232 protein-coding genes, 1 tRNA gene, 1 other RNA gene, 3 pseudogenes, 2 riboswitches and 6 other annotated features (2 of these 245 only partly in view) are annotated in these 230,686 nt (G+C 42.1%); of the genes and pseudogenes, 198 read left to right on the forward strand and 39 right to left on the reverse strand.

Going from position 1 to position 230,686, the window contains the following annotated elements; translation table 11 throughout:
- From mutM to C6Y02_RS19655, 13 genes and pseudogenes are all read left to right on the forward strand, one after another.
- Positions 1 to 823, forward strand: partial view of a DNA-formamidopyrimidine glycosylase gene (gene mutM, locus C6Y02_RS10295; RefSeq protein WP_106031193.1) — the 3' portion only. The gene continues 11 nt to the left of window position 1, outside the view; 823 of the gene's 834 nt are visible here — the last part of the coding sequence; the start codon falls outside the window, past its left edge; its stop codon occupies positions 821 to 823.
- A gap of 174 nt (positions 824 to 997) precedes the next feature.
- The gene (gene ytaF, locus C6Y02_RS10300; protein WP_034661833.1) at positions 998 to 1,630 is read left to right on the forward strand and encodes a sporulation membrane protein YtaF; all 633 of its coding nucleotides are present in this window, start codon (positions 998 to 1,000) and stop codon (positions 1,628 to 1,630) included.
- A 14-nt stretch (positions 1,631 to 1,644) separates the two neighbouring features.
- The gene (gene coaE, locus C6Y02_RS10305; RefSeq protein WP_034661832.1) at positions 1,645 to 2,250 is read left to right on the forward strand and encodes a dephospho-CoA kinase; all 606 of its coding nucleotides are present in this window, start codon (positions 1,645 to 1,647) and stop codon (positions 2,248 to 2,250) included.
- A gap of 172 nt (positions 2,251 to 2,422) precedes the next feature.
- Entirely contained in the window at positions 2,423 to 3,445 is a 1,023-nt protein-coding gene (locus C6Y02_RS10310) for a glyceraldehyde-3-phosphate dehydrogenase (protein WP_106031194.1), read from the forward strand.
- A gap of 234 nt (positions 3,446 to 3,679) precedes the next feature.
- Complete coding sequence (gene speD / locus C6Y02_RS10315; protein WP_003216492.1) at positions 3,680 to 4,060, forward strand: adenosylmethionine decarboxylase; 381 nt, start codon at positions 3,680 to 3,682, stop codon at positions 4,058 to 4,060.
- 185 nt (positions 4,061 to 4,245) lie between these two features.
- Entirely contained in the window at positions 4,246 to 4,632 is a 387-nt protein-coding gene (locus C6Y02_RS10320) for a cytosolic protein (protein WP_106031195.1), read from the forward strand.
- A 4-nt stretch (positions 4,633 to 4,636) separates the two neighbouring features.
- Positions 4,637 to 5,095: a transcriptional regulator NrdR gene (nrdR, locus tag C6Y02_RS10325; RefSeq protein ID WP_003216720.1), complete on the forward strand. Its 459-nt coding sequence runs from the start codon at positions 4,637 to 4,639 to the stop codon at positions 5,093 to 5,095.
- A 102-nt stretch (positions 5,096 to 5,197) separates the two neighbouring features.
- Positions 5,198 to 6,619, forward strand: a complete 1,422-nt coding sequence (gene dnaB / locus C6Y02_RS10330) for a replicative helicase loading/DNA remodeling protein DnaB (protein ID WP_106031196.1) — start codon at positions 5,198 to 5,200, stop codon at positions 6,617 to 6,619.
- A gap of 17 nt (positions 6,620 to 6,636) precedes the next feature.
- Positions 6,637 to 7,566, forward strand: coding sequence for a primosomal protein DnaI (dnaI, locus tag C6Y02_RS10335; RefSeq protein ID WP_106031298.1), 930 nt, complete (start codon positions 6,637 to 6,639; stop codon positions 7,564 to 7,566).
- Between the two features lie 33 nt (positions 7,567 to 7,599).
- Positions 7,600 to 8,238 carry a TVP38/TMEM64 family protein gene (locus C6Y02_RS10340; protein WP_060596974.1) on the forward strand — a complete coding sequence of 213 codons (639 nt, stop codon included), beginning with the start codon at positions 7,600 to 7,602 and terminating at the stop codon, positions 8,236 to 8,238.
- A gap of 60 nt (positions 8,239 to 8,298) precedes the next feature.
- Positions 8,299 to 9,168, forward strand: coding sequence for a putative sporulation protein YtxC (ytxC, locus tag C6Y02_RS10345; RefSeq protein WP_034661819.1), 870 nt, complete (start codon positions 8,299 to 8,301; stop codon positions 9,166 to 9,168).
- Between the two features lie 336 nt (positions 9,169 to 9,504).
- Positions 9,505 to 11,445, forward strand: coding sequence for a threonine--tRNA ligase (gene thrS, locus C6Y02_RS10355; RefSeq protein ID WP_034661816.1), 1,941 nt, complete (start codon positions 9,505 to 9,507; stop codon positions 11,443 to 11,445).
- A gap of 120 nt (positions 11,446 to 11,565) precedes the next feature.
- A pseudogene (locus tag C6Y02_RS19655) lies at positions 11,566 to 11,713 on the forward strand (methyl-accepting chemotaxis protein); the annotation flags it as partial.
- 56 nt (positions 11,714 to 11,769) lie between these two features.
- Here the strand turns inward: C6Y02_RS19655 and C6Y02_RS10365 are convergent.
- Positions 11,770 to 12,549, reverse strand: a complete 780-nt coding sequence (locus C6Y02_RS10365) for an HAD family hydrolase (RefSeq protein WP_106031197.1) — start codon at positions 12,547 to 12,549, stop codon at positions 11,770 to 11,772.
- 175 nt (positions 12,550 to 12,724) lie between these two features.
- Here C6Y02_RS10365 and C6Y02_RS10370 point away from each other — a divergent pair, with 175 nt between their 5' ends.
- The 8 genes from C6Y02_RS10370 to C6Y02_RS10405 all read left to right on the forward strand — a co-directional run bounded on the left by C6Y02_RS10370 (position 12,725) and on the right by C6Y02_RS10405 (position 18,296).
- On the forward strand, positions 12,725 to 14,482 hold the full coding sequence (locus tag C6Y02_RS10370) for a sensor histidine kinase (protein WP_106031198.1): 1,758 nt from the start codon (positions 12,725 to 12,727) through the stop codon (positions 14,480 to 14,482).
- Entirely contained in the window at positions 14,479 to 15,216 is a 738-nt protein-coding gene (locus C6Y02_RS10375) for a LytR/AlgR family response regulator transcription factor (protein WP_034661809.1), read from the forward strand. The genes C6Y02_RS10370 and C6Y02_RS10375 overlap by 4 nt, the downstream gene beginning before the upstream one ends.
- 137 nt (positions 15,217 to 15,353) lie before the next feature.
- Entirely contained in the window at positions 15,354 to 15,794 is a 441-nt protein-coding gene (lrgA, locus tag C6Y02_RS10380) for an antiholin-like murein hydrolase modulator LrgA (RefSeq protein ID WP_106031199.1), read from the forward strand.
- A gap of 13 nt (positions 15,795 to 15,807) precedes the next feature.
- Positions 15,808 to 16,503, forward strand: a complete 696-nt coding sequence (gene lrgB / locus C6Y02_RS10385; RefSeq protein WP_189318257.1) for an antiholin-like protein LrgB — start codon at positions 15,808 to 15,810, stop codon at positions 16,501 to 16,503.
- A gap of 128 nt (positions 16,504 to 16,631) precedes the next feature.
- Positions 16,632 to 16,763 (forward strand) — a sequence feature (ribosomal protein L20 leader region).
- Positions 16,764 to 16,834: 71 nt separating this feature from the next.
- Complete coding sequence (infC, locus tag C6Y02_RS10390; RefSeq protein ID WP_024718649.1) at positions 16,835 to 17,350, forward strand: translation initiation factor IF-3; 516 nt, start codon at positions 16,835 to 16,837, stop codon at positions 17,348 to 17,350.
- A 24-nt stretch (positions 17,351 to 17,374) separates the two neighbouring features.
- Positions 17,375 to 17,575, forward strand: coding sequence for a 50S ribosomal protein L35 (gene rpmI / locus C6Y02_RS10395; RefSeq protein ID WP_003216324.1), 201 nt, complete (start codon positions 17,375 to 17,377; stop codon positions 17,573 to 17,575).
- Between the two features lie 31 nt (positions 17,576 to 17,606).
- Complete coding sequence (gene rplT / locus C6Y02_RS10400) at positions 17,607 to 17,966, forward strand: 50S ribosomal protein L20 (protein ID WP_003216409.1); 360 nt, start codon at positions 17,607 to 17,609, stop codon at positions 17,964 to 17,966.
- A 63-nt stretch (positions 17,967 to 18,029) separates the two neighbouring features.
- On the forward strand, positions 18,030 to 18,296 hold the full coding sequence (locus C6Y02_RS10405; RefSeq protein ID WP_106031200.1) for a DUF1294 domain-containing protein: 267 nt from the start codon (positions 18,030 to 18,032) through the stop codon (positions 18,294 to 18,296).
- Positions 18,297 to 18,313: 17 nt separating this feature from the next.
- Here C6Y02_RS10405 and C6Y02_RS10410 read toward each other — a convergent pair whose 3' ends face one another.
- Positions 18,314 to 18,718 carry a hypothetical protein gene (locus C6Y02_RS10410; RefSeq protein WP_003216690.1) on the reverse strand — a complete coding sequence of 135 codons (405 nt, stop codon included), beginning with the start codon at positions 18,716 to 18,718 and terminating at the stop codon, positions 18,314 to 18,316.
- A gap of 181 nt (positions 18,719 to 18,899) precedes the next feature.
- Here C6Y02_RS10410 and C6Y02_RS10415 point away from each other — a divergent pair, with 181 nt between their 5' ends.
- Together C6Y02_RS10415 and cstA are read left to right on the forward strand one after the other, a co-directional pair.
- Complete coding sequence (locus C6Y02_RS10415; RefSeq protein ID WP_060596968.1) at positions 18,900 to 19,988, forward strand: M42 family metallopeptidase; 1,089 nt, start codon at positions 18,900 to 18,902, stop codon at positions 19,986 to 19,988.
- Between the two features lie 352 nt (positions 19,989 to 20,340).
- The gene (gene cstA, locus C6Y02_RS10420; protein ID WP_106031201.1) at positions 20,341 to 22,137 is read left to right on the forward strand and encodes a carbon starvation protein CstA; all 1,797 of its coding nucleotides are present in this window, start codon (positions 20,341 to 20,343) and stop codon (positions 22,135 to 22,137) included.
- Positions 22,138 to 22,178: 41 nt separating this feature from the next.
- Here cstA and sspI read toward each other — a convergent pair whose 3' ends face one another.
- Complete coding sequence (gene sspI / locus C6Y02_RS10425; protein ID WP_003216243.1) at positions 22,179 to 22,400, reverse strand: small acid-soluble spore protein SspI; 222 nt, start codon at positions 22,398 to 22,400, stop codon at positions 22,179 to 22,181.
- 113 nt (positions 22,401 to 22,513) lie between these two features.
- On the opposite strand from sspI, the gene C6Y02_RS10430 reads away from it, so the two are divergent.
- From C6Y02_RS10430 to pheT, 3 genes are all read left to right on the forward strand, one after another.
- Entirely contained in the window at positions 22,514 to 23,257 is a 744-nt protein-coding gene (locus C6Y02_RS10430) for a TrmH family RNA methyltransferase (protein ID WP_066030572.1), read from the forward strand.
- Between the two features lie 376 nt (positions 23,258 to 23,633).
- Positions 23,634 to 24,668, forward strand: coding sequence for a phenylalanine--tRNA ligase subunit alpha (pheS, locus tag C6Y02_RS10435; RefSeq protein ID WP_106031202.1), 1,035 nt, complete (start codon positions 23,634 to 23,636; stop codon positions 24,666 to 24,668).
- Positions 24,669 to 24,683: 15 nt separating this feature from the next.
- A complete protein-coding gene (gene pheT, locus C6Y02_RS10440) occupies positions 24,684 to 27,098 on the forward strand; it encodes a phenylalanine--tRNA ligase subunit beta (protein ID WP_106031203.1) in 2,415 nt (804 codons plus the stop codon).
- Between the two features lie 40 nt (positions 27,099 to 27,138).
- Here pheT and rnhC read toward each other — a convergent pair whose 3' ends face one another.
- A complete protein-coding gene (rnhC, locus tag C6Y02_RS10445) occupies positions 27,139 to 28,017 on the reverse strand; it encodes a ribonuclease HIII (protein ID WP_411265976.1) in 879 nt (292 codons plus the stop codon).
- A 179-nt stretch (positions 28,018 to 28,196) separates the two neighbouring features.
- Between rnhC and zapA the strand changes: the two genes are divergently transcribed.
- The 15 genes from zapA to C6Y02_RS10520 all read left to right on the forward strand — a co-directional run bounded on the left by zapA (position 28,197) and on the right by C6Y02_RS10520 (position 45,090).
- Positions 28,197 to 28,454 (forward strand): cell division protein ZapA, encoded by a 258-nt coding sequence (zapA, locus tag C6Y02_RS10450; RefSeq protein WP_012010831.1) that lies wholly within the window; start codon positions 28,197 to 28,199, stop codon positions 28,452 to 28,454.
- A gap of 7 nt (positions 28,455 to 28,461) precedes the next feature.
- Positions 28,462 to 28,995, forward strand: a complete 534-nt coding sequence (locus C6Y02_RS10455) for a CvpA family protein (protein ID WP_034661786.1) — start codon at positions 28,462 to 28,464, stop codon at positions 28,993 to 28,995.
- A 114-nt stretch (positions 28,996 to 29,109) separates the two neighbouring features.
- On the forward strand, positions 29,110 to 30,822 hold the full coding sequence (gene polX / locus C6Y02_RS10460) for a DNA polymerase/3'-5' exonuclease PolX (protein WP_106031205.1): 1,713 nt from the start codon (positions 29,110 to 29,112) through the stop codon (positions 30,820 to 30,822).
- 21 nt (positions 30,823 to 30,843) lie between these two features.
- Positions 30,844 to 33,201, forward strand: coding sequence for an endonuclease MutS2 (locus C6Y02_RS10465; RefSeq protein WP_034662047.1), 2,358 nt, complete (start codon positions 30,844 to 30,846; stop codon positions 33,199 to 33,201).
- A 14-nt stretch (positions 33,202 to 33,215) separates the two neighbouring features.
- The gene (locus C6Y02_RS10470; protein ID WP_007501637.1) at positions 33,216 to 33,620 is read left to right on the forward strand and encodes a DUF350 domain-containing protein; all 405 of its coding nucleotides are present in this window, start codon (positions 33,216 to 33,218) and stop codon (positions 33,618 to 33,620) included.
- A gap of 162 nt (positions 33,621 to 33,782) precedes the next feature.
- A complete protein-coding gene (locus tag C6Y02_RS10475; protein ID WP_066030575.1) occupies positions 33,783 to 34,238 on the forward strand; it encodes an immunity 63 family protein in 456 nt (151 codons plus the stop codon).
- 101 nt (positions 34,239 to 34,339) lie between these two features.
- Complete coding sequence (locus C6Y02_RS10480; RefSeq protein ID WP_060596963.1) at positions 34,340 to 36,061, forward strand: AMP-binding protein; 1,722 nt, start codon at positions 34,340 to 34,342, stop codon at positions 36,059 to 36,061.
- A 168-nt stretch (positions 36,062 to 36,229) separates the two neighbouring features.
- Positions 36,230 to 36,814, forward strand: a complete 585-nt coding sequence (gene fadR, locus C6Y02_RS10485) for a fatty acid metabolism transcriptional regulator FadR (RefSeq protein WP_003216590.1) — start codon at positions 36,230 to 36,232, stop codon at positions 36,812 to 36,814.
- Positions 36,815 to 36,840: 26 nt separating this feature from the next.
- The gene (locus tag C6Y02_RS10490; protein WP_060596962.1) at positions 36,841 to 37,620 is read left to right on the forward strand and encodes an enoyl-CoA hydratase; all 780 of its coding nucleotides are present in this window, start codon (positions 36,841 to 36,843) and stop codon (positions 37,618 to 37,620) included.
- A 31-nt stretch (positions 37,621 to 37,651) separates the two neighbouring features.
- The gene (locus C6Y02_RS10495; protein WP_060596961.1) at positions 37,652 to 38,425 is read left to right on the forward strand and encodes an electron transfer flavoprotein subunit beta/FixA family protein; all 774 of its coding nucleotides are present in this window, start codon (positions 37,652 to 37,654) and stop codon (positions 38,423 to 38,425) included.
- Between the two features lie 44 nt (positions 38,426 to 38,469).
- Positions 38,470 to 39,447: an electron transfer flavoprotein subunit alpha/FixB family protein gene (locus tag C6Y02_RS10500; protein ID WP_106031206.1), complete on the forward strand. Its 978-nt coding sequence runs from the start codon at positions 38,470 to 38,472 to the stop codon at positions 39,445 to 39,447.
- A 75-nt stretch (positions 39,448 to 39,522) separates the two neighbouring features.
- On the forward strand, positions 39,523 to 41,001 hold the full coding sequence (locus C6Y02_RS10505) for an alpha-N-arabinofuranosidase (protein WP_066030577.1): 1,479 nt from the start codon (positions 39,523 to 39,525) through the stop codon (positions 40,999 to 41,001).
- 245 nt (positions 41,002 to 41,246) lie between these two features.
- On the forward strand, positions 41,247 to 41,561 hold the full coding sequence (gene trxA, locus C6Y02_RS10510; RefSeq protein WP_007501629.1) for a thioredoxin: 315 nt from the start codon (positions 41,247 to 41,249) through the stop codon (positions 41,559 to 41,561).
- A 139-nt stretch (positions 41,562 to 41,700) separates the two neighbouring features.
- A complete protein-coding gene (gene uvrC, locus C6Y02_RS10515) occupies positions 41,701 to 43,473 on the forward strand; it encodes an excinuclease ABC subunit UvrC (protein WP_106031207.1) in 1,773 nt (590 codons plus the stop codon).
- A 63-nt stretch (positions 43,474 to 43,536) separates the two neighbouring features.
- A riboswitch (Lysine riboswitch) is annotated at positions 43,537 to 43,714 on the forward strand.
- Between the two features lie 140 nt (positions 43,715 to 43,854).
- Complete coding sequence (locus C6Y02_RS10520) at positions 43,855 to 45,090, forward strand: aspartate kinase (RefSeq protein WP_106031208.1); 1,236 nt, start codon at positions 43,855 to 43,857, stop codon at positions 45,088 to 45,090.
- Positions 45,091 to 45,253: 163 nt separating this feature from the next.
- On the opposite strand, the gene C6Y02_RS10525 is transcribed toward C6Y02_RS10520, so the two are convergent.
- The gene (locus C6Y02_RS10525) at positions 45,254 to 45,697 is read right to left on the reverse strand and encodes a YslB family protein (protein ID WP_034661763.1); all 444 of its coding nucleotides are present in this window, start codon (positions 45,695 to 45,697) and stop codon (positions 45,254 to 45,256) included.
- 280 nt (positions 45,698 to 45,977) lie between these two features.
- Between C6Y02_RS10525 and C6Y02_RS10530 the strand changes: the two genes are divergently transcribed.
- The 5 genes from C6Y02_RS10530 (at position 45,978) to C6Y02_RS10550 (ending at position 50,531) form a co-directional block, all read left to right on the forward strand.
- Positions 45,978 to 46,586 (forward strand): succinate dehydrogenase cytochrome b558 subunit, encoded by a 609-nt coding sequence (locus C6Y02_RS10530; protein WP_047945318.1) that lies wholly within the window; start codon positions 45,978 to 45,980, stop codon positions 46,584 to 46,586.
- Between the two features lie 37 nt (positions 46,587 to 46,623).
- Entirely contained in the window at positions 46,624 to 48,384 is a 1,761-nt protein-coding gene (gene sdhA, locus C6Y02_RS10535; protein WP_012010817.1) for a succinate dehydrogenase flavoprotein subunit, read from the forward strand.
- A 1-nt stretch (position 48,385) separates the two neighbouring features.
- On the forward strand, positions 48,386 to 49,150 hold the full coding sequence (gene sdhB / locus C6Y02_RS10540; protein WP_060596956.1) for a succinate dehydrogenase iron-sulfur subunit: 765 nt from the start codon (positions 48,386 to 48,388) through the stop codon (positions 49,148 to 49,150).
- Between the two features lie 121 nt (positions 49,151 to 49,271).
- Entirely contained in the window at positions 49,272 to 49,733 is a 462-nt protein-coding gene (locus C6Y02_RS10545; protein ID WP_034661755.1) for an acyl-CoA thioesterase, read from the forward strand.
- Between the two features lie 78 nt (positions 49,734 to 49,811).
- Positions 49,812 to 50,531 (forward strand): biotin--[acetyl-CoA-carboxylase] ligase, encoded by a 720-nt coding sequence (locus tag C6Y02_RS10550; protein ID WP_034661753.1) that lies wholly within the window; start codon positions 49,812 to 49,814, stop codon positions 50,529 to 50,531.
- A 27-nt stretch (positions 50,532 to 50,558) separates the two neighbouring features.
- Here the strand turns inward: C6Y02_RS10550 and C6Y02_RS10555 are convergent, their stop codons facing one another.
- A complete protein-coding gene (locus tag C6Y02_RS10555) occupies positions 50,559 to 51,689 on the reverse strand; it encodes a 2-methylaconitate cis-trans isomerase PrpF family protein (protein WP_106031209.1) in 1,131 nt (376 codons plus the stop codon).
- A gap of 136 nt (positions 51,690 to 51,825) precedes the next feature.
- On the opposite strand from C6Y02_RS10555, the gene C6Y02_RS10560 reads away from it, so the two are divergent.
- The 10 genes from C6Y02_RS10560 to C6Y02_RS10605 all read left to right on the forward strand — a co-directional run bounded on the left by C6Y02_RS10560 (position 51,826) and on the right by C6Y02_RS10605 (position 59,389).
- Positions 51,826 to 52,686 (forward strand): LysR family transcriptional regulator, encoded by an 861-nt coding sequence (locus C6Y02_RS10560; protein ID WP_060596953.1) that lies wholly within the window; start codon positions 51,826 to 51,828, stop codon positions 52,684 to 52,686.
- Between the two features lie 151 nt (positions 52,687 to 52,837).
- Positions 52,838 to 54,154, forward strand: coding sequence for a CitMHS family transporter (locus C6Y02_RS10565; protein ID WP_106031210.1), 1,317 nt, complete (start codon positions 52,838 to 52,840; stop codon positions 54,152 to 54,154).
- Between the two features lie 205 nt (positions 54,155 to 54,359).
- Positions 54,360 to 54,584: a spore germination transcription factor GerE gene (gerE, locus tag C6Y02_RS10570; protein WP_003184172.1), complete on the forward strand. Its 225-nt coding sequence runs from the start codon at positions 54,360 to 54,362 to the stop codon at positions 54,582 to 54,584.
- A 149-nt stretch (positions 54,585 to 54,733) separates the two neighbouring features.
- On the forward strand, positions 54,734 to 55,174 hold the full coding sequence (locus tag C6Y02_RS10575; RefSeq protein ID WP_106031211.1) for a MarR family winged helix-turn-helix transcriptional regulator: 441 nt from the start codon (positions 54,734 to 54,736) through the stop codon (positions 55,172 to 55,174).
- Positions 55,175 to 55,181: 7 nt separating this feature from the next.
- Positions 55,182 to 56,000: a glutamate racemase gene (gene racE / locus C6Y02_RS10580; protein ID WP_106031212.1), complete on the forward strand. Its 819-nt coding sequence runs from the start codon at positions 55,182 to 55,184 to the stop codon at positions 55,998 to 56,000.
- 101 nt (positions 56,001 to 56,101) lie between these two features.
- The gene (locus tag C6Y02_RS10585) at positions 56,102 to 57,163 is read left to right on the forward strand and encodes a GerMN domain-containing protein (RefSeq protein ID WP_034661739.1); all 1,062 of its coding nucleotides are present in this window, start codon (positions 56,102 to 56,104) and stop codon (positions 57,161 to 57,163) included.
- Between the two features lie 151 nt (positions 57,164 to 57,314).
- A complete protein-coding gene (rph, locus tag C6Y02_RS10590; RefSeq protein WP_060596912.1) occupies positions 57,315 to 58,043 on the forward strand; it encodes a ribonuclease PH in 729 nt (242 codons plus the stop codon).
- A 10-nt stretch (positions 58,044 to 58,053) separates the two neighbouring features.
- Positions 58,054 to 58,656 carry an XTP/dITP diphosphatase gene (locus tag C6Y02_RS10595; RefSeq protein ID WP_095409231.1) on the forward strand — a complete coding sequence of 201 codons (603 nt, stop codon included), beginning with the start codon at positions 58,054 to 58,056 and terminating at the stop codon, positions 58,654 to 58,656.
- Between the two features lie 14 nt (positions 58,657 to 58,670).
- Positions 58,671 to 59,195 carry a YfcE family phosphodiesterase gene (locus tag C6Y02_RS10600; RefSeq protein ID WP_106031213.1) on the forward strand — a complete coding sequence of 175 codons (525 nt, stop codon included), beginning with the start codon at positions 58,671 to 58,673 and terminating at the stop codon, positions 59,193 to 59,195.
- Positions 59,196 to 59,315: 120 nt separating this feature from the next.
- Positions 59,316 to 59,389: transfer RNA gene (locus C6Y02_RS10605), tRNA-Arg, on the forward strand.
- 201 nt (positions 59,390 to 59,590) lie between these two features.
- Here C6Y02_RS10605 and C6Y02_RS10610 read toward each other — a convergent pair.
- Entirely contained in the window at positions 59,591 to 59,779 is a 189-nt protein-coding gene (locus C6Y02_RS10610) for a hypothetical protein (RefSeq protein ID WP_106031214.1), read from the reverse strand.
- A 203-nt stretch (positions 59,780 to 59,982) separates the two neighbouring features.
- On the opposite strand from C6Y02_RS10610, the gene C6Y02_RS10615 reads away from it, so the two are divergent.
- The 9 genes from C6Y02_RS10615 (at position 59,983) to C6Y02_RS10655 (ending at position 66,752) form a co-directional block, all read left to right on the forward strand.
- On the forward strand, positions 59,983 to 60,156 hold the full coding sequence (locus tag C6Y02_RS10615; RefSeq protein ID WP_223251544.1) for a hypothetical protein: 174 nt from the start codon (positions 59,983 to 59,985) through the stop codon (positions 60,154 to 60,156).
- Positions 60,157 to 60,160: 4 nt separating this feature from the next.
- A complete protein-coding gene (locus C6Y02_RS10620; RefSeq protein ID WP_317615143.1) occupies positions 60,161 to 60,277 on the forward strand; it encodes a DUF4241 domain-containing protein in 117 nt (38 codons plus the stop codon).
- A 199-nt stretch (positions 60,278 to 60,476) separates the two neighbouring features.
- Complete coding sequence (locus C6Y02_RS10625) at positions 60,477 to 61,706, forward strand: Kelch repeat-containing protein (protein ID WP_106031217.1); 1,230 nt, start codon at positions 60,477 to 60,479, stop codon at positions 61,704 to 61,706.
- 253 nt (positions 61,707 to 61,959) lie between these two features.
- Positions 61,960 to 62,109, forward strand: coding sequence for a teichoic acid D-Ala incorporation-associated protein DltX (locus C6Y02_RS10630; protein ID WP_024427820.1), 150 nt, complete (start codon positions 61,960 to 61,962; stop codon positions 62,107 to 62,109).
- Positions 62,110 to 62,123: 14 nt separating this feature from the next.
- Positions 62,124 to 63,629 (forward strand): D-alanine--poly(phosphoribitol) ligase subunit DltA, encoded by a 1,506-nt coding sequence (dltA, locus tag C6Y02_RS10635; protein WP_106031218.1) that lies wholly within the window; start codon positions 62,124 to 62,126, stop codon positions 63,627 to 63,629.
- Positions 63,626 to 64,810: a D-alanyl-lipoteichoic acid biosynthesis protein DltB gene (gene dltB / locus C6Y02_RS10640; RefSeq protein ID WP_106031219.1), complete on the forward strand. Its 1,185-nt coding sequence runs from the start codon at positions 63,626 to 63,628 to the stop codon at positions 64,808 to 64,810. The genes dltA and dltB overlap by 4 nt, the downstream gene beginning before the upstream one ends.
- A 21-nt stretch (positions 64,811 to 64,831) precedes the next feature.
- Complete coding sequence (gene dltC, locus C6Y02_RS10645; RefSeq protein ID WP_024423191.1) at positions 64,832 to 65,068, forward strand: D-alanine--poly(phosphoribitol) ligase subunit 2; 237 nt, start codon at positions 64,832 to 64,834, stop codon at positions 65,066 to 65,068.
- Positions 65,068 to 66,234: a D-alanyl-lipoteichoic acid biosynthesis protein DltD gene (dltD, locus tag C6Y02_RS10650; protein ID WP_106031220.1), complete on the forward strand. Its 1,167-nt coding sequence runs from the start codon at positions 65,068 to 65,070 to the stop codon at positions 66,232 to 66,234. Before dltC ends, dltD begins: the two co-directional genes overlap by 1 nt.
- Before the next feature lie 95 nt (positions 66,235 to 66,329).
- The gene (locus C6Y02_RS10655) at positions 66,330 to 66,752 is read left to right on the forward strand and encodes a YkvA family protein (protein WP_106031221.1); all 423 of its coding nucleotides are present in this window, start codon (positions 66,330 to 66,332) and stop codon (positions 66,750 to 66,752) included.
- Between the two features lie 80 nt (positions 66,753 to 66,832).
- On the opposite strand, the gene C6Y02_RS10660 is transcribed toward C6Y02_RS10655, so the two are convergent.
- Positions 66,833 to 67,876, reverse strand: a complete 1,044-nt coding sequence (locus tag C6Y02_RS10660) for a lactonase family protein (RefSeq protein ID WP_106031222.1) — start codon at positions 67,874 to 67,876, stop codon at positions 66,833 to 66,835.
- Positions 67,877 to 68,308: 432 nt separating this feature from the next.
- Here C6Y02_RS10660 and ilvE point away from each other — a divergent pair, with 432 nt between their 5' ends.
- The 14 genes from ilvE to yihA all read left to right on the forward strand — a co-directional run bounded on the left by ilvE (position 68,309) and on the right by yihA (position 86,654).
- Positions 68,309 to 69,223 carry a branched-chain-amino-acid transaminase gene (gene ilvE, locus C6Y02_RS10665; protein ID WP_106031223.1) on the forward strand — a complete coding sequence of 305 codons (915 nt, stop codon included), beginning with the start codon at positions 68,309 to 68,311 and terminating at the stop codon, positions 69,221 to 69,223.
- 8 nt (positions 69,224 to 69,231) lie between these two features.
- Positions 69,232 to 69,478 (forward strand) — a binding site (T-box leader).
- Between the two features lie 122 nt (positions 69,479 to 69,600).
- Complete coding sequence (gene ilvB / locus C6Y02_RS10670) at positions 69,601 to 71,325, forward strand: acetolactate synthase large subunit (protein WP_060596901.1); 1,725 nt, start codon at positions 69,601 to 69,603, stop codon at positions 71,323 to 71,325.
- Positions 71,322 to 71,840: an acetolactate synthase small subunit gene (gene ilvN, locus C6Y02_RS10675; protein WP_034661705.1), complete on the forward strand. Its 519-nt coding sequence runs from the start codon at positions 71,322 to 71,324 to the stop codon at positions 71,838 to 71,840. Before ilvB ends, ilvN begins: the two co-directional genes overlap by 4 nt.
- An 18-nt stretch (positions 71,841 to 71,858) precedes the next feature.
- A complete protein-coding gene (ilvC, locus tag C6Y02_RS10680; RefSeq protein WP_106031224.1) occupies positions 71,859 to 72,887 on the forward strand; it encodes a ketol-acid reductoisomerase in 1,029 nt (342 codons plus the stop codon).
- Positions 72,874 to 74,427 (forward strand): 2-isopropylmalate synthase, encoded by a 1,554-nt coding sequence (locus C6Y02_RS10685; protein WP_034661703.1) that lies wholly within the window; start codon positions 72,874 to 72,876, stop codon positions 74,425 to 74,427. Before ilvC ends, C6Y02_RS10685 begins: the two co-directional genes overlap by 14 nt.
- Positions 74,428 to 74,445: 18 nt before the next feature.
- Positions 74,446 to 75,543, forward strand: a complete 1,098-nt coding sequence (gene leuB, locus C6Y02_RS10690) for a 3-isopropylmalate dehydrogenase (protein ID WP_106031225.1) — start codon at positions 74,446 to 74,448, stop codon at positions 75,541 to 75,543.
- 40 nt (positions 75,544 to 75,583) lie between these two features.
- Positions 75,584 to 76,999 carry a 3-isopropylmalate dehydratase large subunit gene (leuC, locus tag C6Y02_RS10695; protein ID WP_034661700.1) on the forward strand — a complete coding sequence of 472 codons (1,416 nt, stop codon included), beginning with the start codon at positions 75,584 to 75,586 and terminating at the stop codon, positions 76,997 to 76,999.
- A 13-nt stretch (positions 77,000 to 77,012) separates the two neighbouring features.
- Complete coding sequence (leuD, locus tag C6Y02_RS10700) at positions 77,013 to 77,612, forward strand: 3-isopropylmalate dehydratase small subunit (protein WP_060596899.1); 600 nt, start codon at positions 77,013 to 77,015, stop codon at positions 77,610 to 77,612.
- A 125-nt stretch (positions 77,613 to 77,737) separates the two neighbouring features.
- Entirely contained in the window at positions 77,738 to 78,745 is a 1,008-nt protein-coding gene (gene ddcA / locus C6Y02_RS10705) for a DNA damage checkpoint antagonist DdcA (protein WP_060596898.1), read from the forward strand.
- 239 nt (positions 78,746 to 78,984) lie between these two features.
- Entirely contained in the window at positions 78,985 to 80,259 is a 1,275-nt protein-coding gene (gene tig, locus C6Y02_RS10710) for a trigger factor (protein ID WP_106031226.1), read from the forward strand.
- Between the two features lie 251 nt (positions 80,260 to 80,510).
- Positions 80,511 to 81,776 carry an ATP-dependent protease ATP-binding subunit ClpX gene (gene clpX, locus C6Y02_RS10715; protein WP_012010785.1) on the forward strand — a complete coding sequence of 422 codons (1,266 nt, stop codon included), beginning with the start codon at positions 80,511 to 80,513 and terminating at the stop codon, positions 81,774 to 81,776.
- A 136-nt stretch (positions 81,777 to 81,912) separates the two neighbouring features.
- The gene (gene lonB, locus C6Y02_RS10720; RefSeq protein ID WP_106031227.1) at positions 81,913 to 83,574 is read left to right on the forward strand and encodes an ATP-dependent protease LonB; all 1,662 of its coding nucleotides are present in this window, start codon (positions 81,913 to 81,915) and stop codon (positions 83,572 to 83,574) included.
- Between the two features lie 171 nt (positions 83,575 to 83,745).
- Entirely contained in the window at positions 83,746 to 86,070 is a 2,325-nt protein-coding gene (gene lon, locus C6Y02_RS10725; RefSeq protein WP_106031228.1) for an endopeptidase La, read from the forward strand.
- Positions 86,067 to 86,654: a ribosome biogenesis GTP-binding protein YihA/YsxC gene (gene yihA / locus C6Y02_RS10730; protein WP_034661689.1), complete on the forward strand. Its 588-nt coding sequence runs from the start codon at positions 86,067 to 86,069 to the stop codon at positions 86,652 to 86,654. Before lon ends, yihA begins: the two co-directional genes overlap by 4 nt.
- 45 nt (positions 86,655 to 86,699) lie before the next feature.
- Here yihA and C6Y02_RS10735 read toward each other — a convergent pair whose 3' ends face one another.
- Entirely contained in the window at positions 86,700 to 87,185 is a 486-nt protein-coding gene (locus C6Y02_RS10735; protein ID WP_060596895.1) for a hypothetical protein, read from the reverse strand.
- A gap of 242 nt (positions 87,186 to 87,427) precedes the next feature.
- Between C6Y02_RS10735 and hemA the strand changes: the two genes are divergently transcribed.
- The 8 genes from hemA to ysxE all read left to right on the forward strand — a co-directional run bounded on the left by hemA (position 87,428) and on the right by ysxE (position 96,346).
- Positions 87,428 to 88,795, forward strand: a complete 1,368-nt coding sequence (gene hemA / locus C6Y02_RS10740) for a glutamyl-tRNA reductase (RefSeq protein WP_106031229.1) — start codon at positions 87,428 to 87,430, stop codon at positions 88,793 to 88,795.
- A 7-nt stretch (positions 88,796 to 88,802) separates the two neighbouring features.
- A complete protein-coding gene (locus C6Y02_RS10745; RefSeq protein ID WP_034661681.1) occupies positions 88,803 to 89,633 on the forward strand; it encodes a cytochrome c biogenesis protein in 831 nt (276 codons plus the stop codon).
- A 41-nt stretch (positions 89,634 to 89,674) separates the two neighbouring features.
- Positions 89,675 to 90,610, forward strand: coding sequence for a hydroxymethylbilane synthase (hemC, locus tag C6Y02_RS10750; protein WP_066030588.1), 936 nt, complete (start codon positions 89,675 to 89,677; stop codon positions 90,608 to 90,610).
- On the forward strand, positions 90,607 to 91,398 hold the full coding sequence (locus C6Y02_RS10755) for a uroporphyrinogen-III synthase (protein ID WP_106031230.1): 792 nt from the start codon (positions 90,607 to 90,609) through the stop codon (positions 91,396 to 91,398). The genes hemC and C6Y02_RS10755 overlap by 4 nt, the downstream gene beginning before the upstream one ends.
- On the forward strand, positions 91,395 to 92,366 hold the full coding sequence (gene hemB, locus C6Y02_RS10760) for a porphobilinogen synthase (protein ID WP_034661673.1): 972 nt from the start codon (positions 91,395 to 91,397) through the stop codon (positions 92,364 to 92,366). The genes C6Y02_RS10755 and hemB overlap by 4 nt, the downstream gene beginning before the upstream one ends.
- A 27-nt stretch (positions 92,367 to 92,393) precedes the next feature.
- Complete coding sequence (gene hemL, locus C6Y02_RS10765; RefSeq protein WP_034661671.1) at positions 92,394 to 93,686, forward strand: glutamate-1-semialdehyde 2,1-aminomutase; 1,293 nt, start codon at positions 92,394 to 92,396, stop codon at positions 93,684 to 93,686.
- 133 nt (positions 93,687 to 93,819) lie between these two features.
- Positions 93,820 to 95,277, forward strand: a complete 1,458-nt coding sequence (locus C6Y02_RS10770) for a LysM peptidoglycan-binding domain-containing protein (RefSeq protein ID WP_106031231.1) — start codon at positions 93,820 to 93,822, stop codon at positions 95,275 to 95,277.
- 37 nt (positions 95,278 to 95,314) lie between these two features.
- The gene (ysxE, locus tag C6Y02_RS10775) at positions 95,315 to 96,346 is read left to right on the forward strand and encodes a spore coat protein YsxE (protein WP_106031232.1); all 1,032 of its coding nucleotides are present in this window, start codon (positions 95,315 to 95,317) and stop codon (positions 96,344 to 96,346) included.
- 44 nt (positions 96,347 to 96,390) lie between these two features.
- Here the strand turns inward: ysxE and C6Y02_RS10780 are convergent, their stop codons facing one another.
- On the reverse strand, positions 96,391 to 96,579 hold the full coding sequence (locus tag C6Y02_RS10780; RefSeq protein WP_003216497.1) for a hypothetical protein: 189 nt from the start codon (positions 96,577 to 96,579) through the stop codon (positions 96,391 to 96,393).
- Positions 96,580 to 96,747: 168 nt separating this feature from the next.
- Positions 96,748 to 96,977 (forward strand) — a binding site (T-box leader).
- A gap of 59 nt (positions 96,978 to 97,036) precedes the next feature.
- Between C6Y02_RS10780 and C6Y02_RS10785 the strand changes: the two genes are divergently transcribed.
- The 20 genes from C6Y02_RS10785 to pheA all read left to right on the forward strand — a co-directional run bounded on the left by C6Y02_RS10785 (position 97,037) and on the right by pheA (position 115,097).
- Positions 97,037 to 99,679 carry a valine--tRNA ligase gene (locus tag C6Y02_RS10785; RefSeq protein WP_066030591.1) on the forward strand — a complete coding sequence of 881 codons (2,643 nt, stop codon included), beginning with the start codon at positions 97,037 to 97,039 and terminating at the stop codon, positions 99,677 to 99,679.
- 71 nt (positions 99,680 to 99,750) lie between these two features.
- Positions 99,751 to 101,049: a bifunctional folylpolyglutamate synthase/dihydrofolate synthase gene (locus C6Y02_RS10790; RefSeq protein ID WP_317615144.1), complete on the forward strand. Its 1,299-nt coding sequence runs from the start codon at positions 99,751 to 99,753 to the stop codon at positions 101,047 to 101,049.
- A 147-nt stretch (positions 101,050 to 101,196) separates the two neighbouring features.
- The gene (locus C6Y02_RS10795) at positions 101,197 to 101,916 is read left to right on the forward strand and encodes a prepilin peptidase (protein ID WP_106031234.1); all 720 of its coding nucleotides are present in this window, start codon (positions 101,197 to 101,199) and stop codon (positions 101,914 to 101,916) included.
- Between the two features lie 168 nt (positions 101,917 to 102,084).
- Positions 102,085 to 103,104 (forward strand): SPOR domain-containing protein, encoded by a 1,020-nt coding sequence (locus C6Y02_RS10800; protein WP_060596888.1) that lies wholly within the window; start codon positions 102,085 to 102,087, stop codon positions 103,102 to 103,104.
- Between the two features lie 177 nt (positions 103,105 to 103,281).
- Complete coding sequence (locus C6Y02_RS10805; protein ID WP_034661651.1) at positions 103,282 to 103,851, forward strand: Maf family protein; 570 nt, start codon at positions 103,282 to 103,284, stop codon at positions 103,849 to 103,851.
- A gap of 48 nt (positions 103,852 to 103,899) precedes the next feature.
- Positions 103,900 to 104,574: a RadC family protein gene (gene radC / locus C6Y02_RS10810; protein WP_034662037.1), complete on the forward strand. Its 675-nt coding sequence runs from the start codon at positions 103,900 to 103,902 to the stop codon at positions 104,572 to 104,574.
- A gap of 90 nt (positions 104,575 to 104,664) precedes the next feature.
- Positions 104,665 to 105,684, forward strand: coding sequence for a rod shape-determining protein (locus tag C6Y02_RS10815; protein WP_012010766.1), 1,020 nt, complete (start codon positions 104,665 to 104,667; stop codon positions 105,682 to 105,684).
- A 27-nt stretch (positions 105,685 to 105,711) separates the two neighbouring features.
- Complete coding sequence (gene mreC / locus C6Y02_RS10820; protein ID WP_003216396.1) at positions 105,712 to 106,611, forward strand: rod shape-determining protein MreC; 900 nt, start codon at positions 105,712 to 105,714, stop codon at positions 106,609 to 106,611.
- Positions 106,608 to 107,126, forward strand: a complete 519-nt coding sequence (gene mreD, locus C6Y02_RS10825; protein WP_034661648.1) for a rod shape-determining protein MreD — start codon at positions 106,608 to 106,610, stop codon at positions 107,124 to 107,126. Before mreC ends, mreD begins: the two co-directional genes overlap by 4 nt.
- A 54-nt stretch (positions 107,127 to 107,180) precedes the next feature.
- A complete protein-coding gene (minC, locus tag C6Y02_RS10830; RefSeq protein WP_034661644.1) occupies positions 107,181 to 107,864 on the forward strand; it encodes a septum site-determining protein MinC in 684 nt (227 codons plus the stop codon).
- Positions 107,865 to 107,866: 2 nt separating this feature from the next.
- Positions 107,867 to 108,670: a septum site-determining protein MinD gene (minD, locus tag C6Y02_RS10835; RefSeq protein ID WP_003216504.1), complete on the forward strand. Its 804-nt coding sequence runs from the start codon at positions 107,867 to 107,869 to the stop codon at positions 108,668 to 108,670.
- A 109-nt stretch (positions 108,671 to 108,779) separates the two neighbouring features.
- On the forward strand, positions 108,780 to 109,571 hold the full coding sequence (locus C6Y02_RS10840; protein ID WP_034661641.1) for a M23 family metallopeptidase: 792 nt from the start codon (positions 108,780 to 108,782) through the stop codon (positions 109,569 to 109,571).
- Entirely contained in the window at positions 109,564 to 110,433 is an 870-nt protein-coding gene (locus tag C6Y02_RS10845; protein ID WP_060596886.1) for a M50 family metallopeptidase, read from the forward strand. The genes C6Y02_RS10840 and C6Y02_RS10845 overlap by 8 nt, the downstream gene beginning before the upstream one ends.
- 66 nt (positions 110,434 to 110,499) lie before the next feature.
- Positions 110,500 to 110,572 (forward strand) — a sequence feature (ribosomal protein L21 leader region).
- A gap of 12 nt (positions 110,573 to 110,584) precedes the next feature.
- On the forward strand, positions 110,585 to 110,893 hold the full coding sequence (gene rplU, locus C6Y02_RS10850; RefSeq protein ID WP_003216781.1) for a 50S ribosomal protein L21: 309 nt from the start codon (positions 110,585 to 110,587) through the stop codon (positions 110,891 to 110,893).
- Positions 110,894 to 110,907: 14 nt separating this feature from the next.
- Positions 110,908 to 111,246: a ribosomal-processing cysteine protease Prp gene (locus C6Y02_RS10855; RefSeq protein WP_034661634.1), complete on the forward strand. Its 339-nt coding sequence runs from the start codon at positions 110,908 to 110,910 to the stop codon at positions 111,244 to 111,246.
- Between the two features lie 12 nt (positions 111,247 to 111,258).
- A complete protein-coding gene (gene rpmA, locus C6Y02_RS10860; RefSeq protein WP_003216586.1) occupies positions 111,259 to 111,543 on the forward strand; it encodes a 50S ribosomal protein L27 in 285 nt (94 codons plus the stop codon).
- 256 nt (positions 111,544 to 111,799) lie between these two features.
- Positions 111,800 to 112,393 (forward strand): sporulation initiation phosphotransferase B, encoded by a 594-nt coding sequence (locus tag C6Y02_RS10865; RefSeq protein ID WP_034661629.1) that lies wholly within the window; start codon positions 111,800 to 111,802, stop codon positions 112,391 to 112,393.
- A gap of 21 nt (positions 112,394 to 112,414) precedes the next feature.
- Positions 112,415 to 113,701 carry a GTPase ObgE gene (gene obgE, locus C6Y02_RS10870; protein WP_034661626.1) on the forward strand — a complete coding sequence of 429 codons (1,287 nt, stop codon included), beginning with the start codon at positions 112,415 to 112,417 and terminating at the stop codon, positions 113,699 to 113,701.
- A gap of 55 nt (positions 113,702 to 113,756) precedes the next feature.
- Entirely contained in the window at positions 113,757 to 114,200 is a 444-nt protein-coding gene (locus tag C6Y02_RS10875; RefSeq protein WP_003216269.1) for an ACT domain-containing protein, read from the forward strand.
- An 18-nt stretch (positions 114,201 to 114,218) separates the two neighbouring features.
- Entirely contained in the window at positions 114,219 to 115,097 is an 879-nt protein-coding gene (pheA, locus tag C6Y02_RS10880; RefSeq protein WP_034661622.1) for a prephenate dehydratase, read from the forward strand.
- 22 nt (positions 115,098 to 115,119) lie between these two features.
- Here the strand turns inward: pheA and C6Y02_RS19315 are convergent, their stop codons facing one another.
- Complete coding sequence (locus tag C6Y02_RS19315; RefSeq protein WP_034661619.1) at positions 115,120 to 115,662, reverse strand: transcription repressor NadR; 543 nt, start codon at positions 115,660 to 115,662, stop codon at positions 115,120 to 115,122.
- A gap of 3 nt (positions 115,663 to 115,665) precedes the next feature.
- Positions 115,666 to 116,808, reverse strand: coding sequence for an IscS subfamily cysteine desulfurase (locus tag C6Y02_RS10885; RefSeq protein WP_189318258.1), 1,143 nt, complete (start codon positions 116,806 to 116,808; stop codon positions 115,666 to 115,668).
- A gap of 97 nt (positions 116,809 to 116,905) precedes the next feature.
- Between C6Y02_RS10885 and nadB the strand changes: the two genes are divergently transcribed.
- From nadB to C6Y02_RS10910, 5 genes are all read left to right on the forward strand, one after another.
- Positions 116,906 to 118,477: an L-aspartate oxidase gene (gene nadB / locus C6Y02_RS10890; RefSeq protein ID WP_106031235.1), complete on the forward strand. Its 1,572-nt coding sequence runs from the start codon at positions 116,906 to 116,908 to the stop codon at positions 118,475 to 118,477.
- The gene (gene nadC / locus C6Y02_RS10895; protein ID WP_060596881.1) at positions 118,459 to 119,322 is read left to right on the forward strand and encodes a carboxylating nicotinate-nucleotide diphosphorylase; all 864 of its coding nucleotides are present in this window, start codon (positions 118,459 to 118,461) and stop codon (positions 119,320 to 119,322) included. The genes nadB and nadC overlap by 19 nt, the downstream gene beginning before the upstream one ends.
- Positions 119,309 to 120,418, forward strand: coding sequence for a quinolinate synthase NadA (gene nadA, locus C6Y02_RS10900; RefSeq protein ID WP_106031236.1), 1,110 nt, complete (start codon positions 119,309 to 119,311; stop codon positions 120,416 to 120,418). Before nadC ends, nadA begins: the two co-directional genes overlap by 14 nt.
- A 131-nt stretch (positions 120,419 to 120,549) precedes the next feature.
- The gene (safA, locus tag C6Y02_RS10905) at positions 120,550 to 121,908 is read left to right on the forward strand and encodes a SafA/ExsA family spore coat assembly protein (protein WP_106031237.1); all 1,359 of its coding nucleotides are present in this window, start codon (positions 120,550 to 120,552) and stop codon (positions 121,906 to 121,908) included.
- A 133-nt stretch (positions 121,909 to 122,041) separates the two neighbouring features.
- A complete protein-coding gene (locus C6Y02_RS10910; protein ID WP_106031238.1) occupies positions 122,042 to 122,668 on the forward strand; it encodes a YhcN/YlaJ family sporulation lipoprotein in 627 nt (208 codons plus the stop codon).
- A 48-nt stretch (positions 122,669 to 122,716) separates the two neighbouring features.
- On the opposite strand, the pseudogene C6Y02_RS10915 reads toward C6Y02_RS10910, so the two are convergent.
- Positions 122,717 to 123,224, reverse strand: a pseudogene (locus C6Y02_RS10915) (lysine transporter LysE).
- A 237-nt stretch (positions 123,225 to 123,461) separates the two neighbouring features.
- Positions 123,462 to 123,570, forward strand: a riboswitch (TPP riboswitch).
- 127 nt (positions 123,571 to 123,697) lie between these two features.
- On the opposite strand from C6Y02_RS10915, the gene thiC reads away from it, so the two are divergent.
- Positions 123,698 to 125,458, forward strand: a complete 1,761-nt coding sequence (thiC, locus tag C6Y02_RS10920; protein ID WP_034661590.1) for a phosphomethylpyrimidine synthase ThiC — start codon at positions 123,698 to 123,700, stop codon at positions 125,456 to 125,458.
- A 36-nt stretch (positions 125,459 to 125,494) separates the two neighbouring features.
- Here thiC and C6Y02_RS19320 read toward each other — a convergent pair whose 3' ends face one another.
- A complete protein-coding gene (locus C6Y02_RS19320; RefSeq protein ID WP_162839368.1) occupies positions 125,495 to 125,641 on the reverse strand; it encodes a hypothetical protein in 147 nt (48 codons plus the stop codon).
- Positions 125,642 to 125,832: 191 nt separating this feature from the next.
- On the opposite strand from C6Y02_RS19320, the gene C6Y02_RS10925 reads away from it, so the two are divergent.
- Complete coding sequence (locus tag C6Y02_RS10925) at positions 125,833 to 126,015, forward strand: hypothetical protein (RefSeq protein ID WP_003216799.1); 183 nt, start codon at positions 125,833 to 125,835, stop codon at positions 126,013 to 126,015.
- 232 nt (positions 126,016 to 126,247) lie between these two features.
- Here C6Y02_RS10925 and C6Y02_RS10930 read toward each other — a convergent pair whose 3' ends face one another.
- The gene (locus C6Y02_RS10930; protein ID WP_034661587.1) at positions 126,248 to 126,892 is read right to left on the reverse strand and encodes a serine/threonine protein kinase; all 645 of its coding nucleotides are present in this window, start codon (positions 126,890 to 126,892) and stop codon (positions 126,248 to 126,250) included.
- A 237-nt stretch (positions 126,893 to 127,129) separates the two neighbouring features.
- On the opposite strand from C6Y02_RS10930, the gene C6Y02_RS10935 reads away from it, so the two are divergent.
- The 7 genes from C6Y02_RS10935 to yajC all read left to right on the forward strand — a co-directional run bounded on the left by C6Y02_RS10935 (position 127,130) and on the right by yajC (position 132,147).
- Positions 127,130 to 127,630 carry an intercompartmental signaling factor BofC gene (locus tag C6Y02_RS10935; protein WP_181185478.1) on the forward strand — a complete coding sequence of 167 codons (501 nt, stop codon included), beginning with the start codon at positions 127,130 to 127,132 and terminating at the stop codon, positions 127,628 to 127,630.
- Positions 127,631 to 127,778: 148 nt separating this feature from the next.
- A complete protein-coding gene (gene ruvA, locus C6Y02_RS10940) occupies positions 127,779 to 128,384 on the forward strand; it encodes a Holliday junction branch migration protein RuvA (RefSeq protein WP_034321303.1) in 606 nt (201 codons plus the stop codon).
- An 11-nt stretch (positions 128,385 to 128,395) separates the two neighbouring features.
- Positions 128,396 to 129,400 carry a Holliday junction branch migration DNA helicase RuvB gene (ruvB, locus tag C6Y02_RS10945; protein WP_060596875.1) on the forward strand — a complete coding sequence of 335 codons (1,005 nt, stop codon included), beginning with the start codon at positions 128,396 to 128,398 and terminating at the stop codon, positions 129,398 to 129,400.
- Entirely contained in the window at positions 129,393 to 129,593 is a 201-nt protein-coding gene (locus C6Y02_RS10950; RefSeq protein ID WP_034661574.1) for a DUF2905 domain-containing protein, read from the forward strand. Before ruvB ends, C6Y02_RS10950 begins: the two co-directional genes overlap by 8 nt.
- A gap of 34 nt (positions 129,594 to 129,627) precedes the next feature.
- Positions 129,628 to 130,656, forward strand: coding sequence for a tRNA preQ1(34) S-adenosylmethionine ribosyltransferase-isomerase QueA (gene queA, locus C6Y02_RS10955; protein ID WP_034661572.1), 1,029 nt, complete (start codon positions 129,628 to 129,630; stop codon positions 130,654 to 130,656).
- 31 nt (positions 130,657 to 130,687) lie between these two features.
- Complete coding sequence (gene tgt, locus C6Y02_RS10960) at positions 130,688 to 131,833, forward strand: tRNA guanosine(34) transglycosylase Tgt (protein ID WP_034661568.1); 1,146 nt, start codon at positions 130,688 to 130,690, stop codon at positions 131,831 to 131,833.
- 47 nt (positions 131,834 to 131,880) lie between these two features.
- Positions 131,881 to 132,147: a preprotein translocase subunit YajC gene (gene yajC, locus C6Y02_RS10965; RefSeq protein WP_003216659.1), complete on the forward strand. Its 267-nt coding sequence runs from the start codon at positions 131,881 to 131,883 to the stop codon at positions 132,145 to 132,147.
- Between the two features lie 49 nt (positions 132,148 to 132,196).
- On the opposite strand, the gene C6Y02_RS10970 is transcribed toward yajC, so the two are convergent.
- Positions 132,197 to 132,574 (reverse strand): TIGR04086 family membrane protein, encoded by a 378-nt coding sequence (locus C6Y02_RS10970; RefSeq protein WP_106031239.1) that lies wholly within the window; start codon positions 132,572 to 132,574, stop codon positions 132,197 to 132,199.
- Positions 132,575 to 132,739: 165 nt separating this feature from the next.
- Between C6Y02_RS10970 and C6Y02_RS10975 the strand changes: the two genes are divergently transcribed.
- Positions 132,740 to 133,402: a DUF421 domain-containing protein gene (locus tag C6Y02_RS10975; protein ID WP_034661562.1), complete on the forward strand. Its 663-nt coding sequence runs from the start codon at positions 132,740 to 132,742 to the stop codon at positions 133,400 to 133,402.
- Position 133,403: 1 nt separating this feature from the next.
- Here C6Y02_RS10975 and spoVB read toward each other — a convergent pair whose 3' ends face one another.
- Positions 133,404 to 134,954, reverse strand: coding sequence for a stage V sporulation protein B (spoVB, locus tag C6Y02_RS10980; RefSeq protein WP_034661559.1), 1,551 nt, complete (start codon positions 134,952 to 134,954; stop codon positions 133,404 to 133,406).
- Positions 134,955 to 135,069: 115 nt separating this feature from the next.
- On the opposite strand from spoVB, the gene C6Y02_RS10985 reads away from it, so the two are divergent.
- The 8 genes from C6Y02_RS10985 (at position 135,070) to dtd (ending at position 144,524) form a co-directional block, all read left to right on the forward strand.
- Positions 135,070 to 135,366, forward strand: a complete 297-nt coding sequence (locus C6Y02_RS10985; protein ID WP_003216788.1) for a post-transcriptional regulator — start codon at positions 135,070 to 135,072, stop codon at positions 135,364 to 135,366.
- 41 nt (positions 135,367 to 135,407) lie between these two features.
- Complete coding sequence (secDF, locus tag C6Y02_RS10990; protein ID WP_106031240.1) at positions 135,408 to 137,636, forward strand: protein translocase subunit SecDF; 2,229 nt, start codon at positions 135,408 to 135,410, stop codon at positions 137,634 to 137,636.
- A 187-nt stretch (positions 137,637 to 137,823) separates the two neighbouring features.
- A complete protein-coding gene (locus C6Y02_RS10995; RefSeq protein ID WP_034661552.1) occupies positions 137,824 to 138,312 on the forward strand; it encodes a cation:proton antiporter regulatory subunit in 489 nt (162 codons plus the stop codon).
- 101 nt (positions 138,313 to 138,413) lie between these two features.
- Positions 138,414 to 138,767 (forward strand): LapA family protein, encoded by a 354-nt coding sequence (locus tag C6Y02_RS11000; RefSeq protein ID WP_106031241.1) that lies wholly within the window; start codon positions 138,414 to 138,416, stop codon positions 138,765 to 138,767.
- A gap of 81 nt (positions 138,768 to 138,848) precedes the next feature.
- A complete protein-coding gene (recJ, locus tag C6Y02_RS11005; protein WP_106031242.1) occupies positions 138,849 to 141,173 on the forward strand; it encodes a single-stranded-DNA-specific exonuclease RecJ in 2,325 nt (774 codons plus the stop codon).
- 23 nt (positions 141,174 to 141,196) lie between these two features.
- A complete protein-coding gene (locus C6Y02_RS11010; protein ID WP_034661543.1) occupies positions 141,197 to 141,709 on the forward strand; it encodes an adenine phosphoribosyltransferase in 513 nt (170 codons plus the stop codon).
- 142 nt (positions 141,710 to 141,851) lie between these two features.
- Positions 141,852 to 144,062 (forward strand): RelA/SpoT family protein, encoded by a 2,211-nt coding sequence (locus C6Y02_RS11015; protein WP_106031243.1) that lies wholly within the window; start codon positions 141,852 to 141,854, stop codon positions 144,060 to 144,062.
- An 18-nt stretch (positions 144,063 to 144,080) separates the two neighbouring features.
- Positions 144,081 to 144,524, forward strand: coding sequence for a D-aminoacyl-tRNA deacylase (gene dtd, locus C6Y02_RS11020; RefSeq protein ID WP_060596866.1), 444 nt, complete (start codon positions 144,081 to 144,083; stop codon positions 144,522 to 144,524).
- Between the two features lie 97 nt (positions 144,525 to 144,621).
- Here the strand turns inward: dtd and C6Y02_RS11025 are convergent, their stop codons facing one another.
- Entirely contained in the window at positions 144,622 to 146,178 is a 1,557-nt protein-coding gene (locus C6Y02_RS11025; protein WP_411266004.1) for an N-acetylmuramoyl-L-alanine amidase family protein, read from the reverse strand.
- Positions 146,179 to 146,339: 161 nt separating this feature from the next.
- Here C6Y02_RS11025 and C6Y02_RS19325 point away from each other — a divergent pair, with 161 nt between their 5' ends.
- The 5 genes from C6Y02_RS19325 to C6Y02_RS11045 all read left to right on the forward strand — a co-directional run bounded on the left by C6Y02_RS19325 (position 146,340) and on the right by C6Y02_RS11045 (position 151,068).
- Positions 146,340 to 146,510 (forward strand): YrzK family protein, encoded by a 171-nt coding sequence (locus tag C6Y02_RS19325; RefSeq protein ID WP_003216250.1) that lies wholly within the window; start codon positions 146,340 to 146,342, stop codon positions 146,508 to 146,510.
- Positions 146,511 to 146,568: 58 nt separating this feature from the next.
- Positions 146,569 to 146,808, forward strand: a binding site (T-box leader).
- A gap of 73 nt (positions 146,809 to 146,881) precedes the next feature.
- Positions 146,882 to 148,156 (forward strand): histidine--tRNA ligase, encoded by a 1,275-nt coding sequence (gene hisS / locus C6Y02_RS11030; RefSeq protein WP_106031245.1) that lies wholly within the window; start codon positions 146,882 to 146,884, stop codon positions 148,154 to 148,156.
- A gap of 18 nt (positions 148,157 to 148,174) precedes the next feature.
- Positions 148,175 to 149,953, forward strand: coding sequence for an aspartate--tRNA ligase (aspS, locus tag C6Y02_RS11035; RefSeq protein ID WP_106031300.1), 1,779 nt, complete (start codon positions 148,175 to 148,177; stop codon positions 149,951 to 149,953).
- A 77-nt stretch (positions 149,954 to 150,030) separates the two neighbouring features.
- Positions 150,031 to 150,211: non-coding RNA, 6S RNA (ssrS, locus tag C6Y02_RS11040), on the forward strand.
- A gap of 92 nt (positions 150,212 to 150,303) precedes the next feature.
- Positions 150,304 to 151,068: a tRNA threonylcarbamoyladenosine dehydratase gene (locus C6Y02_RS11045; RefSeq protein WP_034321354.1), complete on the forward strand. Its 765-nt coding sequence runs from the start codon at positions 150,304 to 150,306 to the stop codon at positions 151,066 to 151,068.
- 33 nt (positions 151,069 to 151,101) lie between these two features.
- Here the strand turns inward: C6Y02_RS11045 and C6Y02_RS11050 are convergent, their stop codons facing one another.
- Positions 151,102 to 152,367, reverse strand: a complete 1,266-nt coding sequence (locus C6Y02_RS11050) for a replication-associated recombination protein A (protein WP_034661526.1) — start codon at positions 152,365 to 152,367, stop codon at positions 151,102 to 151,104.
- A gap of 206 nt (positions 152,368 to 152,573) precedes the next feature.
- Here C6Y02_RS11050 and cymR point away from each other — a divergent pair, with 206 nt between their 5' ends.
- The 8 genes from cymR to C6Y02_RS11090 all read left to right on the forward strand — a co-directional run bounded on the left by cymR (position 152,574) and on the right by C6Y02_RS11090 (position 159,436).
- Positions 152,574 to 152,993 carry a cysteine metabolism transcriptional regulator CymR gene (gene cymR, locus C6Y02_RS11055; RefSeq protein WP_012010726.1) on the forward strand — a complete coding sequence of 140 codons (420 nt, stop codon included), beginning with the start codon at positions 152,574 to 152,576 and terminating at the stop codon, positions 152,991 to 152,993.
- An 18-nt stretch (positions 152,994 to 153,011) separates the two neighbouring features.
- Positions 153,012 to 154,154 (forward strand): cysteine desulfurase family protein, encoded by a 1,143-nt coding sequence (locus C6Y02_RS11060; RefSeq protein ID WP_106031246.1) that lies wholly within the window; start codon positions 153,012 to 153,014, stop codon positions 154,152 to 154,154.
- A gap of 95 nt (positions 154,155 to 154,249) precedes the next feature.
- Positions 154,250 to 155,368, forward strand: a complete 1,119-nt coding sequence (gene mnmA, locus C6Y02_RS11065) for a tRNA 2-thiouridine(34) synthase MnmA (RefSeq protein ID WP_106031247.1) — start codon at positions 154,250 to 154,252, stop codon at positions 155,366 to 155,368.
- Between the two features lie 60 nt (positions 155,369 to 155,428).
- Positions 155,429 to 156,082, forward strand: coding sequence for a tetratricopeptide repeat protein (locus tag C6Y02_RS11070; RefSeq protein ID WP_034661516.1), 654 nt, complete (start codon positions 155,429 to 155,431; stop codon positions 156,080 to 156,082).
- Positions 156,083 to 156,101: 19 nt separating this feature from the next.
- The gene (recD2, locus tag C6Y02_RS11075; protein ID WP_106031248.1) at positions 156,102 to 158,486 is read left to right on the forward strand and encodes an SF1B family DNA helicase RecD2; all 2,385 of its coding nucleotides are present in this window, start codon (positions 156,102 to 156,104) and stop codon (positions 158,484 to 158,486) included.
- Between the two features lie 74 nt (positions 158,487 to 158,560).
- Positions 158,561 to 159,079, forward strand: a complete 519-nt coding sequence (locus tag C6Y02_RS11080; protein ID WP_045209900.1) for a PRC-barrel domain-containing protein — start codon at positions 158,561 to 158,563, stop codon at positions 159,077 to 159,079.
- A 13-nt stretch (positions 159,080 to 159,092) separates the two neighbouring features.
- Complete coding sequence (locus C6Y02_RS11085; RefSeq protein WP_003216308.1) at positions 159,093 to 159,284, forward strand: hypothetical protein; 192 nt, start codon at positions 159,093 to 159,095, stop codon at positions 159,282 to 159,284.
- A gap of 20 nt (positions 159,285 to 159,304) precedes the next feature.
- Positions 159,305 to 159,436 carry a YrzQ family protein gene (locus tag C6Y02_RS11090; protein WP_003216198.1) on the forward strand — a complete coding sequence of 44 codons (132 nt, stop codon included), beginning with the start codon at positions 159,305 to 159,307 and terminating at the stop codon, positions 159,434 to 159,436.
- Between the two features lie 35 nt (positions 159,437 to 159,471).
- Here C6Y02_RS11090 and C6Y02_RS11095 read toward each other — a convergent pair whose 3' ends face one another.
- From C6Y02_RS11095 to C6Y02_RS11110, 4 genes are all read right to left on the reverse strand, one after another.
- Positions 159,472 to 160,122: an amino acid ABC transporter permease gene (locus C6Y02_RS11095; RefSeq protein WP_003216394.1), complete on the reverse strand. Its 651-nt coding sequence runs from the start codon at positions 160,120 to 160,122 to the stop codon at positions 159,472 to 159,474.
- A gap of 15 nt (positions 160,123 to 160,137) precedes the next feature.
- Positions 160,138 to 160,791 (reverse strand): amino acid ABC transporter permease, encoded by a 654-nt coding sequence (locus C6Y02_RS11100; RefSeq protein ID WP_106031249.1) that lies wholly within the window; start codon positions 160,789 to 160,791, stop codon positions 160,138 to 160,140.
- An 80-nt stretch (positions 160,792 to 160,871) separates the two neighbouring features.
- Positions 160,872 to 161,681 (reverse strand): transporter substrate-binding domain-containing protein, encoded by an 810-nt coding sequence (locus C6Y02_RS11105; RefSeq protein ID WP_066030605.1) that lies wholly within the window; start codon positions 161,679 to 161,681, stop codon positions 160,872 to 160,874.
- 13 nt (positions 161,682 to 161,694) lie between these two features.
- Positions 161,695 to 162,423: an amino acid ABC transporter ATP-binding protein gene (locus C6Y02_RS11110; protein ID WP_106031250.1), complete on the reverse strand. Its 729-nt coding sequence runs from the start codon at positions 162,421 to 162,423 to the stop codon at positions 161,695 to 161,697.
- Between the two features lie 167 nt (positions 162,424 to 162,590).
- Here C6Y02_RS11110 and C6Y02_RS11115 point away from each other — a divergent pair, with 167 nt between their 5' ends.
- From C6Y02_RS11115 to C6Y02_RS11190, 16 genes are all read left to right on the forward strand, one after another.
- Positions 162,591 to 163,655 (forward strand): AI-2E family transporter, encoded by a 1,065-nt coding sequence (locus C6Y02_RS11115; RefSeq protein ID WP_060596856.1) that lies wholly within the window; start codon positions 162,591 to 162,593, stop codon positions 163,653 to 163,655.
- A gap of 43 nt (positions 163,656 to 163,698) precedes the next feature.
- Positions 163,699 to 163,907 (forward strand) — a binding site (T-box leader).
- A gap of 80 nt (positions 163,908 to 163,987) precedes the next feature.
- On the forward strand, positions 163,988 to 166,624 hold the full coding sequence (gene alaS / locus C6Y02_RS11120; RefSeq protein ID WP_106031251.1) for an alanine--tRNA ligase: 2,637 nt from the start codon (positions 163,988 to 163,990) through the stop codon (positions 166,622 to 166,624).
- Positions 166,625 to 166,713: 89 nt separating this feature from the next.
- Positions 166,714 to 166,980: an IreB family regulatory phosphoprotein gene (locus C6Y02_RS11125; protein ID WP_024718370.1), complete on the forward strand. Its 267-nt coding sequence runs from the start codon at positions 166,714 to 166,716 to the stop codon at positions 166,978 to 166,980.
- Between the two features lie 3 nt (positions 166,981 to 166,983).
- On the forward strand, positions 166,984 to 167,400 hold the full coding sequence (gene ruvX, locus C6Y02_RS11130; protein ID WP_034661502.1) for a Holliday junction resolvase RuvX: 417 nt from the start codon (positions 166,984 to 166,986) through the stop codon (positions 167,398 to 167,400).
- 15 nt (positions 167,401 to 167,415) lie between these two features.
- Positions 167,416 to 167,700, forward strand: coding sequence for a DUF1292 domain-containing protein (locus tag C6Y02_RS11135; protein ID WP_034321391.1), 285 nt, complete (start codon positions 167,416 to 167,418; stop codon positions 167,698 to 167,700).
- A 150-nt stretch (positions 167,701 to 167,850) separates the two neighbouring features.
- On the forward strand, positions 167,851 to 168,420 hold the full coding sequence (locus C6Y02_RS11140; protein ID WP_223256541.1) for a biotin transporter BioY: 570 nt from the start codon (positions 167,851 to 167,853) through the stop codon (positions 168,418 to 168,420).
- Positions 168,417 to 169,880: an acyl-CoA synthetase gene (locus C6Y02_RS11145; protein WP_106031252.1), complete on the forward strand. Its 1,464-nt coding sequence runs from the start codon at positions 168,417 to 168,419 to the stop codon at positions 169,878 to 169,880. Before C6Y02_RS11140 ends, C6Y02_RS11145 begins: the two co-directional genes overlap by 4 nt.
- Positions 169,868 to 170,956, forward strand: coding sequence for an acetyl-CoA C-acyltransferase (locus C6Y02_RS11150; protein ID WP_106031253.1), 1,089 nt, complete (start codon positions 169,868 to 169,870; stop codon positions 170,954 to 170,956). The genes C6Y02_RS11145 and C6Y02_RS11150 overlap by 13 nt, the downstream gene beginning before the upstream one ends.
- 73 nt (positions 170,957 to 171,029) lie before the next feature.
- The gene (gene mltG / locus C6Y02_RS11155) at positions 171,030 to 172,112 is read left to right on the forward strand and encodes an endolytic transglycosylase MltG (protein ID WP_106031254.1); all 1,083 of its coding nucleotides are present in this window, start codon (positions 171,030 to 171,032) and stop codon (positions 172,110 to 172,112) included.
- Between the two features lie 211 nt (positions 172,113 to 172,323).
- The gene (locus tag C6Y02_RS11160; RefSeq protein WP_034661491.1) at positions 172,324 to 172,989 is read left to right on the forward strand and encodes an O-methyltransferase; all 666 of its coding nucleotides are present in this window, start codon (positions 172,324 to 172,326) and stop codon (positions 172,987 to 172,989) included.
- Entirely contained in the window at positions 172,986 to 173,915 is a 930-nt protein-coding gene (locus tag C6Y02_RS11165) for a peptidase U32 family protein (protein ID WP_106031255.1), read from the forward strand. Before C6Y02_RS11160 ends, C6Y02_RS11165 begins: the two co-directional genes overlap by 4 nt.
- Before the next feature lie 20 nt (positions 173,916 to 173,935).
- Positions 173,936 to 175,204, forward strand: a complete 1,269-nt coding sequence (locus tag C6Y02_RS11170; protein ID WP_034661487.1) for a peptidase U32 family protein — start codon at positions 173,936 to 173,938, stop codon at positions 175,202 to 175,204.
- A 7-nt stretch (positions 175,205 to 175,211) separates the two neighbouring features.
- Positions 175,212 to 175,844, forward strand: coding sequence for a uridine kinase (gene udk / locus C6Y02_RS11175; RefSeq protein WP_024423106.1), 633 nt, complete (start codon positions 175,212 to 175,214; stop codon positions 175,842 to 175,844).
- Positions 175,845 to 176,495: 651 nt separating this feature from the next.
- Positions 176,496 to 176,969, forward strand: coding sequence for a transcription elongation factor GreA (greA, locus tag C6Y02_RS11180; RefSeq protein ID WP_007501433.1), 474 nt, complete (start codon positions 176,496 to 176,498; stop codon positions 176,967 to 176,969).
- Positions 176,970 to 177,019: 50 nt separating this feature from the next.
- Complete coding sequence (locus C6Y02_RS11185; RefSeq protein WP_106031256.1) at positions 177,020 to 178,762, forward strand: peptidoglycan D,D-transpeptidase FtsI family protein; 1,743 nt, start codon at positions 177,020 to 177,022, stop codon at positions 178,760 to 178,762.
- 66 nt (positions 178,763 to 178,828) lie between these two features.
- Positions 178,829 to 179,494, forward strand: coding sequence for a YrrS family protein (locus C6Y02_RS11190; protein WP_106031257.1), 666 nt, complete (start codon positions 178,829 to 178,831; stop codon positions 179,492 to 179,494).
- Between the two features lie 38 nt (positions 179,495 to 179,532).
- On the opposite strand, the gene C6Y02_RS11195 is transcribed toward C6Y02_RS11190, so the two are convergent.
- Positions 179,533 to 179,736, reverse strand: coding sequence for a YrzA family protein (locus tag C6Y02_RS11195; RefSeq protein ID WP_034620637.1), 204 nt, complete (start codon positions 179,734 to 179,736; stop codon positions 179,533 to 179,535).
- Between the two features lie 186 nt (positions 179,737 to 179,922).
- Between C6Y02_RS11195 and C6Y02_RS11200 the strand changes: the two genes are divergently transcribed.
- The 7 genes from C6Y02_RS11200 to C6Y02_RS19330 all read left to right on the forward strand — a co-directional run bounded on the left by C6Y02_RS11200 (position 179,923) and on the right by C6Y02_RS19330 (position 184,606).
- Positions 179,923 to 180,564 carry a class I SAM-dependent DNA methyltransferase gene (locus C6Y02_RS11200; protein ID WP_106031258.1) on the forward strand — a complete coding sequence of 214 codons (642 nt, stop codon included), beginning with the start codon at positions 179,923 to 179,925 and terminating at the stop codon, positions 180,562 to 180,564.
- A 15-nt stretch (positions 180,565 to 180,579) separates the two neighbouring features.
- Positions 180,580 to 181,275: a 5'-methylthioadenosine/S-adenosylhomocysteine nucleosidase gene (gene mtnN / locus C6Y02_RS11205; protein WP_106031259.1), complete on the forward strand. Its 696-nt coding sequence runs from the start codon at positions 180,580 to 180,582 to the stop codon at positions 181,273 to 181,275.
- 46 nt (positions 181,276 to 181,321) lie between these two features.
- Complete coding sequence (locus tag C6Y02_RS11210; protein WP_060596846.1) at positions 181,322 to 182,245, forward strand: PLP-dependent cysteine synthase family protein; 924 nt, start codon at positions 181,322 to 181,324, stop codon at positions 182,243 to 182,245.
- Position 182,246: 1 nt separating this feature from the next.
- Positions 182,247 to 183,395: a bifunctional cystathionine gamma-lyase/homocysteine desulfhydrase gene (locus C6Y02_RS11215; protein ID WP_106031260.1), complete on the forward strand. Its 1,149-nt coding sequence runs from the start codon at positions 182,247 to 182,249 to the stop codon at positions 183,393 to 183,395.
- A 72-nt stretch (positions 183,396 to 183,467) separates the two neighbouring features.
- Positions 183,468 to 183,698, forward strand: coding sequence for a YrhC family protein (locus C6Y02_RS11220; RefSeq protein ID WP_041815772.1), 231 nt, complete (start codon positions 183,468 to 183,470; stop codon positions 183,696 to 183,698).
- 445 nt (positions 183,699 to 184,143) lie between these two features.
- Complete coding sequence (locus tag C6Y02_RS11225) at positions 184,144 to 184,278, forward strand: YrzI family small protein (protein ID WP_008342648.1); 135 nt, start codon at positions 184,144 to 184,146, stop codon at positions 184,276 to 184,278.
- Between the two features lie 166 nt (positions 184,279 to 184,444).
- Positions 184,445 to 184,606 (forward strand): hypothetical protein, encoded by a 162-nt coding sequence (locus tag C6Y02_RS19330; protein WP_212040727.1) that lies wholly within the window; start codon positions 184,445 to 184,447, stop codon positions 184,604 to 184,606.
- A gap of 42 nt (positions 184,607 to 184,648) precedes the next feature.
- On the opposite strand, the gene C6Y02_RS19730 is transcribed toward C6Y02_RS19330, so the two are convergent.
- Positions 184,649 to 184,774, reverse strand: coding sequence for a YjcZ family sporulation protein (locus C6Y02_RS19730; protein WP_080869492.1), 126 nt, complete (start codon positions 184,772 to 184,774; stop codon positions 184,649 to 184,651).
- Positions 184,775 to 185,041: 267 nt separating this feature from the next.
- Here C6Y02_RS19730 and C6Y02_RS11235 point away from each other — a divergent pair, with 267 nt between their 5' ends.
- A complete protein-coding gene (locus C6Y02_RS11235; protein WP_106031261.1) occupies positions 185,042 to 185,644 on the forward strand; it encodes a class I SAM-dependent methyltransferase in 603 nt (200 codons plus the stop codon).
- 429 nt (positions 185,645 to 186,073) lie between these two features.
- Entirely contained in the window at positions 186,074 to 187,288 is a 1,215-nt protein-coding gene (gene fdhA, locus C6Y02_RS11240; protein WP_106031262.1) for a formaldehyde dehydrogenase, glutathione-independent, read from the forward strand.
- A 259-nt stretch (positions 187,289 to 187,547) separates the two neighbouring features.
- Here fdhA and C6Y02_RS11245 read toward each other — a convergent pair whose 3' ends face one another.
- On the reverse strand, positions 187,548 to 188,441 hold the full coding sequence (locus tag C6Y02_RS11245) for a LysR family transcriptional regulator (RefSeq protein ID WP_106031263.1): 894 nt from the start codon (positions 188,439 to 188,441) through the stop codon (positions 187,548 to 187,550).
- 144 nt (positions 188,442 to 188,585) lie between these two features.
- Here C6Y02_RS11245 and C6Y02_RS19790 point away from each other — a divergent pair.
- The 6 genes and pseudogenes from C6Y02_RS19790 to C6Y02_RS11275 all read left to right on the forward strand — a co-directional run.
- A pseudogene (locus tag C6Y02_RS19790) lies at positions 188,586 to 188,911 on the forward strand (alanine:cation symporter family protein); the annotation flags it as partial.
- A 110-nt stretch (positions 188,912 to 189,021) separates the two neighbouring features.
- The gene (locus tag C6Y02_RS11255) at positions 189,022 to 190,179 is read left to right on the forward strand and encodes an iron-containing alcohol dehydrogenase (protein WP_106031264.1); all 1,158 of its coding nucleotides are present in this window, start codon (positions 189,022 to 189,024) and stop codon (positions 190,177 to 190,179) included.
- Positions 190,180 to 190,354: 175 nt separating this feature from the next.
- Entirely contained in the window at positions 190,355 to 191,104 is a 750-nt protein-coding gene (locus tag C6Y02_RS11260) for an SDR family oxidoreductase (protein WP_106031265.1), read from the forward strand.
- A gap of 372 nt (positions 191,105 to 191,476) precedes the next feature.
- Positions 191,477 to 192,697 carry an MFS transporter gene (locus C6Y02_RS11265; RefSeq protein ID WP_106031266.1) on the forward strand — a complete coding sequence of 407 codons (1,221 nt, stop codon included), beginning with the start codon at positions 191,477 to 191,479 and terminating at the stop codon, positions 192,695 to 192,697.
- Positions 192,698 to 192,767: 70 nt separating this feature from the next.
- Positions 192,768 to 193,808: a 2,3-butanediol dehydrogenase gene (locus C6Y02_RS11270; RefSeq protein WP_034661461.1), complete on the forward strand. Its 1,041-nt coding sequence runs from the start codon at positions 192,768 to 192,770 to the stop codon at positions 193,806 to 193,808.
- A 124-nt stretch (positions 193,809 to 193,932) separates the two neighbouring features.
- On the forward strand, positions 193,933 to 194,763 hold the full coding sequence (locus C6Y02_RS11275; RefSeq protein WP_106031267.1) for a manganese catalase: 831 nt from the start codon (positions 193,933 to 193,935) through the stop codon (positions 194,761 to 194,763).
- 37 nt (positions 194,764 to 194,800) lie between these two features.
- Here C6Y02_RS11275 and C6Y02_RS11280 read toward each other — a convergent pair whose 3' ends face one another.
- The 4 genes from C6Y02_RS11280 to C6Y02_RS11295 are packed head-to-tail and all read right to left on the reverse strand — an operon-like array spanning position 194,801 to position 197,843.
- Positions 194,801 to 195,514 (reverse strand): amino acid ABC transporter permease, encoded by a 714-nt coding sequence (locus C6Y02_RS11280; protein ID WP_106031268.1) that lies wholly within the window; start codon positions 195,512 to 195,514, stop codon positions 194,801 to 194,803.
- 12 nt (positions 195,515 to 195,526) lie between these two features.
- Positions 195,527 to 196,225, reverse strand: a complete 699-nt coding sequence (locus C6Y02_RS11285) for an amino acid ABC transporter permease (protein ID WP_066030620.1) — start codon at positions 196,223 to 196,225, stop codon at positions 195,527 to 195,529.
- A complete protein-coding gene (locus C6Y02_RS11290) occupies positions 196,222 to 197,082 on the reverse strand; it encodes an amino acid ABC transporter substrate-binding protein (RefSeq protein ID WP_034661452.1) in 861 nt (286 codons plus the stop codon). Before C6Y02_RS11290 ends, C6Y02_RS11285 begins: the two co-directional genes overlap by 4 nt.
- Positions 197,079 to 197,843 (reverse strand): amino acid ABC transporter ATP-binding protein, encoded by a 765-nt coding sequence (locus C6Y02_RS11295; RefSeq protein WP_189318154.1) that lies wholly within the window; start codon positions 197,841 to 197,843, stop codon positions 197,079 to 197,081. Before C6Y02_RS11295 ends, C6Y02_RS11290 begins: the two co-directional genes overlap by 4 nt.
- 144 nt (positions 197,844 to 197,987) lie before the next feature.
- On the opposite strand from C6Y02_RS11295, the gene C6Y02_RS11300 reads away from it, so the two are divergent.
- From C6Y02_RS11300 to C6Y02_RS11350, 12 genes are all read left to right on the forward strand, one after another.
- Positions 197,988 to 199,151: an acyl-CoA dehydrogenase family protein gene (locus C6Y02_RS11300; RefSeq protein ID WP_106031270.1), complete on the forward strand. Its 1,164-nt coding sequence runs from the start codon at positions 197,988 to 197,990 to the stop codon at positions 199,149 to 199,151.
- Between the two features lie 123 nt (positions 199,152 to 199,274).
- Entirely contained in the window at positions 199,275 to 200,063 is a 789-nt protein-coding gene (blaBPU, locus tag C6Y02_RS11305) for a BPU family class D beta-lactamase (RefSeq protein ID WP_106031302.1), read from the forward strand.
- A gap of 168 nt (positions 200,064 to 200,231) precedes the next feature.
- Positions 200,232 to 207,266 (forward strand): DNRLRE domain-containing protein, encoded by a 7,035-nt coding sequence (locus C6Y02_RS11310; RefSeq protein WP_106031271.1) that lies wholly within the window; start codon positions 200,232 to 200,234, stop codon positions 207,264 to 207,266.
- A 3-nt stretch (positions 207,267 to 207,269) separates the two neighbouring features.
- Positions 207,270 to 207,512 carry a DNA-binding protein gene (locus C6Y02_RS11315; protein ID WP_050943707.1) on the forward strand — a complete coding sequence of 81 codons (243 nt, stop codon included), beginning with the start codon at positions 207,270 to 207,272 and terminating at the stop codon, positions 207,510 to 207,512.
- Between the two features lie 391 nt (positions 207,513 to 207,903).
- Positions 207,904 to 208,032: a YxiG family protein gene (locus C6Y02_RS19795; RefSeq protein ID WP_486187571.1), complete on the forward strand. Its 129-nt coding sequence runs from the start codon at positions 207,904 to 207,906 to the stop codon at positions 208,030 to 208,032.
- A gap of 59 nt (positions 208,033 to 208,091) precedes the next feature.
- A complete protein-coding gene (locus C6Y02_RS11320; protein WP_060596619.1) occupies positions 208,092 to 208,436 on the forward strand; it encodes a YxiJ family protein in 345 nt (114 codons plus the stop codon).
- A 21-nt stretch (positions 208,437 to 208,457) separates the two neighbouring features.
- Complete coding sequence (locus tag C6Y02_RS11325) at positions 208,458 to 208,757, forward strand: hypothetical protein (protein WP_223256546.1); 300 nt, start codon at positions 208,458 to 208,460, stop codon at positions 208,755 to 208,757.
- A 131-nt stretch (positions 208,758 to 208,888) separates the two neighbouring features.
- Positions 208,889 to 209,758, forward strand: coding sequence for an alpha/beta hydrolase (locus C6Y02_RS11330; protein WP_106031272.1), 870 nt, complete (start codon positions 208,889 to 208,891; stop codon positions 209,756 to 209,758).
- A gap of 75 nt (positions 209,759 to 209,833) precedes the next feature.
- Entirely contained in the window at positions 209,834 to 210,190 is a 357-nt protein-coding gene (gene hxlR, locus C6Y02_RS11335; RefSeq protein ID WP_060596621.1) for a transcriptional activator HxlR, read from the forward strand.
- Positions 210,191 to 210,378: 188 nt separating this feature from the next.
- Positions 210,379 to 211,011 carry a 3-hexulose-6-phosphate synthase gene (hxlA, locus tag C6Y02_RS11340; protein WP_060596622.1) on the forward strand — a complete coding sequence of 211 codons (633 nt, stop codon included), beginning with the start codon at positions 210,379 to 210,381 and terminating at the stop codon, positions 211,009 to 211,011.
- The gene (gene hxlB, locus C6Y02_RS11345; RefSeq protein ID WP_106031273.1) at positions 211,008 to 211,565 is read left to right on the forward strand and encodes a 6-phospho-3-hexuloisomerase; all 558 of its coding nucleotides are present in this window, start codon (positions 211,008 to 211,010) and stop codon (positions 211,563 to 211,565) included. The genes hxlA and hxlB overlap by 4 nt, the downstream gene beginning before the upstream one ends.
- Before the next feature lie 141 nt (positions 211,566 to 211,706).
- Positions 211,707 to 212,432, forward strand: a complete 726-nt coding sequence (locus C6Y02_RS11350) for a DsbA family oxidoreductase (protein ID WP_106031274.1) — start codon at positions 211,707 to 211,709, stop codon at positions 212,430 to 212,432.
- 33 nt (positions 212,433 to 212,465) lie between these two features.
- On the opposite strand, the gene C6Y02_RS11355 is transcribed toward C6Y02_RS11350, so the two are convergent.
- The gene (locus C6Y02_RS11355) at positions 212,466 to 213,566 is read right to left on the reverse strand and encodes a GntR family transcriptional regulator (RefSeq protein ID WP_106031275.1); all 1,101 of its coding nucleotides are present in this window, start codon (positions 213,564 to 213,566) and stop codon (positions 212,466 to 212,468) included.
- Positions 213,567 to 213,839: 273 nt separating this feature from the next.
- On the opposite strand from C6Y02_RS11355, the gene C6Y02_RS11360 reads away from it, so the two are divergent.
- The 4 genes from C6Y02_RS11360 (at position 213,840) to C6Y02_RS11375 (ending at position 219,024) form a co-directional block, all read left to right on the forward strand.
- Positions 213,840 to 215,465, forward strand: coding sequence for a xylulokinase (locus C6Y02_RS11360; RefSeq protein WP_106031276.1), 1,626 nt, complete (start codon positions 213,840 to 213,842; stop codon positions 215,463 to 215,465).
- Positions 215,459 to 216,163, forward strand: coding sequence for an L-ribulose-5-phosphate 4-epimerase (locus C6Y02_RS11365; protein WP_034661424.1), 705 nt, complete (start codon positions 215,459 to 215,461; stop codon positions 216,161 to 216,163). The genes C6Y02_RS11360 and C6Y02_RS11365 overlap by 7 nt, the downstream gene beginning before the upstream one ends.
- A 17-nt stretch (positions 216,164 to 216,180) precedes the next feature.
- The gene (gene araA, locus C6Y02_RS11370) at positions 216,181 to 217,602 is read left to right on the forward strand and encodes an L-arabinose isomerase (RefSeq protein WP_034661420.1); all 1,422 of its coding nucleotides are present in this window, start codon (positions 216,181 to 216,183) and stop codon (positions 217,600 to 217,602) included.
- A gap of 81 nt (positions 217,603 to 217,683) precedes the next feature.
- Positions 217,684 to 219,024 (forward strand): sugar porter family MFS transporter, encoded by a 1,341-nt coding sequence (locus C6Y02_RS11375; RefSeq protein ID WP_066030630.1) that lies wholly within the window; start codon positions 217,684 to 217,686, stop codon positions 219,022 to 219,024.
- 36 nt (positions 219,025 to 219,060) lie between these two features.
- Here C6Y02_RS11375 and C6Y02_RS11380 read toward each other — a convergent pair whose 3' ends face one another.
- Positions 219,061 to 219,273, reverse strand: a complete 213-nt coding sequence (locus C6Y02_RS11380; RefSeq protein WP_060596628.1) for a hypothetical protein — start codon at positions 219,271 to 219,273, stop codon at positions 219,061 to 219,063.
- Between the two features lie 221 nt (positions 219,274 to 219,494).
- On the opposite strand from C6Y02_RS11380, the gene C6Y02_RS11385 reads away from it, so the two are divergent.
- Positions 219,495 to 219,788 (forward strand): spore coat protein, encoded by a 294-nt coding sequence (locus C6Y02_RS11385; protein ID WP_034661411.1) that lies wholly within the window; start codon positions 219,495 to 219,497, stop codon positions 219,786 to 219,788.
- A 53-nt stretch (positions 219,789 to 219,841) separates the two neighbouring features.
- Here the strand turns inward: C6Y02_RS11385 and C6Y02_RS11390 are convergent, their stop codons facing one another.
- From C6Y02_RS11390 to C6Y02_RS11410, 5 genes are all read right to left on the reverse strand, one after another.
- Positions 219,842 to 220,510 (reverse strand): ATP-binding cassette domain-containing protein, encoded by a 669-nt coding sequence (locus C6Y02_RS11390; RefSeq protein ID WP_106031277.1) that lies wholly within the window; start codon positions 220,508 to 220,510, stop codon positions 219,842 to 219,844.
- On the reverse strand, positions 220,503 to 221,048 hold the full coding sequence (locus tag C6Y02_RS11395; RefSeq protein ID WP_066030632.1) for a hypothetical protein: 546 nt from the start codon (positions 221,046 to 221,048) through the stop codon (positions 220,503 to 220,505). Before C6Y02_RS11395 ends, C6Y02_RS11390 begins: the two co-directional genes overlap by 8 nt.
- 21 nt (positions 221,049 to 221,069) lie before the next feature.
- Positions 221,070 to 221,609: a stage II sporulation protein M gene (locus C6Y02_RS11400; protein ID WP_223250478.1), complete on the reverse strand. Its 540-nt coding sequence runs from the start codon at positions 221,607 to 221,609 to the stop codon at positions 221,070 to 221,072.
- Positions 221,572 to 223,113, reverse strand: a complete 1,542-nt coding sequence (locus C6Y02_RS11405) for a hypothetical protein (protein WP_223256549.1) — start codon at positions 223,111 to 223,113, stop codon at positions 221,572 to 221,574. The genes C6Y02_RS11400 and C6Y02_RS11405 overlap by 38 nt, the downstream gene beginning before the upstream one ends.
- Before the next feature lie 297 nt (positions 223,114 to 223,410).
- A complete protein-coding gene (locus tag C6Y02_RS11410; protein WP_034661404.1) occupies positions 223,411 to 223,737 on the reverse strand; it encodes an uberolysin/carnocyclin family circular bacteriocin in 327 nt (108 codons plus the stop codon).
- Between the two features lie 411 nt (positions 223,738 to 224,148).
- Here C6Y02_RS11410 and C6Y02_RS19495 point away from each other — a divergent pair, with 411 nt between their 5' ends.
- From C6Y02_RS19495 to C6Y02_RS11430, 4 genes are all read left to right on the forward strand, one after another.
- On the forward strand, positions 224,149 to 224,421 hold the full coding sequence (locus C6Y02_RS19495) for a hypothetical protein (RefSeq protein WP_223256550.1): 273 nt from the start codon (positions 224,149 to 224,151) through the stop codon (positions 224,419 to 224,421).
- Between the two features lie 81 nt (positions 224,422 to 224,502).
- The gene (locus C6Y02_RS11420; RefSeq protein WP_106031278.1) at positions 224,503 to 225,057 is read left to right on the forward strand and encodes a delta-aminolevulinic acid dehydratase; all 555 of its coding nucleotides are present in this window, start codon (positions 224,503 to 224,505) and stop codon (positions 225,055 to 225,057) included.
- A 158-nt stretch (positions 225,058 to 225,215) separates the two neighbouring features.
- Positions 225,216 to 226,628, forward strand: a complete 1,413-nt coding sequence (locus C6Y02_RS11425) for a polysaccharide deacetylase family protein (RefSeq protein ID WP_106031279.1) — start codon at positions 225,216 to 225,218, stop codon at positions 226,626 to 226,628.
- A gap of 101 nt (positions 226,629 to 226,729) precedes the next feature.
- Positions 226,730 to 226,921: a hypothetical protein gene (locus tag C6Y02_RS11430; protein WP_003217441.1), complete on the forward strand. Its 192-nt coding sequence runs from the start codon at positions 226,730 to 226,732 to the stop codon at positions 226,919 to 226,921.
- Between the two features lie 46 nt (positions 226,922 to 226,967).
- Here C6Y02_RS11430 and C6Y02_RS19620 read toward each other — a convergent pair whose 3' ends face one another.
- Positions 226,968 to 227,099 carry a hypothetical protein gene (locus C6Y02_RS19620; RefSeq protein WP_003217310.1) on the reverse strand — a complete coding sequence of 44 codons (132 nt, stop codon included), beginning with the start codon at positions 227,097 to 227,099 and terminating at the stop codon, positions 226,968 to 226,970.
- A 145-nt stretch (positions 227,100 to 227,244) separates the two neighbouring features.
- On the opposite strand from C6Y02_RS19620, the gene C6Y02_RS11435 reads away from it, so the two are divergent.
- Positions 227,245 to 227,580 (forward strand): NUDIX hydrolase, encoded by a 336-nt coding sequence (locus C6Y02_RS11435; RefSeq protein ID WP_106031280.1) that lies wholly within the window; start codon positions 227,245 to 227,247, stop codon positions 227,578 to 227,580.
- 38 nt (positions 227,581 to 227,618) lie between these two features.
- Here the strand turns inward: C6Y02_RS11435 and fabF are convergent, their stop codons facing one another.
- Positions 227,619 to 228,851, reverse strand: coding sequence for a beta-ketoacyl-ACP synthase II (fabF, locus tag C6Y02_RS11440; protein ID WP_003217365.1), 1,233 nt, complete (start codon positions 228,849 to 228,851; stop codon positions 227,619 to 227,621).
- A 104-nt stretch (positions 228,852 to 228,955) separates the two neighbouring features.
- Between fabF and C6Y02_RS11445 the strand changes: the two genes are divergently transcribed.
- Both C6Y02_RS11445 and C6Y02_RS11455 read left to right on the forward strand, forming a co-directional pair.
- Complete coding sequence (locus C6Y02_RS11445; protein WP_106031281.1) at positions 228,956 to 229,792, forward strand: helix-turn-helix transcriptional regulator; 837 nt, start codon at positions 228,956 to 228,958, stop codon at positions 229,790 to 229,792.
- Positions 229,793 to 230,263: 471 nt separating this feature from the next.
- Positions 230,264 to 230,686: the 5' portion of a TetR/AcrR family transcriptional regulator gene (locus C6Y02_RS11455; RefSeq protein ID WP_003217451.1), read on the forward strand. The gene runs 153 nt beyond the window's last position; only the first 423 of its 576 coding nucleotides appear in the window; the start codon lies at positions 230,264 to 230,266; its stop codon lies beyond the right edge, outside the window.

Here is a 230,686-nt window from a genome sequence, read left to right on the forward strand (position 1 = left end):
ACCAGAAGTTGAAACCGTCCGGCGCACTCTCAAGCGGTTAGTCGAAGGAAAGACGATTGAAACGGTCGATATCAAATGGCCAAACATCATCAAACGTCCTGGGGAGCCGGAAGAGTTCGCAAGAAGAATGGTAGGAGAAACCATACAAACCATTGAAAGAAGAGGGAAGTTCCTCCTCTTTCATTTAGACCATTATGTGATGGTCTCCCATTTAAGGATGGAAGGGAAATACCGTGTACATGAAGCGCATGAGCCTTATGATAAACACGTACACGTCGTCTTTACGTTTACAGATGGTACTGAGCTTCGGTACCATGATGTGCGTAAATTTGGCACGATGCATTTATTTCAGCCGGGTGAAGAGGAAAAGGAACTCCCGCTTTCTCAGCTGGGATATGAACCATTTGATGAACAGTTCACTCCTGAGTATTTATGGGAGCAATTGAAAAAAACAACCCGCGTGGTTAAAACAGCACTGCTTGATCAAAAGATTGTCGTAGGACTTGGTAACATTTACGTAGATGAGGTCCTGTTTAAATCAGGTATTCATCCAGAAACGAAAGCGAATCAGCTCAGCCAGGAATCCTGCAAAGTGCTTCACAAACAGATCATTGATACGCTTCAAGTGGCGGTAGATGCGGGAGGAAGCACGATTCGTTCTTATATCAACTCACAAGGAGATATTGGAACATTTCAGCTGCAGCTTCTTGTATATGACCGGCGGGGAGAGCCTTGCCAAACATGCGGAAGCATCATCGAGAAAACAGTGGTCGGAGGGCGCGGCACGCACTTTTGTGTGACCTGCCAAAAACGTCCTCAATAAAGTTTAGCCATGAGCATGCTTCCTTTTTGCTATGCATACGATAAAAAACATTCATTTTTCAGCAAGGTGTAGACTGACACACAGCCCACCTGCTCTTCATATAGTGAAGAAGAGTCTAAGGACGCCTAGAGACTCTTGATCATCGTTGCATGAACAGAAAGGAAGAGTTCAGGTATGATTTCGATTTCGCTCCTGTTTTTAGCTATTGCAGTCAGCATCGACAGCTTTTCTGTAGGCTTTACGTATGGGCTTCGCAAAATGAGGATCCCATTTAAAGCCATCGTCATTATTGCATGCTGCTCAGGGATTGTGCTGCTCATTTCTATGCTGATTGGCAGCCTGCTGACGACATTTCTCCCTGTCTCAGTGACCGATAAACTGGGGGGAGGCATTTTAATTGCCATTGGCCTTTGGGTCCTGTATCAATTTTACAAACCAGCGAAAGAGCGTGATTTGCTTCTTCATGAAAAGACATTGCTCAATGTGGAAGTACAATCGCTTGGGCTTGTCATTCACATTTTAAGAAAGCCGACAAGTGCAGATATTGACCGATCTGGGACGATTAATGGAATGGAAGCGGTACTTCTTGGAATTGCTTTATCCATTGATGCATTTGGCGCAGGGATTGGCGCAGCGATTCTAGGCTTTTCTCCAATTGTCATGAGTATCACGGTCGCAGTGATGAGCTCACTTTTTGTGTGTATTGGGCTGCGTGCCGGTCATTACTTGGCAAATTGGCGCTGGATCAATAAACTCGCATGCTTACCAGGGCTTCTGCTCATATTAATTGGGGTTTGGAAGCTGTAAAAGGAGGAAATCAATTGACGCTTGTCATTGGATTAACAGGCGGGATTGCTAGCGGAAAAAGCACAGTCTCGCAGATGATAAAAGAGCAGGGCATTCGGGTTGTGGACGCAGATGTGATTGCAAAAGAAGCGGTCTCCAAAGGAACATCCGCCCTTCATCATATCGTTCAAACCTTTGGTGAGGGTGTCCTCCTGCCAAATGGAGAGCTGAACCGGCAGGAGCTGGGAGCCATTATTTTTTCTAATGAAGAGAAACGAAAGCAGCTGAATGCGATCGTTCATCCAGAAGTGCGAAAGGAAATGCTCAGGCAGCGAGATGAAGGGATCAACAGCCAAGAAACATTCGTTGTCCTTGATATCCCGCTTTTATTTGAAAGTCAGCTGGAAAGTCTTGTCGACCGGATCATTGTGGTGTATACAACACCAGAATTACAGCTATCACGACTCATGAATCGAAACGACCTCAGTGAGGAAGAAGCGCTGAATCGAATTCACTCTCAGCAGCCCCTTGAAGAGAAATGTAAAAAAGCAGACCGCGTGATAGAAAACACACAAGATCTCGCTTTTATCAGAAAGCAATTGCAGAACATATTAAATGAATGGGAACATACAGATAAGTAAGAGTACATACACGTACTCTTCTTTTTTTATGCTTTATTCTTATTTCCTTTGAAAAGAACAGCCCTTTTTAGAAAATATACGTTTATATACTGGCAATTACATTCTAATGTGATATACTAATTTCATAAATAAATTTATTGAGTATAACACATAATAGAGGAGTGACCTGTTCATGAAGGTAAAAGCAGCGATCAATGGGTTTGGCAGAATTGGACGCATGGTCTTCAGAAAAGCAATGCTTGATGATCAAATTCAAATTGTAGCGGTGAACGCAAGCTATCCTGCCGAAACGCTAGCACATTTAATTAAATATGACACAAATCATGGACGTTACGAATGCGATGTGACAGCAGAAGATGACGCACTGATTGTAAATGGGAAAAGAGTGCTTTTGCTCAATGACAGAGACCCAAAGCAGCTTCCATGGGGAGAGCTTGGGATTGATATCGTCATAGAAGCAACAGGAAAATTCAATTCAAAAGATCAAGCGATGGGCCATATAGATGCCGGAGCGAAAAAGGTCGTACTTACAGCTCCAGGTAAAAATGAAGACGTTACAATTGTAATGGGTGTCAATGAGGATGATCTTGATCCTGAAAAGCACGTCATTATTTCAAACGCATCTTGTACAACAAACTGTTTAGCACCAGTTGTTAAATTGTTAGATGATGAATTCGGCATCGACAACGGCTTAATGACAACGGTTCATGCGTATACAAATGATCAAAAAAATATCGACAACCCGCATAAGGATTTGCGCCGGGCAAGAGCGTGTGCCCAGTCCATCATTCCAACTACGACGGGTGCCGCTAAAGCGCTTTCTTTAGTGCTGCCGCACATGAAAGGGAAATTGCATGGACTTGCACTGCGCGTGCCAGTTTCCAATGTATCGATGGTTGATCTTGTCGTCGACTTGAAAAAAGATGTCACAGCAGAAGAAGTAAATGCAGCCTTCTCAAATGCATCAAAAACTTCTCTATCCGGTATTTTAGATTACACGGATGAGCCGCTTGTTTCTACAGACTTTAACACGAATCCTTATTCAGCTGTCGTGGATGGACTGACAACGATGGTGATGGAGGATAGAAAAGTAAAAGTTCTTGCATGGTATGACAATGAATGGGGTTATTCATGCAGAGTGGTGGATCTTGTGAAGTTTGTCGGTTCGCAGATGAAAGAGCTTTCTGCTGTTTGAAATGAAGAAGACGAACGTCCCTTTTCAAGAAATGAGAGAAAATCCCATTGAAAACACAGCTTGCAAAATGGGTCTAAACAAAGTATACTATTTTTCGTGAACTTCTTGTTCGCAGACTCATTCGGGTATACTTAAAGGGTTAGGACCTCTTTGGACTAACTTTCCCCCGTGGTATATGTCCGGTCCGGCTGCTTAGAACTTCACTCTTTCATTCTTGTTTAAGGGGGGTCCATGATGGAAACAATCGGACGTCACGTTATCTCCGAGCTTTGGGGATGCGACTGTGATAAACTGAACGACATGGATTTTATTGAAAAAACGTTTGTAAATGCAGCTTTGAAATCAGGAGCTGAAGTAAGAGAGGTTGCTTTTCACAAATTTGCACCTCAAGGAGTAAGTGGAGTTGTCATTATTTCTGAATCTCATCTGACAATTCACAGCTTTCCTGAACATGGTTATGCGAGCATAGATGTTTATACTTGCGGCGACCTAGATCCGAATATCGCAGCAGATCATATCGGAGATGAATTAGGTGCCGAAACAAGAGAAAACATCGAAATTCCTCGAGGCATGGGACCTGTACAAGTGAAACAGGCACAAGCCAAAGCACTGTAAACATAAAAAAGATTGCAATGGGAGCTGGCCAAAAGCATTGAAATGCCTTTGTGTTATGCTCCTTTTTATATTTCTTTGATATACAAAATCCAACATTCCCCAACTTGTCTATACTTTTGTTCTAGGAAAACAAAGGTTTTTTTTATAAAATAAAGAAGAGGCATTATGGCAAAGGGGATACGTATATGACTTTAGGACAAAAGTTCAAACGGTTCATGACAAACCATACAGAAACATCTGACGAGCATCCAGTGTCAGAACTGAAAAGCCATTACTACAAAATGACGAATGCACAAGTTTTTCAAGCGGTGGAAGCCATGCTTTCCCGAAACGATTCCTATCAAGTGACATCTGTTTCAGCAGAACGAGGTGAAATCAGCGCAAACATCAGAATGCCGAAAAAAGCCTTTCTCGTAGCGACTGTCATTTCAATTCGTCCTTTTGAAACAGCTGTCGATTTTAATGTGACAACAGAAACGGTCCTGCCAACAGATTTTGGTTATAGTCAGAAGGCCGTTTTGTCCCTTTATGATGAACTAGACAAACAACTTCCAAGAATAGATCGGAGCTGATGAAATGAAATGTCCCACATGTCAGCACCTTGGCACAAGGGTGCTTGATTCAAGACCAGTAGATGAAGGAAAATCCATCCGTCGTAGAAGAGAGTGCGAAAGCTGCCAGTATCGCTTTACGACGTTTGAGAAATTAGAAGAATTACCACTGATTGTGGTGAAAAAAGAAGGGATTCGAGAAGAATTCAGCCGCGAAAAGATGCTGAGAGGACTCATTAAAGCGTGTGAAAAGCGTCCTGTTGCTTTAAAGCAGCTGGAGGATGTCTGCTTTAACATCGAAAAAGAACTGCGTAATCAAGGCATGTCAGAAGTGAAAAGTGAGCTTGTAGGTGAAATGGTGATGGACGAGCTGGCAAAAATTGATGAAGTGTCTTACGTCAGGTTTGCCTCAGTTTACCGGCAGTTTAAAGATATCAACGTCTTTATTGATGAATTAAAAGATTTATTAAAGAAAGAACGCTAAAAAAGAGCTGAAGATTCTTCACGCTCTTTTTCCTGCGTAAAGCGTAAAACGCAAAAAGGGTGTACAATAGAAACAATTGCAATTCATGGGGAGGATCAGCATATGACAGAGCATTGGAAGGAAGTGCTAGCCGTCGATCCGTATGTCGTCAAAAGCGCTTCATTGCTCGGTGACATCGATAGACAGCTCATCACTCTTTTATATCAGCCGCTTATTGGCATGTCCGCTTTCAGCTTATACATGACGCTGTGGGGAGAGCTGGAACAAAATCGTATGTGGGGAAAACCTGCACCTCATCGGCAGCTCATGGTCATGCTGCAAACGAATTTAAATGATATTTTTGAGGAACGTTTAAAGCTTGAAGCGATTGGTTTACTCCGCACATATGAACAGGAAACGGAAGAAGGCAGACTGTTTACATATGAGCTTGTGCCGCCGCTAAGACCAGATGAGTTTTTCCAGGATGGTATGCTGAATGTCCTGCTGTACCATCGTGTAGAGAAAGCAAAATATATGCAGCTTCGTGATTATTTTTCTTATCCAGGTGTTCCTGCAGAGGCAAAGAACATCTCGCGGTCGTTTGAAGAAGTCTTTCACGTATTGCAGCCAGGTGAACGCAGGATGACAGAAGAAATCAATCGGGCGTCATCACTTGATCAGGGCTATGAATATGTGACCGTTGGATCGAGTCAGCCGGCTCCGCTTTCAGACGAATCCTTTGATTTCGACCTATTGTTAGCGGGCATGTCTGATATGATGATTCCAAGAAAGGCTTTGACAAAGCAGGTGAAAGAAACCATTAAGAAGTTAGCCGTTGTATACGGCATCACTCCGCTTCAAATGCAAAATATTGTAGCGGGCGCCTGCGGTTCGGATCAAATGATCTCAACAGAAGAGCTGAGAAAAGCCGCAAGAGACTGGTACCAAATCGAATACAGAGGCGAGCAGCCAAAACTCATTGATCAAAAACAGCCTAGACACCTGCGTCAAGATGCTTCAAAAGCGCTAGCAGATACGCCAGATGCCAAATTGATTGAAAAGCTCGATCATATTTCGCCTAGGGAGCTGCTAAAAGATATGGCAGACGGCATTGAGCCAACGTATGCCGACTTAAGAATTGTCGAAGATATTATGCTCGAGCAGCAGCTAGAGCCAGGTGTCATGAACGTTTTGATCTACTATACATTACTGAAAACAGATATGAAGCTGTCGAAAACATATATGCAAAAAATCGCCGCTCATTGGGTGAGAAAGAAAATTAAAACCGTAGCGGCAGCCATGAAAATTGCCAAAGAAGAGAACAAGCAAATGACAGAGTGGGCGCAGCAGAAAAAGCAGCGCAGCACATATGGATCAGGGAAAGTTGTCCGAGAAGAGAAGCTTCCTGACTGGATGAAAGAAACTGAAACGAAAGAACAGCCGGCAAAAGAACAAACAGACAGTCTGTCGACAGAAGACCTCGAACGAGAAAAAGAAAAACTGTTAGATCAGTTTAAAAATATGAAAAAGTACAATGCACATTAAGGTGAGGTGAGATGGGGATGAAACCGATCGGTCGTTCATTTGAACAACTAAAAGGACGAGTAGATTTTCGTGTGAGATACAATCAGATTAAAGAGAGTGTGTTATCTGATGAAGATGTGAAGGCCTTTTTACAGGAGCATCAAGAACAAATACACGAAGACATGATCAATCGCAGCTTGAACCGGCTTTTTGAATATGTGCAGCAGTCAAAGGGCTGTTCATATTGCTTAGATGAAGAGAACGTCAATGCGATTTTAGACGGGTATCACCCGAAGCTTGTGATCAAAGGTCAGAGTATTGATATTGAATATTCCCCCTGCCCAGTCAAGCTGCGGCTCGATAGACAGAAAAAACAGCAAGAGCTTATGAAAAGCATGTACATTCCGCAAAATGTTCTTCAAGCGACGTTCACTGATCTGAACGTTGTGGGAAGACAGGAAGTCATTCAAAAAGTAGGTCAATTCCTGCAAAGCTATGATGAGACGGGCAAAGGGAAGGGCTTATATTTACACGGAAAGTTTGGAGTAGGAAAAACGTATATTCTGGCAGCCATTGCGCAGCAGCTAGCGGAGAAGGAATACCCATCTCTCCTAGTGTACGTGCCTGAATTTGTGAGAGAGTTAAAAAATTCGTTAGCCGATCATACACTGGAAGCAAAGCTGAACATGGTCAAATCCACCCCTATTTTAATGCTTGATGATATTGGGGCAGAGTCGATGACAAGCTGGGTTCGAGATGAACTGCTCGGAACGATCTTACAATACCGTATGGCAGAGCAGCTGCCGACTTTCTTCTCTTCTAATTTCTCACCAAGTGAACTGAAACATCACTTTACGTACTCACAGCGCGGGGAAAAAGAAGAGGTCAAAGCCGCTCGTTTAATGGAACGGATTCTTTATTTAGCAGAGGCAGTCTTGCTCGAAGGAGAAAACCGCCGTCATTTATAAAAGCGTCTATCACCTGAAGGAGGAGCAAATGAAATGAACAAAAGAAAATGGCTGCTTTTTCTCGTGATTGCAGGTCTCGCTGCTTTACTTTGGTGGCTGAACAAACAGCACCTTCAGCTGGCGCCGAAAGATGTGAAGAATTGGGTGCTTCAATTTGGGCTGCTGGCTCCCTTTGTTTTTCTGTTCTTATCTCTTTTTCGCCCGTTTGTTCTCGTCCCACTTACGGTCTTTTCGCTGGCAGCAGGTTTAGCATTCGGCAGTGTTCTTGGGACGATTTATGCCCTCGTTGGTGCTACCGCCGGAGCAACAGGCTCCTTCCTGCTTGCCACAACCTTTCGTGCAAAAAAGGAAGGCAGAGAATCAAGCAGCCGGAAGCTGAGAGCGGTGACATCCCGCATTCAGGAGCATGGGTTTCTTTATATTTTGTTATTGCGTATTGCCCCGATCCATTTTGACTTTGTCAGCTATGCGGCAGCAGTTTCACGTGCGAATTATCGTGCATTCACGGCAGCTACTTTTTTAGGCTTAATACCGGGTACAGTTGCATTAAATGTCCTTGGCTCAAGCTTTGTCAGCGGCAATTATGCCGCCTTAGTGATCGTTTGTTTGATTTATCTGATCTTTATCTCCGTTCCGCTCATTTTAAAAAGAAAGATGCCTGATTTATTTTAGGCGTCTATTTTTTATGTTTTCCCCATATATATGTAACAGATGTCGTTAGGGGGGACAAACATGCTTGAAATAATCTTTGAAGATGAATATGATACCGCCGCTTTTTTACATCTTGCTGAACACTTGGACAGTCGGCATCACATGTCAATTCAACAAGGGAAAGACCGGCTTCTCATAGAGGCGAAGGAATCAGAAGAAGGACTTGAGCCCATTGTGCGGCCATTACTGGTTCACTTTTTTTTGGAATGCAAAGAAAATGAGCGCATGCGCAGCATCCTTGAAAACACCTATTTATTTAAAGATCCTGAAGAGCAGCACCAAATTCTTTCAATCGCCCACAGTATTATGAACGGGGATTTAGATGATATTCCCGGCATTCATCAAGAACCGTCAAGAGAAGCCCTGTTAACAAAGGAGCTTGAGACCATTTCTTTACAGCAAGGTATTTTTTCAATTGGTTCATTTATGACATTTAGACTGTCAGAGTATGACAGGAGGCTGAAGAACTATGTTGAAGTCTCCATTGAAGAATACAAAATGGAACAAGAATATCAAAACTTCATTCAATCGCTTCGAGACTATGTGATGGCAAGAGAACCGAAGCTCGAAAAAGTACATGTTGTGCATCAGGACCGCCTGATGATTTGGGAATTTCGGTACGCTTCTGAGCGTGATCAAAAACAATACATAGACAGACAGTTTGTAAGAGAGCATCCAATGTATATTGATTCGCAGCTGATTGCACCACTCGTATCCATAGCGCCCCAAAAGATTGACCTGTTTACAAATGATACAGGTCACTCGATGGTACAGACCATTCAAAATATTTTTCAAGAAAGGGTCGAGGTATTCCCGGCTCATTCATTTCAAGAACAGAATGTTCAATTTGTCCATGACCATTTGGAACAGAAAAGTGAAAAGCTTTCTTGATTTTCACGAAAAAACGTTTTATAATACGGTGTAACTTCATACAGAGACCGTATTGATAAGGACATGAACAAATGAACACCCACTTAAAGAGAGGGAAGCCGCGGCTGAAAGCTTCCTAGCAGAGGACCATTTGCTTTACCACCTTTGAACATCAGCTGTGAACTTTTTAGTAATGGCTGACGGGAATTCCCGTTATCGAACCACAAGCCGTGTTTGCTTATGAAAACGTAAGCTGCAAATACGGGAAAAAGGGTGGAACCACGATTCCGTTTATTCAACCTCGTCCCTTTCCAGGGGGCGGGGTTTTTATATTGCCAAAAAAAGGAGTGACCAGAGATGTCAGAACAAATTCAACTTACATTTCCAGATGGAGCAGTCAAGGAGTTTGACAAAACAGCTACAACAGAAGACATCGCGGCATCAATTAGCCCGGGCCTAAAGAAAAAAGCGCTTGCCGGTAAATTGAACGGCAAAGAAATAGATCTGCGTACGCCGCTATTAGAAAGTGGAACAATCGAGATCATCACAGATAAAAGTGAAGAAGCACTCGACATTATGCGCCACAGCACAGCACATTTGCTAGCACAGGCGATCAAACGTCTTTATGGAAAAGAGCATCATGTCCAGTTTGGCGTAGGTCCTGTGATCGAAAATGGTTTCTACTATGATGTCGATATCGATGTTGCCATCACACCTGAAGACTTACCTAAGATTGAAAAAGAAATGAAAAAAATCATTAACAGCAATTTGCCAATTGAGCGAATTGAAGTAACAAGAGAAGAAGCGAAAAAACGCTTTGAAGCGATTGGTGATCAATTGAAGCTTGAGCTGTTAGAGGCGATTCCAGAAGGTGAAGCCGTGACGATTTATGAGCAGGGTGAATTCTTTGACCTCTGCCGCGGCATTCACTTGCCATCAACAGGGAAAATCAAAGAGTTTAAGCTGTTAAGCCTTGCAGGTGCATACTGGAGAGGTGACAGCAACAATCAAATGCTTCAGCGTATTTACGGTACAGCTTTCTTCAGCAAAGAAGATTTAAATGAGCACTTACGCCTGCTTGAAGAAGCGAAAGAACGCGATCACCGTAAACTAGGAAAAGAGCTGAAACTGTTTGCGAACTCTCAAAAGGTAGGTCAAGGTCTACCGCTTTGGCTGCCAAAAGGCGCAACGATCCGCCGTGTTATTGAGCGTTACATTGTCGATAAAGAAGTACGTCTTGGTTATGAGCATGTGTATACACCAGTTCTTGCGAATGTCGAATTGTATAAAACTTCAGGGCACTGGGCGCATTATCAAGAAGACATGTTCCCAGTGATGGAAATGGATAACGAAGATCTTGTTCTTCGTCCTATGAACTGTCCGCACCATATGATGATTTACAAAAACGAGCCGCATAGCTATCGTGAATTGCCAATTCGTATTGCAGAGCTTGGTACAATGCACCGCTATGAAATGTCAGGTGCTTTATCCGGCCTTCAGCGTGTTCGCGGGATGACATTAAACGATGCACATATCTTTGTTCGTCCAGATCAAATCAAAGAAGAGTTCATTCGTACAGTTCGCTTAATTGAAGAAGTGTATCAAGACTTTGGCTTGAATGACTACACATTCCGCTTATCTTACCGTGATCCAGAAGATACTGAGAAGTATTTCGACGATGATGCGATGTGGAATAAAGCGCAATCGATGCTAAAGGATGCAATGGACGAGCTTGGTCATGATTATTATGAAGCAGAAGGAGAAGCGGCATTTTATGGTCCGAAGCTTGATGTACAGGTCAAGACAGCTCTTGGAAAAGAAGAGACATTGTCTACTGTACAGCTTGACTTCTTACTACCAGAGCGTTTCGATCTCACCTATATCGGAGAAGATGGCAAGCATCATCGTCCGGTCGTGATTCATAGAGGTGTTGTCTCTACAATGGAGCGCTTTGTTGCCTTCTTAATTGAAGAATACAAAGGAGCCCTTCCAACATGGTTGGCACCTGTACAATTCCAAGTCATCCCGGTTTCACCGTCTGTCCATTTAGACTATGCGAAAAAAGTACAAGAACGTTTGCAGCTTGAAGGCCTTCGTGTAGAGCTTGACAGCCGTGATGAAAAGATTGGATACAAAATTAGAGAAGCGCAAATGCAAAAGATCCCGTACATGCTAGTCGTCGGAGATCAAGAAGCAGAAAATGGCGCTGTCAATGTAAGAAAATACGGAGAGCAAGATTCAGAAACAATGGATCTTGAAGCCTTTGTGAAACATGCAGTAGCAGAAGCGAAAAAATAATACTTCCAATGAAGCAGTCAGTGATCTTTCTCTTGAGATCATTGGCTTTTTCTTTTTGAAAAAAATTCTCCACTGGTGATCCAGTTTCTTGAATGATACGTTTGGAAAGTACGAAAGTATGTCAGCAGCGGAACGAGCCGGGCCAAGACAACGGTGTTTACAAATCGCGATCTTGTAAAGCAGGCAAGCGAGGAATTTATGAATGTAGTTAGGAGAAGCAGCCCGCAGCTTAGACAAGCAAGCGCAAAGTCTAGCCGCCATTGTGTAGTTTGAAAACACAAAAACACCCAAACTCGTCAGGAGAAGGGTGTTTTCTCTTTTGTTCTATTTTAATATATCAAACAATTCATGTAAGTCTTTGATTTCGTAATCTGGCGTTACATCTGTTTCATTCTTTTTGCCATGTCGATTGATCCAAACGGTTTGAATCCCAGCGCGAGATGCCCCAAGAATATCTGTTTTTGGATTGTCTCCAACCATGATCACATCGTCTTTTGTTAGATTTAACAGCTGAAGGCAGTGCTCAAAGATGCCAGGGTCAGGTTTCCCTTTCCCATAATCTCCCGAAATCACAATTTCATTAAAATAAGGTGCAAGCTCAGGAACACCTGCCAGTTTTTCTTTTTGAAGACTAGGATCTCCGTTTGTTAAAAGGAGCAATTCATAGCTGCCTTTCAGGCGGTCTAAAACAGGGTACGTTTCTTCATAGACAAATGGGCGTTTTCTCCGCTCGGCTGCAAAGAAATCAGCCAAATATCGTCCAAATGCCTCATCGTCAATTCCTGCTTCTTTTAAGCCATTGGTCCAAGCGTTCTTGCGGTACTCTGGTGCAAGGGCATTCAGCTTTTGAAAGCCTTCGCTAATCGGTTCACTAAAATTTGACCACAGTCCTTCGAAAGGATTAATTCCGATCATGACAGTATAATCATATGTTTCATAGGACGAATACAGCTTTCTTGCTTCTTCACGTACAATCTGTTCAAATGTTGCTGGATTCAGTCCATATTTCTTTTCCGCTTCGCGGCATGTTTCCTGAAAAGTTGTGTGAATGCTTTTTTCATCCCAAAGCAAAGTATCATCTAAATCGAAAAATACGGCTTTCATGATCTTCTCCCTTGTTATGTATGTGTTACCTTCAATTGCAAGTGACGGCTCATGTTCATTTTACAATAGAAGATGAGGGCAATAAAGAAAAGATTTGAGAGATCTTGGATCATTGACCGCACATGATAGAATAGAAAGACAGTAGATATAACATACATCAATTGAGGTGGCCGGTTTGCTTCATTTAATTATTATGATGATCGAGCGTGTGGGGATCATCGTTATTTTAGGGTTTGTGCTTGCCCATGTGAAGGGCTTTCGCAATCTATTGCTTCAAAATGAAGGGTTTCGAAAAAAGGCGGTCCTTGTCTTTATTTTTGCTTCTTTTAGTATTATCAGCAATTACACAGGAATTGAAATCCAGCAGCAGATGGTCATGAATCATGAGTTTTCCTATCATCTTGGCTCATCAAGCTCGATCGCCAATACGAGAATCATGGGAATCGAAATGGGCGGATTGATAGGAGGGCCGTTTGTTGGCATTGGTGCAGGGCTTTTAGCTGGAATTCATCGCTATTCACTCGGAGGGAGCACGGCACTCAGTTGTGCGATTTCTTCGATTTTAGCCGGTGTGATTGCAGGCTATGTCGGCAGCAGGTTTAAACGGAAGAATCGAATGGTGACACCTCGCCAAGCCGCACTTTTTGGTGTGGCAATGGAATCCTTGCAGATGATCATTATCCTTCTATTTGCAAAGCCATTTGCTGATGCTTGGGGGCTTGTGAGTATTATTGCCCTGCCGATGATTTTTGTGAATGGAATTGGCAGCTTTATCTTTTTATCGATCTTACAGTCAGTCATTCGGCAAGAAGAGCAGGCAAAGGCGATGCAGACACACCGTGTATTTTCGATCGCCGATCAAACGCTGCCTTTTTTCCGCCAAGGGTTAAATGAACAGTCATGTAAAAGTGTGGCGGAGATCATTCATCGATTAACAGAAACAGATGCGGTTTCCTTAACAGATACAGAAAAGATTTTAGCTCATGTCGGAGACGGGACGGATCATCATATTCCATCGAAAAGCCTGATTACAGGACTGTCGAAACAAGTATTGTTGAGCGGCAAAATTATGAAGGCGCATTCGAAAGACGAAATCAATTGTTCAGTCACTCATTGCCCGCTTCAAGCAGCGATTGTGCTGCCCCTCACCTCCAATGGTCAAACGATCGGAACGTTAAAAATGTATTTCAATTCTCCGGTCGGATTAAGCAGGGTGGAAGAGGAGCTTGCAGAAGGCTTGGCGATGCTGTTCTCCACACAGCTTGAACTTGGAGAGGCAGAAACCCAAAGCCGCCTGCTAAAAGATGCAGAGATCAAAGCGCTTCAAGCGCAAGTGAATCCGCACTTTTTATTTAACGCCATTAATACCATCTCTGTTTTGTGCAGAACGAATGTAGAGATGGCAAGGAAGCTGCTGCTGCAGCTGAGTATTTATTTCCGGTCTAATTTGCAAGGCGCCCGCCAGCTGCTGATTCCGCTGCATAAAGAAATTCAGCATGTAGAGGCATATTTGTCGCTTGAACAAGCGAGGTTTCCAAATAAATACCATGTGGCCTTTCAAATTGAAAAGGAGCTGGAGCAGGTGATGATTCCTCCATTTGTGCTTCAGGTGCTTGTTGAAAACGCAGTGAGACACGCTTTTCCTAAACATCAAACGAGTTGTGAAGTCGTCGTTTCTGCTTTGATGAAAGATGGGCATGTTTATATGAAAGTGACTGATAATGGACAGGGAATCGAGAATGACAAGATGGCTCAGTTATTAAAAGCGCCTGTTGAATCCAAAGAAGGAACAGGTACGGCTCTTTTTAATTTAGATCAGCGGTTAAGAGGGATTTTTGGCAGACAAGCCGCTTTATCCATTCATAGCGGCCAAGGCACTGACATCTCATTTCGCATTCCAATGGACTATGTAAAAAAGGATGATTTTCGTTGATAAACGTATTAATCGTAGATGATGAAGTGTTAGCAAGAGACGAATTAAAATACTTATTACGCAGAACGAAAGAGGATGTTCAAATAGAGGAAGCAGAAAATATAGAATCAGCTTTTGACCGGATGGTGGATCATAAGCCGGACCTGCTCTTTTTAGACATTGATTTATCTGGTGAGAATGGATTTGATATTGCCAAAAGGCTCAACCGGATGTCTGATCCGCCAGCGATTGTATTTGCGACAGCCTTTGATCAATATGCGCTGAAGGCGTTTGAGGTCAGTGCGCTTGATTACTTAACGAAACCATTTGATGAAGAGCGGCTTTTGCAAACGATCCAAAAGTTTAAAAAGTGGAAATCTGTTGAGACGCAAGAGCACCAGCTGTCAGATGAGAAAATACCCCATCAGCAAAAATTAGCCATCTCAGTCGATGACTCAATTGTCATCCTGCAAGTTGAAGAGATCATGTATGTAGGGCTCAGTGAGGGGAAAAAGGTCGTGAAAACAAAGGATCACATGTATGAGGTCACAGAACCGCTTGTGGTCATTGAAAAGAAACTGCCTGAGGCTTACTTTATGAGGGTTCATCGAAGCTATATCGTGAACACCTCTCATATGAAAGAAGTACAGCCATGGTTTAATTCGACGTATAACCTGCATATGACAGACGGGTCGATCATTCCTGTCAGCCGTACATATGCCAAAGAACTTAAGAAGTCGCTCCTGCTAGAGTAGGACGGCTTTTTTTGTTTGTATTTCAATACTCGTTTTCTGCATTTCATTCATTGAATCCGGCGAGTTTGATTGTAAACGCTTCATTCGTTTATTTCATGCCGTATACTGAGGGCAGTCGAAGAAAGAGGTGAAGGGGCATGAGTGCCACTAAAGTATATGGATTTCTATCTCAAGCATTTATCTTTGCAACCGTAATGTTCGTTTCTAATCTCATTTCAATGTATTTACCAATTCCGATGCCTGCATCTGTGATTGGTCTGGTTCTATTATTTGTTTTGCTGACAACGAAAATCGTCAAACTGGAGCAAGTAGAGCAATTAGGTACATCATTGACAGGGCTCATTAGCTTTCTATTTGTTCCCTCTGGTATCTCGGTTATTCAATCACTAGGTGTCATGCAAGAAGTAGGTGTGCAAGTCGTCGGTGTCATCATCATTGCAACGATTATGTTACTTGCAGCGACAGGGCTATTCTCGCAGCTTCTCATGCAATTATCAGAAAAACCACAGAAACGTAAAGAGACAAAGGAGAGCAAATCGACTCCTCATTCTAATAAACCAGCTTCAAGTACGCATTAAGGAGAGATGCAGGATGGGTACAAGTACAATGAGTCCTTATTTCGGTATAGTCGTCTCATTAGTCGCCTTTGGAATCGGTACATTCTTATTTAAAAAATCAAAAGGCTTCTTCTTATTCACACCACTTTTTGTAGCCATGGTGTTAGGTATTTTATTTTTAAAAATTGGCGGTTTTTCCTATGCAGATTATAATGAGGGCGGCAAGATTATCAAGTTTTTCTTAGAGCCTGCGACCATTGCTTTCGCTATTCCGCTTTATAAGCAGCGCGCATTGCTTAAAAAATATTGGTGGCAGATTTTATCCGCTATTTTTGTAGGGTCACTTTGTTCCATTACGATCGTGTATGTCGTAGCAAAAGGGATTCATCTTGATACGGCTGTAATGAAAAGTATGCTTCCACAAGCAGCGACGACAGCGATTGCTCTTCCGATTGCAAAGGATATTGGCGGAATCGCAGATATCACAGCCTTTGCGGTCATATTTAATGCAGTCATTGTGTATGCACTAGGTGCTTTCTTCTTAAAATGGTTTCGAATTAAAAATCCAGTGGCAAAAGGGCTTGCACTCGGTACATCAGGACATGCGCTTGGCGTCTCTGTTGGGATTGAGATGGGAGAAGTGGAAGCAGCCATGGCAAGTATCGCCGTTGTGGTCGTAGGAGTTGTGACCGTCATTGTCATCCCAATCTTTATGCAATTAATACTTTGATGGTGTCATTGTTTGAAAAAGCCTTGCCCAATTCGTTTTATCGTGCTAAAATGAGAAAGTTGTTTCAAGAGTTCGGTTACTTGACGGACAAATGAAAATTGTGTAGAATAATTAACGAATTGAATAGATATCACAAGCAGAAGCACCCGCTTCTCACCTGATTGACACGTGTTTGTAGTTGACAGGTTGACCGTACATTTATTTTTTCATGCAAATGTTCGCAGTGTGGGTGTTTTATATGCCCACACTTTTTGTTTGCCTGTAAAACATACAACGAAATGGTCAAAATGAATTGTGAACTCAATTCAAAATCTCATGGAGGTGGCTCACTATTAGCAAAGATCAATTAGTTAATGAAGGTATTCGTGCGCGTGAAGTTCGTTTGATCGGACAAAATGGCGATCAGCTGGGGATTAAAACCCGCCAGGAAGCTCTGGAAATTGCTACGAAAGCCAATCTTGACCTTGTGTTAGTTGCTGCAAATGCAAAACCACCTGTTTGCCGAATCATGGACTATGGTAAGTTCCGATTCGAACAGCAGAAGAAGGAAAAAGAGGCACGTAAGAATCAAAAAATCATTAGCTTAAAAGAAGTTCGGTTGAGCCCGACAATCGATGAACATGATTTTAACACGAAGCTCCGTAATGCAATCAAATTCCTTGAAAAGGGCGATAAAGTAAAAGCTTCTATCCGCTTTAAAGGCCGTGCGATTACGCATAAAGAAATCGGACAGCGCGTGTTAGACCGTTTCTCTGAAGCTTGCGCTGAAGTAGCAACAGTAGAAACAAAACCTAAGATGGACGGACGCAGCATGTTCCTCATGCTTGCACCAAAAGTCGAAAAGTAAAGTAACAGAGGGAGGAAACATCCAATGCCAAAAATGAAAACTCACCGCGGATCTGCTAAACGTTTCAAAAAAACAGGTTCTGGTAAACTTAAACGTTCTCATGCGTACACAAGTCACTTGTTCGCTAACAAATCTACAAAGCAAAAACGTAAATTGCGTAAGAGCGCAATCGTAAGTGCTGGAGATTTCAAACGTATCAAACAACAACTTGCAAACATCAAGTAATTTGGAATAGGAATCATAGGAGGGAATTACAATGCCAAGAGTAAAAGGCGGAACTGTGTCGCGTCAGCGTCGTAAAAAGGTTCTTAAATTAGCAAAAGGTTATTTCGGTTCAAAACATAGATTATACAAAGTAGCAAACCAACAGGTGATGAAATCTGGAAACTACGCTTTCCGTGACCGTCGTCAGAAAAAACGTGACTTCCGTAAACTATGGATCACTCGTATCAATGCTGCAGCTCGTATGAACGGTCTTTCTTACAGCCGTTTAATGCATGGCCTAAAGCTTTCTGGTATCGAAGTAAACCGCAAAATGCTTGCTGACCTTGCTGTGAATGACCTAAGTGCATTCAATCAGCTTGCTGATGCTGCAAAAGCACAACTAGACAAGTAAGTCATATAAAAGATCATTCCGTCGAGGGGTGATCTTTTTTGCTCATCATGTGAGGTGAAATGAATGAATATCGCGCTGATTCTACTGCTGATTTTGGTAAATGGCTATGGTTTTTTTCTCATGGGAGAGGACAAGCGCCGGGCAAAAGCGCATAAATGGAGAATTTCAGAGGCGCACTTATGGAGTGCAGCCGTGCTTTTTGGGGCTGCTGGATCGTATCTAGGGATGCAGTATTTCCGTCATAAAACAAAGCATCCTGCCTTTCAAATGGGCATGCCTGTGTTAATCATCGTGCAGTTGATCATATTAGGATATATAAAGTTCATCTGAAAAAGGAGCAGACGCCATCAAGACGGCGTGTCTGCTCCTTTTTTTTGTTTGATTTTTTTAATGGGCTGATCCCAATCAATTTTTGTTTGAGGATAACGTTCGATAATGTTTTCCTCCAATTTTTCAAAGTCTTCTAATGTAAATTCACTTAGCTTCTCGGGTGACTCCGTCCAAACGTAAATGGAGTGGACAAACAGAGGATGATCCTTAGAAGGAACATGCTTCTCCCCTTCAAACAAGACTCCTTTATAGACGAAATTAAAATTTTTGCGCGCATTTTGCTGTTCGTCCATAAAATAAAAGCCTTCTTTTAATTGTGCTTGTTTCAGCTTTCTTCTCGGATTTGAGAAGAATTTTACCGCCATGTAGAAGATGTAGACAAGCAGTGCAACAAGAGCAAGTCTAATGAGGATTACAAACATGACAGGATGCACCTCCAATATACCGTTATCTGATGTACTACGAATGAAAAGCCCAAAAGGTTTCAACTTTTTTTAAAAAAATATTTCGTTAAACGAAAAAATATTCATAAAAAGATCGTATTGAACGAAAGAGGTTTTGTATAATAAGAATGCACCATGAAGATAAAGGAGGATAAATGGAATGACAAAGCTAGATCAAACATTAACTATGCTGAAAGACCTAACGGATGCAAAAGGGATTCCAGGAAATGAACGTGATGTCAAAAAAGTCATGCAGACATACATAGAATCATATGCAGATGAAGTCTCTAGTGACCGCCTTGGCAGCTTAATCGCTAAGAAGGAAGGAAACGCAAACGGACCTAAAATTATGCTCGCTGGTCACTTAGATGAAGTAGGATTCATGGTGACAAAAATTGATGACAAAGGCTACATTCGCTTCCAAACAGTCGGCGGCTGGTGGTCACAGGTCATGCTCGCGCAGCGTGTCACCATTGTGACGAAAAAGGGAGACATTACAGGTGTGATTGGCTCAAAGCCGCCGCACGTCTTGTCACCTGAAGCTCGAAAAAAATCGATTGAGATTACAGATATGTTTATTGATATTGGTGCATCAAGCAAAGAACAGGTAATGGAGTGGGGCGTTCTGCCTGGAGATCAAATCGTTCCTTATTTTGAATTTACAGTGATGAATGATGAAAAAATGCTCCTTGCAAAGGCATGGGACAACCGTATCGGCTGTGCAGTAGCGATTGATGTCATGAAGAACTTACACAATGCTCAGCATGAGAATATTGCTTACAGTGTTGCAACTGTACAAGAGGAGGTTGGCCTGCGTGGTGCCAAAACAGCAGCGGCTACGATCCAGCCTGATATTGGATTTGCCATTGATGTTGGTGTAGCAGGAGACACGCCAGGCATCACTGAAAAAGAAGCAACAAGCAAACTTGGCAAAGGACCAACGATTGTTGTATTTGATGCTTCGATGGTATCCCATAAAGGGCTTCGGGATTTTGTTGTCCAAACAGCGGATGAATTGAACATTCCTTACCAATATGACTCAATGCCTGGCGGTGGGACAGATGCTGGCGGTATCCATTTAACAGGTCATGGCGTGCCATCACTATCTATCGGGATACCAAGCAGATATATCCATACCCATGCAGCGATGATTCACCGAGATGATTATGAAAATGCAGTGAAGCTTTTAACAGAAGTGATCAAAAGACTTGATCAAAAAACGGTTGAACAGATCACGTACGGTTCTTAAGTAAGAATGCCTTTCCTCAGTATAGGGGAAGGGCTTTTTTTATTTCATTGAATTTCCCAGGAAATGAACGTTGTTTTTTGATTACGTCAAAAGAACTGTTTTTAACAGAAGAAGAAAAAATATTCTAGTGAATAAGGCACATGTGATCTGGCCTTTATTTTTGTAAGATGAAAGCAATAAAAAGGACAGAGCCTAAAGAACGCCCTGTCAAAAGAGAGTTTATGGAAGTAGGTGAAGCTATCTTAAGAATAAACATATTATTCTTATTAGTCAACTTGGTTTTAAAAGAAAGAAAAATCAATCAATTTATGTTATATTTGTAACAAATTGTTTGTGCGAAGGGGATGGTTAAATGAATGCGGTTACAATTGTCATAGGATCTATGTGTATTTTAGCGATTGCCTATCGTCTTTATGGCACATTTATGATGGTCAAGGTATTAAAGGTGACAGACGATCATCCTACACCGGCTCACACATTAGAGGACGGGAAAGATTATGTGCCAACCAATAAATGGGTCACATTTGGGCATCACTTTGCTGCGATTGCAGCTGCCGGTCCGTTAGTGGGTCCGATTTTAGCCGCACAATTTGGGTATTTACCGGGTCTCCTTTGGCTGTTAATTGGCGCAGTGATTGGCGGAGCTGTACATGATCTTGTCATCTTATTTGCGTCGATGCGAAAAAAGGGGAAATCATTATCAGAGGTAGCAAAGGAAGAGCTAGGACCTGTAGCAGGATTTTGTACAGGGCTTGCGATGCTGTTTATCATTACGATCACAATGGCAGGACTGTCTATGGTTGTGCTTCATGCATTAGAACGTAACCCTTGGGGAACATTTGCAGTCGGAATCACGATTCCAATTGCGATGGGGGTTGGTCTTTATTATAAAAAGACAGGCAATTTAAAACTGGCCACAACTGCGGGATTTATTTTGCTGATGGTTGGTGTATTCCTTGGGCCGAATATTCAAGGAACGGCACTTGGTGATCTTTTAACACTTGATACAAAAACGCTTGCTCTTGCCTTGCCAATCTATGCTTTTTTTGCTGCGGCATTGCCGGTTTGGCTGCTGCTCGCACCGAGGGACTATTTAAGTAGCTTTATGAAAATAGGTGTTTTTATCGCACTGATTGCCGGAATCTTTGTCGTCAATCCAACGATTCAATTCCCAGCCTTTACGGAGTTTGTGAATGGAGGAGGCCCGGTTTTAGCTGGTCCTGTCTGGCCTTTTATTTCGATTACCATTGCTTGCGGGGCCATATCTGGTTTCCACGCATTTGTTGGGTCAGGGACTACGCCTAAGATGCTTGACCGCTGGAGCGATATGAAGCCTGTCGCTTTTGGCGCAATGCTAGTAGAATGTCTAGTTGGCATTATGGCGTTAATTGCCGCTACGGCTCTTCATCCAGGAGATTATTTTGCGATTAACAGTACGCCAGAAGTGTTCCGAACGCTCGGGGTGAGTGTCGAGAACCTTCCGCAGCTGAGTAAGGAAATTGGCCTTGATTTAGAAGGAAGAACGGGTGGAGCTGTGACATTAGCTGTAGGGATGGCGTATATCTTTACGGGAATTCCGTTCTTTAGTCATTTAGCGTCTTATTTTTTCCAATTCGTCATTATGTTTGAAGCTGTCTTTATTTTAACCGCTATTGATGCTGGAACGCGTGTGGCGCGATATTTGATTCAAGACTTCTTTGGCGAAGCATATAAACCGCTTAAACGAAATGACTGGGTACCTGGGTCGGTGTTTGCAAGTGCGCTTGCTTGTTTTATGTGGGGATACTTGCTTTACTCTGGAGACATCGGGTCTATTTGGGCATTGTTTGGTGTATCGAACCAGTTAATGGCATCAGTCGGCTTAATCATCGGAGCAACCGTTGTATTAAAAATTGCAGATAAAAGGCGGTATATGCTGACTTGTTTAATTCCACTTGCTTACTTATATGTGACAGTGAATTATGCAGGCTATTGGATGGTAGCAAATGTATACCTTAATCCTGAGGCATCAGGTTACAGCGTGCTGAATGCGGTGCTGTCAATTATCATGCTGATCTTAGGATTTGTGATCATTGTGTTTGCAATTAAAAAATGGGTCGAAATTTGGCGTGATCCAGCACTTCGGATGGAAACACCGATCACTGGCTAAATGAAAAAGCCGGTTTGCTGTGATAAGCAAACCGGCTTCTTTTATTGCTGCTGATGAGGCTTTAAGCCTTGCTCTAGTGTCTCGAGGATCTCGTTCTTCTCGTTTTCTGATGCTTCTTGCCATAGCACCTCGAACAACACGCCAAGGCCTGGCAGCATTTTTTCCTCGCCGCTTTGAATGGCATCTAAAATCGTATGTTCAAGCTGCTCTTGATTATGGCCAGTGATATTTTGAATGACTGCGCCTCTTAAATTAAAATCCATTGCCCACACTCCTTTTTTGATGGTAATAGCCCTATTCTGTCTCAAAGACAGGTTTATTATGTAGTGTGCATGAGATATAATAAATTCATGATATTTAAAGGAGTTAAAATCGCTTGAAATATATAGAATCAGCTAAAAACACAAACATCAAACAGTGGAAAAAGCTCCATACGAAAAAAGAACGTACGAAAACGGGGCTGTTTCTCGTTGAGGGAATACACTTAGTCGAAGAAGCATTGAAGAGCGGAGTTGTGAAAGAATTAATGGTCACATCGCCTGATAAGCTTCCTTCTCATATCGATCCTGACATTGAACTTTATGAACTGAGCGAAGAAGCCTTTTCTGCCATGACCGAAACGGAAACGCCTCAGCACATCGCGGCGGTTTGTACAGTTCCTGTATTTGAAGAAAAGAAGTATGAACGACTTCTTCTGTTAGATGCAGTGCAGGACCCAGGAAATCTAGGCACACTCATTCGGACAGCAGATGCCGCTGGTCTTGATGCTGTAATCTTAGGTGATGGAACAGTCGATGCGTTTAACGGAAAAACGCTCCGTTCAGCACAAGGATCGCATTTCCACCTGCCAATTTTAAAGCAAACCCTTCAGCAGGCAATACAAGCATGTAAGGAGCAAGGCATACCTGTATACGGAAGCGCCTTGAAAAATGCGAAAGCGTATAGAAGCGTAACGGCAGAAGGTCCTTTTGCATTAATTGTTGGCAATGAAGGAGCAGGGATTGACCAAGAGATTCTGCAAATGACAGACCAGAATTTATATGTGCCGATGTATGGTCAGGCAGAATCATTAAATGTGGCTGTTGCAGCAGCTGTTCTCGTCTATCATTTGCGTGGATAGTGTTGCAACATGCGCTTATTTTCACTATAATGAAACTAATATTTTAAAAACCATGATAGAGGAAGATTGTTTCAAGGAGCGTCCTTATAGGGAGAATGCATCGTAGACTGAAAGTGCATTTAAGGAATGCTGAAACAGGAATTCACCTCTGGAGTTGTCACCGGGACCGCAAGCTTTGCGTAAAGGTGAACCGGATTCGTTTGATTCCGTTATGTCAATGAAGCTTATTCGCACATGCATTTGTGCTTAACAAGGGTGGTACCGCGACCACAACTCGTCCCTTCTTTTTTAGAGGGACGGGTTTTTTTATTGTCTTCAAACGATCAAACAGCCGTTTATCCAGACGGTTTTGTATATCAAAAGGAGGATTACACTCATGCAAGAAACGTTAAAACAGCTTGAAACAGAGGCGATAGCGAAGGTTGAAGCAGCTAGCTCGCTCAAAGAAGTCAATGACATTCGTGTTCAATATTTAGGGAAAAAAGGGCCAATCACAGAGGTGCTTCGCGGAATGGGCAAGCTCTCCGCAGAAGAAAGACCGAAAATGGGCGCACTCGCAAACGAAGTAAGAGAGCAGATTGCAAATGCCATTGCTGAAAAAAATGAACAGCTGGAAAAAGAAGAAGTGAAGAAGAAACTTGCGTCTCAAACGATTGATGTTACATTGCCAGCAAGCCCAATCAAAATAGGGGCAAGACATCCATTAACAATAGTTGTCGAAGATATTGAAGATTTATTTATTGGTATGGGCTATACCGTTGAGGAAGGTCCTGAGGTGGAAACGGATTATTATAACTTTGAAGCGCTGAATCTTCCAAAGGAGCATCCAGCACGTGATATGCAGGACAGCTTCTATATTACCGAGGATACACTGATGAGAACACAAACGTCACCAGTTCAAGCACGTACACTCGAAAAATATAAAGGACAAGGTCCTGTGAAGATCATCTGCCCTGGGAAAGTATATAGACGAGACAGTGATGACGCGACTCATTCACATCAATTCATGCAGATTGAAGGCCTTGTTGTCGATCACAATATTAGCATGAGTGATCTAAAAGGAACGCTTGAGACAGTCGCAAGAAAAATGTTTGGTGAAGATCGTGAAATTAGACTCCGTCCAAGCTTTTTCCCATTCACAGAACCATCTGTCGAAGTCGATGTGTCTTGCTTTAAATGCGGCGGAAAGGGCTGTTCAGTATGTAAAGGAACAGGCTGGATAGAGATTTTAGGAGCAGGGATGGTTCATCCAAATGTCCTGAAAATGAGCGGATTTGATCCAGAAACTTACCAAGGCTTTGCTTTTGGAATGGGTGTTGAACGTATTGCGATGCTAAAATACGGCATTGATGATATTCGCCATTTCTACACAAATGATATTAGATTCACAAAGCAATTCAAGCAGGACTAAGAGGAGGAAATCAACATGTTTGTTTCATATAAATGGTTAGAAGACTATGTCGATTTAGAAGGCATTCAGCCGGATGAATTAGCAGAAAAGATCACAAGAAGCGGAATTGAAGTGGAAGCCGTTGAATATAAAGGAGAAGGCATCAAAGGGGTTGTCGTTGGACATGTCATTGAGCGTGAACAGCACCCAAATGCGGATAAATTAAACAAATGTCTTGTTGATATCGGCGAAGACGCTCCAGTGCAAATTATTTGCGGGGCTCCGAATGTGGATAAAGGACAATATGTGGCCGTCGCAACGGTTGGCGCAGTCCTTCCAGGGAACTTTAAAATTAAAAAAGCAAAGCTGCGTGGCGAAGAGTCTCATGGCATGATTTGTTCTCTGCAAGAATTAGGCGTAGAAAGCAAACTCGTACCAAAGGAATATGCAGAAGGCATTTTTGTTTTCCCAAATGACGTCAAACCCGGAGATGATGCCCTTCAGGCACTTCAATTAGACGATGCGGTACTTGAGCTTGGTTTAACACCAAACCGTGCGGATGCCCTGAATATGCTCGGTGTGGCTTATGAGGTTGCAGCCATTTTAGGGAGAGACATCAAACTTCCTGATACAGCACATGACACCTCTTCAGAAAAAGCAGCAGACTTTATCTCTGTGAAAATTGAGGATCAAGAAGCAAATCCACTTTATGCAGCGAAGATCATTAAAAATATAAAGGTTGGCCCAGCACCGCTTTGGATTCAAACAAGATTGATGAATGCAGGCATTCGACCAATTAACAACGTCGTCGATATTACAAACTTTGTACTGCTTGAATACGGTCAGCCGCTTCATGCATTTGATTATGACCGCTTTGGTTCAAAGCAGGTGGTCGTACGTAAAGCGTCTGATAGCGAAATCATTCAAACACTGGATGAACAAGAACGTACATTGTCATCAAAGCATCTAGTGATCACTAATGGGACGAAAGCGCACGCTGTAGCAGGCGTCATGGGCGGTCTTGAATCTGAGGTGCGTGATGAGACGACAACGATTCTTTTAGAAGCGGCATATTTCAACGGTCAAACGGTCCGTCAAGCATCTAGAGACTTAGGGCTTCGCAGTGAATCAAGCACACGATTTGAAAAAGGACTTGACCCGCAGCGTACAAAACCTGCAGCCGAAAGAGCAGCGCAATTGATCAGTCTCTATGCAGGTGGTGAAGTGCTAAGCGGGACTGTGGAGGAAAACCACCTTGAAGCAAGTATGAATGTCATCCACGTATCAACTGAGCGTGTGAATAAGGTGCTTGGCATGAGCATTTCAAAAAAAGATATGATGCAAATTTTCAACAAACTTGGTTTTACAGTGGGCGAATCAAATGACGTTCTTGTCGTAACGGTTCCTTCTCGTAGAATGGATATCACGATTGAAGAAGACCTCATTGAAGAAGTTGCCAGATTATACGGCTATGATAATATTCCGTCTACACTGCCTGCGACAGCTGGTACAGTTGGCGGTCTCACGCCGTATCAAGTGAAGCGCAGGAAGGTTAGACGTTTCTTAGAAGGCGCAGGTCTTTCTCAAGCGATCACGTATTCATTGACAAATCAGCATAAGTCTACAGCTTTTGCACTGAATCCAGCTTATAAAACGAGGCTTTCCCTGCCAATGAGTGAAGAACGAAGTGTGCTCAGACAAAGTCTTCTGCCAAACTTACTTGATTCTGTTGCATATAACTTGGCAAGACAAGCTGATTCATTTGGCTTTTATGAAACGGGTTCTGTGTTCTTAGCAGAAGCTGAAGGAGAAAAACCAGTGGAAAAAGAGCATGTCGCTGGTGCGCTGACAGGCTTATGGCATAAAAATCTTTGGCAGGGCGAGAAAAAAGCCGTCGATTTTTATGTAGCGAAAGGAATTGCAGAAGGTCTATTTGAAAAGCTTGGTGTATCAGACCAAATCACATATGTTCAAGCAGAGCGTGAGGGTCTTCACCCAGGTCGTACAGCAGATGTTCATTTAAATGGAAAAGTCATTGGGTTTGTTGCTGCACTGCATCCAGTCATTGAAAAGGAATTAGATTTAAAAGAAACATATGTTTTCGAGTTTGATTTAACAGATGTGATGACGTCTGAATCGAAGGATATGAAATATACAGCGATTCCGAGATTCCCTGCTGTGACAAGAGATATTGCACTTGTTGTAGATCAGCATATCTCAAGCGGACAGCTGGAGCGGGTCATCTATGAGGCAGGCGGGGATTTATTGACAGACCTATCCGTCTTTGATGTGTATGAGGGTGAACATATGGAAGAAGGCAAAAAATCCGTTGCATTCTCTCTCCAATATTTAAATCCGGAGCAAACATTGACAGAGGAAGAAGTGACGGCTGTTCATACAAAAGTATTGAAAGCATTAGAAGATACGTATCAAGCCGTCTTGCGCGGTTAAAGAAAAAAAGAGCTATGGCCTTATGGGCCTTAGCTCTTTTTTATAACCATTTTTTCGCTTTTTGTGTGTTGGCAAAATGCAGCTTTGTAAATTGACGTAAAGAATCTTCGCCGTGCAGCTTGATGAGCTTCGCTGCCGCCTTGTCCACATGAGGACCGGCTCCTTTTGGAATGTCAAAGCCTGCTGCTTTTGACAACTTATCCATTTCAATTAAAAAGGCGTACCTTGCAATAATGGAAGCCGCAGCAACTGACAAATGAATGCCTTCTGCTTTTGTGCTAAAGTACGTCCGCTCCCGAATGATTTTTTTCCCTGCAAGATGCTTGAAATAAATGCCCGGTTCTGCAAATTGGTCAATCAAAATGGCTTCGGGCTGCTTCCCGTCTAGTTTTTCTAGCACAGAGGTAATGACTTGGTTATGAAGCAGCGCCTTCATTTTTCCTTGACTCATGCCCTTTTCCTGCATCGCATTGTACTTTTCATTTCGGAGCACGAGAAGGCTGAACGGAATGGTTTTGATGAGATCTTTGGCAATATTGATAATCTGCGGGTCCTTTAGACCTTTTGAGTCTTTTACGCCAAGCTCTTTCATGAGAGCAAGCTGGCTGGCATCAACATAGGCGGCACAGACCGTCATCGGTCCAAAATAATCACCTGTTCCTACTTCATCTGAACCGATGACGGACATAGAAGCAATTCCTGACGGCGGACTGTATTTTGTGACAGCAGGTGCTTTTTGACTTTTCGTATCAGCTGCTTTTAAATGGCTGAATTGACTGGCTTCAGCTTCTGCCTTTTGTCCTTGAAACAGCACTTTTCCAGATCGATAGGCTGTAATCGTACAGCCAGGAACCTTTGCTTGAAAAAGGGCGCCTGGTGGTAAAGTATCAGTTAAGTGGTGCGCATACGCGCTCTTCATCTTTTTAAGGTCTTCTGATGTTGCTTTTAAGACGGATTGGGGCACAGTGGATAACTCCTTTTTACCTTGATATCATTGATTTCTAAAGTGTACCATAACAGGGAAGGGCTCGTCTTTCCATTCAATGTCTAAACATGTTATGATAGAGACTAGGATTCTCGTGGAATGGAGGAGAAACGTTGTCTGACGGCGGTAAAACGAAAACAACAGTTGAGATTTACGGACAGTCCTATACGATCATCGGTCAAGAAACGAAGATGCATATGCGACACGTTGCTTCAATTGTTGATGATAAAATGAGAGAAATAAATGAAAAAAATCCATACCTTGATATAAACAAATTAGCTGTACTGACAGCAGTCAATGTCGTCCACGACTACTTGAAATTAAAAGAGCAATACGAAAAACTAGAGATTCAGCTTAAAGAAAAGGAATGAAATTACCGTGATCGATATCATCATTTTGTTTTTGCTTCTTATGGGAACGCTTGTCGGTCTAAAACGTGGGTTTATTCTTCAATTGATTAAATTGATCAGCTTTGTTGTTTCTATCTTAGTGGCTTCCATGTTTTATCAGTCACTTGCACCACAGCTTACGTGGATTCCAGCGCCTAATTTTAGCGGCGGTCAAGCGCAGCTCGCTTTCTTTAGTGGGAATCTAGAAACAGCTTATTATAATACCATTGCGTTTATCATTCTGTTTATCTTGACCAAAATCCTGCTCGCCATCATTGGCGGATTGCTCACAACCATTGCAAGTATACCTGTGATTAAGCAGGTCAACAAACTGCTTGGCGGTGTTTTAGGATTTCTTGAAACCTATCTATTTGTGTTTATTCTCTTGTTTGTCGCTGCATTACTTCCAGTCGATGCACTGCAAACAATGATGAGCAAATCCATATTAGCAGATGTGATCGTAGGCAACACCCCTTATCTGTCCAGTCTTGTCAAAGACTTATGGACGACGTATGGAGTTTAAAAACTTCTCCTTTCTTGGAGAAGTTTTTTCTCATTCCATGACAGAAAGTTGTAGGATGAAGGAAAAGTTTGTATATTTATAAAGGAAGATGCCAAAGCGGCTGGAGGATGAGAGATGAATAAAAAAGATATTATCAAACTTCTTGAAACAATTGCAGTATATATGGAGCTGAAAGGAGATAATCCTTTTAAGATTTCTGCCTTTCGTAAAGCAGCAGCGGCACTGGAACAAGATGACCGCAGCCTTTCTCAAATAGATGATCTATTAGCATTACCCGGCATTGGAAAAGGAACCTTTGCTGTGATCACTGAGTATATCGAAAAAGGACAATCAGAAACACTCGAACAATTAAAAAAGGAAGTGCCTGAAGGACTTGTCCCGCTCTTAAAATTACCAGGACTTGGCGGGAAGAAGATCGCTAAGCTTTACCAAGAGCTTGGCGTCCACGATGCACAGTCGCTAAGAGAAGCATGCGAAGCGGAAAAGGTACAAGCACTTGCTGGCTTTGGCAAAAAAACAGAAGAAAAGATTCTCGCGGCTCTTGAGGAAGCGGGAAAGCAGCCGGAACGACTGCCAATTGGCTTTGCATTAGATGTGGCAGAGCGGATTGATCATGCGCTTGAAGAGACGAAAGGTATCATCCGTTTTTCAAGAGCTGGCAGTTTAAGACGTGCACGTGAAACTGTGAAAGATTTAGATTATATCATTGCGACAGATGATCCTGAGCAAGTAAGAGAGCAGCTCGTTGCACTTGATGATGTGAAAGATGTCATCGCAAGCGGTGATACGAAGGTATCTGTCATTCTTGCCCTTGATTTTGAGATCAGTGTGGACTTCCGGCTTGTGACATCAGACCAATTCGCGACTACGCTGCACCATTTCACTGGCTCAAAAGATCACAATATTCGAATGCGTCAGCTTGCGAAGGAACGCGGAGAGCGCATTAGCGAATATGGTGTGGAAACGATTGAAACTGGAGAAGTGAAAACGTTTGAAGACGAGAGCGCTTTTTATGCGCATTTTCAACTTCCGCTCATTCCGCCAGAAATTCGTGAAACCGGAGCGGAGATTGATACGTATAAAGAAAGTATGCAGTTTGTAGAACTGAAAGATATCAAAGGCGACCTTCATATGCACTCGACATGGAGTGACGGAGCATTCTCTATTCGTGAAATGGCGGAAGCATGTATCGCAAAAGGCTATGAATACATGGCCATTACAGACCACTCGCAATATTTAAAAGTAGCCAACGGTTTAACAAAAGAACGTTTGCGTCTGCAAGCTAAAGAAATTGACAAGCTTAATCAGGAATTCGAGCATTTTCACATTTTCAAAGGGGTCGAAATGGATATCCTGCCGGATGGATCGTTAGATTATGATGATGACTTTTTAAAAGACATGGATTTTGTCATTGCGTCTATTCATTCTAGCTTCTCTCAGCCGGAGGAAGTCATTATGGAACGCCTTGAAAATGCCTTGCGAAATCAGCATGTCGATTTAATTGCACATCCAACAGGCCGTTTGATCGGCAGACGGGATGGCTATGCCCTAAATATAGATCAGCTCATAGAGCTTGCGAAGAAAACGGGCACTGCACTTGAGCTCAACAGTAATCCGTCAAGACTTGATTTGAAAACAGAGCATTTAATGAAAGCAAATGAAGCGGGTGTGCACATCATGATCAATACAGATGCGCACAACATCGCCATGCTGGAACATATGGAAGTCGGTGTAACAGCTGCAAGAAAAGGCTGGACACCAAAAGCAAATGTCGTGAATACTTTTACTCTAAACGAGATCAAAAAGTTTTTAACGCGTGACAGGTAGTCGTTAGGAGGCTGGACCATGCTGCAACAAAAAGTGTTAGCATCATTAGAATTTCATAAAGTAAAAGAAAAAGTGATGTCCTATACCGCATCCACATTAGGAAAAGAAAGAGCGCAGGATTTAACACCTCTGACGGATATAGAAACCATTCAGCATTTGCTGGAAGAGGTAGCAGAAGCACAAGATGTGATTCGCTTAAAGGGGTCTGCGCCATTTGGCGGGTTAACGGATATTAGACGCGCAGTTAAACGGGCAGAAATCGGCAGTACATTAAGCCCATCTGAGCTGATGGAAATCGCAGGACTATTATATGCGGTGAAAAATATGAAGCACTTTCTCACGTCCATGTATGAAGATGGAGTAGACATACCGCGCCTTCATACATATGCTGAGACGCTGATATTACTGCCTGAAATCAGAAAAGAAATCGAAAGCTGTATTGGTGATAATGGAGAAGTGCTTGATCATGCAACCCCTGCACTTCGTTCATTGCGCATTCAATTACGCTCACTAGAATCAAAGGTTCGTGATAAATTAGAATCGATGATTCGTTCACAATCGGCTTCGAAAATGCTGTCAGACACAATTGTCACCATTCGTAATGATCGGTTTGTTATTCCGGTGAAGCAAGAGTACCGCTCGAATTACGGCGGAATTGTTCATGACCAATCATCATCTGGGGCAACACTTTTTATTGAGCCGCAAGTGGTCGTGGATGTAAATAACACCTTGCAGCAAACCCGTTTAAAAGAGAAGCAAGAGGTTGAAAAGATCCTCCAAATGCTGACAGAGAGCGTGTCAGAGCACATTGGGGAACTGCTTCACAATGTAAAGGAGCTGCAGACGCTAGATTTTATTTTTGCTAAAGCTAAATATGCAAAGGCAGAAAAAGCCACAAAGCCTGCTGTGAATGATCAAGGAGAGATCTATTTAAAACGAGCAAGACATCCTCTATTGCCTCGGGATCAAGTTGTCGCAAATGATATTGAGCTCGGCAAAGATTTTTCAACGATCGTGATTACTGGACCAAATACAGGGGGGAAGACAGTTACTTTAAAAACGCTGGGTCTTCTGACGCTGATGACACAGGCGGGCCTCCATATTCCAGTTGAAGAAGGCTCTGAAGTGGCTGTGTTCGACCAAGTCTTTGCTGATATTGGAGACGAACAGTCCATTGAACAAAGCTTGAGTACGTTCTCATCTCATATGGTCAATATTGTAGATATCTTAAAGCATTTGACATCTAACTCACTCGTGTTATTTGATGAATTAGGGGCAGGAACAGACCCAGCTGAAGGTGCGGCACTTGCGATGAGCATTTTAGATGAAGTGCATCAAACTAATGCACGCGTCATCGCAACGACTCATTATCCCGAGCTGAAGGCATATGGGTATAACCGGGAAGGCGTCACGAATGCAAGCGTGGAGTTTGACATTGAAACTTTATCACCAACGTACCGCCTGCTCATCGGTGTGCCTGGACGAAGTAACGCATTTGAAATTTCCAAACGTCTTGGTTTGCCTGACCACCTCATAGACCGGGCAAAAGCAGATATGCATGCAGAGCATAATGAAGTAGACCAAATGATTGCGTCATTAGAAGATAGCAAGAAACAAGCAGAAGAAGAACTGCATGAGACAGAAGTCTATAGAAAAGAAGCAGAAAAGCTTCATAAAGAATTGCAAAGACAAATTCTTGAATGGAATGAGCAAAAGGACAAACTGCTCGAAGAAGCTGAACATAAAGCGAAAGAGAAAATTGAACAAGCATCAAAAGAAGCAGAAGATATCATTCAAGAGCTGCGTTCGATAAAAAGTGAGCATCGCTCATTCAAAGAGCATGAACTCATCGATGCGAGAAAGCGTCTTGAAGAAGCGGTCCCTGAGTTTGACCGGAAGAAAAAGCCAGAGCCAGCGAAAAAAGCAGTAAGACAGCTGAAGTCAGGCGACGAAGTCAAAGTGCTCACCTTCGGGCAAAAAGGAACGCTGCTTGAACAAACAGGTGACAAAGAATGGAGTGTCCAAATGGGCATTCTGAAAATGAAAGTAAAAGAAAAAGACATGGAATTTATCAAATCAGCACCTGAATTTAAGCAAGAAAAAGCCATCACGGCAGTCAAAGGGAAAGACTATCATGTCTCGCTTGAGCTCGATTTAAGAGGAGAGCGTTATGAAAATGCCTTAAGCAGAGTCGAAAAATATTTAGATGATGCTGTATTAGCTGGTTATCCGCGCGTGTCGATTATTCACGGAAAAGGAACTGGCGCCCTCAGAAAAGGGGTTCAGGAATTACTGAAACAGCACCGAAGTGTGAAAAATGCTCGTTTTGGCGAACAAGGTGAGGGAGGATCAGGCGTCACCATCGTCGAATTAAAGTAAAAAGGAGAAAACGCATGAAAGCCTTTTGGGAAAATGAACTTGTGGAAATTGCCGCCTATTACAGCGTGGCCGTCCTATGTCTCGTCTTATTTCTAACCATTTTTGAACTCGTCACCTCCTATAAAAACTGGGAAGAGATCCAGCGGGGGAACTTAGCTGTTGCTATGGCAACAGGCGGGAAGATCTTTGGGATTGCGAATGTGTTTCAGCATTCCATCGCACAGCACAATTCCCTTCTTCAAATGGTTGGATGGGGCGTATACGGCTTTGTGATGCTGCTTGTCAGCTATTTCATTTTTGAATTTTTAACACCGCGATTTAAAGTAGACAAAGAGATTGAAAATGATAATAGAGCGGTCGGGTTTATTTCACTCATCATTTCAGTTGGGCTGTCTTACGTAGTAGCAGCCGGCATTTAAGGAGACGACATGGAAAAGCTAGCAAAAGTATTAATCGTAGTTGCCTGCACTTTTGCGGTCATTGGTGCCGTTTATCTGTTCCTGTGAAATGAAAAAAACAACGTTAGAAAGCTGTCAGGGAACCCCTTGGCAGCTTTTATCTCATCAAAGGCGGCGAATGACATGAAGCACATTCTGCAAAAAGACGAACTGATCAAGCGCATTGATACTTGTCTTCAAATGACATCCCTTCCAAGAGACATATACGAACCGTATATTGCACGTCCATTTCAAACGTCAGGATTTTTTGATGATTTGAGTCCCTATATTCAGATCGATTCGAGTGGTTATATCCTCATTCAATATGAACGAGGGATGAAAATGCTGCATAAAAGAACAAAAGTGGCGGATGAAGTTATTTACTGGATTTTAGAAGACACCATTTTTCTCACGGTTTACATTGACATGATGAGGAAGCATCAAGTCGACAACATCCAGACGCATTTACCGAATGACCCTAGTATCCATCAACAGATCGTGGAAAGAGTCAACGAGTCATTTCGTGCAATCGGCGGTTTATATGAACAGTGGCATCATGAAGGAAAAAGAGCCTCTATAGAAACACCGGCGAAAAAGTAAACGTGTGCAATTGAACCAAGCTCTATTAGAAAAAAGCAAACTGTCCTAAGGAAAAGTTTGCTATAATAAAATAGTACGAAAGTTCAGGAAGGAGGGTTTTTATGCAGTCAGATAAACGTTGGCTTCTGCATTACCCGAATCAAATTCCCCACGAACTCACCATCCCAAATGAAACATTACAATCTTACTTATTCAGCTCCGCAGAGGCTGCACCTGAGCATACAGCCATTCATTTTCTAGGAAAGAACATCACCTATGAACAGCTGCAAAAAGACGTATTGAAACTAGCCAGTCATCTGATGAAAATTGGCGTAAAAAAAGGCGACAGAGTAGCGATCATGCTGCCGAACTGCCCTCAATCGGTCATTTCTTATTATGCTGTTTTAATAGCAGGCGGCATCGTTGTTCAAACAAACCCGCTTTATACGGAGAAAGAACTGGAATATCAAATGGAGGACAGCGGCGCCAAAGTGCTGATCACGCTAGATCTGTTGTATCCAAAGGCTTATAAAATGAAAGCGCTGACAAGTATGGAACACTTAATCATTACCAAACTACAAGATTATTTACCATTCCCGAAAAACATACTGTTTCCTATTGTGCAAAGAAGAAAAAATAAAATGGTCATCCAAGTGGAGAAAAATGACACCATTCATCACTTCTCGCAGATCACGAAAGAATCGGCAGGTGAACAGCAAATTCCCGCACTTGCCTTTGAGCCGAAAGAGGATGTCGCTGTTTTGCAATATACCGGCGGAACGACCGGTTTACCAAAAGGGGTCATGCTCACACATGAAAATATTTTAGCGAATACTGAAATGTGCGCTTCCTGGATGTACAAAACGACCAGGGGGAAAGAACGCATCCTCGGCATCATTCCGTTTTTTCATGTCTACGGAATGACGACCGTCTTAAACCTTGCTGTCAAAGAAGGGCATCAATTGATTCTTCTTCCACGCTTTGATGTCGCAGATACCCTCAAAACCATTGAAAAACAGAAACCGACGCTATTTCCAGGCGCACCAACAATGTATATCGCCTTGCTGCATCATCCGAACATTGAAAAGTATGACCTGTCGTCCATCACTGCATGTCTAAGCGGCTCAGCGGCACTTCCTGTAGAAGTCAAACAAAGCTTTGAAAAATTAACAGGAGGACGCTTAGTGGAAGGGTATGGACTTTCAGAAACCTCACCCGTCACCCATGCTAACTTTTTATGGGGAGCGAACAAAACAGGCAGCATTGGCTGTCCGTGGCCTAATACAGATGCCGGTATTTATTGCGAGGAAACTGGAGGCCTAAAAGAACCATATGAGCATGGAGAAATCATTGTCAAAGGGCCGCAGATCATGAAGGGATACTGGAATCAGCCAGAGGAGACAGCGGCTGTATTACGAGATGGCTGGTTTTTCACCGGAGATATAGGGTATATGGATGAGGACGGTTTTTTCTATATCGTCGACCGGAAAAAAGATGTCATCATAGCGAGCGGCTATAATATTTACCCAAGAGAGGTCGAAGAAGCCCTTTATGAGCATGAGCTTGTACAAGAAGTCGTCGTCGCAGGTATTCCAGATCCGTACAGAGGAGAAACAGTGAAAGCATTTATTGTGCCGAAAAAGGATGCCTACTTAACAGAGGACGAACTTGATCGCTTTGTCAGGACGAGAATTGCCTCATTTAAAGTACCACGCGTGTATGAATTTAAAGAATCACTGCCTAAAACAGCCGTCGGGAAGATTTTGCGCAGAGTATTAATTGAAGAAGAAAAAAGAAAGCACGCTTCTTCATCTGAAACGCCTGCCGATCAACCGAAAACATAACGGTCTGCATCATCCGGTCCACCGGCCGGATGATTTGAATGTTGACCGCCTGCTCTGTTATGCTAAAGGTGGAAAAGAAACAAGAAGATCACTTGACAAATCGCCCGTTTCTTTTTAACATGAAGTTATGAATGAATACTCATTCAATTTAGAAAGGGACGAAGCACATTGAAGCAGAAAAGACCGAAGTACATGCAAATTATTGATGCAGCAGTTGTGGTGATTGCAGAGAACGGCTATCATCAATCACAAGTTTCAAAGATTGCGAAACAAGCAGGGGTAGCAGACGGAACCATTTATCTTTATTTCAAAAATAAAGAGGATATTTTGATCTCATTGTTCAAAGAAAAAATGGGACAATTCATCGAACGGATGGAAACAGATATTCAAAAGAAACCGTCGGCGAAAGAAAAGCTTTTACTGCTCATTGAGGAGCATTTTCGTATGCTTGCGCAAAATCATCATTTGGCTCTTGTGACACAGCTCGAACTCAGGCAGTCAAACCTTGAGCTGCGGCAAAAAATCAATGAGGTGCTGAAAGGGTATTTAAATATGCTCGAGTCGATTTTAGCAGAAGGAAAGAAAACAGGAGAATTTAGACAAAATCTAGATGTCCGCTTAGCGAGACAAATGGTATTTGGGACGATTGATGAGACCGCTACAACATGGGTCATGAATGATCAAAAATATGATCTTCCTGCACTCGCAGAAAACGTACGTGATCTACTCTTAAACGGAATACATCAATCTTAAAGACATTTTGAAAAAGGATGATTGACATGGAAAAGATACTCACCTTACATCATGAAGGACAGACAGCACTTATTACGATTCAGCATCCACCAGCAAACGCCTTATCTTCTCAGCTGCTCACCGAGCTAAATGACATGTTTGACCAGCTCGAACAAAATGAAGAAGTAAGAGCCATTGTGATCCACGGAGAAGGAAGATTTTTCTCAGCAGGTGCTGATATTAAGGAATTTACGACGTTACAGGAAGAGTCTGACTATTCAAGCCTTGCAGACAGAGGGCAGCAGGTCTTTGAACGGATAGAGCAATGTCCAAAACCAGTCATTGCCTCGATTCACGGAGCTGCATTAGGCGGGGGCCTTGAGCTTGCAATGTCTTGTGATATCCGAATCGCAACAAAAGATGCGAAGCTTGGACTGCCGGAACTAAACCTCGGCATCATTCCAGGATTCGGCGGCACGCAGCGCCTGCCGCGCTATGTTGGTTCGGCTAAAGCTCTGGAAATGATGGGTACAGCTGAACCGATTACAGGTGAAGAAGCATTCGCCTGCGGACTTGTTTCAAAGCTGGCAGAAACAGAGGAAGAGGCGCTTGAAGAAGCCAAAACACTTGCGGCAAAATTTGCAACGAAAAGCCCAAAATCACTCGAGTATGTGCTGGATTTATTGAACGCAACAAAATTGTATTCATATGATGGCGGAATGAAACTGGAAGCCAAAAAGTTCGGTGAGATTTTCCAATCGAATGATGCCAAAGAAGGTATCCAAGCCTTTATCGAAAAGCGCAAACCGAATTTTAAAGGGGAATAAGGGATTAGAACGACACAAGGGGGAGAAATGGATGAATATATTTGTTTTGATGAAGCGTACGTTTGACACGGAAGAGAAGATTTCCATTCAGTCTGGTGCAATTCAAGAAGATGGAGCAGAGTTCATTATTAATCCTTATGACGAGTACGCCATAGAAGAAGCCATCCAGCTTCGTGACGAGCACGGGGGAGAAGTGACCGTTGTGACAGTTGGCAGTGAGGATGCGGAGAAGCAGCTGAGAACAGCGCTCGCTATGGGCTGCGATCAAGCCGTTTTATTAAATGTGGAAGACGACTTAGAAGAGTGGGATCAATATTCAGCTTCTACGATTCTTTACCACTATTTAAAAGACAAAGAGGCTTCCTTAATTTTAGCAGGGAATGTGGCAATTGACGGGGGCTCTGGACAGGTTGCCCCGCGTCTTGCTGAATTACTTGGCTTTTCATATGTCACAACGATTACAAGTATTCAAATTGACGGAGGCTCTGCTTCGATTGAACGAGATGCGGAAGGTGACGTGGAAGTAATTTCTGCCGAGCTCCCGCTTGTCGTCACTGCCCAACAAGGACTCAATGAGCCTCGCTATCCATCATTACCAGGCATTATGAAGGCAAAGAAAAAGCCTTTAGAAGAAGTGGAACTTGATGATTTAGATCTTGATGAAGACGATGTACCATATAAAATCAAAACAATTGAACGTTTCTTACCGGAGAAAAAAGAGGGTGGCAAGGTGCTCAGCGGTGAGCTTCAAGATCAAGTCAAAGAACTGACAGATCTACTAAGAAACGAAGCAAAGGTCATCTAAACATCCGCTTTACGATATCACGAGAACAAGGGGGAACTTGAAAGATGAGTAAAAAAGTTGTTGTACTTGGAGAAAGTCGTGACGGTAAATTAAGAAATGTGACATTTGAAGCCATTGCTGCCGCTCATCAATTGGCAGATGGCGGTGAAGTCATTGGCGTGTTAATAGGGGAAGACGTCAAAGACCTAGCGAATGAACTGCTTTACTATGGAGCGGATCATGTCATGATTGTGGAGCATCCGCACCTTTCATACTATACATCAGATGGTTTTGCGCAGGCGCTTCAAGCGATATTAGATCAGGTTGACCCAGATGCCGTACTCTTTGGCCATACGTCTATCGGAAAAGACTTGTCGCCGAAAATAGCTGCACGCTTGCAGACTGGCCTAATTTCAGATGCGATTGATGTAAGCGTTACCGGAGAACACCTCGTTTTCACTAGACCGATTTACTCTGGTAAAGCCTTCGAAAAAGTGATTTCAACAGATCGTCTGCTTTTGGCGACTATACGCCCGAACAACGTGGCACCTCTTGAGCGGGATGCCTCACGAAGCGGAGACATTACACCCGTTTCTGTCGATATTCAGAACCTGCGAACGATCGTGAAGGAAGTCATTAAAAAAACGTCAGAAGGTGTAGATTTATCTGAAGCAAAGGTCATCGTCGCCGGGGGACGCGGGGTCAAGAGCAAGGAAGGGTTTGAACCACTGAATGAACTCGCCGAAACGCTGGGCGCAGCAGTCGGTGCCTCGCGTGGCGCCTGTGATGCAGACTACTGTGATTATGCCCTGCAAATTGGGCAAACAGGTAAGGTCGTCACACCTGATCTCTATATTGCGTGCGGGATATCAGGGGCGATTCAGCATTTAGCCGGAATGTCTAACAGTAAAGTCATTGTGGCGATTAACAAAGACCCAGAAGCCGAGATCTTCAAAATTGCCGATTATGGAATCGTCGGTGATTTGTTTGAAGTGGTACCGCTTTTGAATGAAGAGTTAAAAAAGATGAATATCCACTCGTAACGCTCATACACTCAGAATGCCTAGGTATTCTGGGTTTTTTTGTATGTAATCAATAAACAAAGGAGCGGTTGACAAGTGAAGGGGACAGTAAAAGTCAATGACGTGATCGGACGTATTTCTAAACACATCTATGGACACTTTCAAGAGCATTTAGGAAGAGGGATTTATGACGGGATTTGGGTAGGAAAAGATTCAGCGATTGATCATATTGAGGGGATTCGTACGGATGTGCTAAAGGCTCTTCAAGCATTACATATTCCGGTGCTTAGGTGGCCAGGCGGCTGCTTCGCAGACGAGTATCATTGGGCAAATGGTGTAGGTGATCTCAGTGAACGAAAACCGATGGTGAACACTCATTGGGGCGGCACGGTTGAATCCAATGCATTTGGTACGCATGAATTTATGAAATTGTGTGAGCTGCTTGAATGTGAGCCTTATATTTGCGGGAATGTGGGAAGCGGGTCTGTTCAAGAATTAGCAGAATGGGTCGAGTATATTACATTTCCAAAGGGAACACCTATGTCTGATTGGCGTATTCAAAATGGAAAACAAGAACCTTGGAAGCTGACCTATGTTGGTGTAGGCAATGAAAGCTGGGGCTGCGGCGGGAATATGACGCCTGAATACTATGCTGATTTATATAAACGTTATCAAACGTATGTGAGAGAGTTTGCGGGTCAGACGATATACAAAATCGCGTGCGGCGCAAATTCAAATGACGTGAATTGGACAAAAGTATTAATGGAGCGGGCCGCACCTTGGATGGATGGACTCAGTTTGCATTACTACACTGTACCCGGTACATGGGAGAAAAAAGGGTCAGCGACTGAATTTGATGAGGATGAATGGTTTATCACGTTGAAAAAAGCCTATGAGATGGAACGGCTTGTCGTGGATCATGGAGAGATCATGGATCGTTATGATCCAGACAAGCGAATCGGGATGATTATTGATGAATGGGGAACATGGTATGACCCAGAGCCAGGGACAAATCCTGGGTTTTTGTATCAGCAGAACACACTAAGAGACGCCCTTGTTTGTGCTCTGCATTTTCATATATTTCATCGTCATTGCCAGCGGATTCATATGGCGAATATTGCCCAGACGGTCAATGTTCTGCAAGCAATGGTGTTAACGGAAGACGAAAAGATGCTCCTAACGCCTACGTATCATGTGTTTCACATGTTTCAAGTGCATCAAGAGGAAGAAGCACTTGAAGTGGAGTTTGTGTCAACGCCTTATGAACGCAGAGGAGAAAAAATACCTCAGGTTAGTGTGTCAGCTTCGCGTTCGTCAGATAAGATGCATATTAGCTTCTGTCACCTGAATCCGCATGAACAAAACGAAGTATCCCTTGCCATTGAAGGTTTGGATGCTCAAACGAAAGTCACGGGCCGCGTGCTGACAGCGGACCGCATGAATGCGCACAACACATTTGACGATCCTCATGCTGTCCAGCCAGCAGAGTTTCAGCAATTTGCTGTAAAACCCGGTGAATTGACCATAGATCTGCCGCCAATGTCGGTGGTGATGATCACGGTCGATCTGGCTTGATCGCATATTTAGATGTTTGATGAGCAGGATGTTGGGGCATCATACATTGTAAATGAAGCGGAAAGGGAGTTATTTATATGCTTAGAACGATTCTCATGATTATCGGTGCAATTGTTGTCATTGGTGCGATTGTACGGTTTGTTTTTTAATTCATTTCATAAAAAATGATTCGTAAGCATTTCATTCGCAAGTCACATTGGTAGATGCTATACTAAAAAGCATAATTTACATTGGAGGAATGAATAATGGCAATCGTAAAAGCGACTGACGCAACATTTTCACAAGAAACTGCAGAAGGTGTTGTTCTTGCGGACTTTTGGGCACCATGGTGCGGACCATGTAAAATGATTGCTCCAGTTCTTGAAGAACTTGATCAAGAAATGGGCGACAAAATGAAAATTGTAAAAATTGATGTAGACGATAACCAAGAAACTGCTGGTAAATACGGCGTGATGAGTATCCCAACACTTCTTGTTTTAAAAGACGGTGAAGTGGTAGAAACATCTGTTGGTTTCAAACCAAAAGAAGCACTTGCTGAACTTGTCAACAAACATCTATAAACCTGTCTATGCCCGAGTGGCATACTCACTGAAGCGGTTCTCGTAAAGACGAGAGCCGCTTTTCTTTCAACATGGTATAAAACAAATGTTCGTGATACACTAGAAGGAGTGAAAGAGGAAAACAAGGACGGATGAAAATATGAACAAACTGATCAAAGAAAAGCTATCGGTCTTGCCAGATCAACCAGGCTGCTACTTAATGAAAGATCGACAAAATACAGTCATTTATGTGGGAAAGGCAAAGGTCTTAAAAAATAGAGTGCGCTCTTATTTCACGGGATCTCATGACGCCAAAACGCAGCGGCTTGTCAGTGAAATTGAGGACTTTGAATACATTGTCACCTCTTCTAATATCGAGGCACTCATTTTAGAGCTAAATTTAATCAAAAAATACGACCCAAAATACAACGTCATGCTTAAGGATGACAAAACGTATCCTTTTATTAAAATTACGAATGAACGGCATCCTAAGCTGATCGTCACCCGCAATGTGAAAAAGGACAAAGGGAAATATTTCGGACCATACCCGAACGTACAAGCAGCCAGAGAAACGAAGAAGCTGCTCGACCGTTTATATCCACTGAGAAAATGTGCAACCCTTCCTGATCGCGTCTGTCTATATTATCATCTTGGACAATGTCTCGCGCCGTGCGTATATGACATTTCTCAAGAAACGAATAAGCAGCTCGTGGACGAAATCACAAGGTTTCTAAACGGAGGGCATCAGCAAATCAAAAAAGAACTAAACGAAAAGATGCAGGAAGCCGCCGAACAATTAGAGTTTGAACGGGCAAAAGAACTGAGAGACCAAATCGCTTACATCGACTCAACGATGGAAAAGCAGAAAATGACGATGAGCGATTTATCAGATCGAGATGTCTTTGCATATGCCTATGACAAGGGCTGGATGTGTGTCCAGGTCTTCTTCATCAGGCAGGGGAAATTGATTGAACGCGATGTCAGCCTATTTCCTATGTATCAAGACCCTGAGGAAGAGTTCCTCACGTTTATGGGGCAATTTTATGCAAAGAACAATCACTTTCTGCCGAAGGAAATTTTGGTGCCAGACAGCGTAGATCAAGAGATGATTGAACAATTGCTCGAGACGAACGTTCATCAGCCGAAAAAAGGAAAGAAAAAGGATTTGCTTTTACTTGCCCATCAAAATGCCAAAATCGCCTTAAAAGAAAAATTTTCGCTCATTGAGCGTGATGAAGAGCGGTCCATTGGTGCGGTGAAGCAGCTTGGGGATGCACTAAATATTTATATGCCGTACCGGATTGAAGCATTTGATAACTCGAATATTCAAGGTGCAGACCCGGTTTCTGCCATGGTCGTCTTTCAGGACGGGAAGCCGTATAAAAAGGAATACCGAAAATACAAAATTAAAACCGTCACAGGGCCAGATGATTATGCATCGATGCGTGAAGTCATTAGAAGGCGATATACCCGCGTGTTAAAGGATGAGCTGCCGCTGCCAGATTTAATTTTAATTGACGGAGGAAAGGGACAGATCAATGCAGCGATAGATGTGCTTGAAAATGAATTGAATCTGTCTGTCCCAGTGGCAGGTCTAGTGAAAGATGAAAAGCACCGGACTTCGAATCTGATGATAGGAGATACACTGGAAATTGTTGCGCTGGAGCGGAATAGCCAGGCCTTCTATTTATTGCAGCGCATTCAAGATGAAGTGCACCGGTTCGCTATTAGCTTTCACAGGCAGCTGCGAGGAAAAAATGCATTTCAATCTATTTTAGACGATGTGCCAGGTATCGGAGAAAAGCGTAAAAAACAGCTTCTTAAACATTTTGGCTCTGTGAAAAAGATGAAAGAAGCCACTATCCAAGACTTTCAGGAGGCTGGCATCCCGAAACAGACGGCCGAACTTTTAATGGAAGCATTAAAAAAATAGATTGTACTTTTTCCAAAAGTCTGTTAAGATTGTGACTAAATTTAATAAATGAACGTGTTGTTTGTTGAAGATAGAGGTGCGAACTTCAAGAGTAAGCCTTCAGAGATCGATGGGATCTAGGAAGAGGGCTGAAAGGGGAGCGTCGCCGAAGTGAATAAAATCCACTCATTTTATTCGCTGGCTGTACATTGAAGAAATGTAGGGCTGTCAAGAATGTATTTCTTGGAGGGCTATCTCATTGTTTGCATCGTTTAATGATGATTTTAAAGCAATGGGAGATCTGTTCTCTCATTGCTTTTTTATTTGCAGTGAGCAGGCAGTCTCCAAAGCCGCTTCTTGCCTCTTCTCTCACACGTGATCTTTTGAAAAAGGGTGGTAGACATGGGACTAATTGTACAAAAATTTGGCGGAACGTCCGTTGGATCAACAGAAAAAATTCGCAATGCCGCAGAGAGAGTCATCGCTGAACGCGAGGCCGGACATGATGTGGTTGTGGTTGTGTCGGCAATGGGCAAATCTACGGATGTTCTAGTAGACCTAGCGAAAGAACTCACAGATCATCCAAGCAAAAGAGAAATGGATATGCTGCTCGCAACTGGAGAGCAAGTGACCATTTCCTTATTAACGATGGCGCTGCAAGCAAAAGGCTATGATGCCATTTCCTTTACAGGCTGGCAGGCTGGTATGAAAACAGAGCAAGTACATGGTAACGCAAGAATCGTGGATATTGATGAATCAAGAATAAAAGAGGAATTAAGTGCGGGAAAAGTCGTTGTTGTAGCTGGCTTCCAAGGAATTGCAGATGACTTACATATCACAACACTTGGACGCGGTGGATCAGATACGACGGCTGTGGCACTTGCTGCCGCATTAAAGGCTGATAAATGTGATATTTACACAGATGTACCAGGAGTGTTTACGACAGATCCGCGTTATGTACCATCCGCGCGGAAACTTGCAGGTATTTCATACGATGAGATGCTCGAACTGGCTAATTTAGGAGCTGGCGTCTTGCATCCGAGAGCTGTTGAATTTGCAAAAAATTATCAAGTCCCACTAGAAGTCCGTTCTAGTATTGAAAATGAATCGGGTACGTTAATTGAGGAGGAATCATCCATGGAACAAAATTTAGTCGTCAGAGGCATTGCATTTGAGGATCAGATTACACGCGTGACGGTGTGCGGTCTTTCAAGCGGTCTCACCACATTGTCGACCATCTTTACGACGCTTGCGAAGCAAAATATCAATGTCGATATCATCATTCAGTCCGTCACAAGCACCAATCAGACGTCCATCTCTTTCTCTGTGAAAACGGATGATTTGTCCAAAACAGTTGAAGTATTAGAAGAGTATAAAGGAGCGCTTGGCTACGAACAGATCGAGACAGAAAGTAAATTAGCCAAAGTATCTATCGTTGGATCTGGTATGGTTTCAAATCCAGGCGTAGCCGCTGAAATGTTCGCTGTGTTAGCGGAAAAAGACATACAAGTGAAAATGGTCAGTACGTCTGAAATCAAAGTCTCAACAGTCGTTGGCCGTGACGATATGGTCAAAGCAGTAGAAGCACTGCATGATGCGTTTGATTTATCAAAGGTGAGTGCAGCTGCTCACTCTTAAAAAGGCAGGGAGGTGTATCTCATGAAAGAGTGCACCTCTTTTTTAATGGAAAGCGCCGCATACCAGAAAGGAAAACGTGCGTAAACCCATTCACTAAGTATGCTATGATAGAAGAAGACTACAAAAAGGCGTGACCTGAAGTCCGCGCCTTTCATAAAGAGTGTTAGCTAGGGTCTCTTAAATCCCATTTAACGGTTAAAATGACTTTATCAGCACGCTTTTTCACTTGTTCATAAGATTCAGCCACGTGCTCGTTGAGAAGCTGGATTTGTTCAGCAATAAAACCTGCTTCCATCTGAAAGCATGGCTCCTTTTGATAGGTGATTCGATTTGATACAAGTGGACCTTCGAGCTCAAACTCAATTTCCTGTTTTTTCGAATGGACCATCGTGAGCGTTCCCCATCCGGCATCATGGAAAAATTCGGGGATCTTCTCCCATGACTCTTGAGGAAATTTACGAGCAAGCAGTTTACCCGCAAAATACATCATAGATGAATGATCCTGACCCAAAATATCAGGCAGCAGAACTTCGCGTATCAGCTCGTAGGCAAATCCATTGACTTCAATTTCTTTTAGCTGTTCTAAGTTAGATTCGAATTTATTCATTGTACGGCTCCCCTCTTTCAACAATTTATTATAGCTTATGTAAGCATATGATGACAGAGTTTTCCCTGAAGTCTAAGAAATTCTTATTGTAGTAAAACGAATTTTGATTTAAAACTTTTAAATTTCGGAAAATTTTAATTTATGTACGCGGTTTCTTGACGCTTTTTTGACATAGGAGTAAAATGAAATTGTCAATAAATTTGAATAAAGTGCTTACAATTGAAAGAAGCGGGGGTAAGACAATTTTCAGCAATTGCACTTTTTACTAGGGGGTAAAGTAATGTCGGGGAACAAAGAATTTTTTTATCGGAGATTGCATTCTTTGCTTGGCGTCATTCCGGTCGGTCTATTTTTAGTACAGCACTTAGTGATTAACCACTTTGCGACGAATGGACCAGAGGCGTTTAACAAAGCTGCACACTTTATGGAACAGCTTCCATTCAGATATGCACTTGAGCTGTTCGTGATTTTCTTACCACTGATCTATCATGCTGTTTATGGGGTGTACATAGCCTTTACGGCACAAAACAACACGTCTCGCTTCAGTTACTTAAGAAACTGGTTGTTCAGACTGCAAAGGATTTCAGGTATCATCACATTAATTTTTGTCACTTGGCACGTATGGGAAACACGAATTCAAGCTCAGCTTGGAGCTGAAGTGAATTATGACATGATGGCGAATATTTTAAGCTCTCCATTTATGCTAGGCTTCTATATTGTCGGCGTTTTATCTACTATTTTCCACTTTGCTAATGGCTTGTGGTCATTTGCTGTCAGCTGGGGAATTACTGTTTCACCACGCTCACAAAGAATCTCCACATATGTGACATTAGGTATATTTATAGCGCTTTCATATGTAGGGCTAAGAGCAATTTTCGCTTTTGTTTAAGAGGAAATAGATTAGTAGAAGAGGGAGAGGGGCTACAATGAGTAATTCTAGCATCATCGTTGTCGGAGGCGGCTTAGCTGGTCTCATGGCAACTATTAAAGCAGCAGAAGCGGGAACAGCTGTTAAACTATTTTCAATCGTACCTGTGAAACGTTCGCATTCTGTCTGTGCACAGGGCGGAATCAACGGAGCGGTCAATACAAAAGGTGAAGGGGATTCACCTTATGAGCATTTTGATGACACGGTGTATGGCGGAGATTTCTTAGCCAACCAGCCGCCAGTAAAGGCAATGTGTGAAGCAGCGCCGTCCATTATCCACTTACTTGATCGGATGGGTGTCATGTTTAACAGAACACCAGAGGGATTACTGGACTTCCGCCGCTTCGGGGGAACACAGCACCACCGTACAGCATTTGCTGGAGCTACAACAGGTCAGCAGCTATTATATGCACTAGATGAGCAGGTTCGCCGCTATGAAGTAGCAGGGCTTGTCACGAAATATGAAGGCTGGGAATTCCTTGGCGCTGTGTTAGATGACGAGGAAGTATGCCGAGGCATTGTCGCGCAGAACTTGACGACAATGGAAATTGAATCCTTCCGTTCAGATGCAGTGATCATGGCAACTGGTGGTCCTGGAATTGTGTTCGGTAAATCAACGAACTCGATGATCAACACTGGATCTGCTGCATCCATCGTCTATCAGCAAGGTGCTCATTACGCAAATGGAGAATTCATTCAAATTCACCCAACAGCGATCCCTGGAGATGACAAGCTTCGTCTCATGAGTGAATCGGCTCGTGGTGAAGGCGGACGTGTTTGGACATATAAAGACGGGAAGCCTTGGTACTTCCTTGAAGAAAAATACCCAGCATACGGGAACCTTGTACCGCGTGATATCGCAACGCGTGAAATCTTCGACGTATGTGTCGAGCAAAAGCTTGGCATCAACGGAGAGAACATGGTATACCTCGATCTTTCTCATAAAGATCCAAAAGAACTTGATATTAAACTTGGCGGCATCATTGAAATCTATGAAAAATTCATGGGTGATGACCCGCGTAAGCTCCCAATGAAAATTTTCCCTGCTGTTCATTATTCAATGGGCGGATTATGGGTTGATTATGATCAAATGACGAATATCAAAGGTCTATTCGCTGCCGGAGAATGTGATTACTCTATGCACGGCGGAAACAGACTTGGTGCAAACTCACTGCTTTCTGCGATTTACGGCGGGATGGTCGCTGGACCAAATGCGGTCAAGTACATTAGCGGCCTTGAAAAATCTGCGGAAGACCTATCTTCTGCAACATTTGACAGCGCTGTGAAGAAAGAGCAGGAGAAATGGGACAACATCCTCAGTATGGACGGAACAGAAAATGCATACGTGCTTCATAAAGAGCTTGGAGAATGGATGACGGATAACGTCACAGTGGTTCGTTACAATGACAAACTCTTAAAAACAGATCAGAAGATCGAAGAATTAATGGAGCGCTACAAGCAGATTAACATCAACGATACAGCTTCATGGAGCAACCAAGGCGCTGCCTTCACACGTCAGCTTGACAACATGCTTCAGTTGGCAAGAGTCATTACGATCGGGGCATACAACCGGAATGAAAGCCGAGGCGCACACTACAAACCGGATTTCCCAGAGAGAAACGATGAAGAATTCCTAAAAACAACGATGGCTACGTTCAAAGGGAAAAATCAAAAGCCTGCATTCCACTATGAGGACGTCGATGTATCGTTAATTGCACCTCGTAAACGAGATTACTCGAAGAAAAAGGTGGAGAAATAAGATGAGTGAAAAAAACACGATTCAATTCATTATCACACGTCAAGATACAGCAGATGGAAAGCCTTATGATGAAGAATTCGAAATCCCTTACCGCCCAAATATGAACGTCATTTCCGCCCTTATGGAAATAAGACGGAACCCGGTCAATAAACAAGGGGAAAAAACAACAGCGATTAACTGGGATATGAACTGTCTTGAAGAGGTGTGCGGAGCTTGTTCCATGGTCATTAATGGAACACCGCGCCAGTCATGTACAGCACTCATCGATCAGTTAGATCAGCCGATTCGTCTTCAGCCGATGAAGACATTCCCGGTTGTGAGAGACTTGCAGGTTGATAGAAGCCGGATGTTCAATTCCTTGAAAAAGGTGAAAGCATGGGTACCGATCGATGGCACATATGATCTCGGTCCTGGACCAAGAATGCCTGAGAAAAAACGTCAATGGGCGTATGAGCTTTCTAAATGTATGACATGTGGTGTCTGCCTTGAAGCTTGTCCAAACGTGAATGATAAGTCTTCCTTTATGGGCCCTGCACCGCTTTCACAAGTCCGTTTATTTAACGCACATCCGACAGGTGCGATGAATAAGTCTGACCGTCTAGAAGAAATTATGGGGGACGGCGGTCTTGCGAACTGCGGGAACTCCCAAAACTGTGTGCAGGCTTGTCCGAAAGGAATCCCGCTGACAACGTCAATTGCAGCACTTAACCGAGATACAACTTTACAAGCATTCCGTAACTTCTTCGGAAGCGATCACGCAGAATAACAACACATTCAGTCCTCTTTGCCAATCATGATGAGTGTTTAAGAGGCTGGATGCAACATATAAACAAACGCCTCTTCCAATACGGGAGAGGCGTTTTGTTTCCAAATAAGGAGATGATCAAGTGAGATTGCCGTCATATATTGAAGAACCATTTGAAGAGTGGAGGGCATCCTTTCGATTTTATGTCGAAACCACCGTTCGTTTTTCAGAAACGGATATGTTTGGCCATATGAACAATGTCACCCCTTTTGTGTATTTCGAAGAGGCACGAATTGCCTTTTTTCAAAAGACGGGAATTGTTGATAAACGGATGAAACGTGTGAGGGAGACCATGACAGTCGTCGCAAACCTGCAATGTGATTACATCAAGCAGGTAGAGATTGGGGAGAGGCTTCGTGTGTATGTCAAGCCGGAAAAGGTCGGATCAAGCTCACTCATCCTTCATTATTTAGGAGAAAATGAGCAGCAGGAACCATGCTTTACAGGCTCAGTCACCATGGTGCAAATTAGTAAAGACACAGGCGCATCTGTCCCGTTTACAGAGGAAGAAAAAGAGACGTTTCAGGCGCAGCGAAATGAGTAACATGCTGGCTCATCAACATGCACACTTCATTTTGTTATAATAAAAGCATCATATCAAGAAGAAACAAGAGGAGAACACATGAAGATTTTTCAATATGACACCATTGATAGTACAAATAATGAAGCGAAAAGGCTCATGCAGCAAGGAGAAAAGCCCTCATTTGCTGTCTATGCACGCCAGCAGACAGCAGGAAGAGGCAGACTCGGCAGGCCGTGGGAAACACCTTTAGGGAATGTGGCGGTCACCATGACAGTCTTACCGCCAGCAGAACTCTCCACCCAGTCAACGATCGCCCCGCTGACAGCACTAGCAATCTATGATGTTCTGAAACCACTCATGAGAGCGGAGGATCAGCTGGCGATCAAATGGCCTAATGATATTCTCATTAATGAAGCAAAGGTATCCGGCACATTAATTGAAGCAGACCGCAGTTCCATTTATATCGGTGTTGGCATCAATGTAGAGACGAAGCCGGAGCATGTCCCGTACAAAACCATTTGCTTATCAGAGCTGACAGAGGTGAAAGCCGATCAGCTAGTGAAAGAACTGGCAGCGGCTTTTGAAAAATACCATTCACGCTGGCAGAATGAAGGGTTTGAAGCACTCACTGCCCTCTATAACAAACGGTTATATCGTCTCAACAAGCCCCTTCGCATTTCGTTAGATCGTGAAAAACAAACATGGGAAGAAGGCATTTGCTGCGGAGTCAACCGCTACGGTCATCTCCAGTTAAAAGATGAGAAAGGGCAGATAAAAGCTCATTCTGCTGGAGATATTGATGCCCCGCTTCAGCATTAAAAAAAGCAGACGATGTTCTCGTCTGCTTTAGGCTTCTCTTTTAATATGAGGCTGCACGATATAGTCTTGTTTTGTAAAGACAACCCCGTCTAGAATTTCTCTTGCGGTTCGAATGACTTTGACTCTGTTTTGAGACATGTCTATTTCTGTTTGCATAATCCCAGCAGGATGCCCAATTCGAAGCGTATCATGTTGACCATGATAAAGCTGTGCAGGAAGCGTTTGTTCCATAAAACAGCTGGCTGATACGCAGACAGAGCCGGTAATGGCAAGTGCTTGGTGCGGTCTTTGCATAGATAGCATACGAACGATGATGTCCATATCGGCTGCTCTTCTCAAGATTCCATTAGTATCTACATAATCAGCAGGCTCGCTAATGAGCGCAAGCTTTGGAACAGCTGGAGACTGTAATGTCGCCATTTCTTTTGGTGCAAAGTGACACATTTCAGCAGCGATAGAACGAATTTCTTCTAAATCATCCAATAATTCGTCTGTAAACTCTTCAGGCAATTCAGTTCCTTTTAATTGAATATCTTTGGCACGAATAAAGGCAATTGGATTTGCAATGTCAACAATCGAGATGGGAATCTCTCCAAACTTTGTTTGAATCGTATCAATTTTGTTTCCAGTCGGAAAGGTTTTACCTGTGACAGCACCTTCAGGATTTTCAAAAGATAAATAAATGGGAGAACCTGTCCCTTTTACTCCTGGAATTTCTGCCTGTCCCTCAAATTTTACTTCTCCATTTTCGACTTCGACCTCTGCTGTAATGACTTTATTTGTGTTGGTATTGAGGATACGTACAGTCGTAATGGGCTCGACCGCTTGAACAAGTCCTTTAATGATGGCATATGGTCCAACAGCTGATGAGATGTTCCCACAGTTTCCTTTAAAGTCGACAAATCTCTCATTAATGCTGACTTGTGCAAATGTATAGTTCACATCCACATCTGGGCGGGTGGCTTTATCGATAATGGCCACTTTGCTTGTTAAAGAATTACCGCCGCCGATTCCATCGACCTGCAACCGGTCAGGGCTGCCCATAATGTCTAGTAGAAATGCCTCGAGCTCATCGTGTTCAAATGGTGCATTGTTTGCTTGAATGAATACCCCTTTACTTGTACCGCCTCGCATGATTGTGATTGGAACTTTTCTCATTACTCTCACCCTCAATTTTTTAATGAACTGTTTATCTAACCAAAATGGTAAAGTATAATAAGAAATAAGTTAAATACATTATTTTGAGAATAATCGATAAAAATATTTTATAATTAGTAAAAAAGGAGGGCATAAAATGGATGAAAAAGATTGGCGGTTTCTAAAGGTGCTTTATGAAGAAAAGAACATCACAAAAGCGGCAGAAAAATTATTTGTCTCTCAGCCTGCCTTAAGCTATCGATTGAAACAGCTTGAAGAGGAGTTTGATATGAAGCTTTTCTTTAAAAGAAAACGAGGAATCGAATTTACGTCAGAGGGCGAGTACTTGGCTAAATACGCAAATGACATGCTCAAACAGCTCCAACAAACGAAAGATGGCATGCTGAATATGCAAAAAAAGGTCAAAGGGACAATTCGGTTAGGGGTCTCAAGTAACTTTGCTCAGTATAAGCTGCCAGAAATTTTAAAAGAATTTTCTAAGCAGTATCCACATGTTCAATTTATGGTAAACACAGGCTGGAGCACGAAAGTCATGGACTTATTAGGCACATCAAGTGTCCATTTAGGGATTTTAAGAGGGGATTACGACTGGAATGGAGAGCGGTTTTTGCTCGATAAAGAGCGGCTTTGTATCATTTCAAAATCAGAAATCCAGCTGAAAGACCTCCCAAAGCTGCCGCTCATTGACTATCATACAGATAGTTCATTAAAACGATTGATTAACAGATGGTGGCAGGAAACGTTCACAATGCCTCCGCTTGTGACGATGGAGACAGACCGTCAGGATACATCAAAAGAGATGGTCAAGCATGGTTTAGGCTATGCCATTGTCCCAGAAATTTGCCTCAGACCAAGTGATGAGCTATTTGTAAAAGGTCTTTCGTATAAAGATGGACAGCCCGTTTTAAGAGATACATGGCTTATGTACCAGCCAGACTCCCTTCATTTATCTGTTGTGAAAGCATTCATTGAGTTTTTAAGAAGTCAGCAAGGTTGATTATAAAAGAATTTTATAGAATATACGAAAAAATCAATATTTTCATTATAAAAAGAGCTATTATATCCTTGAAATAGAAAGCGCTAACATTCATCGCAAGTGCAAAGGGGCGCTTGCTGATCGCGTAAAGAAGAGGATGGAGGGATATAAAGTGCTAGCTATTTTAGGGATCTTGATGGTCTTGACATTTACATTTCTCATTATGACAAAACGTATGCATCCGGTGGTGGCTCTAACCGTTGTACCTATCATATTTGCATTGATCGGTGGTTTTAACCGCGGATTAGGGGACATGATGCTTGATGGACTGAAAACTGTTGCACCATCAGCTGCTTTATTGTTATTTGCGATTTTATTCTTTGGTGTCATGCTGGATGCTGGGCTGTTTGATCCACTGATTAAACTCATTTTACGTATTGTGAAAGGTGATCCTGTCAAAATTGCTTTTGGGGTAGCAATTTTGTCTATGCTTGTTGCTTTAGATGGTGATGGAACAACAACCTATATGATTACCGTATCAGCAATGCTGCCACTTTTCTTAAGAATTGGGATGAACCCATTAATTTTAGGAACGATTTCATTATTGTCTTTAGGAATTATGAGCGGAATGACGCCTTGGGGCGGTCCGGCAACCCGTGCCATCGCGGCGCTTGGATTAGATGCTGGTGAATTTTTTATTCCATTACTTCCAACAATGGTTGGAGGCGGTCTTTTTATTCTTTTTACTGCGTATGTGCTTGGAAAAAAAGAGCGGAAACGAATTGGGGTTGCAGAGATTCAGTACAAAGAAGAGGCCTCGATCTCCCCTGAATTGGCAGCGTCAATCGAAGATGGAGTAGAAGACATGAAAAGACCCAACCTCATTTGGGTTAACTTCTTCTTGACGATTGCGGTGATGGCGACACTAGTCCTAGATATTATACCAATACCTGTACTCTTCTTAATTGGATTTGTCATCGCTCTCATGATCAACTATCCAAAGGTTGAAGATCAGCGCGAGAGAATCTTATCGCATGCAGGAAACGCATTAACGGTCATCACACTTGTATTTGCAGCAGGGATTTTCACAGGGATCTTTTCGGGAACAAAAATGGTTGAGTCCATTGCCAATTTGGTGATTTACATGATTCCGGATTCCTACAGCTCATTTTTCCCGCTGATTGTTGCTTTGACGAGTATGCCATTTACATTTGTTCTTTCTAATGATGCTTATTATTTCGGGGTGCTGCCAATCTTGGCAGAAGCAGGTGCAGCTTACGGAATTGATCCGGTGGAAATTGCGCGCGCTTCTATCATAGGACAGCCTGTTCACCTGCTGAGCCCTCTTGTGGCCTCAACGCTGCTTCTTGTCAGTATGCTGAACAAAGATATTGGCGATTTGCAAAAATACGCACTGCTGTGGACTGTGTTAACAGCCCTTTTTACAACATTGATCGCTTTGTTAACAGGAGCCATTTCTATCTTTTAAATACGTGTATGAAAAGGACGATGTCTCGGATAGGAGACTCGTCCTTTTTTGTGCTGATAAAAGCGCACAAATTGGACGCTCATATGCGGGAATTCTCGATTTTAACGTCACCTACCTCGGGCACCCGGCATATGATATCTCGACTATACAGAATCCCATTCTATAGAGACTAGAGCTCTCACCTTAGCAAGGAGGGTTACAATACTTGAAGGAGAAAGAGTTTCAATCCAAGCCGCTATTAACCAAAAGAGAAAGAGAAGTATTCGAATTGCTCGTCCAAGATAAAACAACTAAAGAAATTGCAAGCGAGCTTTTTATTAGCGAAAAGACTGTTCGAAATCATATTTCGAATGCCATGCAAAAGCTAGGAGTCAAAGGCCGTTCACAGGCCGTCGTCGAGCTTCTGCGTATGGGTGAGCTAGAGCTCTAAAGTCAGCCGGTTTTCCTTCCACACTAGGGAGGAACCGGTTATTTCTATATGGTTTCCATGAGTCTCTTCTTGCATTTTCTCTGAAAAACGAGGAAAATAGGAATGTACGTTTTAATCAAAGTGAGATGCTATAGTGAGGTATCAATGAAATGGAAACGAATGAGTTCGACCATGTAGCAGAGATTGAAAAATCATTGCGCCATATTGCTGCAATTATTAAGCAAAAAGGCAGAGAAATCCTGAATCAATATACGATTACACCTCCTCAATTTGTAGGGCTTCAGTGGCTTTATGAATTCGGAGATATGACAATAGGTGAGCTATCACAAAAGATGTATTTGGCTTGCAGCACAACCACCGACTTAATTGATCGGATGGAGAAAAGTGAACTTGTTGAACGAGTAAAAGATCCTTCTGACCGCCGCGTGGTTCGCATTCATTTATTACCTGAAGGCGAACGGATCATTCAAGAAGTGATTATCAAACGCCAAGAATACGTCAGTGAACTTCTAGGGGCTTTCTCAGAAGAAGAAGCCATCGTTTTCAACCAATCCTTAACGAAACTACAGCAGCAAATGAAAAGAAAATGAGGCGATTTTGTTGGATCAACCAATCGGCGTGATTGATTCCGGCGTCGGCGGTTTAACCGTTGCAAAGGAAATCATGAGACAACTGCCAAAAGAAAAGATCATTTACGTAGGCGATACAAAACGGTGTCCGTATGGCCCGCGGAAAGAAGAAGAGGTTCTTCAATATACTTGGGAAATGGCACACTACTTATTAAGAAATCACCATATTAAAATGCTCGTCATCGCATGCAACACAGCGACGGCGATCGCACTTGATGAAATCAAAGCAACGCTTGATATTCCGGTCATTGGCGTGATTCAGCCCGGCGCCCGTACAGCCATCAAGGTGACAAACAATCAGCAGATTGGTGTCATTGGTACAGCCAATACGATCAAAAGCGAGGCATACAAAGAAGCACTGCTATCCCTAAAAGCAGGACTAGCGGTTCAAAGTCTGGCATGTCCGCTGCTTGTCCCATTTGTGGAAAGCGGTACGTTTTTAGATCAGACAGCAGATGAAGTGGTGAAAGATTCCCTTGAACCAATGAAAGAAACAGGAATTGATACGCTCATTCTTGGCTGCACGCACTATCCGATTTTAAAAGAGTCGATTCAGCGCTTTATGGGCAGTGATGTGAGCATTATTTCATCAGGGGATGAGACAGCTAGAGAAGCCAGTACGATTCTTTCGTATAAAGGGCTGTTAAACACTTCTCAAGAAGCACCTGTTCATACATTTTATACAACAGGGCAGCAGCAAAATTTTCAAAACATCGCTCGTGACTGGTTTGGCTACCTCCCAGGGAAGGTCGAAACCGTATCACTTGAACACGTCTATCAGCAATAACCCGCTTCTTCTTGAGGTGGGTTATTTTTTTATGAAAAGGGTCTAATCCACATGAGGAGCTCGTATACATAGTAGTACAAACTACTAGAGGAGGGTGAAGTATGCTGAAAAAAGGATCTACAGCAGCTGTGACGTGTATCGCGTCAGCCATGCTTTTGTCAGGATGCGGATTGTTTCAAACAGACCAAGCGAAAACAGAGATTGACCCGCCACAAAACGTCACATATGTGAAAGAAAATAAAGAAGATAAACAAACAGCCAAAGAAGGAAAAGAAGAGAAGAAGGCAGATACAGTCATGAGAGAATTATATTTAATTGATAAAAACGGGTATGTCGTCTCTCAATCCATTCCGCTGCCGAAAAACGAAGGAAGTGCCAAACAAACCCTTGAATATCTCGTGGACGGAGGACCGATTTCTAACCTCATGCCAAATGGGTTCCGAGCTGTTTTGCCGGCCGACACGAGCGTATCTGTCGACATTAAAGACGGAACGGCCGTAGTGGATTTTTCAAATGAATTCAAAAACTATAAAAAAGAAGACGAACAGCGCATCCTGCAATCTGTCACTTGGACGTTAACGCAGTTTGATTCTGTCGCCAAAGTCAAATTGAAAATGAATGGACATGAACTAAAAGAAATGCCTGTGAACGGTACACCGATCTCCGATGATTTAAGCAGAGAAGACGGTATAAATATTCAGCACGAGGCTGCCGCTGATATGACATCGACAAAGCCAGTGACGGTTTACTACTTAGCTGAATCTGATGAACAGACGTACTATGTTCCTGTGACCAAAAGAGCGCCAAAAGACGAGGATGATCCGATTACAGCAGCCATTGATGAGCTCGTCTCTGGACCAAGCAAAAAAAGCCATTTGCTCACAGACTTTGATCAAGATGTAAAGCTGAATGATGTCCCGAAAGTAAAAGACGGACATGTGACACTTGATTTCAACGAATCCATTTTTGGCAGTGCAGATGAAAAGAAAAAGGTCATTTCACAAAAAGTTCTTGATAGCATTGTGCTCACATTAACAGAGCTGCCGGACGTCAAAAGCGTATCGGTTAAGGTAAACGGCAAGGCTGAGCTTGTGAACGAAAAAGGAGCAGAGCTGACAAAGCCGGTTTCAAGACCAGAACAAGTGAATACAGGTAGTTTTTAACGGCACACATTGATATAATGGAGAAAAAGAGGCATGCATATTCGCTGCCTCTTTTTTATTCCAAGCGATTAGAACGAGCCTAGGTTGTCAAAGTTAGTAGGAGAACCCCGCTGGCACCCGCGCGGAATGTATATCGTAATGGAGGTAAATCATGAGATTAGATGAAAGACAATATGACGAATTAAGAAAAGTTGAAATAGAGGCAGGCTACATTAAGCATCCAGAAGGCTCTGTCTTAATCTCATCGGGAAATACGAAGGTGATTTGTAACGCATCCATCGAAGACCGCGTACCTCCTTTTTTAAGAGGAGAAGGAAAAGGCTGGATTACAGCAGAATATAGCATGCTTCCAAGAGCAACCGCACAAAGAACGATGAGAGAATCTTCTAAAGGAAAAGTGACAGGACGTACAATGGAGATTCAGCGCTTAATTGGACGAGCACTCCGTGCAGTCGTTGACTTAGAAAAGCTTGGCGAACGCACGATTTGGATTGACTGTGATGTCATTCAAGCAGACGGCGGAACACGCACAGCATCCATTACCGGTGCTTTTGTCGCCATGACACTTGCGATTCAAAAGCTTCGAGCAGAAGGAGTTATCAAAGAAAACCCGATCACTGATTATTTAGCGGCGATATCCGTCGGAATTGATTCTCAGCAGGGTCTTCTGTTAGATTTAAATTATGAAGAAGATTCTTCAGCTGAAGTAGATATGAATGTCATCATGACAGGCGCTGGACGCTTTGTTGAACTTCAAGGGACAGGCGAAGAAGCGACATTCTCAAGAGAACAGCTAAACGGACTGCTTGATTTAGCCGAAAAGGGCATCAAAGAATTAATCGAAAAGCAAAAAGCAGTGACAGGAGAAGTCATCGAATAAAAAGAAGGGTTTGATCAGGATGAAAACAGCCATCATTGCAACGCACAATGCGGGCAAAGCGAAAGAATTCAAAGCCATTCTTGAGCCAAAAGGATTCACGGTCAAAACACTAGCAGACATCGGCTTTACTGAAGAGATTGAAGAAACAGGACAAACCTTCGAAGAAAATGCCATCATCAAAGCAGAGGCGATTCAAGCCAAAGCAGGTGAAATGGTCATTGCAGACGATTCCGGTTTGTCGATTGACTATCTTGGCGGAAAACCTGGCGTATATTCAGCGAGATACGCTGGTGAGCATAAAGACGATGCTGAGAATGTGGAAAAAGTGCTGAGCGAGCTTCAAGGAATTGAAAAAGAAGACCGCACAGCCAGATTCAGATGTGCCCTGGCTGTCAGCATACCGGGCAAAGAAACAAAGACGGTAGAAGGATCAGTAGAAGGCTTCATCGCAGAGGAACCAATCGGCGAAAACGGCTTCGGATATGACCCCATTTTCATCGTCAAAGACAAAGACCAGACGATGGCCGAATTATCACCAGAGGAGAAAAACAAGATCAGCCATCGAGCGGTCGCGCTTCAAAAGCTTTCATCACTGCTAGACGCAAATGAATAAGGGGGAATGAAGCCATGAAGATACTCATCATGAGTGACAGTCATGGACTCACAGACGAACTTCAAACCATTGCCAAACGGCACGCGGATGAAGTCGATATGATGATTCACTGCGGAGATTCAGAACTCGAAACGAACCACCCAGCACTCGAAGGATACAAAGTCGTCAAAGGAAATTGTGACTTTATGGGCGATTTTGAAGAAGAGCTCCTGCTCCCACTTGATGGAGGCGGAAAACTATTTCTCACTCACGGACATCTGCATGGCATCAAACAATCCTTGCTTCAAGTCTACTACCGTGCAGAAGAGCTGGGCGCAGACATTATCTGCTTTGGCCACTCGCACATCCCAGGCAGTGAGCTGCTAAGAGGAAAACTGCTCATTAACCCAGGCAGCGTGCACCTGCCAAGAGTGCGTAAAGAGCGCAGCTATGCTATACTGACACTAGATGGAAGCGAAGCGAACGTACAGTTTTTCACGGACGAAGGTCAGGTCATACAAGATCTCGAAAATACTGTCACATTGGAAGGTATTTCATAAGGGTGCAGCATTTGCCCCTTATGAAAAAACTTTCGAAAAACCGTTGACTTTAAAGAACAATAGTAATATAATAAATCTTGTCGGTGAGGTACTCACCAACAGAACACTACATAACAACATGTCCCAGTAGCTCAGCTGGATAGAGCAACGCCCTTCTAAGGCGTCGGTCGGGAGTTCGAATCTCTCCTGGGACGTATTAATGTAAAAGCTTGAAATCCTTGATATGAAAGGATTTCAGGCTTTTTTTGTTTGTTGAAACTTAAGTTCGGTTTTTTGCTTAAAATTAGTTTTTTGGGAGCGGGTTGAGGGCGGATTTTTAACGGCCATTTATCTTCCAACAGTAATGGATTGAGAGGTTACAATCAGTTAGGAACTATAGCTCCCTAAACGTGGAGTTAATTTTTCTTTTTCCTGTAGTCCTTTATTAAGCTTGAAACAACTAAACCCATAACACCGAAAGCCACAATATAAAATAAAACATTTGTTACAGGTGTATATATTTTCCCTAAGATCATCACAAGGGCAATAATAGCGCTGGGTAAAGTAATTAATAACATTTTGGATGGCTTGATTTGCTGCGTCACTGAATGACCTCCTGGTTGATCCATTATATGTATATTTTAGTTAATTTTAGCATATGGAGGAGATTGTACGAACAACATAAGGTCGGATAGCAATCTACTTTAAGAGCGGAACAAACGAAACTTGTTAATTTTGTGGAAATTATTTCAATTGAATCTTTTGTGTAATAAAATGTATATGATATATACAAAGGGGTGAGGAGGCGGTGAAGCATTTTTTAACGGCAATCGTAGTGGCTATCATTGTTTATGTTGCAGATGATCGGTTGAGCATGTTTCCGTTGATGCTGATTTTAGCGATTGCGATCTATATCGTAAGCAGTATTAGCGAAACATTGATTAAGAAATATTCAAAAGAAATAGTTAATAACATAGCATGACAAGGTGGACATTGCTATGTTTACAACAGGCTTCGGTGACGGGATGTATCCAAGCTTTTGGGGGCTGGATGAAAACGGAGAACCTGCTTGCCTTGTGACGGATTTTCTAATAATGGATTGATGAGAAACCCATGAAATCATGGGTTCTTTGTATATAGACTCAGGCAATGTTTAATAGAATTTATTTTTTTAAGCGGATTTCTTTAGTAATTTTGATGCCTTTTTACTATTAATTTCTCTTAAAAAGATCAATTATTCTATAAAAATTAAAAAACACTCCGATAATGAAGAAGTAAGATAATGAAAAGGGAGGGTTATTTTTGAAAAAATGGGTCGTCATGATGTTGCTAGTAATCCTTTCATTCACGCAGTCAGTTCAAATGGTACATGCGGCTAAGGATGAATGGAATCAATTAGCTGATTTGCCAACAGCAAGAATTGGAGCTGTAGCTAATGCAGTTGATGGGAAAATATATGTAATTGGAGGATTTAATGCTCTTAACGAAACATTAGAGTATAACCCTTCTACTAATCAATGGACGAAGATGAAAGATATACCTAGTGGAAGAGGAGGAGCAGCGTCTGTTGTTGTAGGGTCTAAAATTTATGTTCTAGCAGGCAAACACCAAAATTCATTCAATAAATTTGAAGTATACGATACAAAAAAAGACGAGTGGGAAGTTTTAACTGATATTCCTTTTGAAAGTCCTTCTAAAGGCGCTTATAATGTTCAAGCTGGTGTTATCGGAAATAAAATTTATGTATTAGGTGGCAATGAATTTTTTAGTTATGATCTAACAGAAAACAAATGGAAAAAGGAAGCTTCACCATCTTTTAAAACACAAAGAGCAATTGGTCTAGTTTTGAAAGAGAAGTTCTATATTATTGGAGAAAACAATAATGGTGAAATTTTTGAATTTGATGCTGCTAATGAGAGTTGGTCCGCAAAAAAAGGAGGATTCAAAAAAGTATATCTGACTGGAGTTACTTATAAAGATAATATGATATTACCTACCATTTCACCTAATAGATTATATGTCTATAATGATGAAAAAGAAGAAATGGTCAAAGTAGTTATACCTAACAATGATATTCGTGTTGGTGCTTCATCAGTTATTATAGGGGATATGTTATATGTAATAGGAGGTCGCAAATATAATCAGAACTTGAATTATACAGATGTTGCTGATAGAAACTATAAATCGGTTATTTCTATTTCTTTAAAAGATTTGGAACTTCCAAACAATACAGAAACCCCAGGCGACAAAGACCAAGAACCAACCACACCGCCAAAAGACGATACAACAAATGAAGACGGCGATGCCCTTCTCATCATCACAATGGTCAACGGTTTGCAAAAAGAGTACGATCTCTCCATGAAAGAAGTCAACGCTTTCCTATCCTGGTACAAAAAGCGTGATGCCGGAGAAGGACCAGGGTTTTATGAAATTGATGAGCATGACAACAATAAAGGTCCCTTTGAAAGTAAAAAGGATTATGTGGTGTTCAAAAACATTCTCATGTTCGAAGTCAATAAATATAAGAAGTAATTGAAATCAAAGCCATCTAGGCAAACTAGGTGGCTTTTGCGTTTATTCGACAGCTTTCAGCAATTTTAAGGCAAATTTAAGCTCGAATTTCATTTCAAATACATTAAATCTTTGTTACAATAAGACAGCTTTGCCTAAAGACACGCTTATCGATTCGACATCTTTTTTCATCATTTCTTAAAATTTTTATGTTTTGGTATGAAACTCTTTTAATGATTCATGCGTCTCTATAAGTGTCAAAAGAAAAGAGGTTATCAATATGCTATTCAAAAAGCTATCAGAAAATAAGTCTGTAAAATGGATAGGATATACGAGTTTTTACTTACTTATTTTGCTATTATTGTTCTTTATTTACGGATTCCATACAGCAAATACGGGATCATTCATTTACAACGATTTTTAATTGGAGATTAAACTATGAAACTATTACACACGATTCATGAATACCAACAAACGAAACCAACACAGCCAGCATTTGTTTCTCAACATGCTTCGATCACATATGATGAGCTTTGGCATCTATCAGACCAAATGGCTGGTGCGATCGATGCAGTCGCAACTGGCAGTGCACCTGTCATTGTATACGGTCATATGGAGCCAGAGATGCTGATTTCTTTCTTAGGTAGTGTGAAATCAGGCAGACCTTATATTCCGGTCGACATCTCAATCCCTGCCGAGCGTATCGTCTCAATTATTGAAAGCTCAAAAGCCAGTCTGTTGATTTGTGCAAATGAGCAGAATGTACTAGATGTAGAAGAACACATTGAAGTGAAAAGTGCGGCATCTCTTTTAGCTCTTGAAAAAGAAGCACCGCCATCCTCGCAGTGGGTTCAACAGGATGATGTTTTTTACATCATTTATACGTCTGGCAGTACCGGAAAACCGAAAGGCGTTCAGGTAACAGCCAATAATTTAGAAAGCTTTACAGAGTGGATGTGCCGAGACTTCCCAATTGGCGGGGGGCGCACATTCTTAAATCAAGCACCGTTTTCTTTTGACTTATCAGTGATGGATTTGTATCCAGCGCTTCAATCAGGCGGTACTCTGTACTGTTTAGTGAAAGATCTAGTGAATAAGCCGAAGGATATGTTTGCAGCACTTGGTCAATCTGACGTTGAAGTGTGGACATCAACACCTTCCTTTGTGCAAATGTGCTTAATGGATCCTTCCTTTACAGGGGAGCTTTTACCAGAGCTGAAAGTCTTCTTGTTCTGCGGAGAGGCACTTCCTGTATCTGTAGCAAGTGCGCTCCTTGAGCGTTTTCCAAAGGCGCAGGTCTTTAATACGTATGGTCCGACTGAAGCAACTGTTGCGATCACATCGATTGAAGTCACGCAGGCGATTCTTGATCAGCACGATTCTTTACCAGTCGGCTATGCGAAGCCAGATACAGATATCGTCATTTTAGATGAAGAAGGCAAGACCCTTCCTGATGGTGAAAAAGGAGAAATTGTCATCGTGGGGCCAAGCGTCACAAGAGGCTACTTAGGTGAACAAGCCTTAACAGATAAAGTGTTCTTTAAATACGAAGGACGCCCTGCTTACCGTACAGGTGATGCAGGTGTGGCGCAGGATGGTTTGATTACGTGCCACGGCCGTCTGGACTATCAAATTAAGCTGCATGGATACCGAATGGAGCTTGAAGAAATTGAATATCATGTGAGCGAGACAACCTATGTCAATGCTTGTGTGATTGTGCCGTTCCAGCCAAACGGTCATGTGGAGTACTTAATTGCAGCCATTGTTCCAGCAGCGCATTCTTTTGAAAAAGAATATCAGCTGACAAGTGCAATTAAGAAAGAAATGGCGGATTCACTGCCTGCGTACATGATTCCAAGAAAGTTTGTCTATCTTGAGCAGCTGTACATGACGCCAAACGGGAAGGTTGATCGTAAAAGAATCGCGAAAGAGGTTCTTCTATGATTCCGTTTAGTTCATTCTTTTTCTTCATTCTAATTGGTGTTCTTCTTTTGCCGACGATCATTCTTGGTCTTCGCGGCAAAAGAATGCAGGGCTACAACATGTTTGCAACGGTTGTGGCGCTCGCGCTTATTTTCTCAAAGGATGCACATGGCGCATTGCTGCTCTTCTTGTTTACAGTGTGGCAAATCTTGATCATCCGCTTGTACCTTTCGTACCGGCTGAAGGCGAATCAAGCGTCTGTCTTCTATATGGCAGTGGTGGCATCTATTTTGCCGCTTGTACTCTCAAAGGTTTTACCGTTCTTTTTAACTCATCAGCCGCATCAACCGCCGCCAATGAACTGGCTGAGCTTTTTAGGAATCTCGTACCTAACATTTAAAGGTGTCCAGTTAATTATCGAGACAAGAGACGGCTTGATTAAGAAGAAAATTCCGATTCATCGTTTGGTCTATTTCATTGTCTTTTTCCCGACGATTTCATCAGGTCCGATTGATCGTTACCGCCGGTTTGAAAAGGATATGGATACGCCGCCTGAAAAGGAAGCGTACAGTGATCTTCTATACGCCGGTATTCATAAAATTTTTATCGGCTTCTTATATAAGTTCATTATTGGTTATCTGATTCACACGTATATTCTCATGAATATTCATCACATTAGCAGCAGTCACTTTGTTCAACAGTTAACGTATATGTATGCGTACAGTATGTATTTGTTCTTTGACTTCGCTGGATATACAGCATTTGCTGTTGGTGTGAGTTATATGATGGGCATTAAATCACCAGAAAACTTTAACAAACCGTTTATCAGCCGGAACATTAAAGACTTCTGGAATCGCTGGCACATGTCCCTCTCCTTCTGGTTCAGAGACTACGTGTTTATGAGATTTGTGTTCTTTATGACAAAAAAGAAGTGGATCAAGAACCGTATGGCTGTATCAAATATTGGGTACTTTGTCCTCTTTCTATTGATGGGTGCTTGGCATGGTCTAGCACTTCAATATATTATTTACGGACTATATCACGCAGTTGTGATGTCCGGTTACAATTTATTTGAGAAATGGAATAAAAAGCACAAGTGGTGGCCGGATAATAAGGTCACAATGGTTGTGTCGATCATTATTACATTCCATGTGATTTGTTTCGGATTTTATATTTTTTCAGGAAAACCATTTCATCATTAATCATTAAGGGAGTAGAAAATTATGGAATTTAAAAATCAAGTATACGGTATTATTGCAGAGGTTTGTCAGGACGACGTTGTGAAAGAAAATCCAGAGATTGCAATTTTTGAAGAAGGTCTTCTAGATTCATTTGGTACAGTAGAACTGCTTATGGCAATTGAAAGTCAGCTCGGAATCACTGTTCCGATTACAGAGTTCGATCGTGATGTGTGGGATACACCGAATCACATTGCTGAGCAGCTGGCAGAGATGAAGTAATGAAAAAGCGTTTTTTTGGGCCGCTTATTTTAGCGGCTGTTCTATTCATTGGTGTTCTTCTTGTACCAAATGCATGGCTCTCACATCTGATCCCAAAAGACAAATTACAAAAGTCAGCCACAGAATTAGATCCAGGGATGTTCCAGGGGCTCTATTTACAAGATGAAATGCTAAAAGATCCAACTTATTTGCCGATCTATGGATCTTCTGAACTATCACGTTTTGATCCATATCACCCTTCGAATTTCTTTCATGAGAATCCTCAAGGGTTTACACCTTATCTTATTGGAAAAGGTGGGTCACAATCATTAATTCATGCGATGAACTTCGCAGCGCATATGGATAAATTAAAAGGGAAGAAGCTTGTGTTTATCGTGTCCCCGCAGTGGTTTGTGAAATGGGGATCTGACGAGAATCACTTTGCACCGAACTATTCAGCGCTTCAAGCGCTTAATCTCGCTTATAATAAAGAAATTGATCCAGCTGTGAAAAAAGAACTGATCAAGAGAATCATGACGTTTAAAGCTGTAAAGAACGACATGGTCATCACAGAACTTTTTAAAGCAGAGCTTTCTGGGAACAAATTCGCTTATGGCGCGATTTCTCCTATTGCAAAAATGTATTATGGCATGCTTCAAAAGAAAGACATGTACTATACAATTGGATCGGGGAAAGAGCGTAAGCTTCATCCGTCTCCTTCTGTCAAAGGAAAAACATGGACTGAGCTTGAAAAAGAAGCAAGTGTCTTAGGTGCGGAAAAAGCAGGGAACAACCCGTTTTATATTAATCAAAAACTATTTGACCGCAAGCTGAAACCGATCATGAAAAAGATGAAAGATTCTCGTGAAGACCACTCTTATGCGGAATCACCAGAATACAAAGATTTTCAAATCATGCTGGATATTTTAAAACAGGCAGGGGCGAAGCCTTTGTTTGTGACGATTCCTGTCAATGGAAAATGGTATGATTATACCGGTTTCCCGAAAGAGGGGCGTACAGAGTATTATGAGAAAATCAATCGTCAAATTCGAGATAACGGGTATGAAGTCGCAGATTTGACTAAACATGAATACGATCCTTACTTCTTTAAAGATACAATTCATGTGTCTTATAAAGGATGGGTCTACATCGATAAGGCGATCGAAAAGTTTTACAAAGAGCAGTAGAATGCAGCAGCTTTCTGCTGCTTTTTGTTTGTCGAATCGGCGGATATCTTGTATAACGAAGGGAAAAGGGCTATGCTGTAGATGGAGGCGATATGATGAACCGTTCTGAGAAAAAAGAACTATTAAAGCGTTCGAAGAAGCATTTTAATGATCATGCCTTTTGGGAAAAGTTAAAAAAGACGGCACAAAAAGCTGGTGTCACTCTTGTCTATGCTGTGCTATTACTTTACTATACATTGCAAAAACCCGAAGTGCCTGTCAAAGCAAAAACCCTTATTATTGGGGCACTCGGATACTTTATCCTTCCTATTGACCTCATCCCTGATACATTGATTGGTGTCGGCTACACAGATGATTTAGGAGCGATCACATTTGCTCTGCTCCAAGTAGCGATGTACATTGATGATGATGTGAAAGGAAAAGCGAAGGACAGGCTGTCAAAATGGTTCGGTGAAAAAACCGATACGTCTCTTATTGATCAAAAGCTTGAAGATGGCGGGACGCCGTCTGCACGCTGAAAAGAAGACAAAGGGCTAAAAAAAGTTCATTTTAGCCCTTTGTCAACAAGCTGAAGCCTCCAAAACGGAGGCTTTTTTCTTTATCCTAAAAATTTCACGCAAACTGGATGAGGAACGGCGATGTCTGATTGTAAGACAGTGAGTCGTCCTGTTTCTTTGTCGCGTTTGTATAACACTAGGTTGCTAGATTCTTGGTTTGAACCGACGAGGAATTCTTCAGTTGGATCAAGCACAAAGTCTCTAGGCCAGTTTCCTTCAGAGGAAGCAATCTCGACAAGACTTAATTGGCCGTCAGCGTCTGCTTTAAAAATCGCAATGCTGTCATGACCGCGATTTCCTGCATAAACAAATTGCCCGTCTGAAGAGACGTGAATGGCACTGCCTTGATTGTTCTCTGTAAAGTCGCTTGGAATGGTTGCGATCGTTTGGATCTCTTCGAAATGACCATCTTCAAAGTAACGAAGCACAATCACCTCTGAGCTTAGCTCTGTCATCACATATGCCACAGGTTTCGTTGGATGGAATGTGATATGGCGAGGACCGGTGCCTGGTTTTGTTTCAAATGTATGAGCGAGCTCGAGTTTGCCGCCCTCTTTCTTATACGTATAAATGCCATCTGTCCCAAGGTCAACAGCCACTGCAAATTGTTCATCTGGTGTCAGACCCATAAAGTGAGTGTGCGGTTTTTCCTGACGGTCTTCGTTTGGTCCAGTTCCTTCATGCTGCGCCTGTGACAGCGTGCGGATGACTGAGCCATTTTCAGCATCGATTTCATACATCTCTGCTGTTCCTTTATGATAGTTTGCTGTAAAAGCTGTTTTTGTTTGACTGTCCACGCTGACGTGGCAAGGAGAAGCGCCATCGGCAAGCTCTTGGTTGATGAAACGAAGTGTGCCGGTTTCTGCATCAATTTGATACGCAGCCACGCCGCCCTGTGATCCTTCTTTCACAACAGAATACACAAATTTTTGAGAATCTGAGACGGTTAAATATGTAGGATTTTCAAGTTCAGCAGCTACTTTTACTTGTTCGATCTGCTGCTTGTCCGTATTTAATGTAAAAGTATAAATGCCTTTACTGTCTCCCTTTGTATACGTTCCGATATAACCTCTGATGTTAGCCATGTATTGCCCTCCTTCTATAAGATGCTCTCATTCTATCATAAATTCATAGGAAAACGCTTTAGAAAGGCATGCCGAAAGAAAATCAAAAGCGTTGAAATCTACCAGTCTTCATTAAAAACGATGTGAAAAAATATGACAAACGTTTTCTCAAAAGAAAAGCGTTCAGGTAAAGTAAATAAATTGAAGAAAAAATACAAAAAATTTTAAGTTTTTTCATTCCTTGTCTAGCAAAGGTGTAAGCGTATACATTTAATTTTGATTAGTCTAAATTGTCTAATAATTTTAAAAATGCTGTTGACACTGTATGGAAAGCGGCGTAAGATGGGTTCAACAAAAGCTAAACAAACACGCAGAGCAAGCGTGAGAGGCTTCAATAAAAAGTGTCTGAAAATTCAACTACTTTTTGTTTGAAAGAGAGGGTGCTCACTGAAAATGGAAGACCAAAAGGAACAGTGGATCTTTTTAAACGATGAACTCGTGAAAAAAGAGGATGCAAAAATTTCAGTTTATGATCATGGCTTCTTATATGGTGACGGTGTGTTCGAAGGGATACGCGTGTATAACGGAAATATCTTTCGAATGAAAGAACATTTAGACCGCCTGTATGATTCCGCCAGATCCATTATGCTGAACATTCCATATTCACTTGAGGAACTCACGGAAAAAATGATTCATACAGTTGAAAGGAACGGCCTAAAGGATGCCTATATTCGTCTTGTTGTCTCAAGAGGAGCTGGTGATCTTGGTTTAGATCCAAACAACTGCGGGAGAGCCAACACAGTGATCATTGTAGAGCCGCTGGCCATCTTTCCAAAGCACCTATATGAAACGGGTATTGATATTGTAACGGTACCGACGAGACGAAATCGTCCCGATGTACTGAGCCCAAAAGTGAAATCATTAAATTATTTGAATAACATCCTTGTCCGAATCGAAGCCCATATGGCCGGTGTGAGTGAAGCGCTGATGCTGAACGATCAAGGGTACGTGGCAGAAGGTTCTGCAGACAATGTGTTTATTTATAAAAAAGGTAAGCTTTATACACCGCCAGGTTATATCGGCGCTCTTGAAGGCATCACAAGAAATGCCATCATGGAGATTGCAGAAGACTTAGGCTACGAAGTGAAAGAAGAACCATTCACAAGGCACGATGTGTATACAGCAGAAGAAGTTTTTCTGACAGGAACCGCAGCCGAAGTGATCGCTGTTGTAAAGGTTGACGGCCGTACAATCGGTGAAGGGAAACCCGGGGTCCACACAAACACACTTCTTGAACAATTCCGCAAGCGAGTGGTTGAAGAAGGAGAAAAAGTCGTATTTACAGATGAAAACATTCACGCAAGCTAAATAGATATCGATAAACGTTGAAGAGGACTAGTAGCTTTAGAGTCAGTATCTACAGAGAGCCGGTGGTAGCTGGAAACCGGTGTTACTTTCTAAAGTGAACTCACCTCTGAGTGTCTGCTTGAAATGATAGTAGGGCAGACCGAGTGACATTGCTCACTCGTTACCAAAATGGATGAAAGATGTCCATGAGACGGCAGCAGATTTTGCCGTGAACAAGGGTGGTACCGCGAAAAACAAAGCTTTTTCGCCCCTTTGACCTAGTGAAAAGTAGTGTCATTGTGGGGTGAGAAGGCTTTTTTATATGGTCTAAAATCTCGATCTTGAATAGAAAAGGGTGAAAAGACTTGACTGAAGCAAGACAAAGAGGAGGAAATCAAATGGGGACAAATGTACAAGTGGAGACGGAAACATCTAAAGCACCACAAACGATGAACGGTGCACTCATGTTAATTGAAGCACTCAAAAGAGAAAAAGTAGAAGTCATTTTCGGATATCCAGGCGGAGCGGTTTTACCGATCTACGATAAAATTTATGATTCTGGTTTATTTCATGTCCTGCCAAGGCATGAGCAGGGAGCGATTCACGCAGCAGAAGGATACGCAAGAGTATCTGGCAAACCGGGTGTTGTCATTGCGACATCAGGACCTGGAGCGACAAACCTTGTCACAGGAATTGCAGATGCAATGATTGATTCACTTCCTCTTGTTGTCTTCACAGGACAGGTGGCAACCTCAGTTATTGGATCGGATGCTTTCCAGGAAGCAGATGTGCTCGGCATCACAATGCCAATCACAAAGCACAGCTACCAAGTAAGAAATCCAGAGGAATTACCGGGTGTCATTAAAGAGGCGTTCCACATCGCAACAACAGGCAGACCTGGTCCAGTCTTGATTGATATTCCAAAAGATGTGGCAGGCATTGAAGGAACGTTTGAATATGATCAGCCAATTGATTTACCTGGTTATCAGCCAAAAGTCGAGCCGAACTATTTGCAAATTCGCAAATTAGTAGAAGCTGTAAGCAGAGCGAAGAAACCAGTCATTCTAGCAGGAGCTGGCGTTCTTCATGGCAAAGCATCTGAAGAATTAAGGCAGTATGTAGAGCAGCAGCAAATCCCAGTCGCTCATACACTGCTTGGACTTGGCGGATTCCCAGCAAAGCATCCTCTATTTCTAGGGATGGCTGGTATGCATGGCACATATGCGGCGAATATGGCCCTTCACCAATGTGATCTGCTCATTTCAATCGGTGCAAGATTTGATGACAGGGTAACTGGCAACCTCAATCACTTTGCGAAACATGCGAAGGTAGCACACATTGATATCGACCCGGCGGAAATTGGTAAGAACATTCATACCCATATCCCGGTTGTTGGAGACAGTAAGCTAGTCCTTGAAGAGCTGATCAAGCAAGACGGGAAGCAAGGGGAATCAGACAAATGGAAAAACCAATTAGATCAGTGGAAGGCAGAATATCCGCTCTGGTACGTTGAAAACGAAGCAGAGGGCTTTAAGCCTCAAAAGCTGATTGAATACATTCATCAATTCACAAAAGGTGAAGCCATTGTGGCAACTGATGTCGGACAGCATCAAATGTGGGCAGCTCAGTTCTATCCATTTGAAAATGCAGATAAGTGGGTCACATCTGGCGGCCTTGGTACGATGGGCTTCGGTTTACCGGCAGCCATCGGCGCTCAGCTGGCTGATCAAGAGGCAACGGTTGTGGCGATTTTAGGAGACGGAGGTTTCCAAATGACCTTGCAAGAACTTGCCGTTATCCGTGAGCTGAACCTTCCAGTGAAAGTGATTGTTCTGAATAATCACAGCCTTGGAATGGTAAGACAATGGCAAGAAATTTTCTACGAAGAACGCTACTCATATTCTAAATTTTCAGAGCAGCCAGACTTCGTTAAATTATCTGAAGCTTATGGCATTAAAGGAATCAGAATCTCATCAGACGAAGAGGCGAAAGAAAAGCTTGAAGAAGCGTTAACCTCTAGAGAGCCTGTTTTCATCGATGTCAATGTAGCGAGAGATGAAAAAGTATTCCCGATGGTCGCACCGGGGAAAGGACTTCATGAGATGGTGGGGGTGAAACCTTGAAAAGAATTATTGTGTTGACTGTATTAAATCGATCAGGCGTACTGAACCGAATCACTGGCCTTTTTACCAAAAGACACTACAACATTGAAAGCATTACGGTCGGCCATTCTGAGATTCAAGATGTATCACGCATCACGTTCGTCGTCCATGTAGACCAAGAGAAAGACATCGAACAGCTGACAAAACAGCTGAACAAGCAAATTGATGTTCTCAAAGTAACAGACATTACAAACCAATCAATCGTTCAGCGAGAGCTGGCTTTGATAAAAGTCGTTTCTGCACCGGCATCTAGAATGGAAATCACAGGGGTCATTGAACCGTTTAGAGCTTCTATTGTAGATGTAAGCAGAGAGAGTGTCGTCATTCAGGTGACAGGTGAGTCTTCAAAAATTGAAGCACTCATTGAATTACTTAAGCCATACGGCATTAAAGAAGTCGCCAGAACTGGCACCACGGCCTTTGCGAGAGATAATCAGCAAAAGCCGCAATCAAATAAAACAATTTCAATTGTCTAAACAAAAGGAGAGAGTCAAATGGTAAAAGTATATTATAACGGTGATATTCAAGAAAACGTATTAAATGGTCAAAAGGTTGCTATCATTGGGTATGGATCACAAGGTCATGCACATGCATTGAACTTAAAAGAAAGCGGCGTAGATGTGATCGTCGGCGTGAGAAAAGGCGGATCTTATACAAAAGCACAAGAAGATGGCCATCAAGTATTCACAGTAAAAGAAGCGGCAGCACAAGCAGATCTCGTCATGGTACTACTACCAGATGAGCAGCAAAAGAAAGTATATGACGAAGAAATCAAAGATCAATTAGAAGCAGGCAACTCACTTGTTTTCGCACACGGATTCAACGTTCACTTCCATCAAATTGTTCCTCCAAGTGACGTAGATGTGTATCTTGTGGCTCCAAAAGGTCCAGGACATCTTGTGAGAAGAACATATGAGCAAGGCGCTGGTGTACCTGCCCTATTTGCTATCTATCAAGATGTATCTGGCCAAGCGAAAGACAAAGCACTTGCTTATGCAAAAGCAATCGGCGGAGCAAGAGCAGGCGTCCTTGAAACAACATTTAAAGAAGAAACGGAAACGGATCTATTCGGTGAGCAAGCGGTCCTTTGTGGAGGTCTTACTTCACTAGTGAAAGCAGGTTTCGAAACGTTAACAGAAGCTGGTTATCAGCCAGAGCTTGCATACTTCGAGTGTCTGCATGAACTGAAATTAATTGTTGACCTTATGTATGAAGAAGGATTAGAAGGCATGAGATATTCAATCTCTGATACAGCACAATGGGGTGACTTCGTATCAGGACCGCGTGTTGTGGATGCAAACGTAAAAGAATCTATGAAAGCCGTCTTGACTGATATCCAAAACGGAACATTTGCAAAAGAATGGATTGTTGAAAACCAAGTGAATCGTCCACGTTTCAATGCGATCAATGCAAATGAAAATGAGCACCAAATTGAAATCGTCGGAAGAAAGCTTCGTGAAATGATGCCTTTCGTCAAACAAGGAAAGAAAAAGGAAGCGGTGAGCGTCGGTGCGGAAAATTAATTTTTTTGACACAACACTTCGAGATGGAGAGCAATCACCAGGAGTGAACTTAAATGCACAAGAAAAGCTAATCATTGCAAAGCAGCTTGAGCGCCTTGGGGTTAATATCATTGAAGCGGGTTTTCCCGCTTCATCCCGAGGGGATTTCTTAGGCGTACAAGAAATTGCTAGAACGATCAAAAACTGTTCAGTTGCTGGTCTTGCACGATGTGTGAAAGGTGACATCGATGCTGCATGGGAAGCGTTAAAAGATGGAGTGGAACCAAGAATTCATATCTTTATCGCTACTTCTGATATTCATCTGAAGCATAAACTAAAGAAAACACGTGAAGAAGTCGTAGAACAGGCTGTCTCAATGGTGAAATACGCGAAAGAACGTTTTCCGGTTGTTCAGTGGTCCGCAGAAGATGCGTGTCGTACAGATCTAGCTTTCTTAGCAGAAATTGTAGAGAAGGTCATTGACGCTGGGGCAAGTGTCATTAACTTGCCAGATACAGTTGGATACTTAGCGCCAAAAGAGTACGGCAATATCTTTAAATATATGAAGGAACACGTTCCAAATATCGACCGCGTCAACTTGTCTGCTCACTGTCATGATGATCTAGGAATGGCTGTAGCAAACTCACTTGCTGCCATTGAAAATGGAGCAAATCAAATTGAAACAGCTGTTAACGGAATTGGAGAACGTGCAGGGAATGCCGCTTTAGAAGAAATTGCAGTCGCTCTTCATATTCGAAAAGACTTCTACCAGGTCGAATCAACGATTCAATTGAATGAAATTAAGCGTACAAGTGATGTAGTGAGCAAATACTCAGGAATGATTGTACCGCGCAATAAAGCAGTCGTTGGCAACAACGCTTTTGCACATGAATCAGGTATTCACCAAGATGGTTTCCTCAAAGAAAAAACAACCTATGAAATCATTTCTCCAGAGCTTGTCGGTGTGACAACAGATGTACTAGTCCTTGGAAAACACTCCGGAAGACATGCGTTTAAAGATCGTATGAAAACGCTAGGATTTAAACTAACGGAAGAAGAAATCAATAAGTTCTTCGAAACCTTCAAGAACTTGACGGAGAAGAAAAAAGAAATCACTGATGATGATTTGATCTCTATTATATTAGAAGAAAAAGTAGCAGACCGAAAAATTGGCTACGAATTTGAAAGTCTTCAAGTGCACTATGGGACAGAACAAATGCCAACAGCAACGGTCTCTCTGAAAAATCAAGAAACGCAGGAAGTCATTCAAGAAGCAGCTACAGGCGCAGGCAGTGTAGAAGCTGTGTACAACACGCTGGAGCGCTGTATGGAGGAAAGAATTCATTTGCTAGACTACCGTATTCAATCGAATGGAAAAGGCAGAGATGCACTAGCGGAAGTATACGTCACTGTTTCAATAGAAGGAAAAGAAACAGCTGGACGCGGTGTGGCGCAAGATGTGCTGGAAGCATCGGCGAAAGCCTACGTCAATGCAGTAAACAGGCATTTAATCTTTAAATCAAATCTCATTGAAATTGAGAAACATCACGCGATTTCATAGGAAAGGAGGTAGGTTCTCATGAAAAAGAAAATTGCACTTTTGCCCGGCGATGGAATCGGACCGGAAGTTGTGACATCAGCGGTCGCTGTCCTCAAAGAGACAGCGGCTCAATTTCAACACGAATTCGAATTCGAAACGGCGCTCATTGGCGGTATCGCAATAGATGAAAAAAACAATCCGCTCCCAAAAGAAACGGTTGATGTATGCAAGAGCGCTGATGCGATTTTATTAGGAGCAGTCGGCGGACCAAAATGGGATCAAAACCCGCCAGAGCTTCGTCCGGAAAAAGGCTTGCTCGCTATTCGTAAACAACTGGACTTATTTGCAAACATTCGTCCTGTCAAAGTGTTCGATAGCTTAAGCGAGGCGTCACCGTTAAAACAGGATCACATTAGCGGAGTCGATTTTGTCATCGTTCGTGAATTAACAGGCGGTCTCTATTTTGGTGAACCAAGCGAGCGTTACACGGATGAAGAAGGAAAAGAAGCTGCGGTTGATACGCTTCTTTATACAAAGCAAGAGATTGTCCGTGTATTAAAAGAAGCATTCGACATGGCCTTAACGAGACGGAAAAAAGTAACGTCTGTGGATAAAGCGAATGTTCTTGCTTCTAGTAAACTATGGCGGGATGCGGTAGAAGAAGTGGCTTCTCAATATCCAGACGTCGAATATGAGCACATGCTCGTTGATAATGCCGCCATGCAGCTGATTTATAAGCCTGCTCAATTTGATGTCATTGTGACAGAGAATATGTTTGGTGACATTTTAAGTGACGAGGCTTCAATGATTACTGGGTCACTCGGTATGCTGCCATCTGCCAGTCTATCAAGTACTGGCCTCCATTTATATGAGCCGATTCATGGTTCAGCACCCGATATTGCGGGGCAAAACGTCGCAAACCCTCTAGCAACCATTTTGTCGGCAGCTAGCTTGCTTAGAACATCTTTTGCGTTAGAAGAAGAAGCGGCTGCAATAGAAGAAGCTGTGGAAGCTGTTCTTGCCTCTGGCAAACGAACAAAGGACTTATCGGCAAAAGAGGGAACGTATCAAACAACTGAAGACATCACTCATGCAGTTGTAGACGCACTCAAGCAGCGCGTGAAAACAATTGTATAAATAGAATCTTGTGGAATTAGGTAGAGGGAGGAAAAGGGTTATGCCTCGAACAATCATCGAAAAAATATGGGATCAGCACGTTGTCAAAAGCGGCGAGGGGAAACCAGACCTTTTATATATTGATCTGCACTTAGTGCATGAAGTGACATCACCTCAAGCATTTGAAGGATTAAGACAAAAAGGACGAAAGGTGAGAAGACCTCAAAACACGTTTGCGACCATGGATCACAATATCCCGACTGTGAATCGATTTGTGATCAAAGATGAGATTGCTAAAAAACAAGTGAGTGCTCTAGAGCGCAACTGTGCTGAATTTGGTGTCCGTCTAGCTGACCTTCACAGTGTAGATCAAGGGATCGTCCATGTTGTTGGACCGGAGCTTGGGTTGACACTGCCAGGGAAAACAATCGTTTGCGGAGATAGTCATACATCAACTCATGGCGCGTTTGGCGCACTTGCTTTTGGAATCGGTACAAGTGAGGTTGAACATGTACTTTCCACACAAACGCTTTGGCAGCAGCGTCCGAAAACATTAGAAATTAGAGTAGACGGAAAGCTGCAAAAAGGGGTAACGGCCAAAGATGTCATTTTAGCAGTCATTGGTGCGCATGGCGTGAAGTTCGGATCAGGTTATGTGATTGAATACACTGGGGAAGTATTCAGAAACATGACGATGGATGAACGCATGACGGTTTGTAATATGTCGATTGAAGCAGGCGCAAGAGCAGGATTGATTGCACCTGATGAAGTCACCTTTGAATATTGCCGCGGCCGCAAATATGCACCGCAGGGAGAAGACTTCGAAGCAGCGATTAAAGAATGGGAAGAACTTAAAACAGATCCAGGTGCAACCTATGATAAAACGATTGTTTTAGATGGGAATGAGATTTCACCAATGGTCACATGGGGAATTAACCCAGGAATGGTGCTGCCTGTAGATGCGTCGATCCCAGGACCTGAGGATTTTGCACAAGAGGATGATCAAAAAGAAGCGATTCGTGCGTACGAATACATGGGTGTTCATCCGCATCAGCGTATTGAAGATATTACGATTGAGCATGTGTTTATCGGCTCATGTACAAACTCAAGAATGACTGATTTACGCCAAGCAGCTTCTATGATAGAAGGACAAAAGGTAGCTGATCATGTCAGAGCGATTGTCGTGCCTGGCTCTCAAAGCGTCAAATTGCAAGCAGAAGAAGAAGGTCTTCATGAAATCTTCCTTGAAGCAGGATTTGAATGGAGAGAATCTGGCTGCAGTATGTGTCTTAGCATGAATAACGATGTGGTACCAGAAGGCGAACGCTGCGCATCCACATCAAACCGTAACTTTGAGGGACGTCAAGGAAAAGGTGCGAGAACGCATCTTGTCAGCCCGGCAATGGCTGCAATGGCTGCAATACATGGCCGATTTGTCGATGTCAGGAAGTTTAATCAAGAGAAAACAGTCGTGTAAGGAGTTGTCATAGATGGAGCCTTTAGTCACACACAAAGGGAAAGCCGCTGTGCTTAACCGTATCAACGTAGATACAGATCAAATTATTCCGAAGCAATTTTTGAAAAGAATTGAACGAACAGGATATGGCCGGTTTGCCTTTTTCGACTGGCGGTATTTAGCCGATGGCAGCCCAAATCCTGATTTCGAGCTGAATCAGCCGATTTATGAAGGAGCATCCATTTTGATCGCAGGAGAAAACTTTGGCTGCGGATCATCAAGGGAACATGCCCCTTGGGCACTTGATGATTATGGTTTCAAAATTGTCATCGCACCATCATTCGCAGATATTTTTCACCAAAACTGCTTTAAAAATGGGATGCTTCCGATTCGTCTTGATTATGATGTGTGGAAAACATTCGCTGCGTCATATGAGAACAAAGGGTATGAGATGACGGTTGATCTGGAAAAACAGCAAATAGAAGATCATGAAGGGAATATCACTCCTTTTGATGTGGATCCTCACTGGAGAGAAATGCTCCTGAATGGCTATGATGAGATCTCATTAACTTTACTACTAGAAGATGACATTCAAGCATTTGAAGATAAGCGCAGCAGCTGGCTGCGTGCGTAAACAACAAGAAGCCGTCCGCCCGAGGTGTGACGGCTTCTTTTTTGCATGAAAACCTCTCGTTACTTGTGTTTACTAACCTTCGTTGGTAAACTGATAAAAAATATGCGCCCGAAAGGAACGTAAGCATGAAACATGACAAGAAGAAAGATAATGTCATTTTGTTTCCTGGTCTGAAAGAAAGACTGATTGAAAAAGGAATGGCAGCATTAAAAGATAAACAGTATCAAGAGGCGCTTCACTTGTTTTCAGAAGCGAAATCTTATGATGACGATGAAGAATCCGATATTCACCTCGGCATGGCGATTTGTTTTCTGGAGCTGGGCGAGCTGCAGGATGCAAAGCGTGTTTGTGAAAAGATGCTGCATGAGGGATATGGTCATTACTTCACCGTGCTTCAAGTGTATATGACGATTTTAATTCAGCTGAAAGAATATGAAGAAGTGAAGCAGACAATTGAGGCAGTACTTGAGGAAAACCACCTTCCAGCAGAAAGCGCGGAGCATTTTTACAAGCTGCTCGAATTTAGTAGAAAAATGATTGAATCGCCTGAACAGATTTTAGATGAAGATGAGGAGGACGGCGGCGAAATCAATATAGATGATATGCTTGAGCGGCCAGAAGAGCAGGTGCAGTTCATCCATTCGTTGAAAGACCGGAACATCACACCACACATGGGTCTATTAAATACGATCTTACAAAAGCCTGATGGAAACCCTTTGGTCAAATCATTAATCCTGCAGCTTCTGTCAGATCATGATGTGGCAAAGCCGGTTCATGTGACGAAATTCGGTGATTCTTTAACGCTTGTTCCTTCTGAGGCTGTTAAGCCAGAGCAGATGCCGCTACTTCAGCAAGTCCTTCGTAAGCTCGATGACACACTCGGCAATGAGAACCCAACCCTTTACCAAGGCGTGGAAGAGTTATGGCGCCGGCACTTATTTGTCCTTTATCCATTTCTTCCTAAATACACAGATCCGAATCTTTGGGCAGCAGCACTTCATAAAGTCGGCTATGAAATGCACGGGATTGAGATTGACCTCGAAGAATTGCATCTATTGTATGAATTTAATGAACGAGAGCTGAGAGAAGCTTGCACAATGCTGAAAGATATTGAAGAAATTTCTTATTTGTAATTTGTCGATTTAGTTGAAAGACGGACTTGTTATGTTATAATATAATGGTTGTATTTGTGCATATATCGTGCAGTTGTAGATTCCAACGGTTGAAAGACGATATGTATAATCAAGTCAAATGTTGTATACATAATACCGCTTCTTGAGCGGCGTGCGTGGTTTTTGATTGGACGAAGTCTTTATGATGCTTTAGAATGTAACAACGCACAATCTGAATAGATTTTTGGAGGGAAACACACATGTCAGTAAAATGGGAAAAACAAGAAGGTAACGAAGGCGTCCTAACTGTAGAAGTTGATGCTGAAACATTTAACAAAGCACTTGATGATGCGTTTAAGAAGGTTGTCAAGCAAGTATCGATCCCTGGATTCCGTAAAGGGAAAGTACCACGTGGTCTTTTCGAACAGCGTTTTGGTGTAGAATCTCTTTATCAAGATGCATTAGATATTCTTCTTCCAGTTGAATATCCAAAAGCAATCGACGAAGCTGGTATCGAGCCAGTTGACCGCCCTGAAATCGATGTTGAGAAAATCGAAAAAGGCGAAAGCTTAATCTTCACTGCAAAAGTAACAGTGAAGCCTGAAGTGAAACTTGGTGACTACAAAGGTCTTAACGTAGAAAAAGACGACGCTACTGTCACTGATGAAGATGTACAAGAAGAGTTAAAAGGCATGCAAAACCGTCAAGCTGAGCTTGTTGTCAAAGAAGAAGGCGCAATCGAAAACGGCGATACAGTTGTGCTTGATTTCGAAGGATTCGTTGATGGAGAAGCATTCGAAGGCGGAAAAGCTGAAAACTACTCTCTTGAAGTAGGTTCAGGTTCATTCATCCCTGGTTTCGAAGAGCAGTTAGTTGGTCTTGAAGCAGGCGCTGAAAAAGACGTAGAAGTCACTTTCCCAGAAGAATATCATGCTGAAGACCTTGCAGGTAAACCAGCTGTATTCAAAGTGAAAATTCACGAAATCAAAGCAAAAGAACTTCCAGCACTTGACGATGAGTTCGCGAAAGATGCTGATGAAGAAGTAGAAACTCTTGCTGAACTAACTGAAAAAACGAAGAAACGTCTTGAAGAAGCGAAAGAAAACGAAGCAGAAGGTAAACTTCGCGAAGAGCTAGTGGAGAAAGCTTCTGAAAATGCGGAAGTTGACATCCCACAAGCGATGGTTGACACAGAGCTAGACCGTATGATGAAAGAATTCGAACAACGCCTTCAAATGCAAGGAATGAACCTTGAGCTTTACTTCCAATTCTCAGGACAAGATGAAAATGCGCTGAAAGAGCAAATGAAAGAAGATGCTGCTAAACGCGTGAAATCTAACCTAACACTTGAAGCAATTGCTGCTGTAGAAAACTTACAAGTGTCTGATGAAGAAGTAGAAGAAGAACTTTCAAAAATGGCTGAAGCATACAACATGCCAATTGAAAATATCAAACAAGCGATCGGATCTACTGACGCAATGAAAGAAGATCTAAAAGTTCGCAAAGCAATTGATTTTCTTGTAGAAAACCGTTAATATGGTGCATAATAATAAAACAGGGCGCGAGTGACTCGTGCCTTGTTTTGTACAATTTTTGACTTATCATCGCTTCTTTTGGAAACGATAGTGTAAGTCGCATCTTTCTGTTATACATATCTCAATGTGCAGTGTTAGAAACACATCATTACCGTCTTTTAGGAAAGTATGGTAAAATGCATACATACTGGACCCAGAAAGGTAGCTGACTGTTAGCTACAGGCAAGTGAAGAAGAATAAGGGGTGAAAGAATGTTTAAATTCAACGAGGAAAAAGGTCAATTAAAATGCTCGTTTTGCGGAAAAACGCAAGATCAAGTGCGTAAACTGGTCGCAGGACCTGGCGTATATATATGTGATGAATGTATCGAGCTTTGCACGGAAATAGTTGAAGAAGAGCTCGGCACTGAGGAAGAAGTTGAATTCAAGGATGTTCCGAAGCCTCATGAAATTCGGGAGATTCTTGATGAATATGTCATCGGACAAGAAAATGCGAAGAAATCCTTAGCTGTAGCGGTGTATAACCACTACAAACGGATCAATTCCAACAGCAAGATTGATGATGTTGAGCTTTCAAAAAGTAATATCTCTATGATTGGGCCAACAGGAAGCGGTAAAACTTTACTTGCTCAAACGCTTGCTCGTATTTTAAATGTGCCATTTGCGATTGCAGATGCAACATCATTAACTGAAGCAGGTTATGTTGGTGAAGACGTAGAGAATATTTTACTAAAGCTGATCCAAGCAGCCGATTATGATGTAGAAAAAGCGGAAAAAGGCATTATCTACATCGATGAAATCGATAAAGTAGCAAGAAAATCAGAAAACCCTTCTATCACTCGTGATGTATCTGGGGAAGGTGTTCAGCAAGCACTATTGAAAATTCTTGAAGGAACTGTCGCTAGTGTACCGCCTCAAGGTGGACGTAAGCATCCTCATCAAGAATTCATTCAAATCGATACAACAAATATCCTCTTTATTTGTGGTGGAGCCTTTGACGGCATTGAGCAAATCATCAAACGCCGCCTAGGTCAAAAAGTCATTGGATTCGGTGCGGAAAATAAAATCGAAGATCTTGAAAAAGAAGTCCTTCTATCAAAAGTACTCCCAGAAGACTTGCTTCGCTTCGGTTTAATCCCGGAATTCATCGGTCGTCTACCGGTTATTGCAAGCCTAGAGCCGTTAGATGAAAAAGCACTTGTAGAGATCTTGACGAAGCCTAAGAATGCGCTCGTTAAGCAGTATACAAAAATGCTTGAGCTTGATGATGTAGAGCTTGAGTTTGAAGAAGATGCTCTTAGCGAAATTGCGAAAAAAGCAATTGAGCGTAAAACAGGAGCTCGTGGTCTACGTTCAATCATTGAAGGCATCATGCTTGATGTGATGTTTGACCTTCCATCACGTGATGATATTGAAAAATGTGTGATCACTGGTGCAACGGTTGCCGATGGCGAGTCGCCGCGTCTTGTGTTAAAGGACGGCACAGTCGTCAATAAAGATACGAAAACATCTGCATAAGGGTAGTCTCACTCCTGAATCTTTTTGATTCAGGAGTTTTTTATTTATCGTGGAAGTTGTGTTTATTCCGTCCAGCTCTAGGAAATACTAGCAGACAGAAACCAATACATACGATAGATGAAGGAGGGAGCACCGATTGAGCTGGACAGGAATCGTATTATTCATACAGCTGTTCTTTGGTATCGTCATCGGGCTGTACTTTTGGAACTTACTGCGAAATCAGCGCACACAAAAGGTGACGATAGACAAAGAGTCAAAGAAAGAAATGGAAGCACTCAGAAAGATGCGGTCAATCAAGCTGAGTGAACCTTTATCAGAGAGAGTCCGGCCAAAGGGGTTTCAAGATATTGTAGGGCAGGAAGACGGCATTCGTGCACTAAAAGCGGCACTATGCGGGCCGAACCCTCAGCATGTCATCGTCTACGGACCACCGGGAGTCGGTAAAACAGCCGCTGCCCGTCTTGTGATGGAAGAAGCGAAGCGTCACTCTGATTCTCCGTTTAAAAAAGATGCGGTCTTTGTAGAGCTCGATGCCACAACCGCGAGATTCGATGAACGAGGCATCGCAGACCCGCTCATTGGTTCTGTGCATGACCCGATTTACCAAGGGGCTGGAGCAATGGGACAGGCAGGCATTCCGCAGCCAAAACAAGGAGCTGTCACACATGCTCATGGCGGGGTTCTATTTATCGATGAAATTGGCGAGCTGCATCCGATCCAAATGAACAAAATGCTCAAAGTGCTTGAAGATCGGAAAGTCTTTTTAGACAGTGCCTACTACAGTGAAGAAAATACCCAAATCCCCAATCACATTCATGATATTTTCCAAAATGGGCTTCCGGCCGATTTTCGATTGATTGGTGCCACGACAAGAACGCCTGACGAAATTCCACCAGCGATCCGGTCAAGGTGTCTGGAAATTTTCTTTAAGGACCTTGACCAGCATGAACTGAAAATCGTCGCTGCCAAGGCTGTCCAAAAAATTCAAAAGGAATTAAGTGATGAAGGGCTGAACCTTTTAACATCCTATGTGAAAAATGGACGTGAAGCGGTCAACATGGTGCAGATTGCAGCTGGTATGGCTGTCACGGAAAACCGTAAAGACATCACGATCGCAGATGTAGAATGGGTCATTCATTCAAGCCAGCTGACACCAAGATATGAACAAAAAGTACCGGAAAAGCCAAAAGTGGGGGTAGTCAATGGCCTGGCCGTTTATGGACCAAACAGCGGTGCTCTGCTTGAGATTGAAGTGAACATCTGTAAGGCGCTTGAAAAAGGCAGTATCAATATTACAGGCATTGCAGAAGAAGAAAGCATTGGCAATCAGTCGAAATCCATTAGACGAAAAAGTATGGCCAAAGGGTCAGTTGAAAATGTATTAACGGTGCTTCGAAATTTAGGCATTCGGACAAATGAATATGACATCCATATTAATTTTCCAGGCGGTGCCCCTATTGATGGACCGTCTGCTGGGATTGCCATGGCGACCGCGATCTTCTCAGCCATACATCAAATCCCGATCGATCATCTGACAGCCATGACGGGTGAAATCGGATTGCAGGGTCAGGTGAAGCCGATCGGCGGTGTGATACCGAAGATTAAGGCAGCGAAACAAGCTGGTGCGACAACCGTCATTATTCCTTATGACAACCAGCAGTCGATCTTAAAAGAGATTGAAGGGGTCACCATTGTGCCTGTGAAGCACTTCCAAGAAGTGCTGGATCAGTGTTTGGTCAACCCGCCAGACGAGAAGAAAGATGGACTAGAAGACGAAATGAAAAGAAAATCTGTTTAATCCCCATCACATATGGGGATTTTTTAGTGAAATAGATCTTTTTTTCTTTTTCATGATAAAAAGAAAGGGTATACTACGGTAAGATCAACATTTCTCAAGTCTTTTACATTGTACAAGACTGAAACAGGTATATTATAATGATTCATACTAGTGACGGAGGTGTCAATCAACATGGCAGATGAAATCAAAAAGAATGTTCCGCTCCTTCCATTGCGAGGTTTACTTGTTTATCCAACAATGGTCTTGCATTTGGACGTTGGACGCGAGAAGTCTGTTCAAGCATTAGAACAGGCGATGATGAACGATCATATGATTTTTCTAGCAACACAGCGGGAAATTTCAATAGATGAACCAGGTGAAGAGGAAATTTTCAAAGTCGGCACCTACACAAAAATTAAACAAATGCTGAAGCTGCCAAATGGAACGATTCGTGTACTCGTTGAAGGCTTAAATCGAGCGCAGATCGAATCATACGTAGAGCTGGAGGACTATACGTCCGTCGACATAAAAGAAATGGCAGAAGAAGAATTAAAGGACGCAGAAGCAGAAGCACTCATGCGCACATTGTTAGATCACTTTGATCAATACATAAAAATTTCAAAAAAAATCTCAGCTGAAACATATGCAACAGTGACGGATATTGAGGAACCAGGGAGAATGGCAGATATCGTCGCTTCTCACCTGCCGCTCAAATTAAAGGACAAACAAGAAGTACTGGAAACAGTGGATGTCAAAAAACGGCTGAATCGGGTCATCAGCTTAATACACAATGAAAAAGAAGTACTGGAGATTGAAAAGAAAATCGGGCAACGCGTGAAACGTTCAATGGAACGTACGCAAAAAGAATATTATTTGCGTGAACAAATGAAAGCCATTCAAAAGGAGCTTGGGGACAAGGAAGGGAAAACTGGCGAAGTCAGTTCTTTAATGTCTAAAATCGAAGAGTCGAGCATGCCGGATTCTGTTCGTGAAACAGCGCTCAAAGAATTGAACCGTTATGAAAAAATTCCTTCAAGCTCTGCTGAGAGCTCTGTGATTCGAAATTATATTGATTGGCTGATCAATCTTCCATGGGGCATCTATACAGAAGATCGTCTAGATTTAAAGCTTGCAAGTGAAATTTTAGATGATGAGCATCACGGGCTGGAAAAGGTCAAAGAACGGGTGCTTGAATATCTTGCTGTACAGAAGCTGACCAATTCATTAAAAGGACCGATTCTTTGCTTAGCAGGACCTCCTGGGGTAGGGAAAACGTCACTTGCCAAATCCATTGCCAAATCACTTGACCGAAAGTTTATCCGGATCTCCCTTGGCGGTGTGCGCGATGAGTCTGAGATTCGTGGACATAGAAGAACGTATGTAGGTGCGATGCCAGGCCGTATCATTCGCGGAATGAGCAAGGCAGGAACGATGAATCCGGTGTTCCTTTTAGATGAAATCGATAAGATGTCCTCTGATTTTAGAGGTGATCCATCTTCAGCGATGCTCGAAGTCTTAGACCCAGAGCAAAATCATAACTTTAGCGATCACTATATTGAAGAAACATTTGATTTGTCTCAGGTGCTATTTATTGCCACTGCCAACAATTTAGCAACCATTCCAGGTCCACTTCGTGATAGAATGGAGATTATCACGATTGCAGGGTATACAGAGGTTGAAAAAGCAGAAATTGTGAAAGATCACCTTCTGCCGAAGCAGCTAAAGGAGCACGGATTAAAGAAAGGGAACTTGCAGCTTCGTGAAGCAGCGATTTATGATACCATTCGCTATTACACAAGAGAAGCGGGTGTTCGTGGATTAGAGCGTCAGCTTGCGGCGATTTGCCGAAAAGCGGCAAGAGCGATTGTGGCTGAAGACCGCAAACGCATCACGGTGACGGAAAAGAATTTATCTGAATTTCTCGGAAAAAGACTTTACCGTTATGGCCAGGCTGAAACGACAGACCAAGTGGGGGTTGTCACAGGACTTGCGTATACCACTGTTGGCGGAGACACCTTGTCGATTGAGGTATCACTCTCACCGGGTAAAGGCAAGCTCTTGTTAACAGGGAAGCTTGGTGATGTCATGAGAGAATCTGCACAGGCGGCATTCAGTTATATTCGTTCGAAAGCAGATGAACTGAACATTGATCCTAATTTTAATGAAAAGCATGATATTCATATCCATGTTCCAGAGGGTGCGGTTCCAAAGGACGGGCCATCAGCTGGTATCACCATTGCGACGGCTCTTGTATCAGCCCTCACAGGTCGACCTGTGTCAAAAGAGGTTGGTATGACAGGAGAGATTACGTTAAGAGGAAGAGTGCTTCCAATTGGCGGACTAAAAGAAAAAGCATTAGGCGCACATCGCGCAGGACTGAAAACCATTATTCTTCCAAAGGACAATGAGAAGGATATTGATGATATTCCTGAAAGTGTGAGAGAAGGACTAACCTTTATTCCGGTCTCACATTTAGATGAGGTGCTTGAGAAAGCGTTGGTAGGAGAGGGAAGATGAAAGTAACAAAATCAGATATCGTCATTAGTGCGGTAAAACCAGAGCAGTACCCGAGCGGGGGACTGCCTGAAATCGCTCTTGCTGGACGATCAAATGTTGGGAAGTCCTCGTTCATCAACTCATTGATTAATCGTAAAAATTTAGCGCGTACGTCTTCTAAACCAGGTAAGACTCAAACGCTTAATTTCTACATCATCAATGATATGCTCCATTTTGTGGACGTTCCAGGCTACGGCTTTGCTAAAGTATCAAAGACAGAGCGCGAAGCCTGGGGTAGAATGATCGAAACGTATATTACAATGCGTGAAGAATTAAAAGCAGTCGTCCAAATTGTGGACCTGCGTCATAAGCCATCAGTAGATGATGTGAACATGTATGAATTCCTGAAATATTACGGAGTTCCCGTGATCGTCATCGCAACAAAGGCGGACAAAATTCCAAAAGGCAAATGGGAAAAACATGCGAAAGTCGTCAAACAGACACTCGACATTGACCCATCAGACGAACTAGTCCTGTTCTCTTCTGAAACGAAAAAGGGAAAAGACGAAGCCTGGAATGCCATCCTTGCGAAGATTAACAGCTAAAAGAAAAGGCATCTGTCATGGACAGATGCCTTTTTATTGTATAAGTTATTTCCTTTTTAAAAATAATAAGAGGAGACTGACAGCAATCAGTACATAAGGCCAGTACAATTCAAAACCGGAAGTAGGGATCGAAAGGGAACTTAGCTGTTTTGTAATTTGCTGAAAGAAATAAAGGAACAGACCGAGTGCAATGAGAACAACACTTTCAATACGATATTCTTTTTTCTGAGATGATTTCATAAAGAGTGCAAGTCCAACGATGAATACGATCATCGTAAATGTGTCTGGCCAGTGGTCTAATTTTGGTTGAAGAATAAAGTGTAGCGAAAGGCCCGTCATAAGCATACCGATAAACACATGAGCGCTTTCTTGCTCCTTCTTTCCTTGATATAAGAAAGCGAGGCCAAAAAGCAGTATGAGTGTATACCATTTCTCTTGATCCTTCCAAATGTCAAATTGACCTCCTGAGAGAATGGCATATAGCGCTACAGCCAGCAAAGTGAGCGGCAGCAAAATGGATTTTTTCTTCAAAGATGTCACCTTCTTTTAAGCAGATCATTTGTCCGCACGCGCCAAATCTGGTAAATTGCTTGAAGTGATGATATGGCATAATTAGTGTCGAACATTTTTCTACTATATCACAACATTTTTGAAATCTGTTCACAATTTTCATCCAGTTAAAAATGAATATATGTTATAATCATTATAAATAATAAATTCTATATTGTAATTATTATAAATTAGACAGGGCGTTGGGGGTGCAAGCTAAAGTTATGCATATTCTTGTTGTGGGTTTAGATTATAAAACAGCCCCTGTTGAGATACGGGAACAGCTGAGCTTTGAACCGAGCGAGCTCGGAATAGCGATGTCCAAGCTTAAAGAAGAAAAAAGCATTCTAGAGAATATCGTCATCTCAACATGTAATCGAACAGAGATCTACGCAGTGGTAGATCAGCTTCATACTGGACGGTTTTATATAAAAAGATTTTTAGCCGATTGGTTCGGTTTAGAAAAAGAAGATGTCTCTCCTTATTTGAAGTTCTATGAAAATGATGGAGCGGTTGAGCATTTATTCCGTGTGGCCTGTGGACTTGATTCCATGGTGATTGGCGAAACACAAATACTTGGTCAAGTGCGCTCTAGCTTTAAAGTAGCTCAAGAGGAGAAGACCATTGGTACCGTTTTCAATTATTTATTTAAACAGGCGGTCACCGTTGCAAAACGCTCTCATGCGGAAACAGACATTGCGTCTAATGCCGTGTCTGTCAGCTATGCAGCTGTCGAGCTTGCGAAAAAAATCTTTGGACGTCTTTCTGATAAACATGTCCTGATTCTTGGTGCGGGTAAAATGGGCGAACTAGCGGCTCAAAACCTTCAAGGTCAAGGGATTGGTCAAGTAACGGTCATCAATCGAACGTATGAGAAAGCAAAAGAATTGGCGGGTCGTTTTTCAGGAGAGCCTAAAAGCTTAAACCAATTGGAAAAAACATTATCCGAAGCGGACATTTTAATTAGCTCCACTGGTGCGAAACAATTTGTCATTACAAAGGAAATGGTCGAAAGTGCGAATAAAAAGCGGAAGGGCAGACCTCTATTTATGGTGGATATTGCTGTGCCCCGTGATTTAGATCCAGCCATTTCTGAAGTAGAAGGTGCTTTTTTGTATGACATTGATGACCTTGAGGGCATCGTGGCAGCCAACTTAAAAGAGCGCCGTGCGGTGGCTGAGCAGGTTGAGCTCCTCATTGAAGCAGAAATTGTGGAATTTAAGCAATGGCTGAATACGCTTGGTGTGGTTCCTGTCATTTCTGCACTTAGAGAAAAGGCGCTGACGATTCAAGCGGATACGATGCAGAGTATTGAACGAAAGCTTCCGAACCTCACACACCGTGAAATGAAGCTATTAAATAAACATACGAAAAGCATTATTAATCAAATGCTGAAAGATCCTATCTTAAAGGCAAAAGAAATTGCCGCGGAGCCGAATGCAGAGGAAAAACTTTTACTCTTCAAAGAAATCTTTGATTTACAGGTTGAAGATGAAGAGCAAAAGGTGGAGCCTGTACAGGTGGAGCAAGGGTCATTTCAGCTGTTCAAACCAAATATGGCACAAGGCTTTGCTACAGTTGCCAGTGAGTGATTAAGCGATGATGGAATCCATTGTAGCGAGACTAGGCGAAGCGACGACCTTGATCTATGCACTAAGTGTCTTGTTCTATTTCATAGATTTTCTTCAACACAACCGGAAGGCTGGAAAAATGGCTTTCTGGTTGCTTTCTATTGTCTGGCTGCTGCAAACAGTCTACATGTTCTATATTATGATGGAAACAGACCGATTCCCTGTGTTGAATGTAGCAGAGGGTTTATATTTTTATACGTGGGTGCTTGTGACACTTTCACTTGTTCTCACAAAAGTATTGCGTGTTGAATTTATTGTCTTTTTTACAAATGTCATCGGTTTTTCCATGATGGCGATTCACACCTTTACACCATCTGATCTCCACTCAGCAGAACTAACGGGGAAGCTGACGAGTGAACTGCTTGTGATTCATATTACGATGGCGATTTTATCATACGGTGCTTTTTCACTTTCATTTGCTTTCTCCCTTCTCTATCTCTTTCAATATCGTTTGCTGAAAAAGAAAAAATGGGGAAAATGGCTTCTGAGAATTGAAGATTTATCGAAGCTTGATCATATGGCGTACGTATTAAACATTATTGGTGTGCCAATGCTCTTGCTTAGTTTGATTCTTGGCATCATTTGGGCATATATTTCGTATGATACGTTGTACTGGACAGATGCAAAGGTGCTTGGTTCGTTTATTATGCTGTTTTTATACGGCTTTTACTTATATATCAGATTGGTGAGAAATATGCAGGGCAAAATCGTGGCACTGTGGAATGTCGGTTCATTCATTGTGCTGATGATCAATTATTTTCTGCTTGGTAGCTTATCAACCTTTCATTGGTTTCAATAAATAATGATGAGTCTAAAGGGCATTGTCGGGAGGAAGACGTATTGCGTACAATTAAAGTAGGTTCTAGAAGAAGTAAGCTTGCAATTACACAAACAAAATGGGTTATTCAAAAGCTGTCTGAACTAAACCCTTCTTATTCTTTTGAAATAAAAGAGATTGTGACAAAGGGTGATCAAATTTTAGATGTGACCTTATCAAAGGTTGGCGGAAAAGGACTGTTTGTCAAAGAAATTGAACAGGCGATGCTGAATCATGACATCGATATGGCGGTTCACAGTATGAAGGATATGCCGGCTGCTCTTCCTGAAGGTTTAGTCATTGGCTGTATTCCTGAGCGTGAAGATGTAAGGGACGCTCTTATTTCGAAGGATCATCTGCGTCTTCATGAACTGCCGAAGGGTGCTATTGTGGGAACAAGCAGCTTACGGCGCAGTGCCCAGCTTCTTCAGGAAAGACCAGATCTTGAAATTAAATGGATTCGAGGAAACATTGATACAAGATTGGAAAAGCTGAAAAATGAAGAATATGATGCCATTATTCTAGCGGCTGCTGGGCTGTCCAGAATGGGATGGAGCAAAGAGGTTGTGTCGGAATTTTTATCTCCTGAGACTTGCCTGCCCGCCGTTGGCCAAGGCGCTTTGTCGATTGAGTGCCGCGGGGATGATGAAGAGCTATTGCAGCTCCTCGCTCAATTTACGAATGAATATACGAAGAAAACGGTTCTCGCTGAAAGAGCTTTCCTCAAACAAATGGATGGCAGCTGTCAGGTGCCGATCGCTGGCTATGCAACGATGAATGAGCGTGATGAAATTGAACTGACGGGTCTTGTGGCATCAGCTGACGGACACACGATTATTCGAGAAACTGTATCAGGCACTGACCCTGAGGCAATTGGGACAGCATGTGCGAAGCAGATGGCTGATAAGGGAGCAAAAGATTTAATCGACAAGGTGAAAAAGGATCTGTCCTCCCAATGACCATAGGCAAATCGCTTCACGGACAGACGGTGCTTGTCACTCGAAATGAACGTCAAGCGGGTGTGTTTCAGCAAAAGATTGAAGAGCTGAACGGCCATGCTGTTTTAACCTCTCTTATTAGGTTTGAGCCTATGCTCACAAAAGAAAAAGCGCAGGCCTTTTTAAAGGACTTAGAAAATAGCCAATGGCTTGTTTTCACGAGTGTGAATGGTGCGTCTTTTTTTCTGAGCTACATAAAGGACCATCATTTACATAAGAGTTTATCGCATTTGAAAGTGGCTGCTGTAGGTGAGAAAACCTCTGCCTATCTTGAGCAGCACGGCTTGAAGGTGGATGTGGTACCAGAACGATTCATAGCGGAAGAGCTCGCAGATGCGTTACTTGACCATGTGCGTCCGGGAGAGCGTGTGTTTGTAGCAAAAGGACACCTGTCTCGAGATGTCGTGAAGAAAACCCTCATTCCGCTTGGCATAGAAGTAAAGGAATGGATTTTATATGAAACCGTCAAGGATGAGGAAGGTATTGCCGCTCTCAAAACGGCGATGACGAAGCAATCATTTGATTTTATTACATTTACGAGCTCATCCACTGTCCATTCATTTATGCATGCCATGGAGGCAGATGCAGCGAAGCTGGCTGCTTCTGGCACCTGTTTTGTGACGATCGGTCCTCTGACAAAAGAGGCACTGCTTCAATACGGGATTTCTTCTGAAACCCCAGATACTTATACGGTAGACGGAATGCTTGAATTGATGTGCCGTTTATCTGAAAGGAAGTTGAACCAATGATGAAATTTAACAGACACCGCAGACTGCGGACAAGCGCAGGAATGAGAGAATTAGTCAGAGAAACCTTTTTAAGACCATCTGATTTCATTTATCCGATCTTTTTTGTAGAGGGAGAAAATGTCCGAAAAGAAGTCCCTTCAATGCCGGGTGTTTATCACATTTCAGTGGACCTTGTAAAAGAAGAAGTCCAAGAACTTGTCGACCTAGGCATCAAATCAATTATTGTATTTGGTGTTCCAGATCATAAAGACCATGTGGGCAGTGAGGCGTATCACGACCATGGCATTGTTCAAAGAGCGACGCTTGAGATCAAAAAGCATTTCCCAGAACTTGTGGTCATTGCAGACACTTGCTTATGCCAATATACAGATCATGGACATTGCGGCATCGTTGAAGATGGTGAAATTTTAAATGATGAATCTCTTCAGCTTTTAGCGAAAACAGCTGTTAGCCAAGCGCGCGCAGGTGCAGATATCATTGCTCCTTCCAATATGATGGATGGATTTGTTGTGGCCATTCGTGAGGCACTTGATGAAGCTGGCTTTATTCATGTACCTGTCATGTCATATGCTGTGAAATATGCAAGTGCTTTTTACGGCCCGTTTCGTGACGCGGCGCATAGCACACCGCAGTTTGGAGATCGTAAAACATACCAAATGGACCCTGCAAACCGTTTAGAGGCACTCAGAGAAGCGCAGTCTGATGTAGAAGAGGGGGCTGATTTCCTCATTGTCAAACCATCCCTTTCTTATTTAGATATTATGCGTGATGTCAAAAATGAATTTACACTCCCTGTTGTTGCTTACAATGTGAGCGGAGAATATGCAATGGTCAAAGCCGCTGCTCAAAATGGCTGGATTTCTGAAAAAGAGCTTGTTCTTGAAATGCTGACAAGCATGAAACGTGCAGGAGCAGAGCTCATCATTACGTATCATGCAAAAGATGCAGCCAAATGGCTCTCAGAATAAAGAACGGATAGACAGGAGGACGTTGAAATGGGACGTAGCTATGAAAAATCAAAGCAAGCATTTGAAGAAGCGCAGCATTTAATGCCTGGTGGTGTCAACAGCCCTGTGCGTGCATTTAAATCAGTTAACACAGACCCGATTTTTATGGAACGAGGCAAAGGCGCCAAGATATATGATATTGATGGAAATGAATACATCGATTATGTCTTATCATGGGGACCGCTAATTTTAGGGCATACGAATGACCGTGTGGTTGAAAGTATTCAACGAGTTGCGGAACAGGGGACAAGCTTTGGTGCTTCCACGTTAGTTGAAAATGAATTAGCTAAGCTTGTATCAGAGCGAGTTCCTTCCATCGAAGTCATTCGTATGGTCAGCTCTGGTACAGAGGCGACCATGAGTGCACTTCGTCTAGCTCGCGGCTTTACAGGCAGAAATAAAATTGTGAAATTTGAAGGCTGCTATCATGGCCACGGCGATTCTTTGCTCATTAAAGCGGGTTCAGGTGTCGCAACGCTAGGGCTTCCAGATAGCCCAGGTGTACCTGAAGGGACTGCAAGCAACACGATCACAGTGCCGTACAATGATTTAGAGAGCATTCAAGTTGCTTTTCAGGAGTTTGGAGACGATATTGCAGGTGTCATTGTCGAGCCGGTTGCAGGAAATATGGGGGTTGTTCCTCCGCAAGAAGGTTTCTTACAAGGGCTGAGAGACATCACGGAGCAATACGGAGCTTTACTCATTTTTGATGAGGTCATGACTGGCTTCCGTGTGGATTATCACTGCGCGCAAGGCTATTTTGGCATCACACCTGATCTGACGTGCCTTGGTAAAGTGATCGGAGGCGGTCTCCCGGTCGGTGCTTATGGCGGAAGAGCGGATATCATGAGACAAATTGCACCAAGCGGTCCAATTTATCAAGCAGGAACGTTATCTGGTAACCCTCTTGCGATGACAGCAGGCTTAGAAACCTTAAAACAGCTGACACCTGAGTCTTATGAAGAGTTTAGACGAAAAGGAGACCGGCTGGAAGAAGGCATTTCAAAAGCGGCGAAAGTACACGGAATTCCATTAACGTTTAACCGTGCGGGTTCGATGATTGGATTCTTCTTTACAAATGAAGAAGTGGTCAATTATGACAAAGCAAAAACCGCTGATCTCGCTTTATTCGCTGAATTTTACAAGGAAATGGCGGATCGCGGCATCTTCCTTCCTCCTTCTCAATTCGAAGGACTGTTCCTGTCAACAGCTCATACAGATGAAGACATCGAATATACGATTGAGACAGTGGAAAAGGTATTTCAAAAACTGCGTCGATAAACGAAAGCCGGTATGGGGACATATCGGCTTTTTTGTGTTGCTGAAAACCAATCATATTTTCACTGCCTCTCACATACATCTGTATTGACATCTAATTTTATTTTGAAGGATTAGATGAAAGGAGGACACCGACTTGTCTCAAAACAATCGATTACAGTTTTCGGTAGAAGAATCCATTTATTTCAAAAGCGGACAGGAAGTCAGTGAGCTGCTGTCAATTTCTCTCGATCCTGACATTCTCGTTCAAGAAGTGAATGATTATGTTTCGATTAGAGGTTCACTTGAGCTAACAGGAGAATACAACATAAATCAAGAGGAGCTATTGGGTGAATTGAGTTCCTATGCATCATACAGGGAAGCTGATGAGGTGAAGGTAAGAGAAGACGGAACGGCGGAGCTTCTGCATCAATTCCCGGTCGATATCACCATCCCTAAGAACAAAATCAGTCATTTAAATGATGTGTTTGTGTTTATTGATGCGTTTGATTACCAGCTGACAGAAAATCGTTTGCTCACCATTCAAGCTGATCTGGCGATTGAGGGTCTATTAGACGAGAAAATGCCTCAAGCGCCTGTAGTGGAGCCGTATGAATTTGTCCATCGTCCTCAAGAAGAATATGGCGATGTGACCTACGATTATCAGCTGCAGCCAGAGCATGAGGAACAAGAAGAGCTGCAAGGCAATGAACGTGAGGTCTATGAGGAACAGGCTGTATTACAGCATGATACACACGCCGAGCAAGAAGAACAGGAAGAAGAACGGGAAGAAGAAATTGAGATAGAGCTGGTGAGTAGGGAAGAAGAGGGAGAAACCGAAGAACTGGAAGAATCGGAAGAACTGGAGGAAACGGAGAGCCAAGAATATGAGGAACAGGCTGTATTACAGCATGACACACGCGCCGAGCAAGAAGAACAGCAAGAAGAACAGGAAGAAGAAATTGAGATAGAGCTGGTGAGTAGGGAAGAAGAGGGAGAAACCGAAGAACCGGAAGAATCGGAAGAACTGGAGGAAACGGAGAGCCAAGAAGAAGTGGCGCTTGGTTATCGCTCCTTACCTGAAGCTCAGGTGCAAGAACCACCATTTTTTGAACCGCCTAAGCTCTTAGAAGAAGAGAAGCGGGAAGATACGTTCTTTGAGGTGGAAGTGAGAAAAGATCCGGAAGCAGCCGAAGAGCTGGAAGAAACGGTTCAGCCGTATCCAATATTTGAATCACCCACTTACCACGTAGAAGAGGAGCAAGAGGAACAGGAACAGGATGATACGAACCAGCTCGGACGGTTATATGAACGAGAAGCACCAAAAGTATATGAGTCAGCTCAAGAAGAAGAGGAGCCTGAATATGACGAGAGAGAAACGTCTGGCAGTGAGAACTCTCTTTATTTAACAAAGCTATTTGCTAAGCAGGAGGAGGAAGATTTTTCTCGCATGAAAATATGTATAGTTCAGCAAGAAGATACGGTCGATCTTATTTGTGAGCGATATCAGTTGAATGTGCAGCAGCTCCTTCGCACAAACTCATTATCGGTTGATGCGGAGCTTGAAGAAGGGCAGATTCTTTATATTCCTGAATATCAAAAAAGCAATGCATAACAAGCGATGACCGACCGAGAAAATGTGGTGAGTGAACGTGGATGAAATCCAATCTATCCTATACGAATACGGGCTTGAGGCGGAATACATTGAACCTGTCAGTCCTGCTGTTGTCAAAGTATATACAAAGCAGGGCATATTTGCCCTAAAGCGAGTAAAAGCCAATCGACATATGCAGTTTACAGAGCAAATGCTTGAACTAGAATCAAAGGGCTATCGCTCTTTTGTGCCGATTTATCGGACGAAGAGCGGTTCTTTTTTCTCAAGTCATCGAGAAAGCCAGTACGCATACTATCTCATGCCGTGGCTGACGAATGAAAAGAGAGAAGAGCAGGACGATAAACATGAATATTTATTTCAAGAGATTGCAAAACTTCATAAGCGGACTGAAGTGATGATGGATATCACAGAGCAAGAGATAGAAGCGCACTACACACAAATCAAGACCAAATGGGAAACAGAGAAAGATATGTATGAACGATTCATAGAGCGGGCAGAGCAGACTTGGTATATGTCCCCATTTGAACTGGCTGCTGCGATGTATTTTTCAGAGGCGATGTCTGCCAGCGAATTTGCGCTTGAACGATTAGAAGATTGGCATGAAGAAATGAAAGATCAAGAGACAACACGTGTTGTGTTAAATCATGGGCAGCTGTCGATTCATCACTTTTTGTATAATGATGTGGGCACAGGACATTTCACCAATTTTGAGCGGTCTAAAAAAGCCGCCCCCATTTATGACCTTCTGACTTTTTACTTTCGGACTTTCAAAACCTATCCCACGTCTTGTCCTGAATGCACTTCCTTGTTTTATACGTACCAAAAAGGAAATCCTCTTCGGGAGGAAGAACTGCATTTGTTTCTTAGTTACCTTGCTTATCCGCAAGGTCTGTTTGATACAGTAAAAGCCTATGAAGCAGGAGGACAGGATGAAATGGAAAGCTGTCAGCGGCTGTTAAGAGCGTATTGGCAGATGAAAAATTCAGAGCCGATCGTCATGAAGATTCATGAGATTGAGCAGGCTAGACGGCTTGAAGAAGAACAAAGTGCCTCGTCATCAGCGGAATGACGAGGTTATTTTGTGTTCATATTGGCCGTTACATAAGCGCGAGTTTAAAACCAATCAAGGTGAAAGGCGCAGGCGAGAAAAATCAAAATACCTAGGATGAGGACGTCAAATGTCGTGGGGAAAATGATCGTACGAAACCCTTGAAATATCGCAATCGGTAGAACGACTTGGGAGGCAACTGCCCGAATTTGTCTCAGCCAGGGGGGAAGTGTGTAAGGGTTGATTTTCTTCAAAGCAAACGCCCTCCTTCTTCATTTTGTTATTATCATATGGGCAAAGGTAGGAAGGGTGCCTGCTCAATTTGTATAAAGAAGAAGAAAAGCGGAAAAGATGATTGACGAAAACAAAAGGCATTTAGTAATATAAATAAAAGATGAGTATGTGCTGATGAACGTGATATATCGTAAGCGTGGATCAGGAAGAGTACGAGCAAGACCCTAAAGAGAGGGAGACCATGAGCTGAAAGGTTTCCTAGGATGTACTTGTTTGGAAGGTCGCCTGTGAGCTTAATTTCTTGAATGAACAAGTAGAGAAATTCGGGAGAACCCCGTTATCCTTTAGAGTGTATGGGACACGTCTATGTGTTCCATGAAAAAAGGTGGTACCGCGAAAAAGCTTTTTCGTCCTTTTATAAGGATGGAAAGGCTTTTTTTATGTTTCATCAGCCGAAAAAATGTGGAGGTTACACAAATGGGAACAAATAATCAAGAAATGCCAACAAAGTACGATCCAAATGCGATTGAAAAAGACCGCTATACGTACTGGCTTGAAGGGAAATTCTTCGAAGCACAAAATGACAAAACGAAAGATCCATATACAGTCGTCATTCCTCCACCAAACGTGACAGGAAAACTGCACCTTGGGCATGCATGGGATTCTACACTTCAAGACATCGTAACACGTATGAAACGGATGCAGGGCTATGATGTTCTATGGCTTCCAGGAATGGACCATGCCGGTATTGCGACCCAAGCAAAGGTAGAGGCAAAGCTTCGCGAAGAAGGCGTGAGCCGTTATGACCTTGGCCGGGAGAAATTTGTGGAAGAAACGTGGAAATGGAAAGAAGAATATGCGGACTTTATTCGCAGCCAGTGGGCGAAAATGGGACTTGGTCTTGATTATTCACGTGAACGTTTTACATTAGATGAAGGTCTGAATAAAGCGGTACGCCAAGTGTTTGTCCAATTGTATGAAAAAGGACTTATCTATCGCGGAGAGTACATCATTAACTGGGATCCAGCGACGAAAACGGCACTTTCTGATATTGAAGTCATTTATAAAGATGTTCAAGGTGCGTTTTATCACTTGAGATACCCGCTTTCAGATGGCACGGGTTCAATTGAAATTGCGACGACAAGACCTGAAACCATGCTTGGGGATACAGCCGTTGCCGTGCACCCTGATGACGAACGCTATCAGCATTTGATTGGAAAAACAGTGGTCTTACCAATTACAGGCCGAGAGATTCCAATCGTTGGTGATGACTATGTCGATATGGAGTTTGGTTCAGGAGCTGTGAAAATTACACCTGCCCATGACCCGAATGACTTTGAGCTTGGAAACCGCCATGAGCTAGAGCGTATTCTTGTCATGAATGAAGATGGCACAATGAATGCAAATGCATTGCAATACAAAGGAATGGACCGCTTCGAATGCCGTAAACAGCTTGTAAAAGATTTACAAGAAGAGGGTATTTTGTTCAAAATTGAGGACCACATGCATTCAGTTGGTCATAGTGAGCGAAGCGGAGCTGTCGTTGAGCCTTATTTATCTACTCAATGGTTTGTAAAAATGCAGCCGCTGGCAGACGAAGCCATCAACCTTCAAAATGGGGACGACCAAGTTCAATTTGTTCCAGACCGCTTTGAAAAGACGTATTTACACTGGATGGAAAATATCCGTGACTGGTGTATTTCTCGTCAGCTATGGTGGGGACACCGCATTCCGGCTTGGTATCATAAAGAAACGAAAGAAGTATATGTTGGACTGGAAGCGCCAGAAGATCTGGAGAACTGGGAACAGGATAACGATGTGCTTGATACATGGTTTAGTTCAGCGCTTTGGCCTTTCTCTACAATGGGCTGGCCAGATGCAGACAGTGAAGACTTCAAGCGCTACTATCCAACAAACCTGCTTGTTACAGGCTATGACATCATTTTCTTCTGGGTCTCTCGCATGATCTTCCAGGGTCTTGAATTCACAGGAGAAAAACCGTTCAAAGACGTTCTGATTCATGGACTGATCCGCGACGAACAAGGACGTAAAATGAGTAAGTCGCTCGGCAACGGAATTGATCCAATGGAGGTCATTGATCAATACGGTGCAGATTCATTAAGATATTTCTTAGCGACTGGAAGCTCACCAGGTCAGGATCTTCGCTTTAGCTTTGAAAAGGTTGAATCCACTTGGAACTTTGCGAACAAAATTTGGAACGCATCGCGTTTTGCTTTAATGAACATGGATGGCTTAACGTATGATGAACTTGATTTGACTGGAGAAAAATCAGTCGCTGACCAATGGATTTTAACCCGCTTAAATGAAACGATTGAAAGTGTCACACAGCTAGCTGACAAGTATGAATTCGGTGAAGTGGGCAGACATTTATACAACTTCATTTGGGATGATTTCTGTGATTGGTACATTGAGATGGCGAAGCTTCCACTTTATGGTGAAGATGAAGCAGCGAAAAAAACGACTCGTTCGATCCTTGCGTACGTATTAGATCAAACGATGAGACTTCTTCATCCGTTTATGCCGTTCTTAACAGAAGAAATCTGGCAGCATCTTCCGCATGAAGGTGAGTCCATTACTGTAGCAGCTTGGCCTGAGGTGAAGCCGGAGCTTTCAAATGATCAAGCTTCTGCTGACATGAAACTGCTTGTTGAACTCATTCGCTCTGTTCGTAACATTCGCAGTGAAGTAAACACACCAATGAGCAAACAAGTCGAACTTTACATCAAAGCATCCACATCTGATGTACAAGAACGTTTAGAGAAGAATCGTTCATATATTGAGCGCTTCACGAACCCAAGTGTTCTTGAAATTGGCACAGATGTCCCAGCTAGTGATAAAGCGATGACGGCTGTTATTTCTGGAGCAGAGCTCATTCTGCCGCTTGAAGGCTTAATTAACTTAGATGAGGAAATTGCTCGTCTGCAAAAAGAGTTTGATAAGCTGACAAAAGAAGTAGAACGCGTCCAGAAAAAGCTTGGCAACGAAGGCTTTATGAAAAAAGCGCCTGAAAGTGTCGTAGAAGAAGAGCGTGCGAAAGAACGTGATTATGTCGCAAAACGCGAAGCTGTTCAAAAGCGGATTGAAGAGCTGAAAGCATAAAGTTGAAAAGACGGCTCCTAACAAAATGGAGTCGTCTTTTTTGAAAATTTCGTATGAAATGAGAGATGACATTGTTTACAACCTATCATGAAGCCATTGAGTGGATTCACAGTAGACTGGCCTTTGGTGTAAAACCGGGTCTTGAAAGAATGAAGTGGCTGATGAACAGACTAGGCCATCCGGAACAACGCATAAAAGCGGTGCATGTTGCAGGGACAAATGGAAAAGGTTCAACCATTGCGTTTACTCGTTCCGTTTTACAGGCTGCAGGCTATTCGGTCGGAACCTTCACCTCCCCGTTTATTTTAACGTTCAATGAACGAATCAGCGTGAACGGAGCGCCTATACAGGATGAAGAATGGCTGAGTTTGGTGAATAAGATCAAGCCTTTTGTTGATGAATTAGATCAAACAGAGCTTGGCGCAGCAACAGAATTTGAAATCATTACCGCATGTGCATTTGCTTATTTTGCCGATGTGCACCAAGTAGACTTTGTCCTATTAGAGACAGGGCTTGGCGGAAGACTTGATTCAACAAATGTTGCCGTACCGATCTTAACAGCGATTACGTCGATTGGTCATGATCATATGGCGATTTTAGGTGACACACTTGAACAAATTGCATCTGAAAAAGCGGGCATTATCAAAGAGAATATTCCGATGATCACCGCAGTTCATCAACCGGAAGCACTTGGGGTCATTCAAAACATCGCAAAAGAAAAGAATGCGGAATGCATCTCATTACAGCATACTTGTACCTTCGGTGAGCAGCAGCCAACAGAAACAGGCGAACGGTTTACGTTACACACATCAAAAAGGCAGTATCCGCAGCTTGAAACAGGATTAATTGGAACGCATCAACGGCAAAATGCTTCTCTTGCCGTTCTACTCATTGAATGGCTGGAGCAAGAAGGCTATATCAGTGTGACAGAAGAACAGGTATATGAAGGTATTCGGAATGCAGTTTGGGCTGGAAGATTTGAAAAAGTCAAAGACCATCCAGCAGTTTATTTAGACGGCGCTCATAATGAAGAGGGAATCGACCGTTTAATTGAAACGATACAAGCTCATTTTTCTGGTAAACAAGTGCATGTTTGTTTTAGTGCTTTAAAGGATAAGCCGTACAAGCAAATGATTCAAAAGCTTGAAGCTGTTAGTTCATCTATTCATTTTGTTTCGTTTGACTTTCCAAGAGCGGAATCAGCTGAAAAACTTTATGCGTGCAGTCAGTTAGAGGCAAAATCATATGATGATGACCCTCGTGCAGTGCTTGAATGGATTCAGAAAAAGAGTGATGATCCTTTAGCGGTGATCCTTGTGACAGGTTCTCTTTATTTTATTTCAGATATACGAAATCGTATGATCGGGTAACGAAAAGACGCAAATGGCTTTGATGCCTCCTGCGTCTTTTTCTTTTTATATGTAGAAAAGGGGGAAAATCATATTTTCACTAGATGCTTTAGTGGATAGGGTCATGGTAAAATCCGGTCTATCTTATTCCCGGAAGGAGCACCATATATGATTGAGATTTTTCTGTTTCTTGCAGGCATCACGATGGGATCGTTCTTTCATCTCGTTGGCGAAAGGCTGCCAGTGAAGCGGTCTATTCTCTTCCCTCGCTCTCACTGCATAGCCTGTAAACAGCCGCTTTCTCTATACGAGATGATCCCGATAGTTTCGTATGCTTTCTTGAGGGGGGCCTGTAAACATTGCGGCACTCGGTTGTCTTGGCTATATCCAACGGTTGAGCTGCTGACAGGCGGTCTTTTTTTGTTCGTTTATAGGATCGCTGGTTTTTCGTTTGAAGGTCTTTTCCTTGTGATTCTTTGTAGTTTATTCGTGATTGCTGTCGTGAGTGATCTTCTCTATATGAGGGTGCCGAACGAGCTGTTTCTCTTCTTTTTCCCTCTTTTCGTCATATACCGCACGCTGGAACCGCTCCTTATTTGGTGGGAAGGAGCGGCTTCTCTGATTTTTTGCATTCTTTTGTTTTCTAGTCTAGATTATTTTAAGCCAAATAGCATGGGCGGAGCTGATATGAAGCTGTTCAGTTTGCTTGCGTTTTGCTTTGGATTCAAGCCGTTCCTTCTCATGCTTTTTCTCTCATGTATCGCTGGAATGGTCTATGCGAAGGTCTTTTCCTTTCAATTAGACGAGCCATTCCCCTTTGTTCCTGCGATCGCTTTTTCTTTTTGGCTGTATCTCTTTGGTGCTCCTGTCTTGTTTCTATTTGGCTAGTCGAAGGGGTGAAAAAATTGGCGAACACTTTTTTGCCCTGCCGACAAAAGTCTTGTTCTTTTTTTTTACTGCTATGTTAAAGTGTGAAACAGAAAGAAGGACGGGTTAAATTCGCGCTGATTCATTGGACAGAAAGGTCTTTCTTACAAACATGTCAGAAAGCGGGGAATGACAGTGAAAAAGAGGCAGGCAAAAAAACAAGGGCTCAAGGTCAATATTAATGGCAAGGAAGAAATGCTGCATGAAGATGATCATCAGCCGCCAAAAAAGCAGGAAGATCAAGTGACGTTTTCGAATTGGGAGGAAAAGAGGCAGTCGGAACAGGAGACAGCGGCTTCTCAGGAAGATTCGTCTAAACCGAAAGAAGAAGATTTCCAGTGGGATGATGCAGCTGATCATATTTATCATTCTGATCCAAAGGTCGTCACGCCTTATCAAAAGAAAAAAGGCTCCTTTGATCAGAAGTTTGGTAAAAACCGCGGCCCCTTCAAGAGAGTGATGACAACGATTGTGTTTGCGGTGGTTCTTGGGACAGGCCTTGGGGTGTTTGCGCTTAGTTTAAGTCAAGATGGTACACCAAGTCCATCAGGAGGAGATATCAGTGTCTCGGCATCTGGATCTGGAAATCAATCATCGATGAAAGCCGGCGGGGATGCGCCGAAAGCAGGTACTACGGATGACTCAAAAGAGAACAACGATGAAAAAAGTGCCTCTGGCAGTTTATCAACCTTTGTTGTACAGGCTGGGAAATTTTCTTCTGAAAAAGGAGCAGATGACTTAGTTGGCAGTTTAAAAGATGCAGGGTATGCAGGGAAAAAGGTCTCAATGGATGATGGATATTATGTCATTGCTGGGCTTGCGACAGAGCAGGGAATGACAAGCGCTGTAGGGAAGAAGCTGATCGATCAGCACTTTGAGGCGTGGGGAGGAAAGGAGCTCTCATTTCAAGTACCGGATGAGCTGACTAGTTTAATAGAAAAGGCATCTGTATTATCCTCTAAAGTGATTGCCGGCGATGAAGTGGATCAAAAGGAAGTCACGCAGCTGGTTTCTGAGCTTGAAAGTGCCAAAACAGCGGACGCATCGGCTAAAAGCAGTTTGCTAAAAGCTGTGCAGCTATTAAATGACCCAACTGCTGAAAACGGCTGGAAATCTCAGCAGGCACTGCTTGATCAATTAAATACGTAAAATCATTTTTTTAGAAACGAAACTAGTCAAAAAATGACTAGTTTTTTTCTTTTACATCCAACATAATGATGAAGGTACATGAAAAATGAATTTTCGTAGATTGTCGGTAAGATGTACATTTGCTAGGATGAATGGGTATCTTACTTCTTAGGCTAAACCCTGAAAGGATGAACAAACATGAACCAATTGATTCTCGCATCTCAATCACCTAGAAGAAAAGAATTGCTTGATCTAGCAGGGTTTTCTTATGACATTCAAGCAAGTCATTTAAAAGAAGAAATAAATCGAAACCTTTCTCCTGCTGAGAACGTCCAATGGTTGGCAGAACAAAAAGCAAATGATATTCAAAGATTAAATCCTAAAGCTGTGATCATTGGTGCAGATACAATTGTTGCAATTGACGGCAAATGTCTTGGGAAACCAAAAGATAAGAAAGAAGCGGCTTTCATGCTTCAATTATTATCAGGAAAGACACATCAAGTCTTGACGGGTGTCACGGTTCAGTCAGAGAATAGAAAAGAAACATTTTATGAACAGACAGAAGTGACATTTTGGACGCTGACTCAAAATGAAATAGACCGCTATATCAATACGGGCGAGCCCCTTGATAAAGCGGGAAGCTATGGCATTCAAGGGAAAGGCGCACTGTTTGTTCAAAAAATAGATGGTGATTATTTTTCCGTTGTAGGTCTACCTATTGCGAAAACAGTCAGAGTGCTTGAAACCTTTGGAATCACCCCTTTTTGAAGACAGGAAGGAATTCTAAAAGGAGTGGTCATCCTGAACGATTTCCCTATGCTGCTAAAGCATTTCCCTCATGATGAAAAACCGAGAGAACGATTTATCAAATACGGGCCCAGCAGTTTGTCAAATCATGAACTTGTTGCGATCCTTCTAAGAACAGGCACAAAAAAAGAATCAGTTCTCCAAATTTCCGCAAGACTTCTGCAAACATTTGGCGGTCTTCGCTCTGTAAAAGAAGCCTCAATTGAAGAAATGTCGAAGATCCGAGGAGTTGGAAAGGCGAAGGCGATTTCTCTTTTAGCTGCTTTAGAACTCGGCACTAGATTACACCATCAAACGACGGATAACCGCTATGTGATCCGCACACCAGAAGACGGAGCGAACTTTGTGATGGAAGATATGAGATTTTTGACACAGGAAAATTTCGTTTGTCTTTATCTCAATACCAAAAATCAAGTTCTTCATAAACATACCGTGTTTATTGGAAGCCTGAATTCATCGATCGTTCACCCGCGTGAAATTTTCAAAGAGGCCTTTAAACGTTCGGCGGCTTCATTTATATGTGTGCACAACCATCCATCTGGAGATCCGACGCCCAGCAGGGAAGATATTGAAGTTACACAGCGACTTTTTGAATGTGGAAAGCTGATTGGAATACAGCTGCTTGATCATCTTGTCATAGGTGATCAAAAATTTGTGAGTTTGAAGGAAAAAGGGTATTTGTAACACTTTTTTTTTCAATGTTTTACGATATAATAGAGTTTATGAGTTTTTCCCTAAAGGGAATTTTGGTTTAAGAAAGGAAGATACATACATATGTTTGGAATTGGTACAAAAGACCTTGGAATAGATCTTGGAACAGCGAATACGCTTGTTTTTATTAAAGGAAAAGGCATTGTTGTAAGAGAACCTTCGGTCGTAGCTTTGGAAACTGATACGAAGTCTATAGTGGCGGTCGGAAATGACGCTAGAAACATGATTGGCCGTACACCTGGTAATGTTGTGGCACTACGCCCGATGAAAGACGGAGTCATTGCAGATTACGAGACGACAGCAACAATGATGAAATATTACATTAATCAAGCATTAAAAGGCAAAGGGCTTTTTGCTCGTAAACCTTACGTGATGGTATGTGTACCATCTGGTATTACAGCTGTAGAAGAGCGTGCAGTCATTGATGCAACAAGACAAGCTGGTGCACGTGACGCATACCCGATTGAAGAGCCATTTGCTGCGGCGATCGGTGCTAACCTGCCTGTATGGGAGCCAACAGGAAGTATGGTTGTAGACATTGGCGGCGGTACAACAGAGGTAGCTATTATTTCTCTTGGCGGCATTGTGACCTCACAGTCTATCCGCGTGGCAGGAGATGAAATGGATGATGCGATCAGCAGCTACATCCGTAAAACGTATAACCTGATGATCGGTGACCGTACGTCAGAAGCCATTAAAATGGAAATCGGTTCTGCACAGCCTGATGTACATGATGAGATGGATATTCGCGGCCGTGACCTTTTAACAGGTCTGCCAAAAACGATCTCTATTACGGCAGATGAGATTGCAAAAGCGCTTCGCGATACGGTGGAAACAATTGTCGATGCGGTGAAAATGACACTTGAAAAAACCCCGCCTGAGCTGGCAGCAGATATTATGGACCGCGGAATCGTTTTAACAGGCGGCGGTGCATTGCTGCGTAATCTTGACAAAGTCATTAGTGATGAAACGAAGATGCCAGTCATTATTGCTGAAGACCCGCTTGACTGTGTGGCAATCGGTACAGGAAAAGCACTAGAGCACATTCATTTGTTCAAAGGAAAATCTAAAGATAATCGATAATCGGGCGTAAATAAAGAGGTGTAAGACATGCCGCAGTTTTTTATGAATAAAAGATTAATGTTGCTCCTTGTCTGTGTCATCGTACTGGTGGCCATGATTGGTTTTTCAGTGAAAAGCGGCAGAGGTGCTTCATGGCCGGAAAAATTAGTGGGGGATACGACAGGCTTTTTTCAAGGTGTCTTTCATAAACCATCACAATTTATTGCCGGTATTTATGGGAACGTACAAGATTTAAAGAACACATATGATGAAAACGAGCGTCTTCGAAAAAAACTTGATGGACAAACTCAATATGAGGCGAAACTTCAAGAGCTAGAAGATGAGAACAAAAAGCTTCGCAAGCAGCTCGGATATGTGAACTCTATTCGTGATTATACGCCAATTCTATCAACGGTTATCGCGAGAAACCCGTCCCTTTGGGATAGCTTTGTGATGATTGATAAAGGGAAAAAACAAGGCGTTGACAAAGATATGGCGGTCACAAATGAGAGTGGTGCGTTAATTGGGAAAATTGAAAGTGATAAGCTCAACAATTTTACTTCAACTGTAAGGTTGCTAAGCTCTACGGACCAAAATAATAGAATTTCAACGAAAATTTTTGCGAAAAAGGGCAAAGAAGAACTCAACGGAATTATTAACGGTTATGACAGTAAGAAAAAAATGCTGACAATGAATATTCTGAAATCTGATGCAGATGGAGATGTCAAAAAAGGAGATCTTGTTGAAACATCTGGAGCAGGGGGCGTATTCCCGCAAGGCTTGACGATTGGTAAGGTGAGTGAAATCGAGCCAGATCATTACGGCCTGACAAAAATCATTTATGTAGAACCAGCGGCTGAACTCAACAATTTAGACCGCGTGATTGTGGTGAATCGCAGCTCAAGTACGGCAGATGCATCTGAATTGACGAAGGAGGAAGGCTCGTGAGACGTGTCCTTCTTGCTTTCGTCATGTTGTTTATCTTCGTATTTGACAGTATTTTTGTCGATCTAGTGAAGCTCCCATTTGTTTCAGACAATCAAATTTTAGCTCCTCATTTCATCTTACTCGCACTTGTATTTATGACTGCTTTTGTGAATCAAAAATATGGTGTGATTTTCGGTTTTATCTTTGGACTTTTATATGATATTTCGTATACAGGCATACTTGGTGTTCATATGTTTGGCTTTGGAGCGCTCTGCTATTTGCTAGCGAAAGCCTTTAAAGTTCTGCAAACGAATATGCTAGTGGTCGTCTTTCTGTCGATTATTGCTGTTTCCGTGATGGAGTTTTATGTATACGGCGTTCAAGCGACAATTCAACCAGGGATTATGCCGTTTAATACGTATGTCATCGAACGCTTTATTCCAACGATTCTTTTAAATACTGCTGCGTCTCTCATACTTGTTGTGCCGCTTAGGCTCTTTTTCATCAATATGAAACAAGGACTGATCGACGAATAAAAGCAGGAGTTTGTCCAATTACGGCGAAATGAGTATGTTGTTGAGGTGAGCATCTTGAAAACTCAAAAACAGCAATATGTGACGATAAAAGGTACAAAAAACGGATTAACATTACAGTTAAATGATGACTGTTCGTTTGATGACCTTCTTTCTGGCTTGCGAGAGGTTCTTTTACTTGAGCAATATACAGATGGTAGAGAAGGGCATAAGGTTAATGTGCATATTAAGCTTGGTTTTCGGTATTTAACAGAGGATCAGGAAATGCGTTTGACTGAAGCGGTCTCTGAAAATGAACATCTCGTCATTCACTCCATTGAAAGTGACGTCATGTCAACTGAAGAGGCGAGACGATTAAAAGCAGAGGCCGAAATTACCTCTGTAGCCAAAATTGTGCGCTCTGGACAGGTGCTGTATGTCGAAGGAGATCTCTTATTAATAGGAGATGTCAATCCTGGCGGAACGATTCGTGCAGGGGGAAATATTTTTGTGCTCGGCGCATTAAAAGGCGTAGCACATGCTGGATGTAATGGGAATAAACAAGCTGTCATTGCGGCATCTCGTATGATTCCAACTCAGCTTCGCATCGCACAAGTGTTTAACCGTGCACCAGATCAAAAAGAAGATGGAAACGAAATGGAATGTGCTTATTTAGATATAGATGGCAACATGATCATTGAACGCCTGCAGCAATTGGCTCATATAAGACCTAATCTGACAAGGCTTGAGGGAGGAATGTGAAATTGGGCGAGGCTATTGTGATTACCTCAGGAAAAGGCGGCGTTGGCAAAACAACAACATCTGCAAACTTAGGCACAGCACTAGCAATTCAAGGGAAAAAAGTGTGTCTAGTGGATACCGATATTGGCCTTCGGAATCTAGATGTCGTGATGGGGCTTGAGAACCGCATTATTTATGATCTAGTCGATGTAGTAGAAGGAAGATGTAAAATTCACCAAGCGCTTGTAAAAGATAAGCGTTTCGAGGATCTTTTGTATCTTTTACCCGCTGCTCAAACAAGCGATAAAACGGCTGTAGAGCCGGAGCAGATCAAAGAATTAATTCAATCATTGAAACAAGACTTTGATTATGTCGTCATTGATTGCCCTGCTGGAATCGAGCAAGGCTTTAAAAATGCTGTATCTGGTGCAGATAAGGCAATTGTCGTGACGACGCCTGAGATCTCAGCTGTGAGAGATGCTGACCGTATCATCGGCTTATTAGAACAAGAAGATATCGAACCACCTCGTTTGATTGTCAACCGTATTCGTACACACATGGCGAAAAGTGGCGATTCAATGGATGTGGATGAAGTTGTACATCACTTATCGATTGATCTTCTTGGCATTGTGGCAGATGATGATGACGTGATTAAGGCTTCAAACAATGGTGAACCGATTGTCATGGATGCTAAAAATAAAGTATCGATTGCGTATCGTAATATCGCCCGCCGTGTACTAGGCGAATCTGTTCCGCTTCAATCATTTGAAGATGAAAACAAAGGAATGTTTGCGAAGCTGAAAGCATTTTTTGGTGTAAGAGCATAAGCATTCAAGTAAGATGAGACCGATTCGATGAGAATCGGTCTTTTTGTTGCATATCAGATGAGGTCGTCACATAAAATGTACAAACTGTTTGTATGTAAAGGGTGATCTCATGAAAAGAGTGGACGAGTACCGAAAGAAAATTGCGCAGCGCCGCAAAACGAAGCAGCCAGCTGCTCCACCTAAGAAGACGACTTTCAAGAAAAAAGAAGATATCCCTCCATGGGTCATGCTGACAGAGGAAGAAAAGCATTCAGGGTCGTCTTCCTTTGAGTCGTCGTCTCACCAGCCGAAGAAATATCGGCATCCGTTATTTAACCCCAATGCCTTTGTGCTTAAATGTTTATTATCTGCGTCCCTTGTGTTGATTGCAGCCATTTCATTTAAAGGTCAGGCAGGGCCGTTTCAGCAGCTGAAGCCGATCATTACGCAGACCTTTGAGCAAGATTTTCAATTTGCTGCTGCCAATCACTGGTTTGAGAAAACAGTTGGAAACCCCCTTGCCTTTTTAACCGACAAAAAGGCAGACCAAAAAGATGTACAAGCGAACCAAGAACTGGCTGTACCTGCTTCTGGAAAAGTGCAGGAATCCTTTACGCAAAATGGAGCAGGTGTCAAAGTCGAAACATCGGCTGAAGCCATTGACAGTATGAAAGAAGGCTATGTGGTAGAGGTAAAAAAGAAAAGTGACACAGGGCTTACAGTGGTCGTGCAGCATGCGGATAACAGCTATAGCTGGTACGGTCAATTAAAGGAAGCCGATGTGGCCTTATACGATTTTGTCGATAAGGGTGAGAAAATTGGCCAGATCTCACTTGATGATCAAGGAAAGGGCACGTATTACTTTGCCATTAAGCAAAATGAACAGTTTATCGATCCTATTCAGGTGATGACCTTTGAATAGATGGCTGGTCATGCTGACGAAAATTCACATTCATCCGCTGCTGTGGATTGTGATGGCGTTTGCGATTCTCTCTGGTCAAATCAAGCCGCTGCTTTGTCTGCTCATCATCGTCTTTGTCCATGAGCTTGGACATGCAGCGGCTGCTTGCTATTATCATTGGCGCATTCGGCGGATTTTTTTACTGCCATTTGGCGGAGCGGTAGAAGTAGAAGAGCATGGGAACCGTCCGCTAAAGGAAGAGCTGGCGGTCATTTTATGCGGGCCGCTCCAGCATGTACCGCTCCAGCTTATGGCATGGCTTTTCATGGAAACTTCTCTTATTTCGCACGACATTTTTACGATGTTCACTTTTTATAATATGGCGATTTTCCTTGTGAATCTTTTGCCTATTTGGCCGCTTGATGGCGGGAAATTATTCTTTTTGCTCTTATCAGCATATTACCCTTTCCAACGTGCACATACCCTTGCCATAAAAGGCTCACTTGTCTTTTTCGTTCTATTGACTGCAGGGTTGCTTTTGTTTGCGCCGCTGCAATTCAACGGCTGGGTGCTGCTCACTTTTTTAGCCTATTCACTCGTAATGGAACACCGGCAGCGGCATTACGTCAGGGTCCGCTTTTTACTAGAACGCTATTACGGTAAAAAAGAGCAAAAGGTAGAAAAGCTTATTCCGCTGAGAGCGAGCGCTGAGGAAAAAGTATATGAAGTAATGGCGCGATTCCAAAGAGGCTGTAAGCATCCGATTATTATTGAAAGAGATGGCGTGAAAATGAGCCAACTTGACGAAAATGAACTGCTCCATGCGTATTTTTCAGATCGAAGAACCACCTCCTCAATGGAAGAGCTCCTTTTGCCGTACTAGTGATGAAAATACGTTGACATTCTGCGTCTAATTTGATATATTTTTTAATGTTATGGATATGTAGCACCCGTGCTACAACCGCGCGAAGCAGGTGTAAAGAGCCTAAGGCCCCCTGTATTCGGCGAGTCTGAGTTTATTAGGAGGTGCAGAGATGTACGCAATTATCGAAACTGGTGGTAAACAAGTAAAAGTTGAAGAAGGTCAAACTGTTTATGTTGAAAAACTAGCTGCTGAAGCAGGTGAAACAGTAACTTTTGAAAACGTATTGTTTGTCGGCGGAGACACTGTCAAAGTGGGTAACCCTTCAGTTGCTGGAGCAACAGTAACGGCTAAAGTTGAAAAACAAGGTCGAGGTAAGAAAATTACTGTGTTCAAGTACAAACCGAAGAAAAACAACCACAAGAAACAAGGTCATCGTCAACCTTACACTAAAGTTGTTATCGAAAAAATCAACGCTTAAGGCGTGTGAGTGATATGATCAAAGCAACCATTACTCGGTCGGCAGCAGATGAAAGCATTACGTCTTTTCAGATGACTGGACATGCCGAGTTTGCTGAAAAAGGTCAGGATCTCGTTTGTGCAGGTGTATCTGCTGTTGTTTTCGGCTCAGTCAATTCAATTATTGCACTGACAGGAATGGATCCACTGCTCGATATTGGTGAAGAAGGCGGCTATTTCTCTTTTGAATTGCCAGCTGATACAGATCCAGTATCCTTTGAAAAAGCCCAGCTGCTTTTAGAAGGCATGGTCGTTTCCTTAGAGACAATCGAACGAGATTATCACGATTATGTGAGAATATCTACAAAAAAATAGGAGGTGAACTTCATGCTTAGATTAGATCTTCAATTTTTCGCATCTAAAAAAGGGGTAGGTTCTACAAAGAACGGACGTGACTCTGAGTCTAAACGTTTAGGCGCTAAACGTGCTGATGGTCAATTCGTAACTGGTGGTTCTATCCTTTATCGTCAACGTGGAACGAAAATCTATCCAGGTGAAAACGTTGGACGCGGAGGCGACGACACTCTTTTCGCTAAAATCGACGGAACGGTTAAATTCGAACGTTTCGGTCGTGACCGTAAAAAAGTGAGCGTATATCCTGCGGCACAATAATTGCTAAAAACTCCGGTCATTGACTGGAGTTTTTTTCACTTTTTACAAGTAGTATCGAAGATGATAAAAGAAGATGCACTCCATAAATATCAAAGAACGTTTGCTGACTTTGCCTCATTTTCTCCTATAGATCAGAAAAAACAACCTTTCCTCACATAACTAGTGTTTTTCTATGCTGTCTTCTCTGTTATAATTCAGGGAGACATAGTGATGATAAGACTCCTAAAAGAGAGACCAAACGATTGGGAGTGCGATAATGGAAGAGATACCAAGTAAACAAAACGAAAAATTAACTCACGTTGCATTAACAAATGAATTGATCTATCTGCTCAGTCGTTCAAGACACGATTGGATGAATAAATTGCAGCTGATCAAGGGCAACTTGACATTAGAAAAATATGACCGGGTGTTTGAAATTATAGAAGAAATGGTCATTGAAGCACAGCATGAATCCAAACTCTCAAATTTAAAAATTCCCCAATTGGCCTATTACTTTCTAACATTTAATTGGGAGTCGCATTTTATCACCCTAGAATATGAAGTGCTTGGTGAAACCCGAGACTTATCAGCATATGAATCGCAGCTGCTAACGGTATCACAGGAGTTGTTTTCGATATTCGATCAATCAGTTTGCCAAAAAACTGAAAATCATTTAACGGTCACGTTCCAAACAGATCAAGAAGAGAATGATGTGGTCTTATATTTTGATTTCAAAGGAAAATTAACAAGTTTGGATGCGTTAAATGCGTTTCATGACGCAAACTATCCATGTATGAGTGTAGCTCAATTTCATGTGACAAGTCATGAGTCCATGATTGAGCTTTGTTTGAGGCAAGAACGAGATATGTGATGCAGAGAAACGGAGGAAGTTATGTTTGTAGATCAGGTTAAAGTGTATGTTAAAGGCGGTGACGGCGGAAACGGTATGGTGGCGTTCCGTCGTGAAAAATATGTGCCAAAAGGCGGGCCAGCTGGCGGCGACGGCGGAAATGGTGCAGATGTTGTATTTGAAGTAGACGAAGGACTCAGAACGTTGATGGACTTTCGTTATAAGCGCCATTTTAAGGCGGATCGCGGCGAGCATGGAATGAGTAAAAACCAGCATGGCCGAAATGCGGAAGAAATGATTGTCAAAGTTCCGCCCGGTACGGTCGTGACAGATGCAGAGACGGAACAAGTACTCGCTGACTTAACAGAGCATGGACAGCGGGCAGTCATTGCAAAAGGCGGACGAGGCGGACGTGGAAATTCACGTTTCGCAACACCGGCAAACCCTGCACCGCAGCTCTCTGAAAACGGTGAGCCGGGAAAAGAACGTGACGTCATCTTAGAACTAAAAGTACTTGCAGATGTTGGACTTGTTGGTTTCCCAAGTGTCGGGAAGTCGACACTGCTTTCAATTGTCTCTTCTGCGAAACCGAAAATTGCGGATTATCATTTCACAACGCTTGTGCCGAACCTAGGAGTTGTCGAAACAGATGATAACCGAAGCTTCGTCATGGCGGATCTGCCAGGACTGATCGAAGGAGCGCACGAAGGCGTTGGCTTAGGTCATCAATTTTTACGCCACATTGAGCGGACACGGGTTATTGTCCATGTCATTGATATGTCAGCACTTGAAGGGCGTGACCCGTACGAAGATTATGTGACGATTAATGAAGAGCTTGAGCAATACAATATGAGATTGACTGAGCGTCCACAAATCATTGTAGCGAACAAAATGGACATGCCAGAAGCAGCTGACAATCTAGCGGCATTTAAAGAAAAATTAACGGATGACTATAAAGTGTTCCCAATTAGTGCGATCACAAGAGAAGGGCTTCGTGAGCTTTTATTTGAAATCGCCAATCAGCTTGAAACAACACCGGAATTCCCGCTCTATAATGAAGAGGAACTGTCTGATAACCGGGTGATGTACAGGTTTGATGAGGGAGACGCGCCATTTGAGATCACAAGAGATCCTGACGGTACGTTTGTCATAACGGGTAAAGCACTTGAGCGACTGTTTAAGATGACAGATTTCTCAAGAGATGAGTCCGTGAAACGATTCTCTAGACAACTGCGCGGAATGGGTGTCGATGATGCCTTGCGTGAGCGTGGTGCAAAAGACGGCGACATCATTCGTCTGCTTGAATTTGAATTTGAATTTATTGATTGATCAAAAGGAGGGTCCAGTCCATGGGCTCTCCCGTTTTTAAAAGGGGAGAAAACAGGTGAAAGAAGAAACGTTCTATTTAGTAAGAGAGGATGTCCTTCCAGATGCGATGCGAAAAACGCTTGAAGTCAAAAAGCTTCTCGATCGCAAAAAAGCGGATTCAGTTGCCGATGCTGTTCAACAAGCGGATTTAAGCCGCAGTGCTTTTTATAAATACAGAGATGCTGTTTTTCCATTTTATACAATGGTGAAAGAGCAGATCATCACATTGTTTTTCCACCTTGAGGATCGGTCTGGGGCTCTGTCAAGGCTGCTTCAAATTGTGGCGGACTCTGGCTGTAATGTGTTATCCATTCACCAAACGATTCCGCTGCAGGGAAGAGCGAATGTCACCCTATCCATTAGCACGGCTGGTATGGCAGATGATATCAATACAGTCATGAATCAATTAAGAAAACTTGAATTTGTCGAAAAAGTTGAAATTCTAGGTTCTGGGGCGTAAAAGGAGAGATCATAGCAGATGAAGCAATTAACTGTAGGTTATTTTGGACCAGAGGCAACATTTACTCATTTGGCCGTATGCTCTTGCTTTCCAGCAGATGCAGTGCAGCGTGCCTATGCAACGATTCCGCAATGTATGGATGCTGTGTCAAAAGGTGAAGTCGATTTGGCGGTCGTTCCACTTGAAAATGCACTCGAAGGATCTGTGAACTTAACGATTGATTATTTAATTCATGAGGAAGCGCTGTCCATTGTTGGTGAAATGACAGCACCGATTCGGCAGCATTTGCTTGTCCACCCATCAAGAGCGGAAAGCTGGGAGACATTAGATGTGATCCAATCACATCCGCACGCGATTGCCCAGTGCCATCAATTTCTGAAAAAACAGTACCCAGATATTCCGCACCGTCCGGTAGAATCAACAGGCTATGCAGCCAAATATATCAGTGAGCATCCGGATGAGGCTGCTGGGGCCATTGCCAATGAAATTGCCGCGCAAACATATGGTTTAACGATTGCAAAAAAAGACATTCATGATTATCCGCACAATCATACACGCTTTGTTATTTTACATAAAGATCCTAAGGCGTCGTTCCCAATGAATGCTGGGTTCTCATCGAAGCCAAAAACGACCATTGTCGTCAGTCTGCCAAAGGATGACCAATCAGGTGCATTGCATCGCGTGTTATCTGCTTTTTCTTGGCGGAATCTCAACTTGTCAAAAATTGAATCTCGTCCGACAAAAACGGGTCTTGGACACTATTTATTTATAATAGATATTGAAAAAGAAATGGATGATGTCCTTGTCCCTGGCGCGATTCAGGAATTAGAAGCGATTGGCTGTGAGGTCAAACTGCTCGGCAGCTACCAAACATATGAACTAACGAATGAAAAATAGTGTCCCTTGCAGGACACTTTTTTTAGTCTTTAATTAAAAAACCAGCATCATCGAGTGCTTGAATGGCTTGGTTAAGCTGCTTTTGACTGTAAGAAGTGAGTGTATGTAAATGCACGCCGTCTGTTAGTTCTGACAAGTAGGAGGCGCCCGTGTTAGAAATGTGATGGACGAAATCAGCTACTTGCTTGCGAGTGCTGACGCGAATAGAGGCCGTTAGTTCACCGTAAACGGGGTGCTCTATGATCACATCTTTCACCGTCACACCAAAGTCTACAATCAAGGTTAGTTCCTCTTCTGTACGAACAGGATTATGCTTGCAGGCGATGATTTGTTCAATTTCTCTTTCTGGCGCATGCTGCGGTGCCATATATACATAGCCTTGACTTGTAGCAATAATGGGTTCGTTTTTTGCTTTCAATAGTGACATATCTTGTACAATGACTTGTCGAGAGACAGCCGCCTTTTTAGCCAAAAAGCTTCCGGTGAGCGGTGAATCTGTTTCTTTCAGCCACTCTAAAATGGCGTTTCTTCTCTCTTCGCCAATGAGTTTCCTCTCTTGCTCCACGTCTTATGCTCCTTTCTTCTCCTTTTGCAATTGTTCAAATGTATGCAAAAGCTGATCGATGTCCTCTTTTGATGACTTCGATCCAAATGATACTCGAATGAATTGAAGAGCATCACGATCTGATACGTGCAATGCCTTCACAGCCGGGGAAGGATGGTGATAACCAGAAGCACATGCGCTTCCAGTCGATATACAAACCCCATGCCGGTTACATGCTAACATTACATATTGTCCTTCAAACCCTTCAAAAAAACAACCAATAATATGAGGCAGCATGCGGCGATTGCCATTGTTTTGAAGTGTACGAACAGGAAGCTGTCTCATTTTCAGCTGCTGAAGAAAATAATCACGAAGCTGCTCATTCTGTCGTTGCTGCTCATCCAGCTTAAGCATCAATTGTTCACTCGCAGCAGCAAAAGCACCGATGCATGGAACGTTCACTGTTCCAAGGCGGAAGCCACCTTCCTGAACTGCACCTGAATATAAAGGCTTCCAAGGAACATGAGCGCTCATATAGACAGCACCAGCTCCTTTAGGTGCATACACTTTATGGCTAGAGATGGACACGGCATCAACCCCAAGCTCCTTGATGGACACACGAATCTTTCCGAATGTTTGCACGGCATCTGTATGAAAAAGAATGTGCCTTTCTTTTAAAAGGGGTGCTAATTCAGCGAGCGGCTGGATAATCCCTGTTTCTGAATTAGCATGCTGAATAGATACTAGTCCTGTTTCAGGCAATAATGCTTCTTTGAGAATGTCCTGAGTGATGATCCCATCTTGATTCGGTTCAATGATTGTGACCTTCACGCCAAGACGCTCTAAGCTACTAACCGCGTGATGAACAGAAGGGTGCTCTACAGAAGTTGTGATGACATGCTGCCTGTGTGCTGGCAGACCATTTGCGATCGATTGAATCGCCAGAAGATTGGATTCTGTTCCGCCGCTTGTAAAGTAGATGCCGTCTGGTTCGCCCTCAAGAATGGCAGCGAATGATTGTCTGCTGTAAGTCAGTATGTCATTTGCTCTTCCACCTGCATCATGAAGACTGCTTGCATTCCCGAAGCAATCTTGACTTAGCTGCTGAAAAACATGCAGTGCTTCCTCTGAAACAGGTGTAGAAGCTGCGTAATCTAAATAAACCAATCCATCCATCTCCTATGAGAAAATTTTTTCTTGTATTTATTGTAGTGTTGTGTAATGATATGTGTCAAGACATGTGTAAATGACAGGAGGGGCGAAGGTGTCATCAATCAAAAAAGTCATTGTGGTGGGATCAGGCATTGCAGCGCTTTCCTTTGCAAAAACCATTTCAGAAAGCTGCCAAGTTATCATGATGACAAAAAAACAATTTTCCTCTAGTAATTCCATACTTGCACAAGGAGGAATCGCTGCTGCCTTTTCAGCACAGGATTCAGTTCATCAGCATGTACAAGACACATTAGCTGCCGGCTGTGATCACAATGATGAGAGGGCGGTACAAGAGATCGTAAGTCGTGGAAAGCAATTGGTGGAGCAGCTCGTAGAAGAAGGCTGTCCATTTGATCAGACGGAGACGGGCGAGCCGCAATTAGGTAAAGAGGGGGCACATACGACTCATCGCATTTTGCATGCAGGAGGAGACCAAACAGGCAAAACCCTAGTGCAGTATTTAAAAAGTCAGCTTGGCTCACATATTCATTTATACGAATATCACCATGTCATTGATCTATTGGTCCATGAAGGAACCTGCATAGGGGTGGTATGGAAAGATGAGAAAGGACACGTCCATACCATGACCGCAGATGCAGTTGTTTTATCCACGGGCGGCTGCGGCTCCCTATATGAAACAAACACAAATGACCCTTCTGTAACAGGAGACGGACTGATGATGGCCTATCGAGCCGGGGCACAATTAGCAGATCTTGAATTTGTTCAATTCCACCCCACCCTCTTGACGATCGCTGGAAAAGCAGTCGGTCTCGTTTCAGAGGCAGTCCGGGGAGAGGGAGCCTATTTAGAAGATGAAACAGGCAGGAGGATAATGAAAGGCATTCACCCACAAGCTGATTTAGCGCCTAGAGATGTGGTCGCTAGAGCTATTTTTCATGAGCAGCAATTAGGTCATGATCTGTATCTCAATATCCGCGAGATTCCACATTTTTCAGCTCGTTTTCCAGCAATTAATGCGATGTGTCAGCGGGCAGGTGTCGATATGGCAAGCGGCAGGCTCCCAGTTTCCCCTGGTATGCATTTTTTAATGGGCGGAATCTGCGTGAATGAATATGGAGAAACCACTGTTCCATCTCTTTTTGCTATCGGAGAAGCGGCCTGTACAGGCTTACACGGAGCGAACCGATTAGCGAGTAATTCTCTCTTGGAAGGTCTCGTTTTAGGACACAAAGCGGCACGGAGAATTGAACAGGTACCTAAACAGAAAAAAATAGTCCCATCTTTTTCTATTCAAGAAGTATGGTCCGTCCCAGCGATTTCAGAGGATCAGTTGAGCCAATGGATAATGACATATGCCGCAATTGTAAGAGACGAAAAAGGGCTAAAGGCCTTGCTTCAAGTATTACAGCAAGTCCCTTATCAGCAAACGAATGTGAAGAATATCACAAGTGAACAGATCGAATTAAGCAATCAATGGGCATTAGCGATTTGCCTTGTGAAGTCTGCATTACTTCGTACAGAAAGCAGAGGCGGCCATTTTCGAATGGATTATCCAAATCGGAATGATGCTTTGTGGCGGGGCATGCAGATTGTCCATGAAAAAGGCCACATTCATATGATGAAAAATGAAAGGATCGGTGCCAAATGGAACGTTTACAGTTAAAACAAATGATGACTCATTTTTTCACAGAAGATATTGGCTTTGGAGATGTATCAGCTGATGCCATTTTTGGAGAAAAGAAAGGAACAGCATACATCATCGCAAAACAATCGGGTGTATTGGCAGGTTCTCAAGTCATTGACATAGGGTACCGCCTGCTGAATGAACAGATTCAAGCTGAGTTGTTTTTTGAGGAAGGTGATTGGATTCATTCAGGCGCTGTGCTGGCGAAAATAAAGGGGCCGGTCAGCGACTTATTAAAAGGAGAAAGGGTCATTTTGAATGTTTTGCAGCGCATGACAGGTATCGCCACATTAACACATGAAGCGGTGCAGCGATTAGCGGATCCGTCGATTACGATTTGTGATACGAGAAAAACGACTCCCGGCTTGCGCATGTTAGAGAAATACGCTGTGAAGACAGGAGGCGGAAAGAATCATCGCTTCGGCTTATCAGATGGAGTGATGATTAAAGATAATCATATTGCCGCATGCGGCTCTATTCGTGAAGCTGTAGATAAAGCAAGAGCATATGCCGGTCATATGGTGAAAATTGAAGTAGAAATTGAATCAGAAACGCAGCTAATGGAAGCCATTGATGCAAAAGCCGATGTCATCATGTTTGACAACTGCTCTCCAGACGAAGTGAAACGTTTTAAACAAATGACGCCGGAGACAATTCTGACGGAGGCTTCAGGAGGCATCACGTTAGAGACATTGCCAAGTTACAGGGGGACAGGTGTCGACTTTATTTCACTTGGTTTTTTGACACATTCTGCTCCAGCATTTGATTTTAGTATGAATATGGAATTCAGTCATAAAGGGGGAACAACTCATGTCACTGCTTGATGTACTCGCAAATCAACATGCAGCCATGATGCCAGAAGAATATAAACACCGCTCTGTTGATGAGATGAAGCAGCGTGTGTTAGACATTAAATGGGCCTTTGGATCAAAGCTTTTTATACCGGGGCATCATTATCAAAAGGATGAAGTCATCCAATTTGCAGATGCAACAGGCGATTCACTGCAGCTCGCACAAATAGCCGCGGACAATCAGGAGGCTGAGTACATTGTGTTTTGCGGTGTTCACTTCATGGCTGAAACGGCAGATATGCTGTCAATTAAGAATCAAAAGGTCCTATTGCCAGATATGAGAGCAGGCTGTTCAATGGCTGATATGGCGAACATGAAGCAAACGGATAGAGCATGGGAGCAGCTCACTGATCTGTTTGGAGATACGATCCTACCGCTCACGTATGTCAACTCAACAGCGGATATTAAAGCATTTGTCGGCAAGCATGGCGGGGCGACTGTTACATCGTCAAACGCTAAAAAAGTGCTGGAGTGGGCGCTCACACAAAAAGAGCGGATTCTGTTTCTCCCTGATCAGCATTTAGGGCGTAATACGGCATTCGATTTAGGCATTTCACTAGAAGAAATGGCTGTCTGGGATCAAATAGAAGAAAAGCTCATCACCGATCAGCCGCTTTCCCGCATCAAGATGATTTTATGGAAAGGCCATTGCTCTGTCCATGAGAAATTTACGGTGCGGAATATTGAAGAAACGAGAAAAAGAGACCGTGACATTCAAATCCTTGTCCATCCAGAATGCACGCATGAAGTCGTCAGGGCTTCTGATCTTGCCGGTTCAACGAAATTTATTATTGATACGATTAAGGAAGCGCCAGCAGGAAGCAAGTGGGCGATTGGAACAGAGATGAATTTAGTCAAGCGGATAATAGATCAGCATCCAGATAAACAAATTGAATCCCTCAATCCGGATATGTGTCCATGTTTGACCATGAATCGGATCGATCTTCCTCATTTGTTATGGTCACTAGAAAGCATTGAGAAAGGTGATCCGGTCGGTTTGATTCAGGTCAATGAAGACATTACCAAAGAGGCTTTACTTGCACTGAATAAAATGCTCGCCATTAAATAATAAATCAGCCCCTCCTATCAGAAAACAAGTTTTTATCATATCGGCTTGTAAATAGGCATAAATTTATGGTGAAACATATTGTACTTCTGACATAACCGTTACGTTCACGTTTTGCATAGGAGGGGAAAACGTTGAAAATTCATATTGTGCAAAAAGGAGACTCCCTTTGGAAAATTTCAAAGAAATACGGAGTCGACTTTCAAGAATTGAAAAAACTAAATTCACAACTCAGTAACCCAGATTTGATCATGCCGGGTATGAAGATCAAGATTCCATCTAGTGGTGTTCCTGTAAAAACAGATCATCACAAAGCAAAAGAAATGCCAAAGCCGAAAGAACATCCGTATGTGAAAGAAAAGCCAAAAGATGTCGTGCAAGTGCAAGATACGAAGCCGAAAGAAAAGCCAAATGAACCGGTACCTTATGTACCGCCAGTGCCAAAGATCGAGCATCCAGTTTTTCCACAAGTCGATGTGAACTATTATCAGACCAATCTCTACCAGCCATTCACGCCTCCTCCCAAAAAAGAACATCATGAGAAAAAAGATTACGTTCATGAAAAGAAAGATCATGTTCATGACAAAAAGGATCACAAAGATCATGTTCATCATGAAAACAAGGACTATAAAGATAATAAGGAACATTTTCATCATGAAAATAAGGACCATAAAGATAATAAGGAACATTTTCATCATGAAAATAAGGACCATAAAGATAATAAGGAACATTTTCATCATGAAAATAAGGACCATAAAAATAACAAGGACCATTTTTATGATGAAAATAAAGGCCATCTAAAAGATGGAGTGGCAAAGGGGTATGATCCGTTTATTCATATTCCGCATCAAAAGGAGGAGGGAAAAGATATGGAGCAAAGCAATTACCCAAACCTTCCTAATTTCCCGCAAATGCCGAATGTTGGAGGCGCAGCGGTAGGAGGAATGGCTGAGAATAAAGAGCATCATCACCATCACCAGCATCATGACTCATATGATCCTTATTATGGTTTTGGTCATGGACATTACATGCCGGCAATGTATCCATACCCGCAACAAATGGTGCCAGCATCGCCAATTTTACCAGGTTCAGGTCTTTGTTATCCTGTCCAGCCATATTATCACCATCACATGATGCCATATCCATACCCAGCTCAGCCGTATTATCCTACGTATCAAGCGCCAGCTTATTACGGGGAACATTATGAACATCATGCACATCATGCAAACGATGGGCATCACTGGCATCACCATATGCACCCAAATGCCAATGCGAACGTGAATCAAGGCTTTTATCCAAACGTTTCAAATGAAGCTTATGGCAAGGAAGACTGCGGATGTGATGATGGCATGAAGCAGCATCAGCCGTGGCCAGAACATTATCCGAATCCTGTTCCTTATGGCCAAATGGGGGCTTTTCCAGCTCAGCCTTATATGCAGCCATATCCAGGTCAATCTGTTTTTGCAAGACCAGAAGAAGACGAAGAAGAGTAATGACAGAAGGAACGATCTCAATCGTTCCTTTTTTTGTTTATAACTGACAGCTTGATTTTTTCCCAAACTGTACATGCTAAAACAGAGCCTGTTTCGCGCTCATGAGATTGAATTTGTACAGGGGGTTTTTCGTTTGAGACAAAAATGGCAAAAAACGATCGCATTAGTGCTTCTTCCTATTGGGTTAACGGCATGTGGTACAAATGATAATGCAGGTGTAGATACACGTCATAATCAATCAGGTCAGCCAGTCGGATATCATTCGAATAACCGTGCGGCTGACAATAATCAAGATCATCAAGGGCCAGTTTCTGAACTCATGGAGGGGATGAACGGTGGGAACACTGGGAACACAACGAATGTTGATTATCGCACCCGTCCTCAAGCCGATGATCGAATGCCTCTCGCAGGTGGAGATGGACGCTACAGTCATGGAGATATGAACTATCATAACCAAATGTCGTTCTCTGGCTACGATAAACAAGAGAACGTCCAGCGTTCAAGAAAAATTGCCAACCGTGTCAATAAAATGAACCACGTTGCAGACTCACAGGTGATGGTGACAGATGAAAATGTGTATATTGCCATTAAATCAGATGGACGTTTGACGTCAGAGGGCGTATCACAAGTTGAAGAAGCAGCGACTCGTTATGCGGATGGAAGAGCTGTCCAAGTCATTAAAGACGAGGGTGCTTTCACACGCTTTAGAGATATGAGAAGAACACAATTTGAAACAGGCCAAACAGGCATGACTCGATAGGTTGGAGAATAAGAAAGGCTAAAGTTCCTCAAGAACTTTAGCCTTTTCTTAAAAATAACCCTTGATGCTTGTATAAAAATCGTTAAAGAAATACCAGCCAAATCCAAGTAATAAAATACCTTTCTTGTTAAGGATACAAGGGGGAGAAGACCGATGTCATGAAGGAGAATCCCTGCCAAAATACCGCCTGAAGCCAGCATAAATTCACATGAATCTGTTTTTGTATATGCATCTGCCAGTACAGCACCGAATACTGAAACCCAGAACACAAGGTTTCCAGGGGACACCGCGACAAGCAAGCCGTTTCTGTACGTTTTTGCGAATGATTTATTGACTTTTTCGCCAGCTAAATGGATGTCTTGATCCGAATTATTAAGAATACTGCTCCGATCAGCCAGAGCGGGATTTGGACAAATGGCAGTGATAAAAACTGAGCAAATTCAGCATCCATGAAAGAATCCGTTTTTTAATCCCTTTTTGTCATTTCAACCGTGATCGCTCCAACTGGCAGAGCAATTGACAATCCTACGACGATAAATGCGAGAAATGTTTGCAATCGACTAGAACTTCCTTTGGAAAAATTTGTATAAAAATTCTCAGTTTAGATTAACTATACATAATAGGAGAAAAGGATCAATGATTATTTCATATTTTATCGAAATGATTGGGAGAGATGATGTATATAAAGGTGCATATCAAGCTTGCTGTATCTCTTTTGTAGTGGAAAGGAACTATTTTCCTAAAACTTCTTTTTTTCATGGCATCTCTATGCTACACTGTTGTGGAAATCAATAAATGTGACTAGGGGTGCCCGCAGTTGGGCTGAGAGAGAAGTGTATGCTTCTTAACCCTTTGGACCTGATCTGGCTCGTACCAGCGTGGGGAAGTTGAAGATGATACATGGGTCATATGAATGACATTCATGTTTATTTCTGTCGACGAAACCAGGTTCTGTTCATAGAGCCTGGTTTTTTTGCTGGTGCTGATTCCATCCTGTCCGGTGACAAGAAGAGAAGGAGAGAACAGCAAATGAAAGAAAAGAAAAATACCCCAACAACTCAATCCTTATTATCAAGCTTTGACGGCAGCCGAAAGGTGTATGAGAAAGGATCAAGACCTGACATTTTAGTGCCAAAAAGGGAGATTGCCCTCTCAAAAACTGTGACACAGGCGGGGAACATTCAAAATGAACCGATTCGTGTGTACGATACGAGTGGACCGTACACCGATGAGAGAGCCCATATTGATGTCACTAAGGGATTAAAACGCCTTAGGGCAGCATGGATCGAAGAAAGAGGGGATACAGAAAGCTATGAAGGGCGCCATGTGAAACCAGAAGATAACGGATATCGTTCTAAGGAAAAAGAGTCCTTTCATCATGTTCATACTGATTTTCATCATGAGCCGCTCCGCGCAAAACAAGGTGCCTGTGTGACGCAAATGCATTATGCAAAAAAAGGTATTGTTACGCCTGAAATGGAGTTTATCGCGTTAAGAGAAGAGCTAAGCCCTGAGTTTGTGAGAGAGGAGGTAGCCAGCGGAAGAGCAGTCATTCCAGCGAATATTAACCATCCTGAAAGTGAACCGATGATTATTGGAAGGCATTTTCACGTCAAAATCAATGCGAATATTGGCAATTCAGCTGTGACATCATCCATTGATGAAGAGGTAGAAAAGATGACATGGGCGATCAGATGGGGTGCAGACACCATGATGGACCTGTCTACAGGAAAGGACATTCATACAACGAGAGAATGGATCATACGGAATTGCCCAGTCCCAGTAGGAACCGTTCCCATTTATCAGGCGCTTGAAAAAGTAAATGGAGTGGCAGAAGATTTGACGTGGGACGTGTACAGAGACACATTAATTGAACAAGCAGAGCAAGGAGTAGACTACTTTACGATTCATGCGGGCGTGAGGTTAAGGTATATTCCGCTGACAGTCGATCGGGTGACCGGAATTGTTTCAAGAGGCGGTGCCATTATGGCAAGGTGGTGTCTTGCCCATCATCAAGAGAATTTCCTCTATACCCACTTCGAAGACATTTGTGAGATTATGAAAACGTATGATATTGCTTTTTCACTTGGAGACGGTCTGAGACCAGGCTCGATTGCTGATGCCAATGATGAGGCGCAGTTTGCAGAGCTTGAAACGTTAGGTGAATTGACAGAGATCGCTTGGAAACATGATGTACAGGTGATGATTGAAGGGCCTGGACATGTTCCGATGGATAAAATCAAAGAGAATGTGGACAAGCAAATGGAGATTTGCAAAGAGGCACCATTTTATACGTTAGGGCCTCTTACAACAGATATTGCCCCGGGATATGATCACATTACATCCGCCATCGGTGCGGCCATGATCGGCTGGTATGGAACAGCGATGCTATGCTATGTGACGCCAAAAGAGCATTTAGGTCTGCCGAACAAAGAAGATGTAAGAGAAGGTGTGATTGCCTATAAAATTGCCGCACATGCCGCTGATCTAGCAAAAGGACATCCTGCTGCTCAAAAGCGCGATGATGCTTTATCGAAAGCGAGGTTTGAATTTAGGTGGCGTGACCAATTCCACCTGTCACTTGATCCAGAAAGAGCTATGGCGTTCCATGATGAAACATTGCCTGCGGAAGGCGCTAAGACTGCCCATTTTTGCTCGATGTGCGGACCGAAGTTTTGCAGTATGAAAATTTCACATGATATTCGCAATCAATCAGAAGAAGTGAAAAGAGAGATGGAGAAGAAGGCGAAGGAGTTTATCAGCCAAGGAAGTCAAATTTATTCATCCTAAAAAAAGAACCTCGCACATATGTTGTGCGGGGTTCTATCAGATCGCGGAAAAGGCTTTTCTTAAGATGTGGAAAAATGTCTTTAATGCAATCCCTATCATGTCCAGACTCGGAATGAGGGCATCTGTTAAATGAAAAAAGACGGTTTGTCTTTCGGGAGATGTTCGTTTCTTTTTCCGTTTCATGAAGACAGCCTCCTTTTTAAATAATATACTTCTTTGCAAAGCAGAGGGATAGAGATGTTGTTTGAATTTAAACAAAATTTAAACTTCTTGTGTTTGAAAGGAAAGAAGGAGGGGAAACGAGTTGAATAGAGAATGAATGAAAAGAGCCGATCTATTTGGCCAGCTAACAAGAAAGAGTGGAAGGTGATCTTATGATGAAAGTATTTAAGGTAACATTTCATATGAACAATGGGGAAGTGCTTGATTTCGAGCTAAAACGCCCAGCTACCTATGATGTGTATAAGAAAATTGAAGAAGCCAATCATTGGTTTAAGCTGAATAATGAAATCATTAACTTATTAAATGTGAATAGCATCCACGTAGAAACAGATTAAAACAGAAAGCCGCTCGGAGAGAGCGGCTTTCTGCGTGTAGACAAACCCTCGCATTCAGTGTCAGTCCTACGTGCCGGTGCTCACGAATGTCAAATTCGCTCCGCTCCGGTACTCGTCCTTCCTAGGGCTGCAAAGGTTTTCTATCACGCTGAAAAGAAGACAAAGGACTAAAAGAAAGATCATTTTAGTCCTTTGTCAAAAATCTGAATCCGTTCTCTCTGAGCGGCTTTCATTATGCAGAAAAATCATTTCGATTATTAAGCTGACCGCGGGACAGCCAGTTCTTTTTATACAAATAAGCAATCACTTCAAGCCATAGACGCGGTGCTTTTTTAGGGAAAAAAGGTTTTTGATAATAAGCGTAAGCGGCTTTTAAATCATTCCATTGATGGCATGCTTTTGTTTGTGTGAAACGGGCTACGTCGATGACCCTGACCTGGCCTTCCTTTGTTAAGATCAGATTCCGCAGATGGATATCAGAAGGATTCAATCCTTTCTCGCGTGCTTCTTCTAGCGCATCATCGACTTGTTCAATCATTTGTTTTTTAATAGGAATCCCCTTTGTGAGGCATTCATAGAATGTGTAGCCTTTAATATATTCCATTAAAATATACTGATCCCCAGATTCATAAATCTCAGGGTAGTAAGACGAACCAGAAAGTTTTTCATAAATGGCGGCTTCTTTGCGGGCAATATGTTGATAAGAAGGGAAAAAGACTTTTAGTGCCATTTTCTTGCCGTCTTTTTTGTATGAAAAGACATAGGCACTTCTTCCTTTGCCGCACAGTTCAAGCTCTGCCGGTTTAAAGGCAAGCTTATGAAGACGTTTATCTTCATGATACTGAATCGATTCGGCTAATCTTTTAACATCTGACATTGACTTCACCTTCTTTGGTTTCAGTTTATGCGGCTGAAAAACGAATGATGAAAAAACCGAGTCATTCGAAAAGCAATGGATTGTATAAAACATACCATTTACGAATGAAGGATACAACGAAAGACTCTTCCCATATATTCATTCATCGATTTGGTTAATGTTTAGAAAAATGGGTCAAACTACATATGTCATGCATCGATCTCATGTTCTAAAGAGGTGTAAATAGTGAAAGTGAAGATGAAATGTTTCGTTACAGGACTTATCATGACAAGTGTGCTTTTTTTCGCTGCGGATATGGAAGGAAAAGAACACTTGCAAAAGCAGTCAAACTCTATCACCGTGCAGCTTGAAAAAGTCTATCTAGACGGAGATGTGAGTATTGAAAGACACCGGGCATCATTAGAAGACAAAGACACATTCTGGGCACAGTATAAAGGCTGGACGCTAGTAGAACAGAGAGAGGATTTTGCGCTTTTTAGAAAGCAAATTGATGATATCTCTCCATTAAGTAAAGCAAATGGATATATCGGATTATCAGAGGACGGTGTGATTTCTACGTTTCATGGAAGGCCTGACGGCTGGGCGGAGCCTATTCATCTCTTTTTTCAAATTGATACGTCCCGTTTAGAAAGTCATGTGGAGGAGCAGCTTGAGCAAGGCATTCCTTTTCGAACAAAGGATGAATTTGAGCATGTGCTTGAAGTCATGAAGCCTTACCGAAATGAAATATCGTTTTAAAGCGTGTAACAGCTTGCTGGTGTGAAGGCCGCAAGCTGTTTTTCGTGGTTTTATCGTAAAAATGCATTGAGCGAACGTATGTTAACTTTTATTGCGGTTTTCTTCTCGATTTATGTTACAATGAAGAACAGTCAAAGAGGTGAAAACGGTGATAGAGTTTGTAAAAGGGACCATTGATTATGTGTGCCCGCAATATGTTGTCATTGAAAACGGCGGAGTGGGATATCAAGTCTATACCCCAAACCCGTTTATCTATCAAGTAAACAAACAAGAAACGATTTATACGTATCATTACATAAAGGAAGACGCTTTTTCGTTATATGGATTTCAAACGCGAGAAGAAAAAGCGCTGTTCACAAAACTGTTAAATGTCACGGGGATTGGGCCGAAGGGGGCTCTAGCGATTCTTGCTTCCGGTGATCCTGGCGCTGTCATTTCAGCGATAGAACGTGAAGATGAAGCGTTCCTGATTAAGTTCCCTGGTGTTGGCAAAAAGACAGCTCGCCAAATCATTCTCGATCTAAAAGGAAAGCTAGCCGATGTCGTACCGGAAATGATTGGCAACCTATTTAATCACGAGGACCATATTCAGGTCGAAACGCAGCAAACGGCATTAGACGAAGCGCTTGAAGCCTTAAATGTTCTTGGATACGGTGATCGTGAAATTAAAAAGGTTCTTCCATTATTAAAAGAAGAAAAGAATCTCACAACCGATCAATATGTGAAAAAAGCTTTACAAAAAATGTTGAAATAGGGTGATATCTCATGGATGAACGGCTCGTCTCAACTGAAGCAGACAACCATGAATCAGCCATTGAGCAAAGTCTGCGGCCACAGACACTTAGCCAATATATCGGTCAGCAAAAAGTAAAAGATAACCTCAGTGTGTTTATTGAAGCTGCCCGCATGAGGCAGGAAACACTCGATCACGTCCTTTTATATGGACCGCCTGGACTCGGGAAAACAACGCTTGCGTCGATTATCGCCAATGAAATGAATGTTCAGCTGCGTACAACATCTGGACCAGCGATTGAACGTCCTGGCGATTTGGCGGCAATCTTAACTTCTCTTGAGCCAGGTGATGTGTTGTTTATAGATGAAATTCATCGCTTGCAGCGCTCAATTGAGGAAGTGCTTTATCCGGCAATGGAGGATTTTTGTTTAGATATCGTCATTGGCAAGGGAGATACAGCGCGCTCTGTACGGCTTGATTTACCGCCATTTACACTTGTAGGTGCCACGACCCGTGTAGGGCTTTTAACAGCACCGCTTCGTGACAGGTTTGGGGTACATGCAAGATTGGAATACTATGAGCAAAGAGATTTGGCTCACATTGTGGCAAGAACAGCCGAGCTGTTTGAGATTGGGATCGATCTTCGCTCAGCCGAAGAGATCGCAAGACGTTCCCGGGGCACGCCAAGGGTTGCCAATCGTCTGCTCAGAAGAGTAAGAGATTTTGCGCAGGTGCTTGGGAATCATGCGATTACCGAGGACATTGCGGAAGATGCCCTTGAGCGCCTTCAAGTCGACAGGCTTGGCCTGGATCATATAGACCATAAGCTGCTTTTAAGTATGATCGAAAAATTTAGAGGCGGTCCTGTTGGGCTTGATACAATCTCAGCGACAATTGGAGAAGAATCACATACGATTGAAGATGTGTACGAACCGTATTTACTGCAAATTGGTTTCCTGCAAAGAACACCAAGAGGACGGGTCGTCACAAGAGAAGCGTATGAACATTTTCAAATGGAGGTTCCGATTCGTGACTGAATTCCCTAAAATATTGATGATTTTAGGTGGTGTCCTTTTTGCCGCAGGATTAGTATTTCAATTGGTTGGTAAGCTTCCAGGTGATATTTTTGTGAAAAAAGGAAATGTGACGTTCTTTTTTCCTGTGATCACATGCATTGCCATTAGCATTGTGCTAACCATATTACTTAATATCTTTGGACGGATGAAATAACGTTAACTAGTTAACTACAGAATAGGTGAAGGAAATGAAGCTAGAACTATTTGATTTTGATTTACCAGAAAGATTGATTGCACAAGTGCCGCTTGAAAAACGAGATGCATCAAGACTGATGGTCTTAAACAAACAAACGGGTGCGATGACACATGATACATTCTCACAAATCACCGATTATTTTCAAACGGGTGATTGTCTCGTTTTAAACAATACACGCGTTCTGCCGGCACGTTTGTTTGGAATGAAAGAGGATACAGGTGCAAAAGTTGAACTTCTTCTATTAAAACAAGAGGAGGGAGACAACTGGGAAACACTTGTAAAACCAGCCAAACGGGTGAAAAAAGGAACGGTTATCACATTTGGTGATGGACGGCTTCAAGCGGTATGTACAGAAGAGATGGAACATGGCGGAAGAAAAGTTAAGTTTCAGTATACAGGCATTTTTTATGAAGTACTTGAATCCCTCGGTGAGATGCCGCTGCCTCCTTATATTAAAGAGCAGCTGGACGATCGTGAACGCTATCAAACGGTGTATTCAAAAGAGGTTGGCTCCGCTGCTGCTCCAACTGCTGGTCTTCACTTTACAAACGAGCTGCTGGATGCGCTGAAAGCAAAAGGTGTGCATATAGCTTTCATTACACTGCACGTGGGGCTTGGTACTTTTCGTCCGGTCAGTGCAGAACGTATTGAAGAACACGAAATGCACGCAGAGTTTTACGAAATGAATGAAGAAACAGCTGAAGAGCTCAATCGCGTTCGCAAGGAAGGCGGACGGATTATTTCAGTTGGGACAACGTCAACGAGAACGCTCGAAACCATTGCAAGTGCGCATGACGGCGAATTCAAAGCGTCAAGCGGCTGGACGTCAATCTTTATTTACCCTGGCTATACATTCAAGGCCATTGATGGCATGATCACGAATTTCCATCTGCCAAAATCCTCGTTAATCATGCTTGTCAGCGCATTAGCTGGACGAGAGCATGTACTAAAAGCGTACAATGAGGCTGTAAAAGAGGAATACCGATTCTTCAGCTTTGGCGATGCCATGCTGATTCAATAACATCATACAACAAAGACAGGAGGGCTCATTTTTGTCGCAATTACCGATACGTTATGAGTTCATTAAAACATGCAAACAAACAGGTGCACGACTAGGACGCGTTCATACACCGCACGGCTCCTTTGAAACACCTGTATTTATGCCGGTAGGTACACTGGCTACAGTCAAAACGATGGCACCTGAAGAACTAAAGGCAATGGATGCAGGCATCATCTTAAGCAATACGTACCACCTATGGCTCCGTCCGGGTCATGACATTGTGAAAGAAGCAGGCGGGCTGCACAAATTTATGAACTGGGATCGAGCGATTCTGACCGATTCAGGCGGATTCCAAGTATTCTCTTTGAGTGAATTTAGAAAAATTGAAGAAGAAGGCGTCCACTTCCGTAATCACTTAAACGGAGACAAGCTGTTCCTTTCTCCTGAAAAGGCCATGGACATCCAAAATGCGCTTGGCTCTGATATTATGATGGCATTTGATGAATGTCCGCCATATCCAGCAGAGTACGACTACATGAAACGTTCTGTGGAGCGGACAAGCAGATGGGCAGAGCGCTGTCTAGAAGCGCACCAGCGTCCAGAGGATCAAGGGCTGTTTGGAATTGTCCAAGGCGGAGAATACGAAGAGCTTCGGAAACAAAGTGCAAAAGATCTGGTTTCACTTGATTTCCCAGGCTACGCCATCGGAGGCTTATCTGTTGGTGAACCAAAAGATGTGATGAACCGTGTACTGGAGTTCACAACGCCATTGTTACCGGCAGACAAGCCAAGGTACTTAATGGGTGTCGGCTCACCAGATTCCTTAATTGACGGTGCCATTCGCGGTGTAGATATGTTTGACTGTGTATTGCCGACGCGAATTGCAAGAAACGGCACCTTGATGACAAGCGAAGGACGTCTTGTTGTGAAAAATGCAAAATATGAGCGTGATTTCAGACCAATCGATGAAAATTGTGACTGCTACACATGTAAAAACTACACACGCGCCTATATTAGACATTTAATCCGAACAAATGAAACGTTCGGAATTCGATTAACAACTTATCATAATCTTCATTTTCTGTTAAAATTAATGGAGCAAGTGAGAGAAGCTATCCGTGAGGATCGTTTAGGTGATTTTAAAGAAGAGTTTTTTGAGCGTTATGGCTTTAACAAACCGAATGCGAAAAACTTTTAACGCATAAACGAAAGGCTTTATAATGCTTTAGAAAGGGGTGAAATAGAATGGATGGTGGTATGGGTTCAATCATTATGATTGTTGTCATGTTTGCTGTGCTTTACTTCTTGTTAATCCGTCCACAGCAAAAGCAACAAAAAGCTGTGCGTCAGATGCAGCAATCTTTATCAAAAGGCGATAAAATCGTCACAATCGGTGGTTTACACGGTGAAATCGACTACATTGATGAATCAAAAGTGGTCATCAAAACTAGCGAGAACAACCGTTTAACTTTCGATCGACGTGCTATTAGAGAATTAGCTGACAAAGGTTAATCCTCCGATACATAGCCATAAAAAAAGAGCGATATGATCCGCTCTTTTTTTATTTGCCTCGAAGATTGACGCCAATCATTCCGCCCAGCATACAAATCCCTAGAAATGCCCCATGATAGATAAACTGCCCTGGTGAAAAGGTTTCTCCAAACCCTAAATATTGAAATAAGAATACAGTGAGAGAAAAGATCATAGAAGTGATCGCGCCAATGAGCCAGCCGCGCTCCTTTGCTTTTCCTCCAGAAATGATCCCCCCTAATAAAAGTGCCACAAAGGACAAAATCATAATCATCCATTTAAACGATGATTCCTGCATACTTGTGAAGGTAAGCATGAGCGATACAAGTAAGCTTGTGACAATCATCACGATAAAAATGGCCATTAAGCCGGATAAAATCCCTTTTCCGATTTGTTTCGTTTCCTGCATGTGATTCGTCTCCTCTCCAATTGACCGAAGCTTGTCTTTTACTAAAATGTATTCACCGTGAAGAAAAAATAGACATGTTTCTCACGATAAAAACAGAGGCTTTCTTTTCTACATAAATAAAGTGTTTTGACACAAGCTATGGTGGAGAAGGAGGGTTTACATCACATGCAGGACATCTTGATTATCTCCATGAGAACAATCATTTTATATTTTCTTGTTTGGTTTATTTTTCGGTTAATGGGCAAGAGAGAAATTGGCGAATTGAGTATTTTAGATCTTGTCATTTTTATGATGATCGCAGAAATTGCAGTTCTCGCCATAGAAGAAGTCGAAGATCACATGTTACATACGGTATGGCCGATCCTGCTGTTAACCTTCATTCAAATCACACTCGCCTACCTCTCATTGAAATTCCAAGGTGTCCGGCGCTTTCTAGACGGCAAACCGACCCTGCTCATCATCAATGGGAAAATCGACGAGGGTGCGATGAGAAAACAGCGATACAATTTTGATGACCTGCTTATTCAATTAAGAGAAAACAACATCGATAGCATTCAGGACGTCTCTTACGCCATTTTAGAGCCATCCGGAAAGCTTGCGGTCGTTGAAAAAGAAAACAAGCACACACACGGAGCGCTTGAGCTGCCACTTATTGCAGATGGTGTTGTACAGCACGATCATCTGAAGCAAATTAATCAAAATGAACAGTGGCTGAAAGATGAGCTTGCCAAAAGGGGCTATCATGAAATTGATCAGATTTCCTACTGCAGCTTTAATCAAAAGACATTTTATATTGATTTGAAAGATGAAGTGATCAAGAAGAGATGAGCTAAAGCAGTTTCCCAATGAATGGGATGCGGCGAAGCTCTTCACGCTTCACTAGCCCTAGACAGATTAATAGAATGACATATAGCATACACGTAACAAAGATCAGCATCACAAGCTCAATAGGGGCAGAAAAGAGCCCGTTTACTTGAGACTTCAGCCAAAGGCTGACAGCCCCGGTGCCGATGATCACAAGAACGCATATCCCATATTCCTTCATTGGTAAATGAATAGGCAGTACTTTACCGACAGTTGCCGCATGAAGCAGCGTGACAAGGACGATGCCGATTAATATCGCGAGTGCTGCCCCCATAATGCCAAAGCCCGGCTGTGAAGCAAGGACAAAAATCATCCCTGTTTTCACAACAGCACCTATCAGACTATTCGTCATCGCCGCACCAGCTAAATTGAGTGCTTGCAGGACAGCTTGAAGCGGCCCTTGAAAATAATATAATAGAAAAAATGGGGCCATGAATTTTACATAGATAGCCGCATGCGATGAACCATACATAAAGAGCGTTAAATCTTCTGCATAAACGAAAAGAATAATACAGGAAATGCCTCCGCTGAGTAGACAAAGACGCATCGCCTGCTTCAGCCGGTATTCGACCGTTTTGCGTTTGTTCTGCTCCATTCCTTCACTGATCGCCGGGACCAATGCAGTGGATAGAGAGTACGTAATAAAGCTAGGCAGTGTCAAAAGGGTCAGCGCAAGACCAGTCAACTCCCCATACTGCCGTGTCGCTTCTACAGCCGCATATCCAGCAATAGCAAGACTTTGCGCGACAACTATCGGCTCTAAAAACCACGAAATATTCCCGATGAAACGGCTGCCTGTTGTTGGCAGGGCAATACTCATCAGCTGCTTAAACGTATCCTTACCGTCATGAATCGCCTTAAAAAATCGTTTTCGAATACGAATGGTCTTTTTATAACGAAAGGCAATCAGTAAATATGCAAGTGAAATCATCTCTCCAATGACAGATGAAATCATCGCACCAGCTGCCGCGTATTCAATCCCATAAGGAAGGAAAGCTGTTGTACATACTGCCACTAGAGAAATTCTTGCGACCTGTTCCAGTACTTGAGATATAGCAAGCGGGCTCATTTGCTGTCTGCCTTGAAAATATCCTCTCAACACACTGGAAATGGCGATGACTGGAACAACGGGCGTAATAGCAAGAAGTGGATAGACCGTTCTAGGATCTGTCAGCATATTTTCTGCCATAATGGGTGCAAACCATAAAAAGAGCGGCGTGAATATCAGGCTGAGTGTTCCTGTTATCGCAAGGGACATGACTAGAATACGTTTAGTTTTCTGTTTGTCACCCCGGGCTTCTGCTTCTGCGACAAGCTTGCTAATAGCGACAGGCAGTCCAAATTGTGTCAGCGTCACAGCGAGAAAAAAGGTAGGGGCAGCCATCATATAAAGCCCGACTCCTTCTTCGCCAATGAACCTTGCAATCACAATCCGATTGACAAAACCCAATATTCTCGTGATAAAACCTGCTAAAATTAAAATAATCGTGCCCTTTAAAAACGTTTGCTTCGTCAAATCAAAGATCACCTGCCTTCTCAAACGACATAGAATCATATACAATAAGATATGCGTGTATATCGTCCAAGCATGACAAGTCTCTCGATAAAAACTGAAAAGGGGGAGCATCCCATTGACACAACATCCGGCTGCAATTTACAAAGACCATTTAAAGCCTTTTCTGTTCAGTAAGCTTGAAGAATTCATCGTTTTGGGCTATAAAGATGTAGATTTAGAGGAATTATGGTCATACTTAGAGAATAAGAAGTGGAAGAAAAAACAAGAGTATCCGATTCATGAAATGGTTGCAGATATTTTATCTGTGAAAATTGGCGAATTTATGAACTATGCAACCGTTCAGTCGTTTAAAACGTCTGCTTTTTTGGACAGTGAAGATGGCAAGAATATGCTAGATGAACTGTTGAAATAAGCCATCTTAATGGATTCAGGTGTTTAAGGAGGAAATACATAATGAAAAAAGGGCGCATTCTTGCGTTTTTCTTAGTGGTTCTGTTAATCGGAACTGGCGTAGGCTTACTAACAAAGCCTGTTGCGAAAGATATGACGCTAGGGCTGGATTTGCAGGGTGGATTTGAAGTCCTGTATGATGTACATCCAGTGAAAAAAGAGGACAAGATTACAAATAGTGTCCTCGTCAGTACAGTGGAGGCTTTAAACCGAAGAGCCAATGTGTTAGGTGTAAGTGAACCGAACATCTCGATTGAAGGCAACAATCGTATCCGCGTGCAACTTGCGGGAGTAAAAGATCAAAACAGAGCTAGGGAGATTCTTTCCACTGAAGCACAGCTATCCTTCAGAGATACGAATGATAAAGAACTCCTAAACGGGGCTGACTTGGTCGAAAACAGTGCAAAACAAACATTCAGTCAAACGAATGAGCCAATTGTGACGGTTAAACTAAAGGATGCGAAAAAATTTGGTGACGTCACAAGAAAAGTAGCGGCGATGGCGCCGAATAACCAGCTTGTCATTTGGCTTGATTACCACAAAGGAGATTCCTTCAAAAAAGAAGTCTCAAAATCAAACCACAAGTATGTCTCTGCGCCGAATGTGAACCAAGAAATTAGCAGCAGTGACGTGCAAATTGAAGGGAAATTTACTGTCCAAGAGGCAAAGGACCTTGCAAGTATTTTAAATGCAGGGGCATTGCCAGTGAAATTAACAGAAAAATATTCAACATCTGTGAGTGCACAGTTTGGTGAACAAGCACTGAACGAAACGGTGTTCGCAGGAATTGTAGGAATCGCATTTATCTTCTTATTCATGCTGCTTTATTACCGATTACCTGGTCTTATTGCTGTCATCACACTTTCAGCTTATATTTACATTACGCTTCAAGTGTTTGACTGGATGGGTGCAGTCATGACTCTGCCTGGAATTGCGGCACTGATTCTAGGGGTAGGGATGGCTGTTGATGCCAACATTATTACTTATGAGCGGATCAAAGAAGAACTCAAGCTCGGCAAATCTGTCCGTTCTGCTTTTAGATCAGGGAACCGCCGATCATTTGCGACCATCTTTGATGCAAACTTAACAAGTATCATTGCCGGCGGCGTGCTGTTCTTCTTCGGGACAAGCTCTGTAAAAGGATTTGCAACGATGCTCATCCTCTCGATTTTAACAAGCTTTATCACAGCTGTCTTCCTATCAAGATTCCTTCTTGGTCTTCTTGTTGAAAGCCGCTATCTTGACCGGAGAAAAAGCTGGTTTGGTGTTCGTCAAAAAGACATTATGAACATTCACGAAACAACAGAAAATACCGAGCCGAAAACGCCATTTGATAAGTGGGATTTCGTCAGCAAACGTAAAGGATTTATGATTTTCTCAACTACTATCACCATTGCGGGAATCATCGTTCTTTCCATCTTCAAGCTGAATGCCGGAATTGACTTTACAAGTGGAACTAGAATTGATATCCAAAGTGATCACAAGCTGTCAACTGAACAAATCGAGCAAGACTTTAAAAAACTGGACCTTGAGACAGACAGTGTCGTGTTATCGGGTCAAAAAGAAAATCAGGCAGCAGCGAGATTTGTCGGTGTGCCGAACAAAGAAAAGATTGCTGAAGTGAAAGATTACTTCAAAGATAAATACGGAACGGAGCCGAACGTAAGTACAGTGTCTCCGACTGTTGGAAAAGAACTTGCCCGAAATGCATTATATGCTGTCATCATTGCTTCAATCGGGATCATTTTATATGTATCCATTCGTTTTGAATATAAAATGGCAATTGCAGCGATTATCTCACTACTATATGATGCGTTCTTTATCGTGGCCTTCTTTAGTATTACGCGTTTAGAGGTGGACGTCACCTTCATTGCGGCGATTCTCACAGTCATCGGATATTCGATCAACGACACGATCGTCACCTTTGACAGGGTTCGTGAACAAATGAAGAAACGCAAACCAAAAACCATTGAAGATCTTTCGTACATTGTGAACTTGAGTTTACAGCAAACCTTTACGCGATCTGTCAACACGGTATTAACCGTACTTGTCGTTGTGATCGCACTGCTTATCTTTGGATCAGCATCTATTACAAACTTCTCCATCGCCTTACTTGTCGGTCTGTTAACAGGGGTGTACTCATCTCTATATATCGCAGCGCAAATTTGGCTCATGTGGAAAGGCCGTGAGATGAAAAAACCGGCGAAGATTGATACTGAGCAAGATATTTAATGTAGCGAGACTGCCTAATTGGCAGTCTTTTTCTGTAGTTTCTCCGGATCAGCAGTCGATTCGAAAAAAACATTTCGGGTTTCATTGATCTTGAAATGGTCTTTTGCTATAATGACATACGTTTAGATCAGTATAGAAAGCAAGTGTCCGTTTGAGGCATTTGGCTTTATTCATTGGAGGGGCTGTTATGAAGGTTCGGGAAACTGAACTGCCAGGTATCGGTCACAAAGCCGAAATGATCACAAGAAATAATGAGAAGCTTGCCATCATTACACACGATGACGGCAGAAGAGAAATGTATCATTTTCAAGAGGACGACCATGAAGAATCTATTTCTGGTATTTTGCTAAACGATGAAGAAGCAAGACAAATTGCAGCTATTTTAGGCGGCATGGTATATAAGCCGAAAGCGCTTGAAACTGTAGAGGTAGCCATTGATGAACTGATGATTGAATGGTTTAAGATTGAAAAGAATGCACCAGCTGTTCAGCAGACAATCGGAGACCTCAATGTCCGCCAAAATGATCAAGTAACAGTCATCGCTATCGTGAGAAAATCACATGAGAAGATTTTAAATCCAGGACCTGATACGGTCATTGAAGAAGGGGATACCCTTGTTATTTCTGGAGAAAGACAAGAAATAAAGAACCTCATTAAAGAAAAACTCAGCAGCTAATCATGCCCATGCTGATAGATTTTCTTCCGCTCTTTTCTTTCTGTGTTTAAAAAGGACAAGGAAAAGGGAAGAATAAAAGAAAAAGCTTGGGGGATATGTAGATGAACAAACAACAATGGACCATCATATTCGCATTTATTTTCGTATTAATTGTTTCAGTATTTGCCGTGATCAATGTGCGGCCAGTGCAAGTTGACTACTTATTTGGAACGGCTGAATGGCCGCTGATTCTTGTCATTATTGGTTCTGTGCTCATGGGCGGACTCATTGTGGCTTTTGCAGGGATTTTCCAAATTGTGAAACTAAAACGTGAACTAAGGGCTTTAAAAGCTGAGCGTGCAGCCGCACCTGCACCTGCTGCTTCGAATAAAAAGATCGACAAAGACGTTCAAAAGAAACCGAATGTGACGCCTTTAAAAGAACAGCCAGCATCATTTGACCGGAAGGAAAAATAATCTTCCAGCACAATTTCATAAAATAAAAATTGAAACCCCTCAGGCCACTCTAGTATAATAGTGTGGTTGAGGGGTGAATTTATGTTATTATCCAAAATGCGCTGGGAATATGAACATCCAAGCGAAGAAAAAGTGAAATCACTCTCTGAAAATCTGAATATTTCAGCGCTGACTGCATCGCTTCTTGTAAAAAGAGGACTCGAAGAAGTAGAAGAAGCGAGGTCTTTTTTATTTGATCAAAAAGCCGAATTTCATGATCCATTTCTATTAAAAGGAATGAAAGAAGCAGTAGAGCGCATCAACAAAGCGATCGAAGAGCAGGAATCGATTGTGATCTTCGGAGACTATGATGCGGATGGTGTGACAAGTACGTCTGTGCTTTTACATACATTAAAAGAGCGGTCTGCGAAAGTAGACTTTTATATTCCAGATCGATTTAAAGAAGGCTACGGGCCTAATGAACAGGCTTTCCGATATATCAAAGAGCAAGGCGCATCGCTTGTCATCACGGTCGATACAGGCATTGCAGCTGTAAATGAAGCACGTATTGCAAAAGAAATAGGGTTAGACCTGATCATTACAGATCACCATGAACCAAGTGAGGAGCTGCCTGAGGCACTTGCGATTGTCCATCCTAAGCAGCCGGGCTGTGAGTATCCCTTTAAAGAACTTGCCGGTGTAGGCGTAGCGTTTAAAGTGGCGCATGCACTCCTTGGAAAGCTGCCAGCTCAGCTGTTAGATCTTGCGGCAATTGGGACAATAGCGGATCTTGTGCCGCTTCATGATGAGAATAGATGGCTCGCCAAAAAAGGGCTTGTGCAGCTTAGGCAGTCGAATAGACCGGGGCTGAAAGCGTTATTGAAAGAAGCGGGAGCTACTCTTGAAGAAGCAAATGAAGAAACGGTCGGCTTTCAAATTGCGCCAAGGCTGAATGCTGTAGGGCGAATTGAGCAGGCAGATCCAGCTGTTCATCTTCTCATGACAGAGGATAAGGATGAAGCAGAAGAGCTCGCTCGTTTTGTACAAGAACTCAATAAAGAACGTCAAAAAATTGTGAGTACGATCACAGAAGAAGCCATTCAAATGGTGGAAGAGACAGGTGATGACCAGTCTGCGATCGTTGTAGCGAAAGCTGGCTGGAATCCGGGTGTTGTCGGAATTGTTGCCTCTAAATTGACGGATAGATTTTCACGTCCGGCGATTGTGCTTGGAATAGATGAAGAGACGCAAATGGCAAAAGGATCAGCGCGGAGTATTCCTGGCTTCGATCTATTTTTCCATTTAAGCAAATGCCGTGACATTCTGCCGCATTTCGGCGGGCACCCGATGGCTGCGGGTATGACACTTCGAGCGGATGATGTTCCTTTACTAAGGGAAAGATTAAATCAATATGCGAATGAAACGTTGACAGAAGAAGATTTTATTCCGATTCAGCGGGTCGATGCCGTATGCAAGGTAGACGAATTGACGGTTGAAGCGATTGAAGAAGTGGGGATGCTGTCACCATTTGGCATGCAGAATCCAAAGCCGTTCATCATGATTGAAGATGCGAGGCTTGAAGAGATCCGAACGATTGGGGCAAATCAGAATCATATTAAAATGTCTCTGAAAGACGAAGACAAGCTGCTTGACTGTGTCGGTTTTCATCAAGGTCAATTAAAAGAAGAAATTGTCACAGGTAGCCGCATTTCCGTAATTGGTGAAATGTCCATCAATGAATGGAATAACCGGAAGAAACCTCAGCTTATGCTAAAAGATGCCCGAGTAGATGAATGGCAGCTGTTTGATTTGCGCGGCAAAAAGGATTGGGAAAAGACAATCTCCACGCTTGATCCAGAAAAATATGTGGTGGTCTGTTTTGACGAAGAAACAAAACAGGAAGTCAATATCCCAATTTATCATGTCCATGCAGAAAATGTTCCAACGTTCGATGTAGAGGGCAAGTATATCGTCTTTGCGGATGTTCCTGCAGATGAGCATTTGCTAAGGCAACTTTTAGAAAACCAAAAGCCAGCTAGAGTTTATACGGTTTTTCAAAGAAAAGAAGATCATTTTATGTCTTCTTTCCCTAGCCGTGATCAATTCAAATGGTTTTATGGATTCTTGTTAAAACGAGGAAGTTTCCCCCTCAAAGAACAAGGAATGGAGCTTGCCAAACATAGAGGCTGGACAAAAGATACAATCATTTTTATGACAAAGGTGTTTTTTGAACTCGGTTTTGTTAAAATAGAGAATGGTGTGCTGTCAATAGTACGTGATGCCCCTAAAAAAGATTTAACGGCATCAGCATCCTATACAGCAAAACAACGATTGATGGAACTCGATCAAACACTAACATATTCCTCAGCCAAAGAGCTGAAGGAATGGCTGAATAGCATGATGAGCGAAGTCTCACCTGTGCTTTGACGTACGAGGAGGAAAAGGAAAAGATGGATTTAAAACAATATGTGACAGTTGTACCTGACTACCCAAAGGAAGGTGTACAATTTAAAGATATTACAACGTTAATGGATAAAGGCGAAGTGTACCGTTATGCAACGGATCAAATCGTTGAATACGCGAAGGAAAGAGACATTGATCTCATTGTTGGACCTGAAGCGCGTGGATTCATTATTGGCTGCCCTGTAGCATACGCACTAGGTGTAGGTTTTGCACCAGTTCGTAAAGAAGGAAAGCTTCCTCGTGAAGTCGTTAAAGTCGATTACGGCTTAGAATATGGTAAAGATGTATTAACGATTCATAAAGATGCGATTCGTCCTGGTCAGCGTGTATTGATTACAGATGACTTACTTGCGACTGGTGGAACAATTGAAGCATCCATCAAGCTTGTAGAGGAATTAGGCGGCGTTGTGGCAGGAATTGCATTCTTGATTGAGTTGACGTATCTGGATGGCAGAAAGAAGCTTGACGGTTACGACATCTTGACGTTAATGCAATACTAATGGAGTTTTACGCAAAAAGCACTCGGTAAGAAGGGTGCTTTTTTCCTATCAAAAATCTTTTAGCGGACTTCTTCTCTTTACATCTATCGAATTTTTCTTGATAATAAACTACAATACAGTTTTCATTTAAAAAGGTGATTCCATGGCGAACGAACAAGTTTTAACGGCGCAGCAGGTCATTGACAAGGCAAGAGAATACCTGTCCGCTGAACATATTCAATTTATAGAGCGAGCATATGAATATGCTGAAAATGCACACAAGGAGCAATACCGGAAATCTGGTGAGCCTTATATTATCCATCCAATTCAAGTGGCGGGGATTCTTGTTGACCTTGAAATGGACCCATCGACCATTGCAGGCGGTTTCCTGCACGATGTTGTCGAGGATACGGATGTGACATTACAGGATTTAAAAGAGCATTTTAACGAAGAAGTTGCGATGCTTGTTGATGGTGTGACAAAGCTCGGGAAGATTAAATATAAATCACAAGAAGAACAGCAGGCCGAAAACCATCGAAAAATGTTTGTGGCAATGGCGCAGGATATACGCGTCATCTTAATTAAACTGGCAGACCGTCTGCACAATATGAGAACGCTCAAACACCTTCCTCAGGAGAAGCAGCGAAGAATTTCAAATGAAACACTTGAAATCTTTGCACCGCTTGCGCACAGATTAGGGATTTCAAAGATTAAGTGGGAGCTTGAAGATACAGCGCTCCGTTACTTAAATCCGCAGCAATATTACCGGATCGTGAATCTCATGAAGCGCAAACGAGCGGAACGTGAGGAATACTTGGACGAGGTTGTTAATGAAGTGAAAGACCGTGTGTCAGAGGTGAACATCAAGGCTGAATTTTCCGGCAGACCAAAGCATATTTATAGTATTTATCGCAAAATGGTCCTGCAAAATAAGCAGTTTAATGAAATTTATGATCTGCTGGCCGTTCGTATTTTGGTTGACAGCATTAAAGACTGCTATGCCGTGCTCGGGATTATCCATACATGCTGGAAGCCGATGCCAGGCAGGTTTAAGGATTATATTGCGATGCCAAAGCCGAACATGTACCAATCCCTTCATACAACAGTGATTGGGCCAAAAGGTGACCCGCTTGAAGTTCAGATCCGTACAGTGGAAATGCATGAAATTGCAGAGTACGGAATTGCAGCGCACTGGGCATACAAAGAAGGAAAAGAGTCAGCAGAATCAACGGAGGAAGCTGTCTTCCAGAAGAAGCTCTCTTGGTTTAGAGAAATCCTTGAATTCCAAAATGAATCGACAGATGCAGAAGAATTTATGGAATCGTTAAAGATCGATCTCTTCTCTGATATGGTGTTTGTGTTTACACCAAAAGGAGACGTCATTGAACTGCCGTCGGGTTCAGTTCCGATTGACTTCTCTTACCGGATTCACTCGGAAATTGGGAATAAAACGATCGGTGCTAAGGTCAACGGAAAGATGGTCACGCTCGATCATAAATTGAAAACAGGTGACATTATTGAAATTCTGACATCTAAGCACAGCTATGGACCAAGTCAGGATTGGGTCAAACTTGCCCAAACCTCCCAAGCGAAGCACAAGATCAGACAGTTTTTCAAAAAACAGCGCCGTGAAGAAAATGTCGAAAAAGGCCGAGAACTCGTGGAGAAAGAAATCAAAAACCTTGAGTTTGATGTCAAAGACATTCTGACAGATGAAAACCTGCAAAAAGTGGCTGACAAATTTAATTTTTCAAACGAAGAGGACATGTATGCAGCGGTTGGTTATAACGGAATTACTGCACTTCAAGTCGCCAATCGTTTAACAGAAAAAGAAAGAAAACAAAGAGATCAAGAAGAACAAGAGAAAACTGTTCAAGAAGTGACAGTAGAGTCAAAGACGTATCATGGGAAAAAACGAGAAGCAGGCGTAAGAGTCAAAGGGATAGATAACCTGCTTGTCCGCTTATCTAAGTGCTGTAATCCTGTTCCAGGTGATAGCATTGTTGGTTTTATTACGAAAGGCAGGGGCGTATCTGTTCACCGTGATGACTGTCCGAACGTGAAGACAGGAGAAGCGCAGGAACGGTTAATCCCGGTAGAGTGGGAGCATGAACAGCCTGCTCGAAACCGTAAAGAATACAATGTGGAAATTGAAATATTAGGATATGATAGACGCGGCTTACTCAATGAGGTGCTTCAAGCAGTCAATGAAACCAAAACGAACATCTCTTCAGTTTCTGGGAAGTCTGACCGTAACAAAGTGGCGACGATCCATATGGCGATCTTTATCCAAAACATTAACCATTTGCACAAAGTAGTAGAGCGCATTAAACAAATCAAAGACATTTACTCTGTTCGCCGATTCATGAATTAGAAAGGAAGTATATCGTCTATGAGGCTTGTAGTGCAGCGTGTGACAAGTGCATCTGTGAAGGTAGAAGAAGAGATCACAGGTGCCATCAATGAAGGGTATATGGTGCTCGTTGGTGTCACACATGAAGATACAGAAGAAGATGTGCTTTATTTAGCAGAAAAGCTTGCACATTTACGTATTTTTGAAGATGAAAACGGGAAAATGAATCATTCGTTATTGGATGTAAAAGGAAGCGTCCTGTCTGTGTCTCAATTTACCCTTTATGGTGATACGAGAAAGGGCAGACGACCGAATTTTATGAAAGCAGCCAAGCCAGATGCCGCGAACTCCCTTTACGAATGTTTCAATAAAGCCCTTAGAGAAAAAGGCATTCATGTAGAAACTGGCCGCTTTGGCGCGATGATGGATGTGTCATTGACCAATTCAGGGCCCGTCACCATCTGGATGGATAGCAAAGAATAGATTCGCTTTAGACTGTAGATAAACTCATGCAGGAGTTTGTTTAGAGTCTTTTTCTTTTGCGATCAAACAAAAAAGAGGCGCAGAGGCCTCTTTCTTTTTAACGGAAATATTGTTTTAATCCTTCCGTCATTCCTTCTGTGACTCGTTCTTGGTAAGAAGCGCTATAAATGATCGCTTCCTCCTGAGGATTGCTTAAATAGCCGAGTTCATATAAAAGAGAAGGGCGTTTGTTCTCTCTTAAAACAAAATAATCTCCGAATTTGACACCCTTATCAGGGATTTGAGAGCGTTTAGCGACTTCTGTATGGACGTTTGTCGCTAATTGCTGGTCTTTTGCTGCTTGATAATAATACGCTGTACTTCCTCTGATACTTGGGTCCATAAAACTATCATAATGAAGACTAATAAATGCATCTGCATTTCTGTAATGAGATGTCGCGACCCTCGATTGAAGGCTGATAAAAGTATCATCACTTCTTGTTAAATAGACATTTGCACCAGAAGCCCTTAATTTGCCTGCAAGTAAATTGGCGGTTTTGATGGTAATGTTCTTTTCAAATGCACCATCTGCGCCAATCGTGCCGCTGTCTTTTCCGCCATGACCAGGATCAAGAACAATCGTTTTTCCTTTTAAAGACCCAGTTCCAGACGATGAATCCTGCTGTGGTCTTGGTGCTTCGCTGCTATTTTTATTCGTTTGAACGACCCAGCTTGCCACATAACCAGTTCCGCCGTTTGATAGTGTCACCTCGTACCAGTCACCTTGCGTGCGAACAATTTGATAGGCAGCGCCTTTTGTGGCTCTTTCTGCAATCCCAGCAGAGGTAGAAGCGCTTTTTCGGATGTTGGTGCCATCGTAGACAATGTACGCTTTCTTTTGGGAAGACGAAGAAGATGAATTCTGTTCACCCGCCGAACTCGCTCCATTGCTTGTGACGATGTAATAGCTTGCAGCCCATCCTTTTACGCCTTTGCCCTCAATTTCATACCAGCCGTTCTGCTCGCGCAAAATGGTGATCTGTGTGTTGCGGGCAAGTGAAGCGACGACTTGTGCATTCGGTGCCGCCGATTGCCTTACATTCAAGCTCGATACGCCAACTGTGCCTGTCTGTTTAGAGCGAGAGGACTCGCCAGAGCTTGATTGAGAAGCTTTTTGGCCGCCTGACACATAATCAGAGTGAACCCAGCCTTCTGCTTGTTTATACGAAATTTTTGTCCATTCGCCGTTTGTTTTCAGCTTTTTAGCGGAAGCGCCTTGCGGGAAAGTTCCGATGACTTGATAGGAAGTCCCAGGGCCTGTCCGTATGCGAAGATCCGAGGCTGTCGATGTAATGGAACTGCTGCCTGATGCGCTCTGATTTTGCGCCTTTGGCTTAGCAGACTTTTGGCTGCCAGATGATGTGGTAATCAGCCAAGAGACGACCCAGCCTTTTTGACCGTTTGACAATTGGATCTGCACCCATTCTCCTTGTTTAGTGAGAATGGGATAGCTTTCTCCGCGCTTCACAACAGCTGCGATTCCATAGCTTAAACCAGGGCCCGTTCTCACATTGATTTCATCTGTTGCAACCACAGCTTGATCTGTTTGTGCTGTAGCATGTGTCATAGGCAAAGTACTTGCGATGAGAACAAAACAGGTAAGAAGCATCAACATTTGATTGTATTTTTTTAGATTCAAAACGGTGTTTTCCCCTCCCTTGTAAAACCGATGAATGTAAATTCGTTATGTAATGGACTAATTCCTTGCAGTTTCCCTAATAAAAATGAATCAATCTGTTTATACTAAATAAAAACGTGATAAAAGGATGTACAAACATGAGATTAAGCAGAAAATTAGGACGAGTGCAATATAATGGACATCGTGATATCGATCGCTGGCAGCACGACGAAATGGATCAACCAGGCTTCCTTGAAGAAACCGCATCTGAATACGGATGTACGTCAAAAGAAGAGCTGGAAAAGAAAAAGAGGCACGGCAAGGGTTGACAGAGTGGCAGCACCGACCTTATTATAATATAAATCAACACACTTGAAAATTTAAAATGTGGAACTGATGATAGAGAATAGTAGGGTAAATTGCGTGAGCAGAGAGGAATCGCCTTAGGCTGAAAGCGAATCCGCATGGCATTTATCACGAAAGAACACTCTGTAGGTTTCCTGCTGAACGCTCTAAAAATGAGTCAATAGGCGGAGAACGTGAATCTGCGTTAAGGATTTGAGCGGGAACATGACTGGATCATGTTCCAACTAGGGTGGCACCACGGGTATAACTCTCGTCCCTACTATACACATAGTAGAGGCGGGGGTTTTTTATATGTCCACATAAAAAATGAATGATGGTCGTAGGAGGACGAAAAATGAGTTTTAATATTCCAAGAGGCACACAGGATATTTTACCTGGAGAGTCAGAACGCTGGCAGTATGTTGAACAAATTGCAAGAGATATATGTGCAGCCTTTCAATACAAAGAAATCCGTACACCGATTTTTGAGCATACAGAGCTGTTTGCACGGGGAGTAGGCGAATCAACCGATATCGTTCAAAAAGAGATGTATACATTTGAAGATAAAAAGGGACGCAGCATCACACTTCGTCCAGAGGGAACGGCTTCAACTGTACGTTCTTATGTTGAAAATAAATTATTTGCACAGCCGGCGCAGCCAACAAAGCTGTATTACATTGGGCCGATGTTCCGCTATGAACGTCCGCAAACAGGGAGATATCGTCAATTTTATCAATTTGGGATTGAAGCGATCGGTTCAAAGGATCCTGCCATTGATGCAGAAGTCATTTCACTTGCGATGAGTGTTTATGAGAAAGCAGGCCTTTCTAACTTAAAGCTCGTCATTAACAGCCTTGGTGACAAAGAGAGCCGTGCAGACTACCGCAAAGCACTTGTCGAGCACTTTGAGCCAAGAATTGATGAATTCTGTCATGACTGTCAAACCCGTTTACATCAAAATCCGCTGCGAATTCTTGATTGTAAAAAAGATCGTGACCACGAATTGATGGCAACGGCTCCATCCATTCAAGATTACTTAAATGAAGAATCACGGACTTATTTTGAAAAGGTCAAACAATACTTAGCAGATATAGGCATTGAATATGTCGTCGATCCGAACTTAGTCCGCGGTCTTGATTACTACAATCACACGGCATTTGAGATCATGAGTAATGCAGAAGGCTTTGGCGCGATTACCACATTAGCCGGCGGAGGCCGTTATGATGGACTTGTTGAAGGAATTGGCGGTCCTGAATCACCAGGAATCGGTTTTGCTATGAGTATTGAGCGTTTCCTAGCAGCAATCGATGCTGAAGGGATTGATCTTCCTCTGCAAGATGGCATTGATCTATACATTGCGGCACTCGGTGATGAAGCGAAGGATTACTCTGTTTCATTATTAAATCGTCTGAGAAAAGAAGGCATTTCAAGTGAAATGGACTATACAGGGAAGAAATTAAAAGGACAATTTAAAGCGGCTGATCGATTAAAAGCCAAGTTTATTGCAGTCCTTGGTGAAGATGAGCTGGCGCAGCGCATTGTGAATGTAAAAGATACGACAACGGGTGAACAAATTGAAGTGAAGCTTGATGAGCTGATTCAAATGATGAAGGCCCACAAGAAGGCGTAAAGAAGGAGTGGAATGTTTGTGTTTGGTAGAACTTTTTATTGTGGAGAAGTAACAGAAGACCAAATCGGTCAAACCGTTGTATTAAAAGGATGGGTTCAAAAAAGACGTGACCTTGGCGGATTAATCTTTATTGATTTGCGCGACCGTACAGGGATTGTACAAGCTGTCTTCAATCCAGACCTATCAAAAGAGGCGCTTGAGACAGCAGAATCGATTCGTAATGAATATGTGCTTGATATTAAAGGAACAGTTGTCGCAAGAGAAGAAGCAACAATCAATCCAAATTTAAAAACAGGGAAAATTGAAATACAAGTCGAAACGGTCAGCGTGTTAAATGAAGCGAAGACCCCTCCTTTTGTGATTTCAGATCAAGCGGACGAGGTATCAGAAGATGTGCGCTTAAAATACCGTTACTTAGATCTTCGCCGTCCTGCTATGTTTGAAACGATGAAAATGCGACATGAAGTCACAAAAGCATTCCGCCATTTCTTAGATGACAACGGCTTTCTAGATATTGAAACACCGATTTTAACAAAAAGTACGCCAGAGGGTGCACGTGACTATCTTGTTCCAAGCCGTGTACACGAGGGAGAATTCTATGCCTTGCCTCAGTCTCCGCAATTATTTAAACAATTGCTGATGGTCTCAGGGATGGATCGTTACTATCAAATTGCTCGCTGCTTTAGAGATGAAGACTTGCGTGCTGACCGTCAGCCGGAATTCACACAAGTCGATATTGAAATGTCCTTTATGAGTCAAGAGGACATAATGACGCTTGCTGAAGAGATGATGGCAAAGGTGATGAAAGATGTCAAAGGCGTAGATCTGACATTGCCATTACCTCGTATGACATACGATGAAGCGATGAATTCTTATGGATCTGATAAGCCAGATACACGTTTTGAGATGAAACTTGTCAATATTTCAGACACGGTAAAAGACTCCGATTTCAAAGTCTTTAGCGGAGCTGTGAAAAATGGTGGAGCTGTGAAGGCTATCAATGTCAAAGGGGCTGCAGCCAACTACTCAAGAAAAGACATTGATGCCCTTGGTGCATTTGCAGCGAACTACGGTGCAAAAGGTCTAGCTTGGCTAAAAGCGGAAGGGGCAGAATTAAAAGGGCCGATTGCTAAATTCTTTGATGAAGCAAAGCAGGCAGAATTAAAAGAGCAGCTGCAAGTTGAAGAAGGTGACCTGTTACTCTTCGTTGCAGATAAGACGTCTGTTGTCCATGATGCGCTTGGTGCCCTTCGCCTTAAACTCGGCAAAGAGCTTGAACTCATCGATGAGTCTGTATTCAACTTCTTATGGGTTGTGGATTGGCCGCTGCTTGAAAAAGATGAAGAAGAAGGCCGCTTCTATGCTGCCCATCATCCTTTCACAATGCCAGTACGCGACGATCTTGAATTAATTGAGACAAGTCCTGAAGACATGAAGGCACAGGCTTACGATCTTGTGCTGAATGGCTATGAGCTTGGCGGAGGTTCGATTCGTATTTTCGAAAAGGACATTCAAGAAAAAATGTTTAGCTTACTTGGTTTTACAAAAGAAGAGGCCTATGAACAATTCGGCTTCCTTCTGGATGCTTTTGAGCATGGTGTTCCTCCGCACGGCGGAATCGCACTTGGTCTTGACCGCTTAGTCATGCTACTTGCCGGCCGCTCTAACCTAAGAGATACCATTGCGTTCCCGAAAACGGCAAGTGCGAGCTGCGTGCTAACAGATGCTCCTGGCACTGTAAGCGAAGCGCAGCTTGATGAGCTAAGTTTAGCCATTAAAACAAAAGTAAAACAGTAAAATAGGCGCATGTTTATAGGCATGTAAACGCTTGAAAAAGCGGCATGCCTATGATATGCTTTCTTCAATCAATAAATAAAGTCCTGATACGTACGGTGGTTACCTAGTTTTGACCGAACATTTTTTTATACGGGAGCTTGCCTTTCCTTTCTGCATAAATGCCTCTTTAGAGGACTTATAAAGTCAGGAAGAAAGCACCCACCTGCATGGTGCGGGGTTCAAAACGAAGGAAAAGCTGGCGGCGTTGTCGGGACTTTTTTGTGTTTTTTTCTTTTTCAGAAGGATGACGAAGAAGTTTGAATATGATATGATTCTTTCGATTCATTTTAAATAAAGGTGGAGTGAGGCACTTGTTACATCAGTTTTCAAGAAACGAGCTTGCTATAGGCAAGGAAGGCTTAGATATATTAAAAAACAGTACAGTTGCAGTGCTTGGTGTGGGCGGCGTTGGCTCATTTGCAGTTGAGGCACTCGCTCGTTCAGGCGTTGGCCGTATTGTTCTTGTTGATAAAGATGATATTGATATTACAAATGTGAACCGTCAGCTTCCAGCATTGCTTTCAACAGTTGGTCAGCCAAAGGTTGACTTAATGCAGGCGAGAATCGCTGATATTAATCCAGAATGTGAAGTAGTTGCACTAAAGATGTTTTATACAGAGGAAACATATGAGCAATTTTTTGAGTATCCGCTTGATTATGTCATCGATGCGTCAGATACGATTCACTATAAAATTCATTTAATGAAAGAGTGCCTGAAACGCAATGTGAACATTATTTCGAGTATGGGTGCTGCAAACAAAACAGATCCGACCCGCTTCAAAATTGATGACATTTCAAAAACACATACCGATCCAATTGCAAAAGTCGTGAGAACGCGTCTGCGCAAAGAAGGAATTCGTAAAGGAATTGAAGTCATTTTCTCTGATGAAAGTCCGATTGTGATTCGTGAAGATGTCAGAAAAGAAGTTGGAAATGATGAAGCGAAGATTCGCAAGGCACAAATGCCGCCATCATCCAATGCGTTCGTCCCGTCTGTTGCAGGGCTGATCATGGGTGGTCATGTCATTATGAAGCTTTTAAAAGATATTCCGATTACACGTGTGAAGGATAAATAAACAGCCCGCCTGCTAACATGCAGGGGGCTTTTTTTATTTTTGGCGTTTTAAATTTTCATATACCTGTTTCAGTGCGCCTTCAAATTTGCCTGTTTGCTTCGGTTCATAGTATTGCTTGTTTTTCAGCGGATCAGGTAAGTATTGCTGCTTCACCCAGCCGTTTTCATAATCGTGTGGGTATAAGTAATCGACACCTCTGCCGAGTGCTGTAGCTCCTTTGTAGTGAGCATCCTTTAAATGAACAGGGATTTCACCAATTTTCCCTGATCGAATGTCACCCAGTGCCGCATCAACCGCCTTATATGCTGAGTTGGACTTAGGAGAAAGACACAGTTCAATGACTGCGTTAGCCAGCGGAATTCGTGCTTCCGGGAAGCCGACTCTTTCTGCTGTTTGAACAGCGCTTAACACACGAGGACCTGCCTGCGGACTAGCTAAACCAATATCTTCGTAAGCCATCACGAGTAATCTCCTTGAAATGCTTTCAAGGTCTCCTGCTTCAATCAGTCTGGCAAGGTAATGCAGCGCCGCATCTGCGTCAGATCCTCTAATGGATTTTTGAAAAGCCGAGAGGACATCATAATGAGCATCACCATTCTTATCATGTGAGAAGCTCTTTTTTTGTAAACATTCTTCTGCTGCGGCAAGAGTGATCATAATATGCCCAGCCTCATCTGCTTTTGTCGATAAGACAGCTAGTTCTAGCGCATTTAAAGCAGAGCGTACGTCTCCGCCGCATCCATTGGCAAAATGATTCATCGCTTCATCGTTCACTGTCACCTCATAACCGCCAAGCCCGCGATGTTCATCCTGTAACGCTCTTGTTAACGCAGCCTTGATTTGCTCTGTTTCAAGCGGTTTCAGCTCAAATATTTGTGTCCGGCTTCGGATGGCAGGGTTGATCGCATGATAGGGGTTAGCCGTCGTTGCGCCAATTAAAATGATCATGCCATTTTCTAAATAAGGAAGAAGGAAATCCTGCTTTCCTTTATCAAGCCTGTGAACCTCGTCTAAAATAAGGATGACTTGGCCGCTCATTTTCGCTTCAGCGGCGACAGCTTCCATATCCTTTTTGTTATGAATGACTGCATTCAATGTCCGAAACGCAATGCTTGTACTGCCAGCGATCGCGGTCGCAATCGATGTTTTGCCGATGCCCGGCGGTCCGTATAAAATCATCGAGGATAAATGTTTTGCCTCGACCATTCGTCTAATAATTTGACCTTCTCCAACGAGATGTTCCTGCCCAATGATGTCTTCAATATGACTTGGGCGCATCCGGTACGCTAAAGGTTTCATGATTATCTCTCCTAAAGCAATGTCTTGTTTGTATAGAGTACCGAAATTTCTTCAAATAGAAAAGGGATGCGTCCTCCTAAAGCGCAGAACCGGCAAATGAAAGTTGGCTGAAAGTATGATATAATTGCTTTTGGTCTATATATCAGCGTATATGAAATCAGAAAAATAATTGATGACATAGAATAGAAAACGCAGAGGTGTTTAACTTGAAAATTTCAACTAAAGGCAGATATGGTCTGACGATCATGATCGAATTAGCCAAAAAACATGGCGAAGGCCCCACATCATTAAAATCAATCGCTCAAAACAATAATTTGTCTGAGCATTATTTAGAGCAGCTTGTCTCACCACTTCGTAATGCCCGTCTTGTGAAAAGTATTCGCGGTGCATATGGCGGCTATGTTCTTGCACATGAACCAAACGAGATCACAGCCGGTGATATTATTCGAGTATTAGAAGGACCGATTAGTCCTGTCGAAGTCATCGAAAACGAAGAACCAGCAAAGCGTGAACTTTGGATTAGGATTCGTGATGCAGTAAAAGACGTACTAGACAATACAACTCTTGAAGACTTGGCAAGCTATACAGATGACGGGAATCAAGACGCGTATATGTTCTATATTTAGATCAGAGGTGTACCGGAAATGGAACGAATCTATTTAGATCATGCGGCCACAACGCCGATGGATCAGCGTATTGTGGACAAGATGATGCCTTACTTTACAGAGATATTTGGCAATCCCTCTAGTATTCATTCATATGGGCGCGAGGCAAGAAAGTGGCTCGATGAAGCAAGAGAAGTGATTGCAGGAGAATTACACTGTAAACCGCAGGAGATCATCCTCACAAGCGGAGGGACAGAGGCGGACAACCTGGCGATTACAGGTGTGGCCATGGCAAGACAGCATGAAGGAAAACATATCATCACAGCAAAAACAGAGCATCATGCGGTGCTGCACACATGTGAACGCCTAGAGAAGCTAGGATTTGACGTGACATATTTAGATGTGGATGAAACTGGATTGATTCATCTTGAACAACTAAAACAAGCACTGAGAGATGATACGATTCTTGTGACCATCATGTACGGCAACAATGAAACAGGTGTGATTCAGCCAATCAAAGACATTGGCGAGCTTTTACACAATCACACTGCTCATTTTCATACAGACGCCGTGCAGGCGTTTGGAACAATGCCAATCGATGTAGCAGACCTTCATATTGATCTTTTATCTGCTTCTGGCCATAAGCTAAATGGTCCAATGGGAACAGGCTTTTTATATGTAAACGAAGGCGTGAAACTTTCTCCGCAAATATTCGGAGGAGAACAAGAAAGAAAACGCCGTGCTGGCACTGAAAATGTGGCAGGGATCGTGGGACTTGCAGAGGCTGTTCAAATAACGAAGCAAAATAGAAGAGAAAAAGCCATGCATTATGGTAAGCTCAAAGAAATCATGCTGCAAGTATTCGAAGAGGAATCACTTACTTTCTCTATCAATGGGCACCCGAAAGAGACATTGCCTCATATATTAAATGTTCATTTCCCGGGCGTTTCCATCGAATCGTTACTTGTGAATTTAGATATGGAAGGAATTGCTGTTTCAAGTGGATCTGCATGTACGGCTGGATCCGTCCTTCCTTCGCACGTGTTAAGCGCCATGTATGGCGAAGAAGCAGACAAGCTGACGTCCTCAGTCAGAATAAGCTTCGGTCTTGGGAATGAAGAGGATCATGTGAAACAGGCGGCACGCAAGATAGCAGCTGTTGTCAAACGCTTAGCCAAATAAACGTTCCTCTTTTGTTCGTGTGTGAAAAATGAAACAGCCAGGCACCTGAAGAACGAAACGCACATGCTGTTTCATTGAAAATGGAGTTGATGAAGATGACAAAAAGACCAGAAGACACAAGAGTTGTGGTCGGTATGTCCGGAGGAGTCGATTCATCAGTTGCTGCTCTTATGTTAAAGGAGCAAGGCTATGATGTAATCGGCATATTTATGAAAAACTGGGATGACACAGATGAAAATGGTGTATGTACAGCAACGGAGGACTATGAGGATGTCATCCGCGTGTGTAACCAAATTGGAATCCCTTATTATGCGGTGAATTTCGAGAAGCAATATTGGGACAAAGTGTTTCAATATTTCCTTGATGAATATAAAGCGGGCAGAACGCCAAACCCAGATGTCATGTGTAACAAAGAAATTAAGTTCAAAGCGTTCCTCGAGCATGCATTGTCACTCGGTGCAGATTATTTAGCAACAGGCCACTATGCGCGCGTCGACAGAACTGGTGATGAAGTCAAAATGCTAAGGGGTCTTGATGCCAACAAAGACCAAACGTATTTCTTAAATCAGCTGACTCAGGAACAGATTGATAAAGTCATGTTCCCAATCGGAGATTTAGAGAAGAAAAGGGTTCGTGAATTGGCAAAAGAAGCAGAGCTCGCAACAGCAACGAAAAAAGATTCAACTGGTATTTGCTTTATTGGGGAAAAAAACTTTAAAACATTCCTCAGTCAATATTTGCCTGCGCAGCCTGGCGTGATGCAGACAATGGACGGAGAAGTCAAAGGTGAACATGATGGACTGATGTATTACACGATCGGTCAACGCCAAGGTCTTGGCATTGGCGGCAGCGGTGATCCTTGGTTTGTCGTTGGAAAAGACTTGAAACAAAATATCTTGTTTGTTGAACAAGGTTTCCACAATCCACTTTTATATTCTGAAAGCATTTCAGCCGTCAATATCAGCTGGACTCGTCCTCATATTGTCGGCGAAAATGGTGAATTAACATGCACAGCCAAATTCAGATACCGTCAAGAAGATCACCATGTGAAGGTCAAAATGACAGGTGAGCAAGAAGCGATGGTCATCTTTGATGAACCCGTTCGTGCTGTGACTCCAGGACAAGCAGTTGTCTTTTATGATGGCGACGAATGCCTTGGCGGCGGAACAATTGACGATGTTTTTAAGGACGGTCAAAAGCTGTCGTATGTGTAACATGTTTTCAAAACCTCAACGTCGCTGTTGAGGTTTTTTAATGAAAGGATGAGAGAGCGAATGAATCATAACGAAATTGGCATAGAAGCCTTAAATCAAGGCAACATCGAAAAAGCAGCTGAAGCTTTTACGAAAGCCATTGAAGAAAGCCCAAAAGACCCGGTTCCATATATTAACTTTGCGAACTTGCTTTCAAGCATCAATGAATTTGAACGTGCGTTAAACTTCTTTCAAAAAGCCATTGAACTTGATCACGCCGCAGCTGCAGCCTATTACGGGGCAGGAAATGTATACACATTAAAAGAAGACTTTATGAAAGCAAAAGACTATTTTGAACAAGCACTACAAGCTGGCATGGAAAATAGTGATTTATTTTATATGCTGGGGCAGACGCTCATCAAATTAGAGCAGCCGAAGCTTGCGATGCCCTATCTTCAGCGTGCCATCGAACTGAATGAAGAAGATAATGAAGCAAGATTCCAATTTGGCATGTGCTTAGCCAATGAACAATTGCTGGAAGAAGCGGTGACAACCTTTACCGAGGTGGTCGCGCGTGATCCGCAGCATGCAGATGCCTTTTATAATTTAGGGGTTGCGTATGCATACTTAGAGAAAAAAGACGAAGCACTTGAGATGCTAGGAAAAGCCATTGACGTGCAGCCTGACCATATGCTGGCACTACATGCGCAAAAGCTGATTCAAGAGGCAGAATAGACGGAAGGAGGGAAGACCTGTGCAGGAACATCCAGATCAAATGAAGCTTGAGGACGAACCGTTTTTAAAGGGGACAGTTCAAGCCGTTATTTTCCATAATGAAAGTAATTTATACTCGGTGTTAAAGGTGAAAGTCATTGAAACATCGGAAAACTTAGAGGAAAAAACAGCATCTGTCACAGGCTACTTCCCAGCACTTCATGAGGAAGAAACTTACACCTTCTATGGCAAAGTCACAAGCCATCCGAAATTTGGTGAACAGTTTCAGGCCACTCATTTTCAAAAGGAAGTACCGACAACGAAGCAAGGAATCATTCTTTATCTCTCAAGTGATTTATTTGAGGGGATAGGGAAAAAGACGGCGGAAGAAATTGTGGGGCAGCTTGGCAACCAGACGCTTCATAAAATTATGCGTGACCCAGCTGTTTTGTATGATGTTCCGCGCTTATCAAAAAAGAAGGCAGATAAGCTGGCTGCAGCGCTCCAGGAACATCAAGGATTGGAACAAATCATGATCAGCCTGAATCAATATGGCTTTGGTCCTCAGCTCAGCATGAAGATATACCAAGTGTACGAGAGTGAAACGCTGCAAAAGATTGAGGAAAACCCGTATCAGCTCGTCAAGGATGTCGAAGGGATCGGATTTATTAAGGCGGATGAGCTTGGCGCTAGAACCGGCATCTCAGGAAATGACCCAGAGCGAATCCGTGCAGCCCTGCTTTATACAGTCGAAACAGCAAGTCTTCAGGACGGTCATACGTACATACAAACGAAAGATTTGATCGTTGAAACCCGCAAGCTGCTCAATCAGACAGGCAATGAGTACAAAGTGACGGAAATGGATGTCGCCAATCAGATCATTGCACTTGGCGAAGGGAAAGAGATGATCATTGAAGATGAGCGCTGCTATCATCCGTCCTTATTTTATGCGGAGCAAAGTGTCGCCAAACGAATACAAAAAATCGTCTCCCAAACGGAATATGCAGATCAATTCCCTGAATCAGAATTCCTGCTCGCACTTGGCGAGCTCGAGGAACGGCTGGGCGTCCAGTATGCGCCGACACAAAAGGAAGCGATTCAAAAGGCACTCATGTCCCCGATGCTGCTTTTAACAGGCGGACCTGGGACTGGGAAGACAACGGTCATTAAAGGGATTGTTGAGCTTTACAGCGATCTTCACGGTGTATCTCTTGATCCGAGTGATTACAAAAAAGATGAATCCTTTCCATTTGTGCTTGCGGCGCCAACTGGACGAGCAGCTAAACGGATGACAGAATCAACAGGGCTTCCAGCTGTAACCATTCACCGTTTGCTCGGCTGGAACGGATCAGAGGGCTTTTCGCATGATGAGGAACAGCCGATTGAAGGAAAGCTTGTCATCATTGATGAATCAAGTATGCTGGATATTTGGCTTGCGAATCACTTGTTTAAAGCGATTCCTGATCATATCCAAGTGATCATGGTAGGAGATGAACATCAGCTTCCATCTGTCGGACCAGGCCAAGTGTTAAGGGATTTACTTGCCTCACAAGCCGTACCAGCTGTTACACTGACAGATATTTACCGGCAGGCAGACGGCTCCAGCATTGTTGAACTTGCACATGATATGAAAAATGGCGTCCTGCCAAAAGATATTACCGCACGTTCAAAGGATCGATCTTTCATAAAATGCTCAGCTGATCAAATGAAAGAAGTGATTGAGAAAGTCGTCAGCAATGCTGCTCAAAAAGGCTATTCAGCAAAAGACATTCAAGTGCTTGCGCCAATGTATAAAGGGAAAGCAGGCATTAATGAGCTCAATAAAATGCTGCAGCACATTTTGAATCCAAAAAAACCAAAGGGCAGAGAAATCCCGTTTGGTGATGTGGTGTACCGGACCGGTGATAAAGTGCTTCAGCTTGTGAATCAGCCGGAAAATAATATTTTTAACGGTGATATCGGCGAAATTGTCTCGATTTTTTATGCGAAAGAAAACACGGAAAAAGAAGACATGGCTGTGATCTCCTTTGATGGGAATGAAATCACCTTTACAAAAAAGGATTTTCATCAATTTACACATGCCTATTGCTGCTCCATCCACAAATCACAAGGCAGTGAATTCCCAATCGTTGTGCTGCCAGTCGTGAGAAGCTACTACAGAATGCTGCGGCGAAATCTGCTGTACACAGCTATTACACGAAGTAAAAAGTTTTTAATCCTGTGCGGCGAGGAATCAGCGCTGGAGTGGGGTGTGAAAAACAATGAGGATTCGCTCAGACAAACGTCCTTAACGATGCGGCTGATGCAAACTGATGAAGTTATGGATGCGGAGCTTGCAGCGCTCCAAAAAGAGCTTCCGTTTAGCGTACATGACGCAAATATTGGCATGGAGGGAATCACTCCGTTTGATTTTATGCATGAATAAAAGGCTTCCATACGGGAGCCTTTTTAGCGTGAAAAGAAATCCTCATATTACGTTCATGGAAGCCATTTCTTCGTATGAGTATCGAAGCAAACGCACACGATAAGACTGTTCCGCAAAAGGTGGTTGAGCACATTTTGAGAACATGTCGAGAGCTTGAAGGAATGTCAATCTATACAGGTGAGCTGTCTCATTCACTTGGTTCCATTAAAGATATTTGCTTATTAGCCGGAGGCAGCTGCGGAGGATATGTGTTAGATGGGAAAAAGAAAGACTGTGCACTCATTCCATTCTCTGCTGGTGATCAGCTGACAGACAAAGGCTTATATGTGAGCTGCCAGGAGGGAGTAGGCATGGATTCCTCTGCCCCATCCTTCTTATTTTCGAAATTGAAAAAGAAAATGATGCAGTCACCTGAGGGTGAAAATTTAGGCATTTTGGAAGATGTATACTTTTGCACAAATTCGGGCACAATCGTAGCATATGAACTCTCGGACGGCTTCTTTACAGAGCTATCAGGGATTCGAAAACAGCTGCAGGCTGCCGGAACCTTGATCAACGTTCAAAAGGAAGCACTTGTTCTAAACCGAACGTAAAGAGGTGCTGATTATGCTCATTTGCCCAAATTGCAAATGTAAAGACATCGGAAAAATTGGGGTCAATCAATATTATTGCTGGGGCTGTTTTATTGAATTGACGCTGTCAAAAGGCAAAATATCTACACACCAAGTGGAAGAAGACGGGACACTAAGCAGCTTAGATGATCTGTTTAGTGATGATGAACGTTCAATTCAACTATAAGTGTTAAGGGGGAATTTCGAATGGGCAAAATGACTTCTTCACTATTAACGCTTGGTGCAGGTGCACTCGCATATCACTTTGCAAGTCGATATGATATGCCATCAAAGCGGGATATGAAAAAGCTAAGAAAACGTGTTATGAGAATGATGTAAACAAAAAGGCATCCGCCAAAAGCGGATGTCCTTTTTTACGCCTGCCTGTATTCTAATCGGCGTGCAAGTAGTGATAAGCTGAAATTGACGACAAAATACATCATCGCCGCTAATAGGAAGATGGGCAGTAAGTAAGATTGGCTCTGACCGTTTAATATTTGAGCGTGATGCAATAGTTCTGGAAGTGCAATGACAACAGCAAGCGACGTATCTTTTAAAAGAGAGATGAATTGACTGACAATTGGCGGCACCATACGGCGTAAAGCCTGCGGCATAATAATCATTTTTAACGTTTGAATATAGGTTAAACCAGAAGACCTGGCTGCTTCGATCTGCCCCTTATCAATTGATTTTAAACCGCTTCGAATAATTTCTGACAGCATCGCTGATTCAAATACGGTTAAAGCTGCAATAGCCGAGGCTGTAATGCTCAGCTTAATGCCGATTTCGGGCAGTGCAAAATACGTAAAAAAGATGATCAATAAGAGCGGCAGGTTTCGAATGGTTTCTACGACGACTGCAAGTATCTTTGATAAAACCGGAATTTGAGCGAACCGCAATGTGCCAATGACTAATCCAATGAGAAAGCTCAAAATGATGGAGATAAAAGCCACTTTTAAGGTGACAGCAAATCCTTCAAGTAAAAAGGCGAGATGATCAGGCTGGTAGGCACCTAGAAAATCCATGGTGTTTCCTCCTTTCTAGTGGCTTCTTGCTAATCTTTTTTCTAAATAACCAACGCCTATACTGAGCGGAATTGTTAATATCAGATAGAACATGGCAACAAAGATGTAGACATCAAATGTCACAAATGTTCTAGAAGCGATGAGGTCTCCTTGATACATGAGATCAAACCCTGCAATGACACCTAAAATAGAGGAGTTTTTGACAAGGTTAATAAATTGATTCCCAAGAGGGGGAATGACAATTTTAATCGCTTGCGGCAGAATGATATACCGCATCGTCCCGCCATAGGATAGACCTGAAGCGCGGGCGGCTTCCATTTGTCCAAGCGGTACAGCTTGTATCCCTGCGCGAATGGCTTCAGCAATAAAGGCAGACGTATAAATGGCAAGGGCAATGGTGCCAGCGGTGAAGCCATCTGCTACAATACCTAGCACGGGTAAACCAAAGAAGAAAACGAATGTGATCAATAATAACGGAATATTCCGAATAAATTCCACATAAGCCGTTCCTAACCAGTTGAGCGGCCTGAGTGGCGCAATTCTCATAATGGCAATGAGTGTACCGATCAAAAAGCTTCCAATCAAAGCAATGACACTTGCACCAATGGTATATTTAAAGCCTTCTACATAAAGATTGAAGTTTTCAGTGAGAATGGAAAACCGCAGCAATCAGTTCACTTCCTTCCTGATCAACAGGGGAGCCAATGAGCGGCTCACCCTAAGATAATAGGTCTTAACAAGTCAAACGGTTATTCTTTGATCCATTTTTGATGAATCTTGTCATACTCTCCATTGTCTTTTAAGGTTTTTAGGGCTTTATTGATCGCAGTTGTTAATTCCTGATCCCCTTTCTTTACAGCAATGCCATAAGGCTCATCTGTAAAGGTGCCGCCGACGACTTCGTAATTTGAATCCTCATCTGCCATACCAAATAAGATCGCATTATCAGTTGTCAGCACTTGCCCTTGGTTTGATTTTAAAGCTGTAAAAGCTTCCTGATAGTTCTCAAATTCTAATACAGACGCTTCAGGTGCTTTTTCGCGGATATTTTGAGAAGAAGTAGATCCTTTCACTGCAAGCACTTTCGTCCCTTTTTTAAGATCATCAATCGATTGAATGTCGCTTCCTTTTTTCACAAGCAGTGATTGTCCTGCTTCAAAGTAAACATCTGAGAAATTGACTTCTTTTTTACGCTCTTCGGTAATCGTCATGGTTGCGACGATCGCATGAATATCTCCTTTTTGCAGTAAAGGAATTCTCGTTTTCGATGTCACTTCTTTGAATTCTGCTTTTCCTTCATCACCGAGCATTTCCTTTGCGATGGCTTTTGCTATATCGATATCAAATCCTTCGATATCTCCGCTGCTAGGATTTTTTAGACCGAAGAGACGTGTATCATTCTTGACCCCGAATATGATTTTTTTGTCTTTCTGAATGGCTTCTAAAGAGCTTCCTTGCTTTGCATTCGTCGAGCCTTTTTCAGCAGAGCCGCAAGCAGCTAAAGCGGCAATACAGCAAGTCATAAAGAGTAGTAGGCCAATACGTTTCATTTTTTTCATCAAATCTTTCCCCCTAGTGATTTAAAATACGGCTTAAAAAGAGCTGAGCGCGTTTCTCACGCGGTTTCTCATAAAATGCAGCCGGTGTTGACTCTTCAAGAACTCTGCCTTCATCAATAAAGACAATGCGGTCGGCCACTTCCCTGGCAAACCCCATCTCATGTGTGACGACTACCATGGTCATTCCTTCTCGGGCGAGCTGCTTCATCACATCTAGTACCTCTCCAATCATCTCTGGGTCGAGTGCCGATGTCGGTTCGTCGAACAGCATGATCTCTGGCTTCATCGCAAGCCCTCTTGCAATGGCAACACGCTGCTGCTGTCCGCCTGAGAGTCTTGAAGGGTAGGCGTCAGCCTTATCAGGAATGCCGACTTTATGTAAATAAAATTCGGCTGTTTCCCTCGCTTCTTCCTTGCTCACCTTTTTCACCTTCATTGGCGCAAGCATAATGTTTTCAAGCACCGTTTTATGAGGATAGAGATGAAAATGCTGAAACACCATCCCGATATTTTGCCTGACAAGATTAATGTTGGTCTTCGGATGCTGAACAGGCACTTGGTTGACGAGTACCTTTCCCTCATCAATGCTTTCAAGACGATTGATGCATCTGAGCATCGTGCTTTTACCTGATCCTGAAGGACCGATGATCACGACCACCTCACCTTTTTGAATATGTAGGTTAATGTCCTTAAGTACATGGAACTGGCCATAATGCTTGTTGACTTCTTCGAATGTGATCATGAAAAACCTCCTCTTGTACATGATGGAATATTCAGTGGAGATATTTTAGTGACTTTTGATGGAGCTGTATGTTTCATGTGTATTCATTTTTAACAAAGTTAGGACAAATTTTATTTACATGGATAATTGCAGAAGAAGGTTAAACAATAAGAAAAGAGGTGAAAAAGGTGAAGAAACGTCCGATCCAATTTCTGATATATGCTGCAGGGGTCCTGCTTGTCCTTGCATCCTTGCTCATTTTACTGCAGCTCGACGAGTTATGGATGCCTATTTTTTTGTTGTTAAAGGCGGTTCTGATTCCGCTTCTCATTGCTATTTTTATTTCTTATCTGCTTTATCCGATAGTGGAAAGATTGCACGCGGGGGGCTTACCAAGGACTGTTAGTCTCTTATTGATTTATGTACTGTTTTTTGGCGGGATTGGGCTTGCGGTTTATAAAGGGGCACCTGTCATGATTAAGCAGTTAAATGAGCTGTCAGAACAAATTCCTGTGCTTGCTGAAACGTATAATGGCGCCTTATCTCATATTCATCGTCATACTAGCCATTGGCCCGACGGACTTCACGACAGGCTGGACCGTTTGATTGTCCAATCGGAGACATATGCAGCTAACGGCGCTGAGCGGATGATTCTTAGCTGTAAAGTATTACTTGATTACGCATTAGTTGCAGCGCTCATTCCTTTTCTTGTTTTTTATATGGTGAAGGACATGAATACGATGAAGCGGGCTGCATGGTATTTAACGCCGCCCTCATTTCGAAAGAGGGGGCATGCGTTTGTGAAAGCAGTTGATGAATCGCTTGGTAATTATATTAGAGGGCAGCTGCTTGTCTGTTCCTTAATCGGCGGTGCAGCAGCCATTGTGCTCTGGCTGTTTCATATCCCGTATCCGCTTGTCCTTGGTATGCTGATTGGCGCAACGAATGTCATTCCGTATTTTGGACCGATTATTGGCGCGATTCCCGCTGTCTTTATCGCGTTTACCATCTCGGTCAAATCGGTTATTATTGTGCTGATCACAGTAGCAGTGCTGCAATTTTTAGAAAGCAACGTCCTCAGTCCGATCATCGTAGGGAGAAGTCTCCATATGCATCCTGTCGTCATTATGCTTGTCTTGCTCGCAGGAGGAGAGTTATTTGGCTTAATTGGGATGATTTTAGCGGTACCTACAGCTGCTATAATCAGGGTGATCATTGTGCAATATATCCTCATGAGACGAAGCGTTCATTGACAAGAGGAGCCGAGTTGTCTATAATAATTTCGATTCATACATACTGAATTCAATGACGGACCCGAGTACGTTAAAAAGCTGTTGCAGAGAGAGGCTTTATTTTGCTGAGAAAAGCCTTATCAGACCTTTAACGGAAGCTAGTCCCGAGTGCAGATAAACACTGCCGCTCTCTTCCGGCGTTATCGGATGTGAAGGTGATAGACGAATAGGTCTATAATCAGGGTGGTACCGCGAGAGCATCTCGTCCCTGTGTAAGTCGTTTTGTGCTTGCATAGGGCGGGATGTTTTTTCGTTTGTGTGGAGATTGATGAATGATAAGGGAGGATTTTTGAATGAAAACTTTAACTTCAGCTCAAGTACGCCAAATGTTTTTAGACTTTTTTAAAGAAAAAGGACATGCTGTAGAACCGAGTGCGTCACTCGTACCGCATGATGATCCGACACTTTTGTGGATCAACAGCGGCGTGGCAACATTAAAGAAATACTTTGATGGCCGCGTCGTACCTGAAAATCCGCGTATTTGCAACGCGCAAAAATCAATTCGTACAAATGATATTGAAAATGTAGGAAAGACAGCACGCCATCATACGTTCTTTGAAATGCTCGGCAACTTCTCTATTGGTGATTATTTTAAAGAAGAAGCGATTGAATGGGCGTGGGAATTCCTCACAAGTGACGAGTGGATTGGCTTTGACCCGAATTTGTTATCTGTCACTGTCCATCCAGAGGACGAAGAGGCGTATGTTCTATGGAGAGATAAAATCGGTGTTCCTGAAGAACGTATTATTCGTCTTGAAGGAAACTTCTGGGATATTGGCGAGGGCCCAAGTGGACCGAATACGGAAATTTTCTATGACCGCGGCGAATCATACGGTGACGACATGAACGATCCAGAATTATATCCTGGCGGAGAAAATGAGCGTTATCTAGAAGTGTGGAACCTTGTGTTCTCTGAATTTAACCATAATCCAGATGGGTCATACACGCCGCTGCCGAAGAAAAACATTGATACAGGGATGGGTCTTGAACGAATGGTATCCGTCATTCAAAACGTACCAACGAACTTTGATACAGATCTATTCATGCCGATTATTCGTGCAGTTGAAACCATCTCTGGAGAAAGCTATGGCGAGACAAAGGAAAAGGATACAGCATTTAAAGTCATTGCTGACCATATCCGGACGGTTGCCTTTGCTGTAAGTGATGGAGCGCTTCCTTCCAATGAAGGCCGAGGGTATGTGTTAAGACGTTTGCTTCGCCGTGCAGTGCGTTATGCAAAAACCATTCACATCCATCGCCCGTTTATGTTTGACCTAGTTCCAGTTGTGGCGGAAATCATGAAGGATTTCTACCCAGATGTACAAGCAAAAGAAGAATTTATTGCGAAAGTCATCAAAAATGAAGAAGAACGTTTCCATGAAACACTGAACGAAGGGTTAGCTATTTTGTCAGAAGTCATCAAAAAAGAAAGAGACAAAGGCAACACGCAGATTTCAGGTGAAGATGTCTTTAAACTGTATGACACGTATGGATTCCCTGTCGAGCTGACAGAAGAATACGCAGAAGATGAGAACATGACAGTGGATCGAGAAGGCTTCCAGGCTGAGATGGAGAAGCAGCGTGAACGTGCAAGAAAAGCGAGACAAGATGTCGGCAGTATGCAGGTTCAAGGCGGCGCTCTAGGAGATATTAAAGTAGAAAGCACATTCGTTGGCTACGAAAATCTAACGGCAGATGCCCACATTGTCGAATTGCTTCAAAATGGTGAAATTGTCACAGAAGCACATGAAGGCGATACGGTACAAATCTTGTTAGATGAAACACCTTTCTATGCGGAAAGCGGCGGACAAGTGGCTGATAAAGGGACATTAAAAAGCGCTGAAGTCATCATCGACATTAAAGATGTGAAAAAGGCGCCAAACGGTCAGCATGTCCATGAGGGAGTGGTTGTAAGCGGTACAGCCAAAAAAGGACTTGAAGTCACTGCAGAAGTGGAATCAGCTCTTCGAAAAGGCATTGTGAAAAACCATACAGCGACACATCTTTTGCATCAGGCGCTAAAAGATGTATTGGGCAGCCACGTGAACCAAGCGGGATCATTGGTGAATGAAAACAGACTTCGCTTTGACTTCTCTCACTTTGGACAAGTGACAAAAGAAGAATTGTCTCAGATTGAAAAAATCGTGAACGAAAAAATCTGGGAAGGCATCTCTGTTGCGATTGACCTGAAGCCGATTGCTGAAGCAAAAGAAATGGGTGCAATGGCGCTCTTTGGCGAGAAGTATGGCGATATTGTCCGCGTGGTCCAGGTAGGCGATTACAGCATCGAGCTATGCGGCGGCTGTCACGTGCAAAACACGGCGGAAATCGGGTTGTTTAAAATTGCGTCTGAATCGGGTATTGGTGCTGGAACACGCCGGATTGAGGCTGTGACTGGTAAAGGTGCATACGAAGAATTAAATGACCAGCTGGCCATTTTAGAACAGGCAGCGAGTGAGCTGAAGTCAAATACGAAAGACGTACCAAAACGTATCGCCGCATTGCAGGCAGATTTAAAAGAGGCTCAAAGAGAAAACGAATCTCTTCTTGCAAAATTAAGCCAGGCTGAAGCAGGCTCTATTTTAGAGAAAGTGACAGAAATCGGCGGAGTGAAAGTGTTAACTGAAAAAGTAAACGCGAAAGACATGAACCATTTAAGAACAATGGTTGATGACTTAAAAGCCAAATTAGGATCAGCTGTCATTGTGCTCGGAGCCGTTCAAAACGGAAAAGTAAACATTTCAGCAGGAGTAACAAAAGACGTCATCGAAAAAGGTCTGCATGCAGGGAAACTTGTGAAGCAGGCAGCTGAAATCTGCGGCGGAGGCGGAGGCGGACGTCCAGACATGGCACAAGCAGGCGGTAAACAACCGGAAAAGCTAGAAGAAGCACTGGCAACTGTCGAAGAATCTGTCAAATCCGTTTTATAATCAGGCGATGTAGTGTAGAATAATGGTATTAGATGAGCGGTTAGAAAAAAGCTTGCTAGTAGAATGTTGGAAGAGAGGTGCAAGAAGCAGTGAGTTCATTTGATAAGACAATGAAGTTTAACTTCTCTGATGATTCAGCTGAAACCAATGTGAATGAAGTGCTCATTACAGTATATGACGCACTCCAAGAAAAAGGATACAACCCGATCAATCAAATTGTCGGATACTTGCTGTCAGGCGACCCTGCTTATATTCCAAGACATCAGGATGCACGCAACCTAATTCGTAAACTAGAACGAGACGAATTAATTGAGGAATTGGTTAAATCGTACTTAGAGACACATAAAGAGGCGTAAAACATGAGAATTTTAGGCTTGGATTTAGGCACGAAAACCCTTGGTGTTGCGATCAGTGATGAAATGGGATGGACAGCGCAAGGGATAGAAACAATTAAAATTGATGAAGCAGGCGGAGACTTCGGTCTCAGCCGCCTGTCTGAGATCGTCGCGCAATACGGAACGGATAAAATCGTACTTGGCTTTCCAAAAAATATGAACGGTACGGTCGGTCCTAGAGGCGAAGCCAGCCAATTATTTGCGAAAGTGTTAGAAAACACGTACAATGTTCCTGTTGTGCTTTGGGACGAGCGTCTGTCGACAATGGCAGCGGAAAAAATGCTCATCTCTGCAGATGTGAGCAGACAAAAGCGTAAAAAAGTCATTGATAAAATGGCGGCTGTTATGATCCTGCAAGGGTATTTAGACAGCTTAAATTAAAATGAGGTGAATCAAATGGAACACGGAGAAAAGCAAATTACAATCGTTGATGATAATGGAAATGAACAGCTTTGCGAAGTACTATTTACTTTTGAAAGCGACCATTTTAACAAATCATATGTTCTTTACTACCCAATTTCTGAGCAAGACAATGAAGAAATTGAAATTCATGCATCAAGCTTCACGCCGAACGAAGACGGTGAAGATGGCGAGCTAGAGCCTATTGAAACGGATGAAGAGTGGGACATGATTGAAGAAACGTTAAATACGTTCTTAGATCAAGAAGAAGACGAAGAATAGAACGAATAAAAGGCCTGTGAACGGATCTTGGTGATCTTTCTTCACAGGTCTTTTTTTACGATCAATATGTTAACTTTATTTTATTTTATGTTGACATAATAAACTGTACCTTTTACTCTAATTTTAATAACGAATGAGTGAGGGGCATGAATGTTGAAAATTCAAGATATGATGCAAATGGCGTTAATGACAGCGGTTATCGGAATGTTAGGGTTGATCCCGCCGATTTTTCTTACGTTTACACCTGTACCAATCACATTGCAAACGGCAGGTCTTTTGCTTGCTGGGGGGCTGTTAAAACCAAAACAGGCACTGATCAGTTTACTTCTGTTCCTCTTAGTTGTGGCAGCAGGCGCACCTCTTTTGTCTGGTGGGAGAGGCGGAATAGGAGTCTTTTTTGGACCAAGCGGAGGTTTTTTATTAGCTTATCCAGTGGCTGCTCTTATGATCAGTTTTTGGCTGAACCGACTAAAAAAAGTGACCGCTCTGCGTCTTTTTATGATCTTTGCGGTATGCAGTATTGGAATTTTGTATCTATGCGGCATTCCTTTTCAAGCCATGATGATGGATATAAAGGTCACTCAGGCAGCTCTTCTTAGTCTGATTTATATTCCAGGTGATCTCATCAAAGCGGGCATGTGTGCCGTTCTCACGGTGAAAATCATTGAGGCCATGTCATATCGAAAAAGGGATGTGCATAAAGGGAGGCGTGCGGTTTGAACAGAATAACGGATAGCTATGCATTACATGCAGAAATGAACCCAGATCATATCGCCATCATTGATGGAAAAGAAAGGGTCACTTATCAAGAGTGGTATGAACGTGTCCAGACATCGGCACAATGGCTACAACGAACGGCTCATGAGAAAAAAAGAGTCGCTTTTTTATTATCAAATGGTGCTTCTTTCTTGCAAATATTTGCTGGCGCTGCTTGTGCAGGCTGGACAGCTATCCCGCTTGATCCGAGATGGGGCCATGAGGAATGTGTAGAAAAGCTTTTGTTAAGTGAGGCAGCTCTCGTCATTATAGAGGATCGATATATGAAAAGATTTGAAAAACACAGCGTAGACATGCCGGTTTTTTCTTTATCTGAATGGAAGGAAAGAATGAGCCTGATCACACAAGGTCCATATAACAAAAGCGACAGCGAGAACGACCCTGTCTTTTATATGGGATTTACGTCAGGATCAACGGGTTCACCTAAAGCCTTTATCAGGCGTCAGCAGTCATGGATCGAAAGCTTTCGAACGACAGCGGTTACATTTGGAATCACTCATCAAGATCATGTTCTTATAGCAGGCACACTCTTATCCTCTCACTTTTTATATGGTGCCATCAGTACCCTATACTTTGGCGGCACAGTGACGCTTTTAGAAAAATTCACGCCAGTGAAAGCAAAGAAAGCTTTAGAGACAGGAGACATCACTGTTATGTATACTGTCCCGACAATGACAGAATCGTTACTGCAAATTAATGTTTTTGAGGGAGATAACCCGCTTCTTGTCATATCATCCGGAGCAGATTGGGGCATCTCATCAAAAAAACAACTTGTCACCAACTATCCGCATGTCACTTTTTTTGATTTTTACGGCACATCAGAGTTAAGCTTTGTTTCCTACTTATCTTCAAATGACTTTCTGCAAAAACCTTCTTCTGTCGGACGACCCTTTTCTTCCATTCAAGTTGAAGTGAGGCGGGCCGATCAATCTGTCTGCCAGCCAAATGAGACAGGAAGAATTTATGTGAAGAGCCCAATGTCTTTTTCAGGCTACTTACATGAGGTGAAACCGCCGGAGGAGTGGCTGACAGTTTATGATATGGGCTGGATGGATGAAGACGGCTATTTGTATATGAGCGGCCGTGAGAATGGCATGATCGTCTATGGGGGGCTGAATATTTTTCCGGAGGAAATTGAACGCGTGCTAAATGAACAGCCCGAGGTGAAGCGGTCGATTGTGGTTGGCGTTCCTGACCCATATTGGGGTGAAATTCCTGTTGCCATTATTGAAGAAGGACAGCAGACAAAGACGGTTCGGCAAGCTGTCAAAGAAAAATTGGCTGCCTACAAGATGCCTAAAAAATGGCTTGTCATTGATCAAATGATTGAAACATCTGGGGGAAAAATAGCACGTGCCAGCATGAAAAAGTGGGCGGAGGAGCAGTTGTCATGCAAGCAGTAATCGTACAAGCAAAACGGACACCCTTCGGTGATAAAAACGGGATGCTGAAGGATTATCGTCCAGAGCAATTAGCCGCGCCCCTTATTCAGCATTTGTCTCAAGGGATGACGCCGGACGACGTCATATTAGGCAATGTTGTAGGAGGCGGCGGAAATATGGCCCGTCTGTCCTCATTAGAAGCAGGGCTTTCTTTGCACGTTCCTGGTATGACGATTGATAGGCAGTGTGCCTCTGGTCTTGAAGCAATTCGAACAGCTTGCGTCATGGTTCAATCAGGGGAAGGTTCAATGTATATCGCTGGCGGGACTGAGAGCATTTCCAGATCACCAATGAAAGAAAGAGCCCGCTTTTCACCTGAATGGATAGGAGATCCGGCTATGGGCGAAGCAGCAGAGCTGACCGCCTCGAGATTTTCTGTGACAAGAAAAGAACAAGATGATTATGCGCAATTAAGCTGGGAAAGAAGTATAGACTCAATCAAACGTGGTACATATTCAGAGGAAATTGTTTCGATTAGCGGACTGAGCATTGATGAAGCGGCCGCTAAAATAAGACCGATGGAGAAGCTGATCCAGCGGGCAAAGCCTGTATTTTCACCGGGAAAAGGAACTGTGACTGCCGCCAATAGCTGCAAAGAAGCAGACGGGGCAGCAGCGGTCGTTGTGATGGAAAGAGCGTTAGCGGAGGCGAATGATTTTCAGCCGATGCTGCGATATGCTGGAAGTGCTGTGACGGCGATGCATCCACATTTTCCAGCTGCTGCGCCGATTGATGCGATCAAGAAACTTCTAGATCAAGAGAAAATTAAGGCAGAGGATGTAGCGCTGTTTGAAATCAATGAAGCCTTTGCTCTGAAAATAGCGCTGATTGCTCGTACGCTTGGTATTCCTTATGACCGGATCAATAAAAGAGGCGGTGCACTTTGTCTTGGTCATCCATACAGCGCATCGGGAGCTGCTATGATGGTGAGACTATTTTACGAAGCACGCGCTTTACCAAATGGAAGCTATGTCATGGCTGCTATTGGAAGCGGTGGCGGCGTTGGTTTAGCCGTATTATGTCAAGTTCTGTCATGACATGCATGAGCAAGTAATTGCCGAACTCCGTCGAATCATGTACTATAAAAGCTAGATGTGAGGAGGGCCATGCATGTTTTCAGAACAAAAGAAACGACCATTTTTTAAAAGAAAAATGGGGATCGTCCTGTTATCTGTTCTTGCTGTCATCATCATTGCAGCATTATCAGGCTTTTTATATGTTAAATCAGCACTTGGACCGGTCGATCAAAAAAGCAAACAAACGATTAATATTCATATTCCAAATGGGACATCTGTCCGTGAGATTGCGAGCATTTTAAAAGAAAATGGGCTCATTTCGAATGACACGATTTTCACTTATTATGCAAAATACAAAAATGCGTCCGGATTTAAAGCAGGGTATTTTCATTTAAAACAAACGATGGACGCAGACAAGCTGATTCAAAAGCTGACATCTGGAGGGACAGACTACGCCTTTCAGCTTGTGATTCCAGAAGGAAAACAGCTGTCTGATATTGCGGCGATTATTGCAAACCAGACGCATTTTTCAGCCAAGGAAGTGGAATCAAAGCTTGATGATCCTGCGTTTATTCAAACGTTAATGAAAAAATATCCGAAAACGGTGACTTCACAGGTAAATGGCAAACAGGTGAAACATCCGTTAGAAGGTTATTTATTCCCTGCGACGTATCCATTTTATCGTGAGGATGAATCACTCGAAACGATCATTGAAACAATGATTAAACAAACAGATCAATACGTGAAAACGTATGAAAAAGACATGAAAAAGACAAACATGTCCATACATGATGTGTTAACGATGGCATCACTGATTGAAATGGAAGCGACGGAAAAGACGGATCGAGCAAAAATCTCTAGTGTATTTTATAACCGGTTGAAAAAGGACATGCCGCTTCAAACCGACCCAACCGTTCTTTATGCACTGGGAGAGCATAAATCCCGCGTTTATTACAAAGACCTTAAGGTGAAATCTCCTTATAATACGTATAATAACAAGGGGCTGCCGCCTGGACCTATTGCAAATGCTGGTGAATCTTCCTGGAAAGCCGCACTGCATCCAGAGAAAACGGATTATGTGTACTTCCTTGCGAAGAAAAATGGAGAAGTCGTCTTTACGAAAACGTTAAATGAGCACAACAAAGCGAAAGCAAAATACATCACAGGCAGCAATTAATGTACATGTGAATCGAAAAAGACTGTAGACAATACAAGATTGCCTGCAGTTTTTTTCGTTGGAATATCCATTTTATAGGTTCGCAATTACCACTTCTTTGTGGTAAAATATATCGGGTTGTTTTTACTTAGATGAACGAAAGATTGACGAGAAAGAGAGCTGCAATAGGCAGGACTCTTCTTTTTCAGGTCATGAAGGAGCTAGACAAATAATGACTATCGAAGATGATCAAATCAATGATTATATTGAACATTTAATTCACCCAAGTCCTGATGCAATCGCTCAATTAGAGGTATACGCAAAAGAGCACCATGTGCCAATTATGGAAAAGGTGAGCATCGAACTTTTACTGCAGTTGCTGTCGATGAAAAAGCCGAAGAAAATTCTTGAGGTTGGGACAGCGATTGGCTACTCCGCCATTCGAATGGCGACAGCTCTGCCAGATGCTGAGATTTATACGATTGAGCGAAATGCAAAACGCTATGAAGAGGCGACACGGAACATTGAGGAATTAAAGTTAAAAGAAAGAATACACGTGTTCTTTGGTGATGCCATGGAATCGGCTAAAACGGTCCAAACGATGGCGCCCTATGACGTGATCTTTATTGATGCCGCAAAAGGGCAGTACAAACGTTTTTTTGAGCTGTTTGAACCGATGCTTGCTCATGACGGAATGATCATAACAGACAACGTATTATTCAAAGGCTTAGTGGCAACGAACTATGAAGAAGAAATTGAAGATAAACGAAAAAAACAATTAATTGGAAAAATTGATCGATACAATCAATGGCTCATGTCAAACCCTGATTTCCAAACGTGTATTATTCCAGTTGGAGACGGGATCGCCATTAGTACAAAAAGAGGTGACCAATCATGAAAAAACCAGAATTGCTTGTGACGCCAAGCAAGGTGTCAGACGTACTGCCATTAATCGAGGCGGGAGCTGATGCATTCTTCATAGGCGAACAAACATACGGTATTCGTCTTGCAGGCGAGTTTTCAAGAGAAGATGTGAAACAGACGGTTGAGCTGGCACATGCGCATCACAAAAAAGTGTATGTGGCGATGAACGCGATTTTTCATAATGACCGTGTGCAGCTGCTTGGAGATTATTTAACCTTTCTCGATGCATTAAACGTAGATGGCGTCGTCTTTGGAGACCCAGCCGTGATCATGGCCGCAAAGGAAACTGGGGTGAGCCTGAATCTCCACTGGAGTACAGAAACGACTGGGACAAACTATTACACTTGTAACTACTGGGGCAGAAAAGGCGCAACGCGTGCTGTTCTTGCCAAAGAGCTGAACATGGACAGTGTAATCGACATTAAAGAAAATGCTGAGGTGGAAATCGAAATTCAAGTTCATGGCATGACATGTATGTTTCAATCGAAACGTACGCTCATTGGCAACTACTTTGAATACCAAGGCAAACAAATGGACGTTGAAGGCAGAAATATGGAGGAAGGACTATTCCTTCATGACCAGGAACGTCAAAACAAATACCCTATTTTCGAGGATGCAAACGGCACACATATTATGAGTCCTAATGATGTGTGTATGATTGACGAATTAGAAGAATTTGTTGACGCAGGCATTGACTCATTTAAAATTGACGGAATTTTAAAGTCACTTTCTTATATGACAGAGGTGACATCACTATATCGAAAAGCCATTGATTTACTAGTGACTGATAAGGAAGGCTATGAAGATCAGAAAGATGAATGGGTGGAGCGGATTGAAGAGATTCAGCCTGTCAACCGTTCAATCGATACAGGGTTCTTCTTTAAAGAAACGGTTTATTAATATAAGAGGAGGCAGAGGAAATGGCACTATTGAAAGATGGTATTTCTGAAATGATTGATGGAAAACGTGTCATTACAAAAAAACCAGAACTGCTTGCACCAGCAGGAAACTTGGAAAAGCTGAAAATTGCTGTACATTACGGAGCAGACGCGGTCTTTATTGGCGGGAAAGAATTTGGACTTCGCTCAAATGCCGATAACTTTTCAATTGAAGAAATGGCTGAAGGCGTCGCATTTGCAAACAAATACGGTGCACGAATTTATGTGACAACGAATATCTTTGCCCACAACGAAAACATGGACGGACTTGAGGAATACCTTCAAGGGATTGAAGGCGCTGGAGTAGCGGGCATTATTGTGGCTGACCCGCTGATCATTGAAACGTGTAAACGTGTCGCACCGAAGCTTGAAGTCCATTTAAGCACACAGCAATCTCTTTCGAATTGGAAAGCTGTTCAGTTTTGGAAGGAAGAAGGTCTTGAGCGTGTGGTGCTTGCTCGCGAGACAAGTGCGCTGGAAATTAGAGAAATGAAAGAAAAGGTCGATATTGAAATTGAAACGTTCATTCACGGTGCAATGTGTATTGCTTACTCTGGCCGCTGCGTGCTTAGTAACCACATGACGGCAAGAGATTCTAACCGCGGAGGCTGCTGCCAGTCCTGCCGCTGGGATTATGATCTTTATAAACTAGAAGGTTCTGAGGAAGCGCCATTGTTTGGAGAGGAAGACGCACCATTTGCGATGAGTCCAAAAGACTTAAAGCTTGTCGAATCCATTCCTCAAATGATCGAAATGGGAATTGACAGCTTGAAAATCGAAGGGCGAATGAAATCAATTCATTATGTGGCAACTGTCGTGAGTGTATATCGCAAAGTTATTGACGCCTATTGTGCTGACCCGGACAATTTTGTCATTCAGCAGGAATGGTTAGATGAACTAGATAAATGCGCAAACCGTGACACAGCGCCAGCCTTTTTCGAAGGTGTACCAGGAACGGATGAACAAATGTTTGGCATTCATGGAAAGAAAACGACATTTGATTTCGCAGGTCTCGTTCTTCATTATGATGAAAAAGAACAAATCGTCACATTGCAGCAGCGCAACTTCTTTAAAGCTGGCGATGAAGTCGAATTTTTCGGACCAGAAATTGAGAATTTCACATGCAAAATTGAGACGATTTGGGATGAAAAAGGAAATGAACTAGATGCCGCTCGTCATCCGCTGCAAATCGTAAAATTCAAGCTCGATCAAAAAGTATACCCTAGCAACATGATGAGAAAGGGGAAATAACAGGCACATGAGGAGTAAACCAGTTGTCATTGGAATTGCTGGCGGCTCGGGTTCAGGTAAAACGAGCGTCACCAATTCGATCTATGAAAAATTTAAAGGACATTCCATCCTCATGCTTCAGCAAGATTTATATTACAAAAATCAAAGTCATATGCCATTTGAAGAGCGCTTGCTTACGAATTATGATCATCCGCTTGCATTCGACAATGACCTGATGTTTGAGCATTTGGAACAGCTCCTAAGGTACGAATCCATTGAAAAACCAATATATGATTTCAAGCTAAACACACGTTCAGAAGAGACTGTCCATGTTGAACCAAAGGATGTCATCATCGTTGAAGGCATCTTTGCACTAGAAGATGAACGTCTAAGAGACTTAATGGATATTAAACTGTATGTCGATACAGATGCAGACCTTCGCATCATTCGCCGCATTTTACGCGATACAAAAGAAAGAGGCCGTTCAATCGATTCTGTGATTGAACAGTATGTATCTGTTGTCAGACCAATGCATAATCAATTCATTGAACCGACAAAGCGATACGCCGATATCATCATCCCAGAAGGCGGCCAAAACCATGTCGCGATTGACCTAATGGTAACAAAAATTCAAACGATTCTTCAAAACCGAGCAGAGTAAATGGTGGAGAAGAAAAAGACCTTTACATTGTAAAGGTCTTTTCAACATCTGATAAAGAGAATAAATACCAATATTTCACTTGTTTCTATAAGTAGAAGCTGCTTAAATATTTTTAGAAGGAACACCTTGAATGAAAGATTTGGTATGATAGGAAAACAATGATGTGAAATAGATGTAGAAAAATGCCGTTTTCAAGCTGAATATTGAAGTTGTTTCGATTTTGTAAAAGTATATTAAAAAAACGACAAACAAATCATCACAAATTTTCAAACAATTCTTGATCAAAAAGCAATTTTGTAATAATATAGCATAGACATATCGTACACTGACCATATTATGTATTGGAAGATGGAGAATGGATAAGTTATTCTTCTACATATGATCGAAATGGCGAACGAGGTACAGGAGCTTCCTGTGCCTTTCCACAGTTTGTGCGATGAAGATAGATCATCTTTAGACCACTGAGAGTGGTTCTGTCTGAAAAAAGGCATAATAGTTGCATCTAAAAGGGACGCCATGTAAGATGGACTTTTACAAATATGGGACAGAAGGAATGAGGGCCTGAAGAAGTCCTCATTCTTGTATATTTCAGTCGTCACTCACGTGCAGAAAGTTTGTATGATGAGGATTAATAGAAGGAGTGAATGATTCATGGCACAAGAGAAAGTATTTCCAATGACAGAAGAAGGAAAACGTAAATTAGAAGAAGAGCTTGAATATTTGAAAACGGTTAAACGTAAAGAGGTTGTAGAGCGTATTAAAATTGCTAGAAGCTTTGGAGACCTCTCTGAGAACTCGGAATATGATTCTGCTAAAGAAGAGCAAGCGTTTGTAGAAGGCCGTATCACAACGCTTGATAATATGATTCGCAATGCCAAAATTATCGAAGATGAAGGAAACTCAAATATTGTCTCACTTGGTAAAACAGTCACTTTCGTTGAATTACCAGACGGAGAAGAAGAGTCTTACACAATCGTTGGAAGTGCAGAAGCTGATCCGTTCGAAGGAAAGATTTCAAACGATTCACCAATCGCAAAAAGTCTGTTAGGCAAACAAGTAGACGACAAAGTAACCGTTCAAACACCTGGCGGAGAAATGTTCGTCCAAATTGTAAAAATTTCATAATCACGTTTATACGATAAACACCTCGTCCACAATAGGGACGAGGTGTTTTTATGCGCAAAAAACGTAGAATTCAATGGACAGGTGCTATTATTTTTATGCTGCTGCTCGGTCTTCTCATGAGACTGGCAGAAATTCAACTGTTTTTCACAGAATCTTTTTCAAAGCTTGATATCAATTTAATACAAGAAAGTGTCAAACAGCGTACAGAAGAAGTGGTCATTTCAGATGGTCGCGGTGAATTTTTAGATCGAAACGGCGAAGCGCTTCTCACAAAAGAACAGCCCGCGGTTATCTTATTTCCTTTTCTGCAATATGATCTTCCTCATTTAAAACAAACTGCCTCTATTCTTGAGATGGAAGAAGATGAACTCAAAAAACAGCTGATAGAAACCAAAAAACCTCTGATTCTCAAAGATGACATCACGAAAAAAAAGTTGAAAGACATCAATGATATGAAATATTCAGGTGTTTACGGCGTATATATGAAAGAGAAGGACAAAAAAAGACTTGCCCTCCACACATTAGGCTTCACGAGTGAAAATCCAGAATTGCTCAGAAAGCGTTATCCTGACAAAAAAGAGCTTTCCATCCGTACAGAAATCGGTACTTTTGGGCTAGAAAGTACCTTTGACGAATTTCTATTACCCGAGCAAGACACAAAATTGTTATATCATGTGGACGGAAGGGGAAACCCTTTGTTTGGAATGGACGTCAAATATACAGCAGAGGCTCATTCATTTTATCCTCTTCAGGTTCAAACAACAATTGATGAAAACATGCAAGCTGAAATGGAGAAAGTTCTGAAAGAACAAGACGTCGAAAAAGGCGGGGCCGTTCTGCTCGACATTGAAAGCAGCAGCGTGTTGGCGATGGCGAGTACGCCAAATGTCACAAGCAAAAACCGGCATGAGGCAAGAAATTATATGCTGACTGCCATGGCACCAGGCTCTGTCTTTAAAACCGCTGTACTTGCCGCAGCAATCGAAAAAAACCTCGACCAGCCACAAACGATGTATGACTGTCGAAAGAATTTATATGGAGAGCCAGAAGGAACGCAGGAAGTGCTGAATCTGTCTGAGAGCTTTTCGCAGAGCTGTAATTATACCTTTGCGACACTTGCTGGCAAGCTTATCCAAACAGATGATCAAATCATCGAAAAGACGGCTGCAAAGCTTGGACTCATTGATCGAGCTGGCTGGGAAGGGGATGTCTATCATAAGCAGCATTTCAAACAGTTTGATCGTGAAGAAACCGGCAGTGTGTGGGGAGATAAAAGAGACAAGCATGTCAAAAAAGCCATTGCCCAAACCGCAATAGGACAAAAAAATGTCAAAACGACTCCTTTGCAAATCGCCAATATGATGGCATCGATTGCGAGAGGTGGAGAACGAAAAGAAGTGAAAATCGCTGAAAAAGTGCTGTATCAAAACGGAACAACGATGCTAACCTTTCAAAACAAACGACCGGAAGGAGACAGTATTGACCGCTATACAGCTCAAAAGCTGCAAAAGTACTTAAGGCAGGTGGTGACGTCTGACAAAGGAACAGGAAGAAGGTTTCAAGATCTTCCATTTGATGTAGCGGGGAAATCAGGCACTGCCCAAACCGGCAGTAAAGATAAAAAGGGGAATCCGCTTTATCATAAGTGGTTTGCTGGGTACTTTCCGGTGGAAAAACCAAAATATGCTCTTGTCGTTGTTCACCTTGATGAGGCAAGTGGCCGGGCTAAGACAAATGATGCGTTTTATGATATTGTAAAAAAGGTCAATGAAATTGAAAAGAAACAGACATAGAACATCCCTTCATGTCATGTTAGAATAGTAACGACTTAGGGAACGAGGCAAAGGAGTGCAGAGATTTTGAGTAGAAATTCTCGATTTGAACATCGTGATAAGCGCAGAAAGGCGAATATGGTGCTTAACATATTAATTGGTATCGTTGTGGTGCTTATTTTGGTTGTCGCATCGAGTTTGTTAATTTTTAATAAACCGAAAGATACAGATGTAGCGAAAGAACCATCAAAAACGGCGCCTGCAACAAGTGAAAATAAACAAAACTCAGAAGAAGATGTGAAAGATCAAAAGAAAGACACATCCGATGATGCAGATGCAAAAAAAGAGGACTCATCTGATCAAGACGACGATACGAAGAAGACAGATGATGAAGAAGAGCCTAATAAAGATGCGTTAAAAGACGCCAAAGAAACAGACGGCGGCAAAACGAGTGACGTAGACAAAACATATGAAAGCGATGACTGGGAGCCTGTAGGAACAGAGCAATCCGGTTCACATACAGCAACCTATGATTCTAACTCAAAAGACTGGAAAGAAATGATCAAAGCCATGTCCTATGCGACGGGGATTTCAGAAGAACAAATGACGGTTCTTTGGTTAGGAAATAACGGAGGTCCTCAAGATGCAAAGGGAACCATCCGTGACAAATCATCAGGTGAACGCTACCGCGTGGAAATCACATGGGTAGATGAAAAAGGCTGGAAACCTGTAAAGGTTGAAAAATTAAAATAAACATGAAAAAAAGATAGCAGCCATGCTATCTTTTTTATTTAGATATTCGCCTTAAAATGAACAACCGCTGTATACAAAATCCGGTCATCAATCACAGTTGTTTGATGACTGACAGAATGAACAGTCAGCAAGATTGCCTGATTATGTTCAATTTGTTTTTGGATCTTTTGTTCAAGTTCTTTTAAAGACGATGCTTCAAAGAATTCAATTTTATCCTTTAGAAAATCCAACTGAAAATCCATTTGATTCACTCCTCCATACTCTCCATTCATCTTAATCTCTCTCCTCTAAAAGGGCAAATATTTTTCTACCCCTCCCAGTATTTTTTAGTAGGAAAGAAACAGAAGATGTGGTAGGATAAGAACTGTTCGACGAATTAAAGCATACTATACGCATAGGAATAAATAGATAAAGTGGAGGGAAAGAAAATGGGACGTGAGTTTCTTTCTTTATTTGATCATTGGGCTGAGTCTTATGACGACACGGTAAGTGGTCATGACGAGCAGTATGAAGAAGTGTTTCGCCGGTATCCGGCCATTTTAAAAGAGATTGTAGAACGTTCAGGTCAATATGTCCTTGAGTTTGGAAGCGGCACGGGTAATCTAACAGTGGCACTGCTTGCAGCTGATAAGAACGTGTTTGGTGTTGAACCATCAGACGCCATGAAGAAAGCGGCTCTTCAAAAGGGAGTACCCGATGTGTTTCATGATGGGGATTTTTTATCATTTCCAGCACCGCCATTTGAGCCGGATACGATTGTCAGTTCATATGCTTTCCACCATTTAACGGACGAAGAAAAAAAACAAGCCATTCACACCTATAGCAACATCCTTCACTCAGATGGTAAAATAGTCTTTGCTGATACAATGTTTCAAAATCAAGCAGCACATCAAGCGGAAATCGACAAAGCGAAAGCCGCAGGATTCGATCAGCTTGCAGAGGATTTAGAAACGGAATATTATCCATCCATTGATGTGCTAAAGCAAATCTTTGAAGAAGAAGGTTTTAGCACGTCCTTTCATCAAATGAATGATTTTGTTTGGATCGTAGAAGCGAAGAAAAGGGAATGAAAGGATGTTTTTGATTTGAAAATTGCAGTCATAGGTGCAATGGAAGAAGAAGTGACGATTTTAAGAGATCAACTAAAGAATGCTACACAAGAAAGCATCGCTGGGTGTGAATTCACAACAGGTGTTTATGAAGATAAAGAAGTGATTTTATTAAAATCAGGGATTGGAAAAGTAAATGCAGCGGTCAGCACAACACTTCTGCTTGACCGCTTTCAGCCGGATTATGTGATCAATACAGGATCTGCTGGCGGTTTCCATCACACATTAAATGTAGGGGATATTGTCATTTCTACTGATGTTCGACATCATGATGTGGATGTGACAATCTTTGATTACGAATACGGACAAGTACCAGGGTTGCCAGCTGCTTTCGCTGCAGACGAAAAGCTTGTGAAGCTGGCAGAGGAATCGGCTTTAGAGATCGATCATATTCAAGTGGCAAAAGGAACAATTGCAACAGGAGATTCGTTTATGAATGATCCGGATCGTGTAGCGTTTGTGAGAGAGAAGTTTCCAGAACTATATGCGGTGGAAATGGAAGCCGCAGCTGTTGCACAAGTTTGCCAGCTCTTTGGAACGCCATTTGTTGTCGTTCGAGCGTTATCTGATATTGCAGGGAAAGAATCCAATGTCTCCTTTGATCAATTTCTTGAGCAAGCAGCGATTCACTCAACCGACCTTGTCTTGCGTATGATAAAGCAAACTCAATAAAAGAAGGGGGTTCCCCCTTCTTTTCCATACAAAGGAAGGGAATCATATGGCTGTCATAAAGGATATTACAGAATTAATTGGCCGCACACCGCTTTTAAAGCTGTCAGGGATTGGCATCCCAGATGGTGTAGAGGTGTATGCAAAGCTTGAAATGATGAATCCGGGTGGAAGTATTAAAGATCGTTTAGGTGATATGCTCATAAGAGAAGCATTGGCATCTGGCAAATTGCGTCCAGGCGGAACCATCATTGAAGCAACTGCTGGAAACACAGGAATTGGTCTTGCCCTCAGTGCAAGAAAGCATCAATTGCGGACCATTTTTTGCGTACCAGAACATTTTAGTCAAGAAAAACAACAGCTAATGAAGGCGCTCGGTGCAGAGATTATTCATACACCAAGAAAAGAGGGCATGAAAGGTGCGATTGATCGAGCTCTTGAATTAGAGGCAAGCCTTGACAATGCCTATTGCGTTTTACAATTTAAAAACCAAGTAAATCCATTGACTTACTATAAAACGCTTGGCCCAGAGTTATGGTCCGACCTACAAGGAAACATCGATGTATTCGTAGCAGGAGCGGGATCTGGAGGAACTTTTCAAGGGTGTGCTGCCTATTTAAAAGAGCAGCATCCGGCGTTAAAAACAATTGTTGTCGAACCTGAAGGATCGATTTTAAATGGAGGAGATCCGGGCCCGCATAGAACGGAAGGAATCGGCCTTGAATTTATCCCAGATTATATGGAATCTGCTTTATTCGATGAGATTTACACGGTCAGTGATGATGATGCTTTCCAAATGGTGAAAGAAGCTGCTGAAAAAGAAGGCGTTCTCATTGGAAGCTCTTCAGGTGCCGCATTATATGCCGCTTTAGAGGAAGCAAAGAAGGCAGCACCTGGGACAGTCATTGTCACCATTTTTCCTGACAGCAGTGAACGGTATTTAAGTAAAGGAATTTATGAGGGAGGAAAATAGAATGAAACCAAAAACAATGATGATACACAGCGGAACAACTGGTGATGAAAAAACGGGCGCTGTGTCTGTTCCGATATACCAAGTGAGCACTTATAAGCAGCCGAAAGCAGGCGAACATACAGGGTATGAATATTCTAGAACAGCGAATCCAACAAGAACGGCACTTGAAACCGTCATTCGTGATCTTGAAGGGGGAGCAAACGGCTACGCATTCGGTTCAGGGATGGCTGCCATTACGGCAGTCATGATGCTGTTTAACAGCGGAGATCATATTGTCCTGACAGATGACGTGTACGGCGGAACCTACCGCGTCATTACAAAGGTACTAAACCGTATTGGCATTCATGCGACCTTTGTGGATACAAGTGATCCTGAAGCGGTGAAAAAAGCAATTTTACCCGAAACAAAAGCGGTTTACATTGAATCACCAACCAATCCTTTACTGAAAATGACTGATCTCAAAGCGATCGGCCAATTGACAAAAGAAGCCAACATCTTAATGATTGTTGATAATACATTTTTTACACCTTATTTCCAAAAACCGATTGAATATGGGGCGGACATTGTCCTCCATAGTGCCACTAAATATTTAGGCGGCCACAGTGATGTCGTAGGCGGGCTTGTTGTAACAGCGACGAAAGAGCTTGGAGAAGAACTTCATTTTGTTCAAAATTCTACAGGTGGAATTCTTGGACCGCAGGATTCATGGCTTCTCATGAGAGGGATCAAAACGCTTGGACTAAGAATGGAAGCACATCAACAAAATGCGCAGAAAATCGCTGAGTTTTTAGAACAACATCCAGCGGTCACACGTGTTTATTACCCAGGTCTCGGTGCTCACCCTGGACATGAACTTGCGAAAACGCAAGCATCAGGCTTCGGCGGAATGATCTCTTTTGATATTGGAAAAGAAGAACATGTCGATGTGTTTTTAAGCCAGCTTAAGCTGTTTACAATCGCAGAAAGCCTTGGAGCGGTTGAAAGCTTAATCTCTGTTCCTGCTCGAATGACTCATGCGTCCATTCCGAAAGACCGCCGGAAGGAGCTTGGCATCACTGATGGTTTAATTCGTATATCCGTTGGGATTGAAGATGTGGATGATTTACTGAATGATATGAAGCAAGGACTAAACGCACTAGTGAATGGATAGATTTACATGCCACTACCTTTCTTTTACTATGTTAAGCTATCAATAGACATGTTAAACAGGAAGGTGATTCAAGTGAAGAAAAAGTGGAGTGGTTTAGTGACAGATTACAAGCAGTACGCTTTTATTTTGCTTGCTGTCAGCACCTTTTTATATATTGGTACGATCATACCAAACCAGCACATCGAAGCATCTCCAAAAATGCTGATGATGGGAATTGATTGTGTTTTCTTATTAGCAGCTTTTCTTTGTGTCAGACGCGCGATCTTTTTTCAAAAGAAACTGCAAGAACTAGATGAAGATTAATTCGAAAAGTCTCCTCATATACGTGAGGGGGCTTTTTTGATTGTATTGGACAAACGGACAAGAATAACTGTAGAAATTTAGTCAAAAACACAAAAATCATCTATATTACTAAAAACAGGTTTACAAAATGGTGCTTGCTGGATATACTTACAAAGTAATTAAAAACGTAAAGGAGGCTGAAGAATATGTTATTCGTATCTACTTGTGATCAATTCAACCAACAATTTCATCATGTCATCAGCCTGTGGAAGAGCTCGTGTCCTTCCTTTACCTTATACGGTGCACGCTTCAAAACTGTTTAAGTAAACGAGGATTTCACGCATCATCCATTGCAGGTTGGAAGACATTGTCTTTTGATCTGCATTTTTGTGTGCCCGCAGGTCAACTGATAAAGAAGATCTGCGGGCTATTTCGCATGCTGCGAACTGAAGGGAGGTGAGCGTATATGACAATCCATTTATTCTTTATTACATTGACGATTCAGCGTAAATACAAAGACATTGAGACCGTTCTTTATGAACAACAAGTCGAAACATTTTATGAAGAAATGAAGCAGAAACAACTAAAGTATATGAACTAAAACAGGAAAAGAAAAATTGGAAAAGGAGGAGATTGACATGTTTATGATGCTTGCAATGCTTGATTGTTATACTAGGGAGAAGGACCAGGTTTAGACACGCTCCACATTGATCACCTGCACATATGATATCCGTAAAAGGAGATTGTGAGGTGATCAATGAATGTCGATGTCACCATATATGAGGTTTCCGTCAGTGGGGCACGGGTATACGTCCATTCCGCATTCCTTAAAGCACGGGTACGGCAATCCATACCGAATGCAAAGAGAGCAACAAGAAATGCTTAGACGCTATATGTACAATTACAATTATCCAACTTATTGGTATTAAAGAAAAGGAGCAGGAAACAATACGTTTCCTGCTCCTTTTACATTAGTAAATCCAGCTTGCACCGATGATGATCAACAAAATGAACAGTACAACAAGCAATGCGAATCCGCCTGCAAAACCGCCACCGTAACCACCGCAGTCTCCAGAATAACCGCCACCAAAGCCCATAATCTAGCACCACCTTTATCTAATCAAGATACATTCATAAAATATGCAGCTCATGCAGAAAACGAAATCAATCTGAGCACAATTAATGAAAACGCCTATTCAGATCAAAATTTTTTAAAGTTCTGCGAAACATTTTCTGAAAAGGTGCCGTCTAATCAATGACAACTAATTAGGACTAGGTCTTAAACTTTGTTAGGCGAGAGCCGATATGAAAAGTAAGAAAATTCGTAAATAGTTTTATTTACTGGTGCAAAGCAGGTGTTAACATTGATTCAAAGCTGGATTGGAAAACAAATGAGGGAACCAAAAGGCTTGTTCTCAAAATGGGTTGCCCGCTATATGGAAAAAAATCATCATAATATCAATGAATGGACGATTCAACTCTTAAATATACAAGAAAACGACCGGATTTTAGAAATCGGGACTGGAAGAGGCATGACATTATCGAAGGTAGCAGAAAAACTTGATCGCGGTAAAGTATATGGATTGGATGCCTCTCGTCATATGATCAAATATGCAAAAAGAAAACATAAGAAGCTTGTGGAACAGGATAAAGCCGTCGTGACTCTTGGTAAAGCTGAGCATTTACCTTTTGAAGACAGATCATTCAATAAATTATTTACGGTACAGACCATCTATTACTTGAAGGATATTGAGCAGGTCATGAAGGAAGTGTACCGCGTTCTTCAAGTGGATGGAGAAGTATTCTTATCTTTCCAACAGCAGGAACTGATGAAGGAACAAAAACGGTCACAATCTTTTTCATCGTATAGTGAACAAGAGATCAGCCGCCTATTTTCAGCGTATCACTTTAGAGAAGTTTCGGTTTATCACTATGATACATACATCTGTATCAAAGCGTTAAAATGATGAAAATATTTCCCAGGTAATGAACAAGCGTTCAAAAAGAGGCTCTTCGTCAGAGGAGCCTCTTTGCTTACAATTGTATCCGTGATTGATGGGATGCAAAGTTAAAAAAGACTCTTCATCAGAAGAGTCTTTTCAATGTTATGTAGGCGCCAGCCAGGTGTGTAAGGAATGATAGTATATATAAGGAATTTGTTTGTCGATTAAGGATACCTGTCTGGCTTATTTCTTATATCGACACCGTTCTTCTAAAGTTTAGCTTTTTTTTCAATATTTTCTTTTTTTATTTGACTGGAAGATACATTTTTCTCTCCGTGATAGACATTCTTCGCTTTTTTTTCATCCATTGTGCCATTTGAAGCAGGGAATTGCTTCATAAATAGAGAAAATTGTAGAGACTTCATTTTTAAACAAAAAGGGAGGAATGAAAACATGTCGGGAAACAAAGGTGTCGTTTATAAAGGAGCAGGAAATGTAGCAGTTGAGGATATTGGATACCCTGATTTGATTTTAAGAGATGGCCCGGGTGTACCGAAAGCCAATGTGGGGCGCAAATGTGAGCATGGCGTCATTTTAAAAGTAGTGACGACGAATATTTGCGGAAGTGACCAGCACATGGTGAGAGGGCGTACCACTGCGCCTGCAGGACTAGTCCTTGGTCATGAAATTACAGGTGAAGTCGTTGAGGTTGGACGAGATGTGGAGTTTATTCAAAAAGGAGACCTTGTGTCCGTTCCATTTAATATTGCTTGTGGACGCTGCGTCATGTGCAAGGAACAAAAAACTCATGTGTGCTTAAATGTAAACCCGGACCGTCCAGGCTCTGCCTATGGATACGTCGATATGGGCGGATGGGTTGGCGGCCAATCCGAGTACGTCATGGTCCCATATGCAGATTTTCAGCTGCTCAAATTTCCAGACAAAGATCAAGCGATGGAGAAAATACTTGATCTGACGATGCTTTCCGATATTTTCCCGACAGGTTTTCACGGTGCTTATACGGCTGGAGTAAAGCCTGGTTCGACTGTATATATTGCTGGTGCCGGGCCAGTAGGTCTTGCCGCAGCACATTCCGCTCAGCTCCTTGGCGCCTCTGCGGTAATTGTCGGTGATTTGAATGAACAAAGGCTGGAGCAGGCCAGAAGCTTTGGCTGTGAGACGATCAATTTAAGAAAACATGATCGGATCGGCGAACAAATCACGAATATCTTAGGAGAGCCAGAAGTTGACTGTGCCGTCGATTGTGTCGGCTTTGAAGCTTCAGGTCATGGAGATCAAGGAGAAGCACCTGCAACCGTTCTAAATACAATTATGGATATTACCAAAGTTGGCGGTAAGCTCGGAATCCCAGGGCTTTACGTCACAGAAGACCCAGGTGCCGTGGATGCTGATGCAAAAGTTGGTTCTCTGAAAGTGCGAATTGGACTTGGCTGGGCAAAAGCCCATACCTTTGTGACAGGTCAAACCCCTGTCATGCAATATCACCGCAGTCTAATGAAATCCATTTTAAGCGGAAGAGCACAAATCGCCAAAGCGGTAAATGCGACCGTCATTAACCTTGATCAAGCTCCTCAAGGATACAGCGACTTTGATTCGGGTGTGGCGAAGAAATTTGTGATTGACCCGCATGGGATGATTTCTAAATAATGATACAATGGAAATAATCTAAGAAAAAACTTACAGAAATCCTCCTGTAAGTTTTTTTGTGTTATCAAAAAGACCTTTACTATTTAAGATTCAATATATAAAAACATAACATGCATAGCAATTAATCGGAATTATTTAGCTATAAATTCTTTTATATTTAGAATGGTCAAATCTCTTTCAGTAAGTGTTATAGAATACGTGAAATATTAATGACGACAAAAATAGTCCTTCCTTCATTTAATCTAGAGTTGATTTTCTGCTAGCCGTGCATGAGTATATATTCCTCTGTTAAATCAACAAATGCCTTTAAAGCAGGGGACATCCATTTATTTTTGTGCCAAAATAGTTGAATTTTCGTTGAGAAACAGGGTTCCATCCAATTTATTTTGATGATATTGCCTTCTGCTATTTCTCTTTTTATAGAAATTTCAGGAAGTACAGCGATCCCTAAGCCAGCCATTACACATTTTTTTATGGCTTCTACATCTGCTAATTCTAGTTTGCTTCTTGGTTTTGCTCCCACCTGTTTCAATGAGTGTTCGAAGGCATAACGATAATCGCAGTCTTCAGTTAACAACAATCTTTGCTCGTTCAAATCAATTGGATATACTTTTTGTTTTTTGCTTAAGGGATTTGTTGGACAGCACACAATGGCCATCGGTTCATCTTTTAATTCTTTTACAATTAAATGTGAGGATACTACAGGATTCATAGATAATAATGCGACATCAATTTGTCCTTCTAGTAATAGATTTAAAACATCCTTTTCTGCTATTCCTGGGCGGAAGATCAGTTCTACTTTAGGATACTTTGTTTGAAAGTCCGTTAAAATATGAGGAAGCCGGTAGGTACATTGGGTTTCAGATGCACATATTCTCAAAATGCCGCTTGGCTCATTCATCCCGCCAACAGCCTCTAATGCTTCCCCTGTTAAACCTAAAATTTTATCCGCATAATGTTGAAATTGTCTGCCAGCTTCTGTTAAGATTACCTTTTTTCCAAGCCTTTCAAATAGAGGGGTTCCTAGTTCTTCTTCTAATGCAACAATATTTGCTGTGATACTAGATTGAGCATAACCAAGCATTTGTGCAGTTTTTGTAAAGTTTAATACTTTTGATGCTGTTTGGAACATCATCAGTTGCTTTATCTCCAACTTCAAGCCTCCCTAAATCGGATGAGCCGATTGATATCATCAGAAAACCTCTATAGATTGATCATAACATTTTTACTATGATTAAAGTGGGCGCTTACAATTTATATTATTTCAAATATTCAGATTCACAAGGGGGAGATGGCTTTGTTTGAAATGATTGTCAATTCAGTGAATGATTTTTTATGGACATATATTTTAGTAGTCATGTTAATAGGCATAGGAATCTAATTTACAGTGAGAATGAAATTTATGCAAATTGTCTTACTAAAAGAGGTTTTTCGTTCTATTTTTGAAAAATCCCCCAAATCCAAAAGGGGAAGTCATTTTTATTGGAGCCGCTACAAGAATTGGTACTGGAGGCAGGCGTTGCTATTGCCATCACAGTTGGCGGTCCAGGAGCTATTTTCTGGATGTGGTTTGCGGCAGTTTTAGGGGGAGCTTCTGCGTTTAAACAAAGATTGTTAGGCAAAGATCCTGTCTTTTATGCATCTAGCATGCCAGGTTTAAAAGAAATAGAATGGTGGGGAGCAGAAAAACAAACTGCTAACTCCACAAACACAAATAAAGGGGTAGAAAAATCATGATGAATGTTGAATATCATTGCCAGACAAAAATGATCATGGGGACTGGTCAATCAAAAGAAATCGGATCTATAGTAGAGGATATTGTATTGCCGGGTGCCACAGTTATGATTGTGACGGACTCTGGTGTGAAAAACGCAGGACTAGTTCAGCCTATTGAAGCGTATTTACAGGAAGCTGGTTATTCCGTTCTTGTATTTGATCAAGTATCGCCAAACCCTAGAGATAATGAATGTCTAGCTGGTGCAGAGCTCTTTAGAAAAGAACAAGCATCAGCGGTCATTGCGATTGGTGGCGGAAGTCCAATGGATACGGCTAAAGCGATTGCTTTATTAGGACCAAATGGCGGCATTCCTGAAGAGTATATATCAGGGAAGAAGGCGTATGCTAATCTATCTCCATTAATTTGTATCCCAACAACGGCTGGTACTGGCTCTGAGGTGACACGTTCAGCTGTCATTACGTTAGCTGCTTCACATAAAAAAATCACATTAAAGCATGCCTTGCTTCGGCCAACCATTGCGATTTTAGATCCTGCTCTTACATTGACGGTGCCAAAAAGCATAACAGCCGCAACAGGCGTTGATGCATTGGTACATGCTATTGAAGGCTATTCATGTAAAGTAACAAATCCTATTTCGAAAGCAATGGGTGCAAGTGCAATGGAAACAATTGTGAAATACTTACCGAAGGCATATGAAAATGGATCTAATCTAGAAGCAAGATACAAAATGCAGGAAGGCAGTTTACTTGCTGGCTTATGCTTCGGTTCAGCCGATGTAGCAGCCGTTCATTGTTTAGCAGAAGCACTTGGTAGTCTTTATGATACACCTCATGGTATCGCAAACGCTGTATTTTTACCTTATGTCATGCAATTCAATGCTGTTGAAAACAAGTTGTTACACGCAGAGCTTGCTAAAATGATGAGCTTTGCAGATAAAACGGATTCAGATGATGCGGCGATTCAAAAATTAATTGATGGCATGTATACATTCACAAAGAATTTGGGTATTCCAACACTAAAAGAATTATCTTATGTAAAAGAAGAGGATTTTGAAAAAATGGCTGTATTGGCAGAACAAAACAGCTCTACATCAAGCAATGTTCGTGCCGTTACGAAAGCCGACTACTTAGACATTTTAAAAGCCGCTTTTTAAAATCACCATATAGAAAAAGAGAAGAATAGAATGATCAATGAGTTCCCAAGAAACACCCTTCTCATGACACTATCACTTGGAGGGTGTTCTTTTATGTTTCATGTGGCTAGGTATCGTCTACATATGAGTGGTATGATAGACGACAACATCTGATGTAGAAAGGGTTGAATAAACGATGAACTTTCACAATAAAACCGTCGTCATCACAGGCGCAGCCAATGGAATTGGTGAATCGATCGCCTGGGGCTATGCAAAAGAAGGAGCGCGTGTGGTGATTGCAGATATAGATGAAGAGAAGGGCAAGCGTTTGGAGGAAGAGCTGAAAAAAGAATCTTTAGAAGCTTATTTTAAAAAAACGGACGTGACACAAGAGAAGGATATTCAACACTTAATGTCGTTTGCAGCGGAGCGCTGCAAAACGATTGATATTCTCATCAATAATGCCGGCGTCATGTGCACAGTATCGCCTTATGAATTAACGGTCGATGAGTGGGATCGTGTGTTACATACGAACCTAAGAGGGACTTTTCTATGTGCAAGAGAAGCAGCACGTTATATAAAAGAGAATCCAAAAGGCGGTTCTATTGTGAACATTTCATCCACCCGCGCGACCATGTCAGAGCCTCATACGGAAGCATATGCTGCATCAAAAGGCGGAATATCAGCACTGACTCATGCCTTGGCTGCTTCTTTTAGCCCGGATCACATCACGGTGAATAGCATTTCCCCTGGATGGATTCAAACGAAGGATGAGGAGAATCTTCGAGAGGTCGACCACAAGCAGCATCTTTCCAATCGAGTCGGGGCGCCAAAGGATATTGTGAAGGCTTGCTTTTATTTAACAGATGAAGACAATCAATTTGTGACGGGTACAGATTTAGTCGTTGATGGTGGCATGACCAGAAAGATGATCTATGCTGATTAACTTGAAAAAAACATTGACGCTTTGATCGAGGCGCAGTACAATATGTAACAATTCAGCTGAAGATCGTGATGAAATAAAGACACAGCGCAAATAGAGAAGAGTACATCATAGCTGTCCCGCACAGAGAACTCCGTTAAGCTGAGAAGGAGCTGGGAAGCATGATGGAACCAAGCCTCTTAGCTCTGCACCGGATTCCTTCGGATGGTGGTGCAGCGAAATTCTCCCGTTACAGAGATGGGTTCATGATGACCTGCTAAGGTTCATCTGGCAACAGATGAATAAACTGAGGTGGCAACGCGGAGTAAATCCCGTCCTCAAGACAGAAATGTCTTGGGGGCGGGATTTTTTTATGACAAATAGGAGGGAACAGCTATGAAAAAACATTGGCGGGATATGAGTTTGCTGCTTGGAGCCATCGGAATTGCGAACATAGGAGAATGGATTTATATGATTGCTCTCCATCTGCTCATTTTTCAAGAAACGGGCTCTGTGCTGGCTGTAACAGCCGTCTATATGCTGAGACCGGCTGCAGCTCTTTTGACAAACAGCTGGTCTGGCAGTTTGGTTGACAGGCTGAATCAGCGGAATGTGATGATCAGCTTAGATATCACCCGGGCTATCCTGATCGCATGTGTACCCTTTGCGTTATTTTCAGGACATCTGCTGATCCTGTATGTGATGGTGTTTCTTATTCAAATGGCACAAGCGATGTTTCATCCAGCTTCGATGGTATATATGACAGGATTGATCCCGGCGGATAATCGAAAACGGTTTAATGCCATTCGCTCATTATTACAATCGGGTGGATTTTTACTTGGACCCACAGCAGCAGGTCTGCTTTTTTTAATCGGTACACCTGTTTTTTCAATTTATATAAATGCGATCTGCTTGTTGATATCTGCTCTGTTAACGATGTGTTTACCGAATTTGCTAAAACAAGATGCTGGCCAAAACGGCTTTTCCCTTTCAATGTTAAAAGAGGATGCGAAGCTTGTTCTTCGGTTTAGTTTGACATCACGCCAGATTATGGCGGTGTATTTGTTGTTTAGTGCCGCCATCACGGTACTTCCTACTGCCATTGACTCTCTTGAAACAGCCTTTGCAAAAGAAGTGCTGCTGCTGACTGATACAGAATATGGTCTTCTTGTCAGTATAGCTGGGGCAGGCATCATCACAGGCGCAGGTCTCAATTCGGTGATTGTGGAGAGGCTGCCTGTTTCGATCATGCTTGGTATTGGCAGTTTGTTTGTTGCATGTGGCTATCTCATTTATGCTTTTTCCAGCACATTGTTTGTAGCCGCTGTTGGTTTTTTTATACTAGCATTCTTCTTAGCATTTGCGAACACAGGTTTTATGACTTTCTATCAAACGAATATCCCGGTAGAGGTCATGGGGAGGGTAGCCAGTTTTTATGCTTTGGTTGAAGCCATTCTGACGATGATGATGACAGGGGTCTCTGGTGGACTTGCACATGTTTTATCAATCCGAACCTCCGTTGTCATCGGGTGTGTATGTATGCTTCTTGTCTGTTTATTGCTATGTTTTGTCATCTTTCGTCCATTGAATGTCAAAAAAATAGTGCATCCTACTTAGAAAATTAAAAAAATTATGTTATGATTATTTAAGTAAGTTAATCAAATTGATGAGAAAAGGAGTCTTACACATGAAAGCACTACGCTGGCACGATCAAAAGGACATTCGACTAGAGGAAATTGACGAACCAACAGTTGCTCCAGGAAAAGTGAAACTAAAAGTAAAATGGTGCGGCATTTGTGGTAGTGATTTACATGAATATTTAGGAGGACCGATTTTCATTCCAGTGAATGAACCTCATCCACTTACAAAAGAAAAAGCACCCGTTACGCTGGGACACGAGTTCTCTGGTGAGGTTGTTGAAGTAGGAGAAGGCGTGAGCAATTACAAAGTAGGCGACCGAGTGGTTGTTGAGCCTATTTTTGCGACTCACGGACACCAAGGTGCTTACAACTTAGATGAAAACATGGGCTTTTTAGGACTTGCCGGAGGCGGCGGTGGATTCTCTGAATATGTATCTGTCGATGAAGAATTACTTCATTTATTACCAGACGAAATCTCATATGAGCAAGGTGCGCTTGTAGAGCCTTCTGCAGTTGCTTTATATGCTGTTCGTTCTAGTAAAGTACAAGCTGGGGATACAGCGGCTGTGTTTGGCTGCGGACCAATTGGCTTACTTGTCATTGAAGCATTAAAAGCAGCTGGTGCTACTGATATTTACGCAGTAGAATTATCTAAAGAACGCCAAGAAAAAGCTAAAGAGCTTGGAGCGATCATTGTTGATCCTTCTCAATATGAAGATGTTGTTCAAGAAATCGCAAGCCGTACAAACGGTGGCGTCGATGTTTCTTTTGAAGTGACAGGTGTACCTGTAGTATTGAAGCAAGCAATCCAATCAACAAGAATTTCAGGTGAAACAGTCATTGTGAGCATTTGGGAAAAAGGCGCAGAAATTCTGCCAAATGACATTGTCATTAAAGAACGTACAGTCAAAGGAATTATCGGCTACAGAGACGTATTCCCATCTGTATTAAACTTAATGAGAAAAGGCTATTTCTCTGCAGATACGCTCGTCACGAAAAAAATCAAGCTGGACGATGTGATCGAGGATGGTTTCCATGCATTAATCAATGAAAAAGATCAAGTGAAAATTTTAGTTAGTGCTGAGTAGGATGACAAAGGGAATGGCAGAGGCCATTCTCTTTTTTTGTGCACATATTCTACTCATTTTCATAAAGAGGCATGTGGTTGAATAGTGATAAGTGAAAAGATGTTTTGATAAGGGAGATGACATCATGTTTTATCACATCAAAGAACTGCAATATGAAGCAAAGCCCTCCAAGCCTGATCCGCTTTACGCGAAAAAGCTACAAGAAGTATTAGGCGGACAATATGGAGAAATTAGTGTCATGATGCAATATTTATTTCAAGGCTTTAATTGCCGGGCAGATCAAAAATACAGAGATTTATTGTTTGACATAGGGACAGAGGAAATTGGTCATGTCGAAATGCTGGCGACGATGATCGCGCGTTTACTAGATAAAGCACCGGTTAAAGAACAAGAACAGGCGTATCAAAGTGATCCAGCGCTTGCAGCTGTCATGGGTGGAATGAATCCTCAGCATGCAATTGTTGCCGGTTTAGGAGCTATGGCAGCAGATAGTCAAGGGTATCCGTGGAATGCCAAGTATATCATTGCAAGTGGAAATTTAATGGCTGATTTTAGGGCCAACTTAAATGCAGAATCACAAGGGAGGCTTCAGGTTACAAGGCTCTACGAAATGACCGATGATCGCGGCGTGAAGGATATGCTTTCTTTTCTTATTGCTCGTGATACATATCATCAAAATATGTGGCTTGCGGCCATTAAAGAATTAGAAGAACGAGAAGGGGACGTCGTCGTACCAACCACCTTCCCGCGCTCACTAGAAAAACAGCAAGTATCCTATGATCTGTTTAACTTCTCAAGAGGAGAAGCAAGCAAGGAAGGCAGATGGGCATATGGCCGAAGCATGGATGGAAAAGGGGAATTCAGATATATTTCTGCACCAGTCGTGTTCGGTTCCGCACCAAAACTAAAACCCGCACCAAAGGAACTGTTTAACACACCGAAAAAAGGCGAATAAAAAAAGCCGGTCAGGTATTTGAGCCTGATCGGCTTTTTTAACGTCCAAGAGATCTTCCGTACACGCTGACACGTTTCTCTAACAAGGCAAAAGCGAGTTCAAAGAAAATGCTCAGCAGCCAATAGATCAAAGCAGAGACGAGGTACGTTTCTAAAAACTGATAGCCGTCATTCGCAATGATTCGGGAAATCCCCATGATTTCAAGTACTCCAATCGTAAACGAAAGAGAGGTGGCTTTTAATAGCTGAATGAGCTGATTGCCTAGGTTCGGTAAGGCGACCACAAAGGCCTGCGGCAAAATAATGCGCATCATCGCCTGGCGCGTCGTCATACCCACAATTTTTGCCGCTTCAAGCTGCCCTTTGTCTACCGCAAGGAGTGCACTCCGAACCACCTCTGTTAAATGGGCGGCTGAATGGAGGCTGAAGGTAATGAGGGCAACAGCTAATGGGGAGACCATATCTGGATGAAAGGTCAGCCCGAATGTACCGCTCACTTTGGTTAGAACAAAAGGGAGCCCATAAAAGAAAGCGAACAGCTGAACAATAAGAGGCGTTCCTCTAAAAAAGGAGACATAGAGTGTCACAAGCTGCCTGAGTACAGAAATGCGAAAGAGACGAATGAAAGCAAAAACAGATCCGATCAAAAGGCTCACAGCCATGGAAACGAGTGCAATCAATAAAGTAAAAGGAACGCCTTTTAGAATATGAGGTACTTGGTCAATCGCAAATTGAATATCAATGGTTTGCATCAAATCGCCTCCTTAACGTGACAGGCTGGTGCGGCCTTTTACAAATTTCCTTTCAAGCAGCATGGTGATCAGTTCAATGCTCATGCAAATGAGCCAATACACAATCGCAATGATCGCGTACACTTCAAACATGCCGATCCCGTAGTTATTTCCTAAAATGATCTTCACCTGTCCCATGATATCAATAAGTCCGATTGTAAAGGCAATCGCTGTGTCTTTCACGAGATCAATGGTGTAATTTCCGAGGTTTGGCAGTGCAATGAGAAAGGCCTGCGGGATAATAATCCTGATCAAGGCCTGTGTATCTGTCATCCCAACAATGTAGGCGGCCTCCAGCTGGTCCTTCCCAACAGATGAATACGCACTGCGAAAGACTTCAGATAAATAAGCGCCAGTATGTAAAGAAAACGTCATCATCACAAATAACACACGATCCCAATGATTGATTTGCATCCCTGCGACAAGTAAAAGCTGAGGCAGTCCAAAATAAATCAAAAACAACTGAACAATTAAAGGCGTACTTCGTGTAAAAGATAAATAGATAACAGCCAATTGCTTCAGCACTGGGATTTGCTTGATACGAATGAAAGCAAATAGCAACCCGATGATGATAGCAAAAAACAATGACACCGTAATAATGAGAAAAGTGAGTGGCAGGCGTTCAAGCACCTGTAAAAAGATGCGCAGCCAATCTCCAGCTGTAAACGTCATGACGCTTCCTTCCTTTCTTCATTTTGATCCCCTTGCTCTGAGATGTCATCAATATTTTGAAAGAAATCAACACCAAACCACTTTTTCGCAAGCTTAGGCAGTGTTCCATCATCAATCATTTCTTGTGTGATCCGGTCCAAATCTGCTGCAAGCTGCTTCTCGCTTGGCTGTAAGACAAGATAGATAGGCTCCTTTGACACAATGCCGCCAACTTTGACCTTTAGGTTCAAATGCTTTTGAATGGTATCAAAGGTTGAAATGTTCATAAATGCTGCATCGGACCGTCCGCTTTCAACACGTTTTAAGTTGAGTTCATTTGAAGGACTTTCAATGGTCGTCAGTGGAATATCCGGATCATGCTCTTTATTATATTGATTTAATATCGAACGCAAGCCTCCGCTAGGACTGACAGGAGCCAGTTTTTTAGATGTCATATCATCAAGCGATCGAATCTCCTTGTCTGATTCATTCACAATTAAACCTGTCATCGAATAGCCATACGGGACCTTAGGGTAAAGGAACCGCTTTTCACGTTCAGGGTTACTAAAAAACCAATTAGCCGCCATTTCAAACTTCCCTGCGCCTACACCGATTAAATTGGATTCTTCTTCGCCAAAAATGTAATCAAAATGTACGTGGGGAAGCCTCTTTTCCACTTCATTTAAATAATCAATGTTATAGCCAATCGGTTCGTTTCGGTCATTTGTTGCTAAAAAGGGTGGATTGACCTCTGCACTCAGTGCGACTTTCACAATTTGTCTGCCGTCATCTGTCGTGGTTTTCACACTGCTGCAGCCAATCAGAGAAAGGAGAAACAGAAGGACACCGGACATCATGAATGCTGTCTTTTGCTTCATTTGTCTTTCTCCGATCCTTGCCACATTCCGCGATGAATTCTTGATAAAAATTGTTTCGTTCGTTCATGCTGTGGCTTCAACAGGACGTCTTCTGGTGAGCCTTTTTCAACGATTTCGCCATCTGCCATAAAGATCACCGTATCCGCCACGTCCTTTGCAAAAGAAATTTCATGCGTCACAATGACCATCGTCATCCCTTGGCTCGCAATATCTTTCATCATTTCAAGAATTTCTCCTATCATCTCTGGGTCCAGTGCCGACGTAGGTTCATCAAACAAAAGGACTGAAGGGTTCATCGCAAGAGCGCGGGCTATGCCAATTCGCTGCTGCTGACCGCCAGATAATTCACTCGGAAATGCCTCTTTTTTATGCAGCAGTCCAATCCGCGCTAAAAATTGCTCTCCGACTTTTTCTGCTTCTTTCTTAGACATGTTTTGAGACACAATCAATCCTTCTGTAATATTTTCAAGTGCTCGTTTATTCTGAAACAAGTGATAATGCTGAAACACCATGGAAGATTGCTGCCTGAGTTTTAGAAGATCTTTTTTATGATATTGTTCAAATTGAATTGTGGCTTCACCAACTGTCAGCTCTCCTTTGTCTGGAATATCAAGGCTGTTTAAGCTGCGAAGAAGTGTTGTTTTTCCAGATCCACTCGGTCCAATAATGGCGACCACTTCACCTTCTTGTACGGTGAAATCAATGCCTTTTAACACATGGGTCTGCCCATAAGATTTATGTAGATTAGTAGCTGAAATCATAAAAGCATCACGTTCCTTTGACAGATGTACTTAATATTGATAAAATTTAACACATTAAATCCTATAAGTAAAGTGTGTTTTATTTATTCCGATTGGAAAAATCAGATATGATAGATTGTGAGAAACAGAGGAGTTGGATACGTTTTGTCTAAAGCATTATTTGTCGATACCGATTTTCAAAAAACATGGCTCAATCAACTAGAATCTCTTCGTGAAACGATCGAACAAAACGCAAAAAAACATGATGAAGGCGCTTATTTTCCTAAAAAGAATATCGAATCATTAGTAAACATGGGATATACAACCCTGTCTCTTCCCGCTGAATATGGAGGCGGAGGTCAATCTGTGACGGATATGGTTCTGTTTCAAGAAACGCTTGGTAGCATGGACGGAGCGACTGCCTTATCGATCGGCTGGCATCAAGGGGTTGTAGGCGAAATCTACGAAAAGAAACAATGGAATGAGAAGCAGCTGCAATTCTTTGCGGAAGAAGTGAAGAAGGGTGCCCTTGTCAACCGTGCCGTGAGCGAGGCGCAGACAGGCAGTCCAACAAGAGGGGGCAAGCCTGGGACAACAGCCACTAGATCAGGTAATGAGTGGATCATCAATGGACGTAAAATTTTCACAACGATGTCACCAGCGCTTACATACTTTTTAGTCGGCGTATGGATCGAGGAAAAAGAGGCGATGGGATTCTTCTTAATTCATCGTGAGACAGAAGGTGTTTCAATAGAAGAAACGTGGAATGTTGTGGGCATGAGAGGAACAGAAAGCCATGATTTAATCTTAGATCAGGTTAAGGTCTCAGATGACATGCTTGTTGAGGTGCAAAAAGGGCCACGGGGTGGTACGCTAAATCCTTGGATTGCACACATTCCTTCCTGCTATTTAGGGATTGCGCAAGCGGCGAGAGACTATGCTGTTCAGTATGCCATCACCCATTCACCGAACAGCATCAGCGGAACGATTAGTGATCTGCCAAATGTCCAAACACTTATTGGTGAAATCGACTTACTATTAAAGCAGGCACGCCACGTCATCTACTCAACGACGACATTGTATGAAAAGCCGGAGAAAAGAGAGCTGTTAATCAATGAATTCGGCGCTGTGAAACATACAGTCGTCAATCACAGTCTACAAGTTGTCGATAAAACCATGCGTTTAGTCGGTGCGAAAAGCTTAAGCCTTGACTGTCCACTGCAGCGTTACTATCGAGATATTCGGGCCGGGCTCCATAACCCGCCAATGGACGATATGACGATTTCAAAAATTGCGAAGCAGGCCATTGAAGAGAAAAAAGAAAGCTAATATACAGCAAAAAGCCGGATGAACCGGCTTTTTTTGTTTGAAAGAAAAGAGGACAAGCGTACCTTATATCTCATCGCTCAACATGCTACAATCAATGGAATCATGGGAAAAGGAGCGATTGTTTTGAAGAAAAAGTATATAAAATGGCTCATTACTGGCATGATGCTGATGGCACTTTGTATAAGCCAGCCTTCATCAACTGAAGGAGCATCACCAGCATGGTCAGTAGATGAATTCTTGAAAGACCGGGAAGGCACGTTTGTGATTCAAGAAGTAAAAGAAAAGTCCCCTTGGGTGTATAACAAAAAAAGAGCGAAAGAGCGCTTTGCACCTCAATCGACATTTAAGGTAGCAAATGCCTTAATCGGACTCCAGACAGGCGCAGTGAGAGATGAATACGACATCAAATATTGGGATGGCGTAAAAAGAGAGATTGACAACTGGAATAGAGATCATACATTAGGATCTGGGATGAGAGATTCAGTCGTCTGGTACTATCAAGCCATGGCACGTGACATTGGAGAAGAACGCATGAATCATTGGGTGAAAGCCATTCATTATGGGAACAAAGACATATCTGGCGGAATCGATCAATTTTGGTTAAGCAGTACCCTGCGAATTTCTCCTATCGAACAAGTTCGTTTTCTCAAACAGCTATATGAAGAGACTCTTCCATTTGACCTAAAGAACATGAGAACAGTCAAACGAATGATGGTACAAGAAGAAGAGAAACACGCCACCCTATACGGAAAAACAGGCTCGGGATCAGGCATCGGCTGGTACGTAGGTTTTATCAAACATGAAAACAAAACCTACATCTTTGCCACAAATATCAAAGGCACAGGCATAGAAGCAAAAGACATCACCTATCGCATTTTGAAAAAATATCATTTGATGGAAGCATCCGTTTAGGGTGCTTTTTTATATGCGAAAAAGGGGATATATTGATAAGTTGATGATATATGGATTAGTTTGAAAGAATGATATATTTATAGAAATATATTGAAGTATCATTTCAAATGTATTATTATATATGGCGTAATGTTACAAATGTTACAAATATATGATAAGGAGATTAATATGAACCTAAAAAGTAAAGTGAATTGGAAAAGAAATATTGCAGCACTACTAGCGTTTGTGATGCTTTTATCAATGTTACCTTCTGACATTTTTGCGGAAGAACATGACAAAAATACAAAATCAAGTCATAACAGCTTAGAAGAGTTAGGTGATTCAAAGGCTCTGGAAATGGCAGGCATTGACGAAGATGAAATTGGAAAAGATAGAGAAGTTTTTTCAGAAAGAACAGAAAACAGCAAGCTTTTTTATGAAGGAGAGGGTGTATTTACACAAGAGGTATATCCTGATCCTATTCATATTAAAGAGGCTCCAGATGCTGAATGGGAGGACATCTCTCCAGAATTAAAGACGATCTCGAAAAAAGAAATAGAAACAGAAAATGCAAAGTTAGAATCAACTTTTCAAAAACAAATGCAGCTTGGATTATATGCCACATTTGAACACAAGAAGCATCAAATGGATTTTTCAATTTTAAAAGCTTCAGGGAAAAACAAATCAGAAATCAATTCCAAAGATACCTCTGCACAATTTAAAGAGAACACCAACGAGCTTACATATGAAGAGGTATTTCCAAATATAGATTTACGATCATTCACCTTTAATGAAAACATCAAGGAAGATATTGTACTCAATCAATATGATGGCTACAATTCATTTACATTTAAAATAAAGACAGATCTAACTGGGGAAATTGAGGAAGACGGTTCTATTACATTTTATGATCAGAAAAAACGGACCATTTTTCAAGTTCCAAAACCGTTTATGACGGATTCTAATTTAGATGAAAAGTCAGGTGAAGTGGCTCGCTCAGAAGATGTGAGCTTTAAATTAGAAAAAGAAGACGATGGCTATTTACTTCATGTGACAGCAGATGAAAAATGGCTCAAAGATCCTGAACGAGTTTATCCTGTGTCTATCGATCCTTCGACTTCTTTATCTGTATCAGCAGACACATTTATCATGAGTAAGTACCCAACAACAAATTATTCATCCTCTACGCAAAAATGGGACGCTAAACTTAAAAGTTATGTACTCAAAACAGGTTATTACGATAAAACAACTGGTACAAACTATGCGTTCATGAAGTTTAACTCATTCAAACCGATTCAAAATATGAATGTAACAAAAGCGACGCTTAAAACGTATGTTGCTCACTCATATTACGGGACGAAGGCTACTGGTCTTTGGCTGGATACAGTGAATGCCAACTATGATCATACAAAACTAACGTGGAACAATAAACCAAGCTCCAAAAACATCGGCAAAGCCAATGTATATAAAGGACAATGGGCGAGTTATGATGTGACATCAACCATCAAAGCTTGGAATAGCGGAACAGCTAACTATGGCTTTAAATTACATGCAAATGGAAATGGGCAAGACCATTGGAAAAAAATAATCTCATCAACAAACTCTACCAATAAACCAGTCATTGAAGTAACGTATACCATTCCACAGGCAAATGCACCAACTGTAAAAGGTTTTAGTAATGGAAATGGTACAGGTTACTTCAATTTAAGCTGGAAAAAGGTGTCTGGCGCAAAAGGCTACAAAGTGTGGCTATACAACGGAAAAGAGTATGAAGCCATTTCAGTTGGAAATGTGGCGTCATGGAGTACAAAAGGAAAGAATATATGGCCGACAGCGAGCGAGATTGCAGCAAAAAAATATAAACTCCATTTAGATGGAAAAGGCGGGACTGAATTAGCAGTTGATCCTTCCCCGGTTTACAAAAACTCAGGCGGAAATTATGCGGCAAGTAAAAATTATTGGGTAGCTGTAAGTGCGATTTTTGACCAAGGTGAAGGTGCAATGTCCGCAAAAGTAAAACCTTTTGTGCCGAATATTGCAAGAGCGAAAGCACCTAGTACAAAAGGCTTCAATAATAACAACGCAACAGGTTACTTTGATCTTTCTTGGAATACAGTTTCCGGTGCGACCGGTTATAAAATACAAATGTTTAATGGGAAAAGCTATGAGACATTGGATCTCGGGAATCAAACATCATGGTCAACAAAAGGGAAAAAAGTATGGCCGACAGCTGCTGAGATCAAAGCAGGTAAATATGCATTGCACCTCCAAGATGGAAAAGGGGCGGAGCTTCCAATTCATCCTGGTGCGACTTACAAAAATGCTGGAGGAGATGCGGCTCAAAAACATTATTCCTTCAGAGTGATTGCCTATAATAAAGATGGAGAAGCCATTGCTTCACCGCCAGCTGGACCAACTTTACCTGATGTATCTAGACCGAAAGCTTTATCTGGATATGCTTATACCAATACAAAAGAGAGCCAAACAGGTTATTTCAATTTACATTGGGACAAAGTGAAAAATGCAAAAGGATATAAAATTAACATCTATAACGGTAAGGCATATCAATCATTTGATGTGGGTGATGTCGATCACTGGACAACACAAAACAAGAATATTTGGCCGACTCCTACTGAAGTTAAAAGTGGGAAATATGTGCTTCATACAGATGGAAAGGGCGGAGAATTAGCGCTAGACCCATCACCAGTATATGAAAATGCAAATGGAAATTATAAAGGACGCAAGAACTACTCCTTTACCCTTTCCGCCTACGATGCAAATGGAGAAACCATTCCGACACCAGCCTTTAACCCGACATTCCATGAAGGGGCCGAATTCCTTGGAACAGAGGATTACTGGTCGATTATTGATATACCAGACGGCCAGCTGAATGGTGCAACTGGGAATGTGATTGTCAGTGAAGAAGAAATGTCGATTGATGGAAGAGGACCAGGGCTTGGAATTGGTCGAACGTACAATAGTTTAGATGCAGCTGACCACCTGTTTGGTCAAGGGTGGTACACAGATGTAGAAACGAGTATCACGCCAACAAAAGAAGGTGTCATCTATCTTGATGAAGATGCCACAACTCATGTTTTTACAAAAAAAGCAGATGGTACGTATCAACCACCAACAGGTATTTTCCTTGAATTAACGGAATCAAAAGATGAATACATGTTAAAAACGAAGGATCAAACCTTTGCACACTTTAGTAAAAACGGTGGGAAAATCACCAAGGTTGTAGATGGACATAAAAATACAACGACATACAAATATAACGAAAACAATCAGCTCACTTCAATAGAAGATGCATCTGGCCGAAAAATAACAATGGATTATGATGAAGATGGTCATATCATCTCGGTTCAAGGACCAAAAGGGAAAAAGCTTTCATATGAGTATGATGCAGGTTTACTAACGAAAGTCATAGATTCAGATGGAACAAGTATCTCATATGAATACGATAAAGAAGGCAGATTGATTAAACAATTCTCTCAAAACAGTACAAAAGATCAGCCTGTTTTTACAGAATATCAATATGAAAATCATCGTTTAGTCAAGGCAATTAATGCAAAAAAAGAAACCTTTGAGTATGCATATGATTTGTCTAAAAAGACACTCATGCTAACGCAGCCAAACGGGCGAAAAATACAGTATACGTATAACGAAGCAGCCAATCCAATTCAAGTTGTAGATGATGCGGAAGGACTTAAAATCACCACTAAAACCAAATATGAAGGCAACCAAATCGTAGAAGAAACTGACCCAAATGATGTAGAGAAAGGAAAAGCTACAGAAAGCTATTCGTATGACAAAAATGGCAACGTCATTCAGGCGAAAGATGCTTACGGGACAGAAACCTACGAATATAACAAAAATAATGATGTCACTAAAGTGAAAGATACAGAAGGAGATATTACAGATATCGCCTACGATGGATTAGATGCTGTATCTGAAACGGATCAAAGTGGAAATATGTCTTCAGCAAGTATTTATGACTCGTACGGGAATTTGGTACAAACGAGTAAAGAACTTGCTGCAGGTGCGAGTATATTAAAAAATGGCAGTTTTGAAGATACGCTAACTGGCTGGAAGCTTACAGCATCTAAGGATGACGGGAAATTAGCGCAAACAGCTGGAAAAAGTGGTCCGTTATCTGGCGGCAGAGTATTAGAGGTCAGTTCACAGTCGACAACTGAAGGAACAGAACTTGGCTATTCTTCTGCTACTCAAGAAGTGACACTAGAGCCAAATACGACGTATACACTGAGTGGAAAAATCAAGACAGAGCTAACGAAAGCAAGAGCATTTTTTAACATCGATTTAAGAGATACAAACAACAAGCGAATTCAATGGATCAGTAACGGTTACAGTACATTATCAGGCAAAAACGATTGGACAAAACGCCAAGTTACGTTTACGACGCCATCTCATGCAGGCAGAGCTGTGATCTATATGGAAGTGGATCATCGAGATAAGGCTGGAAAAGGAAAAGCCTGGTTCGATGAGATTCAGATAGAAAAAGGCGAAGTTTCATCAAGTTATAATCCAGTCAAAAATAATTCCTTTACGGATAAAACAACAAGCTGGAGTGGAACAGGTGGTTCATTAGATAATGAAGAAGGCTTTAACGATGACGTTTCGTTAAAAATGACAAGAACCTCTTCAACTCAAGCAAATGCCATCTATAAACAATCTGTACCGATTGAACAAAGTGCGAATGATCAATCTGTGTATGTCACATTGACTGGGATGTCTAAGGCTGAAAATGTCAAAGCCTCAAATGAAAATGACTACTCACTTCAAGCGTCCGTTACGTATACAGATGGCACAACAGGAACGTTTAATGCCAAATTCCCAACCGGTACACAGGAGTGGAACCGAGCGGCGGTTGTCATACCAAAAACAAAACCATTGAAAAAAGTCGACGTTCAGATTGTTTTCCAAAAAAGCGCGACTGGAACGGTTTGGTTTGATGATATCCGTCTAGTCGAAGGAAGTCTTTTAACGAAAACCACTTACGACGAAAAAGGGAACTATGCAGTTAAAGAAGAGGATGAGCTTGGTTACTCATCTCAATCTGCCTACGATGAAACAGGCAAAAAACTTTCTGAAACAGATGCGAAAGGCGAAAAAACAACATTCGAATATGACCAGGCTGATCAGCTGAAGAAAATCACTTTATCTAACGGGACATCCATTGTGAGAACGTATGATAAAGAGGGCAATGAACAGTCGAAAACCATTCGTGCAGAGTCAGATCAGACGTATCGATTCGAATACGACCTAATGGGAAAATTGACAAAAACCATTGATCCATTAGGGAATGTGTTGAAAAGTGAATATGATGCGAATAGCAACTTAATCAAAACCATTTCTGCAAATGGGCATGAAGTGTCTCTCACGTATGATGGAACAGACCGAGTGAAATCCAAGTCATACAATGGGACAGAAAAATATCACTTTAGCTATGATAAAAACGGAAACGAAACAACAGTTGTTAACAAAGAACAAAACACAACCAAAAACAGAACGTTCGACCAACAAAACCGCATCACAAAGTTAACAGAGCGTGGCAACAGCCAAACTTGGACATATCCAGCCAATTCAGACAAACTGAAATCCTTTGAGTGGACACACGGAAATCAAAAAGGAACGAACCAATTCAGTTACAATAAGCTTGATCAAATGACGCAGATGAAGGATTCGAATTCTACGTATTCGTTTGATTATGATGAAAATGGAAATGTTCAGTCCTTTATTACAGGTAACGGCAGTGGTGCTAGCTTTGCTTATGATGAGCGCAACTTAATCAATGATTTGCACATTGGAACAAGCCAAGGGGCAACGATCTTAAACGAAGCTTACGAATATGATCAAAATGGAAACAGAATAACGGTTGATCAAGGAAGCAACGGGAAGATTCGATATGAATATGGAAAATTAGATCAATTGATCAAAGAAGCTCATCCTGATGGCACGGTTATTGAATACACATATGATGGGTTTGGAAACAGAAAAACAGTTACGACTGAAAAAAATGGCACTAAAAAAACAATCAACGCATCATTCAACATCATGAACCAACTGACAAAGGTAAATGATGAGACTTTAACTTATGACAAAAATGGCAACCGAACGTCTGACGGACAATTCCTTTATGAATGGGATGCAGAAGATAACATAACGGCCATCAAGAAAAAAGGCGAAGACAAGCCATTTGTCACTTACAAATATGATGAGCGTGGATATAGAATTCAAAAAACAGTGAATGGAAAAGTCACCAATTACTTTTATGACGGCGACAGCTTGAATGTTTTATACGAAACAGATGGAGACAACGAAGTCACAAAAGCATACACATACGGTGAGAGTGGACAACTCCTATCATTCACGCAAAATGGAAACAAATATTTCTATCACTACAATGCACACGGTGATGTCATTGCCATGACCAATAGTGCAGGGAAAATCGTTGCTGAGTACGAATACGATACATGGGGCGTCCCAACAAAGGTAAAAGAAGATGAAGAAGTAAAAGGAAACCCATATCGCTATGCAGGTTACCGCTTCGACGAAGAAACAGGACTTTACTATTTAATCGCCCGCTACTATGAACCAAGAAACGGCGTATTCCTATCACTTGACCCAGACCCAGGAAGCGATGGAGATGCACTAGATCAAAACGGATATACCTATGGCAACAACAACCCAGTCATGAATGTAGACCCAGACGGCCATTGGGTATGGTTTGTTGTCAATGCAGGATTTGCGGTATATGATGGATACAAAGCTTATAAATCAGGCAAGGGCTGGAAAGGCGCAGCTTTAGCAGCAGCTTCGAATTTTGGACCTGGGAAGGTATTTAAGGTGTTAAAAGTAGTAAAGCGTGCTAAACGATCTTCAAATATTGCCCACAATGCTGCTAGGCATAGCAAATTAAAAGAACATTATAAGCAATCACAAAAATATGGCAAGGCAAAAGTTAGGCATTTATCTGGGGGACGTTACCGTTACTATGGCCACGTAACACCGGCTAAGAAAAAAGGGGAAATGGCGGGCAGAAGAGTAGTAAGAGAATGGAATTATAAAACAGGAAAAAAGAGAACATGGCATGAAACTATTGATCATCGTGGTAAAGTAAGACAAGTAAGACCACAAAATGGTAAAGTTAAAGTGCATTACCGCTTTAACAGTAAAGGTCAGTATATAGGGAAGTGGTAATTTATGGTCGAACCAGAAATGATAGACTGTATAAATAAAATACAAAAAGTCTTAAATGGGACTATGACGAGAGAAGAAGTTTCTGATTGGGCTGAGATTTATGTTAGTGCAGATGATCCTGAAGTCGATGATGAAAAAGTTTGGGATATGCTGATTCTTCTAAGTGGAATTGATTTGAAAGATGCTCCCAATTCCTATTTCCACACAGAAGAGGATTTGGAAGAATGGATAAGAAAATATAAATAGCTTTAGTAGAAATGTGCCTTTTAGTATTTTATTCACTAAAAGGCGCATTTTTTGTTATTTATTTGTTGCCCAAATTTTAAACATGAGAAGATATGCCAAAAGGGTATATAGTTTTATGGAACCTTATAAACTTTTACGAAAGTTAAAGTAAGTATATTGTTATAGAGGTAATACAAAAGAAGTCCAAGAATTAAAAATTATTCTACAAATATAAGTAAAAAGTAATTCAAGAGAATAATTGAAAATAAAATAATCAAAATTACAAAATGTCACTCATCATGAAATACGATTTATAAATGTGGTAAGGTAATTCTAGATTTGAAGAATTAATAACAGAAGGGGTAAAATAGAAAATTTTAAATCTGTCTTTCATCTTTATGATACAGGGAACTTGAACAATGAACTACTTGAAGAATTTGATTCAAATGCAAATTTTCTATTTAACATCGATGGGATGTTACTCGCAATAGAATCGAAAAACGTATGTTTCGATTCACAAGAATTTGTTTGCAGTGTATAGGAAGATCTTATTAGCGTCTAAATAAGAATTAAAAACAATGAGAGGTTGGGGAGAAATCCATGAAAATCAGCCGTGATAAACAATGTTTATTCGATGATGTAAAACAACGTTATCAATACTTATTAGATTCATCTTATCCAGATGATATCATCTCTTTTGAAGAAGAAACTGGTATGTACTCAGATGATTTTTATATGTTTTTTTCACTTGTTGCAGGCAGCTTAAGTTATGTGGTCGATCATAAACGAATACCGAAAAAACAGTTAAACGTGCTGCGTCAGTCATTTGAAGAGCAATATCCCCAAATCAAAACGTATCAACAGATCCTTGAATCGTATCCTTTATTGCATTCCTATGTTCAATACCATGAAGAAACAAGAAAACAAATCATTGCACTTATATAATAACCTCTTGGAGGACAAACGATGACATGGTTTTTAGATGAAAAAGTCCAGAAACAAATCCGTGATTTCAATATCAACCATCCAAAGCAAATCAATGAATTTCACTACTTTAAAGAGTATAATGAACATTACGACTTGATCAACTGTATTCATCTACACATCCCATACGAATCTGCAACCCATAAAGCAGACATTCATCTGAAATTTACCAACGTCTCTTCTGTTCAAATCAAAGATTTGGAGTTAACAAACGATTCCTCTCTTTTTTTGAACATTCAACTTTTGGATAGAGGCTGGGAATGTTTGAATTACTTTGTCTAAGATTATGAAGAACAGTATTTTTCTTTTTATTGTGAAACGGTTCAAGTCATACAAGTCGTTTCAAATGAATCGGGCTAGTCTCTCTACATATGTGCGAATCATGCTTCCCCATCCCAACATAGAAAGGTGCAATGACATTGAATCGAATGATGAAGTGGCTTTTATTTGCAGCAGTCATCGCTGGCTTATTGGTATGCGCATTTTTTGTGTTCCGTTTCAACCAGCCTAAGCCGACGACAAACATCCATTATGCAGACACACAAAACAAACAGCAAACACTCGATATGTATATGCCAAAGGGAAAAGATGAAGACAATAAGAAGAAGCATCCAGTCATGATCTATCTCCATGGCGGCGGCTGGACAGGCGGCGATAAGAATAGAGTCGCTTCAAAGGCTGATTATTTTACGGGTCAAGGGTATGTGTTTGTTTCGATGAATTACAGGCTTCACCCTGATGCCAACTATGAGCAGATGGCAGATGATACGGCAAACGCCATTAAATGGGTCAAGGATCATGCAGGTGAATATCAAATCGATTCATCAAAAATCAACATGATGGGACATTCGGCAGGCGGTCATTTAACGGCATTGGTGGCCACAGATTCAACTTATTTAAAACGTGTTGGATTGTCGCCAAAAACGATCAATTCCATCGTGATTTTAGATGGACCGTTAAACATCAATCAATTTATACAAGCCATACCATCGTACAAAAAGGTGTTTGGCAAACAGGAGAAGAACTGGACAAAGGCATCACCTGTCACTTATATGAATCAAGCGAATGTACCGCCTGTTTATTTAGTCACAGGCTGGGAAAATCCAGAGGTGTACCGATTTGCAGAAAAACTGAATCATGATAAAGGCTCGCGATTTGTTTTTCGGGTTCATTCGCTGAGCCACAGTGACTTGAATAAATGGTTTGGATCAGACAGGGCGCCAAAAGAAGCGCAAGACATGACAAAAGCTGTTATGGCTTTTGTCAAAAAACAAAATCAATAACGAAGACCGTATGCTAGGCAATCCATTTTGCCGCAGTATATGATAAAGCGTAAATGGTTCGTACCAAAGGAGTGTATGTCGTTGTCATCACGTATGGAAAATAAAGTGTTTAATTGCGAAAAAGAGCTGACGCTGAATATTATCGGCGGTAAGTGGAAAATGCTGATTTTATGGCACCTTGGCAGAGAAGGGACAAAACGGTTTGGTGAGCTAAAGTCGTTAATGCCTGGGATTACGCAAAGAATGCTTGTCAATCAGTTAAGAGAATTAGAGGAAGATCACATTGTGCATCGGGAGGTTTATCCTGTCGTTCCGCCAAAGGTTGAGTATTCCCTCACAGAACTAGGAGAAAGCTTAATGCCGATTTTAGAGGCGATGTATGATTGGGGAAAACAGTATATCGACAGCAATTTCTTAAAGGATGATAAATAGTAATACATGCAAAAGATACTGGTCGAAAGACAGTATCTTTTTTGTGACCATATGCGAAAAAGTATAGTATGTAAAAAAAAAGTGCGTACTTGGATTGCTTCACTCCTGTTGTTATACTCATTTCATCGTTCAAGATGCATCATTCGCGGAGCTCTTGAAGATGAGATGAAAAACGGGAGTGAACATTGATGAAATTACAATTAGCATTAGATTTAGTGAATATACCAGAAGCGATTGAGCTGATCAAAGAAGTAGAAGCATCTATTGATGTGGTCGAAATTGGGACACCTGTTGTGATCAACGAAGGCTTGCGTGCTGTAAAAGAAGTCAAACAGGCTTTTCCGAATTTACGTGTACTCGCTGATCTGAAAATTATGGATGCTGCCGGCTATGAAGTGCAGCAGGCATCTGAAGCTGGAGCAGATATCGTGACCATTCTTGCAGCGGCAGAAGATATGTCCATTCAAGGAGCCGTGAAAGAAGCGAAAGCAAGAGGGAAACAGATTTTAGTGGATATGATAGGTATCAAAGATATCGCTGGCCGGGCAAAAGAGCTGGATGAGCTTGGAGTCGACTATATTTGTGTGCACACAGGCTATGATCTGCAAGCGGTTGGTCAAAACTCATTTGCTGACCTTCTGACCATTAAACAAGTCGTCAAACAAGCGAAAACAGCGATTGCAGGCGGAATTAAGCTTGATACGTTACCTGAAGTCGTAAAATTAAATCCTGATTTGATCATTGTCGGCGGTGGTATCGCAAGCCAGGATAATAAAGCAGAAGTAGCCGCACAAATGAAGCAGCTGATCGCACAATCATGAAGACCAGTGACTATGTGAAAGCCATTTTAAATGAGCTTTCTGAGCACTCGCCGGATATTCAAGACGAACAGGCAGAGCGCCTTGTCTCAAGCATTTTAACTGCAAGAAAGGTCTTTGTGTCAGGGGCTGGCAGGTCTGGTTTGATGGGAAAATCATTTGCCATGAGACTTACACATATTGGCGTCAAGGCTTATGTGATCGGTGAGACCAATACTCCTTCCTTTACAGAAGAAGATCTCTTGATTGTGGGGAGCGGCTCTGGTCGAACAGAGACCTTGCTAGTCCTTGCAAAAAAGGCAAAAGCAATTGGCGGAAAAGTGGCAGCATTCACGCTTTCAGTTGACTCACCTCTAGCTGATCTATCGGATGAAGTCATTTTACTGTCAGGTGCGCCGAAGGATCAAAAGGAAGGAAGCCATCATACCATTCAGCCAATGGGCTCGCTATTTGAGCAATCGCTTCTTCTGACATACGATGCGGTCATCTTGCGTTTAATGGAAATAAAAGAAATCGATACACATAAAATGTACGGTCACCATGCAAATTTAGAATAGCTATTTTCAAAGCCTTTCCTTTCTTAGAAGGAGAGGCTTTTTTTATCTAAATCAAGAGCAGAATCTTGACATCATCTATTTGATGTAACTATAATTGTTACATCGTTAAAGAAAAAGCGTAAGCTCGGAAGGAAGATGAAGATGAAAGTACAAATCTGGTCAGATATCGCCTGTCCTTTTTGTTATATAGGAAAAAAACAACTAGAAACAGCGCTTGAACAATTCCCTCAAAAGGAACAGGTAGAAATCGAGTTTAAAAGCTTTGAGCTTGATCCACATGCACCCGTTGATGTCGATTATGATGTCCATGATATGCTCGTCAAAAAATATGGGATGAGCCGCAGCCAGGCCATGGCGATGAATGAGCAGGTGAAGCAGGCCGGCAAAGAGAAAGGAATCGATTTTCAATTTGATCCACTCGTGTTGACAAACACCTTTGATGCCCATCGATTGGCGCAATATGCTGGTCAAATGGGGAAAGGCGATTTCGTCATGGGAGAGCTGTTTCAAGCGTATTTTACAGATGGAAAGCATGTTGGTGATCGTCAAACCCTTTTAGAAATTGCAGAAAAAGCAGGTCTTGATCTGAAGGAAGTACAGCAAGTTTTAAGCGGCGAAGATTTTGCAGATCATGTACGAAAAGACGAAAAAGAGGCGAGACAGCTTGGCGTTTCTGCTGTTCCTTTTTTCTTATTGAATGGCAAATATTCAGTGGCAGGTGCACAGCCAGCCGATACCTTCCTTCGTGCACTTGAAGCGGCATGGACAGAAGAAGCAGCTCAAGCTGAGAAAGCGGCTGCCAATGCATTTGAAGCAGCATGTGCAGACGGCGTATGCGCAGTGCCTGCCCCTAAAGAAGATATCTAATCATATAAAAAATGAGCCTCCTGCGGCAAGGGCTCATTTTTTTCTTGCATTCATTTGTTTGATCGTTTCACCTGGAACCAATTCAGGTTCGTAAAAGGTTTGATGAGGGAGATTCTTTTTTCCTTGAACTTTTTTAATCATCCAGCCTGCCGCATCCCGGCCCATTTGCTCCTGAGGGTGGGTCAATGTTGTCAGCTTCACATGGGCATTTTTCTGGGCTATATACGAATTATCCTGTCCAATAATGGAGAGATCCTCTGGAATGGACAGCCCGATGTCACTGCATACATTGGCAACTTCTAATCCAACCTCGTCGTTATAGCAAACAAGGGCAGTCAGCTCATGCTGATGCTCTATTAAGAAAGTTTTGATATCATCTCCCAAATGCTGCTTCGATTCTGTATCGAAAAAGAGGACGTGCTCAGGCAGAAAATTAAGCTTGGCTTCACCGAGCGCTTGAATATATCCCTTCATTCGGTACTTTCCCTGTAAGTCATCTGTTTTTGAGATCAGGCCGATTTGCTGATGTCCAGAGGTGATCAGCTCTTTTGTGGCTAAATAGCTGGACTTCACATCATCTAAACAGAGAAAGGGAACCTCTAACTGCTCGTAATAGGCATTGATCATAATGAGCGGTACATCCTGTTCTTTAAAAGATAGGTAGTACGAGATGTTCGGATTATATAAATTGCTTTTCGTCGGCTCGACAATGAGTCCGTCCACACCAAATGACAGCATCATTTCCAGCGCTTTTTTCTCCTGTTCCACATCATTATTCGTACTTGCCAGTAACAAAGAATAGTTCTCTTCGTTTAATCGGCTTTCAATGCCTCGAATAATAGAAGGGAAAATGTAATCGGATATGTATGTCGTGATAACCCCAATCGTTTTCATATGTGCATGTCCAGCAGGCTTTGCTTGATATTGATTGGTCACAAATGTACCTGAGCCCTTTTCACTTCGCAAAAACCCTTCGCTCGACAATTCTAAGATGGCCTTTCGAACCGTATGCCTGCTCACTTGATACATCTCCTGCAGGCTTGATTCGGTTGGAATACGTTCCCCGATCCGGTAATCCCCTGTGAGTATTTTGCTTTTTATATCATCGATAATGATCTGGTACTTCTTTTTCATCGTTTCACTTCTTTCTCAGTTGATCATCTACTCGGATTGAGAAGAAATTGTATGGACATATTTTAACATGGTTGTCGAATCAAAAACAGGCGCTTTCCCGTTCTGTCGTCTCAGCTTTAGAAAAGTGAAGGTTTTTGTCATATTGTGTATGTACAACTATATTTAATATTGACATATGTACGTACAAATATTATATTGTGAATGTGCACAGAGAATCAATGAATCTAGAAAATTAAAATTGAAACCGCTATCAATTATGGAGGTGAACGCAGAATGGATCATGAAGAGACGACCAAAGCCTTAAAAGAAGGACGGACATCTTTAGGGATTGAATTTGGTTCAACACGAATTAAAGCCATTTTAATAGATGAAGCGTTTCAGCCAATTGCTCAAGGTACATTTGAATGGGAAAGTTCTCTCCAGGAAGGAATTTGGACGTACAACTTAATTGATATCATTACAGGTCTTCAAGTGGCGTACCGGGAGATGAAAGAGCAAGTCGAGCAAAGGTATGGCGTGACCATTCAAACCATTGGCTCAATTGGAGTATCAGCTATGATGCATGGCTATGTGGCATGTGATCATACAGGAGAGGTCCTCGTTCCATTCCGAACATGGCGGAATGCAACAACCATTGAGGCGAGTCAAAAACTGACGGATGTCTTCCAATTTCATATTCCAGAAAGATGGAGCATTGCCCATCTGTACCAAGCGATATTAGAGGAGGAAAAACATCTTTTCCGTTTAGAATATATGACCACCCTATCAGGGTACATTCACTGGCTGTTAACCGGAAAGCAGGCCATTGGCATTGGTGATGCGTCAGGCATGTTTCCAATTGATGAACAAACGAAGGATTACAATGAAGTAATGCTCCATCAATTTGAAGACTTGATCGTAGAAAAAGGCTACCCGTGGAAGCTGCGTCACCTTCTGCCGCGTGTTTATTTAGCAGGCGAGGAGGCTGGCGTGTTAACGGCAGCAGGAGCAGCCATTTTAGATCAAGGCAAACACTTGAAGCCAGGCATTCCATTTTGCCCGCCGGAAGGTGACGCTGGAACGGGAATGGTGGCAACAAACAGTGTAGAAAAACGGACAGGGAACATTTCAGTTGGGACATCTGTTTTTGCCATGATTGTGCTAGAGCAGGAGCTAAAGGGTGTGTATCCAGAAGTGGATATGGTCACAACACCAGACGGACTGCCAGTCGCAATGGTTCATGCGAACAACTGTACAAGTGACTTAAATGCTTGGATGAATATATTCAGAGAGGCATTTGAAGCATTGGGTATGCAAGTGGCGTCAGAAAAGGTATACGAAGCCTTATTGCAGCAGGCGTTAGAAGCAGATCGAGATGGCGGCGGACTCTTAAGCTATGGCTATTATTCTGGTGAAAATATTACGAGACTGCCAGAAGGAAGGCCTCTTTTTGTCAGATCAGCTGAAAGCCGCTTTAATCTGGCTAATTTCATGCGTACCCATCTTTTTTCTGCTTTTGGTGCAATGAAAATAGGGATGGATCGTTTAAAAGAACATGAACAGGTTGTGATTGATCGGTTACTAGGGCATGGGGGGTTATTTAAAACCCCGCTCGTTGGTCAAAAAATGGTGGCCGCAGCGCTTGATACACCTGTATCAGTCGTTTCCACTGCGGGAGAAGGCGGTGCGTTTGGGATGGCTGTCCTTGCTTCCTATATGGTCCATCATCAAAAGCAAACATTGGCTGAATTTCTCACGCATCAAGTGTTTGCCCATACATCAGAAGAGCTCATGGAACCCGACCCGCTTGATGTCAAAGGCTTTGACGAATTTTTAAAGCGCTATCAAGAGGGCCTTGCGATTGAAGAAGCGGCAGTAGCACATCTGATGCCAAAGAAAGGAGTGACAACCGTATGCTAGAGCGCTTAAAAGAAGAAGTATTTGAAGCAAATTTAGATTTGCCGAAATACGGACTTGTGAAATTTACATGGGGCAATGTCAGTGCGTGTGATCGTGACAGCGGTCTATTTGTTATTAAGCCGAGCGGTATAGCGTATGACCAATTATCAGCAAAAGACATGGTTGTGGTCGACTTTGACGGTGAAGTAGTGGAAGGGGAATTCAGTCCTTCATCAGATACAGCAACACATGCTGTTCTTTACAAACACTTTGAGGAAATTGGCGGTATATCACATAGCCATTCCATGTGGGCAACCGTTTGGGCGCAGGCAGGTCTTGATTTACAGGCAATGGGCACAACACATGCCGATACATTTTACGGCGCTGTTCCGTGTGCTCGATTTCTGACAGAAGAAGAAGTCAACCGCGGTTATGAGGTAGAAACGGGCCGGCTGATCATCGAAACGTTTGAGGAAAGAAACCTAGATGTGATGGCGGTGCCGGGTGTATTGCTTCAAGGTCACGGTCCATTCACGTGGGGAAAAGATGCAAAAAGTGCGGTCACAAACAGTGTGATTTTAGATGAAGTCGCCAAAATGAATCTGTTCGCAAAGCAATTAAACGAATACGCGGAGCCTCTCCCGCAGCGAATTTTAGATAAACATTACTTAAGAAAACACGGAGAACATGCGTATTACGGACAAAAACCTTCAAGATAAAGAAAAGAGGGATTTCTATGTTAACAAGTCAACATAAAGAATGCTGGTTTATTGTTGGATCGCAGCATTTATATGGAGATGAAGCACTGCAGAAAGTAAAAGCAGATGCTCAAAAGATGACGGATGCCTTAAATGAGAGCGGTTTACTTCCTTACCCAGTGATCTTGCAGGAGCTGGCTGTCAGCGCGGATCAAATCACAAAGCTCATGAAAGAAGTCAATTATCGCGATGAGGTTGTCGGCGTGATGACATGGATGCATACATTTTCACCGGCAAAAATGTGGATACGCGGAACCGATCTCTTGCAGAAGCCTCTTTTGCATCTTGTCACACAGTATTATGAGAAGATTCCGTGGGACACGATCGACATGGACTATATGAATCTTCATCAATCTGCCCATGGAGATAGAGAATATGGCTATATCAATGCGCGCTTAAATAAACAAAATCAAATTGTCGCCGGTCATTGGTCTAAGCCGGATGTGCAGCAGCAAATCGCTGATTGGATGGATGTGGCGGCTGCCTATCATGAAAGCTTTCAGATTAAAGTGGCTAGGTTTGGTGACAACATGCGCCACGTGGCTGTAACAGAAGGAGATAAAATCGAAGCCCAGATTCAACTAGGGTGGACCGTTGATTACTTTGGTATAGGCGATCTCGTCGAATATGTAAATGCAGTAGAAGAAGCAGAGGTAGATGCATTATTTGCGGAGTATTTAACGCAATATGATGTGGATTATGGAACGTATTCAGTTGAAGAATGGGAAAAAAGTGTCAAGGTGCAAGCGCGTTATGAAATTGCCATCAAACGCTTCTTAGATGAAGGCGGCTACAATGCCTTTACGACAAACTTTGAAGATTTACATGGAATGAAACAGCTGCCAGGACTTGCGGTACAGCGGCTGATGGCAAAGGGATATGGCTTTGCTGGGGAAGGCGATTGGAAAACTGCTGCACTGGACCGATTATTAAAGGTGATGAGTCATCATCAATCCACTGGTTTTATGGAGGACTACACGTATGAAATGACCTCTGGACAGGAAGCGGTGCTGCAATCTCATATGTTAGAAGTAGATCCAGCGCTCGCCCATACGAAACCAGTGATTGTCGTATCTCCACTTGGTATCGGAAACAGGGAAGATCCAGCGCGTCTTGTGTTTGATGGAAAAGCAGGCGAAGGTGTTGTTGTTTCCATTGCTGACTTTGGAACCCATTTCAAATGGCTCATACAAGAAGTCGAAGCCTTTGAGCCGGAGGAAGCAGCACCTCATTTACCGGTTGCACGTGTGCTCTGGAAAATCAAGCCGAATTTTCAGGACGGAGTCAAAGCATGGATTAAGCAAGGCGGGGGTCATCATACAGTCGTATCCCTCAATTTAACGGTTGATCAAATTGTTCATTTTACAAAGCTTGTTCATGCAGAATATGTGGTTTTATAGAAGGGTGAAACGTCTTCTACTGTTTACAGTAGAAGCACCGGGAGAAATGAAAGCGGTTAATTAAGTGAGGGGGTCATCCACTTGGAGAAAAAAGTGTCAAGCAAATTTATTTTCTTTTTCGGGTCCTTTGCAGGCATCTTATTCGGATATGATATTGGGATTATTGCAGGGGCAGAGGGACATATTCAGCAAGAATTTCAGCTCAGCCCATTATGGCTTGGAATCGTTGTCTCTTCATTAATGGGCGGGGCCATCATTGGCTCCATTTTAAGCGGTCTCTTAGGGGATAAATTTGGCCGCAGAAAGCTTATTTTGGTCTCATCCGTTATCTTTTTTGTCGGAGCGATCGGATCAGCTATTGCACCAGAAGAGATTTCATTAACCATTGCACGTATCTTTTTAGGAACAGCCGTTGGTACAGCCTCATCTTTGGTGCCGGCATACATGTCTGAAATTGCTCCTGCTAAAATTCGCGGGAAATTGTCTGGGCTCAATCAGCTCATGATCGTGAGCGGACTATTGCTGAGCTATATTGTTGCATTTGTGTTTGAACCTATTCCAGACAGCTGGCGCTGGATGCTGGGAAGTGCCGCTTTATTTGCTATCGTGCTTTATATTGGTATGCTGAGGCTCCCTGAATCTCCGAGATATTTAATTAAACACGGAATGGCTCATAAAGCACGGGAGGTATTAGGATCACTGCGTTCTTCCCGTGAAGAAATCGAAGCAGAAATGCAGGAAATTTTAGAAGTCGCGAAAGAAGAACGCTCTGGTATTCGTGAATTGTTCCAAAAGAAATTCAGAATGGCTCTTTTCATCGGGGTTGGGATGGCGACCCTTCAGCAAATTCAAGGCGCGAACTCCATTGTGTATTATGCAACGAGTATTGCTCGGAATGTAGGCCTTGCGCCGCAGGTCGCAGCAGGCTTTACAGTCATTGTCGGTGTCATTTTTGTCGTCACAACCGTGATCTTTTTACAATTTGTCGACAGGTTCGACCGCCGAACGATTCTCACCGTAGGGGGAACGGGCATGGCCCTTTCTTTCTTTGCACCAGCCGCATTAGGTGCACTTGGCGTTAGTGAAGGGATTTTAAACTGGGTGACATTGATTTCCCTTTGCTGCTTTATCTTGTGTTACGCCTTCTCATGGGCACCGATCACGTGGATCATCATCGGCGAAATCTTCCCACTCTCTGTCAGGGGCATTGGAGCAGGCATTTCATCTGCCTTTAACTGGACGGGATCGTTAGCTGTTGGACTCGTGTTCCCTATCCTGGCAGACAAATTCAGCTTTGGTGTCATTTTCTCCTCATTTGGTGTCATCTGCTTAATCGGACTATTATTCACCCGTTTTGTGCTAGTTGAAACAAAAGGAAGAAGCTTAGAACAAATCGAAACAGATATGGCAGCACGAGTATAAAGAAAACCCTCTATCCCATGTGGATAGAGGGGTTTTTTACTCAAGCGTCTGTTTTAGCTCAGCGGGCAATAAATCAATCAATTGATCATAAGAAGATAAATCCAGCACTTCAAGCAGCGCATAATATTTCGCATAAACCTCACTCAACTGATCAGGATGATTCGTTTCATATCGATTCAAATGCAATTGAGTCAGTTCAAGTGCAATGTCTAGCTTGTTTCGTTCGATTGGTTGTGTCGTATTGATCATATCGTTCACCTCATATTTGATAAGTGGGAAGGTTATGGGCCACAATTTCTTCTACCACAATATATCATATTGTATAATATGTTAAAATTGCCCTTTTGTAAAGAAAGAGAAAACGAGATGAATAGTGGATTTTTTTTAAAAATAGACAAGCATCTAGTCACGAAATGCGCTTCTTACATACGATAGAGTGTAAGTGAAAGACAACTTGAAGGGGTGTTGAGATGAGCCGAAATCGATTAGATGACTTTTTCTTTGGTCCTCGCAGAGGAAACCAAGGAGGAGATGAAACGGTTGTTTTCCCCACACGTCAAATTGTCAACACGACAACGAATGAACAAACCATCAGAAAAATTCATCCAACGCATATCACAAACGTCAATAAAAACATCAAAAGAATTGAAAACTACTACCCTGTCACTCAATCTACTCATAACGAGTACATTGTGGAAGAATACGATTGCGGCAGGGATATCAAAAAACCTTGCTGCCGTCCAGTGAAACGCTGTAAGTGGTAATGTGATCGAGAAAAAGAAGAGAGGCATCCTTTTATGGGATGCCTTTTGTATGTCTAACGTTCCACTTCGTTTAATTGTCCTTGATCCAGCTGGAAGAAACGGTTTCCTAATTCTGAATAAAGGTAGCGCTGATGGCTGGTAAATAAAACACATCGATGTGAGAATTCTTTTTTTAATAAAGAAATCGATTGTATCTGTGAGGCCTCATCAAGAGAGGTAAAAGGCTCATCAAGAATGATCAGCTCTGGAGATCTTGCCACCATACAATTAAAGAAAAGTTTATATCTCATGCCCAATGAATACTGTTTGACTGGCATCTTTAGGGCATGCGTTAAATCAAATGCATCACAAAGCGTTAGAAAGGTCTCTTTGTATAACTCTTTTTCTGACTTGTTCATTTTCCATAAAGACTGAACAAGCTCCATGTGCTCAAGACCAGTGAGCGCATCATAGACTAAAGGCTTATCAGGGATGTACGCCACCAGACTTTTATATTGAGTGGTCCTGGGGTGAAGCTGTTTGTTGAGTAAAATCGTTTCTGATACAGATGGAAGCAGACCAGCGATGATCTTTAAAAGAGTCGATTTACCGCTGCCGTTCTTTCCAATGATACAAGCTCGATCACTTCCTTTCAGATCAAACGAAACTTGATCGAGAAGGAGAGAGCTTTCTTCTGTTGTTTCATAGCGAAAAGATAGCTGAGACACTTGAAGACTAGCCATTGATGAATCCTCCAATAACAAACACAGTGGTCACCAGCATATACAAGATCACTGTCGCAAGGGCAGCCTTTTTCGACCCTTCTGCATAGTAAATGATGCCATCATAAAGGATGCGCAAAAGATATAAGTTGATGAAGAAGGAAATTGCTTGGATCAAGATAAAATAGTGGTCTAATTGTAACACCATCACACAATAGATCGCTGCACTATTCACTAATAAAAGAAATGCATTATAAACCAAAATGACAAGATACATTTTGCGTAAAATAAAAGCTTTATGAAAAAAATACATATAAATTGAAGTGAGAACAGTACTGAGAAAATTCAAAATGAAATAAAGCGGGATCGTCAGCAAAAAAATAAAAACAATGCTGGCTACTTGTTTTCCAGCAGGTAACGGTTCATCTACTAACAAATCAATAATAAAAAATGTTAAAAAGACAGTCGAAACAAATAATGATAGTAAGACAAGGCCTACAATGGTTTTAATCGATTGATTCTGATTGAAAAATTCCTTAGGTCGTAGAAGTAGCTCCATGGAACCACATTCCCCTTTCTTCTATGGTAGATGTACATGGCTAACGTATTCCTCTAAAAGAGATGCTGCGAATAAGAGAACAATTGCTGCAAAAATCAATTGAAGCACAGTCACAGTCAACTTTTTTAAATCAATTGTTTCTCCTTTTATAAATCGATAAAGATAAATAAAAGGAAAAAAGCTGACAATTGAAAACAAGATGAAACCAAGAATCTCTACGAAAGCATGAGGCAGTAATCCTGTGAATATCTGCTGCACTTCTTGATTGACAATCAAATACTGAACTAGTTTGCCAATAATGTATCCGTTGTAAAAAAGAATGCCAGCAGCCATGATGCCGCCTGTAAAAGCTCCGATCCCTAATATCGCCATCCCAACTTGCAAATTGTTTAAGAAAATAGATAGAAAAAACATCTCTTCATCCTTTTTTAAATAAGGAATCTGATCATAAGGAAGAAGGCTACCAATCAGCACTGCTGCAATAAAGATAGCAGCATAAATATAGCCGAGGCGTAAAATCAGTCTATTCTCCGATAGAAAATATCTTATTTTTTTCAACATACTCAATCCCTTTATAGATGGTCTTGCGGCATAACACCCAGCAGATCAATGAAACGATCACAAAATATAAAGCAAACAGAAAGTTTATGAGACCTGAGGATTGCTGCAAAATAGGTAGAAAAGAGGTCAAGATCATGTAGTACATGAAAGGTAATACAAGAAAGTTTCTTGCAAAAGCCTGCCCTTTATCGATAACTTCTATTTCCTCATTGGTTGTCCCTATTTCATGCTCATGAATAAAATTGAATTTCGTTGTAAATGGAAACAAGTAAAGCTGAATCAAAGGGAAAATGAAAAAACCAATCCCTAATGCCACAAATTGAATGAGCATCTGAATATCAAAAAGCTGATATACACCCATGATTGATAGATTAATGAATAGCAGAAAGAGAGCTGGTATGGAAAATAAACAATAAAATAACTGGATTTTTGATAAGAAAAACTGAATAAGAGATGTTTGAGAAAGCTCAAAAAGCCAAATATTCTTTTTTTCAGCACTTAAAGAAAAAATAGAAGGGGTCAGCATTCTCATCTCATACGTTTGATTTGCTAAAATCATCACATTTAATGTAAAAAGCAGCTGAATCTGCAAAGCCGGATGATCAATAATGGAGATCAAACTAGTCATAACCCCGATATAAAAGAAGGCTTCATATGACATAAACATATAATTAAAAAACTCTTTAGACAGCAGCCATCTTTTTTCTTTTAACACCTTGAGGTCTTTTTGGATCAACATATTCTTTTGAAACAGCGAGCCTTGAATTTTATTAAGTACTTGAAAGTACCAATAAAATAAATCTCGAAAATGTGTTGAGTTTTGATCATGATCTTTCCCAGTTGGAATCCAGCGTACAGGACTCTTCATGACGAGTATAGCTGCTAATATCACCACGAAAAATGTGACAGGTGAAGTGAAAAGCGCTTGAAATTGTAGAAATACAGAATCCTTTGAGAATAAAGCATGATGGATATGCTGAAGATCATTTTGATATAAAGCCACCAAATTGTTGGAAAGTGTAATCCAAAACGAATCCTCTGCAAGCGATGAAATCGACTGAAAAAGTTGTTGGAAGGTGTGATAAAAAGGGAAAATAATGTTCAATATCAGGACTCTTCCAAATAAGAAAAAAAGTAAAGAGATGCTTGCGAAAAAAAGAACACGAATGATCCCGATTTTTTTCACGACAATATTATAGATGTAAGCACCAAATATCTTATTGCTGACGATAAATAGGAAGAAACCTGTCAACATGACATTGAGATGCTTTAACCAGAATATCCAATCATGTGTTGGAGCAATAGAATATTGAAACAGAAAATAGATTAAATAAGTACTCAAACTGGTCAACATCAACCAGATCAGTTCTGAAAACAAAAGCGTTTGGAAAAGGTGTCTTGAGGAAACAGGTGCAAGCTGTATCAATTCTTCAAAAGGAAGAATATGAGTTCTTCTATAAGATTCAATCCCTTTGACGATAGAGAAAAGAAACAAAAATATCACAAAAGCACTCTCCCATTCTATTTGATAGATCGGAGAGTAAAGAAATGAAGAAATAACGATTACAATCATACATCCGAATAAAGTATCAAGGATACAAGAAAATAATATGTACTGTTTAGAAGAAAACGATGTGAAAAATGGAACCTTACGTATTATAAACTGAGCTAGATTTGAATATTGTTGTTGAATTCTAATTGATAGAAGTAGTGATAATAATGGATATAACATCTTCTCACCTGCATCAAAATTTAAATAGAAGGAGAACAAAGTCTCCTTCTATTGAGTCATAAAAATGAATTACCAAGCAATAACGGCTTTACGGCCTTTTTTCTTAATTTGGGCTTTAAGGTACTGACGAATGGTCTCTTTACCAGCCGCTGCAATAAGAGAAAGACCACCTGATCCTACAGCAGTTAAAATGGAGACGATTGTTGTAACAGCTCCGCCCGCTTCAACAACGTTCAAAACAACAGCTGCAACACTGCCTGGAATACCAAATTCTTTTGCTAGATCAGCAACTGGCAGCATCTGTAGCGAGAAGGAAAAAAGAGCTAGCATAAGGAAACCTACTGCTAAAGCACCAAAAAGAACATGTAGTTTGATTTCGTTTCTTGTTTCTGTCATATCAAATTCCTCCCTTTTTTGACTTTTTATTACTATTCTATCTTATGATATCTTTTCATTCATAGCAATCCTTTTTTTTCTTTTTTTTCATGAATTAGTTATAGATTAATATAAAAAAGGTCAAAAGATAAGTGAGAAAAGAATCGTTTTTGCTAGGATAAAACGAGTAAACATGATCGGAAATACCTTGTTTTCGCAGATGGATAAGCATGTCTAATTGCATGTAGGAAAAGAGATTGGTGCTAAGGGATCAATATCCTTTGATCAAAACCTCCTTTCAAGATAAAATTGGAAGTATCAATCATTCTGTTGGAGGTGGTTGTCTGAATATTCAATTGTTAACGCAGGTGATCTGAAGAATATACAGCATTAAGACTAGAAGCACTGCGATTACATCCAGAGGGCTTTGCAATGAGCTATGAAGAAGAACAAATAGATACAAAAGACAAATATGCGGCTCGTTTTGCTTCGGCACAATCTATGTGGACCTTTGGCACCTTTTATGGGGCAGCTTGTGGGGACGGTCACGCTCATCCAAGAAACCTTACAGAAATTAAAGCACCGAGCGAATGTAGCAGTGATGTATGTAACGGCTGGTGCCCACGGAAAGGGAGTAGGCAAGTCTTGATGACGGAAGCTCTTTCCTTCGCACGAGAACGACAGGACATCGAGCAAATGTATTGATCAGTGCACTAAAATGGACGGATACATATGCAGATGAAGAAAAAATGGATTTATTTTTATCATCGTTTGGAGGAGATACAAGTGGAACAACAGACCATGCGCATCACATTAGCAACAGGACCAAATAGTGAGCTAGAATCTTTTGCCCTGCGTGCAGCATTTGAGAACTTTGGTGCAAAAGTCGATATGCATTGGATAGGCAGACCCAATGATCTGATTGATGTGTTATCTGGGAGAAATAGAAGGGAGACGGACTACTTTCTTTTATCTTTTCATGGGGAAGAAGGAGCGTTTCTCATGCCGGAGTTAGGGGAAGATGTATACGAAGATGGGGAGCCTAGAGGTGTAACTTTTGGAGCGGATGGAATCAAGCGGTATGCTTCGTTAAAAGGGGTTCACGTCATATCAACCGGCTGCACACTAGGTGAGAAAAAACTTGCAGAAGCCTTTTTAGAAGCAGGTGCTTTGTCCTATACAGCGCCTGATGATTACATTGATGGAGATGCGGCATTTATCTTTGTCCTGACAATGCTGTATGAGCTCATGAACAATACGAAGACGGTTAGAGCGGCTTTTGATCGAGCGAGTTCTATTGATGAAGAAACGAAATTATTTCAACTATATATGCAAAAATAATCAAAGGGCTGAGAGATCAAGCCCTTTTTTTCAACCTCTCTTAATTGTGACGAAAATGTGACAAATGTGTTTTTTGAAAACTAAATCGAGTTCACGCAAAGTCTATCCTACAAACACACGTCATCAAGACATGACGCCATCACGAGAGGGGAATCATTGTGTCAATGAAATGGAAAATTAGTCTCGTCCTATGCGGACTTGCAATCATCATCGGAATCGCTGCGTTTTATCATAATCAGCAGGCAAGCGGGACAGAGAAGAAGAAGGTAGAACCAGATTCGAGCTATAAAGAAGTTGAAATTGTCACTCTCGTGAATGACGGGAGATACTTGAGATATGCTGTGAACTATCCAGTGTTTCATCAAAAAAAGCTAGATCAAGAGATGAAAAGATTTGCAGAAACAGCGCTCGACAAATTCAAAACATCATTTAGTGAAGCAAGCGATGTCGATGAAGATCATCGATACGAATTAAACATAGATTACGAGATTACTCATTATGCCAAACAAACTGCTGCGATCAAATTCAATACATATGAATTGAAAGGCGGAGTAAAAGGCGCACATGAAACGAAGATATTCAATTTTGATTTCAAGAAACAGCATTTTTTATCAATAGATGATTTATTTTTATCAAAGAAAGAAAGTCTGCAAAAACTGTCTCAAATGACATTTGAGGAATTAAAGAAAGATCGCACTCTTGCTGAAAACGAGCATTTGCTCAAGCAAGGAACATCTCCTGCGGCAGAGCATTATCAGTATTTTGCCATCAAGGATCGTTTTATAGAATTCTACTTTCCAGCAGGGCAAATCGCACCAGACAAAAAAGGCCCTCAAGTGCTGGCGATTAAAAAAACAGTGCTTAAAGGAATGTTAAAGCCTGAATACATTCATAAAGAAAAGAACAAAAATGAGAAAAAAGAACCGATCTCAAAAAGAAAGCTTGTAAAACTGCCAAAACAGGCAACATTCAACCCAAATCAAAAAGCCATTGCTCTGACATTTGACGATGGACCAAATCCATCCACGACCTCAAAAATCTTAAAAGCCTTAAAAGAAAACAAAGGACATGCGACATTTTTTGTATTAGGTAGCAGGGTTCAATATTACCCCGATATGCTGGGTGAGATCAGAAAGGGTGGGAATGAAATCGGAAATCATTCCTATAGCCATCCTTTACTCACAAGACTGCCGTTAAAACAAGCTATCAAACAAGTAGAAGATACGCAGCAAATTATTGAAAAAGCAGGCGGATTCACACCGACTCACTTTAGACCGCCATATGGTGGAACAAATGGGCATATCAACGAAGCTGTCAACATGAAAGTCACGCTTTGGGACGTAGATCCTGAAGACTGGAAATATCGCAACAGCCAATACGTCGCCAACTACATTCTCACACATGCGTCTAGCGGAGAAACTGTCTTAATGCACGACATCTATGACACCTCGGCAAACGCAGCTGTCACGATTATCAAGGAATTGACCAAACAAGGATATCAATTATTAACAGTTTCAGAGCTTGAGCAGTGGAAGGAAGCGCGCGCGAAGAAAGGTGAATTGAATACGTAATGATCATGCGAATCTTAGTGGATTCGCATCTTTTTTTAAAAGCCAATCATGAAAATAAAGGGAAAATATGTTAAAGTGAATGTAGAAAGGGAGGGCTTCGGATGGTATTGATGAGGTTGATCAGTCTATATATGCTGACAGCGTTTTGTTTGGGTTTTATCGTCAACTATGTACCTGGTTTGATGCTGCCCATCTATATTCTTGCGATGATCGGGCTCATTTTATGTCTCGTTCATATTGCACTGCATTATATTCGTCGAATCAGATATATGTTGCTTCATGAGAAACGATAAGAATAATTGCTTACTCTAAAAACCTCTCTCTAAAAGGGTGAGGTTTTTATTTTTTCGGTTTTTGATGTTCTAAAAGTTGTATGATTTTCTCGTTTGACTCTTTCATTTGTCTTAATAAAGAAACGATATTCCCTGTAAATCCAATGAGGACAATAAGTAAAATGATGATGATCCACATGCTGTGGCCTCCAATCTGCCCACGAATGCTGTTTGCTTTCTTATCCATTATCTTATATCAAGGATACAGTATAATGAATGTATTGAAATGAACAGTTCGTGCTATTTATTCGACAATTGATGTAAACAGAGAATGATTGGGTTCTTTGAAACGAGTAGACGTAGTATCAGCTATTATTTATGATGAGGAAGAAAATATGTTAATGGTCAAAAATGTAAAGGGATATTGGGAACTTCCAGGCGGTACTGTAGAAAAAGGTGAACACCTGCAGCAGGCCGTGGTCCGTGAGGTGAAAGAAGAGACAGGGTATGTTTGCAAAGTAAATGAACTTCATTCGGTTCGAGAAGTATTCTTTCACGATAAAATGCATCATGCACTCATCGTGACCTTCTTTGCGGAAATCATCGGCGGGCAGATGAACATTCTAGATCCGGATCATGATATTCTAAATTTGAAACCAAGGGTGTTCAACCCTTGGTAGATGCATTTATTTCACCTCTGAATTATAAAGGTGGATCTTCAATCATAATTCTTTAACACGATTGCTGAATTATGTCCGCCAAAGCCAAAAGAATTTGATAGTCCATATTTCATTGGAAGATTTCGCGTTTTTGAGACAACATCTAAGTCGCAATCTGGATCTAAATTCTCTACATTAATAGTTGGAGGAATAATTCCTTGTCTCAAACTTTCCACTAAAGCAATTGCTTCTACTCCACCAGCAGCACCAAGCATGTGACCAGTCATTGATTTGTTTGCAGTTGTTGGAATTTTGCGGGAATGTTCACCAAACAATTTCTTAATAGCTAGAATTTCTGAACGATCACCTATTTGTGTACTTGTTGCATGAGCACTAATAACATCAATTTCACCTGTTGATATATTTGCACTTCTCAATGCTTTTTTCATTGCTAAGTAGGCACCCTTACCTTCTGGGTGTGATGCTACCATATGATGAGCATCTGAACTAGCTCCGTATCCCACTACTTCACATAATATCGGCGCATCTCTAAGAATAGCGTTTTCTAATGATTCTAATACTAAAATACCTGCGCCTTCACTCATAACAAAGCCATCTCTATCTGTATCGAACGGACGGCTGGCTCGACTTGGATCTTGGTTTTTTGTAGATAGTGCATGGGCGTTTCCAAAACTAGCCAAAGATAACTGTGTGATTGCAGCTTCTGCTCCACCGGCAAATATAATATCTGCCTCATCATTTCGGATAGCATTGAAAGCTTCACCAATAGAGGTGTTCCCGATTGAACAGGCCGTTACTGGTGATAATGACGGGCCTTGTGCCCCTAATCTAATACTTATTTGAGCCGCAGCTGCATTTGAAATCATCATTGGTACAAGGCTAGGGCTTACTCTTGCGGGACCTCGTTTATTTAATACATTCACATTATCAACAAGTGATTGTATACCTCCGATCCCTGAACCAACGTATACCCCTAAACGTTCAAGATCAACCTTATCTAACTGTAATTGTGATTTTTCTAATGCTTGTTCGGCTGCTGCTAAAGCAAACTGACTAAATCGATCTAATCGTTTGGCTTCTTTCCTCCCAAATATTCCATCTACATCGAAATCACGAACCATTCCAGCTATCTTTGTTTTATAATCAATAGTATCAAAAGAATCAATTAGAGATATTCCCGATTGACCTTTAACTAGTTGATTCCAAAAGCTATTTACATCATTTCCTAGAGGCGAAATAATTCCCATTCCAGTAATGACAACTCTTTTCATAATAATTCCCTCCTTATTTTTTATTAACTTTAACTTTTGTGTTATCCTATTACAAGTTGTTGTTTATCCTAGTATAATTAGCACTATTTAAAAAGGAGATTTTAATGAAACCTGAAACAAGACTTCAAGCTTTATCAGAATTTCTAAAGAATCAACGTTCGAAAATTACTCCTCAAATGGTTGGTTTACCTGTAGGAACCCGCAGAAGAACACCAGGACTAAGAAGAGAGGAAGTGGCTCAACTAGCCGGTGTAAGTCTTACATGGTATACATGGTTAGAACAAGGTAGAGATATAAAAGTGTCTACTTCGGTATTAGATGCTATTTCTCGAGCATTACAATTAAATAACGATGAAAGGAGATATTTGTATGCTCTAGCGTTAGAGGAAGGAGTGAAACAACCCTTTATAAATGAGAAGGAGAAGGAAATCAGTCCGGCTTTAGTGAAAATTTTGCAGGAACTTCGTTATTGTCCAACAATTATATCAGATAGAAGAAGTCAGATTGTTGGGTGGAATCAAGCAGCAGCTAATGTATTTTTGGATTTTGAACAAATCACCCCAGCAGAAAGGAATATCATACGCTTACTATTCGCAAGAAAGGAATTTAAAAGTTTAGCAGTGAATTGGGAGCATTTTGTTAGAGGATATATCGCAATATTTAGAACGTATTATGGACAGTATGTGGCTGATGACTGGTATGAGCAATTTATACAAGAAATGGAACAGGTATATCCTGAGTTTCATAAAATTTGGAATGAAAATGAGATAAGCTCTGCTCCTGAAGTATTAATTGAGTTTCGTCATGCTAAGGTAGGTAAAATGTTGTTTAATCTTACTTCGTTACAAGTGCATGGAGATACTGATTTAAGATGCAGCGTCTATACTCCAGTTGAGAATACTGAAACTGAGCTTAAGTTAAAACGTTTAATTGAAAGCTAACCATATAAAACATATGATGAATTCTAAATTCTTTACCGATCGTTCTTGAATTTGCTATGCTTGAAACACGTTAGATCTAACTGTTTTGCTACTCAAACGAGAGTGATCATTCTTTATTATTTTAGAATGAGGGAGGGATGAATGCATCAATGATTCTTAGTCCTTTCTCAGAATTAAGAGGTAATACGTTGTAAGGTGGGATTATGTCTAGAAATAAATTTGATAAAAAAGAGCATTAAGAAAACAAGGGGGCTTTTCTGGGAACAGGGTTATGAAAAAACATTCATGCAAGACTTGGTGACATATGGGTGTTCATCGCAGAAGTATAATTCTTTACTTATCGTTCTAAAAAGGGTATTATGTAATCATGGTTTGTAATTCATGTGTTTATTTTAGAATGTTCATTCTATAATGGATATGACTTTTGTTTTTGTTAGTATTGGTTCATGGATTTTTTTAAGGAGAATTAAAATGGCTAGAAGTAAAGAGTTTGACGAAAAAGAAGTATTAAGAAAAGCAATGGAGTTATTTTGGGAACAGGGCTATGAAAAAACATCCATGCAAGATTTGGTGGATCATATGGGGATACACCGTAGGAGTATATATGACACATTTGGCGACAAGCGTTCATTGTTTTTAGCTTCCCTTCATCATTATGAAGAGCTCATCGTTAATGAGATGGAAAGCATAATCAGCAGCACTTCATCCATTAAACAGACGATACGTGATGTTTTTATTTTCGTACTGAATTCCATTAAACAATACCCAAAAGGATGTCTATCAGTAAATGCAGCCATTGAATTATCTTTGTTGGACAAAGAAATTGGGCGCATCGTTACAAAAATGTTTAATCGTACTGAAGATATGTTTAATTCCCTTATAAAACAGGGTCAA

Source organism: Bacillus sp. NMCC4 (assembly GCF_002998555.1).
In the GTDB taxonomy this organism is placed as follows: Bacteria; Bacillota; Bacilli; order Bacillales; family Bacillaceae; genus Bacillus.

Bases quoted from the DNA above. Each gene is read 5' to 3' on its own strand.
- ytaF (WP_034661833.1), top strand. From the start codon at position 998: ATGATTTCGATTTCGCTCCTGTTTTTAGCTATTGCAGTCAGCATCGAC.
- C6Y02_RS10310 (WP_106031194.1), top strand. From the start codon at position 2,423: ATGAAGGTAAAAGCAGCGATCAATGGGTTTGGCAGAATTGGACGCATG.
- speD (WP_003216492.1), top strand. From the start codon at position 3,680: ATGGAAACAATCGGACGTCACGTTATCTCCGAGCTTTGGGGATGCGAC.
- C6Y02_RS10320 (WP_106031195.1), top strand. From the start codon at position 4,246: ATGACTTTAGGACAAAAGTTCAAACGGTTCATGACAAACCATACAGAA.
- nrdR (WP_003216720.1), top strand. From the start codon at position 4,637: ATGAAATGTCCCACATGTCAGCACCTTGGCACAAGGGTGCTTGATTCA.
- dnaB (WP_106031196.1), top strand. From the start codon at position 5,198: ATGACAGAGCATTGGAAGGAAGTGCTAGCCGTCGATCCGTATGTCGTC.
- dnaI (WP_106031298.1), top strand. From the start codon at position 6,637: ATGAAACCGATCGGTCGTTCATTTGAACAACTAAAAGGACGAGTAGAT.
- C6Y02_RS10340 (WP_060596974.1), top strand. From the start codon at position 7,600: ATGAACAAAAGAAAATGGCTGCTTTTTCTCGTGATTGCAGGTCTCGCT.
- ytxC (WP_034661819.1), top strand. From the start codon at position 8,299: ATGCTTGAAATAATCTTTGAAGATGAATATGATACCGCCGCTTTTTTA.
- thrS (WP_034661816.1), top strand. From the start codon at position 9,505: ATGTCAGAACAAATTCAACTTACATTTCCAGATGGAGCAGTCAAGGAG.
- C6Y02_RS10365 (WP_106031197.1), bottom strand. From the start codon at position 12,549: ATGAAAGCCGTATTTTTCGATTTAGATGATACTTTGCTTTGGGATGAA.
- lrgA (WP_106031199.1), top strand. From the start codon at position 15,354: ATGAGTGCCACTAAAGTATATGGATTTCTATCTCAAGCATTTATCTTT.
- lrgB (WP_189318257.1), top strand. From the start codon at position 15,808: ATGGGTACAAGTACAATGAGTCCTTATTTCGGTATAGTCGTCTCATTA.
- rpmI (WP_003216324.1), top strand. From the start codon at position 17,375: ATGCCAAAAATGAAAACTCACCGCGGATCTGCTAAACGTTTCAAAAAA.
- rplT (WP_003216409.1), top strand. From the start codon at position 17,607: ATGCCAAGAGTAAAAGGCGGAACTGTGTCGCGTCAGCGTCGTAAAAAG.
- C6Y02_RS10405 (WP_106031200.1), top strand. From the start codon at position 18,030: ATGAATATCGCGCTGATTCTACTGCTGATTTTGGTAAATGGCTATGGT.
- C6Y02_RS10410 (WP_003216690.1), bottom strand. From the start codon at position 18,718: ATGTTTGTAATCCTCATTAGACTTGCTCTTGTTGCACTGCTTGTCTAC.
- C6Y02_RS10415 (WP_060596968.1), top strand. From the start codon at position 18,900: ATGACAAAGCTAGATCAAACATTAACTATGCTGAAAGACCTAACGGAT.
- cstA (WP_106031201.1), top strand. From the start codon at position 20,341: ATGAATGCGGTTACAATTGTCATAGGATCTATGTGTATTTTAGCGATT.
- sspI (WP_003216243.1), bottom strand. From the start codon at position 22,400: ATGGATTTTAATTTAAGAGGCGCAGTCATTCAAAATATCACTGGCCAT.
- pheS (WP_106031202.1), top strand. From the start codon at position 23,634: ATGCAAGAAACGTTAAAACAGCTTGAAACAGAGGCGATAGCGAAGGTT.
- pheT (WP_106031203.1), top strand. From the start codon at position 24,684: ATGTTTGTTTCATATAAATGGTTAGAAGACTATGTCGATTTAGAAGGC.
- rnhC (WP_411265976.1), bottom strand. From the start codon at position 28,017: ATGAAGAGCGCGTATGCGCACCACTTAACTGATACTTTACCACCAGGC.
- polX (WP_106031205.1), top strand. From the start codon at position 29,110: ATGAATAAAAAAGATATTATCAAACTTCTTGAAACAATTGCAGTATAT.
- C6Y02_RS10470 (WP_007501637.1), top strand. From the start codon at position 33,216: ATGAAAGCCTTTTGGGAAAATGAACTTGTGGAAATTGCCGCCTATTAC.
- C6Y02_RS10475 (WP_066030575.1), top strand. From the start codon at position 33,783: ATGAAGCACATTCTGCAAAAAGACGAACTGATCAAGCGCATTGATACT.
- C6Y02_RS10480 (WP_060596963.1), top strand. From the start codon at position 34,340: ATGCAGTCAGATAAACGTTGGCTTCTGCATTACCCGAATCAAATTCCC.
- C6Y02_RS10490 (WP_060596962.1), top strand. From the start codon at position 36,841: ATGGAAAAGATACTCACCTTACATCATGAAGGACAGACAGCACTTATT.
- C6Y02_RS10495 (WP_060596961.1), top strand. From the start codon at position 37,652: ATGAATATATTTGTTTTGATGAAGCGTACGTTTGACACGGAAGAGAAG.
- C6Y02_RS10500 (WP_106031206.1), top strand. From the start codon at position 38,470: ATGAGTAAAAAAGTTGTTGTACTTGGAGAAAGTCGTGACGGTAAATTA.
- trxA (WP_007501629.1), top strand. From the start codon at position 41,247: ATGGCAATCGTAAAAGCGACTGACGCAACATTTTCACAAGAAACTGCA.
- uvrC (WP_106031207.1), top strand. From the start codon at position 41,701: ATGAACAAACTGATCAAAGAAAAGCTATCGGTCTTGCCAGATCAACCA.
- C6Y02_RS10520 (WP_106031208.1), top strand. From the start codon at position 43,855: ATGGGACTAATTGTACAAAAATTTGGCGGAACGTCCGTTGGATCAACA.
- C6Y02_RS10525 (WP_034661763.1), bottom strand. From the start codon at position 45,697: ATGAATAAATTCGAATCTAACTTAGAACAGCTAAAAGAAATTGAAGTC.
- C6Y02_RS10530 (WP_047945318.1), top strand. From the start codon at position 45,978: ATGTCGGGGAACAAAGAATTTTTTTATCGGAGATTGCATTCTTTGCTT.
- sdhA (WP_012010817.1), top strand. From the start codon at position 46,624: ATGAGTAATTCTAGCATCATCGTTGTCGGAGGCGGCTTAGCTGGTCTC.
- sdhB (WP_060596956.1), top strand. From the start codon at position 48,386: ATGAGTGAAAAAAACACGATTCAATTCATTATCACACGTCAAGATACA.
- C6Y02_RS10550 (WP_034661753.1), top strand. From the start codon at position 49,812: ATGAAGATTTTTCAATATGACACCATTGATAGTACAAATAATGAAGCG.
- C6Y02_RS10555 (WP_106031209.1), bottom strand. From the start codon at position 51,689: ATGAGAAAAGTTCCAATCACAATCATGCGAGGCGGTACAAGTAAAGGG.
- C6Y02_RS10560 (WP_060596953.1), top strand. From the start codon at position 51,826: ATGGATGAAAAAGATTGGCGGTTTCTAAAGGTGCTTTATGAAGAAAAG.
- C6Y02_RS10575 (WP_106031211.1), top strand. From the start codon at position 54,734: ATGGAAACGAATGAGTTCGACCATGTAGCAGAGATTGAAAAATCATTG.
- C6Y02_RS10585 (WP_034661739.1), top strand. From the start codon at position 56,102: ATGCTGAAAAAAGGATCTACAGCAGCTGTGACGTGTATCGCGTCAGCC.
- rph (WP_060596912.1), top strand. From the start codon at position 57,315: ATGAGATTAGATGAAAGACAATATGACGAATTAAGAAAAGTTGAAATA.
- C6Y02_RS10600 (WP_106031213.1), top strand. From the start codon at position 58,671: ATGAAGATACTCATCATGAGTGACAGTCATGGACTCACAGACGAACTT.
- dltA (WP_106031218.1), top strand. From the start codon at position 62,124: ATGAAACTATTACACACGATTCATGAATACCAACAAACGAAACCAACA.
- dltB (WP_106031219.1), top strand. From the start codon at position 63,626: ATGATTCCGTTTAGTTCATTCTTTTTCTTCATTCTAATTGGTGTTCTT.
- dltC (WP_024423191.1), top strand. From the start codon at position 64,832: ATGGAATTTAAAAATCAAGTATACGGTATTATTGCAGAGGTTTGTCAG.
- dltD (WP_106031220.1), top strand. From the start codon at position 65,068: ATGAAAAAGCGTTTTTTTGGGCCGCTTATTTTAGCGGCTGTTCTATTC.
- C6Y02_RS10655 (WP_106031221.1), top strand. From the start codon at position 66,330: ATGAACCGTTCTGAGAAAAAAGAACTATTAAAGCGTTCGAAGAAGCAT.
- C6Y02_RS10660 (WP_106031222.1), bottom strand. From the start codon at position 67,876: ATGGCTAACATCAGAGGTTATATCGGAACGTATACAAAGGGAGACAGT.
- ilvE (WP_106031223.1), top strand. From the start codon at position 68,309: ATGGAAGACCAAAAGGAACAGTGGATCTTTTTAAACGATGAACTCGTG.
- ilvB (WP_060596901.1), top strand. From the start codon at position 69,601: ATGGGGACAAATGTACAAGTGGAGACGGAAACATCTAAAGCACCACAA.
- ilvC (WP_106031224.1), top strand. From the start codon at position 71,859: ATGGTAAAAGTATATTATAACGGTGATATTCAAGAAAACGTATTAAAT.
- leuB (WP_106031225.1), top strand. From the start codon at position 74,446: ATGAAAAAGAAAATTGCACTTTTGCCCGGCGATGGAATCGGACCGGAA.
- leuC (WP_034661700.1), top strand. From the start codon at position 75,584: ATGCCTCGAACAATCATCGAAAAAATATGGGATCAGCACGTTGTCAAA.
- leuD (WP_060596899.1), top strand. From the start codon at position 77,013: ATGGAGCCTTTAGTCACACACAAAGGGAAAGCCGCTGTGCTTAACCGT.
- ddcA (WP_060596898.1), top strand. From the start codon at position 77,738: ATGAAACATGACAAGAAGAAAGATAATGTCATTTTGTTTCCTGGTCTG.
- tig (WP_106031226.1), top strand. From the start codon at position 78,985: ATGTCAGTAAAATGGGAAAAACAAGAAGGTAACGAAGGCGTCCTAACT.
- clpX (WP_012010785.1), top strand. From the start codon at position 80,511: ATGTTTAAATTCAACGAGGAAAAAGGTCAATTAAAATGCTCGTTTTGC.
- lon (WP_106031228.1), top strand. From the start codon at position 83,746: ATGGCAGATGAAATCAAAAAGAATGTTCCGCTCCTTCCATTGCGAGGT.
- yihA (WP_034661689.1), top strand. From the start codon at position 86,067: ATGAAAGTAACAAAATCAGATATCGTCATTAGTGCGGTAAAACCAGAG.
- hemA (WP_106031229.1), top strand. From the start codon at position 87,428: ATGCATATTCTTGTTGTGGGTTTAGATTATAAAACAGCCCCTGTTGAG.
- C6Y02_RS10745 (WP_034661681.1), top strand. From the start codon at position 88,803: ATGATGGAATCCATTGTAGCGAGACTAGGCGAAGCGACGACCTTGATC.
- C6Y02_RS10755 (WP_106031230.1), top strand. From the start codon at position 90,607: ATGACCATAGGCAAATCGCTTCACGGACAGACGGTGCTTGTCACTCGA.
- hemB (WP_034661673.1), top strand. From the start codon at position 91,395: ATGATGAAATTTAACAGACACCGCAGACTGCGGACAAGCGCAGGAATG.
- hemL (WP_034661671.1), top strand. From the start codon at position 92,394: ATGGGACGTAGCTATGAAAAATCAAAGCAAGCATTTGAAGAAGCGCAG.
- C6Y02_RS10785 (WP_066030591.1), top strand. From the start codon at position 97,037: ATGGGAACAAATAATCAAGAAATGCCAACAAAGTACGATCCAAATGCG.
- C6Y02_RS10795 (WP_106031234.1), top strand. From the start codon at position 101,197: ATGATTGAGATTTTTCTGTTTCTTGCAGGCATCACGATGGGATCGTTC.
- C6Y02_RS10800 (WP_060596888.1), top strand. From the start codon at position 102,085: ATGACAGTGAAAAAGAGGCAGGCAAAAAAACAAGGGCTCAAGGTCAAT.
- C6Y02_RS10805 (WP_034661651.1), top strand. From the start codon at position 103,282: ATGAACCAATTGATTCTCGCATCTCAATCACCTAGAAGAAAAGAATTG.
- radC (WP_034662037.1), top strand. From the start codon at position 103,900: ATGCTGCTAAAGCATTTCCCTCATGATGAAAAACCGAGAGAACGATTT.
- C6Y02_RS10815 (WP_012010766.1), top strand. From the start codon at position 104,665: ATGTTTGGAATTGGTACAAAAGACCTTGGAATAGATCTTGGAACAGCG.
- mreC (WP_003216396.1), top strand. From the start codon at position 105,712: ATGCCGCAGTTTTTTATGAATAAAAGATTAATGTTGCTCCTTGTCTGT.
- C6Y02_RS10840 (WP_034661641.1), top strand. From the start codon at position 108,780: ATGAAAAGAGTGGACGAGTACCGAAAGAAAATTGCGCAGCGCCGCAAA.
- rplU (WP_003216781.1), top strand. From the start codon at position 110,585: ATGTACGCAATTATCGAAACTGGTGGTAAACAAGTAAAAGTTGAAGAA.
- C6Y02_RS10855 (WP_034661634.1), top strand. From the start codon at position 110,908: ATGATCAAAGCAACCATTACTCGGTCGGCAGCAGATGAAAGCATTACG.
- rpmA (WP_003216586.1), top strand. From the start codon at position 111,259: ATGCTTAGATTAGATCTTCAATTTTTCGCATCTAAAAAAGGGGTAGGT.
- C6Y02_RS10865 (WP_034661629.1), top strand. From the start codon at position 111,800: ATGGAAGAGATACCAAGTAAACAAAACGAAAAATTAACTCACGTTGCA.
- obgE (WP_034661626.1), top strand. From the start codon at position 112,415: ATGTTTGTAGATCAGGTTAAAGTGTATGTTAAAGGCGGTGACGGCGGA.
- pheA (WP_034661622.1), top strand. From the start codon at position 114,219: ATGAAGCAATTAACTGTAGGTTATTTTGGACCAGAGGCAACATTTACT.
- nadC (WP_060596881.1), top strand. From the start codon at position 118,459: ATGGAACGTTTACAGTTAAAACAAATGATGACTCATTTTTTCACAGAA.
- nadA (WP_106031236.1), top strand. From the start codon at position 119,309: ATGTCACTGCTTGATGTACTCGCAAATCAACATGCAGCCATGATGCCA.
- thiC (WP_034661590.1), top strand. From the start codon at position 123,698: ATGAAAGAAAAGAAAAATACCCCAACAACTCAATCCTTATTATCAAGC.
- C6Y02_RS19320 (WP_162839368.1), bottom strand. From the start codon at position 125,641: ATGAAACGGAAAAAGAAACGAACATCTCCCGAAAGACAAACCGTCTTT.
- C6Y02_RS10925 (WP_003216799.1), top strand. From the start codon at position 125,833: ATGATGAAAGTATTTAAGGTAACATTTCATATGAACAATGGGGAAGTG.
- C6Y02_RS10930 (WP_034661587.1), bottom strand. From the start codon at position 126,892: ATGTCAGATGTTAAAAGATTAGCCGAATCGATTCAGTATCATGAAGAT.
- C6Y02_RS10935 (WP_181185478.1), top strand. From the start codon at position 127,130: ATGAAATGTTTCGTTACAGGACTTATCATGACAAGTGTGCTTTTTTTC.
- ruvB (WP_060596875.1), top strand. From the start codon at position 128,396: ATGGATGAACGGCTCGTCTCAACTGAAGCAGACAACCATGAATCAGCC.
- queA (WP_034661572.1), top strand. From the start codon at position 129,628: ATGAAGCTAGAACTATTTGATTTTGATTTACCAGAAAGATTGATTGCA.
- yajC (WP_003216659.1), top strand. From the start codon at position 131,881: ATGGATGGTGGTATGGGTTCAATCATTATGATTGTTGTCATGTTTGCT.
- C6Y02_RS10970 (WP_106031239.1), bottom strand. From the start codon at position 132,574: ATGCAGGAAACGAAACAAATCGGAAAAGGGATTTTATCCGGCTTAATG.
- C6Y02_RS10975 (WP_034661562.1), top strand. From the start codon at position 132,740: ATGCAGGACATCTTGATTATCTCCATGAGAACAATCATTTTATATTTT.
- secDF (WP_106031240.1), top strand. From the start codon at position 135,408: ATGAAAAAAGGGCGCATTCTTGCGTTTTTCTTAGTGGTTCTGTTAATC.
- C6Y02_RS10995 (WP_034661552.1), top strand. From the start codon at position 137,824: ATGAAGGTTCGGGAAACTGAACTGCCAGGTATCGGTCACAAAGCCGAA.
- C6Y02_RS11000 (WP_106031241.1), top strand. From the start codon at position 138,414: ATGAACAAACAACAATGGACCATCATATTCGCATTTATTTTCGTATTA.
- recJ (WP_106031242.1), top strand. From the start codon at position 138,849: ATGTTATTATCCAAAATGCGCTGGGAATATGAACATCCAAGCGAAGAA.
- C6Y02_RS11010 (WP_034661543.1), top strand. From the start codon at position 141,197: ATGGATTTAAAACAATATGTGACAGTTGTACCTGACTACCCAAAGGAA.
- C6Y02_RS11015 (WP_106031243.1), top strand. From the start codon at position 141,852: ATGGCGAACGAACAAGTTTTAACGGCGCAGCAGGTCATTGACAAGGCA.
- dtd (WP_060596866.1), top strand. From the start codon at position 144,081: ATGAGGCTTGTAGTGCAGCGTGTGACAAGTGCATCTGTGAAGGTAGAA.
- C6Y02_RS11025 (WP_411266004.1), bottom strand. From the start codon at position 146,178: ATGTTGATGCTTCTTACCTGTTTTGTTCTCATCGCAAGTACTTTGCCT.
- C6Y02_RS19325 (WP_003216250.1), top strand. From the start codon at position 146,340: ATGAGATTAAGCAGAAAATTAGGACGAGTGCAATATAATGGACATCGT.
- hisS (WP_106031245.1), top strand. From the start codon at position 146,882: ATGAGTTTTAATATTCCAAGAGGCACACAGGATATTTTACCTGGAGAG.
- C6Y02_RS11050 (WP_034661526.1), bottom strand. From the start codon at position 152,367: ATGAAACCTTTAGCGTACCGGATGCGCCCAAGTCATATTGAAGACATC.
- C6Y02_RS11060 (WP_106031246.1), top strand. From the start codon at position 153,012: ATGGAACGAATCTATTTAGATCATGCGGCCACAACGCCGATGGATCAG.
- mnmA (WP_106031247.1), top strand. From the start codon at position 154,250: ATGACAAAAAGACCAGAAGACACAAGAGTTGTGGTCGGTATGTCCGGA.
- C6Y02_RS11070 (WP_034661516.1), top strand. From the start codon at position 155,429: ATGAATCATAACGAAATTGGCATAGAAGCCTTAAATCAAGGCAACATC.
- C6Y02_RS11080 (WP_045209900.1), top strand. From the start codon at position 158,561: ATGAGTATCGAAGCAAACGCACACGATAAGACTGTTCCGCAAAAGGTG.
- C6Y02_RS11085 (WP_003216308.1), top strand. From the start codon at position 159,093: ATGCTCATTTGCCCAAATTGCAAATGTAAAGACATCGGAAAAATTGGG.
- C6Y02_RS11090 (WP_003216198.1), top strand. From the start codon at position 159,305: ATGGGCAAAATGACTTCTTCACTATTAACGCTTGGTGCAGGTGCACTC.
- C6Y02_RS11095 (WP_003216394.1), bottom strand. From the start codon at position 160,122: ATGGATTTTCTAGGTGCCTACCAGCCTGATCATCTCGCCTTTTTACTT.
- C6Y02_RS11105 (WP_066030605.1), bottom strand. From the start codon at position 161,681: ATGAAAAAAATGAAACGTATTGGCCTACTACTCTTTATGACTTGCTGT.
- C6Y02_RS11110 (WP_106031250.1), bottom strand. From the start codon at position 162,423: ATGATCACATTCGAAGAAGTCAACAAGCATTATGGCCAGTTCCATGTA.
- alaS (WP_106031251.1), top strand. From the start codon at position 163,988: ATGAAAACTTTAACTTCAGCTCAAGTACGCCAAATGTTTTTAGACTTT.
- ruvX (WP_034661502.1), top strand. From the start codon at position 166,984: ATGAGAATTTTAGGCTTGGATTTAGGCACGAAAACCCTTGGTGTTGCG.
- C6Y02_RS11135 (WP_034321391.1), top strand. From the start codon at position 167,416: ATGGAACACGGAGAAAAGCAAATTACAATCGTTGATGATAATGGAAAT.
- C6Y02_RS11140 (WP_223256541.1), top strand. From the start codon at position 167,851: ATGTTGAAAATTCAAGATATGATGCAAATGGCGTTAATGACAGCGGTT.
- C6Y02_RS11150 (WP_106031253.1), top strand. From the start codon at position 169,868: ATGCAAGCAGTAATCGTACAAGCAAAACGGACACCCTTCGGTGATAAA.
- mltG (WP_106031254.1), top strand. From the start codon at position 171,030: ATGTTTTCAGAACAAAAGAAACGACCATTTTTTAAAAGAAAAATGGGG.
- C6Y02_RS11160 (WP_034661491.1), top strand. From the start codon at position 172,324: ATGACTATCGAAGATGATCAAATCAATGATTATATTGAACATTTAATT.
- C6Y02_RS11165 (WP_106031255.1), top strand. From the start codon at position 172,986: ATGAAAAAACCAGAATTGCTTGTGACGCCAAGCAAGGTGTCAGACGTA.
- C6Y02_RS11170 (WP_034661487.1), top strand. From the start codon at position 173,936: ATGGCACTATTGAAAGATGGTATTTCTGAAATGATTGATGGAAAACGT.
- udk (WP_024423106.1), top strand. From the start codon at position 175,212: ATGAGGAGTAAACCAGTTGTCATTGGAATTGCTGGCGGCTCGGGTTCA.
- greA (WP_007501433.1), top strand. From the start codon at position 176,496: ATGGCACAAGAGAAAGTATTTCCAATGACAGAAGAAGGAAAACGTAAA.
- C6Y02_RS11185 (WP_106031256.1), top strand. From the start codon at position 177,020: ATGCGCAAAAAACGTAGAATTCAATGGACAGGTGCTATTATTTTTATG.
- C6Y02_RS11195 (WP_034620637.1), bottom strand. From the start codon at position 179,736: ATGGATTTTCAGTTGGATTTTCTAAAGGATAAAATTGAATTCTTTGAA.
- C6Y02_RS11200 (WP_106031258.1), top strand. From the start codon at position 179,923: ATGGGACGTGAGTTTCTTTCTTTATTTGATCATTGGGCTGAGTCTTAT.
- C6Y02_RS11210 (WP_060596846.1), top strand. From the start codon at position 181,322: ATGGCTGTCATAAAGGATATTACAGAATTAATTGGCCGCACACCGCTT.
- C6Y02_RS11215 (WP_106031260.1), top strand. From the start codon at position 182,247: ATGAAACCAAAAACAATGATGATACACAGCGGAACAACTGGTGATGAA.
- C6Y02_RS11225 (WP_008342648.1), top strand. From the start codon at position 184,144: ATGACAATCCATTTATTCTTTATTACATTGACGATTCAGCGTAAATAC.
- C6Y02_RS19330 (WP_212040727.1), top strand. From the start codon at position 184,445: ATGTCACCATATATGAGGTTTCCGTCAGTGGGGCACGGGTATACGTCC.
- C6Y02_RS19730 (WP_080869492.1), bottom strand. From the start codon at position 184,774: ATGGGCTTTGGTGGCGGTTATTCTGGAGACTGCGGTGGTTACGGTGGC.
- fdhA (WP_106031262.1), top strand. From the start codon at position 186,074: ATGTCGGGAAACAAAGGTGTCGTTTATAAAGGAGCAGGAAATGTAGCA.
- C6Y02_RS11255 (WP_106031264.1), top strand. From the start codon at position 189,022: ATGATGAATGTTGAATATCATTGCCAGACAAAAATGATCATGGGGACT.
- C6Y02_RS11260 (WP_106031265.1), top strand. From the start codon at position 190,355: ATGAACTTTCACAATAAAACCGTCGTCATCACAGGCGCAGCCAATGGA.
- C6Y02_RS11265 (WP_106031266.1), top strand. From the start codon at position 191,477: ATGAAAAAACATTGGCGGGATATGAGTTTGCTGCTTGGAGCCATCGGA.
- C6Y02_RS11270 (WP_034661461.1), top strand. From the start codon at position 192,768: ATGAAAGCACTACGCTGGCACGATCAAAAGGACATTCGACTAGAGGAA.
- C6Y02_RS11275 (WP_106031267.1), top strand. From the start codon at position 193,933: ATGTTTTATCACATCAAAGAACTGCAATATGAAGCAAAGCCCTCCAAG.
- C6Y02_RS11280 (WP_106031268.1), bottom strand. From the start codon at position 195,514: ATGCAAACCATTGATATTCAATTTGCGATTGACCAAGTACCTCATATT.
- C6Y02_RS11285 (WP_066030620.1), bottom strand. From the start codon at position 196,225: ATGACGTTTACAGCTGGAGATTGGCTGCGCATCTTTTTACAGGTGCTT.
- C6Y02_RS11290 (WP_034661452.1), bottom strand. From the start codon at position 197,082: ATGAAGCAAAAGACAGCATTCATGATGTCCGGTGTCCTTCTGTTTCTC.
- C6Y02_RS11295 (WP_189318154.1), bottom strand. From the start codon at position 197,843: ATGATTTCAGCTACTAATCTACATAAATCTTATGGGCAGACCCATGTG.
- C6Y02_RS11310 (WP_106031271.1), top strand. From the start codon at position 200,232: ATGAACCTAAAAAGTAAAGTGAATTGGAAAAGAAATATTGCAGCACTA.
- C6Y02_RS11315 (WP_050943707.1), top strand. From the start codon at position 207,270: ATGGTCGAACCAGAAATGATAGACTGTATAAATAAAATACAAAAAGTC.
- C6Y02_RS11320 (WP_060596619.1), top strand. From the start codon at position 208,092: ATGAAAATCAGCCGTGATAAACAATGTTTATTCGATGATGTAAAACAA.
- C6Y02_RS11325 (WP_223256546.1), top strand. From the start codon at position 208,458: ATGACATGGTTTTTAGATGAAAAAGTCCAGAAACAAATCCGTGATTTC.
- C6Y02_RS11330 (WP_106031272.1), top strand. From the start codon at position 208,889: ATGACATTGAATCGAATGATGAAGTGGCTTTTATTTGCAGCAGTCATC.
- hxlR (WP_060596621.1), top strand. From the start codon at position 209,834: ATGTCGTTGTCATCACGTATGGAAAATAAAGTGTTTAATTGCGAAAAA.
- hxlA (WP_060596622.1), top strand. From the start codon at position 210,379: ATGAAATTACAATTAGCATTAGATTTAGTGAATATACCAGAAGCGATT.
- hxlB (WP_106031273.1), top strand. From the start codon at position 211,008: ATGAAGACCAGTGACTATGTGAAAGCCATTTTAAATGAGCTTTCTGAG.
- C6Y02_RS11350 (WP_106031274.1), top strand. From the start codon at position 211,707: ATGAAAGTACAAATCTGGTCAGATATCGCCTGTCCTTTTTGTTATATA.
- C6Y02_RS11355 (WP_106031275.1), bottom strand. From the start codon at position 213,566: ATGAAAAAGAAGTACCAGATCATTATCGATGATATAAAAAGCAAAATA.
- C6Y02_RS11360 (WP_106031276.1), top strand. From the start codon at position 213,840: ATGGATCATGAAGAGACGACCAAAGCCTTAAAAGAAGGACGGACATCT.
- C6Y02_RS11365 (WP_034661424.1), top strand. From the start codon at position 215,459: ATGCTAGAGCGCTTAAAAGAAGAAGTATTTGAAGCAAATTTAGATTTG.
- araA (WP_034661420.1), top strand. From the start codon at position 216,181: ATGTTAACAAGTCAACATAAAGAATGCTGGTTTATTGTTGGATCGCAG.
- C6Y02_RS11380 (WP_060596628.1), bottom strand. From the start codon at position 219,273: ATGATCAATACGACACAACCAATCGAACGAAACAAGCTAGACATTGCA.
- C6Y02_RS11385 (WP_034661411.1), top strand. From the start codon at position 219,495: ATGAGCCGAAATCGATTAGATGACTTTTTCTTTGGTCCTCGCAGAGGA.
- C6Y02_RS11390 (WP_106031277.1), bottom strand. From the start codon at position 220,510: ATGGCTAGTCTTCAAGTGTCTCAGCTATCTTTTCGCTATGAAACAACA.
- C6Y02_RS11395 (WP_066030632.1), bottom strand. From the start codon at position 221,048: ATGGAGCTACTTCTACGACCTAAGGAATTTTTCAATCAGAATCAATCG.
- C6Y02_RS11400 (WP_223250478.1), bottom strand. From the start codon at position 221,609: ATGTTGAAAAAAATAAGATATTTTCTATCGGAGAATAGACTGATTTTA.
- C6Y02_RS11410 (WP_034661404.1), bottom strand. From the start codon at position 223,737: ATGACAGAAACAAGAAACGAAATCAAACTACATGTTCTTTTTGGTGCT.
- C6Y02_RS19495 (WP_223256550.1), top strand. From the start codon at position 224,149: ATGAGCTATGAAGAAGAACAAATAGATACAAAAGACAAATATGCGGCT.
- C6Y02_RS11430 (WP_003217441.1), top strand. From the start codon at position 226,730: ATGGTATTGATGAGGTTGATCAGTCTATATATGCTGACAGCGTTTTGT.
- C6Y02_RS19620 (WP_003217310.1), bottom strand. From the start codon at position 227,099: ATGTGGATCATCATCATTTTACTTATTGTCCTCATTGGATTTACAGGG.
- fabF (WP_003217365.1), bottom strand. From the start codon at position 228,851: ATGAAAAGAGTTGTCATTACTGGAATGGGAATTATTTCGCCTCTAGGA.
- C6Y02_RS11445 (WP_106031281.1), top strand. From the start codon at position 228,956: ATGAAACCTGAAACAAGACTTCAAGCTTTATCAGAATTTCTAAAGAAT.